We start from the raw sequence: 230,686 nt of genomic DNA, 5'->3' as shown, positions 1-230,686 counted from the left end.
ACGTAGCGGCCGAACAGCATCGTGAGGAGGAGCGGCACGAGCGTCACGACCACGCCCAGCAGGAAGATCGTGATACCGCTCTGCTTGATCGTCACCACGGCCTGCAAGCCCGAGTTCAGCCCGACCACGGCCACGAAGGCCGCGAGCCCGAAGTCCTTGAGCAGTTGCGAGGCGGCGGGCGGCATGACGCCGTACATCGGATGCTTGCCGCGCATCCAGCCGAACAGCAGACCCGCGAGGAGACACCCGCCGCCCGAGCCGAGCGTGAGCGGAATGCCCGCCACGTTCACGACGATCAAGCCCACCAGCAAGCCGAGCACGAGCCCGACGCCCATGTAGATGAAGTCGGTCTTGTTGCTCCACGCCAGTTCGTAGCCCGCTTCCTGCACGGCGCGTTTGGTGTCGGTGGCGGTGCCGTAGATGGTGATGACGTCGCCGTGCTCCAGCTCCGTTTGCGGCAGCACCGGCACGGGCTGGCCCGCGCGCTCGATCTTCTCGATGTACACGCCGTGGCGCATGTCGTGATCGACGTTCTTGCGCACCTCGGCGATGGTCGTGTGATTCATGCCCTTCTTCGTGAACACGAGCTGGCGCGTCTGCATCACGAGGCTCATGCCGCCCGAGTCGGGCACTTCGGGGCCGATCAGCGCGCCCACTTCGACCATCTGCTCGCGGCGTCCGACCACGAGCACGAGGTCGTCGCGGCTCAGCACGAAGTCGGGCGTGGAGTCGAGGATCTTGCCCTGTCGGCGGATCTTTTCGATGGCGACCAGATCGTTCTCCGACTGCTCCAGTTGCTTGACGGTTTTGCCTGCCGCGATCTCCACGCGAAACACGCGGCCGAACAGTTCGGGCAGCGCGTTCAACTGGCCGGGGCCGCTCGACGCGCCGCCGCCGGACATCTCGCGCTCGGCGTCCATCGACGCGTCCTTGAGGCTGCGGCCCATGAACTTCGGCAGGATGTTCACGCAGACGATGATCGCGCCGAGCGAGCCGAACACGTAGGTCACGGCGTAACCGATGGCCACGTCGGCCTGCATCGCCTTGACCTGATCGGCGGGCAGGCCCAGACGCGCGATGGCGTCGCCGGCCGTGCCGATGATCGCCGACTGCGTCATGCCGCCGGCCGCGAGCCCGGCCGCGAGACCCTTGTTGATATGAAAGACCTTCGCGCAGATCACGACGGTCGCGAGCCCGGCGAGCGCCATGAACACGGCCATGGCGATCTCGCGCAAGGTCTTGCGGTTGAGCGAATTGAAGAAGCCCGGCCCCGAGTCGTAACCCACGGCGTAAATGAACACGGCGAACATCACCGACTTCACGCCGTTGTCGACCGTCACGCCGACCTGGCTGATGACCACGGCCGCGAGCAGCGAACCGCCCACGCCACCCAGTTGAAACTTGCCGAAGTTGATCTGGCCGATCCAGTAACCGATGGCCAGCGAGAGAAAGAGCGCGATCTCCGGAGACTTGTGAAAGATGTCATGTAGCCATTCCATCATGCCCTCGCTTTTGGGAAGGAACCGCAGCCCGTGGTGCTTGCCGTAGTGATGCAGAATCGGCGCCGCGATCGATACGGCATGACGCCGGATCGACACGACACCTGAGCGCGGCCGGGCTCAGCCGCTGCTGTTCATCCGCGTTGGCGGCAAGCTGCGCCGCAAGACGCGTTCAACCGAGCTTCGCCGCGAGCCCGACGACCACGGGCCCCATGAGCGGCAACAGGATGTTCGACAACGCATAGGTGATCGTGTAGCCGATCACGGGTGTGGAATTGCCCGTCACGCCCACGAGCGCGCTGATCGCGGGCGTGCTGCACTGCTGGCCCGCGATGGCGCCGAGCAGCATGGGCGCGTCGAGCTTGAGGAACATGCGGCCGATCCATAGCGAGAGCAGGCCCGGAATCAGCACCATCAAAATGCCCGCGAGCGGCAGCGCGAGGCCGTATTCGCGCACGAGCCGGATCGCATCCGGCCCCGCGGAAAGGCCCACGGCCGCGATGAAGGTCGCGAGCCCGAAGTCCTTGAGCACCTGCGCCGCCGCCGAAGGCAGCGAGCCCACCACCGGAAAATGCGTGCGCGCCCAGCCGAACAACAAGCCCGAGAGCAGACAGCCGCCGCCCGTGCCGAGCACCAGCGAGACGCCGCCCACGTTCACGCCGAAGCGCCCGATCAGCATGCCGATCACCACACCCAGACCCAGATAGACGAAGTCGGTCTTCTGCGTCTGCTGGATCACGTAGCCGAGCCGCTTCGCGCCGCGCGCGACGTCGGCGGGCGCGCCGAGCAGCGTGAGCACGTCGCCGCGATGCACGACCGCGCCGGGCAGCGCGGGCACCGTCGCGTCGAGCCGCGTGATCGCGCCCACGTAGATGCCGCGGCCGTCCTGCGGCGCGGCGCGTTCGCGCATCTGCGCGAGCGTCACGCCGTTGAGGTCGCGCCGCGTGAGCAGCACGTCCACGCGCTGCGCGAGCGCCTTGACGAAGCCGCCGCCCGGCACTTCCTCGCCGAAGCTGCTTGCCGCCTCGATCAGCGACTCGCGGCGCCCCGCGACGAACACGGTGTCGCCGGCCGCCAGCATGAACTGCGCGTCGGTGTCGATCTGCTCGCCGTTGCGCAGCACGCGCTCCACGGTGAGGTTGTTGCCGAAGCGCGCCTCGATCGCCGCCACGGCGCTGCCCGCCGCCGGTCCCGCCATGAACGCGCGCCCGACGAGCGGCGGCAGCGCGAGCCGCTGGCCTTCGTCGAGCACGCCGTCGCCGCCAAGTTCACGCGCGAGCCGCGCGGCTTCTTCGCGCAGGTTCACGCGCAGAATGAGCGGCGCGATCTGGCTCGTGAACAGCACGATCGTGATCAGCCCGAACAGGTAACTCACGCTGTACGCGGTGACGATATGTGCCTGCATCGTGGCGACGTCGGCGTCCGGCACGCCGAGCCGCGTGATGGCTTCCGAAGCCGTGCCGATCACCGCCGACTCCGTGGCCGCGCCCGCGAGCAGCCCCGCCGCCGTGCCCGCGTCGAGCTTCATGAGCACCACCGCGACCATGACGAGCGCCATCACCGAGACGATTTCGACGATCGACAGGAGTCCATAGCGCCAACCGCGCCCGATGTTTGCAAAGAACTGCGGCCCACCCGTGAAGCCGAGCGCGAAGATGAACAGCGCGAACGCGACGTTCTTGAGATCGGGCGCGAGACGTGCGCCGGTTTGCCCGATCACGAGCGCGACGATCAGCGTTCCGCACACGCCGCCCAGCGAGATGGGCCCGAGCCGCACCGAGCCGATCAGATAGCCGAGCGCGAGGCTCACGAACAGCGCGATTTCCGGTTGCGTCTTGAGCAATTCGACGATCATGTCTGGCCTGCGGATTTACCGGCTGAGTGGACACACCAAGCGGACGCAATAACCACGTTATAAATCACGAAACTCGAAAATACATTGGAAAACGCATAAAAAATCGCACTGAAAAAGTTCGTCTTTTATTCGTTTGTTTGCAAATTAATAATCGTCATCATGAAAAACGTTTTTTGCATTGCGCAATACGCCCGCTGGCGCGCGCGGTAGCATAACGCGCTCCCACTTCATGTAAGACACTGAAAATGCAGATGAATCTGTCACGAAACTGGCACATCTGACAGAAAAGCGCGATGCCGCCGATGAGTGCGGCGCCGCTCATCGCCCAGCGCCGCGGGCTAGCCCCCGTTGAAAGCGAAAGCGCGCCTCGCGCATTGCCGACTCAATCCCCATGCCGATTGAGTATTGAATCTTTTACAATCGCGATCTGTTTTGACAATAATTAGATAGATATTGTAATTCGCGAGGACTGTCAATATGATTTTCCTGTGATTAACGCCGCCGGGCATTACGGCGCATTGGCGGGCACGGGCGATCCGCTCCATCGTTGTTCTCGCATACGAGGCGATACCATGAACCAGATCCACGCGATGCGCGTCTTCGTCACGGTGGTCGATTCGCAGAGCTTTCGCCGTGCCGCGCAGCAACTCGACGTGTCCAACGCGCTCGTCACGCGCTCGGTCGCGATGCTCGAAGCGCATCTGCATACGCGGCTCATCAATCGCACCACGCGCAATCTTTCGCTCACGGAAGCGGGCCTGCGGTATCTCGAAGGCTGCCGTTGCGTGCTCGAAGAACTCGATCATCTGGAGTCCACGCTCGCGCAAACCGAAACCGAACCGGGCGGCACGCTGCGCGTGGTCGCCTCGGGAGCGCTCACGCTCGCTTCGCTGACACCGCTCATCGAAGGCTACAAGCGCCGTTATCCGCATGTGCTGGTGCGGCTCACGCTGGCCGAACGCGAAGTGGATCTCGTCGAAGACGGCTTCGACGTGGGCATTGTGGAAACGTGGCCGGAAGGCGCGAGCGACACGCACGACGCGCGCGCCACGCAGGGAACCCACGGCATGCACGGCACCCACGGCATTCGCGGCATGAGCGGTGCGAACCGCAAAAGCGCAGTGGGCGGAATGAACGGCACGAGCGGCTCCCCAGCGCTTGTCGAACGCGCGCTCGGCCGCACGGCGTTCGTGCCTTGCGCGTCGCCCGCGTGGCTCGCGGAGCATGGCGAACCGCGCACGCCCGAGCAACTGGCGCTGCACGCGGCGGTGGCGTTACCGCCCGAGGAACGCAGCGCGACGTGGCGCTTCGCGAGAGCTGGCGAGCCCGCGCAAACGGGCGCCACCGTCACGCTCGAACCCGGCTACGAGGTCAACAATCTGCTGATGGTGCGGCTCGCCGCGCTCGCGGGCATGGGCGTGGCGATCGTCCCTGCGCCGCTCGTGGCCGACGACATCGCTCGCGGCGCACTGCGACGCCTCTTGCCCGACTACGAGATCGACGATCCCGAGGCGCGCACGTCGATCGTGTGGCCGAGCCGCCAGTATCTGCCCGCGAAGACGCGCCGCTTCGTCGACTATGCTCTCGAGCATTTCACGCAACACGAACGCGAACCCGCGATCGATGGCGCAGCGCTGTCCTCGCCCGCGTTACCGGCCGCCAGGCTGGCGATGGACACCGCGCTGCAAGCGATGAGCGGAAGCTGAGCGCGATCCAGCGCGCGACTTGCGAGAGCGCGAGTTATCGAACGTTCGATGCGCGCGCACGCAAACCGCCGCGTCAACAAGACACGCTCAGCGCGGCGCGACCTGCACGCTCTCCCGTCCCGTCTCGCCCGCGCCGCACAGCTCGCGCAGCAGCGGCGCCTCGCGCTCGTGCACTTCCACCGGCAGCCACAACGCGCCCGCCCACGCGAGATAACGCGCGCGATGCTGGCCGTTGCGAAACGCCACCACGCCTTCGTGCGCCATGCCGAGCCAGCCCGCCACGCCCGGCGCGCGCCGCTTGCTGATGGTCACGTAAGGCATTTGCGGCACGCGCTCGTTGCTCGGGTCGAGGAATTCGCGAATGCCGCGCACCTTGCCCGTGTGCCAGTCGTCCACGGGCTTGAGCACGTAGTCGGTGTCGTCGCGGTCGGCGCAAATCAGCAGTTTGTGCAGGTCGACGACCACGACTTCGTGGCGCGTGCCGTCGGTGGTGAAGACGCGCTTGAAGCGCACGTGATCGTAGGTCGGGTGATCGGTCAGCGGCACGGTCCACAACGGACCGCATGCGGAGGGCGAGGACGAGTTGGAGGACGACGAGGCGGCATCCGGAACGGCGGTAAAGCCAGGCATGGACTTCGGCTGCATGCGAGCGGAGAGAAGGAGCGTGTTCTCAAGATTAGAATCGAACTACCCTAAGGGCGAAGCGTGAAAGTTATGTGAAGGTGCGCTGCCCCACCCTCGCGCGAGGAGAAGCGCATGCGGATCGAATCATTCGGCGAGCACGTGCGGATCGAAACGCCCGACGAGATCGGCGCGGCAGCCGGCGAAGGCGCCAACGCCAACGCGCCTGCCGCCGCGCATGTCGCCACTCGCGTCGCCACTCACGTCGCCACTCGAGCCGCCTCCCACGTCGCCACGCTCGTGCTCGACCGTCCCGCGCGCCGCAACGCCATCGACCGCGAAGTGGCCGAAGCGCTTGCCGCCGCGTTCGCGCGTTTCGAATCGAACGACGCGTGGCGCGCGGGCGTGCTGTGGGGCGCGGGCGGCACGTTCTGCGCGGGCGCCGATCTCACCGCGCTCGACGACGACGCGCGCCGCAACGTCATTCACGCCGACGGCAGCGGCCCCGGTCCGCTCGGTCCCACGCGCATGGCGCTCGCCAAACCCGTGATCGCGGCCGTGGCGGGTCACGCCGTGGCGGGCGGCCTCGAACTCGCGCTGCTGTGCGACCTGCGCGTGGTGGAAGAGGACGCCGTGCTCGGCGTGTTCTGCCGGCGTGTGGGCGTGCCGCTCATCGACGGCGGCACGGTGCGCCTGCCGCGTTTGATCGGCCTGTCGCGCGCGCTCGATCTGATCCTCACGGGCCGCGCCGTGACCGCGCACGAAGCGCTGGCGTTCGGGCTCGCCAATCGCGTGGTCGGCCGGGGCGAAGCGCGCGCGGCGGCGGAGCGCCTCGCCGCGCAACTCGCGGCGTTTCCGCAAGCCGCGTTGCGCGCCGACCGGCAATCGGCCATCGAGAACAGCGCGCTCGCCGATTTCGCCGAGGCGTTACGCCGCGAAGGCGCGGGCGGCTATCGCGCGGTGCTCGACGAAGGCATCGCGAACGCGCGGCGCTTCGCCCAGGGCGCGGGACGGCATGGCGGTCCGCTCGATGCCGCGGACGACTGACCGTTGACTGACCGTTTTCCGATCCCGTCTCCGCTTTTCGTGTCACGCAACCAAAAAAGCGTGTTGCTTTCGCGCAGCGCCCGAATGCGTGCCGTATGCGATGCGTCAGCTTTCAGTACAATTCCGTCTTGACTTAAACCTTGGCTTAAATCTTTGCGGTCCGGCGCCTCTCGCGCGGCGGCCCGCTGCCTGCGCCGCCTTCTCGCCCTCCCCGCCCATGCCCTTGCCTCTTCTCGCCCTTGCCGTCGCCGCGTTTGGTATCGGTACCACCGAGTTCGTCATCATGGGCCTGCTGCCCGATGTCGCGCGCGATCTCAGCGTCACCATTCCGGCCGCCGGCATGCTCGTCTCGGCCTACGCGCTCGGCGTGACGATCGGCGCGCCCATCGTCGCCATCGCCATTGTGAACGTACCGCGCAAGCAGGCGCTCATGCGCTTGATCGGCATCTTTATCGTCGGCAATCTGCTGTGCGCGCTCGCGCCGAACTACACGATCCTGATGGCCGCGCGCATTGTCACGGCGTTCTGCCACGGCGCGTTCTTCGGCATCGGTTCGGTGGTGGCGGCGGGTCTGGTCGCGCCGAACCGCCGCGCACAGGCCATCGCGCTCATGTTCACGGGCTTGACGCTCGCCAACGTGCTGGGCGTGCCGCTCGGCACCGCGCTCGGCCAGATCGCGGGTTGGCGCGCGACGTTCTGGGCCGTGACCGGCATTGGCATTCTCGCAGCCGGCGCGCTGCAAGTCTGCCTGCCCGCGAAGATCGAGATGCAGAAGGCGAGCCTCGTGAGCGAATTCGGCGTGATGAAGAATCCGCAGGTGCTGATGGTGCTGTTCATGAGCGTGCTGGCCTCGGCGAGCCTCTTCTCGGTGTTCACCTACATCACGCCGATTCTCGAAGACGTGACCGCGTTCTCGCCGCACGAAGTCACCTTCGTGCTGCTGCTGTTCGGCGTTGGCCTGACCGTGGGCAACACGCTCGGCGGCAAGCTCGCCGACTGGAAGCTGATGCGCTCGCTGCTGGTGTTCCTCGCGCTGCTGGCCGTCACGCTCGTCGTGTTCACGGTGGCGATGCACGACCAGATCGCGGCCATGGCGACGATTTTCGTGTGGGGCGTGCTCGCGTTCGCGATCGTGGCGCCGCTGCAAATCCTGATCGTCGATCGCGCGAGCGAAGCGCCCAATCTGGCCTCCACGCTGAACCAGGGCGCCTTCAACCTGGGCAATGCGGGCGGCGCGTGGCTCGGCGGCGTGGCGATCAGCGCGGGCGCGCCGCTCACGCAACTGCCGTGGGTGGGCGTGCTGCTGGCGCTGGCGTCGCTCGCGCTCACGCTGGTTTCCGCGCAGATCGACCGGCGCGCGCGCCGCCGCGTGAGCGTTTCCGGTTCGCAATCGTGCTGATGCGGCGCTGAAATCGTCGTTATCGGGCAGGCACGCGCCGCGTTGCCAGGGCGGCGTAGTAGCATCTCGCCCGATGAAAACCGTCCTCACCCGCGACTTTCTCGCGCTGATCCTGAGCGTGGCCGTGGTTGGCCTCGGCTCCGGCGCGACGCTCCCGCTCACCGCGCTGGCCTTGACCGACGCCGGCTACGGCAGCGCCATCGTCGGCCTGCTCACGGCCGCGCAGGCGCTCGGCGGCCTCGCCGTGGTGCCGCTCACCGCGTGGTTCGCGGCGCGCTTCGGCTCGCGCGGCGTGATCGTCGTGGCCGTGCTGTGCGTGGCGGCGGCCACGGCGCTCATGCAACTGAGCACCAATCTCTGGCTCTGGGCGCTGTTGCGCATGCTGTGCGGCGCGGCGCTCATGCTGCTCTTCACGATTGGCGAGGCGTGGGTCAACGATCTCGCCGACGACGCCAACCGCGGCCGCGTGGTCGCCATCTACGCCACCACCTTCACGCTGTTCCAGATGTCGGGCCCGGTGCTCGTGAGCCAGATCGCGGGCTTCACCGCGTGGCGTTTCGCGCTGTGCGGCGCGCTCTTCCTGATCGCCCTGCCGATGCTCGCCGCGATCCGCGCCACGCCGCTGCAAGCGCATCACGACGAGCCGCACGGCCGCTGGCGCCACGTGCTGCCGCGCATGCCCGCGCTGATCGTCGCCACGGGTTTCTTCGCGCTGTTCGACACGCTCGCGCTTTCGCTGCTGCCGCTCTTCGCGATGGGGCATCACATCGACCGCGAAACGGCGGTGCTGTTCGCCTCGGTCGTGCTGCTCGGCGACACGACCATGCAGTTCCCCATCGGCTGGCTCGCGGACCGGCTCGGCCGCGAACGCGTGCATGCGCTGATGGGCGTGATCGTCGCCGTGCTGTTGCCGCTGTTGCCGTTCGCGATCGCCACGCCGTGGCTGCGCTGGCCGCTGCTGTTCGTGCTGGGCGCCGCGGCGGGTTCGATCTACACGCTCGCGATCGTGGCGTGCGGCGAGCGCTTCGAAGGCGTCGCGCTGGTTTCGGCGAGCGCTGTGGTGAGCGCGTCGTGGAGCGCGGCGAGCTTTGGCGGCCCGATCGTCACGGGCGCGCTGATGGAGCACGCGGGCCGCGACGCCATGCTCTGGGTGCTGTTCGCGGGCGCGCTGGTGTTTCTCGGCGCGTTGCGCTGGGAACGCGCGCGCGGCATCGCGCGGGCGCGCGCATAAGACGAAAAAGCCGATGCGCTTTCTGCAAGCGCATCGGCTTGTCGGGTCATCGAAGAAGGACGCCGGGCGTTACTTCGCCGCTGGCACAATCTTCCCCGCGCAGGTGCCGAAGCCCACGCGATACCCGTCGCCCTGGCACCAGCCCGCGAGCGTGAGTTCGTCGCCGTCTTCGATAAAACCGCGCGTGCCGCCGCCCTTGAGTTCGAGCGGATTCTTCGCGTTCCACGTGATTTCGAGCAGGCTGCCGAACGAGTCGGGCGTCGGTCCGCTGATCGTGCCCGAACCCATCAGGTCGCCCACGCGCGTGTTGCAGCCCGCCACCGTGTGATGCGCGAGCTGCTGCGCCATCGTCCAGTACATGTGGCGGAAGTTGGTGCGCGAGATCGTGGTGGCTTCGCTCGCGCCTTCGGGGCGCAACAGCACTTCGAGCGAAATGTCGAACGCGTGCTCGCCCGCGTGACGCAGGTAGTCGAGCGGCTGCGGCTCCTGCGCGGGCTGCGCCACGCGGAACGGCTCCAGCGCGTCGAGCGTCACGATCCACGGCGAAATGGTCGTGGCGAAGGTCTTGGCGTTGAACGGCCCGAGCGGCACGTATTCCCATTGCTGGATGTCGCGCGCGCTCCAGTCGTTGAGCAGCACCATGCCGAAGATATGCGCCTCGGCGTCCTCGCACGCCACCGGCTCGCCCAGCGCGTTGCCCTTGCCGATGACGAAGCCCGTCTCCAGTTCGATGTCGAGCTTGCGGCATGCGCCGAACACCGGACGCTCCTGATCGGGCAGCTTCAACTGGCCGTTCGGGCGGCGCACCGGCGTGCCGCTCACCACCACCGAAGACGCCCGCCCGTTGTAGCCGATCGGCATTTCCGACCAGTTCGGCAGCAGCGCATTCTTCGGATCCCGAAACATCGACCCCACATTGGTCGCGTGTTCCTTCGACGAATAGAAGTCGGTGTAGCCGGGAATCTCCACGGGCAGATGCAGCGTGGCATCGGCGAGGAGAACCAGCGCGCGCTCGCGCAACGCGGCGTTGTCGCGCAGCGTGGCGTTAGCGCTTTCGAGCAGCGCGGAAAGCTGCACGCGCACGCTGCGCCACGTTTCCTGGCCGAGCGCGATGAAGCCGTTGAGCGCGCCCTGACGGAACACGTCGCGCGGCGCGCGTTCGGGCAGGCGCAGCAGACCGGCCTCCTGCAACGCGGCGAGATCGATCACCTGATCGCCGATCGCCACGCCCGCGCGCGGCTGCGCGTCGTGCGCCGTGCTGAACACGCCGAACGGCAGGTTCTGGATCGGGAAATCGCATTGCGCCTCGTTCGCGCCCGCGACCCAGCTTTTGCGGCGCGGGTCGAGCGTTGCCTTGAGTTCGCTCGTCATGGTGGGACTCGTGCTGCTCATTGCTTCTCCGGATTGAAGTGTTTCGTGAGGCCTTGCCAGCACTCGTAGTAATGCGCCTGCAACTGGCTCGTTTCGAGCGCATAGCGCGTCGGGCGAATCAGCGTGCGCGTTTCGAACATGAAGGCCATCGTGTCGCCAACCTTGTGCGGCTTGCTCGTGTCGGAATGCGAGGCTTTCTCGAAGGTCTCCGCATCGGGGCCGTGACCCGACATGCAGTTGTGCAGGCTCGCGCCGCCCGGCACGAAGCCCTCGGCCTTCGCGTCGTACACGCCATGCACGAGGCCCATGAACTCGCTCGCCACGTTGCGGTGATACCAGGGCGGCCGGAAGGTGTTCTCGGCCGCGAGCCAGCGCGGCGGGAAGATCACGAAGTCGATCGAATCGACGCCCGGCGTGTCCGTGGGCGCGTGCAGCACGAGGAAAATCGACGGGTCCGGATGATCGAAGCTGATCGAGCCGATCGTGTTGAAGCGGCGCAGATCGTACTTGTACGGCGCGTAGTTGCCGTGCCACGCCACCACGTCGAGCGGCGAATGACCGATATCGGCGCGCCACAACTGGCCGTTGAGCTTGGTGACGAGTTCGAACGCGCCCTCGCGGTCTTCGTACGCGGCCACGGGCGTGAGGAAATCGCGCGGGTTCGCGAGGCCGTTCGAGCCGATCACGCCCAGGTCCGGCAGGCGCAGCAAGGCGCCGAAGTTTTCGCAGATATAACCGCGCGCGTCGCCGTCGGGCAGGTCGACGGTAAAGCGCACGCCGCGCGGGATCACGGCGATCTCGAACGGCTCCACGTCGAGGCGGCCCATTTCCGTGCGGATCGCGAGACGCCCTTGCTGCGGCACGATCAGCAGCTCGCCGTCGGTGTTGTAGAAGAAGCGGTCGACCATGGACCGGTTCGCGGCATAGAGATGGATCGCGCAGCCGCTCATCGACGCCGCCGAGCCGTTGCCCGCCATCGTCACCCAGCCGTCGATGAAGTCGGTGGGTTCGGTGGGCATGGGCAACGCGTCCCAGCGCAGCTGATTGGGCGGCGTGGGCGGCACGTCGCCGAAATCGGCCACGAGACGCGCCGTGCCGCCCGCGCCCGCGTGCCCGTGAACCGGCGCCAGCGGCGTGAACGGCTGATGCACCGCGCCCGGACGAATCCGGTAGAACCACGTGCGGCGGTTGTGCGAACGCGGCGCCGTGAAGGCCGTGCCCGAGAGCTGCTCGGCGTACAGGCCGTACGCACAGCGCTGCGGCGAGTTCTGCCCGGCGGGCAACGCGCCCGCCAGGGCCTCGGTCGCGAATTCGTTGGCGAAGCCGCTCATGTAACCGTGCTGGACTTCGGCGGGGTGCCGCAAAGGTGCATTCATCGCTGTCTCCACTGTTCGATGCCGTTTGCGAACGTCGTGCTTGCGCACATCGTCGCGCGATTTACGAATAGTAAAAGCAATTACGATTAGTGAAATTACGTGTAAACCCTGAACGCGGCCGAAATCCCGCGCGGCGAGGCCGCGAAAACGTCCCGCCAGCGCCGCAGCATCGACAAAAACCGCGCGCCATGATCGATAACGATATGACCAATCAGTCCATCCGGCGCGGCGGCGTGCTGCTACCATCGAGTCATGCGGCCCCGACTCGCGGGCTGTATTTCAACGCCGCGCACCCAACTTCATCATGATCGCTCCGACCATTCCCGAGCTCGTCGCTCGTTCCGCCAGCCATCCGTTCCTCGGCGAGCATCTGGCGATGGGCACCGGCGCGTACAGCCAGCAAGCCGTGGCGCGCCGGCGCGGGCTGGAGTTGTTGAGCGCCTACGAGCCGATCTACGACATCAGCGTGCATGGCGGCGCGCAGTCGCTCACGGCCGATCTGGGCGCGGCCGCGCGATTCGGCGACGAACTCGGCTACCAGGCCGTCACGCTGCGCGAACGCGACGGGCAACTGGCGCCATGCGATCCGTTTGGCGGGTCCTTCGGCGAAGGCCTCGACGACCCCGAACTCGTCGCGCTCGACCGTATGGTGCGCGCCTTGCACACGATCAACTTTCTGGGCGGCCAGCAACACGGTCTGCTGTTTCTGCGCGTGCACGAGCGCCTCCTGAAAAGCGTGAAATACGATCATGGGCGGCATTTTTCGAACGTGCTGGTGTCGTTCGGGCTGAATCCGGGCCGCATCGTGATCGAGTTGCCGGCCGCGGCGGTCGCGCACAAGACTTTCCTCGGCTATCTCACGAAGAGTTATCAGCGCTACGGATTCAAGGTGGCGGGCAATCTGCCCAACGCGGGGCAGATTCTTTCGGTGTCCGACGTACCGCGCCCCGATTTCGTGAAGATGGATGCGGGCGCGGCGCTGCGCGATTCGATGGTGAAGCCGCTCGTGAGCTACGCGGCGCGGCTGCGCATTCCGCTGATCTTCAATCGCGTTGCCGATGTGGCGCAATTCGAGCAGCTTCAGCAGTACGACGTGCGCTTCGTGCAGGGGCCGCTGTTCGCGGCGCAAGACAAGGTGGTGTGACGGCGGCGCGTTGCGCGCCTTGAAAGTGAGGCGGGAAGCGGCCTGAAAAACCGCCCGCCGGTTGCGGGGCGGTTGCCTGCCGATTGCTGGCCGATTGCTGGCCGATTCCCCGCCGATTCCCCGCCGATTCCCCGCCGATTCCCCGCCGATTCCCCGCGCGCCAGATCGCCTCAAAGGCAGACCGGTTCCTGCTCCAGCTCCACGCCGAAACGCGCGAGCACGTCGCTGCGAATCGCCTGCGCGAGTTCCAGAATATCGGCGCCGGTGGCGTTGTCGCGATTCACGAGCACGAGCGCCTGACGGTCGTGCACGGCCGCGCCACGCAGCGCGCGCCCTTTCCAGCCGCACCGGTCGATCATCCAGCCCGCCGCGAGTTTCACGCGGCCATCGGCTTGCGCGTACGAAACGATCTCAGGCTCGCGGGCGCGCAGCGCGTCGAACTGCGCGGCCTCGATCACCGGATTCTTGAAGAAGCTGCCCGCGTTGCCGAGTTCGAGCGGATCGGGCAATTTCGCGCGCCGCACGGCCACCACGGCGTCGAACACGGCGCGCGCGGTGATCGTGTCAGCTGCGGCGTGGCCGCTCTGCGCGGCGTTGCGCGCCAGTTCGCGGGCGAGATCGGCGTACCTGGCGTTGGGCTGCCACGCCTTCGGCAAACGGAACGTGACCGCGGTGATGACGAAGCGATCGCGCCCGGCGCGCTTGAAAAAGCTGTCGCGATAACCGAACTCGCAGGCGGCGGCGTCGAATTCCACGGCCTCGCCCGTGGCCAGTTCGACCGCGCGCACCGTGGCGCAGCGCTCGGCCATCTCCAGCCCGTACGCGCCGATGTTCTGGATGGGCGCCGCGCCCACGGTGCCCGGAATCAGCGCGAGATTTTCGAGGCCCGGCATGCCCGCTTCGAGCGTCCACGCGACGAAATCGTGCCAGTTCTCGCCCGCCGCCGCTTCCACGTACCACGCCTCGCTGTCTTCGCGCACGCAGCGCTTGCCCGCGAGCGACATCAGCAGAACCAGACCGTCGAAGTCGCGCGTGAACACGACATTGCTGCCGCCGCCCAGCACGAGCGTGGCCATGTCCTGCGCGCGCGGGTCGCGCACGGCGTCGAGCAAGTCCGCTTCGCTCGTCACGCGGCAAGCGAGGCGCGCGCGCACGTCGAAACCGAACGTGTTGTGCGCGCGCAGCGGATACGCGGCGGCAAACCACGGAGCGGACGAAGCGGCGGAAATTTCGGGGACGGACATGGAGAACGGCTGACGATGAACGAAGGAGACGGCGGCTGGAGCACGCGGTTTGCTCGGCATTTGCCGGGAATCCGCTTTGAAGCGGCGCGGGCACGACGCGACGGCTTATCGGCGCACAGCGCAACAGGGAGCAACACGGCACAACCCGGCACAACAGGGCGCAAACGCCCGGCAATCTTGGGCAAACAGGACGGCGCCGGTAGAATGGCGTCGGTCCGTGATTATAGCGAGTGCGCGCGCAGGTTCCGCGCGCTCGAACTTTTGGGAGAAAGCAATGCCATCGTTTGACGTCGTCAGCGAAGCCAACATGATCGAAGTGAAGAACGCCATCGAGCAATCGAACAAGGAGATCTCCACGCGCTTCGACTTCAAGGGCTCGGATTCGCGCGTCGAGCAAAAGGAACGCGAGCTGACCGCGTTCGCCGACGACGACTTCAAGCTCGGCCAGGTCAAGGACGTGCTGCTGTCGAAAATGGCCAAGCGCAACGTGGACGTGCGTTTCCTCGACTACGGCAAGATCGAGAAGATCGGCGGCGACAAGGTGAAGCAGGTTATCACCGTGAAGAAAGGTGTCTCCGGCGATCTGGCGAAGAAGATCGTGCGGCTCGTTAAGGACAGCAAGATCAAGGTCCAGGCGAGCATCCAGGGCGACGCCGTGCGCGTGACGGGCACCAAGCGCGACGACCTGCAAAGCGTGATCGCCATGCTGCGCAAGGACGTGACGGACACGCCGCTGGATTTCAATAATTTCCGCGATTGAGTTAGCGCGGTTCGTAGGCGGGATGCAAAAAAGGGCGCTATTGGGCGCCCTTTTTTGTCGATGGCATTACGGCCGGGCGCCGCGCGCGCCCGGTCGTGCGCGATAGCGCAGCCACAGCCCGACGATGGCCCGATAAACGAGGGATGCAACGATCAGGTCGATAACGATCATCGCGACGATATAGAAAAGCTCGAAATCTTCAATGCCGAACGTCGTGGAGATCGCGATCAAGGCGTGCTGCTGCGCGGTCGTCATGGGTAGCGGATAAGTGTGAACGTACCGCCCCGCCAGCAGGAACAATCCGCAAAAGAGCAATGCCTTGACGACCGCTCCAGCGACTTCAGGGGCAAGTCTTTTTCCCATTCGAAATTACCTCGATCCAGCCGAAAGCGCGAATTCCGGAACCACCGGCAAGCGCGGTAGTGGTTTGCAATAACGCCTGGCGAAGCCGATTGAAGTCCGCCCGGCTTTGAAGCGTCACACAACCGAACGAATGCCCACCCCCGCCGCTGGGATGCAATCGAAATTGGCCTCGCCGGACACCGCTTATCCACGTCCAGTCGTCGATAACGCCATCGTCGCGATAAAGGGCAAACCACTCCGCGTGGTTCGTTGGCGCACCCATCAGCGAATTCCATGTGTCCTTCAGCCACGCGGCCGTCCGCGAACCCGCGCCGCCCTCCGGTCGCTGAACGATCCAATATTTTCCGGCCGGCAATGGGCCGAGATTGGCGACGGCAGTACACCCGCTTCGGTTTCGATAAATGTCGTCGCCTGAGAACGCGGGAAACGCCCCTACACCGTCGACGACGAGTCTTGATATTGGCTCGTCATTGACGACAAATCTCGCTGATAACGTCATTTGATGAGAATGTCCTTTTCCGAATAAACCGCACCCCACTTCATTGAAGCGAACGGTTTTAATCGAATCCGGAAAATCCCACATTACCCGCCATCAAACCCGCGGCCGATTATTCGCGCCGCATCGTCACTCCCCCGCCACCAGCGGCATCAACGGCTCCCCCGTCTCCAGCAGCGTCTTGAGATTCGACAGAATGCGCGGCCAGCCGCCCGCCACGGCCTCGATGAACAGCGAATGCGGTTGCGGCAGCTTGTGCGTCACCGTGAGCTTGACCGCCTGCTCGACGGGTTCGATCTCGATCGTGCAGAGCGAGTCGCCTTCGGCATGGAGTTCGGGACGGAACATGTTGCGCCAGCGGATCACGAGCGCGCGCGGCGCGTCGGCCTGCTGAATCGCGCCGGAGTCGGCGATGCGGCCATCGGCGAAACGCAGCGACCACGGCGAGCCCGCCTGCCAGTCGCATTCGTGATGCATGCCGAACCAGTAGCGTTCGGTGTACGCGCGGCTCGTGAGCGCCGTCCACAGGTCGTCGGGTGTGGTGCCGATGAAGGTCACGTAGACGAACACCGACTCCGCCTGAACGGCGGCGTGCTCGTGCTCGTGTTCGTGCTTATCGTGATGCATGTGATGCATGGCTGCCTCCTTGCGCGAGAAGGCCGGCGAGCCAGGCCGTGTCGAAACCGTGTCGAAAAACGGCTGAAAACCGATCGAGCCGCGCGCTTACTCGCCCGCGACCGGCGCCTTTTTCTTATCGCCGATACGGCTTTCCTTGCCCGCCAGCAACTTCGAAATATTCGCGCGATGCCGCCAGAACAGCAACACGCTCATTGCCAGAATCGCGAGCGCGATCACGTGCGGGCCGAACAGGAACACGTCGAAGAGCGGCGCGAACACGGCCGCGGCGAGTGCCGCCAGCGACGAATAGCGCGTGAAGAACGCAACGATCAGCCAGGTCGCGAGCGTCGCCAAGCCGAGCACCGGGTTCACGGCGAGCAGCAGGCCCGCTGCCGTCGCCACGCCCTTGCCGCCCTGGAAGCGGAAAAAGACGGGGTACAGATGGCCGAGGAACACGGCGATCGCGGCCAGCGCCACCGCCGTGTCGCCAAGACCGAAGCGCGGGCCGAACTGCACGACCAGCCAGACGGCGAGCCAGCCCTTGAACGCGTCGCCGATCAGCGTGAGGATCGCGGCCTTCTTGTTGCCGCTGCGCAGCACGTTGGTCGCGCCGGGATTGCCGGAGCCGTAGGAGCGCGGATCGTCGAGGCCCATGGAGGCGCTCACGATCACGGCGAACGAAACCGAACCGATCAGATAGGCGAGAACGGCGACGAACAGGTTGTACATGCACGAAACCCGGTGAAAGTGGAACGAAGCGCGCCTGGGCAGTCGCGAACCGGCCCGAAAACCGGGCCGCCCGGCGCGAAGGCGCTCATTTTACCGAAGCGCGCGTGACCTTCGCCCGCGAAACGGGCGACTTAGGGTATCCGCGAAGAAAACGGCAGTTCGATGCAGGGAACAAGGCGAAAACGCCACACGGCAAAACGCCTTACTCCACGCTCGCGCATTGCACCGGCTTTGCGTCCAGCAGCGTGGTGAGCACGTCGGGCGCGAGGCTCACGAGGTAACCGCGCCGGCCGCCGTTGAGCCAGATGGCGTCGAGTTCGAGGATCGTCGATTCGACATACACGGGCATCGCCTTCTTCGTGCCGAACGGCGAGGTGCCGCCCACGAGATAGCCCGAATGGCGGTTCGCCACTTCGGGCTTGCACGGCTCCACGCGTTTCGCGCCTATCTGCCGCGCGAGATTCTTGGTCGACACCTTGCGGTCGCCGTGCATGAGCACGATCAGCGGCTTCGCGTTTTCATCCTCCATCACGAGCGTTTTGACGACGCTGTGCTCGTCCACGCCGAGCTGGCGCGCCGACTCGCCCGTGCCGCCATGTTCGACGTACTCGTAGGGATGCTCGCTGAAAACGACGCCCGCGCGGCGCAGCATCTGCGTGGCGGGCGTTTCGGACACGTGTTTCGTTTTGCTCATCGGCGAAAGACTGAGGTTAGCTCGAAGCCAAAGCGCGCATTATCCACGCGGATGATGCTTCGCGTGCAGCACGCGCAGGCGCTCGCGCGCGACGTGCGTGTAGATCTGCGTGGTGGAGATGTCGCTGTGGCCGAGCAGCAGTTGCACCACGCGCAGGTCCGCGCCGTGGTTCAGCAGGTGCGTGGCGAACGCATGGCGCATGGTGTGCGGCGAAAGCGGCGCGTGCACGCCGGCGGCCGCCGCGTGGCGCTTGATGAGGTGCCAGAACTGCTGGCGCGTCATGCCTTCGGCGCGCGCGGTCACGAACAGCGCGTCGGCGGTGCGCTGGCCCAGCAGCACCGGGCGCGACTCGCGCAGATAACGCTCGATCCACGCATGCGCTTCTTCGCCGAACGGAATCAGCCGCTCCTTCGAGCCCTTGCCGAGCACGCGCACGACGCCTTCGTTCAGCCCCACTTCCACGGTCTTGAGCGTCACGAGTTCGGTCACGCGCAGGCCGCTCGCGTACATCAGTTCGAGCATCGTGCGGTCGCGCAGGCCGAGCGGCGTGTTCACGTCGGGCGCGCCGAGCAGCGCTTCGACCTGCGCCTCGGTCAGCGTGGACGGAAAGCGCGGCGCCTGTTTCGCCGAGCGGATGCGCACGGTCGGGTCGGCCTGCACGCGCCGCTCGCGCAGCGCCCAGCCGTAATAGCGCCGAAACACCGAAAGCCGCCGGTTCGCCGAGGTCGACTTGTCGTCCTTGCGGCGCGCGCTGTAGGCGAGCAGATCGTCTTCGTGCGTGGTGTCGAGGCCGTGTTCGCGTTCGCGCGCGAGCCATTGCGCGAAGAGGCGCAGGTCGCGGCGGTACGCGTCGAGCGTGTTGCGCGAAAGACCGTGTTCGAGCCACATGGCGTCGCAGAACGTGTCGATGGCGTTCAGGCTCGCGTCGAGCGCCTGAGCGGCCGCGCCCGCGAGCGGTTCGGCTTCGTCGGGCGCGGCGTCGAGCGGCAGGTCGGCGGCAATGGCGGGGTTCATCGTCATCGGATCATTGCAGCTCGAACGGCTGGCTCGACGCTTCGTGCGCGAGCAGCCAGCGTTTCACGTCGAGAAAAAAGCCCGCCTCGCCGTGATGCGCGAAGCCGCCCAGACCGTTCGCGCCGACCACGCGATGGCACGGGATCACGAGCGGAAACGGATTGTCGCCGCAGGCCTGGCCGACCGCGCGCGGGCTCACGGCGCCAATGCGCTTCGCCAGTTCGCCGTAGGTGAGCACGCCGCCCAGCGAGATCGCGCAGATGCCGTCCCACACGCGCCGCTGGAACGGCGTGCCGAGCGCGGCGAGCGGCAGGTCGAAGCCGTCTTCGGGATGCGCGAAGTAGTGCGCGATCTGCGCGGCCGCGCGTTCGGCGAGTTCGCTGTCGGGCGCGACGCCGGGCGTGGCCGCGGGCAGATAGACGATCTCGCGCAGCGCGCCCTCGCCCGTGCGAATGCCGACCTTGCCGAACGGCGCGTCGATCACTGCGTTGTACATGGTTGACTCCTGGTTGCGAGCGCGTGGCTTGCGTGGGTTCGCGCATTTAGGCGCGCGTTGACTCGTAGATTGCCCCGCGTCGATCGTCGTCTCAAGCCGCTTCATGCCGTGTCATTCCTTGCGCGCTTCTCGTGCGCTTGCCGTGCGTTCCCGCGCTCGTTGCGCCCGGTACGCCCGGTGGTGCGCGGAGATGCCCGGTGGTGCATATAGTCCCGCGTTTTCTGTACGCCGATGTGCGCCCTGCGCGTCTCGTGCGCCATCGTGCCTTTCGTGCGCCATCGTGCCTTGTCTCGCGATTGTGCGCTCAAGCCGCTTCCAGCGCCCACAGCACATGCTCGCGCACGACCGCCGATTCGTCGTGCTCCCGCGCGCGCAACGCCGCGACGATGGCCGCGCGTCCGTGTGCATCGCCAGAATGGCTGGAATGGCCGGAATGCGCGGAAGCGCCCGCATTGACGGCGCGCAGCGCATTGCCCATCGCCACGGCGATATTACGCGACCAGCTTTCATAGCCGATCCGGCGAATCGCGCTGCCCTGCATGCGCTCGTCGAATTGCGCGGCGCTCCAGCCGAACAGGTCGACGAGACTCGCGCGGTCGAGCCCGTGACGCACGTCGAAATCGGCGACGGGCGCGGCCTGCGCGAACTTGTTCCAGGGGCACACGAGCTGGCAGTCGTCGCAGCCATATACGCGATTGCCGATGAGTTCGCGCAATTCGAGCGGAATGCTGCCCTTCAGCTCGATCGTGAGATAGGAAATGCAGCGGCGCGCATCCACGCGATACGGCTCGGTGATCGCGCCCGTCGGGCACGCGGTGATGCAGCGCGTGCAGCTGCCGCAATGCGAGCCCGGCGTTTCGGGCGCGGCGGAAGCGGGATCGTCGGCGTCGGTGGGAAGCGGCACATCGACGAAAATCTCGCCGAGAAAAAACAGCGAACCCGCGTCGCGCTGCAACAGCAACGTGTGCTTGCCGCGCCAGCCCACGCCGGCCTTCTGCGCGAGTTCCACTTCGAGCACGGGCGCGGAATCGGTGAACACGCGATAGCCGAAGGCGCCGATCTCGGCCTCGATGCGATCGGCGAGTTGTTGCAGGCGCGCGCGCAGCACCTTGTGATAGTCGCGGCCGCGCGCGTAGATCGAGACCACGGCGGCGTGCGGATCGGCGAGACGCGCGTGCTCGCGCTGGCGCCAGTCGGCATGGACCGGCGCGGGCGCGCTATCGGCATTGCTCATTGCGTGAGCAACGCCTTGCGAAGCACTTTCGGGCGTCTTTCCCGCGGCATTCGGCACGGGCGCGTTGATCATCGTTTCGGCCGGCAAATAGGCCATGCGCGCACTGATCACGCGTCGCGTGCCGGCCACAAGCTCGGCGGGCCTCGCGCGTTTCATCCCATGTTTGGCCATATAATCCATTTCGCCGTGGCAGCCGTCTTCGAGCCACGCGGCAAGGCCCGCCTCGGCATGGGATAGGTCGGTGTCGCTGATACCGATCGCACCGAACCCCAGTTCGCGCCCCCACGTGCGAATGCGCGCCGCCAGCGCGGCGAGCGCCGCTTCATCGAGCGGCCCGGCATGCTTGTCGGCATGCTCATTGGCCGGATCGTGGGCCTGAGCGCGCGCCGCCGCCGTATCGAGCGGCTTCGTCGAATCGGCGCGGTTTGCGTCGTGGCTCGCGTCGCGCCTGGCTTCGCTGTGTGCGCTGTCGCTTGCGGTCTCGCGTGCGCGGTCGGCGGGGAAATGCGGGGGGTTCATCACGACATTTTACGAGAATGCCCGACACGTCCGGTCACGACCACGCTTCTGGAACGCTGCCTGATCACGCAAACGTTCTACTCGAACGCCGCTTCGCGCTTGCCGATGCGGCCGCCACCGACGCCTTCGGCGCGCGTTTCGCGCAGGCGCTCGAGAGCTTTCGCACGAATGAAGCGCACGCGTTCCACGGCCTGCACGTGCAACTGCACGGCGATCTCGGCGCCGGCAAGACCTCGCTCGTGCGCGCCGCGTTGCGCGCGCTCGGCCATGCGGGGCGCGTGCGCAGCCCCACCTACACTCTCGTCGAACCGTACACCGTGGCCCCGGCCAGCGGCACGGGCCGGGAACTCCAACTCTATCACTTCGATCTGTACCGATTCAGCGATCCGGCCGAGTGGGCCGATTCGGGCTTTCGCGATTACTTCGCGCAAGACGCCGTGTGCCTCGTCGAATGGCCGCAACGCGCGGGCGGTCTCCTCGGCGTGCCCGATCTCGTGTTCTCGCTCGAACCGGATGCAAGCGGCGAAGGCCGCGTGCTCACGGCGTACGCATACAGCGCATCAGGAAAGGCATGTCTAGAAAGATGTTAATCAAACCGTTCCGCTCGATCGAATCCGCCGCGACCGCCACGCATAACTGGCGTCGCCGGCAAATTATCAAGGCGGGCGCGTCGACGCTGCTGCTCGGTCTCGCCGTGCCGCGCGTCGCCTTTGCCGCCGCGGTGCTGGGCGTGCGCGTGTGGCCCGCGCGCGACTACACGCGCGTGACCATCGAGTCGGACCAGCCGCTGCAGAACGCGCAGCAACTGCTGCAAGGCCCCGACCGGCTCGTGGTCGACCTGAACGGACTCGATCTCGACGACGCGCTCAAGAATCTCGTCTCCAAGATCACGCCGAACGATCCGCAGATCCAGGCGGTGCGCGTCGGGCAGTATCAGCCGCACGTGGTTCGCATGGTGTTCGACCTCAAAGGCTCCGTGAAGCCGCAGGTGTTCACGCTGCAACCCGTGGGCTCGTACAAATACCGGCTCGTGTTCGACCTGTACCCGGCCGTCGCGCCCGACCCGCTCATGGATCTGCTCGCGCAGACCGAGCGCAAGCAGCAGCAGCTCGACGCGCACGAGGCGATGAAGGACAACGCGCAGCCCGCGCCGCCCTCCACGCTCGCCGGGCCGAACAATGCACCGAACAACGCACCGGCGGGCCACGACAACAGCGACGCGTTCTTCCAGCGCTACGCGCAGAACGACGCGGGCACGTCCCCGGCGCCTTCGGTGCCGGTGCCGCCCGTCGTGACGCCGCGCGCCCCGAAGCCAACGCCGAAGCCGCCTGTGGTCGCCCAACGCGGCAACGACAAGGACGATGACGACGACAACTACGGCTTCACCGCGCCCAAGTCCGGCAAGGGCGGCACCACGCGCCTGCTGACCGTCGCCATCGACCCGGGTCACGGCGGCGAAGATCCGGGCGCGATCGGCAGCGCGGGCACGTACGAGAAGCACATCGCGCTCGACATCGCCAAGAAGCTGCGCGCGAAGATCGACGCGCAGCCCAACATGCGCTCGATGATGACGCGCGACGCCGACTTCTTCGTGCCGCTCAACGTGCGCGTGCAGAAGGCGCGGCGCGTGGGCGCGGACCTGTTCGTGTCGATTCACGCGGATGCCTTCACGACGCCTTCCGCGCGCGGTTCCTCCGTGTTCGCGCTGTCGGAGCACGGCGCGTCGAGCGCGGCCGCGCGCTGGATGGCGAACAAGGAAAACTCGTCGGACCAGATTGGCGGCATCAGCGTGCAGACGGCCGACGCCGCCGTGAATCGCGCGCTGTTCGACATGTCGACCACGGCGCAGATCCGCGACTCCATGCGTTACGGCAACTTCGTGCTCAACGAAGTGGGCGAGATCAACCATCTGCACAAGGGCTCGGTCGAGCAGGCGGGCTTCGCGGTGCTCAAGGCGCCCGACATTCCGTCGATCCTCGTGGAAACGGCGTTCATCAGCAATCCCGAGGAAGAAACGCGCCTGAACGACGACGCCTATCGCGACAAGATGGCCACCGCCATCATGAAGGGCATCAAGCGCTATTTCGCCGCGAATCCGCCGCTGGCGAAGAACCGCATGACGTGACGGCGCGCCATCGACGCAAAGAAAAAAACGCCGCATTCTTGCGGCGTTTTTTCATTCGGGCGATGCGGGCCGAACTTGCGATCAAGAACGCGCGGTCAGGACCGCGCACCCACGAGACGCGCCCTCACCCAGCCGCCGAACACGTTCACGGCCAGCCCCGCCATCACGAGCAGCGCGCCGTAGATTTCCGCTGCCGTGAGTTGCTCGCCCAGCATGAGCGAAGCCGAAGCCAGCCCAACGATGGGCACGAGCAGCGAGAACGGCGCGACCTGGCTCGCGGGATACTTCGAGAGCAGACGGCTCCAGAGGCTGTAACCGATTAGCGTGGCGACGAAGGCGAGATAGACGATCGCGCCGATGGACGTCATGCCGATGCCCGAGAGCGCCGCGCCCATGCGCTGCGGCCCTTCCATGAAGTACGAGAGCACGAAGAACGGCAGCGGCGGCACGAGGCTCGCCCACACCACGAGCCCGACGAGATCGACCTTGCCCACCTTCTTCGTGACGATATTGCCGAGCGCCCACGAACACGCCGCGCACAGCGTGAGCACGAAACCGGCCGCCGTCATGCCGAGCGCGCCGCCGCCCGACGACTGCAAGCCGATCAGCGCCAGGCCACCCGCCGCGATCAGCAAGCCGATCACGTTTTGCGCGCGGAAGCGCTCGTGCAGGAACATCGCCGCGAACACCAGCGTGAAGAACGCCTGGGCCTGCAGCACGACCGAGGCGAGGCCCGCGGGCATGCCCACGTACATGGCCGTGAAGAGGAACGCGAACTGGCCGAACGAAATGGTCGCGCCGTAGGCGAGCAGCCAGCGCAGCGGCATTTTCGGGCGTTTCACGAACAGCACGGCCGGAAACGCCGCCAGCGTGAAGCGCAGCGCGCCCAGCAAAAGCGGCGGCACGCCGTGCAAGCCGACCTTGATCACGACGAAATTCACGCCCCACGCCAGCACCACGACCAGCGCGAGCAACAAGTCCTTCGGCGACATCCCCCGCTCTCCCGTTGTTTTGTCGAATCTGCGAGTGTAGCGCTTACGAAGCCCTGACGCCGCCGCTTTCTGCCTTGACCGCGCGCCGCGTGGCCCGGCGTTAGAATGGGCGCCTGTTTGCGCGGGCCTACGGGTTTTCGCGCGTTCGTGCCGTCCGACCTATCAAGGAAGCGTTCATGTCCTCATCGATCAAAGCGGTACTCAAGCCTCATCAGCGCGACATCGGCAATCTGTATGTGCGGCGCGTGCTGCCCGCGCTCGCCGCGCGTCTCGTGGGCCCGTTCATCTTCTTCGACCACATGGGTCCGGCCGCGCTCGCGCCCGGCGCGGGCGTGGACGTGCGCCCGCATCCGCATATCGGCCTCGCCACAGTTACGTATCTCTACGAAGGCGCGCTCATGCATCGCGACAGCCTCGGCTCCGCGCAGAAGATCCTGCCCGGCGACGTCAACTGGATGACGGCCGGGCGCGGCATCGTCCATTCGGAACGCACGCCCGACGAAGCACGCCAGACCGGCCTCACGATGCACGGCATCCAGACCTGGGTCGCGCTACCGCTCGAACACGAAGACGTGGAACCGTCGTTCTTCCATCACGCCGCCGCCACGCTGCCCGAAGTCGAGCGCAACGGCGTCACGCTGCGCGTGATCGCGGGCACGGCGTTCGGCGCGACATCGCCGGTCGCCACGTTCTCGGGCACGCTCTACGTGGCCGCCGAATTCGCGCCGCAAAGCGTGATCGCGCTGGAGCCGGAGCACGAGGAGCGCGGCGTGTATCTGGTGGAAGGCGATCTCGCCATCGACGGCACGCCGCTCGAGCAGCACAGCATGGCCACGCTCGTGGAAGGCGAAACCGTCACGCTTTCCAGCGAAAACGGGGCACGGGTCATGCTGCTCGGGGGCGAACGGCTCGAGGGCGAGCGCTTCATCGAATGGAATTTCGTCGCCAGCTCGCGCGAGAAGATCGAAGCGGCGAAGCTCGCGTGGACGAATCAGGAAATGGGGAAGGTTCCCGGCGAAACGGAGTGGATCCCGCTGCCGGAGCGCAAGCCGCCGCAGCACTAGGGCCGCGCCCGCCGCGAAGCCCACCCGGCCGCCGCATTGAACCGCGGCGGTTCGTCCCCATCTAGACGCGTACGGACGCACAAGCCCCCAAAACACAGAGGACGCAATGGACACTACGCTTGCCACTTTCGAAAACGACGTAATCGAGGCGTCGGCCAACGCGCCGGTGCTGGTCGACTTCTGGGCGCCGTGGTGCGGCCCGTGCAAGTCGCTCGGGCCGATGCTCGAAAAGCTCGAACACGAGTACGCGGGCAAATGGAAGCTCGTGAAAGTGAACGTCGACGAAAACCAGGAACTCGCCGCGCATTTCGGCGTGCGCAGCATTCCGCACGTCGTGGCGTTCGCCGACCGCCAGGCCGTCGATCAATTCGTGGGCGTGCTGCCCGAAGGCCAGTTGCGCCAGTTTCTCGACAACCTGATTCCCGGCGGTGCCGACGCCGCGCGCGCCGCCGCCCAGGAAGCGCTCGCCGAAGGCCGCCGCGACGACGCCTACGAGGCGCTCAAGGCCGCGCTCGCGTTCGAACCCGGCAACGACGAAGTGCGCATGGACCTGATCGAGATGCTGCTCGCCGACAATCGCGCCGACGAAGCCCGCGACGAAGTCGACCTGCTCTCGCCCAAAACCACGCAAGGTATCGACGCGCGTTTCAACGCGCTCAAGACGCGCCTCGACGCGCTCGACGCCGCCGCCGACCTGCCGCCCACCGACGCGCTGGAAGCCCAGGTCGCCGCGAACCCCGCCGACCTCGAAGCGCGCTTCGACCTCGCCAACGCGCTCATCGCGCGCCGCAAATACGCGGGCGCGCTCGAACATCTGCTGGAAATCGTCAAGCGCGACCGCACGTTCCGCGAGGACGTGGGCCGCAAGACCATGCTGTCGGTGTTCGACCTCGCCGCGCATCAGCCGCAACTGGTGAACGAGTGGCGCCGCAAGCTGAGCGCGACGCTGAACTGAGCCGGAACCGGGCCGCGCTGAAGTCGCGGTCACAGTCGCTTCGGTTTCCATGTCGATACAAAAACGCCGCGCGGTTCGCCCGCGCGGCGTTTTTCGCTCGCGATACGTGACGCCCGACGCTTATTGCACGCGGCCGTACTGATCGTCGAAACGCACGATGTCGTCCTCGCCGAGATAGCCGCCCGACTGCACCTCGATGAGTTCGAGCGGCGTCTTGCCCGGATTCTCCAGACGATGCGTCATGCCGAGCGGAATGTACGTCGATTCGTTCTCGGAGAGCAGCAGCGTTTCCTCGCCGCGCGTCACGAGCGCCGTGCCGCGCACGACGATCCAGTGTTCGGCGCGATGGTGATGCATCTGCAGCGAGAGGCGGCCGCCCGGCTTCACCACGATGCGCTTGACCTGAAAGCGCTCGCCCTGATCGACCGAGTCGTACCAGCCCCACGGACGTTCCACGCGGCGATGCTGGCTCGCGATCCCGTTCTTCTGCGCCTTCAGTTTGCCGACGATAGCCTTCACGTCCTGCACGCGATCCTTCGCGGCCACCAGCACGGCGTCGGCCGTTTCGACCACGACCACGCCATGCACGCCCACGCAGGCCACGAGACGGCCGTCCGAATGCGCGAAGGTGTCGGTGGTGTCTTCGAGCAGCACGCGGCCGCGCGCGACGTTGCCGCTTGCGTCCTTCTGCGAGACCTGCCAGACGGCGTCCCACGCGCCCACGTCGGACCAGCCCGAGCGCAGCGGCACGACCACGCCGGCCGGCGTTTCGTTGAACTGCGCGTCGGCGCCGAGCGATTCCATCACCGCGTAGTCGATGGAGTCGGACGGGCACAGCGCGAGCGCGGCGCGCTCCAGATGCACGGTGCCGTCGGCGTCGACCTTGGCGCCCGTGAACGCGGCCTTGCACTGCGCCGCGATGAGCGGGCGGCTGTTCGTGATGGCCGTGAGCCACACCGAGGCGCGCACCACGAAAATGCCGCTGTTCCAGAGGTAATCGCCCGAGGCGACATAGGCCGCCGCGCGTTCGGCGTCGGGTTTTTCGACGAAGCGTTCGATGGCGCGCGCGCCGCTCGCGCCCAGCGCCTTGCCCGCGCCGATGTAGCCGTAGCCGGTTTCGGCGCGCTGCGGCGGCACGCCGAGCGTGACGATGGCGCCGCGCGCGGCATGCTGCACGGCTTCTTCGAGCGCCGTGGCGAACGCGGCGCAGTCGGCGATGAGGTGATCGGCGGGCATCGCCACGAGAATCGGATCGGCTTCGCCTTGCGCGGCCAGCGCGGCAACGGTGAGCGCGGGCGCCGTGTTGCGCGCCACGGGTTCGAACACGAAGCGCGCGGCCATGCTGCTGCGGCCGAGACGGTCGGCGGTCAGATGGCGCAGGTCTTCGCTGCTCACGACGATCGGCGCGGCCTTGCGCACGGTTTGCGCGGCGGCGGCGTCGGACTGCGCGCTGCTGGCGAAGACACCGCCGATACGACGCACCGTCGCTTCGAGCAACGATTCGCCATCGAGCAGATCGATCAACTGCTTCGGACAGTGTTCGCGCGAAAGCGGCCACAGACGCGTTCCCGATCCGCCAGCCAGCACGACCGGCTGCACGGTGAGCGCGACTTCGCTTTCTTGGGTAGCGGCCATCAAGGCCGCGGGCGACACGACGGTATTCATGCAGGTAACTCCCCGTAGGAATGCGCGGTCTCTTCGACGGTCCGCGTACAGGGAGCATTTGAGCAAGACGCCGCGCGCGACTCTGTACGCGGCGCCACACAGATCGTCATCGCTTCCGTGTCATCGCAGCGGGTGGCACGCAGCCGGTCTTTGCGATCGTCACTATCGGCACAATCGCCTCGAGCGCCCGCCAGACAAGGCTGTGTGCGCTGGCGCACGCGCTATGTGCGGCACCGTACGAAGCCATGTGACAGGCCCGCGTCGTCATGTTTCAGATACGAACGTATTTGCGCGGGCAACGAAAGCGCCATGCCAGAACTGAATCAAAACCACGCTGCACAAACGATGCGGGTACGCAGCGTTCCGGCCCGCGCCGCCGTCATGTTTCAACGAGGACTCATTTTTCGACCCCCGCTTAGCCACCCAAAATAGTCAACCTAATCAATACGTTGCGACGAGTTTTCGTGATGCGCCGCAGGACCCTTGCAACGAGGCCGATGTACAAAACTGAAACAAAAATGCGGCGTTGCGTCGCAGCGAAAATCCCGAACTGCCCGGAGACCCGCATGCTTCCTCGTTTTCCCTGGCGCTGGCATAACCCCTGCTAAAGAGTGCTCGCCTCACCGGCGCCAACGTCGACAGCCCAGATCGCGACACGCCAGTGAGACTCATGGGGCCGCACGACGAACGCATAGCCACTCGGGAACGGCGAATAACAAAAAGTTCGGCGCACGGAATCAGAAAAAACAATGAGGCGGCGAGGGCTGCCTCACACGAGGACCAAATCATGTTGACCCTTCAATCCGATCTGCACGGCAACCATTTGCTGGGCGCACTACCCTCGCACGAGTGGCAGGCGTTGGCTCCGCATCTCGAACTCGTTCATCTGCGCACGGAGCAATTGCTGTGCGATTGCGGTCAGCGCATCCATCACGTCTATTTCCCGACCACCGCCATCATCTCGATGCTTTCGACGATGGAAGACGGCAGCTCGGTGGAGATCGCCGCGGTGGGTCGCGAAGGCATGACCGGTGTGCCGGTGCTGACGGGCGGCGAAACCATGCCGAGCCGCGTGCAGGTCCAGTCCTCGGGTTTCGCGTACCGCATGAGCGCGCAGGCGCTCAAGCAGCAGTTCTCGCGCTCCGACTTCCTGCGCCGCATCATGCTGCTGTACATGCACGCCCTGCTGACGCAAGTCGCGCAAACGGCCGCCTGCAATCGCCATCACTCGCTGAGCAAGCAACTGTGCCGCTGGCTGCTGATCGAAGTGGATCGCGTGGACACGGACGAACTCAGCGTGACGCAGCAACTGATCGCCGACATGCTGGGCGTGCGCCGCGAAGGCATCACGGAAGCCGCCGGCAAGCTGCACGACGAAGGTCTGATCCATCACAGCCGCGGCAAGATTCGCGTGCTCGACCGCAAGGGTCTCGAAGCGCGCGCCTGCGAATGCTACGGCCTCGTGCGCCGCGAATTCGACCGCCTGCTGCCGCGTCTGCGCGAAGCCGAAGCGGTCGTCGAATAACAATAAGCTCGCTAACGTCGGTCAGGCGTCTGACTGCCGGTTCCCCGGAAAATCGCCCTCTCGCAGTCGCCATGAAAAAAGCGTGCCGTTCGCGGCACGCTTTTTCGTTGTCGGGCACGAGATCGATTGCCCACGCGAGCGCGCAATCGACAGACGAATCAGCCCTTGCCTGGCGAGTTCGCCTTGTGCGCGAGCGTGCGCAGCACGTACGCCGCTGCGGCAAAACCGAAGCTCGCCGTCACGCACACGCTCGAACCGAAGCCCGCGCAGTTCAGGCCGATCGGGCCATGATGTCCGGGCGAGGTCGTGACGTGTTCGGCTTCGACGTCGATGTCGCACACGGCCGCTTCCGGGTAGATCAACGGTTCGTCGGAATACACGGCGCTCACCTTGAACTTCGCCTTCGGGCCACGCGGGAAACCGTGCTGCTTGCGCAACTGGCCGCGCACCTTCGAGAGCAGCGGGTCCTGGATCGTGAGCGCGAGATCGTCGATACGAATGCGCGTGGGGTCGAGCTGGCCGCCCGCGCCGCCCACGGTGATGAGCGGCACGCCGTGCTCCACGCACCACGCGATCAGCGCGGTCTTGGTGCGCACGCTGTCGATGGCGTCGATCACGAAGTCGAAGCCGCCGCCGAGCAGCGCGTCGAAATTCGACGGCTCGACGAAATCTTCCACCAGACGCACGTCGCAATCGGGATTGATGAGCTTGATGCGCTCGGCCATCGCCTCGACTTTCGGCTTGCCGTAATTGCCGTCGAGCGCGTGAATCTGCCGGTTGGTGTTGCTCTCGGCGACGTTGTCGAGGTCGATGAGCGTGAGCGTGCCGATCGCGCTGCGCGCGAGCGCCTCGGCGACCCACGAGCCCACGCCGCCAATGCCGATCACGGCCACGTGGGCGCGCTCGAAGGCGTCGAGCGCGGGCGCGCCGTACAGGCGCGCGATGCCGCCGAAACGGCGCGCCCGGTCTGCGACATCGTGGGCGGGGCTCGCGGTAAGATCGGTGGATCCGGCGGCGGGGGAAATCGGAGTGCTGGACATGGGACGGTAACGGGTCGAAAGCGGACCGTTCGCGCGGGCATTCGACGTCGGTCCGGCTAGCCGGTTCGAGTCTGGTTGATCCTGCGCAATGACGATCCTCAGAAGACCCGTATTTTGCCTGATCGCGCCAGGCGGCGAGGCAAGCCCCAAATTTCTCACGATCCATCGGCCTCCACGCCAGCCGGCCGCGCCCGCCCGGCCACGCATTTTTCGCCGCTCCCTTATACTCGCCTCAGATTGAAGTATCCGCATAAAAGATGACGACTCTCGCCGATCTCCGCAAAAACTATTCGCTCGGCTCGCTCGATGCCGCCGATGTCGACGCCGATCCGATCCGCCAGTTCCAGACCTGGTTCGCCCAGGCGCTCGACGCCAAACTGCCCGAGCCGAACGCGATGACGGTCGCCACCGTGGACGCCAACGGCCGCCCCGCCGCGCGCATTCTGCTCATCAAGGGCGTGGACGAGCGCGGTTTCGTGTTCTTCACGAACTACGAGAGCCGCAAAGGTCACGAACTCGCGGCGAACCCGCACGCGGCGCTGCTGTTCCACTGGATCGAGCTCGAGCGCCAGGTGCGTATCGAAGGCACGGTCGAGCTGACGAGCGACGCCGAAAGCGACGCGTATTTCCACTCGCGCCCGCTCGGCTCGCGCATAGGCGCGTGGGCCTCGGAGCAAAGCGCCGTGATCGCGAACCGCGAGGCGCTCGAAGCGCGCGAGCGCGAGATTGGCGCACAGTTCGGCGAGAATCCGCCGCGCCCGCCGCATTGGGGCGGCTACCGGCTCGTGCCGCGGGCGATCGAATTCTGGCAAGGCCGGCCGTCGCGGTTGCACGACCGCATTCGCTATACGCGCGACGGTTCGGGCTGGCGCATCGAGCGTCTGGCGCCTTGAATAGGTGTTGAGTGCGTGAGTGTGCCGCTTCGTTCGAGCGGCTGCTTTAATGGCTTTAACCGCTTGACCTGCTGCACGCCGGCTTCGACCTGCATTGCCCGATTGGTAAGCGCAGTAAGCGCGCGGCGCCGCTGAACGACGCGCCCTAACGCGCCCGCCGCGCCGCCCGTTTTTGTCTCACCGCCGCACGTTCGCCCCAGACGCACCGACGTTTGCGAACGCGCGGCCCGCATTGCCTGATTCGCCGCTTGATTCGATTTCGTCTTTCGCATCGACACAAGGAGAAAAACGCATGTTCTGGGAGAAGAAACTCGCGCAATGGGTGGACGAAGTGCGTGGCAAGGCCAACTTGCCCGCGCGCCTCGTGTTGTGGAGCGGTCAGCAGTTCGACTTCGGGCACTTCGCAGCGCCGCAGGTCACGCTCAAGGTGAACAGCGCGTCGGCGTTGCCGCTGCTGCTGGAGCCGAGCCTCGACAACCTCGGCGAAGCCTATGTGAAGGGCAAGATCGACATCGAGGGCAAGCTCGCCGACATCATCGACATCAGCTATTCGCTCGCGCGCAACACGGTGTCGAGCGCCAGCAAGCTTGCGCGCGTGAAGCGCTATTTCACGCACACGAAGTCGACGGACCAGCGCGCCATTCAGTATCACTACGACGTCTCGAACGAGTTCTACCAACTCTGGCTCGACGAGAACATGGTCTATTCGTGCGCGTACTTCGAGAACGGCGACGAAGACCTCGCCACCGCGCAACTCAAGAAGATCGACCATATCCTCACGAAGATTCAGGTGCAGGAAGGCCAGACGCTGCTCGATATCGGCTGCGGCTGGGGCGCGCTCGTGCTGCGCGCGGCGCAGAAGTTCGGCGCGCGTTGCGTGGGCGTGACGCTCTCGCAGAACCAGTTCGATCTCGCCACGGCGCGCGTGAAAGCGGCGGGCCTGGAAGACCGCATCGAGATTCGTCTGCAGGATTACCGCGACGTGCAGGGCACCTTCGACCGCATCACGAGCGTGGGCATGTTCGAGCACGTGGGCCGCAAGAATCTGCCCGAGTACTTCCGCAAGGTGCACGATCTGCTCGCCGAAGACGGCGTGGCCATGAATCACGGTATTACGTCGTCGGACGCCGATTCGGGCGAAACGGCGCTGGGCGGCGGCGAGTTCATCGACCGCTACGTGTTCCCCGACGGCGAGCTGCCGCATATCGGCCTCGCGCTCGAAGCGGCGCAGCGCGGCGGGCTGGAAGCGGTTGACGTCGAGAGCCTGCGCCGTCACTATGCGCACACGCTCGAAATCTGGGCGGAAAACTTCGAGGCGCGCGCCGCGGAAGCGAAACAGCTCGTGGACGACGAGAAGTTCCGCATCTGGCGCGTCTATCTGGCGGGTTGCGCGTACGCGTTCGAACACGACGACGTGTCGATCTTCCAGATCGTCTGCCGCAAGGCCGGCCGCAGCGCGAAAACGCTGCCGTGGTCGCGCCGTTATATGTACGAGAAGCCGTTGCAATCAGGCGCGCAGTAAGGCGGAATGCGCGGCGGCGCGGGCGAACGGGCGAGGGATTGCGCCTCGCGCCGCGCCGCTCGCGCCCTGCGCTGGCGCGCCGCGAGGATGGGGCACGGCGTTTTAGGATTTCCCGCAAGCGCATGAACGAAAGCGACGACGGCCATCACGATCTTTTCGGCGATCACGCCAGCGAGGCTTCCGGCGAGCTTCATCGCCCGGGCACGCGCCGTACGGCTGCCGCGAAAACCGCCGCGCCCGCGCGCGCCGAGCCGCAGCCAGTCGAGCCCGATCTGTTCGGCTTCACGGCGCCCGAACCCGAGCCCAAGCCCAAATCGAAGGGCCCTGCCCGCGCGTCCCATGCCGATGGTGACGATGGCGATAGCGTAGTCCCATCGACACAATCGGCTGACAAATCCCCCGAAAAACCCGCGCCCAAACGCAAAGGCCGCGGCGTGCTGCCCGCCGTCGCGAGCGAGGACACGCTCGATATTGCCGCCGGGCTGCCCGCCAGCGTGCGGCTCGGCACCTCGTCGTGGTCGTTTCCGGGCTGGCGCGGCATCGTCTATGGCGACGATTACAGCCAGTCGAAGCTCGCGCGCGACGGTTTACAGGCGTACGGCGCGCATCCGCTGCTGCGCTCGGTGAGCATCGACCGCTCGTTCTACGCGCCGCTCACCGTGACCGATTACCTGCGCTACGCGCAACAGGTGCCCGATCACTTCCGCTTCATCGTGAAGGCGCCCGCGCTCATCACCGACGCGAGCGTGCGCGGCGAGCGTGGTGAGCCCGTCGAGGCGAATCCGTGCTTTCTGAACGCGGAGCTGGCCGCGCGCGAGTTCGTCGAGCCGTGTCTCGCGGGCCTGGGCGCGAAAGCGGGCGCGCTCGTGTTCCAGTTTCCGCCGCTACCCGATCAACTGCTCGCCGATCCGGTCGTGTTCGTCGAAAAGCTCGCCGCGTTTCTCGCCGAACTGCCGCCGCTGCCCGCGCCCGCGGAAGGCGCCCCAAGCGGCGACGGTCCGTGCTACGCCGTGGAGATTCGCGATTCGATCCTGCTCACGCCGCGCTTCGTGCGCGCGCTGCGCGCGGCGGGCGTGCGCTATTGCGTCGGCTTGCACGCGCGCATGCCCGATCCACTGCGCCAGGCGGCGGCGCTCGCGCTGATGGACGGCGAAGCGCCCGCCGGGCCGCTGATCGTGCGCTGGAGCCTGCACAGCGGCTTCAAGTACGAGCAGGCGAAAGCGCGCTACGAGCCGTTCGACAAGCTCGTGGACGAAGATCCGCACACGCGCGTGACGCTCGCCGAACTGGCCGCGCGCTACGCGATCGCGGGCCAGCCCGTGCTCATCACGACGAACAACAAGGCGGAAGGCTCGGCGCCGCTCACGTGCGCGAAGCTCGCGCGGGCGATTGCCGAGGAGATGGCGCGGCTGCGCGGGGAAGCGGCGGCCGAAGAAGATGGCGATGACGAACCGGCATCGACGGATGAAGCGGTTGAAACGGTTGATGCGCCTGACGCAACTGACGCGCCGGATGTCGCGACATCATCGAAGGCGGAAGACACCACGCGCGAGGCAGGCTGAACGCCTTCGCCCGCGCGTGGGCACATCCTGCGCGCTTATTCCCGCTTGAGCCGGTGCGCGAACTTCTGGCGGAACTTGGCCACCTTCGGCGCGACCACGAACGAGCAGTAGCCCTGATTCGGGTGCTGTGCGAAGTAGTCCTGGTGATACGCCTCCGCCGGGTAGTAGTTGCCGTCGAGCGGCAGCACCTGCGTGACGATCTTGCCGTCGTACACGCCTTCGGCCGCGAGTTCGCGAATGGCCTGCTCGGCCGTTTCGCGCTGCGCTTCCGAGTGCGTGAAGATCACCGAGCGATACTGCGTGCCCACGTCGTTGCCCTGGCGGTTCAGCGTGGTCGGATCGTGGATCGCGAAAAAGATGTCGAGGATTTCGCGAAAGCCGATCTTCGCCGGATCGAACTGCACGTTCACGACTTCGGCATGGCCCGTTTCGCCGTCGCAGACCTGCTCGTAGCTCGGGTTGTCGACCTGACCGCCCGCATAGCCCGACTCCACCGCTTCCACGCCGTCCACGCGCAGGTACACGGCTTCGAGACACCAGAAACATCCGCCGCCGAGGGTGGCGGTTTCGACTGTTTGACTCATGCTGTTCGCTCCTTGAAAACGTGAAAACGGCGTTGCGGCGTGCCGATTCGTGATCGATGCGTGCTCAATGCACGGTTGATGCGTGCTTGATGCGTTTTGAATCCCGCGCCGCTGCAAAGGGCAATGCGAGCCGCCTGGCAGCGGATTTCGTTAAAATTGGGGCAATTCGCCGAATTTCCACATGATGTCCGACCTGACTTTCCTCTTTGCCGCGCGCCGCGCGTGCCCGCTTTTCGCAGGCGAGCGCCCATGACGCGCCGCGCCAGCCCGCCCAACTTCGACGGCGCCGCGTTCCGCCGCGCGCTCGGCCAGTTCGCCACCGGCGTGACCGTGATCACCACGCGCGCGCCCGACGGCCAGCTGATCGGCATTACGGCCAGCTCGTTCAACTCGGTGTCGCTCACGCCGCCGCTCGTGCTCTGGAGCCTCGCAACGCGCTCGGCCTCCATGCCCGTGTTTCGCACCAACAGCCATTATGTGGTGAATGTGCTCGCGGCGTCGCAGCTCGACCTGTGCAAGCGTTTCGCGACCGTGAAGGGCGACCGCTTCGAAGGCGTCTCGCACGCGGCCGGCGACAGCGGCATGCCCGTGCTCGACGGTGCAATCGCCTGGTTCGAGTGCCATAACCGCAGCCGCTACGACGAAGGCGACCACGTGATTTTCGTGGGCGAAGTGGAACGCTGCGGCGTGCGCGAAGACGGCGACGAAGCCGCGCCGCTCGTGTTCCACGGCGGCGCGTTTCATCAGTTGAGTTCGCTGTAAGGTCGCTTCGAGCGGCGCTCGATAACGCTCAGCGTGCCTCGACCGGCGTGGGCTTCGGCTCGCGCTGCGCGATCAGGTCGACGGGCAGGCCCGCCTCCACCTTCAGCGTGGTCAGCACGATATTCGAGCGAATGTCCATCACGCCCGGCGCCTTGTACAGCTTGTTCAGCACGAAGTCCGAGTAGTGCTTGAGATTGTGGGCGAGCACGCGCAGCAGATAATGCGTCTCGCCCGTCACCACGTACGCGCCCACCACTTCCGGCCAGTCGCGCAACGCCGCGACGAAGCGCTCGTGCCAGCTTTCCTGGTCGTTGCGCATCGACACCTGCACGAAGGCTTCCATCTCGAAGCCGAGAATCTCCCGGTTCAAGCTCGCGCGGTAGCGCTCCACCACACCCTGTTCTTCCAGCAGCCGCAAACGGCGTAGACACGCCGAAGGCGAGAGCGAAATACGCTCCGCCAAATCCAGATTGCTGATCCGCCCCTCGTTCTGCAGCACGGCGAGAATACGGCAATCGGTAGCATCCAGCGAGATTGCGTTCATATTTGGTCTCCATTCCCGTCTTGTTACAAATTATGTGCCAAGAACCGATGTTTGCGGCGTTTTTTTCGCAAGCACATTTCACGTAGGCTTGCCTATCATTCGAAGATCCCCTGTGCAAGAACCACGAGAACCTTTCTTGACATGACTCCGATCTGGGACATTTCCCCGTCGATACAGCCTGAAACGCCCGTCTGGCCGGGCGATACGCCGGTTGGCGTGGAGCGCGTCTGGCGCATGGAAGCCGGCTCGCCCGTGAACGTGGCGCGTGTGACGCTTTCGCCACACACGGGCGCTCACACCGACGCCCCGCTCCACTACGACGCCGAAGGCGCACCGATCGGCGCCGTGCCGCTCGAGACGTATATCGGTGTATGCCGCGTGATTCATTGCATCGGCGCGGCGCCGCTGGTGCTGCCCGAACACGTGGAAAACGCGCTCGACGGCATCCCGCCGCGCATTTTGTTGCGCACTTATGCGAACGTGCCGCAGGACCGCTGGGACAGCGCGTTTTGCGCCGTGGCGCCCGAGACGATCGATTTGCTGGCTTCGCACGGCGTGAAGCTGATCGGTATCGACACGCCCTCGCTCGATCCGCAGGAATCCAAAACGATGGACGCGCATCACCGCATTCGCGCGCATCGCATGGCGATTCTCGAAGGCGTCGTGCTCGATGCGATCGCGCCCGGCGACTACGAACTGATCGCGCTGCCGCTCAAGTTCGCCACGCTCGATGCGAGCCCCGTGCGCGCCGTGCTGCGTGCGTTGCCTTGATTCTTTTTCGACATTTTCGACATCCCTGACGATATCGCTCATGAACGACCGTAACGAAGCTCTCGCGCTCGATAGCGCCGACCCGCTCGCCGCGCTGCGCGAGCAATTCACGCTCGCCGCCGACACGATTTATCTCGACGGCAACTCGCTCGGCGTGCCGCCATCGGCCGCGGCCGCGCGCGCGCAAGCCGTGATTGCCGGCGAATGGGGCGACGGTTTGATCCGCAGCTGGAACAGCGCGGGCTGGTTCGCGATGCCGCGCCGCCTGGGCAACAAGCTGGCGACGCTGATCGGCGCGGAAGACGACGAAGTCGTTGTCACCGATACCATTTCGATCAACCTGTTCAAGGCGCTTTCCGCCGCGCTGCGCGTGCAGAACGCGCGCGACCCGAAGCGCCGCGTGATCGTGTCCGAGCGCTCGAATTTCCCGAGCGATCTGTACATCGCGCAAGGCCTGATCGAGCAACTCGATCGCGGTTATGAACTTCGTCTCGTGGATGACCCTGCGGAACTGCCCGCGGCGATTCGCGACGACGTGGCCGTGGCGATGATCACGCACGTGAACTACCGCACCGGCGAGATGCACGACATGCGCGCGCTCACCGAGCACATTCACGCGCAAGGCGCGCTCGCGCTGTGGGATCTCGCGCATTCGGCGGGCGCGGTGCCCGTGGACCTGAACGGCGCCAACGCGGATTACGCGGTGGGTTGCACGTACAAGTACCTGAATGGCGGTCCGGGTTCGCCGGGTTTCGTGTGGGTGCCCAAGCGCCATCAGAATGCGTTTTCGCAGCCGCTTTCGGGCTGGTGGGGTCACCGCAAGCCGTTCGAGATGAACCCGGAATATCGCCCCGACGACGGCATCGGCCGCTTCCTCTGCGGCACGCAGCCGATCGTTTCGATGGCGCTCGTGGAATGCGGTCTCGACGTGTTTCTGCAAACCGACATGCAGGCCGTGCGCCGCAAGTCGCTCGCGTTGACGGATCTGTTTATCGAACTGGTCGAGACGCGTTGCAAGGAATTCGACCTCACGCTCGTGACGCCGCGCGATCACGCACCGCGCGGCTCGCACGTGAGCTTCGAGCATCCGCACGGTTTCGAGGTGATGCAGGCGTTGATCGCGCGCGGCGTGATCGGCGATTATCGCGAGCCGCGCGTGCTGCGCTTCGGCTTTACGCCGCTGTATCTGCGTTACGTGGATGTGTGGGACGCCGTGGAAACGCTGCGTGACGTGCTCGCGACCGAGCAGTGGCGTAAGCCCGAATTCGCAGCGCGTGGCGCGGTTACCTGAGGAGTTTGTCGATGAACGATCATATGCAAGTTCCGGGGATGCCGGAGTCGAACGGTAACGATGCCGCGCCGCGCGGTGGCTGTCCGTTTGGGCACGGCTCGGCGGCGCCTGCTGCCGCTTCCGCTGCGAGCGAAGCCACCGATGCGGGCGCTGCCGAACAAGGCGATGGCTGGCACGACGCGCAACTCGATTTTTCGAAGTCGATGAGTTATGGCGATTATCTGGCGCTCGAATCGGTGCTGAATGCACAGCATCCGTTATCGCCCGATCACAACGAGATGCTGTTTATCGTGCAGCATCAAACGAGTGAGTTGTGGATGAAGCTCGCGCTTTACGAGCTTCGCGCGGCGCTCGCGAACGTGCACAACGATGCGTTGCCGCCGGCGTTCAAGCAGCTCGCGCGTGTGTCGCGGATCATGGAGCAACTTGTGCAGGCGTGGAATGTGTTGTCGACCATGACACCTTCCGAGTACACGGCGATGCGGCCTTATCTGGGCGCTTCTTCCGGGTTCCAGTCTTATCAGTATCGGCAGATCGAGTTTCTGCTGGGCAACAAGAATGCGCAGATGTTGAAGCCGCATGAGCACCGTGCGGAGATTCATGCGCAGGTTAAGGCGACGTTGGAAGCGCCTTCGTTTTATGACGAAGTGGTGAGGTTGCTGGCGAGACGAGGGTTTGCTATTGCGCCTGAGCGGCTGGCTCGCGATTGGTCGCTGCCGATGGCGCATGATGCTTCGGTTGAGGCGGCGTGGCTCGAGGTGTATCGGAACCCGACGCAGTATTGGGATCTTTATGAAATGGCCGAAGAGCTGGTGGATCTCGAGGATGCATTCAGGCAGTGGCGGTTCAGGCATGTCACTACGGTTGAGCGGATTATTGGGTTCAAGCAGGGGACCGGCGGGACGAATGGCGCGCAGTATCTGAGGAAGATGCTGGATGTGGTGTTGTTTCCGGAGCTTTGGGGGGTTCGGACGGGGTTGTGAGTTGGCCACAGTGCCCCAAATTGCTTGACGTATTTTTGCCGTCGAAGACTTGAGGGGAAACCCAATCAACTTGAAGCGCTCGTAAGACAGATCAAATTAAGTCATATTTATTAAATTACGCTTGATCTCGGCGGCGCAGTTTTTTGAACTGCGCCAATCTCAATAGATTGGAATAAATCCGCTGCCATCAGCCCTTGTAAGAGCGTAATTTTCGACTTTTCACAGCAGAATCACATCACTGTTAAGTCACAGACGGAGTAGGACGGTGTAGCGCCACCGAGCGCTTGAGTAGCGCGATAACCGGTCGCTCGATGTATTCACTAATAACAATTGCGACGCAAACTGCTGCAACGGTAATAGCGAGAATAAAACCCGCACCAGCCAGACCGTGCATATTAAATTTATTAAGAATATCCACGCCAATCGTCTCGTGAATTAGATAAAGGGGATAACTCGTCCTTCCGGCGAGTCCAAAAAATCCTTTGTGGCGGCTAAGGAAATCAGGCGTACGGCCCAGATTTCCCATCAGCATATAAAATGCAGCAACGCACGCAATCATGGCAAAGAAATTAAAAGTGCCAACATCGGGGATGCCTTGTGCTTTCTCAATTGCCCAATAGCATGAGACTGGAAAACTGACAACACACAACAGCCAATGAGAGAGTGCCTTTCGATCGCTATGAGCGATCAGATAGAAAGATGCTCCACCTACGAAAAACGGTGCGTAGCGAAGCACGAACAATTTTTTCAGCAAACTCACGTCAAAGAATATTTGAAAAACGGAAAGTGCCAGCCACAACCACAGGAAGACCGACAAACGTCGCACTCCGATTGTCGCAAAAACTCCCGCCATCATCAGATAAAAAAGCCACTCGACAGTCAGCGACCAATACGCGCCGTTAATGAGTCGTATATTCAAACCCTCGCCCATCATCGTTGCATTAAGAGCGATTTCCTTCAGTGTAAAGTGTGGCATGCCCGAAAATACTGCCACATACACGATAGTGATCACTGAGCAAACAACGAATGCAGGGTAGAGCCGGAAAAGTCTATTTACCAAAAATCGTTGAGGCGAACTGGAAGAAGCAAGGCTAAGCGCGATCACATAGCCGCTGATCATGAAAAAAAGCGGAACACCAAGAAACCCGTATTTTGTGAACGGTGCGGCGGCGGTGACGAACTCCGTTGCCGTGTAATGGAACGACAGCACCCAAAGCGCAGCGGCGAAACGCACTGCGTCCAACGTCGTGATGTGATTGACCTTCATTTTCCCCGAGGCACTCTCAATTTTTGCGCGGCAGTATAGCATCCGGTTGACCATCTCAACGCTCAAATTTCCACACCAAAGTCACACAGGTTTCATCTTCTCCGCGCTGGCGTCGACAGCTAGGTGACGCACTGTGGTGATCCGGCGTTTGCCCACTTTTTCAGGGACTTACCGATCCACCTCCGCACACTCACACTGTTGTGCGCACGCAGTACGGCCCTTGTGTGTCGCCACCGTCGAGGGCAGAATAGCTGCCGCGTAAGAATATTCCGTCAGTCCAGTTTCAAAACGGGGATGTGTATCGACGTCGGATCGGCCTGCTGCCTGGGGATATCTGTCACGAATTTATGCGATACGCAATTTTTTGGCTTAGCGAAGAATAAAATGTCACACGTGAACGCAACAGAGACCGCGCTTCAGCAATTAAAAGACGGTATTGAAGATTCCATCGCGGCTAAAAAGGCGCTGCTTGCAGATGAGCCGACGCTGCGAAAAATCGTTACCGTTGCCGAAGCGATGACGGAAACGTTCAAACGGGGCAATCGCGTTATTTTCGCCGGCAACGGCGGCAGCGCGGCGGACGCGCAGCATTTGGCTGCCGAGTTCGTCAGCCGCTTCGAATTCGACCGTCCCGGGCTCCCCTCGCTTTCGCTGTCGACCGATACGTCGATGCTGACCGCAATCGGTAACGATTACGGCTACGAAAAACTGTTTCGCCGTCAGCTCGAAGCGCAAGCACGTGCCGGCGACATGTTCGTCGGGATCACGACGTCAGGTCGCTCCAAAAACATTCTCGCCGCGTTCGAAGTGTGCAAAGACCTTGGCGTGACGTCTGTCGCGCTCTGCGGTTTGAATGGCGATCTCAACGGTGTCGATCACGTTCTCCGCGCGCCGTCCGCGCATACGCCGCGCATTCAGGAATGCCACATTCTCATCGGCCACATGCTGTGCGCGCACGTTGAACTGGATATTTTCGGCGAGTTCGCTCCGCAATGACATTGAAGAACTCGCAAACCTGCATCGTGCTTGCAGGTGGGCTGGGCACGCGCCTGCGCGGCGTCATTGCCGATCGCCCCAAATGCCTCGCGCCGATTGGCGATAGACCGTTTCTTTCCCTTCTGGTGGAAAAACTCGTCGCGAGTGGCGTGACGGATGTCGTTCTTTCGCTCGGCTTCATGGCGGACAAGATCATCGACATGCTCGACACGTTGAATGTCGGCGCATCGATTCGCTATGTCGTCGAAGAAGAATTGCTCGGTACGGGGGGCGCGATCTTGAATGCTTTCAAGACGCAAGGTCTCGACGAAGCGCTGGTCGTCAACGGCGACAGCTACCTGGAAGGCGACCTGTCAGGCATGCTGCCTTCGCTGAACCGTGCGAACGGCGAACTGTTCCGCATGGCGCTCACGCGCGTGGAAAATCGCGCGCGATTCGGCGGCGTCGACATCGACGCAACGGGAAAGGTGACCGGCTTCCTGGAGAAAGGACAGACGTCTGCGGGCTATATCAATGCCGGTATTTATCGCCTGTGTAGCGATGCGCTTCCTTGGGAGAACACGTCGGCGTTCTCGCTGGAATCCGTGGTTTTGCCCAAGCTTGCCCAGCGCGGCAACCTGACGGGTCTTGCAGTGGAAGGCGAATTCACCGATATCGGCGTACCGGACGACTACTTCCTGTTCAATGCCCGCCATGGAAACCGGTGAAGCGCGGCGAGCGGCCTTCATTGACCGGGACGGCGTCATCAACGCCGAACTCAACTATGTTCACCGCATAGAAGACTTCCATATTTTGCCGGGCGTATTTGACGCCCTCGCCGCGTTGCGTGACGCCGGCTATGCGATTGTCGTTGTGACGAATCAGGCCGGAATCGCAAAAGGCAAATACACCGAAGCACAGTTTCAGCGTCTGACCAGCCACATGCTCGATCTATTCAACGATCGGCAGATCCAAGTCGAGCGCGTGTATCACTGCCCTCATCATCCCGAAGGGACAGTCGCGGAGTACGCAGTGGACTGCCATTGCAGAAAGCCGGGCCCGGGCATGATCGAGCAAGCCGTGCGTGACTTGAATCTGCGCGTTGATCGCTCGGTTCTCATTGGCGACAAGATCTCCGATACGGACGCGGGGCGCGCCGCAGGCGTGGCGACCAACATTCTCGTCGAATCCGGACACGCGCTTCCTGCCGACGCGAACGAGCATGCCGACCATCGCGCCAAAGATCTTCACGAAGCAGTGAACTGGTTTCTGGAGCGGCAATAAAATCTGCCTTAGTCGCGCGCTTGAGCGCGCCATTCAGCCTAGAACAACATGACCAAAAAGATAATTCGTTCGAGAGCGCCTTTGCGCCTCGGACTCGCCGGGGGCGGTACCGACGTCAGCCCATTCAGCGACAGCCACGGGGGCTGTGTACTGAACGCGACGATCGATCTTTACGCACAGGCCATTCTCGAGCCGAGTGACGACGGCCGAGTCGTTTTCTACTCGGAAGATCGCGAAGAAGTCGTCGATCTCGAGGCGTCGGCCGACTTGCCCGATGAAGATCCGTTGCGGCTGCATCGCGGAATTTACCGGCGCATCGTCAAGCAATTCAACGGCGGCCGGCCGCTCTCGCTCAAGCTGACGACGTTCGCCGATGCACCGGCGGGTTCCGGTCTCGGTACGTCGTCCACGATGATCGTGTGTATTCTGCAGGCCTACTCGGAATGGCTGCAACTCGGCTTGGGCGAATATGAAATTGCCCATTTGGCCTTCGAAATCGAGCGAATCGATCTCGGGCTCGCCGGCGGCAAGCAGGATCAATATGCGGCGGCATTCGGCGGCTTCAATTTCATCGAATTCAACGCAAATGATCGAGTGCTCGTCAATCCGCTGCGCGTGAAAGACTGGATCATCAATGAACTGGAAGCTTCCACGGTTCTTTATTACACGGGCCAGTCAAGGTCTTCAGCCTCGATTATTCAACGTCAAATCGACAATACAAACGCAGGCGACACCAAGTCTGTTGGTGCAATGCTTGAACTGAAGCAAGACGCTGTTGAAATGAAAGAGGCCATCCTGCGTGGTGGACTGGATCGCTACGCAACGATCCTGGGCCGTTCGTGGATTGCGAAAAAGCGGTTGGCTCAAGGCATTTCCAATCCCGATATCGACGCCGTTCACGAAGCTGCCCTATCGGCTGGCGCGGTCGCCGGCAAGATCTCCGGCGCTGGCGGCGGCGGTTTCATGATGTTCTTCGTTCCGCCCAAACGCCGCATGTCCGTTTTGCGCGAGCTCGCCAAATTCCCCGGTTCGGTCATGAACTTTCACTTTACCGGCATGGGCGCGCAGTCCTGGACGATAACGAACTGACGCCATGAATAAACAGGCGCGTTGTTGTGGCAGCGAAAAGCGCCTCGCGGCAGTGAAGCCATTGTGCCGATGCGCCTTGCCTGCGAGTGCTCGATGAATAAATGCTTCGTCGTTATCGTGCAGTATGGCGACCGGCATTCATTCGCGGTTCGGAAGTTAGCCCGCCGGCTCGCGGCGCAACATTCGACGCACTGCGAGATTGTCCGCACTGATCAGCCCGAAGCGGCCGCTTTCGTCGCCAACCCGAACGAAGCGATGGAATTCTCGGGATATCAGGAAGGCTTGGGGAAAATCTCGGCAGCAGCGAAGGCTGCCGGACTCGGAGACGACGATACGGCGACGTTCGTCTTCTTGAATGACACGGCGATAAGCAGTCATATCAAATGGCTGTCGCATTTGTCGCTCAATATTCTCTTCGACAATTTGAAGTCGAATTACGGGCAAAGCAACGAGTACATCGGGCTGCGCATGCCGATCAGTTCTGGCATCGAGCAAGTCTCCGGAAAAGACGGTTACCTGTCGACCTGGTTGTTTGCGCTTCGCGCTTCGCTGCGAACACTTAGCAAGGTGAGATTTTACGAAGAGCCAGAAAATTTCGAGAACTTCTCGAAGTCGGTGTTGCCTGGCCTGCCGGCACGCTATCTCGCCGATGTGGATAGCTGGCTCAGACCGACCCATTGGCTCAAAGGTTGGTATCAAGCTATTCCAGGCCGTGAGTTGGATCGCGATACCCGAAACCGGAAGCTAATGAGCATCTACCTGGAACATCGTCTTCCCGCGCGGCTTCGTCAGTTGGATTTCATTGTGGCAGACATCTCCGTTTCGGCTTCGGAAGCGCAAAAAGCGCGTCTATCCAAGCTACGCGTTGCGGATCGGCTCAACACAAATTTCATAAAACTTAGGCTCAGAGCGCCACATTTCCTTAAGAAAATACTTCTTAAGCCGTTTAACAGATAGAGCGCAGAACCTCAGTAACCGCAACCAAGGCTGAAAAGTAATGTCGACGATTTCCGGCAACCTGCTCGAATCCGCTATTACGCGACCGAGCGTAGGCATCGCTGCTGCGACCCCACAAAAGCCGCGCGTTTTGATGGTCTGTACCCGGCGTATTCCCAAGCTTGCCGGAAGCGGCCGGGAGCGAACGATGGCGTTCATCCTGAACAGCCTCGAAGCCAGAGGTGATGTCCATCAACTGCATTTGCCTTCGTTGCTCGAGCGGCGCTCGCTGCGCGCCATTGCTCGGACATCGCTGTGGGCGGCTCGCCAGATGATGAAAGGTCAAATGGTGCCGCTGCAAAGCATGCTGTTCAGAGGTCCTTCGTCGCTCCAGAAAATCTCGCAAGCCGTGCAGGAGCTGAATCCCGAGACTGTCTATTTCGACGGCGTGCGGTCCGGAGGCGACGCGGTGGCTTTGCGCCGCCGCTTCCCTAACCTGCGAATCGTCTGCGACTTCGACGATCTCATGTCCCGCCGCACCGAAGCCTTGGCGCGCGAGCGCGAGCCGATTTCGATGGGATACCTTAAGCAGCTTGTGCCCGCGTGGTTTCAGCGCTACGTTCTAGATGGTCTCGTCGCCCGTTCGATTCAAGCGTATGAGTATCGCGCTCTCCGGCGCGAAGAACAGCGGATCTGCAAGGTGAGCGATAGCGTCGTGCTGGTTTCGTCAGTAGATGCCGCTCATTTGATCGAGCACTGCCCCAATGCGCCCGTTGAAACCATTCCGCCGTACATGGACGCGATCGAAGCGCCCGCGGCACTCGGGAAATTTCAGCGCTTTATTTTTATTGGCTCGGATAGCTTGCTGCAAAACCGCAAGTCGATCGAGTATCTGCTAGCGCTGTGGTCGAATCTGAAACCCGATGCGGAATTGCATATCTACGGCAAGCAACACGGTCAGTACGGCACGGTGAATAACGTTACGTTCCACGGCTTCGTCGCCGATATCGCCGACGCCTATCTGCCGGGGAGCATTTTGCTTGCTCCTTCGTTCGTCAGCGGCGGGGTAAAGACCAAGGTCCTTGAAGCGATGTCGTTCGGCGTGTTGCCTTTGGGCACACAGATCACGTTCGAGGGCGTCGACGCCGACTGCGCAAGTTTGACGTGTACCAGCGAAGAACTTGTCAATCTCGTGCAAAATCCGCACGTCGAATATTCACGTCGCGTGCACGCGGGTCTCGAAGTCATCAAGCACGTTGCGAAAAATCACTCTGCGCGGCATCTTGCTCATCGGTGGTGCAACGTCGTTTGGAATTAACACGACGGGAAAATATTGCTTGGCATAGCCACATCAGGCACAGCGGCTTCTCGTTTTCACAAAATATTTGATCGCTGTGTCAAGTTCGTTGCACTACATATGTCGTCGCCGCAAAACGAAAGATAAGAGGCACTCCGATCATATGAATATCTTTCAGGATCGGCTGTAGCGCCTCCAAACGCCCTCTAGCGGCGATACTGCTCTAATAGCTGCTTCGCATAATTTCTGTAAATCGCCACGGCGTTAGCGCCATTGGGAAGATTCTTTTTTGCAATTGCTGTACTGCGGTAGAATGCCATGGCCATAGCCAAATAAAGGCCAAGCCATCCATCTTTATAGCCTTTAAGAATTAAAAATCTGCCAACCAACTCTCGAGTTACGTGATAGATGATTCGAAATAAAAGCGGCTTCCCGTAATTGTACTTTTGAGATTCCACCTCAAAATCAGTATAATTATCCAATTTTCTGATAAAATGCTTTACATCGTTATAATTAAAATGAACGATTGAAACATTTTCCCCAATTATTTTTATAATTCTACAGCCATCTTCGATTTTAACAAAATCGTGAACACGCTTTTCATAGTTTAGTTTTCCTTTTTTGAAAAATCGCGGAATTACCTGATTTTTATATCCCCAACCCGAACCTAGAATTTCACGACCAAAAAAGAAATTTCTAAAAGAAATTCTCGCAACATCGCATAAATCACGTGCCGCAATTTCCTTTAATTTGATCGATAAGTCGTAAGGCACTATCTCATCCGAATCTATTGCCAAGACCCACTGATGCGAGCATTTCGAAAGGCCAAATGCACGTGCTGGATCAGCAAATCCAACATTCTCGTGAAAGTAAATTTTCGCCCCGTGCCTGCTCGCAATCTCAACGGTTTCGTCAGTGCTGTGCATGTCAACAATGACAATTTCAGAGCACCAGTTGACGCTGCTAAGACAGGCGTCAAGATATTGCGCTGAATTATAAGTGTGAATAACGCAAGAAATATTGCTCACAAGCTTCTCTTTTTAAATTTATCGAATTAAAATGCGATATTTATTTAATTACCCACAAACCACTAAAAATTTCAAATTAAATAAATACGCAAAAAAAACACTCAATTCATTCTAATCCGAAGAGTGAACGTTATCCTCGAATTTGACATTCATCCCAAATAGTCGTGAATATCCGCCCAAAATCGTTCCGACTATTAATAGAATATATGTTTGAGCATATCCGGCAATATTATAGGTGAACCATAAGATCACACTCGAAAATATCCAAGGATAAAATACTATAGCCCAGCTCTTACCGACCTTAAATCCAGACCAGGCGAATCCGGAAATTAGTCCAATTACAAAAAAATACAGCAACGAGAAGACACCAATGGCCTGGAACACGTATCCATAAGCAGTTAACCAATTGAGACTCCAGTCAAGGCCTGCTCCCTCAACTGCGTCGTGCTCATTCATAACGATTTCGTAATAACTCCAATCGTGCTTGAACGACGACATAATATAGTAGGAACTAGGGACGTTAATGTCAATTCGCCCAGCCAAGACGGCTGCAAGGCGATTGAACGACGCTGGACCATAATTGTAAAGCGCTTCAAACCCTTGACCACCTCTTGCGACTGCGATCAACACGAACAAGCCTACCAAAGCTGAGATAGCCGCAAAAATTGCGACGTGATTGACGCTTCCTTTTTTAATGTAGCGAGCACGTACACGCAGTACTCCAATGCACATTAGGAAAGGGATTAAGACATACCTTGCCAAAATTAATAGAGAAACGGTAACTGTGAGAATACACATAAACCAATACATATAGCGCACCAGGTTGGTCGCTTTTTCATCATAGACTTCTTTTGAAGCCCATAAAGTTATTGCAATATGCGAATATAAAACATAAAAAAATATGGGATCAACTTCCAGACTTCCCTTGATATCCGTATTTGCGACACTTTCCAGAAACAAAACGAACAGATTATTCGACTCGATTAATGCAACGCCAACGTAAATTGTTGCGCAGCAGGAAATCAGCATCGGAATCAGATAAAAAGTTCGCCTCGATATTGAAAAATGAATGCCGATTAATGAGATTCTAGGGAATCGAAATTTTGTTGCAACAGACACCCCTGCTGAATAAGCTAGGATACAGGCAATTACGTATGTCAGCACTCGCCAATTCAGGAACATCAAATTTGGCTCACCAACAATATCCGTATAATTATACGCCGTAAACGTCGTGAAAATTACACATATAATGAATGAGTACACCGCCGCGTTGTTCGGAGAAATAAGGGAAAATCCGAGATCGCGGGAGGGTAGAATCTTCATAAAGCGACTCTGACAGGTGGAAAAATACGCACTCTTAAAATAGTCACATTAACTACCAAATTAGATCAGCATGTTGTTTGAATTTAATGTCGATCATTGCTTGATGCATTTATCATGCATTTCAAATATTCATGCGCAATAATAGGCGTTAAAAATTATTTTCTCTTTAATTTTTAAATTGGCCGAAATTTCCGCGATAATAATCGATAATTCCGCGAATCATATAACCGAAATCGGCTCGTCGATTTTCACTAAAAAGCATTATTTCGATAAAATTTTTCGAAAATTTCATAATCTCCGACACAACAAAAATCGGATGCTTCCAAAAATGCTTCCGCCAATAATATAAGGCATTTCTCGTCATATAATACCGACGAAGTGGGGAATGCACTGATATCGAACGACGAAATCCAATGAAGGAAATTTCTTTCGTAGTTCCCAACTTATGATCTAGCATCACATCATTGATCTGAAACACAGTGAATTTTGAATTTTTCAGACGCAGACAAAAATCATAATCAACTGCATCGATGAATAGCTTCTCTTCAAATCCACTCACACATGTAAAAGCGTGAAGGTTCAATATATTTCCCGACGTCATAACGACAGGGCGCACCTCTAGTCCTTTTACTCCCTTATCGTTATGCGAGGGAGAAAGAATACCAATTTCATCATGTCGCGATCTAAGTGCCTCAAAGGCATCTAGAAATTTTTCAAGCTCGGCTGCGCGAAATGTACTATCTTGGTCCATCGTCAACAGCCATTGCGCCCCATTTTTTATTGCTTCACGAGCGCCAATGTTTAAAGCTAGTGCAACGCCTTTGTTTTCGTATTCACCAATATAAGTACTCTGCGGCAGGAGACTTAAACGCGAAAAAACTTGCTCATTCCGCCTCTCGGAGTTATCGATAATGTACAGATGTCCGAGACACTGCCTATAAGACTCAATAGCATCGATTACTTCTACGCCCGGGTTATACAGCACGACAACCCCATGTAGCTTGCGGTTTACCACGATAACTCTCTCCAAAGAGGCAACCCTGACGAATTTCGCCAAAGAAATCGATACTTTAGATTTTTATTACTTTATCAAACCGCCACAAATTTCAGCACGGCTTACTTATTGATTTTTTAACAATCACTATCAATCTAAGCTTCGCTTCAGTTTCTGTACGAAAAATCCCATCAAGAATGCAATAAGAAATTCAATTACGAGGAGCGAAATAGCCGTTCCCAATCCACTAAAAAATTTGGATAATAAAAAGCACAACGGTATATTGACAACACCTGCGATAAGCAATATTCCAAAATATTGCTTATCGAAACCAGTGTTGAGCATTACCTGCACACCATAGATGTTGTTCACCATAATAAATATAGGAACAACAATGATTATCTTCAGTATCTCTGACGCACCGACGTCGGAATTATATAAAAGATTAATAATATGATCGGCGAGAAAAAAAATCGGAGCAATGACGATGATTTGCAATGCAATTGCGATGAGCAAAATTCCGTCCAATTTTTTTAGCATTCGGCTTGGATTCGCCTTTATATTTCTTGCAACATGTGGAAACAAAACTGTCGTCAAAGGTGTGCCCAAAAAAGCTATAGCGCGCATGATTTTTTCGGCAGAGGAGAAATAGCCCACGGCCAACGGGCCACTCACAACACCCAGAATCACTGAGTTTGAGTTACTAAACAGTGAAATATTCACCTGCGACAAAAAGAGATACCAACCGCCGCGAAAGCTTTGCTTTATTGACCGAGCATCCGGCAAAGTCATTCTGATATCAAATTTATATCGCAAGAGGATAGCCGCTGTTATTACTGTAGCCGCGCCTGCGATCGCAGATAATCCGGGAACCCATAAATAATCGTCTCGCGAGTGGACGAAAAAGAATGTCAACGCCGACGGTATAATCCTCGAGATGGCACTTAAATAAACAGCGGCTGACATTTGTTCTACACCTTGGAAAAACCATCCAGGAAGAAAGGTCTGTCCCAACATAGCTATAAATGTCAAAAAATAAAGCGTATGCATATCCCACATGTATGGGAGTGCGCGCACAATGCATAAAAATACCAAGAGACAAGCTACAACTAGAATAATTTTTACATAAAAAACGGTTGCGCATATATGATTTATGCGCGACGGCTCACTACGATTGATTGAAATTTCGCGAACAGCGGAAAGATTAAATCCGTAGTCTATTATAATTCCGAAATACGCAACAAACGCCGTAGCTAAAGACAATGATCCGAATCGCTCAATACCAATCACGTGGATTAGGTACGGCATTGTTATTAAAGGCGCAGCATTTGCTGCATTTATAAATCCAACGGAAACGAAATTTTTAATAAATTTGTTCAATTTACGCAACCGTCAGAATTCAAAACAAAATGCCACTATCGATATGTGTATCTTCAACACTATTTTCAAACGCCGATTTTATTTAGCAAACGCGGCGACTGGATAAGCTTATCTTTCTCAGATTTTTCACTTGCCAGCTTCCAACTGTGATCTTGATGAACGAGCGGGTCGCCACGCGTCGACCACTCGCGATAAATCATCGCGAAAAGCCGATTCCCGGGCCGCAATGGCTTTCGAGAATGCAATCAACAATCCGAGCACTACACCCAAAAAACTTCCCGCTAAAATAATAAGCGCCCGATGAGGGGCTGACTTCTTTTCAGGGGGGATTGCCGAATCTATCTGTTGAACTAAAGGACCTTCCTTCGCTTCATCAACTTTAGCTAGTTCTAATTGCTGCCGAAACTGATCAAGAACGGCTTCTTCATACTTCACCTCGCGGAAAGCACGGATATTCGCCAGTGCAGCGGTATCGTCTTTGCCAGTTCCACTGCTGCTGGACGCTCCGCCCTCCAAGCTGGCTAGTTGCTCTCGCATCGCGCCAATAGCAGCCAATGTTTTTTGAACTTCCGGATTTTCTTGGGTTTCGTACGTGCGCATCGACTGCAGTTCGATTTCGCTGGCGGTGATCTTCGCTCGAAGCTGGGCGGCAGCTTGAATGCTACTAGCCACCTGCCCATCAAGACTAACAACTCCACCTTTTTTTCGCGCTAGATCGAAGGTCGATTCAGCTACGCTGAGTCGGTCCAGTGTTTGGTCGATCTGAGCCTGAAAGAATCGAGTCCGCTGCTGCGCATCAGTGACCGCTAGCCGATTAAGTTGTTTACGTAGTTCGTCAACGTAAGCATTAGCCAACGTTGCAGCGAAGATCGGAGATCGATCCGTTACTTCGATCGTAATGAAACCATTCTGCCTATCACTGCTGACTTTGACGTTGTCGCGCAGTTCTTTTCGTACATCTTCGGTAGTGTGCTTGCTATAACGCTCTTTCAGTTTAAAGCGCGCAGTCAAATCGTCTGCGACAACGTTACTCTGCAGTAATCCAACGTAGGTCCCATCTGGACTTTTACCGCCAATCGCGCCACCGATGTCCGCAAGCGACCCAAGTCCAGACAGCAAGCTAAGCGCGGACTTATTCTGCTGCGGAGGCAACAAAACGGTCTTGCCCGTATATTCCGCGGGCCATAAAAGGCTGCCCGCGATTGACACAGTCATCGCGGCGAAGACCGTTCCGAACAGTACTCGCTTTTGCTCGCCCAACAACACTAAGATATCGAAGACGCTGATTTCCTGAGCGTATTCACGTTTAGTTATGGGTTGCTGATCTTCGCTAAGCTTCATCGTGGTTGCTTGAGTATCTTCCATGATTGTCTTACTTGAATACCTCAATGGCCGCCGCGCTAAGCCCGAAGTTAGCAAGGACCTGCGACCAGTCTTTCAGCCCAGCAATAAACTTCGTCATGCCCGAACGCGGATCAACCTTCTCCGGTACCACGACCGTATCGCCCGGCATCAGCTGCGTCGAATCGAACGAGCTCATCCAATGTGCAGAGTCATGGTTGAACACGCTGCCGTCGGCACGCAAAACGAATGCCGAGTCCACTTCTGCAATATCCTGTTGCACACCGGCCACGCGCAGCGCGTCGCTAACCGTGCGACCCTGCTTCCAGATCAGCGCGTTTTCGTTGTCGACCGCACCCACGACAGTCACGAAGGCCGGACGCGGCGGAACATAAATCGTGTCGCCGTTGTCGAGCGGCAGATCGGGCAGGTCGCCAATGTCGTGTGCATCCGTTGCCAGCTCGAGCGAAACCCGACCATCCGGCTTAAGTGAACGCAGGCGCGCAAGTTGAGCTTGCTGTTCTTTCCCCATTTGATCTTGCAATGCCTTCGAATCAGACGAAGCCGGTAGATTTGCAATTGCAGCCGCCAGCTTCGCGCCTGATTGCTGCTCGGCACGGCTGATCGCTTGCTGCAGGTTGCGCGTTTGCGCTTCACGCGTTTGCTCGCGAAGGAACTGCGTGCCGTACACGTATGCCTGCGGCGTCAGACCACCCGCGCGACGCAGCACCGTCTGAATCGTGTCACCCGGCTGCAATTGGTACACACCGGCTGCACGCACTTCGCCGTCCACGCGCACGATGCGCGTGTGATCGGCCAGCGGCAGACGCATATCCTTCTTGCCGAAAATGGTGACAACATCGCCCGGCTGCAGCGTGAGATCGGCGGTCGGATCGGTTTTGTGCACGACCGCGCCGAGGTTGAACGGAATCAGTTGCGTCTGCAACGTCTTACGATCAAGGCGCTCGATCACAGCGTAATTCCAGTTCGGCTCGTCAACGAGGTTCTGAACCTGATTGTCACGGCCAGCACTATCGCCATCTCGATCAGTCGGACGATCGAACTGCACCAGCACGTTCTTGCGCTTGAAGTAGTCCGGCGTAAGCAGCGCATCCGGCTCCGGCAGCAAATCGGACAACTTCATGCCCGGCTTGAACGGGTAGCGCAGCGGCGAAGCCACGTTACCGCGCAGCGTCACGGCATTCACGAAGCCTGGATTGATTTTCTGCAGCGTGATGATGTCGCCATCTTTCACGGCGCTCGCGCGTCCCGCTTCGTCGAGGTTTCGCTCCGTCACGCGACGCGACGGTCCGCTGGCACTCGGATCGGACACGCTTTCGACGATCACCTTGTCGGTGCTCGTCAACGCCGATGCACCGCCCGCATAGGCGAGCAGTTGGCCGAGCGATTCGTTGACTGACTTGAGTTCGTAGATTGCAGGTGTATCGATCGCACCGGTCAGCGCGACGCGCGGGCCAGCCGGCGGAATCACGATCACGTCACCGGGTAGCAGATGCAGATCGCCGTCCGCCTTACCCGAAGTGATGAAGTCGTACAGATCGAGCGTGGCGACGAGCTTGCCGCCGCGTCGCAACTCGATATTGCGCATCGAGCCGTTCGAACCGGGACCGCCGCTCGCGAAGAGCGCGTTCACCAACGTCGAAAGACTCGACACCGTGTAAGCACCCGGATGGCGCGCCTGGCCAACCACGTACACCTGAACCGAACGCAGGCGGCCCAGCGATGCATTGACCTTGAAGTTGCTGTACACGCGGCCGATCTGACGCTGCAGCAGGCCGTCGAGTTCGGAAGCACGTGCACCGGCCACCGTCACGGCGCCGACCTTCGGAATATTGATCTGACCATTGCGATCAACCGTCACGGTCATGTTGCCGTCAACGCCGCCCCACACCTGGAGCTGAATCTCGTCGCCCACGCCAATCACGTAATCGGAGGGCGCCGGAATGTTTTGCGGCGGCGTGTACGTGCTGTCGTTGTCGCTACCCGTAAAAAGCTTCTGGCCGAAGATCGGCAGCATGCGGCCCGTTGAGTCCGCAACAAACCGTTGGAACGCGGTGGGCGGTTCAGGCTGGGCACGAACGCCGCTCGAAGCCGCGCTCGCGCTCGGGTCGAACTTCCGCGTGCCATCTGCAGACGTCACACCCTTGACCGACGCGCCATCGAGCACGCCCGGCGCATTCAGCGACGGACTCGCGCTTGCAGTGGGAATGCTGCTCAATTGCGAGCCGGAAATAGCAGGCACAGCCGCAGCGCCACTAGCACCCTGCACCCACGCCGGAATCGGAGGCATCGACGTATCGCTGCTTTGCGCGTGCGCGCCCAACGCGAGCAAGAGCAACTGCGCAGCCGCAGCCGACAGCGCGAGCATCTTGCGGGCAACACGATTACTGGTCCGTCGATTCCGCACCACCGGCGCGGCAAACGAAACCTGGTCCCCGAACACTGAATTCTTCGAACGTTTGTGCATTGTCTTCTAACGCCATCGGCCAATATGGTTTTTACGGCACGACAGTCGCCACTCTTTAGTTTTACAGCCCGGATATCAACAGATTAACGGCCGACCCTAATTCGCAAACCACCGAAAAAGCGCCCACTTCCGTCTCTTACTTGCCAATCGAAGGCGGCCCGTACCAGAGGCTGCGCGGATCGCTCATGTCGGTGACGTTGTAAAGCGGGTACGCGCGATTCAACTTCGCACCGCCATCACGCAGCAGCGGCTCCCAGAGCGCGCGGCCCGAATCGCCCGTCGAGCGCGAGAGCATGATGTCGAACGGGAAGCTGAGATAAATGCCCTTATCGAAACTGCCTTCGCCGAATTGCGCGCTCGATACATTGGTCTTCGTAAAGTACGCGCCCATCGTGACGCCGTTGCGGAAGCGTCGCGAAACGTCCACAGTCACACCCACATCGCGTGCGAGATAGCGCCCGAAACTCACGTTCGCCTGAATACCTTGCCAGCCCGTATCCCAGTACGCGGTGATATGGCCCGTGAACGTGCGGTAGCTCAGCATCGAGAAGTCCTGGCGGAAGCCGCGCTGCTGAACTTCGTTACCGTCGATACCAATCGCGAAATGGCTACCGTACGGGCGATACAGATATTCGGCGCCCACGCCCGCGAACATGCTTTCGAGCAGACCGCCGTAGACGCTGTAGAAACCGCTTTCGCCCACACGGCCCACCTTGGTCGCCTGAAGCATCGGAATCGTCACGCGCGAACTCGTGACGTACTGGCGAATATCCGTGCGCACCGGCGGCAGCGAGCTAACCGTGTCGGCCTTGTACTTGCCGTAGTTGTCGAGCAGGTCGAAGTTGATCGCGCCCGCGATCCACGAAGTTCGCGTGAGGCGCATCTCGCCCGAAGCCACCGCCGAAATCTCGTAGAGGAAGCCATTCGGGCCACCGAACGACTGCGCGTAGCCCGGCCCGATCGAACCCGAAAAGCGTTTGGGCGCTTCGGCGAACACCTGATCTATGCCGTCCACCTGTTGCGTGGTCAGCGGCGGACGCTGCACCACCACCGGCGTGCTCTCGCTCGGCGTCACCACGCGGGCGTGGCTTGCGTACCACGCGTCGCGATTGATGGTGTACGTCGCCGTCGCCATACCGCGCTGGCGCACTTGCAGCGTGAACGTCCGAATACCGGCCGGCGCCTCGCGATTGAGCACATTCGCGCCGCGATCGAGCGTTGCCTGGATGTAGAACGCGTCCGGGTTGTCGAATTCGACGAGCAGATCCTCGCCGCGGCGCCGCACGCTCACGACGCGCCAATGCATCTGCGCATAGAGATCGTCGGCGAGCTTATGCCAGTCAGTGGCGGGTTCGGGCGCAACAATCGGCGCTTGCGTTTGATCTCCGGCCTGGGTTGGCTCCGGCATCACGACCGGTTGCAAGTGCAACGTTCGCGTAGCGGGTGCATTTGCCACGGCCGGCGTCGCGCTCGCATCCACTTCCTTCACGTCGGTCGGCGCAGGCGCGAAATTCGCGGCCGACACATCGGAGAGTTCCGAACGCGGCGCCGCCATATTGACCTTGGAGGCGACGGGCGGCGGCGTAATCGGCAGAGGCTTCGGGTCGCCGACCTTCATCGTTTCGGCGTTGCGGAAGTTGCCGTGTAGCGAGAAACCGAGCATCAGGCGGCTGCCGCGCTCGAACGCCGCGCTCAGATCCAGATACGAGGTCGCGCGATACACAAAGCCCACGTTGAACGGGGATTTGTCCTTGAGCGTTTCGCCAAAGGGCTCGTGCTGGTAATTATTGCCGTCGTACTCGAGCTTGAGAATCAGCTTGTCGATGGGCGTTTGATACTGCACGCCGCCGAACAGCGAGGTACGTCCGCGGAAATACGAGTTCGAGAGCGTGCCCGTACCGTCACTGCCCGTACGATTGTTGAAGCGGCTGCTCGCGATCGAAAGCGGATTCGGCAAATTGCCGCGATTGCCGACGTAACCCCAGCCAAGGCCCGCGCTCCAGTCGAAGTCGCCGGTGCGCTTGCTCGCGACCACGTATTCGCCCGAGAACAGGCCCGTGCCCGCAAGGTCGCGAACACCCACCGAAACCTCGGGAATATAGGCCGACTCTTTCCAGAGCCGCAGCTTTGCATCGACGCTCTTGTCCTTGTACGACTGCGAACCGCTCCAGTCGGCCGGGCCGTACGCCTGGTTCGAAATGTCGGTATAGCGGAAGCCGAACTCGAGAAAATCGACCGGCTGCATCATGACGTTGATGCGCGTGTACGGATTCACCGTCGACACGCTGAACGACGCCTCGCCGGCTGGATTCATCCGCGCCGTCGGCGTTTGCAGAATGCCTACGCTGCCCCAATCGCCGCCCGTGATGGGGAAATCACGCGAGCGCGCCGCCATGCTCGGCGGCGGAACGGGCATATCCACCGTGGGGCGCATGCGCGGATCGTCGGTTTCGGACACGCCTTGCGTCGCGAAGAACGTGGCGATGCGCTGCGAAATATCGTCGGGCCATTGCTCGCCGCGATCGGGCGCCCAGATCCACGCGCCCGGCGCGGGCGCGTCCTGTTGCTCGCGATTCCACAGCGCGATGTTGAAACGCGACACCGTGCCGTCGGGCTGCGCGATCCATGCGGTATCCGGACTCGCGTGCGAATTGCAGGCGAGCACGTAGTGCAGCGCCTCCGCGTTGGCCTGGAACGGGATCACACAAAGCGATCCCGTCGAGCGGATCACCGTGACCGTCTGCGGCCGGTCCGGAATCTTGACGATATCGCCCGGCTGGAGCATCGGGTCGCTCGCCGGATTGCCTTGCAGCCAGCGCCCATCGCCGCTCTTGAGCGAAACGCGGCCCGTTGCCGAACGTGCGTCGACAAGGCCGTACACCGCGTCGCGCGCTATCGAGCGAGTCGGATCTTTGTCGCGCAGCGCGCCGATATCGAGCAGCAGTTGCTGGCGTTGCGCTTCCTGCAAGGCGAGTTCGCGGTGCGCGAACCAGCTCACACCCTGCGGATAAAGCGGGTTATCGGTTTGCGGCGCGGCGGTGGCTTGCGCGTTGACGCGCCCGGCGAGCCAGTCGCCGAGATGCATGGGCTGCGTGACGATCAGCGATTCGCCGGCAATCGCCGGAAAAGGCAGGCCACAGGCAATCAGGCAGGTCGTGAGGTAAGTCGCGCGTCGCTGGCCGGGGAAGCGGTCTTTATTCACCGTTACTCTCGACTGGCAAACGCGCAGGCCAGCGTTGCCAGCTCAAGCAGAACGATTTGGCGAAACACTGCTCGCCATACACGGCGACCGACTGTCCATTGAGTTGCTCGACCGCGTAGCGCGCAGGGGGCAGCGCATCGCGCGCGCTCGACGTGCGCGACGACTCGGCAAACCACGCGAGTTTGTCGGCGGGAAGATCGGCGAGGTCGGAGCTCGAAGGCGGTTTGATCGGCGCAAGCGTCAGCACGTCCTGCACGCCGAAGTCATAGTTCGGCATGACGTCACGCGTACGCTCCAGTGTCACGGGAGCCGTGATCTCGCGCCATGCCGGCACCGCGGAATAACGCACGCTGGACCAGTTCATGGGCAAACCGGCGCTCCCCACGACTCGCCCGTTCTGCAAGCGCAGGACTTCCGAGCCCGCGCTATACCAGACTTCGATCGGACCGTGCGGATCGGGATCTGTATAGCCGAGCACCATGAGCGTAGAACGGCCGTGAACCGTAATGCGCAAATAGGTAAATTTGGGATCGAGACGCGTCGAGTCCAGATTGTTGGACGAGCGAGTCGAATGCACGAAGTGCCAGGCGTCGCCAATTCCTTCCAGCGAACTCGAACACGCCGATAGCAGAATCGCACAGGCGAGACCGAGCAGCAGCGAACGCATGTTTATTGCGGACTACTTAGAAAGAGAATCGGGAGCCAGACGAACACACGGAGGTTCCGCTTACGCGGAACCTCCGTGACTATCTATCCGGAATTGGGAAAGATTAACGCGTCGTCGACGTGGAGGTCGCCGTAGCAGCCGTGTTGTTGCTGCTGCTGCTCGTAGCGGCAGCAACGCCTGCTGCCACTGCTGCGACTGCCACCACCGAAACGGCAGCAATAGCGCCAACGCTCATACCCGCTGCGCCGGCCGCACCCGCCGCGCCTGCTGCGCCTGCGCCCGTACCACCAGCGCCCGTACCCGTGCCCGCCGTAGCAGCAGGAGCCGGAGCCGTTTGAGCTTGAGCCAGAGGAGCCAGCGCCATGCTGGAAACAACGGCCATCGCGATCAGATTCTTGATTTTCATTTTTGACAATCCCGCTCTTGTAGAAGAGAGTGCAAACCCCGTAGGACGCAGAATCTAACAAACACCAACATCAGATGTCAAAAGAATCTGACATGACAACGGGTGACGTCTGACTTAATCCCGGCGCTTTTCCCACGCGGCGTAGCCTACCTGTTCCTCCAGGACAGAAAAAAGTCTCGTTAGCAAATGTTGTACCGCACCAACACCTCTAATGCGCCTTGAATCGAACCTGTAAGGCTGGCAGGGGCGCAAACGTTTAACCAACCTCCAAATTCTCACAACCTCGTGAGATATTTGAAAAATTTTGTTGCACAGGCATCGAGTTCATCGATAATTGACGCCAATCGCCAGCTCAAGGAAAAGTACGGCAAAAGCGCTGGCATAAAACGCAAGTCATTAAAAATGGCAACGGGGAACAAAAAGAACTACGGGGAATACGTCGCATGCAATCGCTTATCACTGCCCGACCCGCAGTGGATTCGCTGCGCGCGTTCGCACGGCATGACAGCGCAAGTTCGCAATGGCAATTACCGCAGCGCTCAGCGTTGCTGGGCGTTGGCGAGCGAACGTCCTCTCCTCTTTTTCGCAACCGGTATGGCGCAGCGTCCCGACGCGTGTGCGCGGCCAGCGGGCCTGCGCGCGCGACCGTCGTAACGGGCCGCTTGCTCTAGTCATTTCCACAGCTTTACGTATTCGTGAGGAGTGCAAAGCACATGCAGCATGTGCCGCGTGCTCCGTTTCGATCCATGTTGTGCTGGTTTTGAGACCGCTACCCAGGTTGCACCCATGAACCCTGCCCAAGCTATCAGCGCCGAACTGGCGCCCCTCTCGACTCGAAAGCGCTTCAATAGCGGCGACAAACGCCGATTCGTCACACGAATTCTCGACGTCGCGATCATCGCGATTACCGGTTACATTTCGGCTAAATCGATGGTCCACGGCTGGGCGCACGATATAACCGCCGTATATCGTTTCAGTATTCTTTTCTGCGCATTTTTCGCATTTACCGCATTCGATTATTTCGGCGTTTATCAGTCGTGGCGCGGCCGCGGCCTGGCGGCAATGTGCGCGCAAGCCATTGGCGCGTGGCTGACGGCATGGCTCGGCGCCCTCTTCGCGGCGTTCCTCGTGCATCAGAGCGGTTCGATCTCGCGTGCATGGGCGCTTTCGTGGCTGGCCTCAGCCGGTCTTCTGATCGTGCTCGACCGCGTGGTGATTTACTTTGCGCTGCGCGCGGTTCGCGGGCACGGCTTTAACACCAAGACGGTGTTCATCGTCGGGTATGGCAGCCATGGTCAGGACTTCCACCAGAAAACGGTGAGCGCGCCGGCCATGGGCTACAAGGTTGTCGGGTATTTCGCCGAAGACAAGCGCGATGCGCACGGCGCCGTGCCCTGCCTCGTGAGCCTCGACGAAGTGCGCGCATTCGTGGTCGCGAATCGCGTTGACGAAGTGTGGCTGACGCTGCCGCTCGCCGCCTACAACGACATGGAGCGCATCGTCGCGCAGCTGCGCGGCGCGCCCGCCGAGATCCGCTGGATTCCCGACCCCGCCACCGCGAATTTCATCTCGCATCGCACCGGTGAAACTTTCGGACAACTTACGATTGATCTGAACCACATGCCGGCACCCGGCGTGCAAGGTCTCTTCAAGGAACTGTTCGACCGCTCGCTCGCCGCCGCCATGCTGCTCGCGCTTTCGCCGGTCATGCTCGGCCTTGCGCTGGCCGTGCGTCTTTCGTCGCCGGGTCCGGTGTTCTACGGCCATAAGCGTCTGGGCGCGAATGGCGAACACTTCAAGGTCTACAAATTCCGCTCGATGGTGATGGACTCGCAGCGCATTCTCGAAGAGTTGCTCGCGAACGATCCGCAGGCCCGCGCCGAATGGGACGCCGACCACAAGCTCAAGAACGATCCGCGCATTACCGGTATTGGCCGCATCCTGCGCGCGACGAGCCTCGACGAGCTGCCGCAGCTCTACAACGTGTTGCGTGGCGACATGAGCCTCGTGGGGCCGCGCCCGATCGTCGACGACGAAGTGCACAAGTACGGCAGCGCGATCCAGTATTACTATGCGGCGCGCCCCGGCATGACGGGTCTGTGGCAAGTGAGCGGCCGCAACGACGTGACCTACAACTCGCGCGTGAATCTCGATTGCCGTTACGTGACGAGCTGGTCGCCGTGGCAGGACATGAAGATCCTGTGGCGCACCGTGGGCGTGGTGTTTGGCCGACGCGGCGCGTACTAGGCAATACGAAGGGGCCAACCAACGCCCCAAAAAAGAAAGGCGAACCTTGCGTTCGCCTTTTTTATTTACCGCGCCGCCTGCGTTACCGGCCGCTCCGGGTACGCGTAGCCCGAATCGAGCAGCCAGCGCACCGTCGAATGCACGCGCGCGGCGTACGCGTCGCGCAACGCGGGCGTGGCGGAGTGATACGCGCCGATCGCCGCCCACGTGTTGCCGTATTCGTTGAGCCGCTTGCGCAGAATCCACGCGCCCGTGTACACGTTCTTGCAGCCGTCGTAGAGATCGTCGCGCTTGACGCCGTACTTCGCGAGTTCGTTCAAGTGCACCGAGTTGATCTGCATGAGACCCATGTCGCTCGTGCCGTTTGCGTTCAGATGGCTCGCGTCGGGCCGCATCCGGCTTTCGACGATAGCGATCGCGAGCAGGATATTCGGATTGACGTGGTGATATTCGGCCGCGCTCAGCACGCAATCGGTGCGCGTGGTTTTAGCGGACTCAGCCGCGGCACCGGCGCCGTTCGTGGCTTGCGCGGCCAGCGCCGCTGTTGAAGCGGCCAACCCCACGAGCAGCGCGGACGAAAACACGGCGCACCGACGCAGCGGCGCGCGAAGCGGCAAGAACATGATCGGCGGAAAACCTGAATGCCTCGGGCGGAACGCAGCCAGCCGCCGAAACATGATGTGATTTGAAAAACGCGTTGGACCCCGTCCAACGCAGGCCGCATTTTGCCACGGCAGCGGGCGCGGTCATCGCGCGTTTCCCGAACCTGTTGGTTCGCCGACACGGCAAAATTTGCTGCTCACCCCTCGCAGCCAAAGAATGCCGCCATAAAAAAACGGCCAGCATTCGCTGACCGTTCTCTTCAATTCAGGCTAAGCGCCAGCCTCAAACCACCACCGTCTGCGCCTCGCCTTCCTTGCTTTCGCGCACCACACCAATCTTCCACACCTGTTCACCGGCCGCCGCCAGCAGCGCCGCAGCCGCATCGGCCTGATCTGCCGCCACGATCACGGCCATGCCGATACCGCAGTTGAACACGCGATGCATTTCCGCATCGGCAACACCGCCGTGCTTCTGCAGCCACGAGAACAGCGGCGGCAGCGGCCATGCCGCGTGGTTCAGTTCGGCCGTGAGACCGTCGCGCAGCACGCGCGGAATGTTTTCGACCAGCCCGCCGCCCGTGATGTGCGCCATGCCCTTCACGGTGATGGTTTCCATCAGCTTGAGCAGCGGCTTCACGTAAATACGCGTGGGCGCCATGAGCGCGTCGGCGAGCGAACGGCCGTCGAAGTCGGCGGCCAGATCCGGCTGCGCGCGCTCGATGATCTTGCGCACGAGCGAAAAACCGTTCGAGTGGATGCCGCTCGAGGCCAGACCCAGCACCACGTCGCCGGGGACGATCGTGCTGCCGTCGATAATCTTGCTCTTTTCGACCGCGCCCACCGCGAAGCCGGCCAGGTCGTACTCGCCGTCGGGGTACATGCCCGGCATTTCCGCCGTTTCGCCGCCGATCAGCGCGCAGCCCGACAGTTCGCAGCCTTCGGCAATGCCCTTCACCACCGTCGCCGCCGTGTCCACGTCGAGCTTGCCGCACGCGAAGTAGTCGAGGAAGAACAGCGGCTCGGCGCCTTGCACGAGAATGTCGTTCACGCTCATGGCGACCAGATCCTGGCCCACCGTGTCGTGCTTGTTCAGGTGAAACGCGAGGCGCAGCTTGGTGCCCACGCCGTCGGTGCCGGACACCAGCACAGGTTCCTTGTACTTCTTCGGCACTTCGAACAGCGCGCCGAAACCCCCGATTCCGCCCATGACGCCGTCGCGCAGGGTCTTCTTCGCAAACGGCTTGATGCGGTCGACGAGCGCGTCGCCCGCGACCATGTCGACGCCAGCGTCGGCGTAGGAAAGGCCTTGGTCCTGCGAGGAAGCGTGATTAGCGGGGCCGGATTTCGGTTGATTCATGGGGAAGCGCCAGAAGGTCGGTAAAATGAGATTTTAACCGATTGACGGCGCCCCGCCGCCGGCGGCCGAGCGATTGTGGCGCTCGCGCACCGCCGCCGCCCCAGGCGCCGCATAACCTTCGTTTTGTCGCAGAACACTCCGATACTCGCGCTTTATCAGCGTCAGGCACTTGTGTGGCCCGGCATCGCGGTCGCGCCCGGCCTCGTGGCGGGCCTCTTGTACCTCGTGCACCTCGTGCGCCTCGTGCTCACGCCGCTTCGGCCGGGCGGCCGCCGCGTGCCGCTCACACGCGCCGTATCCCGCGTCGTTCGCGCGATCGAAGGCTTCCTTTTTACGCCGATGGCGGTGGGCCTGCGCATCGGCCCGCATCCGCTCGCGGTTATCTTCGCGCTGCTCGCGTTTGTCTCGTTGGTCGCGTTCGGGCAGTTATTTGGCCTCTCCGGCGTGCTGCTCGCGCTGCCTGCCAGTGCGATCGCCTCGATCGCGCTGCGCGAATTGCGGCGCAGCTATCTCGCCAGCGCGCTCTACAGGAACTGATTCGGTCAGACACACCGTGGTGCAGCGACAGCTAACGCTCGATCTCGGCACACCGCCGCCATCGACCTTCGACAACTTCTACACCGGCGCCAACGCGGAGCTGGTGGCGCGCCTGCGCGGCCTCGACGCCTCGCTGGTGGCCGGTCCCATCGCCGACCGCACGTTCTATGTGTGGGGCGAGCCCGGCAACGGCCGCAGCCACCTGCTGCACGCGCTCGCCGACGAAGCGCCACCGGGCCATGTGCGCTATCTCGGGCCGCAAAGCGCGCTCGCGGCGTTCACGTTCGATCCGCGCGTGACGATCTACGCCGTGGACGACTGCGACGCGCTCTCGGGTGCGCAACAGATCGCGCTCTTCAATCTGTTCAACGAAGTGCGCGCGTATCCCAACTGCGCGCTGGTCGCGACCGGCAATTCCCCGCCGATGGGGCTCGCCGTGCGCGAGGATCTGCGCACGCGCCTCGGCTGGGGCCTCGTGTTCCATCTCGCGCCGCTCTCCGACGAAGGCAAGGCGGCCATCCTCAAGCTCGCAGCGCGCGAACGCGGCATCGCCCTCGCCGACGACGTGCCGGCGTATCTGCTCACGCATTTCCGCCGCGACATGCCGAGCCTGATGAGCCTGCTCGACGCGCTCGACCGCTTCTCGCTCGAGCAAAAGCGCGCGGTCACGCTGCCGCTGTTGCGCACGATGCTCGCGAAGGGCGTGGAGGCGTTGCTCGGCGAGGTCGAAGCGGCTTCGGGCGCGGAGCCGGGCGAGATGGGCGAGATGGGCGAGATGGGCGATTTCGCCGATACACCGGGCGCGCTGGAAGGGCTGGAAGCGCTGGACGCGTCCGAATTGCCGGAATCGCCCGCCGCACAAGGCGAAAGCGCCAGCGCGCCCGCATCGGCGGAAGAAACCCGCGATCCCGCCGATTCGGACGCCGCCGCGCAACTGCCGCTCTACGAAGCGCCTAAACCGCCCGCCCAACAGGCGCGCGACCCGCTGCCCGGCCCGTTCGCCAAACGCACCGACAACGTGGAAGGCGAATTGGGGGCCAAATACCGCCCGGTGATTCACAAGGAACTGGGCGCGGAGCTGAAAGGCGAAGTCGAAGCCGACGTCAGCAACGAGATGAGCGGCGAACTGAACGGCGACCTCGATCCGCCTGCGCCAGCGGCCGAAGGCGGCGCGCCGGGCGAAAACGCGGCCGAACCGGCGCAAACGGCAGAATCGGCACACTCGGCAGAATCCGGCGATCCCGCCCCCGTAACGCCCGCCAGCCACGGCACCGCTTCGGCATCGCCAGACGAATCCGCAAACGAATCGCCCGACCGATCGACGCCGGATTCCGCCAGCGCCTCGGGCAATGCGCCCGCTTCGGTCAAACCCACGGAACCCGGCCCGACCGACACCCCGGAAAACCCGCCCGCCGACGCCGGCAACGGCTTCACCCGCTTCAAGTAAAATGAGCGCCCATGGCTAACCTTGCACTTTTCGATCTCGATCACACGCTGATCCCCACCGACAGCGACCACCAATGGGGCCGCTTCATGGTGAAGCTCGGCATCGTCGACGCGGAGCGCTTCGCCGAGCAGAACGATCGCTTCTACGCCGACTACAAGGCCGGCGCCCTCGACATCCACGCGTACCTCGTCGCTATGCTCACGCCGCTCGCGAAATACCCGCGCGCGCAACTGAAGGCGTGGCACGACCAGTACATGCACGAAGTCATCACGCCCACGATTCAGCCGGTCGCGCTCGAACTCGTGAAGCAGCACCAGGAAGCGGGCGATCTCTGCTGCGTGGTCACGGCCACCAACGAGTTCATCACGGCGCCCATCGCCGCAGCGTTCGGCGTGGAAACGCTGATCGCGTGCGAGGTCGAAACCGTGGACGGCCATCCGGCATCGGCGTATCCGGCATCGGCATTCACCGGCCGCCCGACCGGCACGCCGAGCTATCGCGAAGGCAAGATCGTGCGCGTCGAAGCGTGGCTCGCCTCGCTCGGCAAAAGCTGGTCCGACTTCGAGCACAGCTACTTCTATAGCGATTCGCACAACGACATTCCGCTGCTGGAAAAAGTCACCGACCCGATCGCGACCAACCCCGACGACACCCTGCGCGCGCACGCGCAACAAAAGGGCTGGCGCATCCTCGATTTGTTCCAAGCCCAGTGATCAAGAAATTTATCCGCAAGCTGCTCGGCCACGACGACACCGCAGCGCCGCAAGACAACGAAGCCGCCCACGCGCATGACGACGGCGCCGAGGCCACCAGCGCGCCCCGCACGCGCCGTCCCAAAGCTACCGGCGCAACCGGCGCCGCCAGGACGTCGAAACCGCGCGCCGGCAAGGCGCCCGCCGATCCGGCCACGCCCGTGATCCTGTCCGCCGACGTCCACGGCATCAATCCCGCGCTGATCTCCCGCAACGCCATCCGCGTGACCGAAGGCCTGCAGCAAGCGGGCTTTCGCGCGTTCATCGTGGGCGGCGCGGTGCGCGACCTGCTGCTCGGCATCGCGCCGAAGGACTTCGACGTCGCCACCGACGCCACGCCGGACCAGGTGCAGAAGCTGTTCCGCCGCGCGCGCATCATCGGCCGCCGCTTCCAGATCGTGCACGTGCAGTTCGGCCAGGAAATCATCGAAACCTCGACGTTCCGCGCCCTCGTCGATCCGCCGCCCGCCGACGCCGCGCCTGTCGCCGCCGCGCCGCAAAAGCGCATGCGCCGCGACGAACTCGACCGCAAGACGCATCACGTCGATGCGAGCGGCCGCGTGCTGCGCGACAACGTCTGGGGCGAGCAACACGAAGACGCCACGCGCCGCGACTTCACGATCAACGCGATGTACTACGATCCGGCCACGCAAACCGTGCTGGACTATCACAACGGCATGGCCGACATGCGCGCGCGTCTGCTGCGCATGATCGGCGACCCGGCCACGCGGTATCGCGAAGATCCCGTACGCATGATGCGTGTGGTGCGTTTCGCGGCCAAGCTCGGCTTCGAGATCGAGGAACACACGCGCGCGCCGATCAAGGAAATGGCCGACCTCATCAACAACGTGCCGGCCGCGCGTCTCTTCGACGAAATGCTCAAGCTGCTGCTCTCGGGCCACGCGCTCGAGTGCCTCAAGTGGCTGCGCAAGGAAGGGCTGCATCACGGCCTGCTGCCGCTGCTCGACGTGGTGCTCGAACAGCCGCAGGGCGAGCGCTTCATCTCGCTCGCGCTCTCCAACACCGACGCGCGCGTGCGGGCGGGCAAGCCGGTCTCGCCGGGCTTCCTGTTCGCCACGCTGCTGTGGCACGACGTGCAGCAGCGCTGGCAGCAATACACGACCGAAGGCGAGTTGCCCGTGCCCGCGCTGCAGCGTGCGATGGACGACGTGATCGACGCGCAAACGGAAAAACTGGCGATCCATCGGCGCTTCTCGTCGGACATGCGCGAGATCTGGGGCCTGCAACTGCGCCTCGAAAAGCGCGGCCGCGGCGCGATCAAGCTGCTGGAACACCAAAGATTCAGAGCGGGGTATGATTTCCTCCTGCTGCGCTGCGAGTCGGGCGAGCTGGATACGGAAGTCGGCCAATGGTGGACCGACTTCATCGAAGGCGATCTCACCGCGCGCGAAGCCCTGCTCTCGCAAGGCGGCGCCAAGGAGCGCGGCCCGCGCAAGCGCCGCCGCCGCGGCGGCGCGAAGAATCGCAGAACGGGCGAAGGCGCCGCGCACGAAACCGCGGGCGCCGTGGAACACGAAGACGCCGGTCATGCCGGCGACGCCGGTCCCCACGAGGATTGACGCCGTGCGTGGCGCCGCTTGAGCGCCGCGCGAAGCGTCGAACCGCAACGAACGTCGCAGGAAATAGAGCCATGACGGTTGCCTGGCTGGGCATCGGCGCAAATCTGGGGGATGCGCGCCAGGCCCTGAAAGACGCGGTGGTGTGCCTCGCACAGCAGCACACCCTCACCGTGATCGCGAAATCGAGTTTTTACCGCACCGCGCCTATCGACGCGGGCGGTGACGACTATTTCAACTGCGTCGTGAAGCTCGACACGCGGCTCGCCGCGCACGACCTCCTCGCGCTGTGCCAGCGCGTCGAACACTACTTCGGCCGCGAGCGCCCGTTTCGCAACGCGCCGCGCACGCTCGACATCGACATCCTGCTGTTTGGCGAGGCCATCATCGAAGAAGCCGATCTCGTCGTGCCGCATCCGCGCATGACGGGCCGTGCATTCGTGCTCGTGCCGCTCGTCGAAATCGATCCCGAAGTGCTGATTCCCGGCCGCGGCCCCGCGCACGCGTTTCTCGCCGCCGTGGCCGATCAGCGTATTGAAAAGCAGAAGCCGCCGTGCCAGTGTCTCGGCCTGCCCGGCGCCCCGGAGGCCGCCAGGAATCCGCTCGATGTGGCCGCTGCCGCGTCCGGCAAAACCGGCGGCTGCCGATGAACACCACGCCGCTGCCGATCACCACCACGGTGAACGCGCGCGCCACGCGGCCCGCGTTTCAGTATCTCGTGATCGAAGGGCCGATCGGCGCGGGCAAGAGCGCGCTCGCCGCGCGGCTGGCCGAGCGCTGGTCGATGCAAACGCTGTTCGAATCGAACGCCGACAACCCGTTTCTCGAGCGCGTATATCGCGACGCGTCGTCGTCGCATGCGCTCGCCGCGCAGTTGCATATCGCGTTGCAGCGCGAGCAGCTTTCGCACGAGGTGGCCGCGCGCCGCGCCGCGGGCGTGCCGCTCGTGACCAACTTCCTCGCCGAGCGCAACGACCTGTTCGCGCGCCTCACGCTCTCCGAAGACGAGCAGCCGCTGTTTCGCGCGCTGGCCGCCAGGCTGACCGCGCCCACGCCGGCGCCCGATCTCGTGGTGTATCTGCAGGCGAGCCCGGAGGCGCTGTACGCGCGCATCCAGAAGCGCGCCGTCGCGCGCGAGCTGCATATCTCGGACGCGTTCCTGCGGGCGCTCTGCGACAGCTACAACGAATTTTTCTATCATTACGACCATGCGCCGGTGCTGACCGTCGGCGCCGAGAACCTGAACCCGCTCGACTCCGAAGCGGACCTTGCGCTCATCGCCGAACGCATCGAGGCAATGCGCGGCCGCAAGGAATCGTTCGTCAAGGGCACGTCGCTGTAGCCGTTGCATGGCTCGCGCGGCGTTGCCACTCGTCTCACCTCTTCAACGGATTTCCCCATGACTTACCTGCAGGAAACGAGCCGCAGCGCGGTCACCGTGCCCAAACTCCAGGCGATGCGCGACGCGGGCGAACGCATCGCGATGCTGACCTGCTACGACGCGAGTTTTTCGGCGCTGTGCGACCGCGCGGGCGTGGACACGCTCTTGATCGGCGACTCGCTCGGCAACGTGCTTCAAGGCCACACGACCACGCTGCCCGTCACCCTCGACGACATCGCCTATCACACGGCCAGCGTCGCGCGCGCGCAACCGAAGGCGCTGATCGTCGCGGACCTGCCGTTCGGCACCTTCGGCACGCCGGAAGAGGCGTACGCGAACTCGGTCAAGCTCATGCGCGCGGGCGCGCAGATGGTGAAGATCGAGGGCGGCGAATGGCTCGCGCCCACCATCGCGATGCTGGTCGAGCGCGCGATTCCCGTGTGCGCGCATATCGGCCTCACGCCGCAGTCGGTGCACGCGTTCGGCGGCTTCAAGGTGCAGGGCAAGACCGACGCGGCCGCCACGCAGCTCATTCGCGACGCGCTTGCCGTTCAGGACGCGGGCGCGCAACTCGTGGTGATCGAAGCGGTGCCCGCCGCGCTCGGCACCGAAGTCACGAAGCAACTGCGCATTCCGACCATCGGCATTGGCGCGGGCGTCGAGTGCTCGGGCCAGGTGCTCGTGCTGCACGACATGCTGGGCATTTTCCCCGGCAAGCGGCCGCGTTTCGTGAAGGACTTCATGGAAGGCCAGCCGAATATCGAGTCGGCCGTGCGCGCGTACGTGCAGGCCGTGAAGGACGGCTCGTTTCCCGGCGCCGAGCACGTGTTCTGATTTCGGGCCGCAATGAGAAAAGCGCGCTTCTTGCGGAGCGCGCTTTTTTTATGGGCGTTGCGTTCTGATGTTCAAGTCGATGTCGATGTCGATGGCGCGCGTTATCGGCAAATCAACTTCGCTCGCACCGCGCCACGCAGCGCGTTCGTGAGCAGGAGCGCTTCGGCGTTCAGCACGTCGTCGCGCGTGAGCACGCGTTCGGTCGCGGCGAAACTGGCGTCGTCGAGCAGCACGCCGCGCATCACGCCCGGCAACACGCCCGAGGCAAGCGGCGGCGTGAACCATGCGCCGTTCAGCTTCACGAACACGTTCGAGCGGCCGCCTTCGGTCAATTCGCCGCGCTCGTTGAAGAACAGCATGTCGAAGCCGCCCTGCGCTTCGGCCTCGCGCCACGCACGGTCAAATTCCGCGCGGCGCGTGGTCTTGCGCAGCAACAGCGCGTCGCCGGAAGCGACGGGCGCGAAGCCGTGATCCGACGCGAACAGCACGCCAACCTCGACGCCCGCGAGCGGCGCCAGCGGCGCGGACGTCAGCGCGATCGCGCCGCTTTTCCCGAGCGCAAGCCGCACGCGATGCGGTGCATGTTCATCGCCGATATCAAACGCGGCGCAAGTTTCATCGATTCGCGCGCGAATCGCCTCGACATCGCACGCGAACCCGAACCACGCCGCGCTCGCCGCGAGCCGCGCAAGATGGCGATCGAGATGACGCACGCCCAACGCGCGCGTGGCATACATCGTTTCGAAGCATTCGATGCCCGGATCGGCGGCGGTCAGGAAACGCGCTTTCAGGCGGCACTCCTCATATTCGTCGGCGGCCACGCTGTCGAGCACGATGCCCGCGCCTACGCCCATTTCGCCGCGCCGCGTGGTGTCGTGCGTCGTGTCGTCCGTGGCCTCGTACTTCGAGCGCGACGCGTCGAGCGTGAGCGTGCGAATCACGACGGAGAGGCAAAAGTCGCCGCAGGCGTCATCACCCGCAGGCGCATCGAGCCAGCCGATCGTGCCGGTGTACAGCCCGCGCGGTGCGTGCTCCAGCGCTTCGATCAATTCCATCGTGCGATGCTTGGGCGCGCCCGTGATCGAGCCGCAGGGAAACAACGCACGCATGGCAGCGGCGAACGTCATGCCTTTACGCGCGCGCGCTTCGACCGTCGACGTCATCTGCCACACGGAGGCATATGGCTCGACGCTGAACAGCGCCGGCACGCGCACCGATCCCGTCACGGCGACGCGCGCGAGATCGTTGCGCAGCAAGTCGACGATCATCACGTTTTCTGCGCGATTCTTGGGATCGTTGGCGAGAAAGCGCGCGGCAGCCGCGTCTTCGCGGGCATCGGCCGAACGCGCGGCGGTGCCCTTCATCGGGCGGGCGCGCAAGGTATCGCCTCGCTTTTCGACGAAGAGTTCCGGCGAACACGACAACACCCAGCGGTCGCCGGGCAGCGCGATGAGCGCGCCGTAACGCACGCGCTGACGCTCGCGCAAACGCCGGTACAACGCGAGCGGCGCGCCGAACGCCTCGAAACCGAGCCGGTACGTGTAATTGATCTGATACGACTCGCCCGCGCGCAACGCGTCCTGCACCGCGGCGATATCGCGCTCGAAGCGCTCGCGCGTCACGCCCGGCGTCAGGTTCGCGACGCCTGCGGGCGCGGGCTGCTCGCGGCCTTCCTGCGCGGCGAGCCAGGCGTCGGCTTCGTCGCGCGAGAGTTTCTCGCAACGTTCGAACAATAAAAAACGCAGCGCGGCATGGCCGGGCTGCGTTTCGGGAGATTGGGCGATGTCTTGCTGCGCGAATTCGAGCGCGCGCCCGAACTCGTAATCGCCGATCACGAGCGCGTGACGCGTGGCGCCCGCAGCCGTGCGAAATTCGGCGTTCACCTGCGCGCACACGGCTTCGAGATCGGCCGCATGCGTGCACGCGACTTCCCGCACGAAACCCGTATAGAGACGGCTCGAGCGACGCGCGGCCGTCGAATCGCCATCGTCGAGCAGCGCGAAGACCGCGCCGCTGTTTTCCACTGCCATTGCTTTGACTACCTGCTACTGCGTGCCGGATCGAACGCTTGCGAGCGCGAGCCTGCACTCACGCTCGCGCCTTGCGCGTTTAATCGAAGAAACTCTTCACGCGGTCGAACCAGCTCTTGCTTTGCGGACTGTGACGCGGGCCGCCTTCCACGAGCGACTTCTCGAACTGCTGAAGCAGCTCACGCTGGTTGTCGGTGAGCTTGACCGGCGTTTCCACCTGCACGTGCACGTAGAGATCGCCCGCAATGCTCGAACGCAGACCCTTGATGCCCTTGCCACGCAAGCGGAACGTCTTGCCCGACTGCGTGCCTTCGGGCACCGGGAAGGTCGCGCGGCCCGCCAGCGTGGGCACTTCGATCTCGCCGCCGAGCGCCGCCGTGGTGAACGGGATCGGCATCTGGCAATGCAGGTCGTCGCCGTCGCGCTCGAACACCGCGTGCTGCTTGATGTGGATTTCCACATACAGGTCGCCCGACGGCCCGCCGTTGATGCCCGGCTCGCCGTTGCCGGCCGAGCGAATGCGCATGCCGTCGTCGATGCCCGCCGGAATCTTCACTTCGAGCGTCTTGGTTTCCTTCACCTTGCCCGCGCCGTGGCAGTTCGTGCACGGTTCGGGAATGTAGGAACCCGTGCCGTGGCACTTCGGGCAGGTTTGCTGAATGCTGAAAAAGCCCTGCGACATGCGCACCGAACCCGAACCGTGACAGGTCGGGCAGGTTTCAGGCTTGGTGCCGGGCTTCGCGCCCGAACCGTGACACACTTCGCAACCGCTCCAGCCCGGTACGCGAATCTGCGTTTCGTAGCCGTGCGCGGCCTGCTCCAGCGTGATTTCCATGCTGTAGCGCAAGTCGGCGCCGCGATACACCTGCGGACCGCTGCGCTGCTGGCCACCGCGCGCACCGGCGGCCTGGCCGAAGATATCGCCGAAAATATCGCCGAAGGCATCGGCAAAACCGCCAAAGCCCTGCGCACCGGCGCCGCCCATGTTCGGATCGACGCCCGCATGGCCGTACTGGTCGTATGCCGCGCGCTTTTGCGAATCCGACAGCATTTCATAGGCCTCTTTGACCTCCTTGAAATGCTCTTCCGCATCCTTGTTGTCCGGATTGCGGTCGGGGTGATACTTCATCGCCAGCTTGCGATACGCCTTCTTGATTTCGTCGTCGCTCGCGTTCTTCGCGACGCCCAGAACCTCGTAGTAATCCCGTTTCGCCATATCGGTTCAACGCCGGCCGCACACCTCACGGCGAGCGCCGGCTCCTCTTGAATGCTGGATCGCGTGACCCGTTCGCCGTTCCGCTGCTTACCCGCACGCGCGCTTCATGCGCACGTTTGGGCCCCTGAAACAGAACGGCCTCTATAAAACAAATGTGCCCGGGGGGCCAAACGGCCCGCCAGGCGCTGCATGCCGATGCGCATCGTAACCGATGCCACCGCGCTCCGGTCCAGACAATCGGGCCGCAACCCACGGTTACCCGGTAAGGTTGCGGCCGTCATGACCGGACTTAGTCCTTCTTCACTTCCTTGAACTCGGCGTCGACCACGTCGTCGGCGTGATCGTGCGCGCCCTGCTCCGCACCGCCGGCGCTTGCACCTGCGGCACCGGCTGCGCCTGCCGCACCGGCCTGCTGCGCCTGCATGTCGGCGTACATCTTTTCGCCGAGCTTCTGCGAAGCCGTGGAGAGCACTTCGACCTTGGCGTCGATCTCAGCCTTGTCGGCCGACGCGCTCTTGAGCGTGTCTTCGAGATCCTTCAGCGCGGCTTCGATCTTTTCCTTTTCCGAGGCGTCGATCTTGTCGCCGTATTCGGCCACGGCCTTCTTCGTGCTGTGCACGAGAGCGTCGCCCTGGTTACGCGCGTCGGCGATCTCACGCAGACGGTGATCTTCTTCCGCGTTCGCTTCGGCGTCCTTCACCATCTTCTCGATTTCGGCTTCCGAGAGGCCCGAGTTCGCCTTGATGGTGATGCGGTTTTCCTTGCCCGTGGCCTTGTCCTTCGCGCCCACGTGCAGAATGCCGTTCGCGTCGATGTCGAAGCTCACTTCGATCTGCGGCACGCCGCGCGGTGCGGGCGGAATGCCTTCGAGGTTGAACTCGCCGAGCAGCTTGTTGCCCGCCGCCATTTCGCGCTCGCCCTGGAACACCTTGATCGTCACGGCCGACTGGCTGTCGTCCGCCGTCGAGTAGACCTGTGCGTGCTTGGTCGGGATCGTCGTGTTCTTGTTGATCATCTTCGTCATCACGCCGCCGAGCGTCTCGATACCGAGCGAAAGCGGGGTGACGTCGAGCAGCAGCACGTCCTTGCGGTCGCCCGAGAGAACCTGGCCTTGAATCGCGGCGCCCACGGCCACGGCTTCGTCCGGGTTCACGTCACGGCGCGGGTCCTTGCCGAAGAATTCCTTGACCTTCTCCTGCACCTTCGGCATACGCGTCTGGCCGCCGACGAGGATCACGTCGTCGATGTCGCTGACCTTCACGCCCGCGTCCTTGATCGCCACGCGGCACGGTTCCATCGTGCGTTCGATCAGGTCTTCGACCAGCGCTTCCAGCTTGGCGCGCGTGATCTTCAGGTTCAAGTGCTTCGGACCCGAGGCGTCGGCCGTGATGTACGGCAGGTTGATTTCGGTCTGTTGACCCGACGACAGCTCGATCTTGGCCTTTTCAGCGGCTTCCTTCAGGCGTTGCAGCGCGAGCACGTCCTTCGAGAGGTCCACGCCCTGCTCTTTCTTGAATTCGCCGATGATGTAATCGATGATGCGCTGGTCGAAGTCTTCACCGCCGAGGAACGTGTCGCCGTTGGTCGAGAGCACTTCGAACTGCATTTCGCCGTCGACATCGGCGATTTCGATGATCGAGATGTCGAACGTGCCGCCGCCCAGGTCGAACACGGCGATCTTGCGGTCGCCCTTTTCGGCCTTGTCGAGGCCGAATGCCAGTGCGGCTGCGGTCGGTTCGTTGATGATGCGCTTGACTTCCAGACCGGCGATACGGCCTGCGTCCTTGGTGGCTTGACGCTGGCTGTCGTTGAAGTACGCGGGAACCGTGATCACGGCTTCCGTGACCGGCTCGCCGAGGTAGTCTTCAGCGGTCTTCTTCATCTTGCGCAGCACTTCGGCCGAAACCTGCGACGGCGCGAGCTTTTCGCCATGGGCTTCGACCCATGCGTCGCCGTTGTCGTGCTTGACGATCTTGTAGGGCATCAGGTTGATGTCCTTCTGCACTTCCTTCTCGTCGAAGCGGCGGCCGATCAGGCGCTTGACGGCGTACAGCGTGTTGCGCGGGTTCGTGACCGACTGGCGCTTGGCCGGCGCGCCGACCAGCACTTCGTTGTCGTCCATGTAGGCGATGATCGACGGCGTCGTACGGGCGCCTTCGGAGTTCTCGATCACCTTGACCTGATTGCCTTCCATCAGCGCCACGCACGAGTTGGTGGTGCCGAGGTCAATACCAATGATTTTGCCCATTTTTCTCAATTCTCCAATTTTCGATCGCTGTGCGGCGGCGTCTTGCGCGTGGACAACCTGGGGTTGCTCGCGCCTCGCGACCGCATGAATTCGGAACTGCTGCTCAAATAAGCGCCGAAACGGCGTTTTCAAGGGGTTTGAGCTATGCGTTCCATCATTTTTTTCAATCGGCGGACAGATTTGAATACCCGTTCCGCCGACTCATCCCCGCTGACCTTACGTCTTGCTTTCTTGCTGCCGGCGCCGCCGGCTTATTTCGGTGCCGAAACGGTCACGAGCGCCGGGCGCAGCACGCGGTCGGCGATCACATAGCCCTTCTGGAGCACGTTGACGACGGTGTTGGCTTCCTGCTCGGACGGCACCATCGAAATGGCCTGATGGCGATGCGGGTCGAATTTTTCGCCAACCGGATTGATGGCGAGGACCTTGCCCTTCTCGAGCGCGCCCACTAGCTGCTTGAGCGTGAGTTCGACGCCTTCGTTGACCTTCGCGAGGTCGTCGGAACCGTGCGCGAGCGCGGCTTCGAGGCTGTCCATGACCGGCAGCAGATGCTCGGCGAAGTTTTCGATCGCGAACTTGTGCGCCTTCTGGACGTCTTCCTGCGCGCGGCGGCGCACGTTTTCCGTCTCGGCCTTGGCGCGAATGAACGCGTCCTGCAATTCGGCGATTTTCGCCTGGGCTTCGGCCAGCGCCGCGTCCACGCCGCCTTGGGCCGCTTGCTCGTTCGCCGCCGTTTCCGGCTGGGCGTTGGCCTGCGACGCCTCGTCCGCGGGCGTGGGGTTCTGGCTCGTCGGGTTCTCTTGCGTGTTTTCCATGTCGCTGAACGTCGTTGATGGGTGAAAAAGGGAACGAAGCGTAGTCGGTTGCGCGCCGCGCGACGACTGCCTGCGGCGCATCGTTGTTCCGGCGCCACATTCGCTTCATGCATTGCGACAGCACATGGGTGCCGCATCGCTTGTTTCAAGGGCCTTTCACGGCTTTTTTAAACGTGGATCAAGCCGCGGAAACCGCCGGTTACAACCATTACCGCAGTGCCGCAAGATTGAAATTGAGTCCGCTCGAAGCGTGACCTACACTCAGGAACAGGTGCTGCTCACGACACGTTTACCCTGAGTTCGGCACCGCACTGAACCGGCCTTGCGTTTTGCCTCGAATCTGCTAGCAAAATGCTTACGCAAGGCCTTGAACCCGGCGGTTTACCGCCATCCGCTGTTGCAACCGTCCAGGGAGTACCGTGAAACTGACCTTTGCCATTTCGGTGGTCGCGCTGGTACTCATCGCGGGGACCACCACCATCTGCATGTCGGGTGCCGTCACGGAAAACACGACGGAATACGGCAGCGCGCACGCCACCATGGAAGCGCTGTTCAACCCTCACGCGAAAGTTTGTCGATAGTGCGCCGGTCGCGTTTGGTCGGCCGCCCCTGCAACACCGCCGCCGGTTCGCGAAAGAGCCGGCGCCGCTCCTGCTCGGCCGTGCGTTTCGCGCGGCCCGCTTCGGTTTCGGCATAAAGCGTCTGCGCGATGCTCGCCGGGCCGCGTACCTCGCAAATCCCCAGCACCTCGACTTCCCACTGCACGTGATCGATCTCGATCTGCACGAGATCGCCCACGCGCACGTCCTTCGAAGCCTTGACCGCTTCGCCGGCAATGCGCACGTGGCCCTTGTTCACCGCGTCCGAGGCAAGTGAGCGCGTCTTGAAGAACCGCGCGTTCCACAGCCATTTGTCGATGCGCAAACGCGCCGAGGGTTCCGTCGAAATCTTGTAGTTCATCGAGATTGTTTCCTGGCGAACGCGAGTGCGGCGGTGCGCCAACGCACGCCAGCGCCGCCCGCACGCTTATTGCCGGCCTGGGCGCGCTTTAGCTCGCTAGGCCGATACCCCACCGCGCGCAAGTCTTACGCCGCCGCGCTCACCGGCGAAACCGCCTGCACCGGCCAGCCCTGCAGCTGCTGCGCGACGATCTCGCCTAGCGCCGCGATCCACGTGGGCGAGGCGTTCAGGCACGGAATGCGGTGAAACTCCTTGCCGCCGCCGTGCAGGAATTCGTCGCGCACTTCCATGCCGATTTCCTCGATGGTTTCGAGACAATCGGCCGTGAAACCGGGACAGAACACGTCGGCGCGACGCACACCGCCCGCGCCCAGTTCCTTGAGCGTGGGCGCCGTGTACGGCTGGAGCCACTGCGCCTTGCCGAAGCGCGACTGGAACGTGACGCGGCATTCGACCGGCGTGAGTTCGAGCGCGTGCATGAGCAGCGAGGCCGTTTGCTGACATTGATCGTGATACGGGTCGCCGAGATCGAGCGTGCGGCTCGGCACGCCATGAAAGCTCAGCACGAGCCGGTCGCCGGCCGCGAAATCGGGGCGGCCGTGCGCGTGCCAGTATTGATGCACCTGCGCGGCCAGCGCGCCGATATAGGCCGGATGGTCGTGATAGCCGCGCACCGTGCGAATTTCGGGCTGGTTGCGCATGCGCCGCAACGCGACGAACGCGGCGTCGAACGCCGTGGCCGTGGTCGACGCCGAGTATTGCGGGTACATCGGCATGAGCAGAATGCGCTCGGCGCCCGCGAGCTTGAGCTGGTTCAGCATCGCCGGGATGTCGGGCGTGCCGTAGCGCATCGCGTAATCGACGAGCACGGTGTAGTCGTTGATCTGAAAGAGATGCCGCAGCGCGTCGGTCTGCTTTTGCGTATGCACGCGCAGCGGCGAGCCTTCGGGCGTCCAGACGGCCGCGTATTTTTTCGCGGAAGAGCGACCGCGCAGCGGCAGGATCAGCGCGCGCAGGATCACCTGCCAGATGGCGGCGGGAATCTCGACCACGCGCGGATCGGACAGAAACTGCGCGAGATAGCGCCGCACGGCGCGCGGCGTGGGCGCGTCGGGCGTGCCGAGATTGATGAGCAGCACGGCGACGCGGTGCGCCGCAGCCGACTGCAGAGGCCGCTCCAGGTCGAAACGCATAGGCGATCAGAGACGCCGCGCGCGTGGCGCAGCAACGGTGGCAGGAGAAAACATTATAGCGGGCGCCCTGCGCGGGCCGCCCCGGCGGGGTTTGCCGGGCGTTTTGCGGCGCCTGCGCGAGCTTCGCCTGCGGTTGGCCCGAACGTTAGCCGTTCGGCTAATGGCGCGCGGGCGCGGCTTTCGGCGATGATCGGTACCAAGGCAGGCGGGCTGGGAGCCTAGTTCTGGCTGAGCGTGAGCGAGAGCAGCCGCGCCGTGATGTCGACAATTGGAATCACGCGGTTGTAAGCCATGCGCGTCGGGCCGATCACGCCGAGCGTGCCCACGATCTTGCCGTTCACCTCGTACGGCGCGGTCACCACGCTCATTTCCTCGATCGGCACGAGTTGCGACTCGCCGCCAATGAAGATCTGCACGCCCTGCGCGTGGCTCGAGACGTCGAGCAGTTGCAGGAGGCTGGTTTTCTGGTCGAACACGTCGAACAGCTTGCGCAGGCGCGCCATGTCCGAAGAAAGATCGGCCACTTCGAGCAGGTTGCGCTCGCCGGAAATGAGCACGGTGTCGCCGGTTTCGGATTCTTCGGTGCTCGCGGTCACGGCCGCGTGCATGAGCGAGGTCATGTCGCCGCGCAGCGCGTCGATTTCCTCGCGCAGGCGCGCGCGCACCTCGTCGAACGAGAGGCCCGCGAAATGCGCGTTGATGTAATTGGAGGCTTCGGTGAGTTCGGAAAGCGTGAAATCGCGCTGGGTGGCCATGATGCGATTCTGCACGTCGCCTTCGGGCGTCACGATGATCAGCAGAATGCGCTTGTCCGACAGGCGCATGAATTCGATCTGCTTGAACACGTGGCTGCGGCGCGGCGTGAGCACCACGCCCGCGAACTGCGAAAGGTTCGAGAGCACGCTCGCGGCGGCGGCCACCACCTTTTGCGGCTCGCCGGGGCGCAGCGTGGTTTTCACTGCGCGCGTGAGCGCGTCTTCGTCGCCGGAAGGCTCGACGGTGAGCATGGTGTCCACGAACAACCGGTAGCCGCGCGGCGTGGGCACCCGCCCGGCCGAGGTGTGCGGGCTCGACACGAGCCCCAGTTCCTCGAGGTCGGACATGACATTGCGGATCGTTGCCGGGCTCAACTCCAGGCCGGAATAGCGCGACAAAGTGCGCGAGCCGACCGGCTGACCTTCGGCGATGTAGCGCTCGATCAGCGTTTTGAGGAGGGTTTGTGCGCGGGGATCTAGCATGACTGAAAATTCTAGCCTAATGCCGTGTCGGCGGCGAGTACGGGCGCGCCATGCACGCGGGCCATCGGGCGCCGGCGCAGCAGCCGCGCCCACGTGGGCTGCCACGCACAGGGTGCCCCGGATTGGCGCAGGCGGTGCGCACCGTCTGCGCGCACTGTCATCGCCATGTCACTTGCGGCGGGCTGGAACGCGCCACCCGCAAGGCTTGCGGGCGGGCGCGGCGGTCGATTCATCGCACCCGGATTGTTCTTTTCGCGACCTGACTATGGTGTAATGCCGGCATGCAGATCCAGAAGATCCAGAGCCAGTTCAAGACCGTTGCGCTCGTCGGGCGCAGCAATACGCCGGGCATCGCCGAGCCGTTGCTCGCGCTCGCGCAAACTATCGCCAAACGCGGCTTCGACGTCGTGTTCGAGGCGCATACCGCGGCCGAAATCGGCGCGGAAGGCTATCCCGCGCTGCAGCCCGCCGAGATCGGCGCGCGCGCGGACGTGGCCGTCGTGCTCGGCGGCGACGGCACCATGCTCGGCATCGGCCGCCAGCTCGCGCCGTACCGCACGCCGCTCATCGGCATCAACCATGGCCGGCTCGGCTTCATCACCGACATCCCGTTCGCCGACATGCAGGAGATCGTGCCGCAACTGCTGGCCGGCTCGTTCGAGCGCGAAGAACGCTCGCTGCTCGAATCGCGCATCACGCGCGACGGCGACCCGATCTATCACGCGCTGGCCTTCAACGACGTGGTCGTGAACCGCAGCGGCTTCTCGGGCATGGCGGAACTGCGCGTGAACGTGGACGGCCGCTTCATGTACAACCAGCGCTCGGACGGCCTGATCGTCGCCACGCCCACGGGCTCGACGGCGTACGCGCTGTCGTCGCAAGGGCCGATTCTGCATCCGCAACTGCAAGGCATCGTGCTCGTGCCCATCGCGCCGCACGCGCTCTCGAACCGGCCCATCGTGCTGCCTGACGACAGCAAGGTGAGCATCCAGATCGTGGCGGGTCGCGACGTCAACGTGAACTTCGACATGCAGTCGTTCACGGCGCTCGAACTCGGCGACGTGATCGAGGTGCGGCGCTCGCGCCATACCGTGCCCTTCCTGCATCCCGTCGGCTATAGCTACTACGCCACGCTGCGCAAGAAGCTGCACTGGAACGAACATCCGTCGCTGCAAGGCGATCCCGAAGAGTGAGGCCGCGGCGCTTTCGCTGAGCGGCCGCGCCGCGGTCGACTCGCGCGGCGCCGCCCGCATCGAGGCCTGCGCGACCGCCATCCGTCCGGCGCGCACGCCCACCCCGACGCAGACTTCCACGCACCTGCACACGCACACGCACACGCCACCATGCTCCGCCATCTTTCGATTCGCGACTTCGTGATCGTCGCGGCGCTCGATCTCGAATTCGACAGCGGCTTCACCGTGTTTTCCGGCGAAACGGGCGCGGGCAAGTCGATTCTCATCGACGCCCTCGCGCTCACGCTTGGCGCGCGCGCCGACGCCTCCGTCGTGCGCACCGGCGCATCGCGCGCCGACATCACCGCCGAATTCGACGTGCCCTCCTACGCGGCGCAGTGGCTCGACGAGCACGCGCTCGCGAATCACGACGACGACGGCCAGCACACGGTCATGATGCGGCGCGTGGTCGATAGCGGCGGGCGCTCGCGCGCGTTCATCAACGGCACGCCGGCCACGCTCGCCCAGTTGCGCGAGATCGGCGAAATGCTGGTCGACATTCACGGCCAGCACGCGCATCAATTGCTCATGCGCCCCGACGCGCAGCGCGAACTCTTCGACACGCACGCGGGTTTGACCGAACTCGCCGCCGCCGTCACGCGCCAGTGGCGCGGCGCGCGCGACGCGCGTCAGGCGGTGGAAGCGGCGCAGGCGCGCGATCGCGAACTGCAGCTCGAACGCGAGCGTCTCGCGTGGCAGCTCGCGGAACTCGACAAGCTCGCGCCGCAGCCCGGCGAGTGGGAAGAGGTCAACGCGGAGCACCTGCGGCTCTCCCACTCGGCCAATCTGATCGACGGCGTGCAAGGCGCGCTCGCGGCGCTCTCCGAATCGGACGAGGCGATGCTCTCGCATCTGAATTCGATCGTCTCCAAGGTGCGCGATCTCGCCGAAATCGACCCGGCGCTCAACGACGCGCTCGCGGCGCTCGAACCCGCGTCCATCCAGTTACAGGAAGCCGCGTACTCGCTGTCGCACTACGCGCAGCGCCTCGAACTCGACCCGCAGCGGCTCGCGCAGGTCGAACGCCGCCTGGACGCGCTGCATTCGGCGGCGCGCAAGTTCCGCTTGCAAGCCGAAACGCTGCCCGAGGAACACGCGGCGCGCCGCGAGCAACTGGCCGCGCTCGACGCCGCCGCCGATCTCGACGGCCTGCGCGCCGCCGCCGAAAAGGCGCACGAGGCGTATCTCGTGGAAGCGAAGCAACTGTCCAAAGCGCGCGCGAAGGCCGCGAAGGCACTCGGCGCGGCGGTCACGCAAGGCATGCAGGAATTGTCGATGGCGGGCGGCAGCTTCGAGGTCGCGCTGGTGCCCATCGGCAACAAGGAAAGCGGCGGCGCGCACGGGCTGGAGCAGATCGAGTTTCGCGTCGCGGGGCATGAAGGCGTGCCGCTGCGGCCGCTCGCAAAGATCGCCTCGGGCGGCGAACTCGCGCGGATCAGCCTCGCGCTCGCCGTGATCGCGAGCGCGGCGAGCCCCACGCCCACGCTGATCTTCGACGAAGTGGACACCGGCATTGGCGGCGGCGTGGCCGAAGTCGTCGGGCGTTTGCTGCATCAACTCGGCGGCGCGCGTCAGGTGCTGTGCGTCACGCACTTGCCGCAGGTCGCGGCGCGCGGCGATCACCATTTCCAGGTGGCGAAGTCGAGCGATGGGCAAGGCGGCACGGTTTCGGCGGTCACGCCGCTCGACAAGACCGGCCGCGTGGAAGAAGTCGCGCGCATGCTCGGCGGGCTGGAAATCACGGCAACCACGCGCCGGCACGCGAAGGAAATGCTGGCGGCGTGAGGGTTTGGCGCTCGCGCTTCCCTAAGTGAGTAAAGGCGCGCCGCGCTTCGCGCGCCCAACGGCGGATCGCTAGCCGAAAAAACTACCCGCGCTCCCCAAACACCCGCTTCCACAACGCCAGCACCGCGACGCGCTCGGCTTCCACGCGTGCGGGCTCGACGCGCGCCGTCTCCATGCCGTCGAGCCGCAACTGATGCTGGAGCTTGCGATACAGCCGGTACGCCGAGCCGATCGTCTCCGCCTCATCCTCGCTCATCAGCCCGAAACGCGACACCTCGCGCAGCAGCGCGATATTGCCCGTGTTGCGGATCAGCTCGGGGTCCTGCGCCGCGTGCAGCAACACCCAGTACTGCACCAGAAACTCGATGTCGACCATGCCGCCGCGATCGTGTTTGAGGTCGAACAGCGCCGTGCGATTCGGATGGCCGTCCTCCACGCGCTGGCGCATTTCCACGATTTCCTTCGCGAGCGGCGCGGCGTCACGCGGCGTGGTGAGCACCTGCACGCGAATCGCCTCGAAGGTATTGCCGATGGCCGCGTCGCCCGCCGAAAAGCGCGCGCGCGTGAGCGCCTGGTGCTCCCAGACCCACGCCGTGTTGGCCGCGTCGCCTTCGCGCAGCTGATAACGGCGGAACGAGTCGAGGTCGGTGACGAGCAGACCCGACTCGCCGTTGGGCCGCAGGCGCAGGTCGATGTCGAACAGCGTGCCCGCGCCCGTTGCCGTGGTGAGCCAGGTGATGAGGCGGCGCGCGAACGTCGCGTAGATCTCCGCGGCGCGCTCGTCCTCGTCGTCGTACAGAAAGATGATGTCGAGATCCGACGCGTAGCCGAGTTCCTTGCCGCCCAGCTTGCCGTAAGCGATGGCCGCGAAGCGCGGCACCTCGCGGTGGCGTTTGGCGTACTGCTTCCAGACCGTTTCGATGGTGACGTCGAGCACGGCGTCGGCGAGTTCGGAGAGCCGGTCGCTCACGTGCTCGACCGAGAGCCGGCCACCCAGATCGTTCAGCAGAATGCGGAACACCTCGGCCTGGTGCGCGTGGCGCAGCAGGTCCATCTGCTGCTCCATGTCGGTGGCGGTGGCGAGGCGCGCGCGCAGCAGACGCGAGAACTGCGGCCAGTCGAACGGCGTGAACACGGCCTCGTCGTCGAGCAGTTCGTCCAGCAGTTGCGGATGGCGGATCAGATAGCCCGCGCCCCAGCGCGAGGCGCCCAGCACCTTGAGCACGCGGTTGAGCGCGTCCGGGTATTCGGTGAGCAGCGCGAGATACGCGCCGCGCCGGATCACGGCTTCGAGCAGGTCGAACATGCGCGCGAGCGTGTCGCCGCGGCGCGCGCGCGGCTCCAGCGTGGCTGCCGCGTCGAGCGCGCGCTGCGCGACCACGTCGAAACGTTCACGGCTTTTCTCCGGCAGACCGGTGTAGCGCGCCGACTGCCAGAGGCCGCGCAGGCGCGCGAGCAGCGGCGCGGGATCGTCGATGCCGAGTTCGGTGAGGCGCGCGAGCAGGTCGGCGTCGGCGCCTTCTTCCGCCAGCGCGCTGCTCCAGACCCACGCGGCCGCGCCGTCGCCCGCCGCGCCGCCTTCGCCATTCGCGCCGTTGGCCTTGTCGGAGAAAATTTCGGCGAACTGGCGTTCGACCTTCTCGCGATGCGCGTCGAGCACGAGCATCAGCGCGGAATAGTCGGTAAAGCCCATGCTCGCGGCCAGCGCCACGCGTTCGGCGTCGTCCACGGGCATGGCGTGCGTCTGCGCGTCGTCGCGATATTGCAGGCGATGTTCGAGCGTGCGCAGAAAGTTATAGGCGCGCGTGAGGTCGCCGCAGATGTCCGGCGCGATCAGCCCGCGCGCGTTCGCGTAGCCGAGCACGGCGAGCGTCGGGCGCACCCGGAAACCGGCGTCCTGGCCGCCGCGTATGAGCTGAAACACCTGGGCGCTGAATTCGATTTCGCGGATACCGCCGCGCCCGAGCTTGATGTCGTCGGCCTTGTCGGGGCGCATGGTGGCGCGGCGCTGCGCCTCCTGGCGAATCTGCACGTGCAGCGAGCGGATCGCGCTGATCACGCCAAAGTCGAGATAACGCCGGTACACGAACGGCTTGACCAGCGCGTCGAGCTGGCGCGCGAGCCGCAGCGCGCTCTCGCTGTCCTCTTCGGACACGAGCCGCCCCTTGATCCACGCGTAGCGCTCCCACTCGCGGCCCTGCACGTAAAAATATTCCTCCAGCATACCGAGGCTGCACACGAGCGGCCCCGAGTCGCCGTTCGGGCGCAGCCGCATGTCCACGCGAAACACGAAACCGTCGGCGGTCACGTCGGAAAGCGCGCCGATCAGCCGCTTGCCCATGCGCGTGAAGTAATCCTGCGTGGCGATGGGCGAGCGCTGGCCGCCGGTGGTTTCGCCGTCGTCCTCGTAGACGAAGATCAGGTCGATGTCCGACGACACGTTCAGTTCGCGCCCGCCGAGCTTGCCCATGCCGACGACGCCGAGCGTGAGGCGCTCGCCGTTGGGGCCGCGCGGCTCGCCGAACAGCGCTTCGAGGTCGGCGCTCACCGTGTCGATGGCGCGCTGGATCGCCACTTCGGCGAGATCGGTCATGCTGCCCGTGACTTCGGCCACGTCGGCCACGCCGCCCAGATCGCGCTCCATGACCGTGCAGATGACCTCGGTGCGCAACTGGCGCAGCGCTTTTTTCAGCTGCTCGTCGGAGAGCGGCGCGCCGGGTGCGGCGTTTGCTTGAGCACGGATCTGGTCGCTCAGGGCGTCGAGCCGCGCGACGATGGCTTCGCGCGTGAGCGGCGCCGCCGCCAGCGCTTCGACTTGCGCGGCCAGTTCGGGACGCGCCGCGTACACACGCGCCGCGTAACGGGAATAGCTGGAACTCAGGAGAGGAATGTCGGTCATGAAGGCCTGCCTGGCCGGAGAGGTCCGATGTCTCGATCACAGGGGCGGCCCGTCAAGCGTCGTGCGTTTTTGATCGGCGAAACACGTGTCGCGCGGTAAGGTCCGAGGTAAGGGACTTCCGACACTTACGGGAGACGCCTAAGTCCGTTCTGACGGCCCTCTGTGATACATTTCGTGGTTAGAACGCAACGCTACCATACCGCACCCGCCGCAGCATGTCCGAGCGAAACGATCCCGCCGGCCCGCCGCAATCCGCACATGCCGGAGCGGACAGCCGGCCTGCCGAGGGCGCGTCCCCGCATCACCATCACCCGGTTCTGCGCCACACGCTGCGCGTGCTGGCCGTCATCGCGCTCGTCCTTTACTTCATCGTCGCGGTGCTGCTGCTCGGGCTGCGCTACGTGGTGCTGCCGCACGTGGACGACTTCCGTCCGCGCATCGAAAAGCTCGTCTCCGACAAGATCCACGCGCAGTTCCGCATCGGCAAGCTCGCGCCGCACTGGTCGGGCTTCCAGCCCGGCATCGACGTCAGCGATCTGACCATTCGCGACCGCGACGGCAACCTCGCCCTGCGCGTGCCGCACGCCATGGCCTCGGTCTCGTGGCGCTCCATCGTGCTGCTCGAACCGCTGCTCTCCAGCGTGATCGTCGAGGAACCCGACGTGCATATCGCGCGCGAGGACGACGGCACGATCACGGTCGCGGGCGTGCCGATGCCGACCACGCACACGGGCAACGCCACCTTCTCGACCTGGCTCCTGCGCCAGGAAGCCATCGTGCTGCGCGGCGGCACGCTGCGCTGGCACGACGCCCTGCACGACGCGCCCGACCTCGCGCTCTCGCATATCCGCTTCGCGATCCTCAACAACGGCTACGACCATCGCGTGGCGTTGCAGGCGCCCGCCGAGGGCACGGTGCTGCACGGCCCGCTCGACTTCCGCGCGCATTTCACGCACGCGCGCTTCTCGCAGGCGGGCAAGCCGCTCGGCTGGACCGGCGACGCCTACCTCTCGACCGGTCCCGTCGATCTGCCCACGCTCGCGCGCTACATCAACCTGCCGATCGAGACGCGCGCGGGCCGCATCGACAACGCCATCTGGGCGCATTTCGCCCAAGGGCGGCTGCTGGCCGCGAGCGGCGCGCTCGAAGGCGCCAACATCGCGCTGCGCGTGAAGCCCACGCAGCCGGTGCTGGATATGCCGGTCGCGAACTTTCACTGGAGCGTGGGCCTCGAGCCCGGCGATTACGCGCTCAAGCTGCGCGACTTCCACGCCGAACTCGGCCAGCCGCCGCTCGACGACGGCACCCCGCTCACGCGCACGCTCGCGCTCTCCACGCTCGACGCGCGCTTTCGTCAGCAAACGTTGCAACACGGTCAACTGGTGTCGGTGCAGGGCGACCGCATCGATCTGGGCATCCTCGCCGAATTCATGCGCGCGCTGCCGCTGCCGCCGCGCGTGCAGACGGCTTTGGTGCGCTTCAATCCGCGCGGCCTCGTGGCGAACTACGACCTCGGGCTCGAGCGCGCGAAGCCGGACAACGGCGAGGCCGCCGCGGAGCAGCGCAGCGTTCCCGGCGCCGAACCGGTCACGCACTACCGCTTCAAGGGCGATCTGCAAGGCATCAGCGTGGCGGCCCAGGAGCCGGGGCCCGGCCTCACGCCGCGCGGCCATCCGCGTGCGGGCCTGCCGGGCGTCGAGAATCTCTGGGGGCATATCGACGCCGACGAAAAGCACGGCTCGCTCGATCTCGACACGGCCAACGCCGCGATCACCATCCCCGGCGTGTTCGACAATCCGCGTCTCACCTTCGACCGCCTCAACGGCGCGCTGAAGTGGACCGTGGCCGACGAGCGCCTGCCGGGCAACAAGCTCAAGGCGTTTACCGTCGACGTGAACCAGCTCGGCGTGCGCAACGCCGACGTGCACGCGACCATGAACGCGCACTACACGAATCCCGGCAGCGGGCGCGGCGCGCTCGATCTGGTCGCGCATTTCGACCGCGCGCAGGTCAAGGCGATCCCGCGTTACCTGCCCACCAGCATCACCGAAAAAACCCGCGTCTATCTCGGCCACGGCTTGCAGGCGGGCATCTCGAAGGGCGCGACGATCGAGATTCACGGCGATCTCGCGCAATTCCCCTATTCGCGCGCGCCGGACGCGGGCCAGTTCCGCATCGTCGCGCCGTTCACGGGCGGGCGCTTCGACCCGTCGCCGTTCCCGCCCAAGCGCATGCGCAACGGCGTGCCGAGCGTGTGGCCCGCGTTCGACGGCATCGACGGCGTATTCCGCATGCACGAGAACAAGCTGCGCTTCGACGTGGCGCACGGCCACTACCGCAACTTCGTGCTGCACGACGTGAGCGGGCGAATCGACGAACTCGGCATCAAGGGCTCGGATCTCGTGATCAGCGGCGCGGGGCGCGGGCCGCTCGCCGATCTGCTCGATTACGCCGACAACAGCTCGATCGGCCTGATCGCGAAACACGCCACGCGCAAGGTGAACGCGCAAGGGCCGGCCACGCTCGCGCTCACGCTCACGATCCCGCGCGTGCCGCAGCCGAAGGTGAAGCTCGGCGGCGCGATCGGTTTCGAAAACGACACGCTCAGCGCCGACAACGTGCCGCCGGTCTCGAATCTCAACGGCAAGGTGCGCTTCACGAACCGCAGCGCGAGCGTCGATCAACTCACGGCGCGCTTCCTGGGCGGCGACGTGCGCGCGAGCGGCGGCCTGCGCGAGGACGGCCGCTACACCGTGAACGTGGCCGGCGACGTGGCCGTGGACGCGGCGCGCGGGCTGAATCTGCGCGGCACGGCGGCGGCGGTGCTCGGGCGGCTCTCGGGTGCGGCGCCCTACTCGCTCCAGGTGGCGGGCGCGCGCGGCCATTTGCCCGACATCACCGCGAATGCCGATCTCACCGGCCTCGGCCTGGACCTGCCCGCGCCGTTCGGCAAAGCGGCCGGCGCGCCCATGCCGCTGCATTTCGAGTTGCAGCCGGGCCTCGGCGACGATCCCGCCAATGCCCCCAACGCCGCCCAGCCGGGCGACGCCGCCACCCGTCAGGCCGACTACGAGCGCGACTACCAGCACGCCGATCTGACGCTCGGGCCGCTCGCCGCGCGCTACGTGCTGCGCCGCAATCCGGGCCACGTGCCGGAGGTGCTGCGCGGCGCGATCGGCATGAATCGTCCGGCGGATCTGCCTTCGCAAGGCGTGACGGCGGCGGTCGAACTGCCTACGTTCGATGCCGATGCGTGGCGCGCGGTGGTGCAGCAAATGCGCGGGCCGGCGGCGGCGAGTGCGGCGGCGGCCACCGCTCCTGGCGCGGCATCGGCGGTCACAGCGAACGCGGCGGCGCAAAACGCCTCGCCCGTGATGGCGTCGACTTCGCCTGCCGCGGCGCAGGCCGCGAGCGCCACGAACGCCGCCAGCGCCGCTCAACCCACGCCGCTCACCGCCAGCGCGTTCGCGCAGTATTTGCCGTCGCGCTTCGCGGTCCACGTCGGCATGCTCACGCTGCTCAAGCGCCACTGGGAAAACGTGGTCGTGGGCGCGTCGCGCAGCGGCGAGCGCGGCAACGAATGGCAGGCCAACGTGGCGTCGAACCAGGTCTCGGGTCACGTCTCGTGGAAGCCGGGCGCGGTGCCGGGCGCCCCGGGCACGCTCGAAGCACGGCTCGCGCGCCTCGTCGTGCCCGCCGCCACGGAAAACGACCTGCTCGGTCAGGCGATGTCGCAGCCCGCGCAGAACATGCCGTCGATCGACCTCGTGGTGAACCAGCTGATCGTGCGCGACCGCGACCTCGGCCGCCTGCAGGTCAACGCGCACAACTACGACGAGAACGGCGTGCCGGTCTGGCAGCTCGATACGCTCGACATCAGCAATCCGGCCGCGCATCTCACGGCCACGGAAAACTGGCGCGCGATCGGCGACACGGCCGTGACCGACGACTCCGCCGCCGCCGGCATGCAGACGCCGCGCCGCACCGCGCTCGACTTCCATCTCGACATTCTGGACGCGGGCGCGCTGCTCGACCGCGCCGGCCTCGAGCACACGCTCAAGGGCGGCGCCGGTTCGCTCTCGGGACGGCTCGCGTGGCGCGGCGGCCCCACTCGTATCGACTATCCATCGCTCGACGGCAATCTCGCGCTCGACCTGCGCCACGGCCAGATTCTCAAGGTCAATCCGGGCGTGGCCAAGCTGCTCGGCGTGCTGAGCCTGCAAAGCGTCTCGCGCTACGCGCAGATGGACTTCCGCGACGTGATCGGCCAGGGCTTGCCGTTCACGAGCGTGACGGGCACGGCGCAAATCCAGAACGGCCTCGGCCAGACCAACGACGTCAAGCTCGTGACCGCGCCCGCGCGCGCGACCATGACGGGCAGCATCGACGTCGCGCGCCGCACCCAGGACCTGCGCGTGCATGTGGTGCCGACAGTGAGCGCGGGCGCGGGCGTGATCGCCGCGGCCGTGGTCAATCCGCTGTTCGGCCTGGGCGCGCTGGTCGCCGACTTCGCGCTCTCGCACACAGTCGAGTCGGCGTTCGCGATGACCTACGCCATCACCGGATCGTGGTCCAAACCCCACGTCGAGCGGCTGCACAGCGATCAGGGTAAGATGGACGCGCAGGTGCCGGCTGCCGCGCCCTGAGTTGGCGTCCCGAGTTGGCGTCCCGAGTTGGCGTCCCGAGTTGGCGTCCCGAGTTGGCGTCCCGAGTTGGCGTCCTGAGTTGCGCCCTGAGTTCGTGCTGGAAACCGCGTAGCGGCTGAAAGCGGACGGAAACCGGCGGACTACAGGCACGACCGATGCGCCGCGCCACGAATGTAACGACGCGCATCGCCCGGCACTGAGACCGCACCGCGCCAGCGCCTCCCCCAGTTACGAGAGCCTCGATATTTGCCGATGAGCGCCACTCCCGAATCGCCTGAATCGTCCGAAGCGTCCCGAGCGCCCTTCCGTGTCGCCGCGCTGCAGATGGTCAGCACGCCAGACCGCGACCGCAATCTCGCCGATGCCGACCGTCTGATCGCCGAAGCCGCCGCCTCCGGCGCGCGCCTCGTGTTGCTGCCCGAATATTTCTGCTTCATGGGCCACAAGGACACGGACAAGCTCGCGATCCGCGAACCCTACGGCGACGGCCCGATCCAGCGTTTTCTCGCCGATGCCGCGAAGCGCCACGGCGTGTGGATCATCGGCGGAACCTTGCCGCTGCTCGCGCCCAACCCGGCGCCCGAGGAGAACCGCGTGCTCAACACCACGCTCGTGTTCGATCCAAGCGGCACGGAGCGCGCGCGCTACGACAAGATCCATCTGTTCAACTTCGAAAAAGGCACCGAATCGTTCGACGAAGCGCGCACGATCCGCCCCGGCGACGAGGTTCGCACCTTCGAAGCGCCGTTCGGCCGGGTCGGCCTGTCGGTCTGCTACGATTTGCGCTTTCCCGAGCTGTACCGCCGCATGGGCGATTGCGCGCTGATGGTGGTGCCTTCCGCGTTCACCTACACCACGGGCGAGGCGCACTGGGAGATTTTGCTGCGCGCCCGCGCGATCGAAAACCAGTGCTATGTGCTCGCGGCGGCGCAAGGCGGCAAGCACGAAAACGGCCGCCGTACGTGGGGCCACAGCGTGCTGATCGACCCGTGGGGCGAGATCGTCGCGGTGCGCGACGAAGGCCCGGGCGTGGTGGCGGGCGACATCGACCTCGCGCGCATGGCGAGCGTGCGCGCGAGCCTGCCCGCGTGGCGGCATCGCGTGCTCGACTGCGCCTGAGCGCGCGGCGAGCACGCCCCGATAACGAACACCCCGAACACACCGAACCTACCGAACATACCGATTACGGGCCTTGATTTCGCAGTGACGCGCCCGAATCTCCCTTCACAGACTCATCGTTAGCTTTCACCCCAAGCGCATGAACATCATCGAACCCGGCATCCGCAATCTGGCGACCGCGAAGGACCTGCTCCTTACGCCCTACGGCCTCGACGAAGCAGTGCTCACGCGCACGCTCGGCGAGATCTTCACGCATCGCGTCGACTACGCCGACCTCTACTTCCAGACCACGCGCAGCGAGGCGTGGAGTCTCGAAGAAGGCATCGTCAAGTCGGGCAGCTTCAGCATCGACCAGGGCGTGGGCGTGCGCGCCGTCTCGGGCGAGCGCACCGCATTCGCCTACTCGGACGACCTCTCGCCCGAAGCGATCCGCCAGGCGGCCATCGCCACGCGCTCGATCGCCAGGGCGGGCGGCGGCAAGCAGAAGATCCAGGTCGCGAAGTCGCTCACGGGCGTGACGGGCCGCGATCTCTATCTGCCGTCCGATCCGCTTTCGTCGCTCGACGCCACGGAAAAAGTGAAGCTGCTCGAACGCGTCGAGCAGATGGCGCGCGGGCGCGATCCGCGCATCACGCAGGTCATGGCCGCGCTCGCCGGCGAGTACGACGTCGTGCTGGTGGCGCGCAGCGACGGCGCGCTCGCCGCCGACATCCGCCCGCTCGTGCGCGTGTCCGTCACGGTGATCGCCGAACAGAACGGCCGCCGCGAGATCGGCAACGGCGGCGGCGGCGGTCGCTTCGACTACGCCTATTTCAGCGACGACGTGCTCAGCAAGTACGTGGATGACGCCGTGCACGCCGCGCTCGTGAATCTCGAAGCGCGTCCCGCGCCGGCCGGCGCGATGACGGTCGTGCTCGGACCGGGCTGGCCCGGCGTGCTGCTGCACGAAGCCATCGGCCACGGTCTCGAAGGCGACTTCAACCGCAAGGGCTCGTCGGCGTTCGCGGGCCGGATCGGCGAACAGGTCGCGGCCAAGGGCGTGACGGTGGTCGACGACGGCACGCTGCCGAACCGCCGCGGCTCGCTCAATATCGACGACGAAGGCAACCCGACGCAGTGCACCACGCTGATCGAGGACGGCATTCTGAAGGGTTACATTCAGGACTCGCTCAACGCGCGTCTCATGAAGATGCCGGTCACCGGCAACGCGCGCCGCGAGTCGTACGCCGCGCTGCCCATGCCGCGCATGACCAACACCTACATGCTCAACGGCGACAAAGACCCGCAGGAGATCATCGGCTCGGTGAAGAACGGCCTCTACGCCGTGAACTTCGGCGGCGGCCAGGTCGACATCACGAACGGCAAGTTCGTGTTCTCGGCCTCCGAGGCGTACATGATCGAAAACGGCAAGATCACCTACCCGGTGAAGGGCGCGACGCTGATCGGCAGCGGCCCGGAATCGCTCAAGTACGTGAGCATGATCGGCAACGACATGAAGCTCGACTCGGGCGTGGGCGTGTGCGGCAAGGAAGGCCAGAGCGTGCCCGTGGGCGTGGGTCAGCCCACGTTGCGTATCGACCGCATGACGGTGGGCGGCACGGTCTAAAACACCCACGCCGGACGCCAGCACTCAACGCCAGGCGCGCCCCGCTCCTCGCTGCATCCCAGGTCGGCCGTGATTCGTCGCAAGACGGTTCACGGCCGATTTTCTTTGTGCCCTGCCATGCGACGTGACGTGGCGTGCGGCCCACCGCACGGTTCCCCTCCGCCGCGCCGCGCTCCGCGCAAGCCTACGCGGGCCATTCCTTTCAGACACCAGACACGCTGAGTGGACGAGCGCACGCTCGCGCACAAGTCGCACTTTGCGGCGAGATCTGGCCGGTTACCATCGCGCCATTCGTTTGGAAATATCTGGCCAAAGGCCAACGAACAACAACACCCATCGGGGACAAAAATGGGCACTTACCGGCTGCTGCTTGCTGTTGCCGTCATGCTGTCGCACATCGGCGTGAACTATCACGGCCACAATCCCGGCGTGATCGCCGTGGCGTCGTTTTTCCTGCTGAGCGGCTACGTCATGACGGCGCTCATCGAGCGTCACTATGCGAGCCTCGATCAGCTCCTGCCGTTCTATCTCGACCGGGTCATGCGGCTCTTTCCGCAGTTCCTGTTCTACAGCGCGATCTCGCTCGTGCTGATCTTCCGGTTTCATCCGCAGTCGTGGTTTCTTGCGGAGATCACGCCGTGGACAGCGGCCCTCAACATGACGATGGTGCCGCTCAACTTCTTCCACTTCTTCCCGCACGCGCAGACGATCCCGCAGGCGTGGTCGCTCGGGCTCGAGGCGCAGTTCTATCTGGCGATTCCATTCATCATCGTGTTTCGCGCCCGCGTGCTCGCGCTGGTGCTCTCGCTGCTGTTCTTCGTGCTGCCGTATTTTCATCTCGTCACGCCCGACACGTGGGGCTATCGCATGCTGCCCGGCACGCTGTTCGTATTCCTCATGGGCAGTCTGCTGCGCACGCGCGATCACCCGTGGTTGCTGCGCGCGACCTATGGCGCGGTCGCGCTGGCGGCCGTCGCCTCGCTCGCCCGCCCCGCCGACTCCGTTTTCGACGTGTTGATCGGCGTCGTGATCGGTTTTCCGGTCGTGACCGCGCTCACGAAAACGAAGTTCGGCCGCATCGACGAACTGGCCGGCAACCTGAGCTACGGCATGTTCCTCAACCACTTCGCGCTCATCTGGGCGTTTCAGGTGATGGGCTTTCGCGAGTCGCCCGCGCATCCCGCCACCTACCTGGCCGCGCTGCTGGGTACCTCGTTCGCGCTCTCGTGGGTCTCCTACGAACTGGTCGAAAAACGCGTGATTCGCCTGCGGCACCTCCTGCGCCGCCGCGCCGCCCGCGACGAACCGGTGGTCAACGGCGTGACGGTAGGCAGCCAGCAAGCCGCCGCCTGAATGCGGCGGTGATCCGCCCCCGATGCGCGACGATGCGGAATTCCCGCACCGTTGCGCTATTTTTTTGCATGAGTTGCGGAATTTGCGCGGATGTTCCGCTTTTTCACGCCGCCACGCTTGTCAGCGTGAAGCGTGCCGGGTTATAAAGGCAATCACCCTTTTCGACGTACGCAAGCGCAAACGCACTAGCGACCGCACAAACAACGCACACCGTCATGTTCGCCAGCCAGTTTTATTTTTACTTTTTTTGGTATCTCAGACCGCTGGCGGATCGAGAGGGTTGATAGTACGCGCAGGAACCCGAATACACGAAAAACCGCCAGCCCAGCCTGGCGGTTTTTTTTCGCCCAACGTTTTATCGCGACGCAAGCCAACGCAACACCGAACGCACGCCAAGCACCGGATCAGGAGAACAACCATGCCCCCGCACAACACCGACGATGTCCGCATTCGCGAACTCAAGGAACTCACGCCGCCCGCTCACCTGATCCGCGAATTCCCGTGCTCGGAAGCCGCTTCCACGCTGATCTTCGAGTCGCGCCGCGCCATGCACCGCATCCTGCACGGCATGGACGACCGCCTGATCGTGATCGTCGGGCCGTGCTCGATTCACGACACCAAGGCCGCCATCGAATACGCGAATCGCCTCGTCGAGCAACGCAAGCGCTTCAAGAACGAACTCGAGATCGTGATGCGCGTGTACTTCGAAAAGCCGCGCACCACCGTGGGCTGGAAGGGGCTCATCAACGACCCGTACATGGACAACAGCTTCAAGATCAACGACGGCCTGCGCACCGCGCGCGAACTGCTCGTCTCGATCAACGAACTGGGTCTGCCCGCGGGCACCGAATACCTCGACATGATCAGCCCGCAGTACATCGCCGATCTGGTTTCGTGGGGCGCGATCGGTGCGCGCACGACCGAGTCGCAGGTGCACCGCGAACTGGCTTCGGGCCTGTCGTGCCCGGTCGGTTTCAAGAACGGCACGGACGGCAACGTGAAGATCGCCGTGGACGCGATCAAGGCCGCCTCGCAGCCGCACCATTTCCTCTCGGTCACCAAGGGCGGCCATTCGGCCATCGTCTCCACGGCCGGTAACGAGGACTGCCACGTGATCCTGCGCGGCGGCAAGGCGCCGAACTACGACGCCGAAAGCGTGAACGCCGCGTGCGCCGACATCGGCAAGGCGGGTCTCGCCGCGCGCCTCATGATCGACGCGAGCCACGCGAACAGTTCGAAGAAGCACGAGAACCAGATTCCCGTGTGCGCCGACATCGGCCGCCAGATCGCGGCGGGCGACGAGCGTATTGTGGGCGTGATGGTGGAGTCGCATCTCGTGGCGGGCCGCCAGGACCTGAAGGAAGGCTGCGAACTCACCTACGGCCAGAGCATCACCGACGCGTGCATCGGCTGGGACGAGAGCGTGAACGTGCTCGAAGGTCTCGCCGAAAGCGTCAAGCAGCGCCGCGTCGCGCGCGGCAGCGGCAACTAACGACTCGAGGCGCGGCAACAACGGGCGCGCCCGTGCACCGTCACAGGAGCAAGGCGCGCTCGGGCTTCACCGAGCCCATGCACATTTCGGCGATGCCGATCACGTTGCCGATCAGGCGGCCGCGCCGGTCGAGGTGCGCTTCCGGGCGCACCGACTTCACGCAGTTCATGCCGATCGCGCGCACGATATTGCTCGCGGCTTCCTTTCGCGACATCACGCCCTTGCGGCACAGATACATCGCGTTGACGACCTGCGAGTAGCCGAAGCGGCGGCCCGAGACGCGCCCGCCCTGCAGGCCGAGATGCACGCCGATCAGCCAGTCGCAATACGCCAGACCGCCGCTGCGCGAGAGGCGCCGCGAAAAGTCTTTATCTTCGAGCCAGCCGTAGAGCACGAGCCGTTCGTCGAAGCGCAAGCCGTCGATGGCCTGTGCGCGGCACGCCATGTTGCAGCCGTACAGTTCCACGCACGGGCGCAGTGGCGGGCGTTGCAATGCTTCGTCCTGCGCGCCGTCGACGAGCGCGAGCGCGTCTTCCCACACCACCGGCTTGCCCGTCGCGCCGTCGCGCAGCGTGCGCCCCGACACGCCCACCAGCGACGGCTGGCTCGCGAACAGCGCCGCGCATTGCTGGACCCAATGACGTTCAGGCGCGAAGTCGTCGTCGAGAAAAATGACGATGTCGATGCCGGGCGCGAGCGCGTCGAGCGCGCGATTGCGTTGGATGCTCGACCCCGCGCTGCCGAAGATCACGTCCACACGCAGGCCTTCGGCGTCGTACGGACCGAGGTCCGCCTTGCAGGTGGCGGAGAGCAGAACCTGATCGGGGCGCTGCGTTTGCCGCGCGAGCAGGCGCACGGCCCAACCCGTGGCGGCGGCGCGCCCTTTCGTGGCGATCACCACGGCCACGCGCAAGCGCGCGGCGTCCGTGGCGGATGACGGGAGATCATCGGTGGCGAGCGGGGTCATCGGTTTCTCCTCGTCCATGCAGAACGATGAATCGAGATTAGCACGCGGGTCGCGCGCGTCATGTGGGGACCGCTTCAGGTTGTCCGAAACGGTCTAGGCAACGACTGAATTCCGCTGCGGGCACCACGCCCGCAACGCGTTCAGCCCTTGTTTACCGGGGTTTGATGAATGCCGCGTGATGCACACGGTGCGGCTCGGTGCGGCACCGCGCACAGCGCTCGCCACCGGCCGGATTCACGCAACTCACGCAACTCACGCAACTCACGCGAACTCACTCCACCGTCTCCGCGGGCGCGTGCGCCGCGCCGTGCCGCGACACGCGCCACAGCATCCATGCCGCACCGGTGGCGAGCCCGAACGTCATCGACCAGGCAATGCCCGTCACGCCGTAGAAGTGCGTCGCGGGCGGCACGCTCACGATCAGCGCGCCCACCTGGATCAGCGAGGCGACGGTCACCGCGCGCGCATCGCCCACGGCACGCAGATACGACGCGAGCACCGAGTTCAACGCGCTGATCGCCATGTTGATGACGAAGATGCGAAACAGCGGCACGGCCGGCAGCCACGCGGCGCCGAGCACGATCGAGAACAGCGGCTCCGCGGCGAAGCGCAGCAGGATCACCACGGCCGCGAGCCCGAGCGCGGCCACGCCGAGATAGAGGCGAAACAGCCGCGCGGCCGCGTGCGCGCCGCCGCGATGATGCGCGGCGAAAGTCGGGAAGAGGTATTGCGACATGGCGAGCGCGGCGTCGGCGAGCAGCATCTGCGCGAGTTTCGACGACATCTGCCACGCACCCAGTTGCGTCGGCCCGAGCAGCTTGCCGACCACGACCTTGTCGAACTGGTTAGTAATCAGAATGATCACGCTGCTGGCCCAGATCCAGCGGCTGAAGCCCACGTAATGGCCGATACCGGACCAGCGCAGCCGGATGGGCGGCCGCGGCGCGAGCGTGGTCCACGTGAGCACGCTCTTGAACGCCTCGCCGATCATCATGCCGATCAGCAGCGAATACGGTCCCATGCCCGCGAGCGCGAGCCCGATGCCGATGATGCAGTCGATCGCGCCCGCCGAGATTTCGAGCGCCGCGATGTGCTGAAAATGCCGCTCGCGTTGCGCGATGAAATACGCGGGCGAAGCGAGGCCGCGCAACAGCGGCAGCAATGCGGCGATCTGCACGAGCGCGAGCGCGCCGCCCAGATGAAACTGCGCGTCCATGAGCGGCGCGCAGGCGACCAGCAGCAACGCAATCAGCAAGCCGCGCGTGGCGAGCGTGGTCCAGACGGCGCCCGTTTGATCGCGCGTGGGCGGCACGGGGCCCTGAATCACGGCTTGCGCGAGACCGGTGTCGGAGAGCGCCTCGGCAATGGCGACGGCGAGCAGCGCGACGCTCGCGAGCCCGATCGCCGAGGGACCGAGAATGCGCCCGATCACGAGAAATTTGACGGCCACGAGACCGCGCACGCACACCTGCTGCAGCAGCACCCACGTGGCCGCGCCGGGACCGAACCCCGCCTTCACCGGCCACGCCGGGAGCCGCATCGCGCGCAAAACTCACCTCCTGTCATTGCAACTTTCCACATCTACGACATGGCTCACGCGCTTCGTACGTACAAGCGGCACGCGCCAGCCCACGCCGCGCTTTTTTAAGCGCGCAGGGTGGACGTTACCGCGCGGCGCATGCGCTCAAGCGCCATCTACCAGGCGGAATCGGACGATACTGCACCGCCGCATACGCCACGCGCGCGGCTCGGGCGAGGCCAGGCAAAATCGGCCATCCGGCACCGCAATTTGTCGCTTGTCTTACGGTTGGCGCTGCTAATGTGCTCGGAACGTCCTTCGTCAGGCTACCTGCATGGAATCCGCGTCGATCGCCACCTACCGCCGTGCCGACCCCAACGCTCCCGACAGCACCGGCCTGACCGATCCCGGCGATGCCGGGCAGACGAGCGCCACGCGCGCGCAGGCGAGCGACGACTGGATCGCGATCATCGAGCCGAATTTCACGGGCCATCGCTGGCGTTACGTGGAGTGGATCGCGCAGGCCTGCGTGGAAGCGGGCCACCGCTGCCTCGTCATCACGGACGCCGGGTACGCGCAGCATCCGCTCGCGCAGCGCATCGTGCGCGAGGCCCGCCCCGACCTGCGTCTCGTGCTGCTCGACCTGCACACGGTGCCGCGCGGCGTGCTCTACGCGGCCAGCGTCTACATGCGCTTTCGCGACTTCTACGCGCGCGCGCTCGTCGAAGTGCAACGCACGATGCCCGTGCGGCTCGTGGTGGCGCCCTACGCCGATTACTTCTTCTACACGCTCGCGCCGCTCGGCTCGCCGTTCGGCGAGACGCCGTGGATCGCCATCGTGATGGGCATGACCTTCCATCACGCGGGCGCGGGTTTGCGCACGCCGCGCCGCCCGGTCGTCGATCTCGCGAAATCGCTGCTGTTTCGCCGTGGCATGCGCGTGCGCGGCCTGCGCACGCTGTTCACGATCGACCCCACGCTGCCCGACTGGTACGCCGCGACGAAACCCGCGCAGGGCGCCAGGCTCGCCTATGTCGCCGATCCGTTTCCCGAGACGCCCGCGGCCGATCGGCAGGAAGCGCGCGCGCGGCTGGGACTCGACACGAACACGCGCTATCTGCTCGTGTATGGCGCGATCGGCGAACGCAAGGGCATCCGCGAATTGATGCGGGCGCTGATCCAGCTCGGCGCGGGACACGACGCGCCGCGCCTCGTGATCGCCGGTCAGCAGGACGACGAAACGCGCGCGTTCATCAACGCGCACGCGCCGCGCATCACGCCCGCGCCGGTGATCTTCGACCAGTTCGTTTCGGATGCGATGGAGCGCGATCTGTTCTCGGCGTGCGACGCCGTGTGGCTCGGCTATCTCAAGCACTACGGCATGAGCGGCGTGCTGGTGCAGGCGTACCGCTTCAACGTGCCGGTGCTCGCGAGCGCCGACGGTCTGATCGGCTGGTTCTGCCGCGACGGCTCGCTCGGCCCGCAGCTCGACGATCTCGAACCGGCGACGATCGCGCGCGCGCTCGCCGCGCTGCCGGCTTATTGGCGCGATCACGAAAACGTGGATTCCCGACTCGCTGCCGGTACGCCCGCTGCCGGTATGCCCGACGCCGGTACTCCCGACGCCAACCACCTGCTAGCTCGCAACACGCTCGACGAATTCAAGCGCACGCTGCAAAGCGCGATGGCTTGATCCCCGCTTCACGGCGGCGCGCTTCGCCTGACGCGAGGCGAAGCGCCGCTCGATCGAAAAAGCTCAAGCCACGCCGCCCATCTTCCCGTCCACCGGCGCGGGCGTTTCCACCGCGGCCGGCACCGGTATCGCCAAACCCATCTCCAGTCCGCCCGGCGCCGGCACGTCGCGACGCCGGTCCGGAAACAGCGCGTCGCGGATCCGCAGGAAGGGAAACTCGATCGCGCGCGTGGTCACCCAGCCGAGCAGAATGGCGATCGCGAACTGCGCGCCGAGCACCACGGGCCACGCGGCGAGCGCGGGCACGTGCAGCGCGGCGAGCTTGCGGATCAACAGGTCGCCGGGCGCGAGCGCGAGCGAATGCCAGAGGTAGATGCCGTACGAGTACACGCCGAGCCACGCGATCGCGCGATAAAACCACGAGCCGCTGATACCGCCCGAGTGTTCGAGCACGAGCACGATCAGCGCGCAAAAGCCGAGCGCCTGCAGCGTATAGCCAATACTTTCGTCGAGCACGACGTGCGGCGTGGCGAGCGTGAGCCAGCCCACCAGCAGCACGACCGCGCTCCACAGCCACGCCTTGCGCGCGGCGAGCGTGCGCCACACCTCGGGCTTCATCCAGTACACGGCGGCGAGCATCACGCCTAACAGCAAACTGTCGATGCGGTATTGCGTGAAGTTGAACGCGGCGTTCAGATCGCCCGAGAGCACCACGGCGCAGCGCGCGCCGAGCACGAGCGCGCAGATCACGGCCATCACGCCGATCAGCGCATTGGCGCGCAGCCGCCAGTGCGCGAGCACGATCAGCAACGCGGGCAGGAACAGATAGAAGTGCTCCTCGACCGCGAGACTCCACGTTTGCGCGATCGAAGTGCCGAAGTAATTCTGCAGATGCGTGAGGTTCTGCCACAGAAACGTGTCGCGCGGGTGCCGTCCCGCGAGCACATGAAACAGGATCAGCGCGTAGTAGGCAGGCCAGATCTTGAAGATGCGTCGCACGATAAAGCGGCGCGCCTGGATGCGGCCCGTTTGCGCGTACTGGCGCAGCAGCAAACCGCCCACGAGAAAGCCGCTCAGCGTGAAGAACAGGTTCACGCCTTCGGTGCCGAAACTCTTGAGCGGATATTCGATGAATTCGACGAACGTATAGCCCGTGTGCACCGTATGGAAGTGAAAGCCCATCACGGCAAGAATCGCGATGCCGCGCACGAAGTCGAGTTCGATCAGTCGTCCGCGCGCCGCCGGCGGCGCACCGCCCAATAGTTTCATGATGGCTTTCTCTCCATTCCGCACACGGCCGGATCCACGCGCCGCGCATTGCGGCCCACCCCATCATGCGCATGCGCGCCTGGCACTGCGCGCCAACTTCCTGCCACTGTCGGCCAGCGCACGGAAAACATTGCAGCATTTTTACGGTGCCGGATCGCAGGAATTGCGCGCCCGCCACAATTCAGTCGCTTCGCGCCACGCATGTGGCTTCGCGCCCGCGCCGCCTTATATTGGGGAAACCTCGCATGCGGCGCCGTGCCGTTTTGCGCATTCATGCCCCGCACCGGGAGATGGGCCGATGCGAAACAAAAACGTCGAGCTGTGGATCTGGATGTGCTTCGTGCCGCTCGCCTTCGACTACAAGGCGCCCGACGCGCAGTTCGGCCATGGCGCGCAATGGCTGGCCGTGTTTCCCGCGCTCGCGGGCGCGACCATCCTCGCCATGATCGGGCCGCGCTTCACGCGTCCCTCGCGGCTGCGCACGTTCGTCACGCGCGCGCTCGCGTTCAGCCTGATCGGCAGCCTCGTCGCGCAGGTGCTGCAGCACAACGCCATCGGCAATTACCTGCGCGTGATCCTGCCGTTCCTGCTGTTCGGCCTCGGTTATGCGGCGATGTGCCGGCCGTGGCATCCGCTGCGGCTCGCGCAGATGCAGCGCATTCTCTATTACGCCAACGTGTGCGGCATGGTGTTCACGTTCGTGTTCGGCCTGCTCGCCGTGGGCGGACCGCTTTCCGACATTCGCTTCCGGATCGTCTCGCCGACCATGCTCGGCTTGCAGGCGATCCTGCTGCATCAGTTCATCGTCGCGCGCCGCTTCAATCTGGCGATGGTGCTCGTGTTCCTCGCCTCGCTCGTGGTCGAACTGCTGAGCGTGACGCGCAGCCTGCTGGTGGCCACGGTGCTGCTCGCGCTGTTCGCCGCGTGGCTGGCCGCGCCGAGCTTCCGGCATCTGCTGCGCTCGATCGTGCGCACCGTGGCGGCGCTGCTGCTCGTCGCGGGACTCGGGCTCGGCGCCTCGTACTTCTTCCCGTCGGTCACCGAGCACTGGACGCAGCGCGTGACCGCCGCGCAAAACTCCGACTCCGACCGCGACCCGACCACCATCACGCGGATCGCCGAAATGCGCGACCAGTACGACCAGGTCACGTCGTCGGCGGAATCGCTGCTGTTCGGCAAGGGCTTCGGCCACTGGTATCGCTATTCGCCCATCTACTACCCGTACGTGCGCGAAACCTTCAGCAAGGCCGACTACTTCGACACCAAAGACTGGGTGGCGGGCCACAACTTCTGGGTCTATCAGTTCTACGCCGAAGGCATCGTGTTCGGTTTGCTGATGCCTGTCGCCGTGCTCGTCGCGATCGTGGTGGGCAGCTTCGGCTTCCGGCGCTGGCATCGCATCGCGCCGCGCGACCCGCTGCTGATGCCGCTTTCCATGTCGATCCTGCTGCTCGCGGCGCTGCCCGCCACCTCGATCGGCGGCAATCCGCTCGGGCCGCGCTTCTCCGGGCTCGTCTACGGCATCGCGCTCGGCCTGCTCGTCTCGCTGTACTCGCAGCTCCATTACCGGCTCGACGTGGTGCGCGCACGCCACCGCGCGAGACCCGCCTTCCGGCCGTACCCCAGCGTCGAGCCGACCTACCGTCCGCCGGCGCCCGCCGCGCCGCTCAACACTTAGGCTCGCCCCTAAGCGCCACCGGAGCCCCGATGAAAATCCTGCATCTCGTGTCCACCGTCGATCCGCGTTCTGGCGGTCCGATCGAAGGCGTGCGCCAAAGCGGCCTGGCGATGGCGGCGCTCGGCCACCGGGTCGAAGTCGCGTCGCTCGATCCGATCGATGCGCCCTATGTGCGCGATTTCCCGCTGCCGCTGCACGCGCTCGGCCCCGCGCGCGGTCACTACGGCTATTGCGCGGGCTACGTGCCGTGGCTGCGCGAAAACGCCGGGCGCTTCAACGCCGCGTTCGTGCACGGACTCTGGCAGTACCACGGCTTCGGCGCGTGGCGCGCGCTGCGGCATTCGCGCGTGCCGTATTACGTCTACACGCACGGCATGCTCGACCCGTGGTTTCGCGTGACGTACCCCATGAAGCACATGAAGAAGTGGGCCTATTGGCCGTGGGGCGAATACCGCGTGCTGCGCGACGCCACTTCGGTGATCTTCACGACCGAGGAAGAGCGCGTGCTCGCGCGCGAATCGTTCTGGCTCTATCGCGCGAACGAGCGCGTCGTGCCGTTCGGCACCAACGCGCCGGAGCTGGACGCCGAAACGCTGCGCGAGGAATTCCTGCAGGCGCATCCGCATCTGCGCGGCAAACGCATCATCCTGTTCCTCGGCCGTCTGCATCCGAAGAAGGGCTGCGACATGCTCGTGCACGCGTTCGCCGAGCACGCGCGCGAGACGCCCGACGCGCATCTGTTGATGGCCGGCCCCGACAAGGCGCAATGGCAACCGGCGCTGCACGCGATCGCGCAGACGCACGGCATCGCGCATCGCATCAGCTGGCCCGGCATGCTGCAAGGCAACCTCAAGTGGGGCGCGTTCCACGCGAGCGAGGCGTTCGTGCTGCCTTCGCATCAGGAGAACTTTGGCGTGTCCGTGGCCGAGGCGCTCGCGTGCGGCGTGCCCGTGCTGGTCTCGGACAAGGTCAACGTGTGGCGCGAGATCGAGCAGGACGGCGCGGGCTTCGTCGCGCCCGACACGATCGCGGGCACCCAAGGCCTGCTCGCGGCGTGGCGCAATCTCGACGAACCCACGCGCAACGTGATGCGCGCGCAGGCGAAGCGCACCTTCGAGGCGCGTTTCGCGATGGACGGCATGGTGCGTTCGCTGCTCGCGCTCCTGCACGAGCATCCGTCGAACGCCACGGCGCGCGCGCCCGCGCAACAGGCGTTACGCGTGGAGACGGTGGATTAGCGGTCGATACCGCGTCGATGCGGCATCGTCGGCATGACATCGACACGGCATCGGCATGGCATCGCATGGAGTCAAGCGGGCGACGGGTAGTGGCAGTGAATTGCAGTGGATGAGCGAAGAAACGCCGCGCGGGCAGGCAGGGAGCGTTGCCCGACCCGCGCGGCGACAAGCACGTGGAACGGCGCGCGCAGGTGAGCGCCGGTTCGCGGCCGGGGGGAGCGTATCCAGAAACTTGAGGGACACAGCCATGTTAAAAATAGAGGTTTGTTCGGGCGCGGACGTTCGCCCCCGTAACCGGTTCGCGGCACTCAGAGCAATCAGCACAAGAATCCACGCGCTGGCCGCGACGACGACGCTGGCCACGGCGCTCGCCGTGCTGTCCGGCTGCGGCATGTCGCCCGGCATGACCGCGCCCACGAGCGTCACGCAGGCGAAGGCCGCGACCGAAGCGGCACGCACCTCGGGCGGCGCGAACAACGACGCGCCGCCGCCGAACGCGCTCGTCGAGATCAACAGCCAGCTGGTCGCGCAGGAAGCGGCCGCGCGCACGACCACGGTGCCCACCGACGTCGAAAAACTGTTCGGCACGCCCAAGCCCTACACGCTCGGCCCCGGCGACGTGCTCAGCATCGTCGTGTGGGATCACCCCGAAATGAACCTGCCGACCACCTCGAGCGGCAGCACGGGCCAGCAGGATCAGAGCACGAGCCAGGTGGTGTCGGGCTATACCGTCGACTCGTCGGGCACGATCCAGGTCGCCTATGTCGGGCCGATCCACGTGGCCGGTCTCACCGAACTCGAAGCGCGCAATCTCGTCGCGAAGAAGCTCGCGTACTACCTGCAGAATCCGCAGGTGACGCTGCGTATCGAGGCGTATCGCAGCCGCCGCGTGTACGTGGACGGCGAAGTGCGCACGCCGGGCCTCATGGTGCTCAACGACATGACGATGTCGCTGCCCGAGGCGATCAACCGCGCGGGCGGCTTCACCGGCTCGGGCGACCGCTCGCGCGTGAGCATCACGCGCGGCAAGCAGACGATCATGGTGAATATCCCCGACATGATCCGCAAGGGCGTGAACCCCGACAACATCATCCTGCAGAACGGCGACCTGATCCGCGTGTATTCGTCGAACGACACCAAGGTCTATGTGCTCGGCGAAGTCGGCCGGCCCGGCAGCCTGCCGCTCGACAACGGCCGTCTCACGCTCAACGAAGCGCTCGGCAACGCGGGCGGCATCAGCCAGGGTTCGGGCGACGCTTCGCAGGTCTACGTGGTGCGCGGGCAGAAGGAAGGCAAGCGCACGGTGTTCCACCTCGACGCCTCGACGCCCGAAGCCATGGCCACCGCCGACGAGTTCGAGCTGAAGCCGAGCGACGTGGTGTTCGTGGACGCGTCGTCGCTCGTGAAGTGGAGCCGCGTCGTCAACCTGATCCTGCCGAGCACGCAGGCCGCTTCCGCCGGGCGCTACGTGGGCGCGGGGTATTGAGCGCTCGATGCGAGTGTGTCGATGTGAGGTGTCGAAGCGAAGCGAGCGGGCCGAACGGCCCGCTCGTGTGATCGACGAAAAGCGTGTGTTTGTGGTGCGCGGCGTTCAGCGATCGTCGAAACGCCAGCGAATGAAGCGGCACGGATTGCCGCCGTACACGCCGCCCGCTTCCAGCGAACGGTGCACCACCGAAAGCGGCGTGACCACGGCCGAGCGCCCGATCGTCACGCCCATCTGCACGACGCATTTGGACGAGATCCACACGCCGTCCTCGATGACGATGGGCGCCACGCGCAGGTCCATGTTCGTGCGCATGTCGTGCGAGCCCGCGCTCAAGAACGCGCCCTGCGAAAGACACACGTTCGCGCCAATGCGGATGGGCGCCTGGTTGTAGATCCACACGTCCACGCCCACCCAGCAGTTCTCGCCGAGTTCGAGATTCCACGGCGCCTTCACGCGCATGGGATGCACGAGCCGGCAGCCACGGCCGATCTTCGCGCCGAACAGGCGCAGCAAGCCCGCGCGCAGGCCCGAGAACGGCAGCAGCCGGTTGTCGAGCACGCAGGTCTCGACGACGTACCACGCGGCCTGCACGAGCTTGCCGCGCCGCGCGACGTAGTTGCCCTTGCCCGCAAGACTCAGGTCGATCACGCGCGGCGCCTGCGCTCCGGTGGCGGCGGTGGCCGCGGGCGAAGCCGTGGCGGCCACGCGCGCGGCATCGGCGCGCGGTGCGCGCGTGCGTCGATCGAGGCCGTCGAGCCGGTCCACCGCTTGCGTCATGCGCCCTCCTTCGGGGTGTTGGCGTTGCGAATGTCAGGTCGATTATCGGGCCGCGCCCGCGCCGCTTCGCGCGCCTGGCCGAGACCGCCGGGGTTTTGGCGCGGCCGCGCGAGCCGCCGCGCGCACCATGCCGGAATGACGCCGCCCACGCGCGGCAGGCAGGAGGACGTACATGGCTTCATCGAGCGGTTCCGTTTCGTCGCCCGCGGCAATGCGCAAGGCCCCGCGGCTCGCGGCGTTGGCGCGTGGCTGCGCGTTGGCGAGCGCGTGCGCCGTGTGCCTCGCCTGGCCGTTTGCCGCGCAGGCGCAGCAGCGCGGCGGAGGGTCGTCGTCATCGACATCGTCGGCGAGTTCGAGTGGCGATACCTCGGGCGATACCTCGGGCGCGTCGGGCAACGATCTGTCGAGCGCGATCCGCCGTTCCAAAGCCGACGAGCAGCGCCTGATGGGCGGCCCGTCGACCTCCCAGGACAACCCCTACGCCGCCGACCCGTACACCACCGACGGCGCCTCGCCCGCCGCCGCCGAGCACAAGCTCACGAGCGAGTCGCGCATGACGGTCATGAACCCGTCGGACTTCTACGCGGCGAGCAGCGCCTCGGCCGCGAGTCCCACGCGCAGCGGCGACAGCAACATTCGCAAGCGCATTGGCCAGGCGGGCTCGAAATACAGCGGCACGGCCGCGGGCAACGGCAAGGCCGCGTACGACTACGGCGCGAGCCAGACGTCGCCCGCCGCGCAGCTCTACGGCAGCCCGTATGCGTCGCAGCGGCAGTCGGCGGGACAGTTGTACAAGTCGCCCTGGTGAGCGGCGGCTGCGCGTGACAAGCGCGCGTCGATGACGCCGTGACAGCGCGGGGCGCGAGGCACGCGCCGCCGCGTCAAACGTCGGTGCGTTCGACTTCGGGCAGCGTCGGGCGGCTGGCGTGGAGCGCGTCGGCCGGATGCGGAACCCGCGCCGGTTCGGGCGTCTGGACCCGCACCGTTGCTGGCGCGGCCGAGCCCGCGCTCACGCCCGCGAGCGCCGCCATGCGCGCTTCGAGCGCTCCGAAAATCGCGTCCGGCGAGAGCCATTGCTGCGCGTAACGGCGCGCGGCACGGCCGAGCGCCGCGCGCCGCGCGGCATCGCCGGCCAGCGCGGCGATCGCCCCGGCGAGCGCGTCGCCGTCCTCGGGCGGAACGACCACGCCCAGATCCGTCACCACGTTGAAGAGACTCGTGCCGGGCCGCGCCATGGCCACCACGGCGCGCCCGCTCGCGAGCATGCCGGTGAGCTTGGAGGGCATCACGAGATCGGCGGCGTCGGCGCGTTGCGGCAGCACGTGAATGTCGGCGACATTGAGCAGCTCGTTGAGCAGCGTCACCGGTTGCAGCGGCAGCAAGTGGCAGTTGGGCAACGCGGCGCAGCGCGCGGCGAGTTCGTGCTTCGCCGCGCCATCGCCGCAAAACACGAAGCTGATGTCGCGCCGCGCGGCGAGCGCCGTGGCGACATCCGCGAGAATGTCGATGCCCTGCTTCGCGCCCATGTTGCCCGAGTACAGCACCACGGCATTGCCGGGCGGGATGCCGAGGCGCTGGCGGAACACGCTCGGCTGCGGCAGCGGATAGATCGCGTTGGTGTCGACCCAGTTCGGCAGACACTCGGCGCGGGCCGCTTCCACGCCCTTGTCGACCACGCGCTCGACCATGCGCGGCGAAATCGACGACACCACGTCGAAGCGGCGCAACAGCGTGCGCTCGAAACCGCGCGCGGCACGCGCCGCGAACGCCTGATCGCCGCCTTCGAGCAGACCGAGCTCGAACGCGGCATCCACTTCGAAATCCTGAATATGCAGCCATGCTTTCGCGCCGCTGGCGCGCGCGAGCATGAGCGCGCCGGGCGCGCACAACAGCGTGGGCGCGATCGGCATGACGATGTGCGGACGCCAGAACGCCTCGCGCAGCAGCAGCGGCAGCGAGGCGAGCGCGAAGCTCGCGAGATGCAGGATGCGCTTCGCGCCGCCTGGCCGCTTCGGCACCCACAGGGGCGCGCGCCGCACGCTCACGCCGTGCGCGCTTTCACGCCGGTACTGCCATGCGCGCCAGCCCTCGTGCACCTGCCACTGCGGGTAGTACGGCGGCGCGCACACCACCCGCACGTCGTGGCCCCGCGCGGCGAGCCCTTCGGCCATCTCGGCCGTGTACTTGCCCACGCCGGTCACTTCGGGCGCGTAGTTCAGTCCGTAGATCAGGATTCTCATTGCTTCGGCTTCCTGCTCCGAGTGTTCGGGCGCACGGCCGGCGCGCGCGGGCGCAGACGGCGCCGGACGTAAAAAAGGCGGACGTCGATATCCGGTCCCAACACGACGTCCGCCATAACCGGCTGACCGTCGCGCTCAGGCGCGCGCCACCGCGGCGAAGGCAGGCGCGCTGACGTTGACCTGCGCCTGCGGGGCGGATGCAGAGGGCGCGGCGACCGGCGTGTCGAGCGGCGCGGCGGCGTGCGCCTCACGGGTCGAACCCGCCTCCTGCGTCTGCAGGAAGTCGCTATAGGTGCGCGCGAGCCCTTCTTCGAGCCCGATGCGCGCGTGCCAGCCCAGACCGCCCAGCCGCGAGACGTCGAGCAGCTTGCGCGGCGTGCCGTCGGGTTTGCTCGCGTCGAACACGAGTTCGCCCTCGAAGCCGACGACCTCGCAGATGCGCTGCGCGAGTTCGCGAATCGACAGATCCTCGCCCACGCCCACGTTGTAGACGCCGTCGTCGGTGTCGTGTTCGAGCACGAAGATCGTCGCGTCGGCGAGATCGTCCACGTGCAGGAACTCGCGGCGCGGCGTGCCCGAGCCCCACACCGACAACGCGGGCGCGCCGCTCACGCGCGCTTCATGCGCCTTGCGGATCAGCGCGGGCAGCACGTGGCTGCTCTTCAGGTCGTAGTTGTCGTTGGGACCGTAGAGGTTGGTCGGCATCAGCGAGACGAAATGCGTGCCGTACTGCTGGTTGTACGCCGCGCACAGCTTGAGGCCCGCGATCTTGGCGATCGCATAGGCCTCGTTGGTGGGTTCGAGCGGCGAGGTGAGCAGATACGCCTCGCGAATCGGCTGCGGACAGTCGCGCGGATAAATGCACGACGAGCCGAAGAACACGAGCCGCTCCACGCCCGTGTCGTGGGCCGCGCGAATCACGTTGGTCTCGATCGCGAGATTGTCGTAGGCGAACTGCGCGGGCTGCGTGGAGTTGGCGAGAATGCCGCCCACTTTCGCGGCCGCGAGCAGCACGGCATTGATGTTCTCGCTTTCGAAGAACGCGTTCACCGCGCGCTGATCGGTGAGATCGAGCTGCGCGTGCGTGCGCGTGACGAGATTCCAGTAGCCGTGCGCCTGCAACGCGCGCACGAGCGCCGAGCCCACCATGCCGCGATGACCGGCCACGAAGATGCGGGAGTTCTTGTCCATGCGTCACTCGTGATGTTCGAGAGCCCGGAAGCCGGCCAGCGTGACGAGCGCGTCGCGCCGGGCGATCTGGAAGTCGGAACGCACCATTTCCTTCACGAGTTGCTCGAAGGTCGTGGTGGGACGCCAGCCGAGCTTTTGCTGCGCCTTGCTGGCGTCGCCGAGCAGCGTTTCCACTTCGGTCGGGCGGAAGTAGCGCGGGTCGACGCGCACGATCACGTCGCCGGGTTCGAGGCGCGTCTCGCGGCCTTCCACCTTGTCGACGATCCCCACTTCATCCACGCCTTCGCCTTCGAAGCGCACCGTCACGCCCAGTTCCTCGGCGGCGTAGCGCACGAAATCGCGCACGCTGTACTGCACGCCCGTGGCGATCACGTAGTCTTCCGGCTCGTTCTGCTGGAGCATGCGCCATTGCATGTCCACGTAATCGCGCGCGTGACCCCAGTCGCGCATCGCCGAAAGATTGCCCAGATAGAGCACCTTTTGCAGGCCGACGGAAATGCGGGCGATCGCGCGCGTGATCTTGCGCGTGACGAAAGTCTCGCCACGTTGCGGCGACTCGTGATTGAACAGAATGCCGTTGCACGCGTAGATGCCGTGCGCCTCGCGGTAGTTCACCGTGGTCCAGTACGCGAACAGCTTCGCGACCGCATACGGGCTGCGCGGGTAGAACGGCGTGGTCTCGCGTTGCGGCACTTCCTGCACGAGGCCGTAGAGTTCCGAGGTGGACGCCTGATAGAAGCGCGTCTTCTTCGTCATGCCGAGAATGCGGATCGCTTCCAGAATACGCAGCGTGCCCAGACCGTCGGCATTGGCCGTGTATTCGGGTTCCTCGAACGAAACGGCCACGTGGCTCTGCGCCGCGAGGTTGTAGATCTCGTCGGGGCCCACGCGCTGGATCACGCGCAGCAGCGCCGTCGAATCCGTGAGTTCGCCGTGATGGAGCTGGATGCCCTGCTCCGGATCGTGCACGTCGCGATACAGGTGATCGATGCGGTCCGTGTTGAAGAGCGACGAGCGACGCTTGATGCCGTGCACTTCGTAGCCCTTGGCGAGCAGCAATTCGGCCAGATAGGAGCCGTCCTGACCGGTGATGCCGGTGATCAACGCAACCTTACGTGACATCGTGACTTCCTCCCTCGCTTTCGTGCGAATTGGGTGTGTGGTTTGCCGCCGCCGCGAACGGTGGCGGATTCCATCTGCAAGACCTCGTCGATGCGAGGCGCGCTATCAAACAGTGCTTCCGGCCCGTCTCAACCGGCGATGCTTTCGTAACCGTAGTAACCGCCGCGATAACCGCCGCCGATGAACGCGCCCGTCTTCGGCACGTCGGTGAGCAGCACGCCGCGCAAATTCACGCCGCCGATGCGCAGACGCTTGACCGTTTCCTCCAGCTCGGAAAGCGGATGGCGGCCATGGCGAATCGCCAGCAGCGTCGTGCCCGCGTAGCGGCCGATCACGGTCGAGTCCGTCACCGCGAGCACGGGCGGCGTGTCGATGATCACGAGGTCGTACTTCGCCTTGAGCTCTTCGAGCAGCGTCTCGAAGCGTCCGCTCATCAGCAATTCGGACGGATGCGAATGCAGCGAGCCCTTCGCGAGCACGTCGAGACCCGGCAGCACGTCGCGCTGGATCGACGCGGCGAGATCGGCGCCGAGCAGCACGTCCGACAAACCCGGCTGATGCGCGATGCCGAAGTGCGAATGCACGTCGCCGCGCCGCATGTCGCCATCGACGATCAACACGCGCTTGTTCACCGAAGCGACCAGCGCCGAGAGATTGACCGAAAGGAACGACTTGCCGACGTCGGGCCGCGAGCCCGTGAGCATGACGATGTTGTTGCCCGCCTCCGCGAGCGACAGTTGCAGCGTGGTGCGCAGGCTGCGCACGCCTTCCACGGCCACGTCCTGGGGCGACTGCTGCGCGAGCACGTGCAGGCCGCGGCGGCGCGTGGAGACGTGATGTTGCAGGCGCAACTGCTTCGGGCTGCGCGGCACCACCGCGAACACCGGCACGCCAAGCGCCGCTTCGAGTTCGTCGGGACGCTCCACGCCGCCGTAGAGCGACTTGCGCACGAACGCGATCAGCATGCCGAGAATCAGGCCAACACCGATCGACACGATGATGATGAGGAGGCGCTTCGGCCGCACGGGATCGTCGGGTGCCTGCGCGTAGTCGACCACGCGCACGTCGCCCACCTGACCCGCCTTCGCCACGCGCAGCTGCTGCGCGCTGTTGAGCAGGTTCGTGTACAGCTCGGTGTTCACATGCACGTCGCGCAGAAGACGCACGGCCGTCTGCTCGGTATCGGGCAGCGTTTGCACGTGCTTGGTGAGCGTGGATTGCGCGCCCTGCAGCGTGGCGATCTGCGCGTCGAGCGCGGCCACGGCGGGGTGATGCTCGGTGAAGCGCTGCACGAGTTCGGCGCGTTGCTGCTGGAGATCGACGAGGCGCGTCTTGTTGTCCACCACCTGTTGCAGCAGCAGGCGGCTTTCCTCGCCGAGATCGACGGTGCCGTGCGCGTTGCGGAAGTTGTTGTACTTCTGCTCGGCGGCATCCACCTGGGCGCGCAGTTGCGGCAGTTGCTGGTCGAGGAACGCGAGCATGTGTTCGGCTTCGGCCGAGCGGCTTTCCACGTCCTGCTCGATGAATTCGTTGGCCATGCTGTTGAGGATCGCGGCCGTGAGCTTGCTGTCGTGGCCTTCGAGGCTCGCGCGGATCACGCCCGATTGCAGCCCCACTTCGCCCACGTCGAGCGACTTTTGCAGGCGCTCCACCGTGGTGAGCGTCGAGGCGCGCGTGAGCACGAAAGGCGTGCCGGCCGGGCCGCTCAAGCTGTCCACGCGCAGGGCGATGGGGCCGTCGGCGGTATTGGCCTTGACGTCCTGCCCCACGTGACCGTCGAACAGCGGAATGCCGTCGGGGTCGCGCAGCACGTAGGTGCCGTTCTCGCCCGCCACGAGCGTGAACGGACGATCGAACAGCGCGTCGGGCGTGTCGAAGCGCGACACGCCGATCGCGCCGCGGCCCCACGCATAGTTCGACGACTCGAGGAACGCGGGCGGCTTGAAGCCCCACTTGCCGTTCATGAGCCCTTGCAGCACGCCGCCGAGCACCGGCATTTCACGCGGATGCGCGCCGATGTCGAGGTGCAGGCGCCGCACCGTTTCCTCGGTGACGAGACGCGACTTGAGCATTTCGATCTGGCCGTTCGCCGAAGTCTTTTCGTCGAACATGCCCGTGAGCGGCGGCAGCGTCGCGTTCTTCTTGCCGTCGTCCGATTTGTCGACGAGATGGAACATCACGTCGGCGCGATACGTCGGCTGCGCGATGAATGCATAGGCCGTACCGAGCAGCGTGACCGCGAGCGTCACGAGCGCAATGACGCGCCAGTTCGCCGCGAGCGTCTGCAGGTAGTCGCCCAGGTACCGCTCCTCCGTGCCGGCCATGGCATAGCCATAGCCGCCGTCATAGTTCATCGCCATCTTCCCTCTCCCGATACGGGTGAACCTGGTGAGTCCAGTGAGCCCCCGCGCGCCGTAACGCCTGCTCGCGCGCGTCGTTGGTGTTGTTGTTCGCCTGCCTGTTTTTGCCTGTTTTTGCCAGTGCTTTCCTGCCTGCCGCGCTCCGCCAGTTAGCAGGCCTTACGTTTCTCAGTACGCATTCGGGTTGAAGAAGCCGCGCACGATGGTCGCCGCGATGATGCGCATGTCGAGCCAGAACGACCAGTGCCCGAGGTAGTACAGATCGTGTGCCACGCGCAGTTCCATCTTTTCGAGGCGGTCGGTCTCGCCGCGAAAGCCGTTGACCTGCGCCCAGCCCGTGATGCCCGGCTTGATGCGATAGCGGTGGATGTAGCCCGCCACCACGCCGCGATAGAGATCGTCGTGTTCGAGCGCATGCGGCCGCGGCCCGACCACCGACATGTCGCCACGCAGCACGTTGAAGAACTGCGGCAACTCGTCGAGGCTCGTGCGGCGCAGGAACGCGCCCAGCTTCGTCACGCGCGGATCGTCGCGGGTCGCCTGGCTCACCGTGCCCGCGGCCTCCGTGTGCACGCGCATCGAGCGGAACTTGTAGATGGTGAACACGCGGCCGTCGGCGCCCTTGCGGCGTTGCTTGAACAGCACCGGCCCGCGCGACGAGAGCTTCACGGCAATGGCAATGGCGATCAGCAAGGGCAGCAGCGTGAGGATCGCCGCGCTCGCGAACAGCCGGTCGAACAGCGCCTTCTTGAACTGCGCGCTAGCCGGCAGGGGCGAGGCCACGAGATTGATGGCGGGCACGCCGAGCAGCTCGATCACGCTACTGGTCTCGAACAGCGCGAGCGAGCGCACGTCGGGAATGAAGCGGATGTTCACGAGGTCGTTGCGAAACTCGGTGACGAGCCGCGCGACCGTTCGCTCCTCGGCGAGCGAGAGCGCGAGCCACAACTCATGCACGTCGTGTTCGCGGATGAACTGCGCGAACGCCTCGACGGTATTGCACACGGCCGCGCCGTTGCCGTTGATCGGCGTGCCGTTCGGCACCGTGTTGAGCATCGCGCTGGCACGGAAACCCGAACTGGGTTCCTTGCCGATCCGGCGCACGATCTCGTCGCACTGCGAAGCCGAACCGGCGATCGCCACCTGGTGCAGGTTGTGACCCGCGCGCCGCACGTGCGCGAGCACGCCGTGCGCGGCCACGCGCCACGTGATCAGCAAACCGCCCGCGAGCGCGGTCCAGTAGGCGAACCACAAGCGCGACACCGCATCCACGTGGTGCATCGTCGAGTACATGGCCAGCAACGCGCAGCCCTGCACGACAAGCCAGGCCAGCGACACCTGGCTCGCGAGCAGCACCTTGGAACGGCCGCGCCACGACTGATACAGCTCGAACGCCGGAAAGATCACGAGTGCGAAGGCGGCCGCGAGCAAGACGAACGCTTCGTTCACGCCGCGCGGCGCGACGTCGTCGAAACGGATCTCCGAGGCCAGGCTCGCGCCGAGCAGGACCGCGGAGACGTCCAGCACTCTCGCCATCAGGTTTTGAAGCTCGCGCATATCGGTAACCCTGGAGGTGCGTGGCGGCTCAGCCGCAACGGCCGTAGGTGTCGTCGAAGCGGACGATGTCGTCCTCGCCGAGATACGCGCCCGACTGCACTTCGATGATTTCGAGCGGCATCTTGCCGGGGTTTTCGAGCCGGTGACGCACACCGAGCGGGATATACGTCGATTCGTTCTCGCTCAACAGGAAGGTCTCCTCACCGCGCGTGACGAGCGCCGTGCCGCGCACGACCGTCCAGTGTTCGGCGCGATGATGATGCAGTTGCAGCGAGAGCCGCGCGCCCGGCGTGACGACGATGCGCTTGACCTGGAACCGCTCGCCCTGATCGATCGAATCGTAGAAGCCCCACGGGCGCTGCACCTTGCGGTGCGCGTCCGCCTCCGGCGCGCGCTGCGCCTTGATGCGCGTGACGAGCCCCTTCACGTCCTGCACTTTCGAGCGATCGGCCACGAGCACGGCGTCGGCGGTTTCGACCACCACGAGATTCGAGGTGCCCACGCAGGCCACGAGCCGGCCTTCCGAATGCGCATAGGTCGCGACGGCGCCTTCGAACTCCACGCGCCCGCGCCCCACGTTGCCGTCTTCGTCCTTGTCGAGCGCGGCCCACACGGCGTCCCACGAGCCGAGGTCGGACCAGCCCGCGTCGAGCGCGATCACCACGCCCTCGGGCGCCCAGCCGCTGCTCTTGGAAAGACGCTCCATCACGGCATAGTCGATGGAGTCGGCGGGCGTGTTCGTGAACGCGTCCTTGCCCGGGCGGAACGTGCCGCCGTCGAGCTTGCCTTCGACAAACGACGCGAGGCAGGCCGCGTGCATGTCGGGTTGCAGCGCGCGCAACGCGTCGAGCCACACGCTCGCGCGCATCACGAAGATGCCGCTGTTCCACCAGTAGCCGCCTTGCGCCACGTATTGCGTCGCGAGTTCGGGCGCGGGCTTTTCCACGAAGCCGTCGATGCGATGCGCGCCGTCGTCGATCGCCTCGCCGATGCGGATATAGCCGAAGCCCGTTTCGGGCGAGCGCGGCGGCACGCCGAGCGTGACGATCGCGCCGCGTTGCGCGTGACGCGCGGCGCTCGCGAGCGCTTGCTGCAATGCGGGCGTGTCGGCAATCGCGTGGTCGGACGGCATCACCACGAGGATCGCGTCCTCGCCTTCGGCGCAGGCGACTGCCGCCGCCAGCGTGAGCGCGGGCGCCGTGTCGCGGCGCGCCGGTTCCACCACGAGCCGCGCGTCCAGACCGCAGGCGTGCAATTGCTCGACGATCACGAAGCGATGCTCTTCGCCGCACACGACGATCGGGTCCTTCGCGACCTGCCATTCGGGCGCGAAACCGTCGAGCCGGTGCACCGTCGCCTGCAACAGCGTGTCGCTGCCGACCACGCCGATCAACTGCTTCGGAAACTGCTCGCGCGACATCGGCCACAGCCGCGTGCCCGAGCCGCCCGCGAGCACCACCGGCACGATGCGCGTGCACGGCGTGGCCTGTTCCTGATCCTGCCCCTGCGTCGTTGCCGGTTCCTGCGGTGCGCGCATCTGTTCCTGATCCGGGCCGCCTGCTGATCTTTCAATCATGTTTCGGACTCCTAGACAATAGTGCAGGATCGCCCCGTCTCGCGACGTGCGATACCTTGGGGCCGGTTCCCCGCGAACCGGCCCGGCGTGTCGAAAGCTGCACTGAAGCGGCCTTATGCGCCCGCTTCGCGGCGGCTTTGCTCGCGATATTCAGTGGGTGAAATCATCATGCGCTTGCGGAAAATCTTGGCGAGACGGTCCCCGTTGCCCATGCCGGTCCGGCGCGCGATCTTGTCGACCGGCAACTCCGAATCGGTGAGCAGGCTGCAGGTGATCGCCAGCCGCGCATGCAAAAGGTAATCCGATGGCGTGATGCCCATCTCAAGCTTGAAGCGGCGCAGGAAGTTGCGCTCGCTCATCGCGGCCACCTGTGCGGCGTCCGCGATCGAAATGGCGCGCTGGCAGTTTTCCTGCAGCCAGCGTGCCGCTGCGCGCACCTTGTCGGCGGGCGCGCTGCCGAGCGCGTCGCCGAGGAACGGCATGAGGTTGCCCCCGGAATCGGGCATGAGACGCTCCGTCACGGCGCGCGCGACATCCACGCCAAGATCGCGCTTGACGAGCGTGAGCGCGCTTTTCATCGACTCCAGACGATCGCCGGCGTCGCCGCCGTTGTCCTCGCGCGTGGTCTGCATCGCATACGAACCGAACTCGCGCTGCGTGCGCTGGCCGCACAGATTGGCGGCTTCGAGCAAGGCGCGGCCTTCGCCGATCGGACGAATGGTTCCGGTATTCGCATGCACATGACGAAGCCAGGCGGTGAGACGCTCGTCGTTGGCGGCCGCGAATGCACCTTTGCCGCCTGCCACGAAGAGCGCGTCGAAGCCGACGAAGTGACGCGCGTCGAGTCCATCGGTCCAGACCCGTACCGAAGACGAGCAGGTTACGTTGCCGCCATCGGCTGAAAGAATGCTGACGTCGTAAGGCGAACTGCGAGAGGTATCGGAAGAGAGTTCATTCGCCACATGAAACACTTCGGCCACGATGCCGGCGCCGAGCAATGAACAACCATCGAACAGCAGTATTGCGATATGACGCACTTCCCGACTGACGCCCGCGGTAACGAAATGCGGACGGGTATACGACGGTAAATCCAGACTTGCGTACGCCATGCTTTTCCCCTAAACATCCCCCGTCCAAAGTGAAAAGTCGTGGTAATAGCATTCCGTGTGCAGTGCATCATAGACAGATAAAAATAGACGCAACCACGACTGACCGAAACTAGCGAGACATTGGCGCATTGAGTCCGGTCGCGGACCGTTTTGAAGCATGCGCATCACGGCTTGAAAAGCCTTTTCAAGCCGCTTTAAACTGATTTGTTCGAATACATGGAGACGCCAAAACTGCCGCCCCGTTTGGTCCGGGCGGAATTTTCGCCTTTGGTACGATAAAACCGTGGGAAACTTCCGATCAATGCACTTCAGTGCAGGATGGAATGGTCTGAGTAATGCAAAAGACAGCGCACTAATTCGTCTGATTTAAGGATGTTATATAAGCTTTAAACGCCCTTTAAAGTTCGCGCAGTCGGGATATTAAACCTTTTATTCCCGTTTGCACTGCACAATAGCAGATAAATCCAGCGGGCATTTACTTGATTCTCCGGTGCGTGCGTTGGCGCACATAGCCTGGCGCGCGGCCGATACGCGCCGGGTGGCAAGCGCGCGATTGCGTGAAAAGCCTGGACCCTGGCGGCGAGCGGCACGCGCTTGCCACTAGGCTTGGCACACATGTCGACAAACCTTCGACAACCTTCGACCGCCTCCGATAGGGTGCCGCCCGATGCCATTCCTTGTGCGACTCGCCGGCCTGCCGTTTTCCGCCTGCTCACACGCCTCGCGCCGTCATGTCGGCCAACCGAACGCGAGCGCTACGTTGTACACGACGTTCGTGAACCTCGCGCGACGCCATGCCATGGCGTGGCTGCTGCTGCCGTTGCTCGCGGCGCCTGGGCTCGCCCATGCTGCGGCGCCCAGCGCCGACGCCCCTGTCTGCAAGACGGCTGCGAGCACCGCCAGCCCGGCGCAAGCCGCCGACGACACGCCCATTGCCGCCGATACCCCCGGCAGCGACGGCACGCGGTTGTTCCCGCACGGACGCAGCGTGCGTATCGACGTGACGACGAAAGCCGCGCGCGACGACAAGGTGCAATGGCAACTCGCGGATGCCTGGAATCGTCCGCAGGCGAGCGGCGACTTCGGCGTGACCGCAGGCGCACGCGTGACGGCCCTCACCTGCACGCTGCCGCGCGCGGGCTATTACGCGTTCACGGCCACGCTCGCCTCGCAGCCCAGCGCCGCGTTGCCGCAGCGCGGCACGCGGCCCGCCGGCATCACGACGTTTGGCGTGCTGCCCGACGTGAGCGCCGCGCTGCCCGCGCCGACCTTCGCGCACCAGGATCTGCATCGCTTCGGCGCGCAGGGTACGGCGTATCTCGCGCCAGGCCAGCATTGCTGTGGCGGCGACGGCTTTCGTCCGCTTTACACCGACCTCGGTCTCAGCTGGGCCAACGACGAGCGCCGCTGGTACACGATGGAGCCGAAGGCGCGCGACACCTTCAATCCGAACACCAACGAACTCGCGCCGTATTTCCGCCAGGGCGACATCATGCGCCTGATCCTGCTCGACGGCATTCCCGCGTGGGCGAGCCCCGACGGCAAGGAGACGCACAGCTTCGCGCCCACTTCGAGCGCGGACCAGAAGGACTACATGGCGCGCGTGGGGACCGAGTCGGCACGGGTGCGCGCCCGCTATTTCCCGCGCCAGGCGCACAACTACTATCAGGTGACGTGGGAACCGGACGCCGACGGCGGCTTGCCCTGGAAAGACACCGACGCGCATTTCGTCGATCTTTATAAAGCCGTGTACGAAGGCGTGCATTCGACCGACCCCACGGCAATCGTGATGGGCCCGACTTATGCGGGCGTGGACGGCAACACGAAGTGGCTGAAAAAATTCGCACAACTAGGCATCGCGAAGTATCTCGACGGCGTGACGATACACGGCTACTACGACTTCGGCACGAGCCCGTCGCATCCGCCGGAACGGCTCGGCGACACCAACGAGAAGGGCACGACCTCGCTGCCCGTGGCAATGCGCGCGCTGCGCGCGACGATGCGCGACGTGCTCAAGCCCGGCGCGCCGCTCTTCGTGACCGAAACGGGCATCAGCTACGACATCGGCACGAAATACGGCCCGCAATATCCCGACGCGAATACGCTCTACGCGCAAGGCGCCGTGGTCGCGCGCACGCATCTGATCCTGCTGGGCGAAGGCGCGAACACCACCTTCGTGTTCTATACCCAGGACATGCCCGAGAGCGCGGCCGGCTATGGCGTGTTCTTCGAGCTCGACCACGCGCAGGGCATGTACGGCGCGACCGACATCAGCCCGAAGCCCGCCGCGCTCGCGGTGGCCGCGATGACACGCATCGTCGACGGCACCTACACGCTCGGGCCGTTGCGCGATACGCCCGCCGGCGTCTACGCGTACGCGTTCGCGCGGCCCAACGGCAAGGTCATCACCGCGCTCTGGAGCCACGACAATGCGCGCTGGAACGCGAAGACCGGCTTCGACGCCGCACGCGCGACGAACTGGAGCCTGCCCGTGGACGCGAGCGGCCGCGCGGGCAACGTGACCGTGTTCGACATGATGGGCAACGCCACGACAATGCCCTATAAGGACGGCGTGCTGCCGCTGAGTCTTACCGCGTCGCCCGTGTACGTGGTCTCGGACAACCTCGCCGCCATGAAGCAGCGCGCGATCACGCCGGCCGGTTATGTCGCGCCATGACGGGCACGCACCGCGATGCGCGGCGCATCTTGGCCCACGATGACGAGACTTAGGCGGCAGAGGACAGTGCGACACAAAACACCTGCGCCTAGACTGAACAGCTGAACACGAATATTTCGTATTCGGACGACAACAAAGATCAGCGCGATCGTCACGCGATCGCGCTGGCGATGACGTAAAACCAGACGTCAAAACCACGCCAACCACGCTACGACAGGGAAACACCGCCCATGCTGTCGCCAACCGAATTCCTCGACGTCGTGCGCCTCGCGCCCCTCGTCGCGATCGACCTGATCGTCGGCGATGCCGACGGCCGCGTGCTGGTGGGCCAACGGCGCAATCGCCCGGCGCGCGGCACGTGGTTCGTGCCAGGCGGACGTATCCGCAAGGACGAACGGCTCGACGCCGCGTTCACGCGCATCGTCGATACGGAATTGGGGATCATTGGCATGCAGCGGATCACCGCGCGCTTCGGCGGCGTGTACGAGCACCTCTACCCCGACAACTTCGCGGCGGAGAACGGCATTGGCACGCACTACATCGTGCTCGCCTATGCGTTCACGCTGGACAGCGCGGTGCCGGTCGGACGCTTCGATCAGCACAGCCAGTACGCGTGGCTCGCGCCCGAAGATCTCGTGGCGCGCGACGACGTGCATCCGAATACGAAAGCGTATTTTTGCTGAGGATGCCGTAACAATGCGTGGCGCCGGATGCTCGTTCCGGCGCCGTGCGTGTTCGTCGGGTCGAAACACTTCGTGAGATCGCTCAGCCGGCGAGCGGCGCGGCTTCTTCCTCGATGTCGATGTTGAGGTCAACGGTGCCGGTCGCGGCCGCGTCGTGCAACGGCGAGGGCGCATGCTTCGCGTCACGCATACGCAGCCATTCGCCAAACGCGTCGCGCACTTCGGGATGACGCAGCGCGTATTCGACCGTCGCCTTCACATAGCCGAGCTTGCTGCCGCAATCGAAGCGCCGGCCGTCGTAGCGATACGCGAGCACCTGCTCGTTGGCGAGCAGCGACTGGATCGCGTCGCTCAACTGCCACTCTTCGCCGCGCACCGGTGTGAGGCGGCGCAGATGCTCGAAGATACGCGGCATCAGCACGTAGCGCCCCACCACGCCGAGCGTGGATAGCGCGAGCGCCGGTTCGGGCTTCTCCACGATGCCCGACATGCGGAACACGTGATCGTCCCACGCCTTGCCCGTGACGATGCCGTACGAGCGCGAGTCCGCGCGCTCGATGTTCTCGACCGCCACGAGCGAGCAGTGATAGTGATTGAAGCGTTCGAGCATTTGCGAGAGCACGGGCGGATCGGCATCGATGAGATCGTCGGCGAGCAGGACTGCGAACGGTTCGTCGCCGATGATCTTCTGCGCGCACAGCACCGCGTGGCCGAGACCGAGCGGCTCCGCCTGCCGCACGAAAAAGCATTCGACATGCGCGGGCTTGATGCTGCGCACGGTCGCGAGCAGCGCCGCCTTGCCGCGCGCCTCGAGCTCGCACTCGATCTCGTAGGACTTGTCGAAGTGATCCTCGATCGCGCGCTTGCCGCGCCCCGTCACGAAGATCAGCTCGGTGATGCCCGCCGCCACCGCCTCCTCGACCGCGTACTGGATGAGCGGCTTGTCGACCACGGGCAGCATTTCCTTGGGGCTCGCCTTGGTGGCGGGCAGGAAACGCGTGCCGAGACCGGCAACCGGAAAGACAGCCTTGCGCACTTTTATCATGATCGTCTCGTCTCTCGCAGGGTTCGGTGGCGCGCCCCGTGCATGACGGCCGCCGCGTTGCCGCCGGGGCCTGGCTATCGGGATGAAAGCGAGGGACGCGGGCTCAGATTAACCAGCGCATATCGAGCCATTCTGCCAACTTCTCGGCATTTTCCGACTGCGACGCCCGCTGGGCATGGCATGCGGCCTATCATGAAGTCGAGTCGGCGTGACGCGATTCGAGGGGTCGCGCGTCACGCGGAGGCTTGAAAGCAACGTACTCGCAACGCACTCCTGCGAATTTTCCTGCGCGAGGGAACCGGCCATGCACATCGATCGGGTGATCAGCCGGCCAGCCGTTTTTCGGCCGCGCGGCGCTCACTACAAGTTCGGAACCGTGGCCAAACGCATCGGCATACTCGTTTTCGAAGGCTTCCCGCTCGGGGACGTGAGTCTGCTCGCGGACGTGTTTCGGCTCGCCAACGACGCGGGCGCGGACACGCTTCCCGCCTACTCGCTCGCTATGCTCTCCGAAACCGGCGGCAGCGTGGCCAGCAGTTGCGGCCTGCGCGTCTGGACCGACAGCCTGCACGGCCCGCTGCTGAGCGGCTTCGACACGCTCTTCATCGCGGGCGGCCCGGGTGCCGCCCTTGCGCGCGACAACGAACGCCTGCTCGCGCGGCTCCAGGCGCTCGCGCCGAAAGTGCGCATCATTCGCGCGCTCGGCGAAGGGCGCACGGTGCTCGCGGCCGCGGACGTCTCGTTCCTGCGCGGCGGACTCAACACGGCGGCCTCGGCGCAACAGTTGCGGCGCGCGCTCGAGGCGCGCAACGCGAGCGCTTCCGTGGTCGCGCCACCCGAGGCGCTGGTGGCCGCGCTCAAGGTCGTCAAGCGCAATCACGGCGTGGCGCTCGCGCAGCGCGTGTCCGAGGGCTCGATGCCGGGCTCGTGGGAACGCATGGGCGCGATGCTCGACGACGGCGAAACCGACAGCGCCAACGTGAAGATCAACTCGGCCGCGCACTGGCTGCGCGAGAACTATCACCAGCCAATTTCGGTCGCCGATGCGGCGCGCGTCGCGCAGATGAGCATGCGCAACTTCCTGCGCCACTTCAAGACGCAAACCGGCCTCACGCCCAGCGAGTACTTGCTGCGCGCGCGGCTCGACGCGAGTTGCCTCTTGCTCGCGCAAACCAACCTGCCCATCGACGAAATCGCGCAGCGCTGCGGCGTGCCGCGCGGCGAACGGCTCGCGCGCATTTTCCGGCGCCGGCTCTCGATCTCGCCTTCCGGTTATCGCGCGGTGAACCGGCGCGCGTCCAACGAGTGAGTTTGCGGTTCGATGCCGTCAATGCAAAACGCCGCGCTCGATGCGCGGCGTTTTTTATCGGCGATGGGCCTTACAGCATGCCCGAGCCGAAGATCTCGGTATGAATGCGCGCCGCGTCGACACCGCGAGCGATCAACGCGTCGCGCTGCTCGCGCATGAACGCGACGGGACCGCAGAGGTAGTAATCGGCATTGGGTTGCAGCGCGATGGACTCGATGCGGGCGAGGTCGATGCGGCCTTCGTGGTCGTAGTCGATGCCGCAACGATCCTGCGGGCTCACCTGCTCGTAGAACACCGCGCGCCGCACGTTGGGATGCCCGGCCGCGATGCCTTGCAGCCAGTCGCGAAACGCATGCACGCGCGTGTTGCGGCATGCGTGCACGAAGGTGATCGCGCGATCGCTGCGTTCCGCGACGAGCGTCGCGAGCATCGATGCCATGGGCGTGATCCCCACGCCGCCGCTCACGAGCACCACGGGCGTCGATGGCGTGCGGTCGAGCGTGAATTCGCCCATCGGCGCGCTCACGTGCACGACCGTGCCCGCTCCGACGCCATCGTGCATGAGGTTCGAGACGTGACCCGGCTCGGCCTCGCCGCGCGCGGCCTCGCGCTTTACCGAAATGCGCAGCCACTTGCCGTGCGGTGCGTCGGAGAGGCTGTACTGACGCGGCTGATCGACGCCCAGCCGATCCACGAAACGCGTGACGCTCACGTACTGGCCCGGCTGGAAGCCACCCGCGGACGAACCGTCGGCGGGCGCGAGATAGAACGAGGTGATCTCGTCGCTTTCCACGTGTTTGCGGATCACCTTGAACGGCCGGAAACCGCTCCACGACGCGCTCTCGTAAAGCTTCGCCTCCACGCCGATCATGAGATTCGCGAGCTGTTCGTAGGCCACGGTCCAGGCGTCGAGCGTGGGTTGATCGACGGCCTCGCCGAGCACGTCGACGACCGCACCGAGCAGGTGACGCCCGACGATCGGATAGTGCTCGGGGCGAATGTTCAGGCTCGCGTGCTTGTGCGCGATATGGGTGACCGCGCCGCCCAGCACGCCGAGATTGTCGATGTTGGCCGCGTATGCGTAGACGGCGCGCGCGAGCGTTTCGGGCTGGCTGCCGCTCTTCTGATGCGTCTGGTTGAAGACGTTTTTCAGCTCCGGATGCGCGGCGAACATGCGCTGATAAAAATGCTTCGTGATGGTGGCGCCGTGCTCGGCGAAAACGGGCGCGGTGGCCTTCACGAGGGCCATCTGGTCGACGGTGAGCGCAGTCATGTGCGGCTTCTCCTTTAAAGATGCACAAACAATACATCTTTTAAGGCTTAGCCTTGCGCGGGCATTTTGTCGCACCTCAGCATGGATCCGATGGCGGCCGGGACGTGGGCGCGGCGGGTGGGCTTGCGTTGCGGCGGCGCGGCGAGTTTTGATTGTCCCGGCTTGAATTTGGCGGGTCGTTCGCGGTGAAAGGCCGGATTCGACAATGCGACGATCGCGCCCTTTTACGCTTTGTCGTTCGCTCCGTCGTCTTCCGAATTCGTGGCCGTGCCGCGATCGTGGCGCCACAGCACGTCGCTGCCGCCCGCCGCGCGGTTCAGCACGCGCGCGAGCACGAACAGCAGATCGGAGAGCCGGTTCACGTAGCGGCGCGGCGTGTCGGCGACGGGAGCGACCGGCGAGGTCTGCGCCTCCGAGGCTTCGCCGCAAACCGATGCCCCCAGCGCCACCACCGACCGCTCCGCGCGCCGGCACACGGTGCGGCACACGTGCGCGTGCGCCGCCGCGCGCGAGCCGCCCGGCAGAATGAACTCCTTGAGCGGCGGCAAGGTCGCGTTGTAATGCGCGAGCCAGTCGTCGAGCCGCGCGAGATGCGCATCGGTCACGAGTGTGTAGCCCGGCACGGCCAGTTCGCCGCCCAGGTCGAACAGATCGTGCTGGATCGCGACCAGCGCCGCGCGCACGTCGTCGGGCAACGTCTCGCACAGCAGCACGCCGATCTGCGAATTGAGTTCGTCGACGTCGCCGATAGCCGCGATGCGCGCGCTGTCCTTGCGCACGCGGCTGCCGTCGCCGAGACCGGTCGAGCCGTCGTCGCCGGTACGGGTTGCGATCTTGCTCAGGCGATTGCCCATGATGTGTTCTCCGTGGCGTCGTGTTGTCGTGCGCATGCGCCGCGCCCCATGCCTCGCACCGGAATACGACGGGCGGCGCGGCGGTCATTATAGGTTTCGTGCGCCGCACAATTGCCGTGATAACCACGCCGATATCGCTGCGATGACATCAGTAAAACCACCATACCGCCCACGCTCCCGCGCGCCCCGAGCGCCAGGGCCCGCCCGCGCGAACCTCGGCGTAAAATGAGCCGATTCGCTCGCGCACGACGTACCCGCAGCATTGCCTGCCACGCGCCGGCCGTGCGCCAGACACACAATCCCACGAAGGAGACACCCGCGTGAATCATCCCGCGCCGCCGGCGATTGCCGAATCCGCACGCCGCCCGTTCCCCGCCGAACTCCTCGACCAGCTGCGCAGCGCCTTTGGCGAACGCGTGTCCGTTTCCGAAGCGGTGCGCGCCCATCATGGCCGCGACGAATCGCGCTTCGACCCGCAACTGCCCGACGCCGTGGTGTTCGCGCAGAGCACCGAAGACGTCCAGCGCATCGTCAGACTCTGCGCGCAATTCGGCGTGCCGATCATTCCCTACGGCAATGGCTCCTCGCTGGAAGGCCACTTGCTGGCCGTGCAGGGCGGCGTGTCCATCGACCTTTCGCAGATGAACCGCGTGCTCGCCATCAACGCCGAAGACCTCACGGTCACGGTCGAGCCGGGTATCTCGCGCAAGCAACTGAACGAGGCGCTGCGCGACACCGGCCTGTTCTTCCCGATCGACCCGGGCGCGGACGCGAGCATTGGCGGCATGTCGGCCACGCGCGCCTCGGGCACCAACGCCGTGCGCTACGGCACGATGCGCGAGAACGTGCTCGGCCTGACCGCCGTGCTCGCCGACGGCCGCGTGATCAAGACCGGTTCGCGCGCGCGCAAGTCTTCGGCGGGCTACGACCTCACGCGCCTCTTCGTGGGCTCGGAAGGCACGCTCGGCGTCATTACCGAAATCACCGTGAAGCTGTACCCGCAGCCCGAGGCGGTTTCGGCGGCGGTGTGCGCGTTTCCGTCGATGGCCGAGGCCGTCAACACGGTGATCGAAACGATCCAGTTGGGCGTGCCGATCGCGCGCGTGGAATTCATCGACTCGCTCGCCGTGCGCGCGATCAACAAGCATTCGAATCTCACGCTGCGCGAGAAGCACACGCTGTTCTTCGAATTCCACGGCACGCCCGCGGGCGTGGAGGAGCAGGCGCAACTCGTGCAGGAACTGGCTGCTCAGCACGGCGGCGAAGGCTTCGAATGGGCCACGCGCCCCGAAGACCGCAGCCGCCTCTGGAACGCGCGCCACAGCGCCTACTTCGCGATGCTGCAACTGCGCCCGGGCTGCCGCGCCGTGACCACCGACGTGTGCGTGCCGATCTCGCGCCTTGCCGAATGCGTGCTCGAAACGGAAAACGACCTCAAGGCTTCGCCGCTGCCCTGCCCGATCGTGGGTCATGTGGGCGACGGCAACTTCCACGTGGCGATCCTGATCGACCCGGACAAGCCCGAGGAGATCGACGAAGCCGAGCGCCTGAACCACCGCATCGTGCAGCGCGCGATCGCGATGGACGGCACCTGCACGGGCGAGCACGGCGTGGGTCTGCATAAAATGGACTTCCTCGTGGAGGAGCACGGCGCGGACACCATCGACACCATGCGCGCGATCAAGCACGCGCTCGATCCGCACAACCTCATGAATCCGGGCAAGATTTTCAGCTGGGCGGCGTAGTCCGGCTCGCGCCGGATTCTTCACGCCGCCGGAGCGCACGCGAGATGCGCCGGGCGGCGCGCGGTGATGAGTCGCGGCTTCGTGCGCGGCGAGCGGTTTAACTGGCTCGAGCGGATCGAGCGGATCGATCCATTCGAGCGAACCCGGCGGCATGCCGCCAGGCACGCGGGAGGAGACATGAACGCACCGGAAGCGAATGTGCCCGAATTGAGCGCGGAAGCGCTCGCGCAGCGCCAGCGCGAAGTCGTGCAGGCGCTGATGGCGGTACTGCCGGCGCATTGCCTGCTGCACCGCGAGGAAGACACGGTCGCCTACGAGTGCGACGGGCTCGCCGCTTACCGGCGTCTGCCGCTCGCGGTGGCGCTGCCGGAAACCGAGTCGCAGGTACAGCGCATCGTGCAGATCTGCCGGCGTCTCGAAGTGCCGATCGTGCCGCGCGGCGCGGGCACCGGCCTCTCGGGCGGCGCCATGCCGATCCGGCACGGCATCGTGCTGTCGCTCGCGCGCTTCCGGCGCATTCTCGAAGTGGACCCCTACGCGCGCACGGCCACGGTGCAACCCGGCGTGCGCAATCTCGCCGTCTCGGAAGCGGCCGCGCCGTTCGGGCTCTATTACGCGCCCGATCCCTCCTCGCAGATCGCCTGCACGATCGGCGGCAACGTTTCGGAGAATTCGGGCGGCGTGCACTGCCTCAAATACGGCCTCACCGTGCATAACGTGCTGCGCGTGCGCGCCGTGACGATGGACGGCGAGATCGTCGAATTCGGTTCGCTCGGCCCCGACGCGCCGGGCCTCGATCTGCTCGCCGTGATGATCGGCAGCGAAGGCATGTTCGCGATCGTCACCGAGGTCACCGTCAAGCTGATTCCGCGCCCGCAAATGGCGCAGGTGATCATGGCGAGCTTCGACGACGTCGTGAAAGGCGGCGACGCCGTGGCCGGCATCATCGCCTCGGGCATCATTCCCGCCGGCCTCGAAATGATGGACAAACCCGCCACGCGCGCCGTGGAAGAGTTCGTGAACGCGGGCTACGACCTCGACGCTGCCGCAATCCTGCTGTGCGAATCCGACGGCACGCCCGAGGAAGTGGCCGACGAAATCGCGCGCACGACGGCCGTGCTGCGCGAGCACGGCGCAACCCGCATTGCCATTTCGCGCAGCGAGGAAGAGCGCCTGCGTTTCTGGTCGGGCCGCAAGAACGCGTTCCCGGCGGCGGGCCGCATCTCCCCCGACTACTACTGCATGGACGGCACCGTGCCGCGCCGCGCGATCGGGCCGCTGCTCGCGCGCATCCATGAAATGGAGGCGCAATACGGGCTGCGCTGCATCAACGTGTTCCATGCCGGCGACGGCAACATGCATCCGCTGATTCTCTTCAACGGCAACGATCTCGACGAATGGCACCGCGCCGAGGCATTCGGCTCCGACATCCTCGAAACCTGCGTCGAACTGGGCGGCACGGTCACGGGCGAGCACGGCGTGGGCATCGAAAAGATCAATTCGATGTGCGTGCAGTTCTCGCCGCAGGAGCGCGACGCGTTCCATGCCGTCAAGCGCGCGTTCGATCCGGCCGCGCTGCTCAATCCCGACAAGGGCATCCCCACGCGCGCGCGCTGCGCCGAGTACGGGCGCATGCACGTGCGCGGCAATCTGCTGCCGCATCCCGAGCTGCCGCGCTTCTAGACGCGCGTTCGGCGGCTCTTGCCGCGATGCCTCTCGCCGCGCTGCCTCTCGCCGCCATTCCCTGAGCCGCCGCGCCTTTGCGCGGGCGACGCTCCGCCCGCTATGCGTTTCGCGTGAAGCGCATGCGGGTCCGTGCGGGGTTGTCGGCGCGGGCTCGCTCAGTACAATCGAACGAACCCCGGAACGAACCCGAACAAGAACAGGCGCGAACCGCACGACATGGAAGAGGACGACATCGTCTCGGACTGGTCCGAACGCATCCGCATCGCCAGCGCCGAAGGCCGGCCGCTGCGCATACGCGGCGGCGGCACCAAGGACTGGTACGGCCAGGCGCTCGAAGGCGAGATTCTCGACACGCGCGCGCACCGCGGCATCATCGCGTACGACCCCGCCGAACTCGTCATCACGGCACGCGCCGGTACGCCGCTTGCGGCCATCGAGGCCACGCTCGCGGCGCACGACCAGATGCTGCCATTCGAGCCGCCGCACTTCGGCGCGCAGGCCACGCTCGGCGGCTGCGTTGCGGCGGGCATTGCGGGACCGCGCCGGGCGAGCGCCGGCGCGCCGCGCGACTTCGTGCTCGGCGCGGTCGTGATGAACGGGCGCGGCGAGGTGCTGCACTTTGGCGGCCAGGTGGTGAAGAACGTGGCGGGCTACGACGTCTCGCGGCTCATGGCGGGCTCGCTCGGCACGCTCGGCCTGATGCTCGAACTCTCCGTGAAAGTACTGCCCGTGCCGCAGGCCGAGGCCACGCTCAAGTTCGACATGAACGGCACCGACGCCGTGCGCAAGCTCAACGAATGGGGCGGCCGCCCGCTGCCGATGACGGCGAGCGCCTGGCGCAACGGCACGCTGGCCGTGCGGCTCGCAGGCGCGGAAGCCGCCGTGAAGTCGGCGCGCACCTCGCTGGGCGGCGAGGTGGTCGATGCGGTCGAGGCCGAGCGTTTCTGGGCCGGCCTGCGCGAGCAGACCGATCCGTTTTTCGCGGCGATCGCGCCCGATGCGGCGCTCTGGCGTCTCGCGCTGCCGTCGATCGCGGAGCCTTTGCAACTGCCTGGCGCGCAACTGATGGAATGGGGTGGCGCGCAACGCTGGTGGATCACCGAAACCGACGCGCAAACGGTACGCATCAGCGCGAAGCAGGCGGGCGGCCACGCCACGATCTTCCGCACGGGCCGCGACTACGACCGCAGCGCGGGCGTGTTCACCCCGCTGCCCGCGCCGCTCATGAAGATTCATCGCGGCCTCAAGGCGGCCTTCGACCCGGCGCGCATCTTCAACCGCGGCCGGCTCTATTCCGACTTCTGATCTCACCCACACGCGGCGATGCAGACGAACCTCGCGGACTTCATTCGCAACACTCCCGACGGCGACGAAGCCGACGCGATCCTGCGCAAATGCGTGCATTGCGGCTTCTGCACCGCGACCTGCCCGACCTACCAGCTGCTCGGCGACGAACTCGACGGCCCGCGTGGCCGCATCTATCTGATGAAGCAGATGGTGGAAGGCGCGCCGGTCACGAAGAGCACGCTCACGCACCTGGACCGCTGCCTCACCTGCCGCAGTTGCGAAAGCACCTGCCCTTCGGGCGTGCAATACGGCCGGCTCGTGGAAGTGGGCCGCAAGCACGCCGAGCAGATGGTGCGGCGCCCGCTGCGCCAGCGCCTGCTGCGCAGATTGCTCGCGGGTATTCTGCCGCGCCGCGCGCTCTTCACGCCCGCCATGCGGCTCGGCCAGCAGATGCGGCCGCTGTTGCCCAAACGCCTGCGCGACAAGGTGCCGTTGCGCCAACGCCCGCTCGCCTGGCCCGCCGCCAAGCACGCGCGCAAGGTGCTGATGCTGCAAGGCTGCGTGCAGCCTTCGATGATGCCGAACATCAACACGGCGACGGCGCGCGTGCTGGACGCGCTCGGCATCGAAACCGTGGTGGCGCCGCAAGCGGGCTGCTGCGGCGCGATCCGCCTGCATCTCGGCTATACCGACGACGCGCTCGCCGACGTGCGCGCGAATATCGACGCCTGGTGGCCGCATATCGAAGCCGGCGTGGAAGCGATCGTGATGAACGCTTCCGGCTGCGGCGCGACGGTGAAGGAATACGCGCACCTGTTGCGCGACGACCCCGCCTACGCCGAGAAAGCGCGCCGCGTGGTCGCGCTCACCCGCGACCTCTCCGAATGGCTGCCCGCGTTCCAGGATCAGCTCGTGGCGGCCACACGGCGGCGCGGCATCCAGACCGTGGCGTGGCACCCGCCCTGCACGCTCCAGCACGGCCAGCAATTGCGCGGCGGCGTGGAAAAGCTGCTGGCGGCGCTCGGCCTGGACGTGCGCCTGCCCGTGGACAGTCACCTGTGCTGCGGTTCGGCGGGCACCTATTCCATCACGCAGCCGCGCCTCTCGTACACGCTGCGCAACCAGAAGGTGGATCGCCTGAAGGCACTGGAGCCGCAACTGATCGTCTCGGCCAATATCGGCTGCATCGCGCACCTGCAAAGCGGCACGGCGATTCCGGTCACGCACTGGATCGAACTGGTGGAACATATGCTGGCGGCCAACTAGAACGCGGAAAACCAGGCCCGGGGCGCACGCGCCTCGGGGAACGGGATCAGCGTAGGCCTTCGTCGCTCGCGCCAACAGTCGGCCATTCGTCATAGACCATTTGGCCAGTGTTTCGCGCGCGACGCAGTCCGTATAATGGCCACGTTCCGACCGTTTTGGATCCAAAAAGCGGCGCCGGTCGTCTCATGCGCCGCATCGAGCCCGATGACAGATTTCGCCCAGCACCTCCAGGCCGTGCACGAACGCATGGCCGCCGCGGCTCGCAACGCCGGCCGCGATCCGCACAGCGTCGCCCTGCTCGCCGTGTCGAAAACGTTCCCCGCCGAGGACGTGCGCGCCGCGCACGCCGCCGGCCAGCGCGCGTTCGGCGAGAACTACGTGCAGGAATCCGTCGACAAGATCGAGGCGCTCGACGACCTGCGCGCGAGTCTCGAGTGGCATTTCATCGGGCCGCTGCAATCGAACAAGACGCGCCTCGTGGCCGAGCGCTTCGACTGGGTGCATTCGGTCGACCGGCTCAAGATCGCGGAGCGATTGTCGGCGCAGCGCCCCGCGGGCATGGCGCCGCTCAACGTCTGCCTGCAGGTGAACGTGAGCGGTGAAGCCAGCAAGAGCGGTGTCACGACGCAAGAAGCGCCCGAAGTCGCGCGCGCGATCGCGGCGTTGCCTCGCTTGCGGCTGCGCGGGCTCATGTCGATTCCCGAGCCGCAGGACACGCTCGAGGCGCAACGCGCGCCGCACCGCGAATTGCGCGCGCTGTTCGACGCGCTAAACGCGCAAGGTTTCGCGCTCGACACGCTCTCCATGGGCATGTCGGCGGATCTCGAGGCGGCGGTGCTCGAAGGCGCGACCATCGTGCGCGTCGGCACGGCCATCTTCGGCGCGCGCGACTACGCGCACTGATTCCAACGATTCCACCGCACCGACTCCACCGTTTCACCGAACCCACCATCACCATGAAAATTGCCTTCATCGGCGGCGGCAACATGGCCGCCGCACTCATCGGCGGTCTCATTCGCAAGGGCGTGCCGGCCGACCATCTCTACGCGATCGATCCGAACGAAGACGCGCGCAAGCGCAACGCGGAGCAATTCGGCGTGCGCACCGGCGCGGCCGCCGACGCGGCCCTGGCCGGCTACGACGCCGTGCTGATCGCCGTGAAACCGCAAATCGCCAAGGCGGTCGCGGAAGGCCTCGCACCGCACCTCGCCGCGCATCAGGTGGTCATCAGCATCATGGCCGGCATTCGTATCGACGACCTCTCGCGCTGGCTCAACGGCCACGCGCGCGTCGTGCGCACGATGCCGAACACGCCCGCGCTGATCGGCATGGGCGCAACCGGTCTCGTCGCGAGCCGGGGCGTGGACGAAGCGGGCCGCCAGCTCGCCTCGGACACGCTGGGCGCCGTCGGCCAGACCGTCTGGTTCGACGACGAAGCGAAGATCGACGCCGTCACCGGCATTTCGGGCAGCGGTCCGGCCTACGTGTTCTATTTCATCGAAGCGCTCGAAGAAGCCGCGCGCCAGCTCGGCATGGACGAGCAGCAAGGCCGCGCGCTCGCCATCGCCACCTTCACGGGCGCGGCGCAACTGGCGCTGCAATCGGACGAGCCGCCCGCCGTGCTGCGCGAGCGCGTTACCTCCAAGGGCGGTACGACAGCCGCCGCGCTCGCGTCGTTCGACGCCTCCGGCGTGAAGGCCGCTATCGTCAAGGGCGCGCTGGCCGCCGACGCACGCGCGAAGGAAATGGGCGAGGAGTTCGGCAAGCAGTAACGCGGTTTTATCGGCCGGTTCCAGCCGGTTCCAGTCTGAACGCGCGAAAAAAAGCGCCGGTGAGTGACCTCTCCCGGCGCTTTTTTATCGGCAGAAACGGCGATCGCAGGTGGCTGCGGCCTAGAACTGCGCCACGGCGTAATGCGCGGCGATGCCCACGAACACCGCGCCGCCCAGCCAGTTGTTGTGGCGGAACGCGGCGAAGCACGCCATGCGGTCGCGATTCTTGATGAGCGTGTAGTGGTAGATCGCGCAGCCCACGGCGGCGGCCCAGCCGAGCCAGTAGAGCCAGCCGAACGCGAGCGTCACGCCCACCCAGACGTAAATGCCGAGCGTGACCGCGTAGCAGAGCATGATCGCGAGCACGTCGAAGCGGCCGAACGTGAGCGCGGAAGTGCGAATGCCGATCTTGATGTCGTCGTCGCGGTCGACCATCGCGTATTCGGTGTCGTAGGCCACCGACCAGAACACGTTGGCCACGAGCATGATCCACGCGAGCGCGGGCACGTGGTCCTGCACGGCGGCGAACGCCATGGGAATGCCGAAGCCGAACGCGATGCCCAGGTACGCCTGCGGAATCGCGAAAAAGCGCTTGGTGAACGGATACGAGGCCGCCACGAACAGCGCCACCACCGAAAGCTGCCTGGTGAGCGCGTTGAGCGGCAGGATCAGCAGGAACGAGACCAGCGCGAGCGCCACGGCGATCGCCACGGCTTCCCACGCGCGAATGCGGCCCGAGGTGATCGGCCGTTCGGCGGTGCGCTTCACGTGGCGGTCGAAGTCGCGGTCGGCGTAATCGTTGATGGCGCAGCCCGCCGAGCGCATCAGCACGGTGCCGATCGTGAAGATCACGAGCAGCGAAAGCGGCGGATGACCGCCCGAGGCGATCCACAGCGCGTTGAGCGTGGGCCAGAGCAGCAGCAGGCTGCCGATCGGCTTGTCCATGCGGACGAGCCGCAGATAAAGCGGGAGTCGGGCGAACATGATCGGTGCGGCGGGAGCAGGATGAGGCGATGGCACTATTGTAGGCCACGCGCGTTTCGCGGCGCCGCCAGCGTTGCCAGGCACGACCTCGCCATCACATCGCCATCAAGCCGCACGCAACCCCGCGCCAAAAACAAAAAGCCCGCCGGGCAACCCGGCGGGCCTTCATCGTCACGCGTGTCGCGCGAGGAGCGCTGCGCTTACGCGAGCAGCGAACGCAGCATCCACGCGGTCTTTTCGTGCGTCTGCATGCGCTGCGTGAGCAGGTCGGCCGTCGGTTCGTCGTTGGCGGCTTCCGTCGACGGGAAAATCGCGCGCGCGGTGCGCACCACGGCTTCCTGACCTTCCACGAGCTGGCGGATCATGTCTTCGGCCGAGGGCACGCCATCGGCTTCGGGAATCGACGAGAGCTTCGCGAAGTCCTTGTAGCTGCCCGGCGCGTGCACGCCCAGCGCGCGAATGCGCTCGGCGATCGCGTCCACGGCCAGCGCGAGTTCGTTGTACTGACCTTCGAACATCAGGTGCAGCGTGTTGAACATCGGGCCCGTGACGTTCCAGTGGAAGTTGTGCGTCTTGAGATACAGCGTGTAGGTGTCGGCGAGCAGGCGCGAGAGGCCGTCCGCGATCTTCTTGCGATCCTTGTCGCTGATGCCGATATTCACGTGCTGCACCACGGGGTTTGCTTTTTTCGCCATGACGACTCCTTTTGTAGCAGTGAGACTATGCGTTCGCGACGACGTGGCGCGAACGCCCGATCGGCCGTCAGTGTAGCCTGGAAATACGAAAGAACCGCTTCATCCGGCCCTGCTTCGCGACGCCGCGCGCGCGCCTTTGTCGATACCCGCGCGTGAGTCGCTTCGTTACGCGGGCAACACCCTGAGCACGCTCAATGCCCGACGAGATGCGCGAAGCTCTGCGCGGCGATCGCCACGACGCCGCTCGCGAGCACCGCGTAGCTCACCACGCGGCGCACGAACTGCGTGCCGTCCGCGCGGGTGCGCGCCATGGCGGCGGCTTCGCCGTGTCCGAGGGTCTTGATCGTCATCGTCATCGTGCGGGTCATGATGGTGCTCCTTGCGTGTTACCTGGTTGCGCGGCGCCGGTGCGAGCGCGTGACTTGACGTCCTGGCGCGTCACGCGCCGCACCGTCTGCCGCGTTACTTCGTCTGCGCCGCGAGCTGCGCGATCGCGTCGCTCACGCCTTGTGCGTAGGCCGGATCGGCGCGGCGGAAATGCTCGAGCTGACGCTGCACGATCTCCGCTGGCACGCCGGCGATATGCCGCGCGATGTTGCCGAACAGGCGCTCACGCTGCGCGGCGTCGAACAAACGGAACAGCGCGCCCGGCTGGCTGTAGTAATCGTCGTCCTCGCGGTGGTCGTAGTGATCGACCGGACCGGCCGCGAGCGGCGGCTCGCCGGCGTCGCGCCGCTGCGTGAAATCGGCGAACCGGCTCGGCTCGTAATTCACGTTGCCGCCGAGATTGCCGTCGCTGCGGCCCATGCCGTCGCGATGGAACGAATGCACCGGGCAGCGCGGCGCGTTCACCGGAATCTGGTGATGGTTGATGCCGAGCCGATAACGCTGCGTGTCGCCGTACGAGAACAAGCGGCCCTGCAACAGGCGGTCCGGCGAGAAGCCGATGCCCGGCACCACGTTGGCCGGCGTGAACGCGGCCTGCTCGACATCGGCGAAATAGTTCTCCGGGTTGCGGTTCAGCTCGATCGTGCCCACGTCGATCAACGGGTAATCCTGGTGCGGCCAGACCTTGGTGATGTCGAACGGGTTGTACGGCACTTTCGCGGCGTCGGCCTCGGGCATCACCTGCACGCGGAAATGCCAACGCGGGAAATTGCCCTTCTCGATCTCGCTATAAAGATCGCGCTGCGCGCTCTCGCGGTCCTGCGCCACCACCTGCGCGGCTTCGGCGTCGGTGTAGTTCTCCACGCCTTGCGCCGACTTGAAGTGGAACTTCACGTAGAAGCGCTCGTTGTTCGCGTTGATGAACGAGAACGTGTGCGAGCCAAAGCCGTGCTGCTGACGATAGTTCTGCGGAATGCCGCGGTCGCTCATCAGGATGGTGACCTGATGCAAGGACTCCGGATGGCGCGACCAGAAGTCCCACGCCGCCACATTGCTGCGCATATTGGTGCGCGGGTCGCGCTTTTGCGTGTGGATGAAGTCGGGAAACTTCAGCGGGTCGCGAATGAAGAACACCGGCGTGTTGTTGCCGACCACGTCCCAGTTGCCCTCTTCCGTGTAGAACTTGATCGAGAAGCCGCGCACGTCGCGCTCGGCGTCGGCGGCGCCGCGTTCGCCCGCGACCGTCGAGAAGCGGATGAAGATCGGCGTTTCCTTGCCGACTTCGCCGAACACCTTGGCCTTCGTGAAGCGCGAGATGTCGTGCGTGACCTTGAGCGTGCCGAATGCGCCCGAACCTTTCGCGTGCACGCGGCGCTCGGGAATCACTTCACGGTCGAAATGCGCGAGCTTTTCGAGCAGCCACACGTCCTGCAACAGGACCGGGCCGCGCGGGCCGGCGGTGAGCGAGTTCTGGTTATCGACGACGGGTGCGCCTGCTGCCGAGGTGAGAGTACGTTCGGTCATCCTGGACTCCAAATATGCGGGTGTTCTGGGGGTGTCTTGCCGAGGCGGGAAGCGCGGGGTGACCCGCGCGGTGTGGCCTCGTGCGGCGTCAGGCGGCGAGCGCGCGATCGACGAGCAGCGAAAAGGCCACGGTGCGCAGGCGCGCGACGGCCTGAGCCGTTGCGGGCACGTGGTCTCGAGCAGCGTGGCTGGCTTGCTGGGTCGGCGTGTTCGTTTGCATCGCTTCCTCCTGTTCTGGTTCCGAAGTTCGGATGGGATGGAGGAAACTGTATCAATAACTATTGATATCGATAATTTGATTTATCCAATCTATCAAATAGGCAATAGTTATTGGGGTCGCAATACAAAATGCAAGGGAACGTTGCGGCGGACAGAACGCCGCCGCGGAGGGAGAACCGGCGAGGTGCCGCGCGAGCGCCGCGCGGCGATTGCCGGGAAAGTCAGACGGTTTCGGCGGGCGCCTCGATCTTCTTCACGCCCGGCAGCTCGCAGGCATGGATCGCCTCGACGATGGCCTCGATGGCCGGCATGCGCGTGAAGCTCTTGCGCCAGGCCAGCACCACGCGGCGGTCCGGCACGGGATCGTCGAACGCCACGTACGAGAGCAGCCCCGCGTCGATGCCCGCCGCCTGCGGCTTCACCTCGGCCACCGACATGCGCGGCAGCACCGTGATACCCACACCGCTTGCGACCATATGGCGGATGGTTTCCAGCGAGGAGCCTTCGAAGGTCTTCTGGATGCCGTCGGCGTTCTGCGAGAAGCGCATGAGTTCCGGGCACACGCCCAGCACATGGTCGCGGAAGCAATGGCCGCTGCCGAGCAGCAACATGGTTTCCTGCTTGAGATCGTCGGGGTCGATCTTCTCGCGCTTCTCCCACGCGTGGCCCGAAGGCAGCGCCACCACGAACGGCTCGTCGTAGAGCGGCCGCAGCGTGAGGCCGGTTTCGGGGAACGGCAGCGCCATGATCGCCACGTCGATCTCGCCCTGCTTGAGCAGCTCGATCAGCTTGAGCGTGTAGTTCTCCTGCAGCATGAGCGGCATTTGCGGCACGCGCTTGATCATCTGCTTCACGAGCGTGGGCAGCAGATACGGTCCGATCGTGTAGATCACGCCAAGGCGCAGCGGCCCGACCAGCGGATCCTTGCCCTGCTTGGCGATTTCCTTGATGGCGAGCGTCTGTTCGAGCACGCGCTGCGCTTGCGTCACGATCTGCTCGCCGATGGGCGTCACGCTCACTTCGCTCGTGCCGCGCTCGAAGATCTGCACATTCAGCTCGTCTTCGAGCTTCTTGATGGCAACCGACAACGTGGGCTGGCTCACGAAGCAGGCTTCCGCGGCCCGTCCGAAGTGGCGCTCGCGAGCGACGGCGACGATGTATTTCAGTTCTGTGAGCGTCATTGGAGGACCAAATAGGGGAACATCAACAACAATCGAAACGGTGAATCAATAGCTTGGAGTTATACACCTATGAAGGCGATTCGCCAATCATTCGCGCCAATTCCGGGGCGCGATCAGATTCTTCAGACGACGCCGAAGCGCGCAGGTTCCCGCGGCGGTCCACACCGGTTCCCTACGCCTTGAGATATTGCTCGCGTGCGCCGAGCCAGCGGTTCAGATGCTGCGTGACGACGTGCGGATATTCGTGCAGCAGGCGTTCGGCGGCTTCGCGCGCGGGCTCGATGAGCCACGCGTCGTTTTCGAGGCTCGCGAAGCGCAGCATGGCCGCGCCCGACTGGCGCGCGCCGAGGAACTCGCCGGGGCCGCGAATTTCGAGGTCCTTGCGCGCGATCTCGAAGCCGTCGGTGGTTTCGCGCATGGTTTGCAGGCGCGCGCGGCCCGTGAGCGAGAGCGGCCCGGTGTAAAGCAGCACGCACACGGACGCCGCCGTGCCGCGCCCCACGCGCCCGCGCAACTGGTGCAACTGCGCGAGTCCGAAGCGCTCGGCGTGCTCGATCACCATCAGCGAGGCGTTGGGCACGTCCACGCCCACTTCGATCACCGTGGTCGCCACCAGCAACTGCACGTCGTTGCGCGAAAACGCGTCCATGACCGCCGCTTTATCGGCAGGCGCAAGGCGCCCGTGCACCAGCCCGACCGCGAGTTCGGGCAGCGCGGCCACGAGCGTTTCGTAGGTCTCGACGGCCGTTTGCAGTTGCAGCGTCTCGCTTTCCTCGATCAGCGGACACACCCAGTAGACCTGGCGCCCCGTGAGCGCCGCCGCGCGCACGCGCGCGATCACCTCTTCGCGGCGCGCGTCGGAAACGAGCTTCGTGAGGATCGGCGTGCGGCCCGGCGGCAGTTCGTCGATGGTGGACACTTCGAGGTCCGCGTAATAGGTCATGGCGAGCGTGCGCGGGATCGGCGTGGCCGACATCATCAGCTGATGCGGCTGGAACTCGCGATCCGCCTGATCCGCAGACGGATTCACCCGCCGCGCGTTCTGCGCCTTCGCGCGCAACGCGAGCCGCTGCTCGACGCCGAAGCGATGTTGTTCGTCGACGATCACGAGCCCGAGGCGCGCGAATTCCACGGCGTCCTGAATGATCGCGTGCGTGCCGATCACGAGCTGCGCCGTGCCGAGCGCCGCCGCTTCGAGCGCGGCGCGCTTGTCCTTCGCCTTGAGGCTGCCCGAGAGCCACGCCACTTGCACGCCCAGCGGTTCGAGCCAGCCGCGCAGCTTGCGCGCGTGCTGTTCCGCGAGAATTTCGGTGGGCGCCATGAGCGCGGCCTGATAACCGGCGTCGATGGCTTGAGCCGCCGCGAGCGCCGCCACCACGGTTTTGCCGCTGCCCACGTCGCCTTGCAGCAGGCGCTGCATGGGATGCGGCTGCTCCAGATCCTGCGCGATCTCGCCGACCACGCGTTCCTGCGCGTTCGTCAGCGTGAACGGCAGCGCCGCGCGCAGCCGCGCGAGCAGCGTGGTCTCGCTGTCGCGGCCCGCCACGTGACGCGGCATGGCGGGCGCCGCGCGCGTGCGGCGCTCCTCGTGGGCGCGCTTGAGCGAGAGCTGCTGCGCGAGCAGTTCCTCGAACTTGATGCGCGTCCACGCGGGATGCGTGCCGTCGATGAGCGCGTGCTCGTCGGCGTCGATGGGCGGATGATGCAGCGTCTTCACCGCGCCCATGAGCGGCGGCACGTCGAGCGGCGCCATGAATTCGGCGGCAATGGGCTCGGGCAGCAGTTCGGGCAGATACGCGCGGGCGAGCGCGTTGTCGATAGCCTTGCGCAGATACGCCTGACTCACGCCCGCCGTGGACGGATACACGGGCGTGAGCGCTTGCGGCAGCGGGGTTTCGTCGTCGACGACCTTCACCGCCGGATGCACCATCTCCATGCCGAAGAAGCCGCCACGCACGTCGCCGCGCACGCGCAGGCGCTTGCCGATCGCCATCTGCGCGACCTGCGAGCCGTAGAAGTTCAGGAAGCGCAGATGCAGTTCGTCGCCGCGATCGTCGTGCAGTTTCACGACCAGCTGGCGGCGCGGGCGATAGGCGATCTCGTTGTCGAACACCACGCCTTCGGTTTGCGCGACGCCGCCCGGCAGCAATTCGCCGATGGGCGTGAGCGTGGTTTCGTCCTCGTAGCGCATGGGCAGATGCAGCACGAGGTCGATGTCGCTGCGCAGGCCGAGCTTGGCGAGTTTGTCGGCGGTTTTGGCGAGCTTGGGCTTGTCGGCGGCTTTTTTGTCGGCGGCTTTTTCCGAGCCTTTGGCTGCCGCTTTTTCCGCCGTTTTCTTCGCGGCGCGTTTGCGCGCGGGTACGGTGGCTTCGGCGTGGTCTTCGGCGGATCGTGGCGCGTCGGACGCGCGCGCGGTGTCGTCGCCGGGAGAATCGGCTTCAGACATCAATCGGCTGGCGGACGAGGCGGACGAGGGCATGGGCATTCGCAAGTACAATAACGGCTTTCCGGCATCCGGCATGGCAACGCGCGCGCGGTTCAGCGCAATTCGGTGCGCTGGCACGGCGCACCGGCTTTCGGGCGCATCGCCGCAATCATAGCCGCTCGAGGTCGGCTGGCGAGCGTCGCGAGGTCATTCGGGGCGCGATCCGGCGTGCGAAGCGGCATGGCGGCAGCGCCGGATCGTGCGAAGGATCGGCCCATGAATCCGTCGATCGACCGGCAACGCTCAGGCAACGCTCCCGGCACCCGGCGCGTGCTCCGCAAAGCGCGGCGGCGGCAGCTTACCGCCGCTCTCGTGCGCGCGAATTCGCCAGCGCGAGGCGCCGACGGTTGCCTGACCGGCGTGCGCTTTGGCCAGTGCGACCGGAGCGCTTTCGCCGATACGCCCCTGCCCGCGCCCCTTGCCCAACCCAGGCGCTTTTCCGTTTTTTCCAGGCCGCATGTTCAAGCTTTCCGATTTCGATTTCGACCTTCCCGAAGCGCTGATCGCGCAGACCGCGCTGCCCGAGCGCAGCGCGAGCCGCTTGCTGGAAGTCGACAACGCCGTGCAACCCGCGCGGCTCACCGACCGCACCGTTGCCGACCTGCCCGCGTGTCTCGCGCCCGGCGATCTGCTGGTGTTCAACGATACCAAGGTTCTGAAGGCGCGTTTCTTCGGCCAGAAGGCCAGCGGCGGCAAGATCGAGGTGCTCGTGGAGCGTCTCACCGGCGCGCGCACGGCGCTCGCGCAGATCCGCGCGAGCAAGAGCCCGGGCCCCGGCACCGTGCTGCGTCTCGCCGACGCGTTCGACGTGACCGTGGGCGATCGCGTCGAGCCGTTCTACACGCTGCACTTCCCCGACGACTGCCTCACGCTGATCGAGCAGTTCGGCCGCTTGCCGCTGCCGCCGTACATCACGCACGACGCCGACGCCGCCGACGAAACGCGCTACCAAACCGTGTTCGCGCAGAATCCGGGCGCGGTGGCCGCGCCCACGGCGGGCCTGCACTTCGACGCCGCGCTGCTCGCGAAACTCGAGGCGCAAGGCGTGGAGCACGCAACGCTCACGCTGCACGTGGGCGCGGGCACGTTCCAGCCGGTGCGCGTGGAGAACATCGCCGACCACACGATGCACAGCGAATGGTACGAACTGCCGCAATCGCTGGTGGACAAGATCGCCGCCACGCGCGCGCGCGGCGGCCGCGTGATCGCCGTGGGCACGACCTCGATGCGCGCGCTCGAAGCCGCCGCGCGCGACGCCGCGAACGAAAACCGCGCGCTCGCGGCCACACAGGCCGAAACCGATATTTTCATCACGCCGGGCTATACGTTCCGCGTGGTGGATCGGCTCGTGACGAACTTCCACTTGCCCAAATCGACGCTGCTGATGCTGGTTTCGGCGTTTGCCGGTATCGAAACGATTCGCGCCGCGTACAAGCACGCGATCGACGAGCGCTATCGCTTCTTCAGCTATGGCGACGCCATGCTGCTGACGAAGACCGCCGACGCACTGAAGGCCTGAGAAGGCCCGACGATTTCCCGGCCGCCACGCCTGACAGACGGGCGCGGCGGCGTTTCACTATCTGCGCCGGACTGTTTTCCGGTTGCCCAGGAGTCCAACGCATGACCGACGGTCAGCAAAGCAACGCACGCGCCGAACACGGCGCCTATCTCGGCGAACGCCCGCAAAACGGCCTGAAGTTCGAGCTGCTCAACACCGACGGCCTCGCGCGCCGCGGCCGCGTCACGCTCAATCACGGCGTGGTCGAAACGCCCATCTTCATGCCCGTGGGCACTTACGGCACCGTGAAGGCCACCCAGCCGCGCGAGCTGGAAGAAATGCACGCGCAGATCATCCTCGGCAATACCTTCCACCTCTGGCTGCGGCCGGGTCTGGAAGTGATCGAGGCGCACGGCGGCCTGCATCGTTTCATGGGCTGGAACCGGCCGATCCTCACGGATTCGGGTGGCTTCCAGGTGTTCTCGCTCGGCGACCTGCGCAAGATTTCCGAAGACGGCGTGCGCTTCGCCTCGCCCGTGAACGGCGACAAGCTGTTCCTCTCGCCCGAAGTGTCGATGCAGATCCAGAAGGTGCTGAATTCGGACATCGTCATGCAGTTCGACGAATGCACGCCCTACGCGACGAACGGCGTGCCGACCACGCACAAGGAAGCCGCCGACTCCATGCGCATGTCGATGCGCTGGGCGCAACGCTCCATCGACGAATTCAACCGTCTCGGCAATCCGAACGCCCTCTTCGGCATCGTGCAGGGCGGCATGTTCGAGGACCTGCGCGACGAGTCGCTGGCCGGGCTCGGCGAGATGCCGTTCCACGGTTACGCGATCGGCGGTCTTTCGGTGGGCGAGCCGAAGGAAGACATGATGCGCGTGCTTCAGCACATCGCGCCCAAACTGCCCGCCGACAAGCCGCACTACCTGATGGGCGTGGGCACGCCGGAAGATCTCGTGGCGGGCGTGGCCTCGGGCGTCGACATGTTCGACTGCGTGATGCCCACGCGCAACGCGCGCAATGGCTGGATCTTCACGCGTTTCGGCGACATCAAGATCCGCAACGCCACGCACCGCAACTCGCTGCGCCCGCTCGACGAGCAATGCAGTTGCTACACCTGCCGCCACTTCACGCGCGGTTATCTGCATCACCTGCATCGCGTGGGCGAAATCCTCGGCGCGCAGCTCAACACGATCCACAACCTGCACTACTACCTGGAACTGATGAGCGAGATGCGCGCGGCGATCGAAACGCAGACGTTCGCGGCGTTCCGCCAGCGCTTCGCGGAGCAGCGCGCGCGCGGCACCGACTGACGCGGCGCGAAGGTGCGGCGCGTGCGCCGTGCGGGCCGCGCGAACCGACAAGCTTTTTAGCTTTGTTCCGATTGCGCGCCGCTCGCGGCATCGCCAGACTTTACAATCGTCTTACGCGACGATGCCGGACAACAGCGCGGCGAATCGCGCACACCGCGCGAAAGCCGCGCCGGATTTGCCCCGGTTACGCGTAAACGCTTGATCGCAAAGCGCATTTCGCGTCATCGTCGTGAGGAATGCCGGTGGTAGAATAACCGGCTTGCTTTTTGTGATCGTTCGTATAAACGGAGAGACCAACGTGTCGTTCATTACCAATGCCTTCGCTCAAGGCTCCGCAGCCGGTGGCGCTGAATCGAGCCTGATGAGCTTCCTGCCGCTGATCCTGATGTTCGCCGTGCTGTACTTCATCATGATCCGTCCGCAGATGAAGCGTCAGAAGGAACATCGCAACATGCTCGCGGCCATGGCCAAGGGCGACGAAGTCATCACGAGCGGCGGCATCGTCGGCAAGATCACCAAGGTGGGCGAAGCCTACGTTGGCGTGGAAGTGTCGGACGGCAACGAAATCACCGTCCAGAAGTCGTCGGTTTCGACCATCCTGCCGAAGGGCACGATCAAGTCGCTGTAAGGCTGCAAGCGTTCTTCCAGCCGGCGCGCGCCAACTGGCGCTTCTCGCTCGGCTTCGCGCGTCCGGCCCGGTCTTTGCCGCCTGAATCGCTTTCGGGCGCATCCTCGAAGATCATCCCGGGCGCGCGCCTCGAAGCGGCCATTCCCTTCCCCCGTTGGGCCAACCAATGAACCGTTATCCCCTCTGGAAATATGTCGTGATGCTGGTGGCGCTCGTCATCGGCCTCGTGTACACATTGCCCAATTTCTTCGGCGAAGCGCCCGCGGTCCAGGTGTCGAGCGGCAAAGCCACCGTCAAGCTCGACTCCGGCACGCTCGCCCAGGTCGAAGCCGCGCTCGCCGCGAGCAACATCAAGGCCGACGACGTCACCTTCGACAATTCGTCGATGAACGCGAACATTCGCGTGCGCGTCGCCGACACGGACACGCAGTTGCGTCTCAAAGACGCGCTGAGCAAGGCGCTCAACGCCGACCCGACCGACCCGCAATACATCGTCGCGCTGAACCTGCAAAGCGCCTCGCCGCGCTGGCTGACGGCGCTGCATGCACTGCCGATGTACCTCGGTCTGGACCTGCGCGGCGGCGTGCACTTCCTGCTCCAGGTGGACATGAACGGCGCGCTCAGCAAGAAGCTCGACTCCGACGCTTCCGACGTGCGTTCGCTCCTGCGCGACAAGAACATTCGCGACGGCGGCGTGAACCGCGTCGGCCAGACCGTCGTGGTCAATTTCGCCGACTCCGCCGTGGCCGCCCAGGCGCGCTCGGTCCTGTCGGGCTCGGGCGGCGTGAGCGAACTCGTGTGGGCGCAGCAAAACGCGCCCGACGGCGGCTTCCAGCTGGTCGGCACCTTCACGCCGGCCGTGAAGAAGACCGTGCAGGACGCGGCGCTCAAGCAGAACATCCAGACGCTGCACAACCGGGTGAACGAACTCGGCGTGGCGGAGCCCGTGATCCAGCAACAGGGCGACGACCGCATCGTGGTCGAACTGCCGGGCGTGCAGGACACCGCGAAGGCGAAGGACATCATCGGCCGCACGGCCACGCTCGAAGCGCGTCTCGCCGACCCGAACGGCCTGCACCCGAATCCGGGCGACGCGGTGCCGCCGGGCGACGAACTCTTCACGCAAGGCAACGCCGCGCCGGTGCTGCTGCGCAAGGCCGTGATCTTCACGGGCGACCGCATCATCGACGCTTCGGCGGGCTTCGACGAGCATCAGCGTCCGTCGGTCAACATCCGTCTGGACTCGGCGGGCGGCCGCGCGGTGCGCAGCGTCTCGCGCGACAACATCGGCAAGCCGATGGCGATGGTGCTGTTCGAGAAGGGCAAGGGCGAAGTGCTCACGGTGGCGACCATCCAGTCGGAACTGGGCGACCGCTTCCAGATCACGGGTCAGCCCACGCCGCAAGCCGCCGCCGACCTCGCGCTGCTGCTGCGCGCCGGTTCGCTCGCCGCGCCCATGGACATCATCGAAGAACGCACGGTCGGCCCGAGCCTCGGCGCGGACAACATCCGCAAGGGCTTCGACTCGGTGGTCTACGGCTTCGCCGCGATCGCCGTGTTCATGATCGCGTACTACATGCTGTTCGGCCTGATCTCCATGATCGGCCTTTCGGTGAACCTGCTGCTGCTGGTGGCCGTGCTCTCGATGATGCAGGCCACGCTCACGCTGCCGGGCATCGCGGCAATCGCGCTGGCGCTCGGTATGGCGATCGACGCGAACGTGCTGATCAACGAGCGCGTGCGCGAAGAACTGCGCAACGGCGCGCCGCCGCAACTGGCCATCCAGAACGGCTACGCGCACGCCTGGGCGACCATTCTCGACTCGAACGTGACCACGCTCATCGCCGGTCTCGCGCTGCTCGCGTTCGGTTCGGGCCCGGTGCGCGGTTTCGCGATCGTGCACTGTATCGGCATTCTCACGTCGATGTTCTCGGCCGTGTTCTTCTCGCGCGGTCTCGTGAACCTCTGGTACGGCGGCAAGAAGAAGCTGAAGTCGCTGGCCGTGGGTCAGGTGTGGCGTCCGGAACCGGAAGCCGGCGCCGTCACGGCGGGCGCGCCCGCACTGAGCGCCGGCGACGCGGGCACGGACACGGGCCGCGCGATCAGCGCCAATGCCGCGAATGCGGCGAAGCGCGAAACGGTCAAGGCCGGCGCCAAGGGCAACAGCGGCGCGCGCGCGAAGCCGCAGGTGCGCCGCCGCAACAGCCCCGACAACTCGGGTTCGTCCCGCTGATACGGAGTCAAGATCATGGAATTTTTCCGCATCCGCAAGGACATCCCGTTCATGAAGCACGCGTTGATCTTCAACGCGGTCTCCTTCATTACCTTCATTGCGGCGGTGTTCTTCCTGTTCCACCGCGGCCTGCACCTGTCGATCGAATTCACGGGCGGCACGGTCATCGAGGTGCAGTATCCGCAGGCGGTGCCGCTCGAACCGGTGCGTGATTCGCTCGCGAAGATCGGCTACGGCGACGCCCAGGTGCAGAACTTCGGCACCTCGCGCGACGTGCTGATCCGTCTGCCGATCAAGCAGAACCTGTCTTCGGCGCAGCAGAGCGACCAGGTGATGACCACGCTCAAGGCGGCCGAACCGCAGGTGCAGTTGCAGCGCGTGGAGTTCGTCGGGCCGCAGGTCGGCAAGGAACTCGCCACCGACGGTCTGCTCGCGCTCGCGTGCGTGGTGGCGGGCATCATCATCTACCTGTCGTTCCGCTTCGAATGGAAGTACGCCGTGGCCGGCGTGATCGCGAACCTGCACGACGTCGTGATCATTCTGGGCTTCTTCGCGTTCTTCCAGTGGGAGTTCTCGCTCTCCGTGCTGGCCGCCGTGCTCGCGGTGCTCGGCTACTCGGTGAACGAATCGGTCGTGATTTTCGACCGGATTCGCGAGACCTTCCGGCGCGAACGCAAGATGACGGTCACGGAGGTGATCAACCACGCGATCACGAGCACGATGTCGCGAACCATCATCACCCACGGCTGTACGGAAATGATGGTGCTCTCGATGTTCTTCTTCGGCGGCGCCACGCTGCATTACTTCGCGCTGGCGCTCACGGTGGGGATTCTGTTCGGCATCTACTCGTCGGTGTTCGTCGCGGCTTCGCTCTCGATGTGGCTCGGCGTGAAGCGCGAGGACCTCATCAAGGACAAGAAGGAAAAGTACGATCCGAACGATCCGAACGCGGGCGCGCAGGTGTAAGGCGCCACGCTCGAGTCGTATCGACATCGACATGAAAAAAGCCGGTTCTCGCGAACCGGCTTTTTTTTCGCCCGTTTGGCGCGTGCGCGCGAGCTACTTGTGCGCGACGACGATATGAAACTTGATGAGCACTTCGTCGGCGACCACCGAGGTGTCTTTCCACTGTCCCGTGCCGATGTTGAAGACTTGCCGCTGCACCGGCAGCGTGCCGTCGAAGGTCTGCATCGCGCCTTGCCGCGTGAGCACGACCGGCACCGAAACGGCTTCGGTGTGCCCCTTGATCGTCAGCTTGCCGTCCACGCGGTACTGGTTCGGCGCGGTCGGCACGATCGCGGTGGAGGTGAAGGTGGCCTGCGGGAACGCCTTCGAATCGAACCAGTCCGCGCCGCGCACGGATTCGTCGTAGGTCGAGTCGCCGAGGTCGTAGCTGCCCGTCTCCACGACGATGCGCGCCGTACCGCCCGTGGGCTTCGCGGGATCGAAGTCGATCTGCGCGCCGAACTTCGTGAAGTTGCCCTGCACCGCCACGCCCATTTGCCGCGACACGGCGACGATCGTGCTGGTGGCGGTCTCGAGTTGCGCCTGCGCCGCGTTCGCCGCGCACAGCGTTGCCACGACCAGCGCGCGCCAGCGGTTCGCGCGGCGAACGCCGCCCGGGCCGCCGGGCCGGTGCGCATGGCGCCGGATACCGCGCCAGATTTTCCATCCTTCCATGGTCTTCCCGCTTTGGCCTGGCCATGCCGGCCTGTTCTTGTCGAAATCATGCGCGACCGCGCGGCCGCACTGTCAGCAAGATAATCCATCCAGATGACGGCAAACATCTGTCAATTACGCACGATCGTGTTGCAACGTCTTACTCCTGCGATCTTGACGACGCCGCGCGCCCAAACGTGTCACACTCGCACGCTTCCGAGGCGCGCGCGGCACGCCGTTTGCGATGTCGCCCGGCCCCGCTTGATAACATGGCGGTAGCACGGCCGCGAGGCGCTCCCGCATCGTTCGTAATCTGCGCGTAACCCGCGCGAGACATGCGCGACGCCGCCGCGCGCCTTTCGTTCACGTCGTTTTGCGTCACCTGCCCGCATGGCCCAGGACAAACTGATCGCGTGTCACGATTGCGACGCGCTCTACCACAAGCCGCGCCTGCTCGGCCGCCAGTCCGCGCGTTGCCCGCGCTGCGGCGCGACGCTCTACAGCAACGCGGCGATGCAGCTCGACCGCATCTGCGCGATGACGGTAGCCGCGCTCGTCACGTTCATCATCGCGCAGTCGTTTCCAATCATCGAACTCGACGCCAACGGCATCACCACGGAGTCGAGCCTGTTCGGCGCGCTCGTCGTGCTGTGGCAGGAAAACATGCAGGTGGTCGCGGTCATGGTGTTCTGCGCGACCGTGCTGTTCCCGCTCACCGAAATGGTGGCGCTGCTCTATGTGCTGCTGCCCGTGCGGCGCGGCTATATTCCGCCCGGCTTCAATCACGTGCTGCGCGCGATCCAGTTCGTGCGGCCGTGGGGCATGCTCGAAGTCTTCATGCTGGGCGTGCTCATCACGATCGTGAAGATGGTGAGCCTCGCGCGCGTGATTCCCGAAACCGCGCTGTTCGCGTTCGGCGCGCTCACGCTGATGTTCACCGTGGTCGTGACCTTCGACTCGCGCACGCTCTGGGATATCGCCGACAGCCTGCGCGACGCCTCGCGCGCGGCGCGGGCGGGCGGCGCCGGGCCGGGCGGGCCGGGTTCGGGCGGAACGGGTCGCGCCAAGGGCGGCCCGCGACCCGCCCCGTTGCCGGGCACGCCATCGCCGGCCGCACCGGCCGCGCGCGAAGCGCAAGACGCCGGCGTTGCCGGGCCGCACGACGCCGCGCATCTCCGCAATCCACTCGGGGAACCCGAGATCCGCGACCCGCAGGCCGGCGCATCCGGCACCGCCAGCGGGATCGGGGCGATCGGCGCAACCGGGGCCGCCGCGGGGCAACCGGCCCCCGCCGGCAAGACTGCACATTGAACGCGCCTCAAACGCGAAATCCACGCACACTGAACCCATACTGAGCGCACACGAGGCGAACACGGGGCGCGCGCCGAACACTCACGAAGCACGCACTGAGCACGCGCCGCGCGCCCCGAACGCACCAAGGAACCCTGAGGCCATCCACGCCCGATGAAATTCCAGACCGCCACCGACGCCGGCTACCTCTCCTGCCACGCTTGCGGCCACGTGCAGCCGCACGTGCGCATCGCGGCCACGGACGCCCGGCAGCACGTTGTCGAGCGCTGCGAACGCTGCCATGCGCCCCTGCATCCGCGCAATCCCGACAGCATCGTGCGCACCTGGGCGCTGCTGATCGCCGCGGCGCTGCTCTATATCCCCGCGAATCTGCTGCCGGTGATGCACACGGCCTCGCTCGTCGGCGACGAGGACGACACCATCATGAGCGGCGTCGTCTACTTCTGGACTTCGGGCGACTGGCCGCTCGCCGTAATCGTGTTCATCGCGAGCATTCTCGTGCCGATGCTCAAGCTTTCCGTCCTCGCGCTGCTCTGCTTCACGGCGCAGCGCGGTTCGACCTGGCGGCCCGTCGAGCGCTCCAAGCTGTATCGCCTCGTCGAATTCATCGGGCGCTGGTCCATGCTGGACATCTTCGTTGTCACGCTCACCGTGGCGCTGGTACGCTTCCAGTCGCTTGCGGTGATCACGGCGGGGCCCGGCGCGATCGCGTTCGGTTCGGTCGTGATCCTGACGATGCTGGCCTCGATGCAGTTCGACCCGCGCCTGATCTGGGACCCGGTGGACGAAGACAAACACAAACCCGCGCAACACACTCAGGACCGCCCTCATGAATAGCCCGAAAGGACCGATCCCGCCAGCGGGAGGCGGACCGATTCCGCCCAATCTGCCCGAGCCGGAGATCGTCAAACCGAAGCGCTGGCTGCCTTCGCTCGTGTGGATCGTGCCGCTCGTCGCGGCGCTGATCGGCATCGGCCTCGTGGTCAAATCCGTCGCCACGCGCGGCCCGACCATCACCATCAGCTTCTCCAGCGCCGAAGGCCTCGAGCCCGGCAAGACCAAGGTCAAGTACAAGGACGTCGATATCGGTTCGGTGCGCGCGATCAAGCTCTCGCCGAATCTCTCGCATGTGATCGTCACGGTCGAACTCACGAAGGACGCCGAAGCATTCGCGGTCAAGGACAGCCGCTTCTGGGTCGTCAAGCCGCGCGTGGGCGCGAGCGGCGTCTCGGGCCTGACCACACTGCTGTCCGGCTCGTACATTGGCGCGGACGCCGGGCGCTCGCAGGATTCGCAGAGCGAATTCACGGGGCTGGAGGCGCCGCCGGCCGTCACCATCGACGAAAAAGGCCATCGCTACACCCTGCATAGCGGCACGCTCGGCTCGCTCGACATCGGCACGCCCATCTTCTTCCGCCGTATCCAGGTGGGCCAGGTCACGGGCTATTCGCTCGACAAGGACGGCACCGGCGTGACGGTGCAGGTGTTCGTGAGCGCGCCTTACGACCAGTACGTGGGCACCAACACGCGCTGGTGGCATGCGAGCGGCGTGAACGTGCAGCTCGATTCGAGCGGCATCAAGGTGAATACGCAGTCGCTCGCAACGATCGTGGTGGGCGGCCTCGCCTTCCAGGCGCCCGCCGGTCAGCCGATGGGCCCGCAAGCGCCCGACAACGCCACCTTCGCGCTCGCCTCCGACGAGAACGAAGCGATGCGCGAACCCGACGGCGCGCCGGTGCGCGTGGTGATGTACTTCAACCAGTCGCTACGCGGGCTTTCGGTGGGCGCGCCCGTGGACTTCCGCGGCATCGTGCTCGGCCAGGTGACCGACATCGGCATCGAATACGACGCCAAGGCGCACAACTTCACCATGCCGGTGACGATGGATCTGTACCCGCTGCGTCTCTCGCGCCGCACGCGCGGTGAAGCGCCGGTGCCGCATACGCCGCAGAGCCAGGAGCTGATCAAGCGGCTCGTCGCGCGCGGTTTGCGCGGCCAGTTGCGCACGGGCAACCTGATCACGGGTCAGCTCTATATCGCGCTCGACATCTTCCCGAAGGCGGCGCCCGCGAAGGTCGATCTGGACCACGAGCCGCTCGAACTGCCGACGGTGCCGAACTCGCTCGAAGAACTGCAGCAGCAGGTCGCCGACATCACGAAGAAGCTCAATCAGATTCCGTTCGACAAGATCGGCAACAACCTGAACGAGTCGCTCGTGAACGCGAACAAGCTGTTCGCGCAGGTCAACGACCAGGTGCTGCCGCAGATGCGCGGCACGCTCGACGAGGCGCAGAAGACCTTCGCCGCGGCGCAGTCCACGCTGCAGCAGGATTCGCCGCTGCAGTCGGACGTGCACCAGGCGATGCAGGAACTCACGCGTACGCTGCAATCGCTGAACTCGCTCTCGGACTACCTGGAGCGCCATCCCGAGTCGCTGCTGCGCGGCAAATCTGGAGACAAGCCATGATGTTTCGACGTGTCCCCGCTGCCGCGGTCGTTCGTTCTGTCACGGTCGGCGCGCTCGCCGCGGCGGCGCTGCTCGCGGGCTGCGCCTCGCCCACGAGCAACTTCTACACGCTGAGCCCGACCGACGACACGGCACATGCCACCGCCTCGCCTGCCGCGACCACGGCCGGCAATCCGTCGATGCTGATCGAACTCGCGCCCGTGGACGTGCCGCCGCAGGTCGCGAAGGCGCAGTTCGTCGTGCAAACCGACGCCAACCAGGTGCGCGTGCTCGAGCAGGAGCGCTGGGCCTCGCTGCCCGGCGACGAGATCCGCCGCGCGCTGTCGGGCGATCTCACGCAGGCGCTCGGCACCATCGACGTGTACGGCTCGCCGCATCCGGCGGGCGTGCCCGTGTACCGCGTGAGCGTGAACGTGCAGCGCTTCGAGTCGTGGCCCGGCTCGCACGCGCTCGTGGACGCCGTGTGGAGCGTGCGCGCGCTCGATTCGCAAACGGTCATGACCTGCCGCAGCACGCTGAACGAACCGGTGAGCGGCGGCTATGACGCGCTCGTGGTGGGGCATCGGCGGGCGATTGCGGCGTTGTCGGACTCGATCGCGAGCGGCGTGCGGGCGCTGGCGGCGGCGCCTCGGGTGACGTCGACCACGACGCCGGGCAATGCGAAATCGGCGGCAGTGAAGGCGAAGCCGGTGAGCGTGGCGTGTCCGCAGGTGGCGACAACAGGAAGTTGAGGCGGCTTCGCGGTTACTGAGGGCTATTTGCGCGCGCAATGCGCGCATTTGACGGACGATAAGACGCAATAAACGCGAGCGACGTAGCGTTGACCTTCCGCGTAGAGGTCGACGCTTAGCCCGCATCTTATCGAGTGTGTGAACTTAAGTTCACACACCTGTCAACCATGGATTACAATCCTCATGGCCTCACGATTCGCACGACCGAGGTGTTCGATACCTGGTTTGTCAATCTCAGCGACCGCATCGCGAAGCGTCGCGTTCAGGCCCGCATCGACCGGCTCATGCTCGGCAACCCCGGCGACACGCGTTCCGCGGGGGCGCCGGTCATTGAAATGCGCACTGATCACGGCGCGGGGTATCGCGTGTACTACGTGCAACGCGGCGCCATGCTGGTCATCCTGCTCTGTGGCGGCGATAAATCCAGCCAGGACGCCGATATCCGTGCTGCGCACGCCATGCTCGCGAATCTCGACACGGAGTAGCTAATGACTTCCAGCCCAAGCCAACCCATCGCCACCCGCCCGTGGGACTCCGCCGAGCATCTTCAAACCGAAGACGATATCGCCGATTACTTCGAAGCCTGCCTGCGTGAAGGCGGCGACGATCCGGCGTTTATCGCCCACGCGCTGGGCGTGATCGCGCGCGCACGCGGCATGAGCGAGATCGCCCGCGAAACGGGCATCAGCCGCGAAGGCTTGTACAAGGCGCTATCCGGCGAGGTCAATCCCAGCTTCGGGACGATTCTGAAGGTCGTCAAGGCGCTTGGGCTCGAGCTGCACGGCTCGAAGGCGTCGGCCTGAACAAGCGCGCGGACTCGCCCCCGCCACCCACTCCAGCCCCCCGCCGCAACCCGCGTACAATAGCGCCTTCCCCGCAGCGTCCGCACCCTCCTTCATGTCTTTCGATTTCTTTGCCCCCTGCCCGCGCGGCCTCGAAGCCGCGCTCGTCTCCGAACTGATCGAGACCGCGAAAAATCGCCTGCCGCCCGGCGCCATGTCCGTCGGCGCCGAAGTGCCCGGCGGCGTGCATTTCCGTGGCAACTGGGCCGGCGGCATGGCCGCGAACCTGCATTCGCGCATCGCGAGCCGCGTGCTGCTGAAGATCGCGCAGCGCCCGTATCGCGACGAGCACGACATCTACGAACTCGCGCGCGAGCAGCGCTGGGACCAGTGGTTCACGGCGAACGAGACGCTGCGCGTCGACATCACCGCGATCAAGTCGCCGCTGCGCAGCCTCGAATTCGCCACGCTGCGCGTGAAGGACGGCATCTGCGACCGCATGCGCGACAAAGCCGGCGCGCGCCCGAGCATCGACACCACCTACCCCGACGTGCGCGTCTTCGCGTTCCTCACGGCAACCGATTGCACGCTCTATCTCGACACCTCGGGCGAGCCGCTCTTCAAGCGCGGCTGGCGTCTCGACAAGGGCGCCGCGCCCCTGCGCGAGAATCTCGCCGCGGGCATCCTGCGCCTCACGGGCTGGACCGCGGGCACGCCGCTTTACGACCCGATGTGCGGCAGCGGCACGTTCCTCGCCGAAGCCGCGCAAGTCGCGCTCGACATCGCGCCGGGTCTCGACCGCAGCTTCGGCTTCGAGCGCCTCAAGCAGGCCGAAATGGCCGCATGGCGCCATCTGAAGAGCGAGGCGAATACCGCGCGCAACACCGCGCAGAGCGGCAAACGCGACCTGTTGATCTTCGGCAGCGATATTTCCGACGTGATGCTCGACAAGGCGCGCGCGAACTTCAAGCGCGCCGGTTTCGGCAACGTGCCGCTCAAGCAGCTCGACGCGCGCAACATGACGCCGCCCGCCAGCGGCGCTGGCGTGCTGGTCGTGAATCCGCCGTACGGCGAGCGGATCGAGGTGCGCGGCCGCAACGCGCGCGGCGAAGCGCGGCCCACGGCGCGTGAAATGCGCGGCGACGACGACGACGGCTTCCGCCGCATCCAGGACGACACGCCCGATCCCGAGTTCTTCCACGCGCTCGGCGACGCGCTCAAGCAGCGCTTCACCGACTGGCGCGCGTTCTTCCTCACCTCCGACCGCAAGCTGCCTGGCCAGTTGCGCCTGCGCGAGGCGGCCAAGACGCCGCTCTACAATGGCGCGCTCGAATGCCGTCTGTTCCGCTTCGACCTGATCGCGGGCAGCGTGCGCCAGCGCCCGGCGTCGAAGCCCGCCGCGCCGGAAGATCAGGACGACGCGCAGTAATTTTCAGTATCGATGTCGATGCGAAAACGGCGGCAAGGTTTCATCACCTTGCCGCCGTTTTTCATGGCTTACGCGATGGCGTGAAAGCCGCTCAGGCACCCACGCTGAGCGTCGCGCTCGCGTCGCGGATCACGAGCGGGCCGCCGTTCGGCTCGACCGGCAGCGGGTAGCCTTCGTATTCCGGAAACAGTCGCGGCAGCACGAATTCGGGCATCGCATAGCGCGAGAAGCAGCGCGACGTCGATCCCGGATGGATCAGGTGCAGACAGTTCGCCTGGGTGTCGTCGGCGGCGAGCACCGTGTGCCCCGCGTCGACGACCCGGCGGATAAAGCTTTCGTCCTCGCCGAGGTTCACGTCGTCGAAACGCGCCGTCTCGAACAGCGCCTTGCGATACACGTACGCGAAGCCGTAGAAGAGGATAAAGTCCGCGCCGATCTTCATCTTCTCGTGGAACGTGACCGTCTCCACGGTCTTGCCCGTCAGCATGTAATGCAGCCCGACACGCGCGTTCAGATCCATGTAGCCCAGAAAACGCGTGTGCGGCGCATACATCCAGAACGTCGCGAGCTTCATGAGGCCCGCGTGGTTCTCGCGCAGCAGCTTCGTCATGTCGGCGAGATAGCGCGCGCCGTAGTGATCGTCGTCGTCGAAATGGGCGATCAATTCGCCGCGCGCCCGCTCGACCAGAAAGTTGCGCTTCGCCCCGATCGTCATCGGCGCTTTCGACCAGTCGTAGCGCACGCGCGCGTCCTGCTGCGCGAGCGTTTGCATGAAGGCGCTGGGCGCGGGAGAGTCGTCGAGGACGAGCCATTCCCAGCTCACCTGCTGACGCGCCACGCAGCGCGCGATGGCGGGCAAAAACGCCGCGCGATTGGCGGTGGGCGTGATGATCGAAACAGTGGGAGACATGCGGATGCGGGACGTTGAGCGGGACGTTGAGGGGATGCGGTGCGCCGATTACAACAGATGCGCGCGCGGGCCTCTCTCGAAAAGGTTCGAAAAACGCGTTGGTCGCAGCGTCGAAATGCGTTTCGACCGACGTTTCCAAACTCGAGGGCCACAACGCTACTGACAAGACGTTGTCAGCAGCCCTTGCGCACACTGCGTCTACGCCATCCGGCGTTGCTGAAGCCGCCTGGCAACAGCCATCCAACAAGGAGCGCAACGTGTCCACCGAACTGTCCAGCCTGCCCCGCGTCATCTCGTGGTTCGAAATTCCCGCGCACGACCTGGAGCGCGCCGCCCGCTTCTACGAAACGGCCTTCGATACGTCGTTGCAGCGCGAAGTGGTCGGCGGCGTGCCCATGGCGCTGTTCGCCCACACCGAGACCGAAACCGGCGGCTGCATCGTCTTCAATCCGCAAGACGCCAAGCCCGACCCGAAGGGCGTGCTCGTGTATCTGAACGCACAGCCGTCGGTCACCGCCGTGCTCTCGCGCGTCGAGAAAGCCGGCGGCAGGAAGCAGGGCCCGGCGCTCGAACTGCCGAACAACTATGGCTACATCGGCTTCTTTATCGACACCGAGGGCAATCGCGTGGGTTTGCACGCGCCCAAGCTGGTGTGAGCGCGTTGCGCGTGTTACACCCGGCGCGCGCGACACAGGTGAGACAGGCGAAGTGCGCGGGTGCCGGCGCAACCGGCGCTATCATCTGCGCATCGTCCGTTGGCTGGCGCGCGGCTTCGGCTGGTTTCGCGCCGGCCGCCGTCCCCCAGCGAGAGCCATGACCCGTCGCGCCGACCGCCTCTTCCGTATCGCCGAACTGCTGCGCGGCCGCCGTCTGACCACGGCGCAACAACTGGCCGAATGGCTGGAGGTCTCGCCGCGCACGGTGTATCGCGACGTGCGCGACCTGCAACTGTCGGGCGTGCCGATCGAAGGCGAAGCGGGCATCGGTTACCGGCTCGCGCGCACCGCCAGCCTGCCGCCGCTCACCTTCACCGCCGACGAGTTGACGGCGCTCGCGGTGGGCGCGCGCATGGCCGAGTCGTGGGGCGGCGCGGCGCTCGCGGCCGGGGCGCGCGGCGCGCTCGCCAAGGTCGCCGCCGCGATGCCCGCCGAGAAACGCGCGGTGCTCGAACGCATCGCCGTGTTCGCGCCCGCGTATCACGTCGATCCCGCGTTCTCCGACAAGCTCGACGCGCTGCATCGCGCCGTCGACACGCGGCTCGTCGTGCGCTTCGCGTATTGCGACCGCATTGGCGCGCACACGGAGCGGCGCATCTGGCCGCTCGGGCTCGTCTATTGGGGCGCGCAGTGGACGGTGGGCGCGTGGTGCGAAATGCGCGAGGACTTCCGCAATTTCAACATCGAGCGCATGGGCACGGTGGAAGTGCTCGAACCGTTTCCCGACGTGAGCGGCCGCCGTCTCGCCGACTACCTGCGGCGCGTGAATGCACCTTCGATGTGAAGTGCTGCGCGCGCGCATGGAAAAAGGCGCGCAAACCGTTGCGGATGCGCGCCTTTTTATCGTCGATACCGAAGCGAAACGCCCCGCCTACTCCACCGCCTTCACCATGTCCTCGATCACCTTCTTCGCGTCGCCGAACACCATCATCGTCTTGTCCATGTAGAAGAGTTCGTTGTCGAGGCCCGCGTAACCGGCCGCCATCGACCGCTTGTTGACGATGATCGTGCGCGCCTTGTACGCCTCGATGATCGGCATGCCCGCGATCGGCGACTTCGGGTCGTTCTTGGCCGCGGGATTCACCACGTCGTTCGCGCCGAGCACCAGCACCACGTCCGTCTGGCCGAACTCGTTGTTGATGTCCTCCATCTCGAACACCATGTCGTAGGGCACTTCGGCTTCGGCGAGCAGCACGTTCATGTGGCCCGGCATGCGGCCCGCCACGGGGTGAATCGCGTAACGCACGTCCACGCCCTTTTCCACGAGCTTGTCGGTGAGTTCCTTCAGCGCGTGCTGCGCGCGCGCCACCGCGAGACCGTAGCCCGGCACGATCACCACGCTCTCCGCGTTGCCGAGCATGAAGGAAGCGTCGTCGGCGGAACCCGACTTCACCGGCCGCTGCTCCTGCGCGCCGCCCGCCGCGGCCGCGCCCGCCTCGCCGCCAAAGCCGCCCAGCAACACGTTGAAGAACGAGCGGTTCATCGCGTGGCACATGATGTACGAGAGGATCGCGCCCGACGACCCCACGAGCGAGCCCGCGATGATCAGCATGGCGTTGTTGAGCGAAAAGCCAATGCCCGCCGCCGCCCAGCCCGAGTACGAGTTGAGCATGGAGACGACCACGGGCATGTCCGCGCCGCCGATCGGAATGATGATGAGCACGCCCAGCGCGAACGCGATCAGCGTCATGACGATGAACGGCAGCCACGACTGCGTGAGGAAGAACAGCACGCCGAAGCCGAGCATGCCGATCGCGAGCATCAGGTTGATCAGATGCTGGCCGGGATACACCACGGGCGCGCCCTGGAACAGGCGGAATTTGTACTTGCCCGAGAGCTTGCCGAAGGCGATCACCGAGCCGCTGAAGGTGATCGCGCCCACGAACGTGCCGATGAACAACTCGATGCGGTTGCCGTAAGGCAGGAAACCCGGATACGGCGCGTCTTCCGCCACGAGCCCGAACGCGGCCGGTTCGGAAACGACCGCATAGGCGATGCACACGGCCGCGAGACCGATCAGCGAGTGCATGGCCGCGACGAGTTCGGGCATCTTCGTCATTTCCACGCGCGCGGCCACGTACGCACCCAGGCCGCCGCCCACCACCAGCGCGCCGAACAGCAACGCGAGACCGAGGCCGAGATTGGAGCCGAACTGGGCGGACTCCTTCACGATCAGCGCGAGCGTGGTGAGGATGGCGATGGCCATGCCGACCATGCCGAACAGGTTGCCGGCGCGCGCGCTGCGCGGGTTCGACAAGCCCTTGAGCGCCTGGATGAAGCACACCGACGCCACGAGGTAGAGCAGCGTAACGACGTTCATGCTCATCGTGCGCCCTCCTTACGTTCGGCCACGGCGAGCTTCTTCGGCTCTTTCTTGCGGAACATCTCCAGCATGCGCCGCGTGACGAGAAAGCCGCCGAACACGTTCACGGCCGCGAGCAGCACCGCGAGCGTGCCGAAGAACTTGCCGGAGAAGCCCACGGTCAGCCCCGTGGCGAGCATCGCGCCGACGATCACGATTGCCGAGATCGCATTGGTCACGGCCATGAGCGGCGTGTGCAGCGCGGGCGTGACGTTCCACACGACGTGATAGCCCACGTACACGGCCAGCACGAAGATGATGAGATTGATGACGGTATGGTTGATGACTTCCATGCTGAGGTCTCCTTCGCGTCATGCCTTGCGTGCGACAGCGCCGTCGCGGGCCAGCAGCGTGGCCGCGACGATATCGTCGGTGAGGTCGAGGTTGAGCGCGCCTTCCTTCGTCACGATCAGCTTCAGAAAGTCGAGCAGATTGCGCGCGTAGAGCGCCGAGGCGTCGGCGGCCACCATCGACGGCAGATTCGTGTAGCCGCAGATCTGCACGCCGTGCTCCGTGACCACCTGATCGGCCACGGTGAGCGGGCAGTTGCCGCCGCGCCGCCCGCTGGCCTGATCGGCCACGGGCCCGCGGCCCGCCGCGAGATCGATCACCACGGAGCCCGGTTTCATCGCCTGCACGGCCACGGCGGGCAATAGCGTGGGCGCGTCGCGGCCCGGAATCAGCGCGGTCGAGATCACGATGTCGGCCTGGCGCGCGCGCTCGTGCACGAGTTGCGACTGGCGCGCGAGCCACGAAGGCGGCATCGGCCGCGCGTAGCCGCCCACGCCCTGCGCGGCTTCGCGTTCTTCCTCGGTTTCGAACGGCACGTCGAGGAATTTGCCGCCCAGCGACTCGATCTGCTCTTTCACGGCCGGACGCACGTCGGACGCTTCGATCACCGCGCCCAGGCGCCGCGCCGTGGCGATCGCCTGCAAACCGGCCACGCCCGCGCCCAGCACCAGCACGCGCGCGGCTTTCACGGTGCCGGCGGCGGTCATGAGCATCGGCATGAAGCGCGGGTACAGGTTGGCCGCGACCAGCACGGCCTTGTAACCGGCGATGTTGGCTTGCGACGAGAGCACGTCGAGGCTTTGCGCGCGCGTGGTGCGCGGCGCGGCCTCGAGCGCGAAGGCCGTGACGCCCGCCTGCGCGAGCAGCGCGGCGTTCTGCGCATTGAAGGGATCGAGCATGCCGACGAGCGTGGCGCCGCGCTGCATCAGCGGCAACTCGGCTTCAACCGGCGACTGGACCTTGAGCACGAGTTCGGCGCCGAACGCGGCGGCCGCGCTGGCGATCTGCGCGCCCACGGCCGTGTAGGCCTCGTCGGGGTAGCTCGCGCCGGCGCCCGCGCCGGCCTGGATCGTGACCGTGTGGCCCTGCGCGACGTACTTCTTGACGGTCTCCGGCGTCGCGGCCACGCGGCTTTCGTTCGCCCGGGTTTCCGCGGGCACTCCGATATGCATCGTTGTTCCTCCTCGACTGCTTGTTCTAGCTGTTCTGGCTCGAATCGAGCGGAGGGAAGCCGACGACGGACACGCAACGCACGCGCAAACGCCGGCAACCAGGGCAACGGCAAACGCAAAATCACGCCCCACTTTAACCGAAAGCGCGCGCACGTTTGTAGACGGATTACCCTCGATTTTTTGCGCTGCAACGCGCCGCGTCGCGCCGCCCGACCGGCCGGTCGGGACTGCGTCGGGATACCGAAATGCCGCGCGCACGGCCAATGTTGCGCCTCGACCGCCCATCGACGACAAAACCCGCGACGACGAAACCCGTGCCGATCCGGCCCCGGGCAGCGTTCGCGGCGTCCCGGTAAAATACCGGCCCATGAACGAGGAAACCTGGGCACCCCACGTCACCGTGGCCGCGATCGTCGAGCGCGACGGGCGCTTTCTACTTGTGGAAGAGCACACGAGCGCCGGTCTGCGCCTGAATCAGCCCGCCGGGCATCTGGAGCCGGGCGAGACGCTGCACGACGCCGTGGTGCGCGAAACGCTCGAGGAAACCGCTTATGCGTTTACGCCCGAGGCGCTCGTGGGCGTGTACATGACGCATTTCGGCAAGCCGGGCGAGAGCGGCGCGACCTATCTGCGCTTCACGTACTGCGGGCAAGTGGCGGCGCAGCCCGAGAATCGCGTGCTCGATCCCGATATCGTGCGCACCGTGTGGATGAGCGTGGACGAACTGCGCGCCGCGAGCGAGCGCCATCGCACGCCGCTCGTCATGCAATGCGTCGACGACTACCTCGCGGGCAAGCGCGTGCCGCTCGATTTCGTGCAGACGCACGCGACGGCGCCCAGAAAGACGCAATGAAAGCAGCGATAGCGCAGCAATAAGGCAGCAGCAAAATGAGCAAACGTAAGGTCGTGGTGGGCATGTCGGGCGGCGTGGATTCGTCGGTTACCGCGTGGCTGCTCAAGGAGCAGGGGTTCGACGTCGTCGGTCTCTTCATGAAGAACTGGGAAGACGACGACGACAGCGAGTACTGCTCGACGCGCGAGGACTGGATCGACGTGGTCTCGGTCGCGGATCTGATCGGCATCGACGTGGAAGCCGTCAACTTCGCCGCCGAATACAAGGATCGCGTGTTCGCGGAGTTCCTGCGCGAGTATTCGGCCGGCCGCACGCCCAACCCCGACGTGCTCTGCAACGCCGAGATCAAGTTCAAGGCGTTCCTCGACCACGCGATGTCGCTGGGCGCGGAAACCATCGCCACGGGCCATTACGCGCGCGTGCGCCAGAACGAGACCCACGGCCGTTTCGAGCTGCTCAAGGCGCTCGATCACACCAAAGACCAGTCGTACTTCCTGCATCGCCTGAATCAGGCGCAGCTTTCGAAGACGATGTTCCCGCTCGGCGAAATCCCCAAGACGAAGGTGCGCGAGATCGCCGAACAGATTGGCCTGCCGAACGCGAAAAAGAAGGACTCCACCGGGATCTGCTTTATCGGCGAACGGCCGTTCCGCGACTTCCTGAACCGCTATCTGCCCACCAAACCGGGCCCGATGATGACGCCCGACGGCAAGGTCGTGGGCGAGCACATCGGCCTTGCGTTCTACACGTTCGGCCAGCGCAAGGGTATCGGCCTCGGCGGCAGCAAGGACGGCAGCGGCGACCCGTGGTTCGTCGCCGGCAAGGACATCGCCACGAACACGCTCTACGTCGTGCAGGGCCACGATCATCCGTGGCTGCTCGCGCACGAGCTGCGCGCGGGCAACGTGAGCTGGGTCGCGGGCGAAGCGCCCGCCGAAGATCAGGCGTGCGGCGCGAAAACGCGCTATCGCCAGGCGGACGCGCCCACGGTGTTCCATCGCGCGGACGACTTCGGCGCGGGCCAGTTCTCGCTGCATTTCCCGGAGGCGCAGTGGGCCGTCACACCGGGCCAGTCGGCCGTGCTCTACGACGGCGACGTGTGTCTTGGCGGCGGCATCATCGAAGCCGTGACGACGCTCGAACCGCACGTACCCGCCGTGCCGCCGCCCGAGGCGCCGAAGAAAAAGAAGCGCCCGGCGCGCCGCAAGCCCGCCGCCACGGCTCAAAACGCGCCCACGCACGCCGCGACGCCGAGCGAAACGTAAGGAAACCACCCGCGAAGTGCAAGGCTTCGCGGCTTTTCTCGCGGGACGTTTCCCATCGTCCTACCGCGCTTTCAGCACAACGCCGAAATCCGCCGCAAAGGTTGCAACGTTCGCGGCGAACTTTCACGAACTTGCGGCATGATTCGGGCAAGCCGCGCCAGGACGGAACCGCGATCGACGCGAATCCGGCGCGCGGCGGACGCGCACCGCCCCCTCCGGCGAGTCGCGCGCAAGCCCCAAGTTCGAGGAGTCCCCCATGTTTTCCCGACGTTATCTCGCCATGTGGGGCGCGGTGCTGCTGCTCGCGGCCTGCGTCATCGCTTCGGCGTTGCATCATCTCTCGTGGCTCTGCGCGATCCCGCCCGCGCTGCTCGTCGCGCTCGGCCTCTGGGACATGACCCAGCAGCGCCACGCGATCCTGCGCAACTATCCGCTCTGGGGCCATCTGCGCTTCATGTTCGAGTTCGTGCGCCCCGAAATCCGCCAGTATTTCGTGGAAGACGACACCGACGAGAAGCCGTTCTCGCTCGTGCAGCGCAGCGTGGTGTACCAGCGCGCGAAAAATACCGTCGATAGCCGCCCGTACGGCACCGAACTCGACGTGAAGGCCATCGGCCACGAATGGATCAGCCATTCGCTCGCGCCCACCAAACTCGAAGGCAGCGACTTCCGCGTGCTCGTGGGCGCGAATCGCGAGCAGCCGTATTCGATGTCGATCTTCAATATTTCGGCGATGAGCTTTGGCGCGCTCTCGGCCAACGCGATCCGCGCGCTCAATCTGGGCGCGAAGAAAGGCGGCTTCGCGCACGACACCGGCGAAGGCTCGCTCTCGAAGTATCACCGCGAAAACGGCGGCGACATCATCTGGGAAATCGCCTCGGGCTACTTCGGCTGCCGCAACGACGACGGTTCGTTCAGCGCCGAAAACTTCGCGCGCCTCGCCGCCGAGCCGCAGGTCAAGATGATCGAAGTGAAGCTCTCGCAAGGCGCGAAGCCGGGCCACGGCGGCATGCTGCTCGCGGCCAAGGTCACGCCCGAGATCGCCGAGACGCGCGGCATTCCCATCGGCAAGGATTGCGTCTCGCCTTCGCGGCACGCGGAGTTCTCCACGCCGCGCGGCCTGCTCGAATTCATCGAGCGCCTGCGCACGCTCTCGGGCGGCAAGCCCACCGGTTTCAAGCTGTGCGTGGGGCATCCTTGGGAATTCTTCGGCATCGCCAAGGCCATGCTGGAAACGGGCATCCTGCCGGACTTCATCGTGGTGGACGGCGCGGAAGGCGGCACGGGCGCGGCGCCCATCGAGTTCACCGACCACATCGGCACGCCGCTCCAGGAAGGCCTGCTGCTCGTGCACAACACGCTCGTGGGCATTGGCTTGCGCGACAAGATCAAGATTGGCGCGAGCGGCAAGATCATCACGGCGTTCGACATCGCGCGCACGCTCGCGATCGGCGCGGACTGGGTGAACTCGGCGCGTGGCTTCATGTTCGCCGTGGGTTGCATCCAGGCGCAAAAATGCCATTCGGACCGCTGCCCGACCGGCGTGGCCACGCAAGACGCGGTGCGCCAGCGCGCGCTGAACGTGCCCGACAAGGGCGACCGCGTGTACTACTTCCACCGCAACACGCTGCATGCGTTGCAGGAGATCGTCCAGGCCGCGGGGCTGTCGAGCCCGTCGGAGCTGCGCGCGCATCACATCGTGCGGCGCGTCTCGTCGTACGAAGTGCAGCTGATGTCGGAACTGCTCAAGTATCTGAAGCCCGGCGATCTGCTCGAAGGCCGTTACCGCTACCAGCTGTTCGAAAAATGGTGGCCGGTGGCGCGCAGCGATTCGTTCGCGCCCGAGGCGGAGAAGATCGTCGCCTGAAGACGGTGGTGGAATGAAAAACGCCCGACGGTTTGCAAGCCGCCGGGCGTTTTTTTATGCGCGTTTTATGGTCAACCTTGCGGCACCGTGTCGATGAACGACGGGCGCTGCGAGAGCTTTTCGAAGTGACGCGCGAGATTCGGATGCGGCTCGCGCCAGTTCAGCTCGGGCATGCGGAAGTCGAGATAACCGAGCGAGCAACCCACCGAAATGTCGGCGAGCGTGTAGCGGTTGCCCGCGCACCACGGGTTGCCCGCGAGGCCCTTGGCCATGGCCGTGAGCCCTTCGGCGATCTTGCGTTGCTGGCGTTCGACCCATGCCTCGCAGCGCTGCTCGGGCGTGCGCTGCGTGCCTTCGGCGCGAATCAGCACGGCGGCGTCGAGCATGCCGTCGGCGAGCGCTTCCCAGCAGCGCACCTCGATGCGCTCGCGCCCCGCCGGCGGGATCAGTTTGCCGACCGGCGACAGCATGTCGACGTACTCGCAGATCACGCGCGAATCGAACACGGCCTCGCCGTCTTCCATCACGAGGCAAGGCACCTTGCCGATCGGGTTGAAGTCGTGGATCGCGGTTTCCGCGGCCCAGACGTTTTCGAGCACCAGCTTGTAGTCGATTTTCTTTTCGGCGAGCGTGATCCGCGCCTTGCGGACGTAAGGGCTGCCGAGCGAACCGATAAGTTTCATCGCACCTGCCTTTTCTGTAATCCGCGCGAAGTATACGTTGGATTGACCACTTTCTGACGGCATGTCAGATAACGTCAGGCTTTTTCTGACATTGGATGTAGGCGAAAGACAACATCGCCGATGAGCATGACACACGATGGCGCGGCGCTCGTTAGCGCAGCACTCGATGGCGCGGCACTCGATGGCGACGCCGCCGCCCGTGCGAGCGGCCGCCCGCGGTGTGGCGCTACAATTCCCCGATGGACTCGACCGAACCGAAGCTCACGCAAAACGACCCGGCCGCGGCACGTGTTGCCGCCAGTGCGACGCACCTGCCGGATGTGCAACCCGGGCCCGACGGCGGCCCCGCGCTCTATCGCGCGCGCCGCGAACGCGTGCTCGCCGCGCTGCGCGAGAAAGGCGGCGCGAATGGTGGCGGAATCGCGATCGTGCCGACCGCGCCCGAGGCGCTGCGCAATCGCGACGCCGACTATCCGTACCGGCACGACAGCTACTTCTATTACCTCACCGGCTTCACGGAGCCCGAGGCCGTGCTCGTGCTCGACGCGGGCGCCGGCGAGAACCAGCCCGCCGCGATCCTCTTCTGCCGCGCGAAGAACGTCGAGCGCGAAACCTGGGAAGGCTTTCGCTACGGACCCGACGCCGCGCGCGAGGCGTTCGGCTTCGACGCCGCGTTTGCCGTCGACGATCTCGACACGCGCATGCCGCAACTGATCGCGAATCGCCCCGCGCTGCATTACGCGCTGGCCGCGAACGAACGCCTGGAAGCGCAGGTGAAGCGCTGGCTCGACGCCGTGCGCGCGCAAGGCCGCAGCGGCGTGACCGCGCCCGCCGCCGTGTACGACCTGTTGCCGCTGCTCGACGACATGCGCGTGATCAAGGACGCGCACGAACTCGACACCATGCGCCGCGCCGCGAAAATTTCGGCGCTCGCGCATATCCGCGCGATGCAAACGTGCCAGCCTGGCATGCGCGAATACGAAATCGAAGCCGAGTTGCTCTACACGTTCCGCAAGCACGGCGCGCAGGCGCCCGCCTACGGGTCGATCGTCGCGGCGGGCGCGAACGCCTGCGTGCTGCACTATCCCGCGGGCAACGCCGTGGCGCGCGAAGGCGACCTCGTGCTGATCGACGCCGCGTGCGAACTCAACGGCTATGCCTCCGACATCACCCGCACGTTTCCGGCGAGCGGCAGGTTCACGCCGGCGCAGCGCGAGCTGTACGACATCGTGCTCGCGGCGCAGCAGGCGGCCGTGGCTGCCACGCGCGCGGGCGTGAACTTCGAGGCGCCGCACGACGCCGCCGTGCGCGTGCTCGCGCAAGGTCTGCTCGACACGGGCATTCTGGACACATCGCGCTACGCGAACGTCGACGCGGTGATCGCGGAACGCGCCTACGCGCGCTTTTACATGCATCGCACGGGACATTGGCTCGGCATGGACGTGCACGACGCGGGCGATTACCGCGAACGCGGCGCGGACAACGGCGGCACGCAGAAGACCGCTACGCCGCCGCCGTGGCGCACGCTGCGTGCGGGCATGACGCTCACGATCGAGCCGGGTTTGTACATTCGCGCGGCGGAAGACGTGCCCGAGCGCTACTGGGACATCGGCATCCGGATCGAGGACGACGCGATCGTCACCGAAACGGGCTGCGAGCTGATCACGCGCGACGTGCCCGTGGCCGCCGACGAAATCGAAGCGCTCATGCAGCACGCGCCGCGCGCCTGAGCCCCAGGCAAGAACACCGAATCACGCCATTGCGAAGTCCATCGACATGAACGCCGTTTCTTCTCCCGCCGATTCCACCACGTCCGCCGCGCCCGCCGCCCTTGCGCCGTTCGACCACGACGTGACGATCGTCGGCGCGGGTCCGGTCGGCCTCGCGCTCGCGGGCTGGCTCGCGAGGCGCAGCGCCACGCAAGACCTGTCGATCGCCCTCGTCGATGCGCGCGAGCCCGAAGACAGCGCCGGCGATCCGCGCGCGATCGCCGTGTCGCAAGGCAGCCGTACGCTGGTCGAGGCGCTCGCGTGGCCGCACGACGCCACGGCCATCGAACGGATTCACGTGTCGCAGCGCGGTCACTTCGGCCGCACGCTGATCGACCGGCACGACTACGATTTGCCCGCGCTCGGCTACGTCGCGCGCTACGGCTCAATCGTGCAGGCGCTCGCGCAGGCCGTGCGCGGCACGCGCGTGCACTGGCTGCATCACACGCAGGCGCACGACCCGGTGGTCGAGCACGACGGCGTGACGCTGCCGATCGTGAGCGCGGGCGTCGAGCGCAAGCTGCGCACGCGCATTCTCGTCAATGCCGAAGGCGGGCTGTACCGGCCGTCGGCGCGCGAGACCGAGGCGAAGTCCGCTCATTCCGCCGATCGCTCCGATACCGAGTCCAGAACGCAGCGTTCGCGCGACTACGGGCAGACGGCGCTCGTTGGCGTGGTCACGCTTTCGGCGCCGCAACCGCACGTGGCGTGGGAGCGCTTCACGAACGAAGGCCCGATCGCGCTTTTGCCGATGGGCGGCGTGCGCGGCGCGGACTACGCGCTCGTGTGGTGCAGCGCGCCCGAAGAAGCCGAGCGCCGCGCGCAACTCACCGACGCCGACTTTCTCGCGGAACTCGGCACGGCGTTCGGCGCGCGCATGGGCCGCTTCACGCAGATCCACGGCCGCGCGGCGTTCCCGCTCGGCCTGAATGCGCTCGACGCGCTCGTCTCGGGGCAAGGACACATCGCCGCCGTGGGCAACGCGGCGCAAACGCTGCATCCGGTCGCGGGCCAGGGGCTGAATCTCGGCCTGCGCGACGCGCACGCGCTCGCCGACGCGCTCGCGCTCCACGGCGCCACGCCGAAGGCGCTCGCGACCTTCGCGGCGCGCCGCGCGCTCGACCGGCGCATGACGATCGGCGCGACGGATACGCTCGCGCGTCTTTTCACCGTCGATTTCGCGCCGCTCGCCGCGCTGCGCGGGCTCGCGCTCACGGCGCTCGAATTCGCGCCGCCCGTGAAGACGGCGCTCGCCCGGCAGATGATGTTCGGGCAGCGGATCTGAGCGCGAGCAAGTCAGTCTCCCCAAAACCCCGGCCGCTCTCTTGCCGCACCCACAAAAGTAGATATAATTTATAGATACACGGAGGTGAGGCCATGGATATCGCCAGAATTTTCAAACACGGCGGCTCGCAGGCCGTCCGCCTGCCGAAGGACTTTCGTTTCGACACGCCGGAAGTGCGCATCCGCCGCCACGGCGCCGCCGTGATACTCGAGCCGGTGCCGCAGGACTGGGCGTGGCTCGCGCCGCTGATCGGCCCGCTGGACGACGATTTCGCGGCGGCGGCCCGCGAAGCGGCCACGGCGCAAGATCGTCCAGGTCTGGACGTATTCGAATGAAATATCTGCTGGACACCAACGCCGTGATTGCCATCCTCAAAGGCGATCCTGCGGTGCTGGCGAAGCTGCATGCGCATGCGCCCAGCGACTTCGGCATGCCGTCCGTCGTCGCGCACGAGTTGTATTACGGCGCGTACAAGAGTCAACGCGCCGCCGACAATGTCGCGCGTGTTGCGGCATTGCAGTTCGAACTGATTCCGTTCGATGCCGAAGACGCCCAGCACGCGGGCGAAATTCGCGCACAACTTGCGGCGGCCGGCACGCCCATTGGGCCTTACGACGCGCTGATCGCAGGACAGGCGCGCTCGCGGCAACTCGTGCTCGTGACGCACAACGTGCGCGAGTTCGAACGCGTCGCGGGTTTGCAGTTCGAAGATTGGCAAGCCGCAAGCTAATCTCGGTGTTTCGCTCGCGACGGCTCACCGCGCGATCTTCAGGGGTCGCATCAAGTCGCGAAACAACCAGCCCTTTTCCCCGCCAACCCGCCAACCCGCTGACCCCAAAGCCCTTTTTCCTCATCCGGAAAACAACACCGCGCAACACCGCGCGCCCTTGCCTCGTCCGCCGCGCGCGACCGCGCATCCCGGTTACGCTAAAATAGACGTTTCCCCTTTCGATTTTCGCCGCTCGCCGCGCCGCCGGAATGCTTTCCGCCGCGCGCCCGTGGCTCGCCCGCGCGTCATGTTCACTATCGGCCGTCATACCCTGCGTAACAACCTGTTCGTCGCTCCCATGGCGGGCGTCACGGACCGGCCGTTTCGCCAGCTGTGCAAGCGTCTCGGCGCAGGCTACGCCGTCTCGGAGATGGTCGCGTCCAACGCGCAGCTCTGGAAAAGCGAAAAGACCATGCGCCGCGCGAATCACGCGGGCGAAGTGGAACCCATCTCGGTGCAGATCGCCGGCGCCGACCCCGAAATGATGGCCGAAGCCGCGCGCTATAACGTCGCGAACGGCGCGCAGATCATCGACATCAACATGGGTTGCCCGGCCAAGAAAGTCTGCAACGTGGCGGCCGGCTCGGCGCTGCTGCAAAACGAGCCGCTCGTGGCGCGCATCGTCAAGGCCGTGGTGGACGCCGTGGGCGTGGGGCCAGATGCCGTGCCCGTCACGCTCAAGATCCGCACCGGTTGGGACCGCGACCATCGCAACGCGCTCACCGTCGCGCGCATTGCCGAAGACTGCGGCATTTCGATGCTGACCGTGCACGGCCGCACGCGCGCCGACCTCTATCACGGCGAGGCGGAATACGACACCATCGCCGCGGTGAAGGCCGCCGCGCGCATTCCCGTGGTTGCGAACGGCGACATCACGAAGCCGCAGAAAGCGCGTCACGTGCTCGACGTCACGGGCGCCGACGCCATCATGATCGGCCGCGCGGCGCAGGGCCGCCCGTGGCTCTTTCGCGAAATCGAGCATTTCCTCGCGACCGGCGAATTGCTGCCCGCGCCGCGCGTGGACGAGATCCAGTCGATCATGAACGAGCATCTCGAAGACCACTATGCGTTTTACGGCGAATTTACGGGCGTGCGTACTGCGCGCAAGCATATCGGCTGGTACACTCGCGGCCTTTGCGGCGCCAATACGTTCCGGCATCGCATGAACACGCTGGACACCACGCGCGAACAACTCGTCGCCGTCAACCAGTTCTTCGACGAGCAAAAGGCGCGTTCCGAGCGCCTCGTCTACGAGGACGAAGGCGACGCAAGCGACGAGAGCGATGCAGGCAAAGGCGCCGCCTCCTCCGATCGACTGGCAGCATGAGCAAGCACAATATCGAACAATCCGTCCGCGAGAGTCTGGGTAATTACTTCCAGGATCTCGACGGCAGCAATCCGCACGACGTCTACGAAATGGTGATGGCGTGCGTCGAAAAACCGATGCTCGAGGTGGTGCTCGAGCAGGCGGGCGGCAATCAGTCGCTGGCCGCCGAGTATCTCGGCATCAACCGCAATACGCTGCGCAAGAAGCTCCAGCAGCACGGCCTGCTGTAATCACCGGCCGCTGCGTTTTTCCGGGCAGGTTTCCGGGCAGGTTTCCGGGCCTGTTTCCTGGCCTGTTTCCGGGCCTCTTGCGCTGACTCCTCGATCTATCGGCAACTCTTCCACATCATGATCAAGCAAGCGCTCATCTCCGTTTCCGACAAGGCAGGCATCGTCGATTTCGCGAAATCCCTCTCGGATCTCGGCGTCAAGCTCCTGTCGACCGGCGGCACCGCGAAACTGCTCGCGGACGCGGGTCTTCCCGTCACCGAAGTCGCCGACTACACCGGCTTTCCGGAAATGCTCGATGGGCGCGTGAAAACGCTGCACCCGAAGGTGCACGGCGGCATTCTCGCGCGCCGCGATCTGCCCGAGCACATGGCCGCGCTCGACAAGCACGACATCCCGACGATCGACCTGCTGGTCGTGAACCTCTACCCGTTCGTGCAGACGATCTCGAAGGAAGAGTGCTCGCTCGAAGACGCGATCGAGAACATCGACATCGGCGGCCCGACCATGCTGCGTTCGGCGGCGAAGAACCATCGCGACGTCACGGTGGTGGTCGACCCGGCCGACTACGCGAAGGTGCTGGAAGAGATGCGCGCGAACGGCAACAGCGTGAGCTACGCCACCAACTTCCGCCTCGCGACCAAGGTGTTCTCGCACACGGCGCAGTACGACGGCGCGATCACGAACTACCTCACGAGCCTGACGGAAGCGCTCGACCACAAGTCGCGCAACGCCTTCCCGGCCGTGCTGAACCTCGCGTACGACAAGGTCCAGGACCTGCGTTACGGCGAAAACCCGCACCAGAGCGCCGCGTTCTACCGCGATCTCGCGACGCCCGCCGGCGCGCTCGCGAACTACACGCAGTTGCAGGGCAAGGAACTCTCGTACAACAACATCGCGGATTCCGACGCGGCGTGGGAATGCGTGAAGACCTTCGACGCGCCCGCCTGCGTGATCGTCAAGCATGCGAACCCGTGCGGCGTGGCCGTGGGCGCCGACGCGCACGAAGCCTACGCGAAGGCGTTCCAGACCGACCCGACCTCGGCGTTCGGCGGCATCATCGCGTTCAACCGCGAAGTGGACGAAGCCGCGGCCCAGGCCGTGTCGAAGCAGTTCGTCGAAGTGCTGATCGCACCGTCGTTCTCGGAAGCGGCCAAGGCCGTGTTCGCCGCGAAGCAAAACGTGCGTCTGTTGCAGATCGCGCTGGGCGATGGCCATAACGCGTTCGACCTGAAGCGCGTGGGCGGCGGTCTGCTGGTGCAATCGCTCGACTCGAAGAACGTGCAGCCGCACGAGCTGCGCGTCGTGACGAAGCGTCACCCCACGCCGAAGGAAATGGACGATCTGCTGTTCGCCTGGCGCGTCGCGAAGTTCGTGAAGTCGAACGCGATCGTGTTCTGCGCGAACGGCATGACGATGGGCGTGGGCGCGGGCCAGATGAGCCGCGTGGATTCGGCGCGCATCGCCAGCATCAAGGCGGAAAACGCGGGCCTCAAGCTCGCGGGCACGGCGGTCGCCTCGGATGCGTTCTTCCCGTTCCGTGACGGTCTCGACGTGGTGGTCAACGCGGGCGCGACCTGCGTGATCCAGCCGGGCGGCTCGATGCGCGACGACGAAGTGATCGCCGCCGCCGACGAGCACAACATCGCCATGGTGATGACGGGCATTCGCCACTTCCGTCACTAAATCGATCGCCAACCGTTGCCGATCTCAGCAAAAAGCCCGCTACGCGCGGGCTTTTTCGTTGGCGTTCTCGTGTGCGCCTATGCCGCGAAGGCTCGCGGCCGCCGCGCCGTTCGTTGTACCATCGCAGGCACCTTCCGTTTTTCCCGCATTTCATGAGAATTCTCGGCATCGACCCCGGCTTGCGTGTGACCGGCTTCGGCGTGATCGAACGTCACGGCCATCAGCTCTCGTACGTGGCGAGCGGCGTCATCCGTACCGCCGATGCCGATCTGCCCACGCGCCTCGGCACCATCTTCGAAGGGGTGTCCACGCTGATCCGCCAGCACGCGCCCGACCAGGCCGCGATCGAAAAGGTCTTCGTCAACGTCAATCCGCAGTCGACGCTGCTGCTCGGCCAGGCGCGCGGCGCCGCCATTTGCGGGCTCGTCTCGGGCGGCGTGCCGGTGGCCGAATACACGGCGCTGCAACTCAAGCAGGCCGTGGTGGGCTACGGCCGCGCGACCAAGGAGCAGATGCAGCAGATGGTCGTGCGCCTGCTCGCGCTCACCGGCATGCCCGGCACCGACGCCGCCGACGCGCTCGGCATGGCGATCTGCCACGCCCACGGCGGCGACACCCTCGCGACGCTCGGCGGCCTCGCGCCCTCGCTCGCGAAAAAGGGCATGCGCGTGCGGCGCGGGCGGCTGATCGGATAAGCGCGAATAATCACGATAAGCACGGATAACTTCGCGGACAAACCGCGCGGGTCATCGGCGGAATTCGCTTTATCCCAATGTCTGACGCGCCCCGAAAGCCGCGCCGCTGCGCGCGGCGCTCCGCTACACTCTTGAGCTTTCCCTTTCACTGAACTCGCCATGATCGGTCGCATTGCCGGCGTATTGCTGGAAAAGAACCCGCCGCACCTGCTCGTCGACTGCAACGGCGTCGGCTACGAAGTCGACGTGCCAATGAGCACGTTCTACAACCTGCCCGGTACCGGCGAAAAAATCGTGTTGCTCACGCAGATGATCGTGCGCGAGGACGCGCATCTGCTGTTCGGTTTCGGCACCCAGGAAGAGCGCGCGACGTTCCGCGAACTGCTCAAGATCAGCGGCATCGGCGCGCGCATGGCGCTCGCGGTGCTCTCGGGCATGAGCGTGAACGACCTCGCGCAGGCGGTCACCCAGCAGGACGCGGCGCGCCTCACGCGCGTGCCCGGCATCGGCAAGAAAACGGCCGAGCGTCTGCTGCTCGAACTCAAGGGCAAACTCGGCGCGGATCTCGGCGCGATGGCCGCCGCCGCATCGCCGTCCGATCACGCGAACGACATCCTCAACGCGCTGCTCGCGCTCGGCTATTCGGAGAAGGAAGCGCTCGCCGCGATCAAGAGCGTGCCGGCCGGCACGGGCATTTCCGAAGGCATCAAGCTCGCGCTGAAGGTGCTGTCGAAAGCGTAAGACGGTGTGTGTCGATGTCGCGAGGCCGCGCAAGCGGCCGTCAAGAACTTGGGCGGATGAGGCGATCGCCTCCGTCAGACGTGCCGGGCAAGCGTGATAAGGCGCACGGGAAAACGCGCCTCGGTTGACGCTGACGGTTAGTTGCGCGATTCACCCGCAATCGCCGACAGAACACGATTGTCACGACACGCGCGCATTCTCCCGGCGGTTAGTTGCACCTCGCGCATACGACGCCCAGCAGTAGCGCCCGAACCACGCGCCGCCGCTTCCCGTCAGTTAGTTGCACTCCACGTGCCGCACCGCCGTCGATCCCGACGCGCCCCGCGAGCACGAATCCCGCGCGGTACAATCTTCGAATGATCGAAACCGACAAACTCGCCGCCTCGCGCAGTTCGGGCGCCACGAACCACGCCGATCGCGTGATCGCCGCCACGCCCGCCTCCTCGCACGAGGAAGCGTTCGAGCGCGCGCTGCGGCCGCGCCAGCTCGACGAATACGTGGGCCAGGAAAAGGTGCGCGGCCAGCTCGAGATTTTCATCGAAGCGGCGAAGCGTCGTGCCGAACCGCTCGACCATGTGCTGCTGTTCGGGCCGCCGGGTCTCGGCAAGACCACGCTCGCGCACATCATCGCGCGCGAAATGGGGGTCAACTTGCGGCAGACGTCGGGGCCCGTGCTCGAACGCGCGGGCGATCTCGCGGCGCTGCTCACCAATCTCGAAGCCAACGACGTGCTGTTCATCGACGAGATTCACCGGCTGTCGCCCGTCGTCGAGGAAATTCTGTATCCGGCGCTCGAGGACTATCAGATCGACATCATGATCGGCGAAGGTCCGGCCGCGCGCAGCGTGAAGCTCGATCTGCAGCCGTTCACGCTGGTCGGCGCGACCACGCGCGCGGGCATGCTCACGAATCCGCTGCGCGACCGCTTCGGCATTGTTTCGCGGCTCGAGTTCTACAACGCCGGCGAGCTGTCGCGTATCGTGCAGCGCTCGGCCGCGTTGCTCGGCGCCCAGATTCATCCGGAAGGCGCGCTCGAAATCGCGCGCCGTTCGCGCGGCACGCCGCGTATCGCCAATCGCTTGCTGCGCCGCGTGCGCGATTACGCCGAAGTCAAAGCTGACGGCAAGATCACCGCGAACGTGGCCGACGCCGCGCTGCGCATGCTCGACGTCGACCCGGTCGGCTTCGACCTGATGGACCGCAAGCTGCTCGAAGCGATCCTGTACAAGTTCGACGGCGGCCCCGTGGGCGTGGACAACCTGGCCGCCGCGATCGGCGAGGAACGCGACACGATCGAAGACGTGCTCGAGCCGTATCTGATCCAGCAGGGCTATCTGCAACGCACGCCGCGCGGGCGGGTGGCCACGCAGCTGAGCTATCGCCATTTCGGCCTCACGGTGCCCGACAACGCGGCGCCCGAGGGCGACTGGGAACCGGACGCGTCGTAAGACGCCGGCGGGGAACGCACGATGTCCGATCACGCCGGCCGACCTCACAACGCTCCCGAGCCGCAGGGTCTCGTCGGCCAGCTCGCGCAGCGCGTGCGCATGCGACTGGCCGAAAACATCACGCATCTCACCACGGGCGGCGGCCCGAATCTCGATTATTCGAGCCCGCCGGGCGACCCGGGCCTGTTCGGCGCGGACGCCATCTGCTGGAAAGTGCACGCCGATTTCGCCGCGATGATGGCGGGCGGCATCAGCGCGCTGCTGCTCCAGGCGTTGCATCCGCTCGCGCTCGCGGGCGTGTGGGATCACTCCACGTTTCGCACCGACATACTCGGGCGGCTGCGCCGCACCGCGACCTTCATCGCGGGCACGACCTATGGCAGCCGCGCCGACGCGCTGGCGCTCATCGAACGCGTCAAGACGATCCACCTGAGCGTGACGGGCACCGCGCCCGACGGCCGCACGTACCGCGCGAGCGATCCCGTCTTGCTGACGTGGGTGCATGTGGCCGAAGTGTCGAGCTTTCTCGCCGCGTATCTGCGCTACGTGAATCCGGCGCTGCCCGGCGCCGCGCAGGACCAGTATTACGCCGAAGTCGCGCAGATCGCCCGGTTGCTCGGCGCGACGAATGTGCCGCAATCGCGCGCGCAGATTGCCGCGTATCTGGAAGCGATGCGTCCCGAACTCGTGGCGAGCGAGCGCACGCGCGAAGTCGTGCGTGTGCTGATGGAGGCACCTGCGCCGCGCCCGGCCATGCGGCCCGCCGGGGCGCTCGTGCGCCACGCGGGCATCGACTTGCTGCCGCCGTTCGCGCAGCAGATGCTTGGCTTCGACAGCTTCGCGCTCGCGCGCCAGGCGCTCGTGCGGCCGGGCATGCGCGCGGTCGCGCCGGTGCTGCGCTGGGCGCTCGTCAACGGCGTGTCGAAGCGGGCGCGGCGGCGCGCGGCGCAAACGCCTGGCAAGCCGTAATTTTTTGATTTGCCATCAAAAACGGCCAACGTGCTAACGCGCGCTGGCCGTTTTTTATGGCGTGATCCTTGTGCCCTGTTCTTGCTCGCGTACAGCGTTCTAGCGACCCGGCTCCGGCGTGCGCTTGAGGTTGTCGTCGGCGCTCACACCGCCGAGATGCGCGACATCGCCCCACTCCACCACGCGCGCCTGCGTGACATAGCCGTCGCGCTCGAAGTCGACGACATTCACGCTCGTGTTGAGCAGCTTCCACGCACGCGGCGCTTCGAGCGTCAGACCATTCGCGAAACGGTACACGCAGTCGAGCACGCCGCCGTGCGCGACGCACGCGATGCGGCCGCCCGGATGCATGGCCAGAATGGGTTCGAGCGCATGCAGCACGCGATGATAAAACTCGCGTTGCGACTCGCCCTCGGGCGGCTCGAAACCCGGATCGCGCGTTTGCCAGTGCGCGTATTCGTCGGGGAAACGCTCGGCGATCTCGTCGTTGTCGTGGCCCTGGAACGCGCCGTAGTTGCGCTCGCGCAAGCGTTCGGTGAGTTGCACGGGCAGCCCGAGCGCAGCCGCAATGGGCTGCGCCGTTTGCTGCGCGCGCAACAGGTCGCTCGACCAGATCGCGTCGAGACGCGCGCCTGCACGCGCGGCTTCAGCCATGCGCGCCGCCAGCTTCTGCGCCTGCTCGACGCCGCTTTCCGCGAGCGGAATGTCGATATGCCCCTGAATGCGCTTGATCTGGTTCCACGCCGTTTCGCCGTGGCGGATAAAGAGAATTTGCGTGGTCATGTGAGTTGCGCACCTTGCGCCGGCACTTGCAGCCAGAACGTGACGGGGCCGTCGTTGACGAGCGACACCTGCATGTCGGCGCCGAACTCGCCGGTCTCGACCACGGGATGCTTCGCGCGCGCGGCGGCCACGAAGTACTCGAACAGACGCCGCCCTTCCTCGGGCGGCGCGGCCGGCGTGAAACTCGGGCGCAGGCCGCTGTTGGTGTCCGCGGCGAGCGTGAACTGGGAGACGAGCAGCAAGCCGCCGGCCTTGCCGTTGCCGTCGATGTTCTGCACGCCGAGGTTCATCTTGCCTGCGGCGTCGCTGAACACGCGATAGCCGAGCAGTTTGGCCAACAGTTTGTCGGCATTCGCCTCGGTGTCGCCGCGCTCCGCGCAGACGAGCGCGAGCAAGCCCTGACCGATCGCGCCGGTCACGCGTTCACCACCGGAATCCGCGACGCGCACCTCGGCGCGCCGCACGCGCTGGATCAGCGCGATCATGCCGTGAGCGTGACGCGCGCGAAGCGGCGCTTACCGACCTGCACGACGAACTCGCCGGCTTCGATCTTGAGGCCCTTGTCGGACACCGTGGCGCCGTCGATCTTCACGCCGCCCTGCTCGATGTTGCGCAGCGCTTCGCTCGTGGAGGGCACGAGACCCGCCTGCTTGAGCAACTGACCGATGGCGAGCGGCGCGCCCGCGAGCGTCACCGCCGGAATGTCGTCCGGCACACCGCCCTTGGCGCGGTGATTGAAGTCTTCGAGCGCGCCTTCGGCGTCTTGCTGCGAGTGGAAGCGCGCCACGATTTCCTGCGCGAGCAGCACCTTGAAGTCGCGCGGGTTTCGGCCCGCTTCGATCTCGCGCTTGAAGCCCTCGATCTCGTCCATCGGACGGAACGACAGCAGCGTGAAGTAACGCCACATCAGCGTGTCGGAGATCGACATGAGCTTGCCGAACATGTCGTTGGGCTTTTCGCTGATACCGATGTAGTTGTTCTTCGACTTCGACATTTTCTCGACGCCGTCGAGACCTTCGAGGAGCGGCATCGTGAGAATGCACTGCTGTTCCTGGCCGTACTGCTTTTGCAGTTCACGGCCAACGAGCAGGTTGAACTTCTGGTCCGTGCCGCCGAGTTCGAGGTCGGCGTTGAGCGCCACCGAGTCGTAACCCTGCATGAGCGGGTACAGGAATTCGTGGATCGAAATGGGCACGCCGCCCTGGAAGCGCCTGGTGAAATCCTCGCGCTCGAGAATGCGCGCGACCGTGTAGCGCGACGCGAGCTTGATCATGCCGTCGGCGCCGAGCGGCATCGACCATTCGCTGTTGTAGCGGATCTCGGTCTTCTCGCGGTCGAGCACGAGCGCGGCCTGCTCGAAGTACGTCTTGGCGTTCGACTCGATCTGCTCGCGTGTGAGCGGCGGACGCGTGGCGTTGCGGCCCGACGGGTCGCCGATCAGCGAGGTGAAGTCGCCGATCAGGAAGATCACGGTGTGGCCGAGATCCTGAAGCTGGCGCATCTTGTTGAGCACGACCGTGTGACCGATATGGATGTCGGGCGCCGTGGGGTCGAGGCCGAGCTTGATGCGCAGGGGCTTGCCGGTGGCCGCGCTCTTCGCGAGCTTCTGCTCGAACTCCGATTCGATCAGCAGTTCGTCCACGCCGCGCTTCGTAACGGCGAGCGCGTGACGGACTTCGTCGGTGACCGGAAAGGCGTCTTTCGCGCCGCTGTTGCCGCTTTGGCTGGCGCTTTGGCTGGATATGGACTCGCTCATGCTTCGTATCTGTCGTTAAGTCTTGGGCTAGAACGCAATTTTACGTGATTCGTCCGGCAAGGCTGCGGTTTTACGGAACACGGCATCCAGCGTGACACGCGCGGAATCGGCATGACAGTCGGCCATTCGTCATAAGCCGGGTCTTAGGCCTCGACGTGCGCCCGGCCTTACGCCCGAGCGCCATTGCCCCGATAATCAGCGCTACAGCCCGGTTGATCCGCTGACATCCCGCACGCATTCACGACGAAAGGAGCACAACGTGGCGCCACGCGACGCACGCAACGACAACGCCCATCCCGCCGACGGCGTCTATCTCGGCCTCATGTCGGGCACCAGCATGGACGGCGTGGACGGCATCGCCGTGCGGTTCGAGACCGGGCAGCGGCCCGTGGTGCTGGCCGAAGCGTTCGTCGGTTTCGCGCAAGGGCTGCGCGAGGCGCTGTTTTCGCTGCAACAGCCGGGCGAGAACGAGATCGAGCGCGAGGCGCTCGCGGGCAACGCGCTCGCCGCGCGCTACGCGGTGTGCTGCCACGAGTTGCTGCGCGCGGGCAATCTTTCGGCCGACGACGTGAAGGCGATCGGCGCGCACGGGCAAACGGTGCGGCATCGCCCCGAAAAGGGCTTTACGGTGCAGATCCAGAATCCGGCGCTGCTCGCGGAGCTGGCGCACATCGACGTGATCGCCGACTTCCGCAGCCGCGACGTCGCCTCGGGCGGCCAGGGCGCGCCGCTCGTGCCCGCGTTCCATGCGACCGTGTTCGGCTCGCAGGAAGAAACGCGCGTGGTCTGCAATCTGGGCGGCATCAGCAACATAACGATTCTGGCGGCCACCGGCGCGGTGCGCGGCTTCGACTGCGGCCCCGCGAACGCGCTGCTCGACCTCTGGGCGGAGCGCCACCTCGGCAAGCCTTACGACGAAAACGGCCAGTTCGCCGCGAGCGGCACGCCGCATCAGCCGCTCTTGAACGCGCTGCTCGCCGAGCCGTTCTTCGAGCAGCAGCCGCCCAAGAGCACGGGCCGCGATCTTTTCAACGTGCAATGGCTCGACGAGAAACTCGTGGGATTCGAGGCGCTCTCACCCGCCGACGTGCAGGCGACGCTCGTCGCGCTCACCGCCGTGAGCGTCGCGCGCGAGATCGAGCGGCATGCGGGCGATTGCCGCGCGGTGTACGTGTGCGGGGGCGGCGCGCGCAATCAGGCGCTGATGGCGGCGTTGCAGAAGGCGCTGGAAACGGGTGGCGTGGCGGGCGTGCCGGTCATGACCACAGAGGCGCTGGGCGTGCCGCCGCAGCAGGTGGAACCGCTCGCGTTCGCGTGGCTCGCCATGCGCTGCGTGGCGCGCGAGCCCGGCAATCTGCCCACGGTCACAGGCGCGGCGGGCGAGCGCGTGCTAGGCGCGATTTATCCGCGCTGAATGCCGGCGAGCAGATGAAAAAAAACGGGGCCGAAGCCCCGTTTTTTCTTTCAGCAAGATTCGTCGATCAGACCGAGAACGACGAGCCGCAACCGCAGGTCGTGGTCGCGTTCGGGTTCTTGATGACGAACTGCGCGCCATTGAGATCGTCCTTGTAGTCGATCTCGGCACCCACAAGGTACTGATAGCTCATCGAATCGATCAGGAGATCGACGCCGTTCTTCGTCATCACGGTGTCGTCTTCGTTGACCGTTTCGTCGAACGTAAAACCATACTGGAAGCCCGAACAGCCGCCGCCCTGCACGAAAACGCGCAGCTTCAGCTCCGGGTTGCCTTCCTCGTCGATCAGTTGCTTGACCTTGTCAGCCGCTGCTTCGGTGAAAACGAAGGGACCGGGCATTTCGGTCACGGGGGTTTCGGCGACAGCGCTCATTCGAACTCTCCAAAAAAAGCTTCTAGCCGCTATTGTAGGGCTGTTCCACAGATCGTGCTTAAGCCCACGAAATCAAGGGTTTCTCGGCACTTTCCTGGCTTGGCTCAAACGTCGATTCCAACGCCCGAGTTTGCGATCAAACGCATTCATAAAACGAAAAAACCGCCCGGCGCATTCCTGCGCGGAGCGGTTTTTTTGCAGCAGCCCTGCGCCACTGCCGGAGCAGAGCGCGCAGGCGCCGAAGCGATCGATGAACGATTAACGCTTCGAGAACTGCTTGCGGCGACGTGCCTTGTGGAAACCAACCTTCTTACGTTCCACTTCACGTGCGTCACGCGTCACGAAGCCAGCTTGCGACAGTGCCGGCTTGAGCGTTGCGTCGTAGTCCATCAGCGCGCGCGTGATGCCGTGGCGAACTGCGCCGGCCTGGCCGGTTTCGCCGCCGCCCGTCACGTTCACCTTGATGTCGAACGTTTGGCCGTGGTTCGTGAGTTCCAGCGGTTGACGCACGATCATCAGCGACGTTTCGCGCGAGAAGTAGTCGGCGATGGGCTTGCCGTTGACGACGATTTCGCCCTTGCCCGACTTGATGAAGACACGAGCAACCGCGCTCTTGCGGCGGCCCGTACCGTAATTCCAGTTACCGATCATGTGGGCTCCCCTTAGATCTCGAGCGCTTTCGGCTGTTGCGCCGAGTGCGGGTGCGTTGCTTCAGCGTAGACCTTCAGCTTCTTGATCATCGCGTAGCCGAGCGGGCCCTTCGGCAGCATGCCCTTCACAGCCTTCTCGAGCGCGCGGCCCGGGAAGCGTTCCTGCATCTTGCCGAACGTCGTTTCGTAGATACCGCCGGGGTAACCCGAGTGACGGTAGTACTTCTTGTCGGTGGTCTTGTTGCCCGTGACCTTCAGCTTGCCGGCGTTGATGATGATGATGAAATCACCAGTGTCGACGTGCGGGGTGAACTCAGGCTTGTGTTTGCCGCGAAGACGGCGTGCCACTTCGCTGGCGACACGGCCGAGAACCTTATCCGTCGCGTCAATCACGTACCATTCGCGCTGCACTTCATGTGCCTTGGCGGAAAAAGTCTTCATGATCGATCCAAAAAAAATGCTGTGCCCTATCGTCCTGCTTGTATGGTGACGCTCGTTGGCGCCGGCGCAGGCTCTCCCTGACCGAGGCGATCTTGCGACCGCGCTCAGATTTCCCGCGGGCATGGATGCGGGAAACCCACGATTATAAAAGGAAATTTGGCCGCGCGTCAAAAATTGCGTGGACTTTCTTCAGAAAGCGTCGCGAGGACGGGTCGAGATCGCCGTGGAAGCGCGCCGGCGAAGGCGGCAAAAGCGCTGGACGAAAAAAAGCCCGAGCGCGTTTGCTCGGGCTTAATCCACCTTTTGAGGAGTGGAGGAGACAAGACAAACTATACCTGCCACGGTGCTGCGATGCAAGCAAATTTGCATTACGAAAAGCAACACCATAATGTGAAATAAACTCGAGCAACCTCGCCGGTCGTCATAATGTCCGTAAAATCAACTACTTGATGTTGTTTGCGGCGATTTAACAGTCTACTGACTAGAGAGATTCCCCTAATTGAATCGGCGAATTCCGACTTGCCGATCAGATGTGGCGACGCAACATCGCAGCTTGGGGCAAGAAAAGTTCGCTGCCGTGTCCGCCTCGGACATACCACAAGGCGCGGGCTACAATGCCGACTGAATCAAGAAACGGTGCAGGGGCACACGCATGGAATGCAAAGTTAGCTGGATGGGTCAGGACGGCATGGCGTTCGCGGCCGAAACGGGCAGCGGTCACCTCGTCAATATGGACGGCGCACCGGAAGGCGGCGGCCACAACCTCGCGCCGCGGCCGATGGAAATGCTGCTGGTCGGCACCGGCGGCTGCACGGCCTACGACGTGGTGCTGATTCTCAAGAAGAGCCGCCAGGAAGTGAGCGGCTGCAACGTCACGCTCAAGGCCGAGCGCGCGAGCGAAGATCCCAAGGTCTTCACGAAGATCCACTTCCACTTCACGGTCACGGGCAAGAATCTGAACCCGGCCACGGTCGAGCGCGCGATCAACCTGTCGCACGACAAGTACTGCTCGGCGTCGATCATGATCGGCAAGACCGCCGAGATCACGCATACGTTCGAGATCGTCGCGGTTTAAGGTGTCGGTTTCGGCCTGAAACGGCGCGTCACAAAGAAAAGCCGGCGCGGTTCTTCGTGAACCGCGCCGGCTTTTTTGCGTACGCGTTGCGCGACTGAATGAGGTGACAAAGCAGGCCGATAAGCCGGATTCTGTGCACGCGCCGCGTCCGAAGACGCGCCGCGCGTGGCAGCCATTCCTCTAGGCGCGCCATTGCTGACGCGCTCAAGCTTCCTACCCGCTGGCGCGACGGGGGCACCGCCCTGCATCTCGAAGATGCTAGCCAGCCTACTTGGAATTGCTCCGGGTGGAGGTTACCGTGCCGTCTACGTCGCCGCAGACGCGGTGCGCTCTTACCGCACCGTTTCACCCTTACCTGATCCCGACCGAAATCGGGCCATCGGCGGTCTGTTCTCTGTTGCCCTGTTCCGCGTGTCGCCACGGATGGCCGTTAGCCATCACCCTGCCCTATGGAGTCCGGACTTTCCTCGCCTCCTCGGCCGAAACCTCGGAGCCGCGACTGCCTGGCCTACTTTGCGAGGCGCGATCTTAGCATGCTCGCGCCGCGCACGCGGGGGGCCGGATCGATTGACCCGGCTGACGGCTTTATCGCGCGCGGCGGCCGGGGCGAAACACCGTTGCGTCGTCATAGAACGCGGGGTTGTCGTTGGGCGGCCACCAGCCCGGAATGCCGAGCACGGGCAGCGGCGCGAAGCTGCGCCCGCTCAGTGCCGGCGCGGCCGCGAGTTCGGCGCTCACCGCTTCGTCCAGATGCGCGTCGCGTTGCGCGCGCGGCCACGAGAAATACGCTTCGGGCACGTCGATGATCCACGCATGCGCGGTGCACGCCGCATAGGGCGCAATGAGCTTTTCGAGCAGCGCATGGCCGAATACACGCACTTCGGCGCGTACCTCGCGGTGCGCCGCACCAGGCGCCTCGTCGAACGCCGCTTCCCACTTCGCGCGCCCGGCGACGAACAGCGTGCGCCAGTCGAAGCCGCGTAGCGCCGCGGCGAGCGTCGCATCCGAGCACGCGAACAGCACCGCGTTTTCATCGAATAGCGTAAGCGCGTCGCGCAGGCCGCCGCGCGTCGGGCCCACGCCGAGCGTGTCGATGGCCGTGGCCTGGCGCGCGTTGAGCGTCGCCTTGATGCGCGGATACGCGAACCACGCGAGCGCGTTGAAGAAGTCGTGGAGATTGTGGCGCGTGGGCACGCGGCCGGTTGCGGCGATGTGCGCCTCGTAGGCGGCGCCTTCGGGCAATTCGTCCTGCGCGATGAAGCCGAGCGGCTGACCGCGCCCGGTACGCTGGCCGCTTGCGCGCGCATCGGCATTCAATTCCCGCAGATACGGCGCGTAGCCCGCGAGCGCCGCCTGCTGCCAGCGGCGCCCGCGCGCGCCGTGTTGCGCGAACCACGGGCGCGTCCAGTCGATATCGGCGAAATGGCCGGCGGGCAAACTGCGGCGCGGCGCGCAAGCCGTTGCGCCCGCATCGTTCACCGCGTTTTTCTCCGCGCCGTTCACCGCCGCTGCCGTACCGACCGAAGCCCGCGCGTCGCTCAATCGAGCTTCCAGCCGATCGACTCGCCACCGCGCAGCGGCACGACGGTGGTGTTGCCGGCGTCGAGTTCGGCGGGCAACGTCCATGCCTCGCGGCGCAGCGTGACGGTTTCCGTCGCGCGCGGCAGGCCGTAGAAGTCGGCGCCGAAGAAGCTCGCGAAGCCTTCGAGCTTATCGAGCGCGCCGGCGTTGTCGAACGCTTCGGCATACAGCTCGAGCGCGTGCAGCGCCGTGTAGCAGCCCGCGCAACCGCAGGCGTGTTCCTTCAGGCCCTTTTCGTGCGGCGCGCTGTCGGTGCCGAGGAAGAAGCGCGCGTCGCCCGAGGTGGCCGCTTCGACCAGCGCCACGCGATGCGTTTCGCGCTTGAGCACGGGCAGGCAGTAATAGTGCGGACGGATGCCGCCCTGGAAGATCGCGTTGCGGTTGTACAGCAGGTGATGCGCCGTGATGGTCGCGCCGAGCAGGCCGGGTGCGGCGGTATCGGCACGAATGTAGTCGACGGCGTCTTTCGTGGTGATGTGCTCGAACACGACCTTGAGCGCCGGGAAGTCGCGGCGCAGCGGCGTCATCACGCGGTCGATGAAGACCTTCTCGCGATCGAACAGGTCGATGTCGGCGCTCGTGACTTCACCGTGCACGAGCAGCGGCATGCCGACTTCCTGCATGGCCTCGAGCGTGGCCGCGCACTTGCGGATGTCGGTCACGCCCGCGTCCGAATTGGTGGTCGCGCCGGCCGGATACAGCTTCACGCCGTGCACGAAGCCGCTGGCTTTGGCGCGGCGGATTTCGTCGGCGGGCGTGTTGTCGGTGAGATAGAGCGTCATCAGCGGCTCGAACGTCGAGCCCGCCGGCAGCGCCGCGAGAATGCGCTCGCGGTAGGCGGCGGCCATCTCCGTCGTGGTGACGGGCGGCTTGAGGTTCGGCATGATGATCGCGCGGCCGAACTGGCGTGCCGTGTGCGGCAGGACGGCCGCGAGCATCGCGCCGTCGCGCACGTGCAGGTGCCAGTCGTCGGGGCGGGCGAGCGTGAGAGTCGTGGGGGAAGTGGCGTTCATGACTTGTAGGGTGCGCGCTGGGCGGCGAGTAATGAGTACAGGTACGGCGGAGAACGGGTACGGCGGAGTACGGCGTTTCGGCATATCGCGCGGCGTTGGCGGCCTTGGCCACTTTCGCGGCTTTAACAACTTTCGCGGCTTCGGCGGCTTTTTTGCGAGGCTCGCGGCACGGGCGCTCCACACTGGCGCGAGCGGCTTGCACTGACGCGGTGCGCATGACGTCGCCTCGCAGCGTCGCAAACACGCGACATCGCCGGGTGCGTTTTGCACGCCTGCCGCACGCGGCCGCGTGCGGCAATCCGCGAACAGCGGGCACGTACGCCGCGCGTTCAGCGCAGATGCATGCCGGTTTCACGCGCGCGGCCGCTTCATCCCGTGCTCGTGGAATGCATACGACAAATTTCGTATTGGCGAGCCGCAGGCCAATGATATGCTTGGAAAATCATCATTGTACCGGTTCGTGTCACGACTCAGCGGCCAGTTCCGCCCGCCGCCACTGCCGTCATTCGTAACGCCAGCGCAACACCAGCACCATGTGCCAACTTCTCGGAATGAACTGCGCCGCGCCCACGGACGTCACGTTCTCCTTCACCGGATTCGCGGCGCGCGGCGGCGCCACCGACCACCACGCCGACGGCTGGGGCATCGCATTCTTCGAAGACAAGGCCTGCCGCCTGTTCATCGACAACGAGGCCTCGGCGCGCTCGCCCATCGCCGAGATGGTCAAGCATTACCCCATCAAGTCGCGCAACACCATCGCGCATATCCGCAAGGCCACGCAGGGCAACTGCGCGCTCGAAAACAGCCACCCGTTCCAGCGCGAGCTGTGGGGCCGGCACTGGATCTTCGCGCACAACGGCGACCTGCAGGACTTCAATCCGGTGATGTCGGGCGTGTACCAGCCGGTGGGCACGACCGACAGCGAACGCGCGTTCTGCCTGTTGCTGCAAGGTCTGCGCAAGGCGTTTCCGGGCGCGCAGCCGCCGCTCGACGAACTCTTCGCCGCGCTCGAAACGCTCACGCGCGAGATCACGCAGTTCGGCGTGTTCAATTTCCTGATGTCGAACGGTCAGGCGCTGTTCGCGCACTGCTCCACGCATCTCTACTATCTCGTGCGCCGCTGGCCGTTTTCCACGGCGCATCTCGTCGATGCCGACGTTTCCATCGACTTCGCGAAATACACCACGCCGGAAGACCGCGTGGCCGTGATCGCCACCGCGCCGCTCACCGACAACGAAGTCTGGACACGTTTCGCGCCCGGCGACCTGCTGATGTTCCAGCACGGCGAGGTGATCGCGCAAACCAGCGTGCCGGTGCCGCAAAAGGTGCTCGACAAGCTCGCGAATCCGTCGCTCGACGCTTCCGCCAGCGCGGCGCGTTCGCCGTGCGCGGGCAAGGCAGCGGCCGCGATCGACGCCGAAGCCGTGGCCGATTTGCAGACCTGGGGCGAGTAACACCGCACCCGGCCCGCGCTTCGAAGTCGTATCGGCCATAAAAAAAGCCGCGCAATTCGCGCGGCTTTTTGCATGCTGCGCAGGGCCGAAGCCCCGCGAGCGTCAGTGCAGGATCTTCGCCAGAAAATCCTTCGCGCGGTCCGACTTCGGATTCGCGAAGAAGTCTTCCTTGCGGTCGTCTTCCACAATAGCGCCCTTGTCCATGAAGATCACACGGTGCGCGACCTTCTTCGCAAAGCCCATTTCGTGCGTGACGCACATCATCGTCATGCCTTCCTGCGCGAGTTCCACCATCACGTCGAGCACTTCGTTGATCATCTCGGGGTCGAGCGCCGAAGTGGGTTCGTCGAACAGCATCGCGACGGGGTCCATCGACAGCGCGCGCGCGATCGCCACGCGCTGCTGCTGGCCGCCCGAAAGCTGACCCGGGAATTTGTCGGCATGCGCGCGCAGACCCACGCGATCGAGCAGCTTCAAGCCCTTTTGCGTGGCTTCGTCCTTGCTGCGGCCGAGCACCTTGATCTGCGCGAGCGTCAGATTTTCCGTGATCGAAAGATGCGGGAACAGTTCGAAGTGCTGGAACACCATGCCCACTTTCGCGCGCAGTTTCGACAGATTGGTGCGCTTGTCGCCCACCGACTGACCGTTCACGAGGATCTCGCCCTGCTGGAACGGTTCGAGCCCGTTGACGGTCTTGATGAGCGTGGACTTGCCCGAGCCCGACGGCCCGCACACCACCACCACTTCGCCCTTCTTCACTTCCGTCGTGCAGTCGGTCAGTACCTGGAACTGGCCGTACCACTTCGAAACGTTCTTAATTGAAATCATCTTGCGACCTTTTTCTGAAGACCTTTCACAAGGCTCGATGCAACCACGCAAATCACGAAATAGCATGCGCCCGCGAACAGTACCATCTCCACCGTCGTCCCGTCACGGTCGCCGATATTCGTGGCCGTGCGGAAGAAGTCGGCGAGACTGATCACGTAGACGAGCGACGTGTCCTGGAAGAGCACGATGGCCTGCGTAACCAACAGCGGCACCATCGCGCGAAACGCCTGCGGCAGCACGACGAGACGCATGGCCTGCGCGTAGTTCATGCCGAGCGCGAACGACGCATTGATCTGCCCGCGCGGCACCGCCTGAATGCCCGCGCGAATGATCTCGGAGTAGAACGCGGCCTCGAACAGCGAGAACGCGACCATGGCCGAGGCGAGGCGAATGTCGATGTCGGCGGAAAGCCCGAGCACGTTTTGCAGCAGCTGCGGCACGATCAGGAAGAACCACAGCAGCACCATCACGAGCGGGATCGAGCGGAACACCGTGACGTAGCCCTTGGCGAACCATTCGAGCGGCTTCACGCTGGACAGCCGCATCAGCGCGAGCAAGGTGCCCCACAAAATACCGATGACGATCGCGCAGACCGTGATCTTGAAGGTGACGATCGCGCCCGTCCACAGCGTGGGCAGTGCGCCCGGAATGCCGCTCCAGTCGAAGTGATGCATCACTTGCCTCCGATATAGCCAGGCAGCCGCGACTTCGCCTCGACCCAGCGCATGAGCGTCATCACCACGAAGTTGACGAGCACGTAGGCGAGCGTGACGGCGATGAACGACTCATAGGTCTGCGACGTGTAGTCGACGAGCTGGCGCGCCTGCGCGGACAGATCGAGCAAACCGATCGTCGAGGCAACGGCCGAATTCTTGAAGATGTTGAGGAACTCGCTCGTGAGCGGCGGCACGATGATGCGGTACGCGACCGGCAGCAGCACGTAGCGGTACGTCTGCCATTGCGTGAAACCCATCGCCAGACCGGCGGCGCGCTGGCCGCGCGGCAGCGCGTTGATGCCCGAGCGCACCTGCTCGCACACGCGCGCGCCGGTGAAGAGCCCGAGACACAGGATCGACGAGGAAAAGAATTGCGCGTTCGGCGGCAGTTGCTTGAACCAGTTGCCGAGCGAAGGCGGCAGCAGTTCCGGTATCACCAGATACCAGACGAAGAACTGCACGATCAGCGGGATGTTGCGGAACACGGCCACGTACACCGTGCCCGCGCCGCTGGCCCATTTGCCGGGCATGGTGCGCATCACGCCGAAGATCGAGCCCACGACGAGCGCGATCACCCACGCGGCGAGCGAGACCGTGATCGTCACCCAGAGGCCCGAGACGAGCCAGCCGAGGTACGTGGTCGGTTCGCCGGTGGAGACCGGGCTCAGGAGAATGCCCCAGTTCCAGTGATAAGACATGAAAAGACTCCAGGAAAAAAGAACGGAAGAAGGCGGGCTTCTTCCGTTCCGTTCCAGATACAGATAGCGCGATCAGCCGCGATTCAAACCACGACGTTTAGTCGATGGCCTTGTCGTTCGGGCTCTTGAAGAGCGCCTTCATGTCGTCGCTCTCGGGGAAGTTGAGGTTGAGGCCCTTCGGCGGGATCGGCGACTCGAACCACTTCTTGTAGATCGCGTCGGCTTCGCCAGAGGTCTCGACCTTGGCGATCGCGTCGTCGGCGACCTTCTTGAACTCGGGGTCGTTCTTGCGCATCATGCAGCCGTACGCTTCATGCGATTGCGGCGCGCCGACGATCACGAAATCGTTCGGCGTATTCGACTTGGCGCGCTCGCCCGCGAGCAATGCGTCGTCCATCATGAACGCCACGGCGCGGCCCGTGGAGAGCGTCATGAACGACTCGCCGTGGTCCTTCGCGCTGATGATGTTCATGCCCAGGTTCTTGTCCTGGTTCATCTTGCGCAGCAGACGCTCCGACGTCGTGCCCGCCGTCGTGACGACCGTCTTGCCCTTGAGGTCGGCGAAATCCTTGATGCCCGAATCCTTCTTCGTCATGAGGCGCGTGCCGATCACGAAGATGGTGTTCGTGAACGCGGCCTGCTGCTGACGCTCGGCGTTGTTGGTGGTCGAGCCGCACTCGATGTCGACCGTGCCGTTCTGCACGAGCGGAATGCGGTTCTGCGACGTGATCGGGACCAGCTTCACCTTGAGGTTCGGCATGTTCAGCTTCTGCTTGACCGCCTCGACGATCTTGAGCGCGAAGTCCTGCGAATAACCGATCACGTTTTGCTTGTCGTCGTAATACGAGAACGGAATCGACGATTCGCGGTGGCCGAGCGAAATCACGCCCGTGTCCTTGATCTTCTTGAGAGTGCCCGATTCCTGCGCGAAAGCGCTCGTGGCGGCAACGCAACCGAGAAGCGCGAAAAGGGCGGCGGTCTTTTTCATCTGCATGCTGTTTTTCTCCATGGCAAACCGCGCGCAGTTTAGCAAAGTAATTTTATTGAAAGAATCAAGATGTACCCTGGAAACGGTGCCTTTTCGCAGGATGTCGCGTGGGCGCGACGGTAACAAAATTCCCTTAAAGAAATGGCGAAGGCGGCCGCCCCCTTGTGGAGGACGTCCGCCTTCTTCCGCGCCTTGATGTGCGGCGCAAAACTTACCGATCGATCAAACTTGCCGACCGCGCAATCACACTTTCTTCACATTGGCCTCATGGCGCCCGCGTGAACGCGATTCGAGGTCGATATACGCTGAGCGCGCCGGCGATCAGGGGTACAGGCCACGCATTTCGCGCGCCATCAGGATGCGCTTACACGCAACGATAAACGCCGCCGTACGCATCGACACCTTCTGCTCGCTCGACACTTGCCAGACCGCCGTGAACGCTTCGCGCATCACGCGTTCGAGACGCTCGTTGATCTCGTTCTCGGTCCAGAAGAAGCTCGAGAAGTCCTGCACCCATTCGAAGTACGAGACCGTCACGCCGCCCGCGTTCGCCACCACGTCGGGGATGATGAGCACGCCCTTGTCGTGGAGAATGTCGTCGGCCGCCGTCGTGGTCGGGCCGTTCGCGCCTTCCACGATGATCTTCGTGCGGATCTTGCCGGCGTTCTTTTCGGTGATCTGGTTTTCGAGCGCTGCCGGGATCAGGATGTCGGTTTCGACGGTCCAGAATTCTTCGTTGGCGATCACGTCCGCGCCCTCGAAGCCCGCCACGCCGCCCGTCTTCGCCACGTGCTCGAGCAGCGCGGCCGCGTCCATGCCCGTGGTCTTGTAGAGCGAACCCGTGTGGTCCTGCACCGCCACGAGCTTCGCGCCCGCTTCCTGGAACAGGCGCGCGGCGATGCCGCCCACGTTGCCGAAGCCCTGCACCGCGATGCGCGCGCCTTCGATTTCGAGGCCCGTGCGCCGTGCCGCTTCGCAGCCGACCACGAACACGCCGCGGCCCGTGGCTTCGCGGCGGCCGAGCGAGCCGCCGAGCGCGATGGGCTTGCCCGTCACGACGCCCGTGGCCGTTTGGCCCTGGTTCATCGAGTACGTGTCCATCATCCACGCCATGATCTGCTCGTTCGTGTTCACGTCCGGCGCGGGAATGTCGGTGTTCGGCCCGATGATGATGCCGATTTCGCTCGTATAACGACGCGTCACGCGTTCGAGTTCGCCCTTCGAGAGCGTACGCGGATCAACGCGGATACCGCCCTTCGCGCCGCCGTACGGCACGTTCACGGCCGCGTTCTTCACCGACATCCACGCGGACAGCGCCATCACTTCGGACAACGTAACGTCCTGGTGATAACGCACGCCGCCCTTGCCGGGACCGCGCGACACGTTGTGCTGCACGCGATAGCCTTCGAAGTGCGCCACGGTGCCGTTATCGAGTTCGATCGGGCAGTCGACGATCAGGATGCGCTTGGGGCGCTTGAGCGTTTCGAGCCAGCGCGAGAGCGAGCCGAGATACGGCGCGACGCGATCGACCTGACGAAGGTAGTTGCCCCACGGACCGAGGTTTTCGGCGTGAAGGTAGGAAGGAACCGACTGCAGTTGGGATGACATGAACGCTCCAGCGTCGAACAAGTGGTGCCATTGTCAGAAAACCCCCACGTGAAATCCAATGCCGTTTGATCATCCCGTTATGCATTTGGCGCATAACGTCCCCGAGGTCGATGCAACGGCTCGCGGGCTCCTTGCTGCTGGCCAGTCTGGCCGGATTCGAAAGACGCCGCGCGCGGCGCGCCGCGATTATTGCGGCGCACGAAAAACACCGCTGCGCACGACGGCCAGACGGCCCGCGCCGGTGTTATCGCTGCGGCGATACATTCCGTTATAGGGCGCTCAGGTTACCGCTTCGTCAGCTTGCTCGCCCGTTGCGTGCCGCGCGTTCGCGCGCGAGTTCGGCGGCCACGGCGTCCCACAGCTCGCGCACGAGCGCCTGGCGCGCGTCGTCGCCTTGCGGCGCGAGCTTGTCGCGATACAGGCGAATCTCCATGTCGAGCGTGAACTGCCCGGCGGCCTGGCCGCGCATGCCGCGGTCGAGCCGGATCAGATCGCCGCTGGCGACCGCGTCCTCGACCGCGCTGTGCGGCAGGAACGCGATACCGTGGCCGGCGAGCGCCATCGCCTTGAGGCCTTCGGCCATGTCGGTTTCGTACACACGGTCGAGATAGAGCCGCGTGGGCGCGTTGCCGACGATCACTTCGGTCATGCGCCCGAGGTACGCGTTGGGCGTATACGAGAGATACGGCGCGGGCGCGTCGGGCGTGCCCGGCAGCGTGTAGCGCGCACGCCCGGCGCGTTGCGGCGCGGAAAACGGGCTGATCGATTCGATGCCGAGCGTGAGCGTGTCGTAGCGCGCGGGATCGAGCGTCACCGGGTGACTCGGGTGGTGATACCCCATCACGAGATCGCAACCGCCCTCCACCAGCGAGAGCACGGCGTCGTGCACGTTGAGCGCGCGCAGGCGCGTGTGGATGCGCCCGAGCTTGGCCTCGATGCGTTGCAGCCAGCGCGGGAAATACGTGAGCGACAGCGTGTGCGGCACCGCGAACTCGATGGTCGCCGCCGGTGTGGCCGTGTGGCCGCGCAGCAGCGTGCGCGCCTCGTGGAACTGCGAGAGCATCGCGAGCGCCTGTTCGTAGAACACCTGGCCCGCGGCGGTGAGGCGCGTCGGATAAACCGAACGGTCGATCAGTTCGGTGCCGAGCCACGCTTCGAGCGCCTGAATGCGGCGCGAGAACGCCGGCTGCGTCACATGGCGCAGCTCGGCCGAGCGGCTGAAACTATGCGTTTCCGCGAGCGAAACGAAGTCTTCGAGCCATTTGAGTTCCATGCGGGTCGTGAGCGATGTCGTGAAGCCCGCATTCTAGAGCGGCCGGCGCGTGCGCGGCGTCTCTATCGCGTTGCCCTCGCCTTTCGTTCGCGCGACGGCGTTGGGTTACCGCGCCGCCCGGCCGCGCCGCGTCACGCCCCGCGGCTCCTGCCCCACGCGTCACGCCCCGAGCTTCACGCGCCGCCGAGCGCCGCGCGCAGATCGTCGCGCAAGGCGTCGCGCAGTTCGGCCACCACGCCGCTCCAGTCGCCGAGCGTGGTTTGCCGGAACACGCGCGCCGACGGGTACCACGCGGAATCGCGGCGATCCTTGCCCCAGCGCCAGTCGGGTTGCGCGGCGAGCAGCACCCAGACGGGCTTGCCGAGCGCGCCCGCCAAATGCGCGACCGAGGTATCCACGGTGATCACGAGGTCGAGCGAGTCGATCAGCGCCGCCGTGGCCGCGAAGTCGTGCAGTTCGTCGCCGATGGCGTGCAGCGGCCACGCGGGCGCGACGTCGGGCAATTGCGCGGCGCCCGGCCCTTTCTGGATCGCGAACCATCCGTTGCCGTCGAGCGCCGCGAGCGGCTTGAGCGCCGTGAGCGGCACCGAGCGGAACGCATCGAAGTGATGGCGCGGATTGCCCGCCCACACGAGCCCGATGCGGCGCCGCGCATTCGGCGCCAGTTCCGTCACGCGCTCGCGCCACGCGCGCGCACGCCGCACATCGGCATACATATAGGGCGTATCGGCGGGCGGCGGGCCCGCGAAGCGCGACGGCAGGCTCATCACGTCGCACCAATAGTCGTAGCGCCGGGCGAGCGCCTTATCGTCGGGGCGGGCGTCGAGCACGCGCGTCACGCCCGGCACCGTGGCGGCGAGCGCGGCGAGTTCCGGCGCGACCCACGCATCGACGCGCGCGCCCAGCGCCGCCAGCTCGCGCGCATAGCGTACGAACTGGATCTGGTCGCCCACGCCCTGCTCGCGGCAAATCAGGACGCGCTTGCCCTTGAGCGGCTCGCCACGCCATTCGCGCCCCGGGCGCGGCGGATAGCTCGGCTTGCCGACGGTGGTCGTCTTGCGGTTCTCGAACAGCGGCCAGCCGCCCGCGTAATCTTCGCGGCGCAGCTTCAGCATGCCGAGCTGAAAGCCCGATTCCGGCAGTGCGGGATTCAATTCGAGCGCGCGCCGGTAGTAGATTTCCGCTTCGTCGTAACGCGCGAGCGCGGTGAGCGCGAACGCGAGATTGTTGACGACGCCCGCGCCGTCCGGCTTGAGTTCGGCCGCGCGCCGATACAGCGGAATCGCTTCTTCATAGCGATGCTGCGCGTCGTAGACGTAGCCGAGTTCGAACAGCGCGAGCACGTTGTCCGGCTCGCGCGCGAGCACGTGCTCGAAGCACGGCGCCGCCTCGGCGGGCCGCGCCATCGCACGCAGCAACCGTCCCATCTGGAGCCACGTGCCGATGTCGTTGCCGTCGAGCGCCGTGGCCGCGCGATATTGCGCGAGCGCTTCGTCCTTGCGGCCGGCCTTGTCGAGTGCGCGGCCGAGATTGAACGCGAAATGCGCCGACTGCGGCTCGAGCATGCGCGCGGCGCGATAGTGGTGCGCCGCGCCTTCGAGATCGTTCAGTTCCAGCAGCGCGTTGCCGAGGTTGTTGTGCGCGTTCGCGAACTCGGGCGCATGCGCGAGCGCCTGGCGCTGCCATGCCGCCGCCGCCGCGTGATCGCCCAGCCGCGCGGCCGCCACGCCGCGATTGGCCAGGTATTCGGCGTTGCCGGGCGCCTGCGCGAGCGCGCGGTCCATCAACGTGGCGGCTTCGTCCAGCTCGTTGCGGCCGAGCGCGATCACGCCCAGATAATGGAGCGCGCCCGCGTGTTCGGGCTGCGCATCGAGCGCGGCGCGGTAGTGTGTGCTCGCGGTGTCGATACGACCTGCGCGATGGTGCGCGAGACCGGTTTCGACCAGAACATCCGCCTGGAGAGACGGCGTGAAAACTTCGGGAGTGGTGGCAACGGACATGACAGCAAACCTTTGATTTAGCTCAAGCTTTTGAACGTGCCCGCACTCTATCGCCGTCTCAAAACTCCACATCGCGAAAAGATCGGGGCGCGACGATGCGCCTCAGCCGGCACCCCATCCCGCGCTGCGCGCACGCGCTGACGGAAGCGGCGCGGGACGCTGTCGGCGAGGTGCTAAAATGCCCGGTTCCCGCCGCCTCAAACCGAACTGAGCGTAACGTCCAGCGTTACGTCCCCATCATGTCCGACACTCGTCCCGATACCCTCTTCGCCCTCAACGCGCTCTCCCCGCTCGACGGCCGCTACGCCTCCAAGACCGAAGCCCTGCGCGACTGGCTCTCGGAAGCCGCCTTCATGCGCAACCGCGTGACCGTGGAAATCCACTGGTTGATCGCGCTTTCGCAAGCCGGCTTCGCGGAAGTGCCGCGCTTCTCGCAAGCGTCGGAGCAATTCCTGCTCAAGCTCGCCGAGAACTTCACGGCGCATGACGCCGCGCGCATCAAGGACATCGAGCGCGTGACGAACCACGACGTGAAGGCCGTGGAGTACTGGCTCAAGGAGTCGGTGAAGGGTCAGCCGGAACTGGAGCGCGCGAGCGAATTCATCCACTTCGCCTGCACCTCGGAAGACATCAACAACACGTCGCACGGCCTGATGCTCGCCGGTGCGCGCGAGCATGTGATCCTGCCGGCGCTGCGCTCGGTCTACGAACGCCTCGTCAAGCTCGCGCACGCGCAGGCCGACCAGCCGATGCTCTCGCGCACGCACGGCCAGCCCGCCAGCCCGACCACGCTCGGCAAGGAAATCGCCAACGTCGCGGCGCGTCTCGCGCGCGCGATCACGCGCATCGAAAAGGTCGAACTGCTCGGCAAGATGAACGGCGCTGTGGGCAACTTCAACGCGCATCTCTCGGCGTACCCGGAATTCGACTGGGAAGCGTTCTCGAAGGAAGTTGTCGAGCAGCGTCTGAAGCTCGTGTTCAACCCGTACACGATCCAGATCGAGCCGCACGACTACATGGCCGAGCTGTTCGACGCCGTGGCGCGCGCGAACACGATCCTGCTCGACCTCGACCGCGACGTGTGGGGCTACATCTCGCTCGGCTACTTCAAGCAGAAGCTGAAGGCCGGCGAAATCGGTTCGTCGACGATGCCGCACAAGGTCAACCCCATCGACTTCGAGAACTCGGAAGGCAATCTCGGCCTCGCGAACGCGACGCTGCGCCACCTCGCCGACAAGCTGCCGGTGTCGCGCTGGCAGCGCGACCTGACCGACTCCACGGTGCTGCGCAATATCGGCGTGGCGTTCGGTTACTCGCTGCTCGCGTACGACTCGCTGATCCGCGGCCTCGACAAGCTCGAAGTGAACGCGCAGCGTCTGAACGATGACCTCGACGCCACGTGGGAAGTGCTGGCCGAGCCCGTGCAAACCGTGATGCGCCGCTACGGCATCGAGAACCCGTACGAGCAGTTGAAGGAACTCACGCGCGGCAAGGGCATCACGCGCGAAGCGCTGCAAACGTTCGTTTCGGGTCTCGCGATTCCCGAAGACGCGAAGCAGCGTCTGCTGGCCATGACGCCCGCTTCGTACGTCGGCAAGGCGGCAGAACTGGCGAAGCGAATCGCGTAAGCGTTTCTTGCGCGAGGTTTGCGAAGTCCGCGAAGTCCGCGGCATAAAAAAAGCGCTCGATCGAATCGAGCGCTTTTTCGTTTACGGCGATGTGGCGTGATACGTGACGTGAATCCGCGACATTAATCCGCGACGTCAGTCCGCGCCGCGAATCTCGATCTGCCGGATCACTTCCTCGACGATCTGCTCCGGCGTGAGTTCGATACTCACGACGATCGCTTCGTCCTCGCCCGGTTCTTCGAGCGTCGCCAGCTGGCTTTCCAGCAGCTTCGGATCGAAGAAGTGCCCGGTGCGGTGCGTGATGCGCTCGCGCAGCAATTCATAGCTGCCCTTCAGGTACACGAAACACACGTCGCGATCGTTTTCGCGCAACACGTCGCGGTACGAGCGCTTGAGCGACGAGCACGTGAACACGGCCGTCTCGCCCGCGTGCTGTTTCTCGACGATGGCCGCGCGGATCGTGCGCAGCCAGGGCCAGCGGTCGTCGTCGGTGAGTGGAATGCCGTCGTGCATCTTCTTCTTGTTGGCTTCGCTGTGGAAGGCGTCGCCGTCGGTGAAGGTGCACTGGAGGCGCTCGGCGAGCAATTCGCCGATACGGGTCTTGCCGGCGCCCGACACGCCCATTGCGATCAAAATCATTGACTACTCCAATCCCGCGCAATCGGCTCGCGCGGGGTTCGGTTACACCACCGCCGCCAGAACGAAGGTCAGGCCCAGTCCCAGCAGCGAAATAATCGTTTCCAGCAGCGACCAGGTCTTGAACGTCTGACCCACGGTCATGCCGAAATACTCCTTGATCAGCCAGAAGCCGCCGTCGTTGACGTGCGAGAAGATCAGCGAGCCCGAGCCCGTGGCGAGCACGAGCAGTTCGGGCTTCACGGTCATCGTGCCGGCGGCCGCGATCGGCGCGACGATGCCGCACGCCGTGGTCATGGCGACGGTTGCCGAGCCCGTGGCGAGACGGATCAACGCGGCGACGAACCAGCCGAGCAGCAGCGGCGAGAGATGCGCGCTCTGCGCGAGCCCGACGATCTCCTTCGAGACGCCGCTGTCCATCAGCACGCGGCCGAAACCGCCGCCCGCGCCCACGATCAGCGTGATGCCCGCGATCGGCGCGAGACAGTCGCCGCAGAACTTCTGGATCTGCTCGCGCGTGAAGCCGCGCTGCGCGCCGAAGGTCCAGAAGCTTACCAGCACCGCGATCAGCAGCGCGACATCGGACGTGCCGATGAAGTGCAGCAGGTTGTTCGGCAACGTTTTCGGCGCGAACACGAGATCGGCCCAACTGCCGATCAGCATCAGGATCACGGGCAGCAGGATCGTGAAGAGCGTGATGCCGAAACCGGGCAGCTCGCTCTCGGGTTTCGGATCGGCGTTGCTGATGAACTGCGAGGCCAGCGGATTGTTCTCGGGCAGCTTGATATGGCGATGGATGAACAGCGCGAACAGCGGCCCGGCGATGATCGCCGTGGGAATGCCGACGATCAGGCCATACGCGATGGTCCGGCCGATATCGGCGTGATACGCCTGCACGGCGAGCAGCGCGGCCGGGTGCGGCGGAATCAGGCCGTGCACGACCGAGAGGCCCGCCACCATCGGCAGACCGATCAGCAGCAGCGACTTGCCGGTGCGTTTCGCAACGTTGAACGCAATGGGAATCAGCAGCACGAAGCCGACCTCGAAGAACACGGGCAGACCGACGATGATGGCCACGCACATCATCGCCCAGTGAATGTTCTTCTCGCCGAACCAGCGGATCAGCGTGGTCGCGATGCGCTCCGCACCGCCCGATTCGGCCATCATCTTGCCGAGCATCGTGCCAAGGCCCACGACGATGGCGATATGCCCGAGCGTGTTGCCGTTGCCGGTCTCGAACGACTTGACGATCTGATCCATCGGCATGCCGGACACGAGCCCGAGCAGCAGCGACACGATGATCAGAACCAGAAACGGATACACCTTGAAGCGCGTGATCATCAGGATCAGCGCGGCGATCGCGACGAGCGCGTAGATCAGCAGCATGCTGCCGTGGGCCACTCCCATGAGGCTCTTCTCCAGATAGTTGTTAGACGTACTTTCTTCGCCCGACCACGGCGGAAGAAAGAGGCGCCCGGCTAGAGGCGACGGGCGACCGGCGCGGGCGACCGGCCAGGGCCGGGATTGTAGAGCTTATAACGACTTCGCGGGCATTGCTCGAAAGACGACCGAGCCGCGCAAGGCGTGCGCCTCAAGGGCGCCGTCTTGCGCGGCTCGGCGCGTTTTCGCCCGGTCGGACGTCGAAAACGCAGGGACGATCTTCATGGCGCCGCGCCACGCGGCGTCATCGGCAGAAGGCTTAGCGCACCGGGCGCGACAGTTCGCTCGCGGCCCGCGCGAGGCGCGTGACTTCTTCCCAGTTTTGCGCGGCCACGGCCGCCTTCGGCGTGAGCCACGAGCCGCCCACGCACACCACGTTCGGCAGCGCGAGGAAGCTCGGCGCCGACTCCGCGGTGATGCCGCCCGTCGGGCAGAACTTGAGCGACGGGAACGGGCCGTGGAATGCCTGCAGCATGTTCAGGCCGCCCGCGGGCACGGCCGGGAAGAACTTGACGATCTCGTAGCCCAGTTCCATGGCCACGATGATGTCGGTCGGCGTCATCACGCCGGGCAGCAGCGGCAGGCCCGCCTCGACGGCCGCCGCGTGCATCTCGCGCGTGAGGCCCGGCGACACGCCGAACTTCGCGCCGGCCTTCTTCGCGAGCGCGCAGTGCTCGGGCTTCGTGATCGTGCCCACACCCACGACGATATCCGGCGCGATCTGCGCGGCGCGCTCGATCGCTTCGAGACCGGCCGCCGTGCGCAGCGTGATCTCCAGCACCTTCACGCCGCCCGCGTGCAGCGCGCGCGAGACGTGCTCGCCCTGTTCCGCCGAATCAAAGGCGAGAACCGGAATGACGGGGCCGAGGCGGACGATATCGGTGACGGTGGTGTTTGCCATGTTTGAGGCTCCTTGATGATGAAATCAGTTCGAGGCGTGCGCGGGCTGCGTGGCGGGCGCGGCGGTCGATGAGGTCGTGGCGATCGGCGCAAGCGCAGCCGACGTCGCATCCGTTTCGCCGACGAGCGGGCCGAACACCGTCGCGCCCAGTTCGGCCGGCGCAGCGGCCGCGCGGAACACCCCGAACAGTTCGCGGCCGAAGCCCACTTCGTTGCTGGCCTGATGCGCGGGCTGCGCGACCGGGCGCGCGTCCCACTCGGCGGCATCGACCTCGATATCGAGCACGCCTTCGACCGCGTCGATCACGATCACGTCGCCGTCGAGCACCTTGCCGATGGGCCCTTGCAGCAGCGTTTCCGGCGAGACGTGAATCACGGCCGGCACCTTGCCCGACGCGCCCGACATGCGCCCGTCGGTGACCAGCGCGACGTGAAAACCCTTATCCTGCAGCACGCCCAGCAAGGGCGTCAGACGATGCAGCTCCGGCATGCCGTTGGCCCGCGCGCCCTGGAAGCGCACCACGGCCACGAAATCGCGCTCCAGCTCGCCGCGATCGAACGCTTCCTGCACGGCTTCCTGCGAATCGAACACCACAGCGGGCGCGCGCACCTTGCGGCGCTCCGGCGCCACCGCCGAGACCTTGATGACCCCGCGGCCCAGACGCCCCTGCATCAGACGCAGCCCGCCGTCCGGCTGGAACGGCTCGGCGAGCGGGCGCAGCACGGCCGCGTCGGCGCTCTTCTCGACCGCCGGCACCCACGTGAGCTTGCCGTCGATGAGCTTCGGCTCTTCGGTGTAATGGCGCAGGCCGCGACCGGCGACCGTGTTCACGTCTTCGTGGAGCAGACCGCCGTCGAGCAGTTCGCGCACGAGGAAGGCGATGCCGCCCGCCGCGTGGAAATGATTCACGTCCGCCTTGCCGTTCGGATACACGCGCGCGAGGAGCGGCACGGCGTCGGACAGCACGTCGAAATCGTTCCAGTCGATGAGGATGCCGGCCGCGCGCGCCATCGCCACGAGATGCAGCGTGTGGTTGGTCGAGCCGCCCGTTGCCATCAGCGCGACGATGCCGTTGATCACCGACTTCTCGTCGACCACGTGACCGATCGGCATGTAATTACCGCGCTCGACGGTGAGTTCGAGCACCCGGCGTGCGGCGGCCGCCGTCAGTTCGTCGCGCAGCGGCGTGTGCGGGTGAATGAACGCCGAGCCGGGCAGATGCAGGCCCATGACTTCCATCAGCATCTGATTGCTGTTGGCCGTGCCGTAGAACGTGCAGGTGCCGTGACCGTGATAAGCCGCCGCTTCCGATTCGAGCAGCGCTTCGCGGTCGCATTGGCCGGTCGCGAACTGCTGGCGCACCTTGGCCTTGTCGTCGTTCGAGATGCCGCTCGTCATCGGGCCAGCGGGCACGAAGATCGTCGGCAAATGGCCGAACTGCAGCGCACCGATCACGAGACCCGGCACGATCTTGTCGCACACGCCGAGGCACAGCGCGGCGTCGAACATGTTGTGCGTGAGCGCCACGGCCGTGCTCATCGCGATCACTTCGCGCGAAAAGAGCGACAGTTCCATGCCGGCATTGCCCTGCGTGACGCCGTCGCACATGGCGGGCACGCCGCCCGCGAATTGCGCGACACCGCCGCCCTCGCGGGCCGCCTTCTTGATGATGTCGGGGAAATCCTTGTACGGCGCGTGCGCGGACAGCATCTCGTTGTACGACGAGACGATGCCGATGTTCGGCTCGCGAATGGATTTGATGGCGATCTTGTCGCGGCCCTCGAGGCCTGCGAAGCCGTGCGCGAGATTGGCGCACGAGAGCGCGCCACGCGCCGGAAACCGATCCTGGGCAGCCGCCACGCGCGCGAGATAGGCCTCGCGGGTCGGCTTGCTGCGCTCGATCACGCGCTGCGTGACCTTCATCAATTGGGCATGCGGGGAAACCATCGAATCTCCTTCCTTCTTGTGTCTCGGCGGGGACGCTCGGGGCCGGATCGAGAGCGCAAGTGCGGCTCCCGTCAGCGATGGCGCGATGTTAGTAGAAAAACTACACGATTTCAATACAGGTTAGACCCTAACCTCCCGTTGACTCGCAACCTCTAGAATGCGCTTAAGATCGACGTGTCAGCCGACTAACGCATAATTTCGAGTGCAAGCAAATCGCGATCCTGTAGTTTTTGTACATCACATTCGATCCGTTATAGTCCTCGGATCTTTTAGCATAGTGCGAGTTTCCCGATGCTGCTGTCCCAGGTGAAGGCCATGCGCGAGCAACTGCGTCCCTCCGAGCGCAAGCTTGCCGACTACGTCGTCGACGCGCCGCGCGAGGTGCTCGATCTGTCGATGACCGAGGTTGCCGAGCGCGCCGGCGTGAGCCAGCCGACCATTGCGCGCTTCTGTCATGCGCTTGGTTTTTCGGGTTTCCGCGAGTTCAAGATCCGCCTCGCGCAGGCCGTGGCCGCCGATCTGCCAACGGAACATCCCGCCGTGTATCGCGACGTGCGTCCCGACGAGCCGGTGCCCGGCGTGGCGGCCAAGGTGCTCGATCGCACCATCGGCGCGCTCGTACAGGTGCGCAACAATCTCTCGACCGACTCGCTCGCCGCGGCCATCGACCTGCTCGCGCACGCGACGCGTATCGAGTTCTACGGCGCAGGCGGGTCCGGCATTGCCGCACAGGACATGCAGCACAAGTTCTTTCGCCTGGGCATGCCGAGTGTCGCGTATTCCGACCCGCACACGTTTCTGATGTCGGCGGCGCTGCTCGGCCCCGGCAACGTGGTCGTCGCGATCTCGAACACGGGCCGCACGCGCGATATCGTCGATGCCGCGCGCACCGCGCTCGAACGCGGCGCCAGTGTGATCGCCATCACGCACGGCACCTCGCCGCTCGCGCGGCTCGCGAGCGTGGGCCTGCACGCGAACGTGGACGAAGACACCGACGTGTTCTCGCCGATGACGTCGCGCACCTCGCATCTCGCGATCGGCGACATCCTCGCGGTCGGCGTGGCGCTGCAACGCGGGCCGGAACTCGCGGAAAAGCTCGCTGGCGCGAAGGAAATCATCGACAAACGGCGGCTCAATGCGAACGGCTGACGCCGCTATAGCGTTACGCTGATTCGACGCCGCAAAAAAAACGGACTCCCGAGGGAGTCCGTTTTGCATGGTCCTGCGTTTCGGCCCGTACGGCAGCCGAATCTGGCGTGCCCGGCTAACCGGAAGCGGCAGACTTCGCCGCCTCCGGGTCGCCCTCAGGCGCTTACCACTGGTACGACATACCGCCGCCGACCGTTGCGCCGCCACCCGACGAGTAGCCGCCGCCCACCTTCACCTTGATGTTCTGGGTGATGCGAGCCGACGCGCCCAACGCCACGGCCTGGTAGCCCTGGTAGTTGGCCGTACCGACACCGACCGCGATCGTCTTGCCTTGATCGACGTCCGGGATCATCGTGAGCGCCGTTGCGGCTGCGACACCGCCGTAGGCGTTGCGCGCCACGGAGTTGATGCCGCTCTGGAGCTGATTCATGCCGCTCTGGAGCTGACGCACGTTGACGGCGTCGGTCGGAGCCTGACCGTCGGCAACGTTGGTGACGCGGCGTTCGGCACCTTCCGAACCGACGGACACGGTGTTGTCCTGGTCCGCCACCGAGTTCGCACCGATCGCGACCGAGTTCGCACCCGTGGCGGCGGCATTGCTGCCCATCGCCGTGGAGTTCGTACCCGTGGCCTTCGACATATCGCCCATTGCCGTCGAACCCGCACCCGAGGCCGCTGCACCACCGCCCATCGCGACCGAATTGGTGCCCGACGTGTCGACATTGGCACCCATCGCCTGGAGCTGCGCGAGGTTCACCGCGTCGCCGGACGTCGAAGCGTTGGCCACGTTATGGATACCCACCCGAGGACAATGCGGCCTGACCTATCGCGACGCCCGTTTGAGCGTCATTGGTACTGGCGGTGACCTTCGCGCCGGTGCCAATGGCAATCTGGGTGGGGCTCACGACCGACCCGCCGTCAATGCCGCTCGCGTGCGCGACGCCGCCTAGCGCTGCAAGCGAACTGGCGACAAGCAATTTCGCACTACGGCTCTTCTTGCCTCGCGCGACGGCGGTTTCTGCTGCAGCCACCCACGTCCCCGTGGACTCGTTCCAGACTGATCTATATGTCTTGTTCATTCTCTGCCCTGGTTAATGAGGGAAACCGGCCACGCGGTATTGGCAACCGACCAGCTGGCGCGCTGATATCCAAAGCCACCGGCTGCGGCATTCCTCAAAAAAGAAATCAACTGGCCCGATAGGGCCAAAGATTCACGTCAAGCACGCAACGCATCATTGATTCGTCAGCAGCGGATCAATAGCTGACAGAATTAACAACTTCATATGCGATGACACAGGGGACTTTATGAGCTTGAAACATCAAGAAACATAAGATAACTCTTAAAGAAAAATCGCTCGCAGGCTTGATCCATAAGGCCTAGACAGCGATCTCCCGGCTCACAACAACGCGTATCGGCGTCGAAATCTCACACCTTACCCGTCGACATGAGAATTTCTATCAATGTCGTTAATTTCCAGAACAACGCAAATCGATAATTTCACATTTTTGATCTTTTCTATTACGACTCTATAAATTAAATCCTACACGCACGAACAACAATTACTACGCACATAGGACATTCAAAATGTGTGAATACTTTTCTCCATAAAATTTAAATATTGAGGCACCCCTTCTTAATCCGATTACCAACACCACGCATCAAAAAATCCTCGTTGTCATCGTGAAAATGGGTTCGCCCTTCCCCAATCGTTGCTCACACACAACGATCTGGCGCCGATTTCTTTTGAGATTTGTCCTATATCAGTCGATCCGACAGATAAATAGACTTCTTCTGTCGGGAAACGCTGACTTCGGGCTTCCGCCACGCCACGTAAGTGGCTCTGGCGTCGCGCACGCTTCATCACCATCACCTTGACGCACGCTCTCACGCTGGCCTCGCCACGGAGACCGGTCGCGCCCACTCGTTTCCCTTTTTGCTGCGCGAGCGCCATCGCCCGCCGTCACGTTCAAGGAAACGCCATGCAACGCCTCATCGTCTTCGCCGCCGCCTGCGGCCTCGCTTCACTCGCACTCGCCGCGCCCCACCCCGTGGAAAGCGGCCCGATCAGCGAGCGCCTGCAAATCGAATGGCTCGAGCACCAATGGACGCAAGCGGCCTCAACGGCCAACCGCGCCGTGCTCAACGACCTGCTCGACGATAAGTTCTTCGAAGTATTTCCGGGCGAAGTGCGCCGTAGCAAACGCGATTTGCTCGCCGCGGCCTCGTTGCCGGTGGGCGGCTCGCAGGTGCTGTCGGACGTGCGCGTGCAGGTGCTCGACAACGTCGCGGTGGCGACCGGCATCAATCGCTACACGCCGGCGGCCGGTTACAAGGCCGTGGAATACCGCTTCACCGATGTCTTCGTGAAGCGCGAGGACGGCTGGCGCGTGGCGGCGGCGCGCATGCGCAGAAAAGAAACGGGCAGCATCTGAGGCTGCCCGTCGGGAGGATTGGCTGCGTCAGCGACGCGAGAGAGCCTAGAACGGCTTGATGACGGCCAGCGCCACGGCGGCCAGCATGCCCAGCACGGGCAGTTCGTTGAACATGCGATACCACTTGTCGCTGCGGCGGTTCTCGCCGCGCTCGAACGTCTTCAGGATGCGGCCGCAATACGCGTGGTAGACGATCAGCAGCACCACCACGCCCACCTTCGCGTGAATCCAGCCCTGCCCGCTGCCAATGCCGATCACGAGCCACAGCCACAGCCCGCACAGCAGCGCGGGCACGGCGATGAGCGTCATGAAACGGTACAGCTTGCGCGCCATGATGAGCAGGCGATTGATGGCCGCGGGCTCGGTTTCCATCGCGAGATTCACGAAGATCCGCGGCAGATAGAAGAGGCCCGCGAACCACGAAGCGATCAGTACGATGTGAAACGTCTTGACCCAAAGCATCGGCAAATTTCCTTTTTTCTTGTTGGCGGCGCGGCACATCGACACATGTCGATACACCGCGAGGCGCGCGACGCGGAGCACCGCGCACCGTCAATCCAGCGCTTACTGCCGGCCTTCGCCGTGACCCAGCACCACGTACTTGAGCGACGTCAGCCCTTCGAGGCCGACCGGGCCGCGCGCATGCAGTTTGTCATTCGAGATGCCGATTTCCGCGCCCAGGCCGAACTCGAAGCCGTCGGCGAAACGCGTTGAGGCGTTCACCATCACGCTCGCCGAATCCACTTCGCGCAGGAAGCGCATGGCGCGGTCGTGGTCTTCGGTGACGATCGCGTCGGTGTGATGCGAGCCGTACGCGTTGATGTGCTCGATGGCTTCGTCGAGATTGCCGACGACCTTCACCGCCAGCACCGGCGCCAGGTATTCGGTGCGCCAGTCTTCTTCGGTGGCGTCGACGAGCGGCGCGATGCCCGCGTCGGCGAGAATCGCGCGCGCGGCCGGATCGACACGCAACTCGACCGCCTTGTCGCGATACAGACGGCCCAGCGGCGGCAGCACTTCATGCGCGATGCCGCGCGCGACCAGCAGCGTTTCCATCGTGTTGCAGGTGCCGTAGCGATGCGTTTTCGCGTTGTCGCACACGTTGAGCGCCTTCGCGAGATCCGCGCGATCGTCCACGTACACGTGGCAGATGCCGTCGAGGTGCTTGATCATGGGCACGCGCGCCTCGGCGATCAAACGCTCGATCAGGCTCTTGCCGCCGCGCGGCACGATCACGTCCACGAATTCGGTCATGGTGATGAGCTTGCCGACGGCCGCGCGATCGGCGGTCTCCACCACTTGCACCGCGTCCTGCGGCAGTCCCGCCGCCGCGAGGCCTTCGCCAATCAGCTTCGCGAGCGCCGTGTTGCATTCGAGCGCCTCGGAACCGCCGCGCAGGATGGTCGCGTTACCCGACTTCAGGCACAGCGCCGCCGCATCGATCGTCACGTTCGGGCGCGACTCGTAGATGATGCCGATCACGCCGAGCGGCACGCGCATCTGGCCGACCTGAATGCCGCTCGGCCGATACTTCATGTTGCTGATTTCGCCGATCGGGTCGGGCAGCGCCGCGACCTGGCGCAGGCCTTCGACCATCGTCCGGATCGCTTTGTCGGACAGCGTGAGGCGGTCGATGAACGCGGCGTCGTGGCCCTTCTCCTGGGCTCGCGCGAGGTCGCGCGCGTTGGCGGCCTTGAGCGTTTGCGCTTCCCGTTCGATGGCCTGCGCCACCGCGTCGAGCGCGGCGTTCTTCGCGGCCGTCGTGGCCCGGGCCATCGCGCGCGAAGCCTTGCGGGCGCGGCGGCCGAGGTCGGTCATGTACTGGTCGATATCCATGGTGTCTGTCGTGTGGCGATGCGCGGGCCGCGATCGGTCGATGCGGGCGCGAACTGCGGGGTGAAAAGCGATTCTGGCGATTTTACGGCCGCAAGCAAGGCTTTGCAGAAGCCGCCGTGACGCACTGCGGGACCGATGAGAGCGGCAAAGCAGGCGCCGGAGTGTCGGGCGGGCGAGCGGTGAACGCTCAACCCGGCCGGCGCGACGGCCCTGCGGTGCGCGGTCGGCCGGCCCCGGCCGCCGCCGCCGCGGCCGCAGCGGCGGGATTGCCTGGCTGCGCGCGGCCCGGCGCCTGGCCGGCTGCCGCACCGCGTGCGGCCGGACCCGCCGCCGCGCCCGCATCGCGCGGCGACGCCACCGTCATCGCGAGTTCGAACAGGCCGTCCCACGCGTCGGGCGGCAGCGCATTGCGCCATTCGGCGCGCGATTGCCCCGACAAGCCTTTGACCTGCCGGTCGAGCCGCGCCGCGAGAGCGAGACCGCGTTCCAGCGTAGTTTCGGTCAGACGCGAAAGCGCCGGGCCGATCAGGCGTTCACGCGGGCCCCACACGCGGTTTTCGCGCAGCAGCATGGCGAGCGGTTTGCCCGCCGCCACGCCGCGCTTGATGCGCAGCAGCGTGCGGATCTCTTCGACCACGGCCCACAGCACCAGCACCGAGGCCTCGCCTTCGCCCTGCAGCCCGTCGAGCATGCGCGCGAGCCGGCCGACGTCGCCCGTCAGCATGGCCTCGTTGAGCTTGAACACGTCGTAGCGCGCGACGTTGAGCACGGCGTCGTGGATCTGCTCGAAGCTCAGCACGCCTTGCGGATACAGCAGCCCGAGCTTCTGGATTTCCTGGTGCGCCGCCAGCAGATTGCCTTCCACGCGCTCCGCGACGAACTGCAGCGCGCGCCGTCCGTCCTCGCCGGGCGCGACACGCTGGCCTTGCAGGCCGAGCCGCTGGCCGATCCAGTTCGGCAGCGCCGCGCGCTCGACCGGGTCGACCTTGAGCGCGGCGCCGCCTTCGCTCAGTGCCGAGAACCACGCCGACTTCTGCGTGGCCGCATCGAGGCGCGGCAGCGTGACGAGCATCAGCACGTCGGGGTTGTTGGCGGCGGCGAGCGTCTTGAGCGCGTCCGCGCCTTCCTTGCCGGGCTTGCCCGACGGAATGCGCAACTCCACCAGTTGGCGATCGCCGAACAGCGACATCGACTGGCTCGCGCCGAGCAGCGAACTCCAGTCGAAACCGCGCTCGACCGTGAACACCGAACGGTCGGTGAAACCCGCGGCGCGCGCGGCCGCGCGAATGCGGTCGCACGCTTCCTGGGCCAGCAGGTGCTCGTCGCCGTAGACGACGTAGAGTCCGGCCAGCCCTCTCGCGAGGTGCGCTTCGAGCGCGTCGGGTCGCAGTTGCATGACGAACGATTAAGAAGCGATGCGGCGCATCACAGCGGCGGCGGCGGCAGCGGCGCGCCCGGCGCCACGCCCGGCACGACCTGGGCGGGCGTGGGGTGCAGCGTCTTGAGCACGGCGAGGCGTCGCGTGAGCTGATCGACGGCGTCGTTCTGCATGTCCGCGAAGAGCAGATCGGCTTCTTGCGTCTTGGCGGTCGAGTACTGGTCGCTATACGTCATCGCGCGATTCAGCGCGATCGAGCTGGGCTGGATCAGCGGGGAGCCGTCCGCGCCCGTGAGCGAGTAGTTGAGCGAATAGTTGATCTGGTATTCCTCGACGGTGCCGAACGAATTGATCGTCAGCGTGCTGAAGCTGCGCACTTCGGCCACGTGCAGCACCGCGTCGGCGTTGGCGACCGAGTCGACCACCACCGAATCGCTGCCGCCTTCGACCATCCGCGTGAGACGGCCGTTGAACGCAGCCGGGCCGCCAACGATGGCGAGGCGCTTGAACGCGTAGTTCTGCTCGCCGCGCAGCTGGAAGCCGCACGCCGACACGAGCAGCGCGCCGCCCGCCACGAGCGGGAACAACCTGAGGAACGATCTGCGAATCACATGGACTCCTGGGTTCGCGACAGTGTCGGAATGGCGGCGCGGCGCGCGTGCGCGCGGCACCGCCAACGAGGTCTTAGACGACGACGTTCACGAGACGGCCCGGCACGACGATGATCTTCTTCGGCGCGCGGCCTTCCGCGAACTTGACGAACATCTCGTGCGCGAGCGCCGCCGCTTCGATCGCCTCCTTCGGCGCATCCTTCGCGACCGTCACGGCGCCGCGCACCTTGCCGTTCACCTGGAGCACGAGTTCGATCTCGCTTTGCTCGAGCGCCTGTTCGTCGACCTTCGGCCACGGTGCGTCGAGCAGCGTGCCGTATTCGTCGGCGTAACCGAGCGACTTCCACAGTTCGAACGTGAGATGCGGCACGACCGGATACAGCACGCGCAGCAGCACGCCGAAGGTTTCGCGCTGCACGCCGGCGCCCGCCCCCTTCGCGCCTTCGATGGCGTTGAGCATCTTCATCGCCGCGGAAACGACGGTGTTGTACTGCAGACGCTGATAGTCGAAGTCGGCCTGCTTGAGCACGCCGTAGATCTCGCGGCGCACCGACTTTTCGACGTCGGAGAGCGTGGCGGCGTCGAACGACGCGCGCGACTGGATCGCCGCCGCGTTCGTATAGCCGAACGTCCACACGCGGCGCAGGAAGCGGCTCGCGCCTTCCACGCCCGCGCCCGACCATTCGAGCTGCTGCTCGGGCGGCGCCGCGAACATCGTGAAGAGACGCGCGGTGTCCGCGCCGTACTGGTCGATCAGCACCTGCGGGTCGACGCCGTTGTTCTTCGACTTCGACATCTTCTCGACGCCGCCGAGCACGACCGGCTGGCCGTCCTTGTTGAGCGTGGCGCCGACCGGGCGGCCCTTGTCGTCGTGCGTGACCGTCACGTCGGCCGGGTTATACCAGGTCTTCTTGCCCGCCGCGTCTTCGCGGTAGAACGTTTCGTTGAGCACCATGCCCTGCGTGAGCAGGTTCTTCGCGGGCTCGCCGAACTTCACGAGACCGAGGTCGCGCGAGACCTTCGCCCAGAAGCGCGAGTACAAGAGGTGAAGAATGGCGTGCTCGATACCGCCGATGTACTGGTCCATCGGCATCCAGTAGTCGGTGCGCTCGTCGACCATGTTCTGGGCGTCCGGCGCCGCGTAGCGGTAGAAGTACCACGACGAGTCGACGAAGGTGTCCATGGTGTCGGTTTCGCGCTTCGCCGCCGCGCCGCACTTCGGGCACGTGCAGTTCAGGAAGGCTTCCGACTTCGCGAGCGGGTTGCCCGTGCCGTCCGGCACGAGGTCTTCCGGCAGCACCACGGGCAGATCCGCTTCCGGCACCGGCACGTCGCCGCAGCTCAGGCAATGGATGATGGGAATGGGCGTGCCCCAGTAGCGCTGGCGCGAAATGCCCCAGTCGCGCAGGCGCCACGTGACCTGCTTGTCGCCGAGGTCGAGCGCCTTGAGGTCGGCCGCGACCGCGTCCACGGCCGCCGCGTAGGCGAGGCCGTCGAACTTGCCGCTGTTGATGCAAACGGCGCGTTCCTTGTCGCCGTACCATTCCTGCCAGCCGTCGAGCGAATAGGTCTCGCCTTCCACGGCGATCACCTGCTTGATCGGCAGATCGTATTTCTTCGCGAACGCGAAGTCGCGCTCGTCATGGCCCGGCACGCCCATCACGGCGCCTTCGCCATAGCTCATCAGCACGTAGTTGCCGATCCACACCGGCACCTGCTCATGCGTGATCGGGTGCGTCACGGTGAAGCCCGTGGGCATGCCCTTCTTTTCCATGGTCGCGACGTCGGCTTCCGCCACGCTGCCGCTCTTGCATTCTTCGATGAACGCCTGCAGTTCCGGCTTGTCCTGGGCGAGACGCGTGGCGAGCGGGTGCTCGGCCGCGACCGCGCAGAAGGTCACGCCCATGATCGTGTCGGCGCGCGTGGTGAACACGCGCAGCAGCTTCTTCTCGCCGTCGAGCTCGTACGGGAAACCGAAGTTCACGCCGAAGCTCTTGCCGATCCAGTTCTGCTGCATGATCTTGACGCGCTCGGGCCAGCCGAGGCCGTCGAGGTCGTTCAGCAGTTCGTCCGCGTATTGCGTGATGCGCAGGTAGTACATCGGGATTTCGCGCTTTTCAACCAGCGCGCCCGAGCGCCAGCCGCGGCCGTCGATCACCTGCTCGTTGGCGAGCACGGTCTGGTCGACCGGGTCCCAGTTCACCGTGCCGGTCTTCTTGTACGCAATGCCCTTCTCGAGCATCTTCAGGAAGAACCACTGGTTCCACTTGTAGTAGTCGGGCTTGCAGGTGGCGATTTCGCGCGACCAGTCGATGGCGAGACCCATCGACTGCATCTGGCCCTTCATGTACGCGATGTTGTCGTAGGTCCACTGCGCGGGCGGCACGTTATTGGCCATCGCCGCGTTTTCGGCGGGCATGCCGAACGCGTCCCAACCCATCGGCATGAGCGTGTTGTAGCCGTTCATGCGCAGGTAACGGTACATCACGTCGTTGATCGTGTAGTTCCGCACGTGGCCCATGTGCAGCTTGCCCGACGGATACGGCAGCATCGAGACGCAATAGAACTTGGGCTTGTCGGCCTTTTCAGCCGTCCGGTAGGCGTCGCTGGCGCGCCAATCGCCTTGCGCAGCGGATTCGACGTCGGAGGGAGCGTATTTTTCGAGCATGGTGTGGATGGGGGAAACGCAAAGGCGGGCGGTTCCGGCGCCGAACGATGTCGCGCGCCGGGCCGGCCGATCGCGTCACCGGCAGGTCGCGGCGGCTGGGCCCGTTTCAAAGGGAAACGTTGATTATACCGTTGACTGGGCCGCACTTTCGCGCGGCGCTTGCCGCGTGGCGTTGCGCGCTCGATCAGGCGTTTCGTGGCGGGTTCGGAGCGCCGCCGCGATCCGCCCGAGTGTGCCGAGTGCGCGCTATTTCCCGCCGGCCGGCGGATCGGTCACGAAACCGAGGCGCGAAAGCCCGGCCTGCTGCGCCGCGCCCATCACCTGCGCGATCACGTCGTAGCGCGTCTCGCGCGCGGCGCGCAGTTGCAGCTCCGGCTGTTGCGCGTCGGGTTGCTTGCCCGCGGCCGTGAAGCGCGCGCGCAGTTCGTCGAGCGTGATGGGCTGGGCGTTCCAGTAGAGCTTGCCCGCCGCGTCGATGGACAGCGTGACGGTTTGCGCCGTCTGCTGCGCGGGCTGCGCCGCGACTTGCGGCAGGTCCAGCCGGATCGCGTGCGTGAAGAGCGGCGCGGTAATGATGAAGATGACGAGCAGCACGAGCATGACGTCGATGAGCGGCGTCATGTTGATCTCGGCCATGGGTGCCGAATCGCGCTTCCTGTCCAGTCCGCCGAATGCCATTCGCGAGGCTCCTTCGCGTGCCGTGTGCCGTGAAATGCGCGCTTAAGTGGATTCGGCGCGCAGGCCTTCGCGCAACGTGCCGCGCTGGCCGTCGGCGCGCACCGGCGCACCGTTCGCCGCGCTCGCTTCGGGCGCGCTGCCGAGCGCATGCAGGTCGTGCGCGAAGCCGTCGAGATCGTCGGAAAGCTGGCGCGCGAGACGGCCGAGAATGTTGTAGGCGAGCACGGCCGGAATCGCGACCACGAGGCCGAAAGCCGTCATGATGAGCGCCTCGCCCACCGGTCCGGCGACGTTTTCGATCATCGCCTGCCCGCTCGCGGCAATGCTGCCGAGCGCGTGGTAGATGCCCCAGACCGTGCCGAGCAACCCGACGAACGGCGCGGTACTGCCCACGGAAGCCAGCAGCACCTGACCGAATTCGAGCCGTCGCTGCGAGGCCTGCAACGCGCCGCGCAACGCCCGCAGCACGCGCTCGCCGCGATCGACGCGCGCGAGCATCGCGCTCGAGGTTTCCGCTTCCTCCACCGCCAGCGCGGCCTGCGCGAGCGGCAGGAACACGCGTTCGCGGTCGACGTCGCGCATCGCGGCCACGCCTTCGGCCAGCGAGCGCGCCTGCCAGAACCGCGCCACCGCGCGCGGCCCCTGGCGCTTCGCGCGCAGCAGCACCCAGCTCTTGACGATCAGAAAGCACCAGCTCGCAACGGACATGGCGAGCAGCACCCACGCGACGGCATGCGTGATGGCGTCGCTCGACTGCAGGTAGTGAATGACTCCGGTACTCGCTGCCATCGGACCTCGCTCACTGGCGGTCCGGCCTCGCGCGCACGCGCACCGGACGTTGGAAAAGATGCGGCTCAGCGCAGGCCGAGCACGTCCTGCATATCGTACAGGCCGTTCGCCTTGTCCTGCAGGAAGCGCGCGGCGCGCACGCTGCCTTGCGCATACGAGAGGCGGCTCGACGACTTGTGCGTGATCTCCACGCGCTCGCCGATGCCCGCGAACAGCACCGTATGATCGCCGACGATATCGCCGCCGCGAATCGCCGAAAACCCGATCGTCGACGGATCGCGCTCGCCCGTCACGCCTTCGCGGCCGTACACGGCGCACTGCTCCAGATCGCGGCCGAGCGCGTGCGCCACGGCTTCGCCCATTGCAAGCGCGGTGCCCGAAGGCGCGTCGACCTTGTGGCGATGGTGCGCCTCGATGATCTCGATGTCGTAGCCGGTTTCGAAGAAGCGCGCCGCGTATTCGAGCAGCTTGAGCGTGACGTTCACGCCCACGCTCATGTTGGCCGCGAACACGATCGACACCTGTTGCGCGGCCGCGCCGAGCTGCGCCTTCTGCTGCGCGTCGAAGCCGGTCGTGCCGATCACCATCTTCACGTTATGGCGCTGCGCCGCTTCGAGATGCACGAGCGTGCCCTCGGGACGCGTGAAGTCGATCAGGCAGTCGCTCTGCGCGAACACCTGCTCGATGTCGTCGGTGACGATCACACCCGTTTGCTTGCCGAGGAACGCGCCCGCGTCCTGGCCCAAAGCGGCCGAACCCTGGCGCACGAGCGCGCCCGAGAGCGTGACGTCCGGCGAATTCAGCACGGTTTCGATGAGCATGCGGCCCATGCGGCCCGATGCGCCGGCGATGGCGATTTTCATGAGTCTTTTCCTGAGAAACGTGTCGCTGGCCGCGGCGCTGCCTTCGAGGCGGGCAACGGGGCGCCGCAGCGCAATTTCAAGATGGCGCGGCAATGGCGTGACGCGAGGCGCGCACGGCCCGTGGGTTCAATCGATACGGCAACCCGGCGTCGCGAAACTGCAGCGCACATTGCCGGAACGAGAGCGCCGGATCTCGATCGCCCTATCCCATCGATCGAATCCCATCGACCGAATCCCGACGACGAAACCGAGCGGCGACACGACGACCACGCCAGCCAAATAAACACGGCGGCCCGAAGCCGCCGGCGATAACCGTGGCGCGCCGCGCGCGCCACGTCCTGCTCGTGCTTGAAGCGAGGGCGCGCCTCGCCGGCCGCACCTTGCCGGCCGCACCTTGCCGGCCGTACCTTGCCGGCCGTACCTTGCCGGCCGTACCTCGCCGGCCGCACCTTGCCGGCCGCGCCTCGCCGGCCGCGCCTTACTGGCCCGCCGCGCCCGAAGCCGGCACCGTGGGCGGCGCCGTGAGCTGCGAGTTCTGCGAAGGGATCGGCGGCGTCGCGTTGGTGTCGCCCGTGCCCTGCGCGCCCGGTGCCGGACCGACCGGATTGGCCGGTGCCACGCCCTGGATCTGCGGCGCCGGCTGGCGATGCAGCTGCACCTGCTGCGGCATCGTGCCGACGTTCTGCGGCAGCGCCGACGAAGACGGGTTGCCCGCGCGCACCGAAGGCGTGAACTGCGACGGCGTCTGCACCGCTTCCGTCGCGCGGTTCGCGGCGGCGGCGGCTTGCGCGTTCGCGTCCTGCGGCAGCGCGTTGGTGGCCGTGCCCAGTTCCGACGACGGCGTACGCGCCGTGTCCTGCACCGTGGGACCGGTGGCGCTCGACGTTTGCGCAGCTGGCACGCCCGAAGCGGGCGCCGCCGAAGCCGCCACGGCCGCCTTGGCCTTTTTGCCCGAGCGGTCGCCGTCGATTTCGGCGAGCAGCTCGAGGTTCGACGGCAGGTCGTCGCCGCCCGTCCAGCTGGCCACGCGGTCGCCTTCGAAGTTCACGACGAAGTCGCGCTGCTGGACCACGGCGGTCGAACCGCGCTTGAAGTAGAAGATGTAGTCCCAGCGGTTCGCGTGGAACATGTCGGTGAGCAGCGGCGTGCCGAGCAGTTGCTTGACCTCGGCCCGCGACATGCCCACGTGCATTTGCGCCGCGGCTTCCGCCGAAACGAAATTACCCTGCACGATGGTGATGCGGTAAGGCGTGATGCTCTGGGCAACGCGCTGCGTCAAGCTGTCGTATGTCGAGCAACCGGCCAGTGCCGCGAACGCGGCCGCAGCCAGCAGGGTGCACGCCAGGCGGCCGCCGTTCATGCGTCGGCCGATCGTTGTGAATTCTGGAATCATTTCCCTCACCGTGCGGGCTTTTCGCGAAGCCGCGCGTATTCTGTGGAAGTTCGTTCGAAGTTCTGCCGAAAATGCCCGGAACGGCAAAAACGCATTAACATAAGAACCTAGCATTGTACTCCAGGGACTTATCGTCATGACCAATCCAACCGATCTCAAGAACATCGGGCTAAAGGCGACTCTGCCGCGCCTCAAGATCCTGGAGATTTTTCAGCACAGCCCGGTTCGTCACCTCACCGCCGAAGACGTCTATCGCAACCTGCTGAACGAGGAGCTGGACATCGGCCTCGCCACGGTTTACCGGGTACTCACGCAGTTCGAGCAGGCTGGCCTGCTCACGCGCAGCAACTTCGAGTCGGGCAAGGCGGTGTTCGAACTCAACGAAGGCAGCCATCACGACCATCTCGTGTGCCTCGACTGCGGTCTCGTCGAAGAATTCTTCGACCCCGAAATCGAGAAGCGCCAGCAGATGATCGCCAACGAACGCGGGTTCAAGCTGCAGGAACACGCGCTCGCGCTCTACGGCGCCTGCACGAAAGAAAACTGTCCCCACCGCAAGCACTGAGCACGCTGTCACGCCGGTTTCATCCGCAAAAACGCCACGGTCCGCCGTGGCGTTTTTCTTTGCGCGTCGCCCGGCCTCGCCCGCGCCCTGGGCCCAAAGCTCACAAAAAAACCGCCCCGAAGGGCGGTTTTCCGTGCAGCCGTCTAGCGCTTACTTCGCGTTCGCGAGCGCAACCGCCGTGTCCAGCATGCGGTTCGAGAAGCCCCACTCGTTGTCGTACCAGCTCGACACCTTGACCAGACGGCCCGAGACCTTCGTGAGCGTGGAGTCGAACGTCGACGATGCCGGGTTGTGGTTGAAGTCGATCGACACCAGCGGTGCGGTGTTGTAGCCCAGGATGCCCTTGAGCGCGCCTTCCGACGCTTCCTTCATGATCGCGTTGACTTCTTCGACCGTCGTGTCGCGCTTGGCGATGAACGAGAGGTCGACGATCGACACGTTGATGGTCGGGACGCGGATCGCGTAGCCGTCCAGCTTGCCGTTCAGTTCCGGCAGCACGAGGCCGACCGCCGATGCCGCGCCCGTCTTCGCCGGGATCTGGCTGTGCGTGGCCGAGCGCGCGCGGCGCAGGTCTTCGTGGTAGACGTCCGTCAGAACCTGGTCGTTCGTGTACGCGTGGATCGTGGTCATCAGACCCGATTCCAGGCCGATCTTGTCGTTCAGCGGCTTGACGAGCGGTGCCAGGCAGTTGGTCGTGCACGATGCGTTCGAGATGACCGTGTCGGTCGACTTGAGCACTTCGTGGTTCACGCCGTAGACGATGGTTGCGTCGACGTCCTTGCCGCCCGGCGCCGAGATGATCACCTTCTTCGCGCCGCCCTTCAGGTGGGCGCTGGCCTTTTCCTTCGTCGTGAAGAAGCCCGTGCACTCGAACACGATGTCGACGCCCAGCTCGCCCCACGGCAGTTCGGCCGGGTTGCGGTTGGCCAGCACGCGGATACGGTCGCCGTTCACCACGAGGTAGTCGCCGTCCACCGAGACTTCGCCGGGGAACTTGCCGTGTGCCGTGTCGTATTGCGTCAGGTGCGCGTTGGTCTTCGCGTCACCCAGGTCGTTGATGGCGACGATCTGGATGTCGTGCTTCTTGCCGTTCTCGTAGAACGCGCGCAGCGTGTTGCGGCCAATGCGGCCGTAGCCGTTGATAGCGACGCGAATGGTCATGGTTTATCTCCTGATGGTAAAAAATTCTGTTCCGGCACCGTGCGCCGCCCTGCCCGTCCGCTCGTGGCGGCAATGTCATCGCGAACGGGGCGCACACGGCAAACGGGCCCGCCAGAAGGCGAGCCCGTGTATCTCGATGCTTAGTTGTCGAGCGCGGCCTTGGCCGTGGCCACGACGTTTTCGACCGTGAAGCCGAAGTGCTTGAACAGCACGCCGGCCGGGGCCGACTCGCCGAACGTGTCGATGCTGACCACGCCGCCTTCGAGGCCCACGTACTTGCGCCAGAAGTCGCCCTGCGCGGCTTCGATCGCCACGCGGCGCACGCCCTTCGGCAGCACGCGTTCCTTGTACTCGGCGTCCTGGCGGTCGAACACGTTGGTGGACGGCATGGACACCACGCGAGCGCCGATGCCTTCGCGCTGCAGCGCCTCCACGGCCTTCACCGCGAGTTCGACTTCCGAACCCGTGGCGATCAGGATGATCTTGCGGCTCGGAATGTCGTCGTTCCAGTCCTTCAGCACGTAACCGCCCTTGGCGATGTTCGCGATCTGGGCGTCGGTGCGCTCGTTGAACTGCAGGTTCTGACGGCTGAAGATCAGCGACGACGGGCCGTGATGCGTGATCGACTCGGTCCAGGCCACCGCCGTTTCCACCGTGTCGGCCGGGCGCCAGACCGTCATGTTCGGGATCAGGCGCAGGCTCGGCACCTGTTCGATCGACTGGTGCGTGGGGCCGTCTTCGCCGAGGCCGATCGAATCGTGCGTAAACACGAAGATCGACGGGCACTTCATCAGCGCGGCCACGCGCAGCGCGTTGCGGCTGTAATCGGAGAACGTGAGGAAGGTGCCGCCGAACGCCTTGTAGCCGCCATGCAGCGTGAGGCCGTTGAGCGCCGCGCTCATGCCGAATTCGCGCACGCCGTAGTTGACGTGGTTGCCCCACTCGATGCCGCTTTCGCCCGGCTTGGCCGCGCGCACCGGCTTCGAGGCCTTCCAGTTCGTGAGGTTCGAGCCGGTCAGGTCAGCCGAGCCGCCGAGCAGTTCGGGCAGTGCGGCCGCGAGACCTTCGATGGCTTGCTGCGACGCCTTGCGCGTAGCGACGGTTTCCTTGCGCGAATCCGCGCCGGCGATGATCGCGGCGGCCTTCTCGGCCCAGTCGGCGGGCAGCTTGCCGGCCATGCGGCGCTGGAACTCGGCAGCCTGCTCCGGGTACTTCGACTGGTAAGCGGCGAACTGCTCGTTCCAGCCGGCTTCGAACTTCGCGCCGGCTTCCTTCGCGTCCCAGTCTGCGTAGACTTCCTGCGGCAGCGTGAACGGCTCCCACTTCCAGCCCACCGCGTCGCGCCACTTGGCGATTTCTTCCGCGCCGAGCGGCGCGCCGTGCACGTCGTGGCCGCCCGCCTTGGTGGGCGCGCCATGGCCGATCTGCGTCTTGCAGCAGATGAGCGTGGGCTTGTCCGACGCCTTGGCCTGCTTGATGGCCGCGTCGATTGCCTCGACGTCGTGGCCGTTCACGTGCGGGACCACGTTCCAGCCGTAGGCTTCGAAGCGCTTGGGCGTGTCGTCGTGGAACCAGTTCACGACGTCGCCGTCGATCGAGATGCCATTGTCGTCGTAGAACGCAATCAGCTTGTTCAGCTTGAGCGTGCCGGCGAACGAGCAGGCTTCGTGCGAGATGCCTTCCATCAGGCAGCCGTCGCCGAGGAACACATAGGTGTGGTGATCGACGATCTTCGCGTCGGCCTTGTTGAACTCGGCCGCGAGCAGCGCTTCGCCGAGCGCCATGCCGACGGCATTCGCGAGACCCTGGCCGAGCGGGCCCGTGGTCGTCTCGACGCCCGGCGTGATGCCGTATTCGGGGTGGCCCGGCGTTTTCGAGTGCATCTGACGGAAGTTCTTCAGTTCCGACATCGGCAGGTCGTAGCCCGTCAGGTGCAGCAGCGAGTACAGCAGCATCGAGCCGTGGCCGTTCGACAGCACGAAGCGATCGCGGTCGCTCCAGTGCGGGTTCGTCGGGTTATGGCGCAGATGGCGGGACCACAGCGCAACGGCGATCTCGGCCATGCCCATCGGCATGCCGGGGTGACCGGAGTTCGCTTGCTGAACGGCATCCATCGACAGCGCGCGGATCGCGTTGGCCATCAGCTGGGTGGTTGCGGGGGAGGCGGAGGACGAGGTCGTCATGTCGAGTCCGGAAGTGTGCAAAAAGCGGCGTGGGCGGCACGGCCAAACGACAAACAGCGGCGGCGGGCGCACTGCAGCACTGGATTCCGGAAGCTCGGCAGCACGGCTGCTCCGGCGCACATGCGGCGCCAGGAGACGCGAAACGGCAGAGCAAACGGAGGAGGCTGCAAAGGGCGTTATTCTAGCAGATCGTTGGGGCGAACCCTGACTGTCGGGCATGACCCTGCTGGCATGTGGGAACGGCGGCGTTTGGACGTCGGCGCTGTCGTTATCGGCGACTTTTCCGACGGACACCCGGCGCATTAGCGACGCATTAACGACGCACAAGCGCTCGGCCGCGCGCCGCCCCGCCTCGCTTCATCGGCAACTAGAATACCCACGCTGGCCCCATTTTTCGCGCCGGATTTACCGTGACCGATTCGCTCCTCTTTCGCCCCGCCGCCGACGCGGTGTACGGTTTTCCCGACGCGCGCCGCCTCGCCGCCCTTGACACGCCGTACCAGCGCATCGAGGTCTGGGATACGCCGCAGCTCGGCTGCCTGTTCACGCTCGACGGCCGCCCGATGACGTCGGCCGGCGACGAGTTCATCTATCACGAATGCATGACGCACCCGGCCGCGCTCGCGCATCCTTCGCCGCGCGCGGCGCTGGTGCTGGGCGGCGGCGACGGCGGCGCGGCGCGTCAGCTGCTGCGGCATCCGGACATCGCGCGCATCGTGGTCGCCGAACTCGATCCCGACGTCGTCCGTCTGACAGGCGATTACTTGCCCGGCGTGCGCGGCGGCGCCTTCGACGATCCGCGCGTGGAACTCGTGATCGGCGATGCGGCGGCGTTCGTCGCCTCGGCGCAGGAGCGCTTCGACCTCGTGGTGTTCGATCTGACGCCGCCTGACTCGCCCGCCGCCGGCCTGTACACGGGCGCGTTCTACGCCGCGCTCAAGCGCGTGATGAGCGCCGATGCGCTCGTCTCGCTGCATCTGGGCTCGCCGTTTCATCACCCCGAACGCGTGCGGGCGCTGCTCGCCGGGCTGCGCGGCGCTTTCGCCGTGGTGCGGCCGCTCGGCGCCTACATCCCGCTCTACGGCTCGCTCTGGTTGATGGCCATCGCGAGCGACGTGTCCGATCCGGCCGCCGTCGATCTCGCGACGCTCGAGGCACGCGCTGCCGCTCGCAGAATCGAAGGCTTGCGATACTACGACCCGCGACTCCATGAGATGCTCTTAAAAGTGTCGTTGACCACCCGAGATAAACTAGGCGAATTCCTACAGCTTTAGTGATCCTGTCGGTGGAAAATGGCAGGTCCTAACGCTTTCTTCGTGCGCGTCCTACGCCTTCGTGCGTGGCGCGTCACTCGAACCGCGAATCTGGAGAGACCCGATGACCCCACCCCGCCCCGCAGGCGTGCCGTGGTTGACACCGTATCTGACCGTGCGCGAAGCGCGTACGTCGATGGCCTTTTATCAGGCGGCTTTCGGTTTTGCCGTTCGAGACAGCGTCGAGGACGACGGCGCGGTCATGCATGTGGAAATGACGTACCACGACCAGCTGATCGTCATGTTCGCGCCGGAAGGGGCGTTTGGTTCGACGGCGCGCACGCCCAAAAGCGCGCAAACCGTCGCGCCGCAATCTTTTTATCTGTATGTCGACGATGTCGACGCGGTTTATGCGCGGGCGCTCAGCGCCGGTGCGAAATCGCTGAGCGAGCCGCAGGATCAATTCTGGGGAGACCGTTTCGCGCAGGTCGAAGACCTCGACGGTTACCGCTGGGCGCTTGCTCGCCACCTGTCCTGAATCAATGAGAAATAGTCTTATGCCCCGCTTTTTCGTCGGCAGTGCCCTGCAGTCCGACGAGGTCGTCACCCTGCCCGACGAAGTCACGCGCCACGTTCAGGTGCTGCGTCTGCAACCCGGCGACACCATCGTGCTATTCAATGGCCTCGGCGGCGAATACAGTGCCGAGATCATGGAAATGGAACGCCGCGACACCCAGGTGCGCGTCGGTCCGTATCGCGACATCGAAACCGAGCCGCCCTACCGGCTCACACTCGCCCAAGGCATCGCCGGCAGCGACAAGATGGACTGGCTGATCGAGAAAGCGGTCGAACTCGGCGCGACCAGCTTCGTGCCGCTCACCACCTCGCGCAGCGTCGTACGTCTCTCGGGCGACCGTGCCGTGCGCCGCCAGGCGCACTGGCAGCGCATTGTCCAGGCGTCGTGCGAGCAATGCGGGCGCAATCGCATGCCCGACGTCGCGTCCACGCGCGAAATCGCCACGTGGCTGGGCTCCATGCCCAAGCGGCCCGGCGAAGGCGAATTGCGCGTGCTGCTCTCGCCGCGCGCGAACGTGTCGTTCTCGACCTTGCCCGTCGATCCGCCCTCCGGCGAAGTCACCGTGCTCGTAGGGCCGGAAGGCGGCTTCTCGTCGCCGGAAGAAGCCGCGGCGCTCGATCACGGCTTCATCGCCGTGGGCCTCGGGCCGCGCGTGCTGCGCACCGAAACGGCGGGGATCGCCGTGCTCGCCGCACTGGCCGCGCGCTGGGGCGGTTGGTAAAAATGACAAAGCCCGCCAAAGAGGCGGGCTTGTGGTTTTCTGTCGCATCCCTACGACGATCCTGACGGATCGGCAAAATTCCCGCGTTAAAAACGAGAAAACGCGCGCCGCGAAAACTCGTCAGGCGAACGAATAGAACACCCGGAACGCCACCTTGCGCTCGGCCCAGTATTCCGTGGCTTCACGGAACACGTCGAGCAGCGTCTCGCGCCCATCTTTATCGAACTTCTGCGCGATCGGCAGGCCCTCGAGCACGATCACAAAGCCCGGCTGTTCGCCCGCTTTCTGCACGAGATCGGTCAGACAGTCGTATAGCCCGTCGTAATTTTTGCCGAAATGCTTCGGAAACAGAAACGACGTGGCGATGGTTTCCAGCACTTCCTGCTTGGTTTGCGCATTCGCACAAAACGCGTAGAGGAAATGCTGCTGGAGCCGCTGCGCCTCGTCCGCGAGATCCTGCACGCGGAACGCCCGAATCGACTGGACGATGTTCGGCCGCACGGTCGCAAACAGGTCCATGGTCTCCTCGTTCAATGAAAGCGCCGCCTCTTTGTCGCGCGCCTCGCCGTCTTCCTTCAACTGCATGACGCGCTGGAACAGGTTGCCCTCGCCGGACGCGAACAGATCGCTCGCGACCCGGGGGTCGTGCGCGTAAACGTTATCGCTCATGCCGCTCATCCCGGTGTCAATCATTAATTCGCCTGAAACTGGCGTAGTGGTCGTCGGAGTAGTAACAGTTGTCGGTGCGCTTGAGCGAGCCGCCGCAGACGATGCGCTTCGCCCCGCGATTGCGGGCGCGCGGTGTCGGGACCGTGTACTCGTGGTAGTAGCCGCGCCGGTGCGCCGGCAGCATCCGCTCGAAATTGCCGAACACGACGCCATCCTTTTCATAAGGAAACGGACCGCCCGACGCGATCAGGCTCAAGGTGCTGACGGCTTCGCGGGGCAATTCGTTCACCGAAATGCTGCCGATACCGGTTGCGCCTTCGTCGGGCTGGCTTCGATACGCCTGCGCGCCGCCCGATGCGAGCGCCGCCGCCGCGACCAGTGCCACCGCCGCCGCATGCCTGCCACGCCGCAAAGTGCGCCACGACAGCCAGCGCTCAGTCAAACCGTTGCCGAAACAACGGGTTACGCGAGACGCCCGGAGCACGTTGCCACCGCTATCGCTTTCGGTTTCCTTCCGCAGCCCCATGCGCGCCATCACCTGATTTCCGCTTTTCGGATTACGCGTTCGACGACCATGAAAGGTGTAAGGGTATCGCTAATGATGCCGGGAAGCAACGTTCGGCTCGTCCGCCCCACCGCGGCTCGACCCCGCACAAGCCGCAAACAGGTAATTTTTACAACACTCGAGCGATCCCAAATCCACCGGGATGTGCAACGAAAGACAAAGAAAAACGGCGCGCATCACAGGTGAGCGCGCCGTTTCAGGCGGCTCGCCGACATGGCCGGCGAGCACAGAGGCAAGTGAGCGACCGGATGACTTAACGCGTCGCGTTCACATCCGCGACCAGCAGCGCGGTCATGTTGACGATGCGGCGCACCGTGGCCGAAGCCGTCAGCACGTGCACCGGCTTGGCCGCGCCCAGCAGGATTGGCCCGATGGCGATGTTGTTGCCGGCCGCCGTCTTCAGCAGGTTGTACGAGATGTTCGCCGCGTCGATGTTCGGCATGACGAGCAGGTTCGCTTCGCCTTCGAGCGTCGATTCCGGCAGCACCTCGCGGCGCAGATTGGCGTCGATCGCGACGTCGCCGTGCATTTCGCCGTCCACCTGCAACTCGGGCGCGCGCTCCTGGAGCAGCACGAGCAGGTCGCGCATCTTCTGCGCCGAAGCCGCGTTGCTCGAACCGAAGTTCGAGTGCGAGCACAGCGCGACCTTCGGCTCGATGCCAAAACGGCGCACTTCTTCCGCCGCCATGATGGTGATCTCGCAGAGTTGCTCGGGCGTGGGGTCCACGTTCACGTGCGTGTCGACGATGAAGATCTGGCGGTTAGGGAGCACGAGACCGTTCATTGCCCCGTACACATTGCAGCCTTCCTTCTTGCCGATCACCTGGTCGATGAAGTGCAGATGGCGGTGCGTCGTGCTCACCGTGCCGCAGATCATGCCGTCGGCCTCGCCCTTTTCCACCAGCATCGAGCCGATCAGCGTGGTGCGGCGGCGCATTTCGAGCTTCGCCATTTGCTGCGTGATGCCCTTGCGTGCCATCAGCTTCGCGTAGGTCTGCCAGAAGTCGCGGTAACGCTCGTCGTGGTCGGTGTTGACGACCGTGTAATCCTGGCCCGCCACGAGACGCAGCCCGTAGCGCGCGATGCGCTGCTCGATCACCGCCGGACGGCCGATCAGGATGGGTTTGGCGAGTTTTTCGTCGACGACGATCTGTACCCCGCGCAGGATGCGCTCCTCTTCGCCCTCGGCGAACACGATGCGCTTCTTTTCCGGCTCCACGGCGCGCGCGATCTGGAAGATCGGCTTCATGGTCGTGCCGCTGTGATACACGAACTGCTGCAGATGCTGCTCGTACGCGTCCATGTCCTCGATCGGGCGCGTGGCGACGCCCGAATCCATCGCGGCCTTCGCGACGGCCGGCGCGATCTTCACGATCAGACGCGGGTCGAACGGCTTGGGAATGAGATATTCCGGGCCGAACTGCAAATCCTGAATGCCGTACGCCGTGGCCACGACGTCGCTCTGTTCCTGGCGCGCGAGTTCGGCGATCGCGTTCACGGTGGCGATTTCCATCTCGCGCGTGATGGTGGTCGCGCCCACGTCGAGCGCGCCGCGGAAGATGAACGGGAAGCACAGGACGTTGTTGACCTGGTTCGGGTAGTCGGTGCGGCCCGTGGCGAGCACCGCGTCCGGACGCACTTCGAGCGCCAGTTCCGGCAGGATTTCCGGCGTGGGGTTCGCGAGCGCCAGAATGAGCGGCTTCGCGGCCATTTGCTTGACCATGTCCTGCTTGAGCACGCCGCCGGCAGACAGACCGAGGAAAATGTCGGCGCCTTCAACGACTTCGGCCAGCGTGCGCGCGTTCGTTTCGCGCGCGAAGCGTTCCTTGTCCGGGTCCATCAGCTCGGTGCGGCCCTTGTAGACCACGCCCGCGAGGTCGGTCACCACGATGTTTTCGAGCGGCAGGCCGAGGTCGACGAGCAGGTCCAGACACGCCAGCGCCGCCGCGCCCGCGCCCGAGGCCACGAGTTTCACGTCTTTGATGTCCTTGCCGACGACCTTCAGGCCGTTGGTCACGGCGGCCGCCACGACGATGGCCGTGCCGTGCTGGTCGTCGTGGAACACCGGAATCTTCATGCGCTTGCGGGCTTCACGTTCGACGATGAAGCATTCCGGCGCCTTGATGTCTTCGAGGTTGATGCCGCCGAAGGTGGGTTCGAGCGCGGCGATCACGTCTACGAGCTTGTGCGGATCCGACTCGTTCAGCTCGATGTCGAACACGTCGATGCCCGCGAACTTCTTGAACAGCACCGCTTTACCTTCCATGACCGGCTTGGAGGCGAGCGGGCCGATATTGCCGAGGCCGAGCACGGCCGTGCCGTTCGACACCACGCCAACCAGATTGCTGCGGGCCGTGAAGCGCGCGGCGTTGAGCGGGTTTTCGACGATCGCTTCGCACGCGAACGCAACGCCCGGCGAATATGCGAGCGACAGGTCGCGCTGGTTGATCATCTGCTTGGTCGGCGCGATGGCGATCTTCCCCGGCGTGGGGAACTCGTGGTAATCGAGCGCGGCTTCGCGAAGCTTGTTCGTGGCGGAATTCGTCATGGGATGGCGGGACGTTAGTGCAGATTAGAATGACAACTCGAACACAAAGTTTGACCGATTGTAGCGCCATTCCCCGGCAGCATTCCTTTCAGTCCGGGCTCAGGTGCCGCGACCGGAACATCATGAAAGCCCGCGCGCGCATGGATTGCGCGACGCAGGCCTGGCCATTCGTCATAGACCTTTCGTCATGCTTTCCGAGTTCTCCCTGATCGACCGATATTTCGCGCAGCGCGCCCGCCAACACACGCGGCGCGCGGCGCTCGGCATTGGCGACGACTGCGCGCTGATCGCGCCCGCCGCCGGCGAGATGCTGGCCGTGTCCACCGACATGCTCGTGGAAGGCCGCCACTTTTTCGCCGATGTCGACCCGCACGCGCTCGGCCACAAGGCGCTCGCCGTAAATCTGTCAGATCTCGCGGCAATGGGTGCCGCGCCGCTCGGCTTCACGCTCGCGTGCGCGCTGCCCAAGCCGCGCGAAGACTGGCTCGCCGCGTTCAGCGCGGGGCTCTTCGAACTCGCCGACCGCTACGACTGCGAGCTGATCGGCGGCGATACCACGGCCGGTCCGCTCAACCTTTGCCTGACGGTGTTCGGCTCGGTGCGGCAGGATGCCGCACTTCGTCGCGACGCCGCCCGCGACGGCGACGACATCTGGGTGTCCGGCACGCCCGGCGACGCGCGCGCGGGACTCGGCGTGCTGCGCGGCGAATGGCAAACGAGCGGCGCCGATGCCGCTGCCGACGTCGCGCACTTTCGCCGCGCGCTCGAATACCCGGAACCGCGGGTCGCGCTCGGCCTCGCGCTGCGCGGCGTGGCGCGCGCCGCGCTCGACCTCTCCGACGGCCTCGCCGGCGACCTGCGGCATATCCTGGAACGCTCGCGCCTCGCCGCCGCCATCGACGTGGACGCCTTGCCGGTATCGCCCGCGCTCGCGCGTCTGCCGCGCGCCGTGCAACTGCAGTGCGCGCTCGCGGGCGGCGACGATTACGAGCTGTGCTTCACGGCGGCCCGCGACCAGCGCGAAGCGGTCGAGGCGGCTGCGCAACAGGCGGGGGTGCGCGTCACGCGCATCGGTACAATGAGTGCCCTGACTTCGCCCGCCGCGGCCGTGCCCGCGATCGCCTGGCGCGACGCCGCCGGGGCGCCGCTCGACCTGACGTTGCAAGGTTTCGACCATTTCCATGCAGACTGACCCCACGCCCTCGCCCGCCGAAGACTTCGGCGCCGGGAACCAGGCCAACGCCAGCGCCGCGGGCGTCGCGCCCGCGCGGCCGAACGGCGCGAACGGCCGCGCCGCTGAAAGCGGCAACGCAAGCGCTCCGAAAGGTCCGCGCCGCGCCGACGCGCCGTTCATGCTCACGCATCCGCTGCATATCATTTCGCTCGGCTTCGGTTCGGGCCTCTCGCGTCTTGCGCCCGGCACGGCCGGCACGCTGTTCGCCTGGGCCGCGTTCGAAGTGCTCAACCGCTACTTCACGGTGATCGACTGGTCGGTGCTGATCGTCGTGGGCTTTTTCGCCGGTATTGGCATCACGGGGTTCACGGCGAAGAAGCTGCGCACCGAAGATCCATCGGCGATCGTCTGGGACGAGATCGTCGCGTTCTGGCTGGTGCTGCTGATGGTCACGCCCGTCGACTTCGCCGGGCGCGTGTGGGCGTTCGTGGTGTTCCGCTTCTTCGACATGGTGAAGCCGCCGCCCATCCGCTATTTCGACCGCCGCTTCAAGGGCGGCCTTGGCATCATGCTCGACGACCTTGTTGCCGCGTTCTTCACGCTGCTCGTGATCGCGCTCTGGCGCATGTCCGTCTGAACCGCCTTTTCTCCCCACGCTCGCCATGCCTACCGATTCCGTCGTCCACCAACTCGCGATCCGCGCCGGCAACGCACTGCGCGACGGACGCCTCATGCTCGCGACCGCCGAGTCCTGCACGGGCGGCATGGTCGCCACCGCCATCACCGACATTTCGGGCAGCAGCGGCTGGTTCGAACGTGGCTTCGTCACGTACTCGAATCAGGCGAAAAGCGAGATGATCGGCGTGCCGCCCGACTTGATCGAGCGTCACGGCGCGGTGAGCGAACCGGTCGCGCGCGCCATGGCCGAAGGCGCGCTGCGCAACAGCCGGGCACAAGTTTCGCTGGCCATCACCGGCGTTGCCGGGCCGGGCGGCGGAACGCCGGACAAACCCGTCGGCATGGTGTCGTTCGGCTGGAGCAACCGCCTGCACACGAGCGTCGAGACCGTGGTCTTCAAGGGCGACCGCGAACGGATTCGCGTGCAGGCCGCCGCGCACGCGCTGCGCGGGCTGCTCGCGCTCATCGACGAGAAAGAACGCTAATCCGGCCTGGCGCCCAGAGCGGCGCGGGCTGCGCACCACGGAGGCCTCCGCCATGGCACACGCCAACGTCGCTGTCGAAGAACTGATCCGCCGGTTCGGGCTCGAACCTCACCCCGAAGGCGGTTACTACAGCGAAACCTACCGCGCCGACAAATTCGTGCAACGCGAAGGCGCGAGCGCAACGGAAGGCACGCGCGCGGCCTCCACCGCCATCTACTTCCTGCTCGCCGACGGCGCCTATTCGGCGTGGCATCGCATCCGCTCCGACGAGCTCTGGCACTTCTACGCGGGCTCGCCCATCGAGATTCATTCGATCGACGAGCGCGGCGTACTCTCCACGCGCAAGCTCGGCCACGCGCTCGATCACGCGGGCACCGTATTCCAGGCCGTGGTGCCCGCGGGCCACTGGTTCGCGGCGCGCTGCTGCGATCCGTCCACGTATGCGCTGGTGGGCTGCACCGTGGCGCCGGGCTTCGAGTTCAGCGAGTTCGAGATCGCCGATACCTTGGCGCTCGCGGAGCAATATCCGCTGCATCGATCCCTCATCGAACTGCTGGGCAGGCCCGCCTCGGTGAGCGCCGCGAAAAGAGACTGAGCCCGAGGATCGAGCGGCAACCGCCGAGCAAAAAAAAAGCGGCGTGCCCGAAAGCACGCCGCAAACGCCCTACCACGCCGGACGAACGTTGACGTCGTTCGTCCTTCTACTCGCTGTCCTGACTGCGAGTTCTTTTCCGCTTATCGTGCGGTGATCTGTACCCGACGGTTAGGCGCGAGACACGCGACCACCGTCGGCGTTGCCTGCTTGCCCGGACAGAACTTCACCGGATCCGCAGCGCCAAAGCCGTTGATTTCGAAACGCTCCGCCGCCACGCCCTGAGCCAGCAACGCCTGCTGCACGGCTTCTGCGCGTTGGCGCGACAACTTCAGGTTATGCGCGGAGGAACCAAAGCGGTCGGTGTAACCGTCGATCTTCAGCACGCTCAGCTTTGCGCGGTTGTCACGCAAGCGCTGCGCGAGCACCTGGATCATGTTCTGGCCTTCGGGCTTCAGAACCGAACTGTCGAAGTCGAACAGCGCGTCGGCCGAAAGCGACAGCGGCTTGGCCACCGGCAGCGCCGCGACCACGACCGGAGCCGGTACCGGCGCCGGAACCGCGGCTACCGGCGGAACGCATTGATCGAGCTTTTTGTTGACCTGCTGCGCGAGTTTCTGCGCGCGTTCCACGGCTTCCCAGCCGTGCACCCAACGCGTGCCGTGCGTTTCGTCCTGCTCCTTCCAGACTTCGTCGGTGAGTGCCGCGAGACGGCCGGCATCCTCGTTGCGGCACGGCGACTTTGCCGCGCGCTCGTTGGTACGCTCGAGCTCCTTCAGAGCGTTGACCCACTTCTCGCGCGTTTCGACCGGCGGCCAGTTTTTCTGGCTGTAGATCGGCTGGAACGGCACGCTGCCGTCGATGAAATGACGACCGTTGTTGAGCGCGCGCGCCGCTGCGTCGTTGTACACCGACGACACGAGCACATGACTGTCCTGACGCGCCGCGATGTCGAGCCAGCCTTCCGCCAGACCGCGCTGGTACGGATTGGCGATCCGTTGCGCGGCGGGCATCAGCGCCTCGGCGTCGCTGCCGATGCTGGCGAACGCTTGCACGCTCGCGAGCGCCGACAATAACGCGCTTGCTATCAAAATTTTCTTCATGGAATTCTCCGTGCGCCCGCCACGGTTTCCCGTGGCGGGCATTCGGTTACGCTCGCTTAGAACCCGAACGTTGCGCCGATCGACGCGCCGGTGCTGCCACCGCCAGTCGACTTCGAAACGTGCGCGTTCAGAAGCAGACGATCGGTCACATACCAGTTAGCACCCACGGCCAGCGCGCTTTGGCCACCGTACGTACCCGCCGCCGCCGCCATCTGGAAGTTGCCTTCCGCCCGTGCGTTCGGGATAAGCGACGAAGCTGCCATAGCCGCCGCGCCCATCGCGTTCATGTCACGGCGAACCGCACCAATCTGCTGGTTCGTGTACGAGTTGGCCTGCTGTACGCCTTGCTGGACCTGGTTGCCGATGTCGAGCACGGCGTTGTTGACCGTCTGGTTCAACTGGTCAACGTTGACCGCGTCGGTGCCTTGCGTACCAGCCATGACGTTGGTGATCTGGCGTTGCATACCCGCCGAACCCACCGACACCGTGCCGTCACGATCAGCCACCGAGCCTTCGCCCAGCGCCACCGAGTTGTTCGCACTCGCGGTCGCACCCACACCAAGCGCCGTCGAGCTGTTCCCGGTCGCGGTCGCGCCAAAGCCAACCGCCGTTGCCTGTACACCGCTTGCCGCCGCCTTCGCGCCCGCTGCCGTGGCATGCGTGCCCGTTGCCTGCGCTGCTTCGGTGTTGCGATCGCCCTGCGCCGTGAACATCGGATCGCTCGCGTTACCAGCAATGTTCTGGACATTGTTGATCTGCGTCTGGATGTCGTAGAGCTGCGAACCATTCACCGCGTCCATGCTCGATGCGTCCACCACGCCGTTCGCGACGTTGTGAATCACGACCGAGGTCGAACCGTTGCCGCCCAGCGTCACCGAGTCATGCGCCGACGAGTCATACATCACGGCATCGGCCATCTGGCCTTGCATGTTCGTGATGTCGCTCTGCATGTTCGTCACATCACCGGAGAGCGTCGAGATATTGCCCTGGATGGTGGTGATGTCGCCCTGCATGTTCGTCACGTCGCCGGCGAGGTTCGTCACGCTGCCCGCGAGATTCGAGATGCTGGTGTTCGTCGCGTACAGCTGCGAGCCATTCACGGCGTCGGTGCTCGTCGCGTTCAGCGTGCCGTTTGCCACGTTATGCAGCGCGACAGCCGCGGAAGCCGTCTTGCCGCCCAGCGTGACCGAATTGTGCGCCGACGAGTCGTACATCACGGCATCAGGCGACGTGCCGCCGCTCATGTTCGTGATCTGGCTATACAGGTTGGAGATGTCCGACGTGTTCTGCGTGACCTTGCTGTTGGTCGCAAACAGTTGCGAACCATTGACCGCGTCCGTGCTGGCCGCCGTCACCTGGCCTGCCGCCACGTTCGTGATCTGGCGCGTCGCGCTGCTCGTGCCCACGCTCACCACGCCGATCGGCGCACCGCCCGCGTAGTTGTAGGTCGTACCGCCGATCA

196 protein-coding genes, 1 other RNA gene and 4 pseudogenes (2 of these 201 only partly in view) are annotated in these 230,686 nt (G+C 64.9%); 98 read left to right on the top strand and 103 right to left on the bottom strand.

The window, feature by feature from the left end; all coding sequences use genetic code 11:
* Together aspT (FAZ98_RS02730) and aspT (FAZ98_RS02725) are read right to left on the bottom strand one after the other, a co-directional pair.
* A protein-coding gene (aspT, locus tag FAZ98_RS02730) for an aspartate-alanine antiporter (RefSeq protein ID WP_158951838.1) crosses the window boundary here: on the bottom strand, positions 1-1,499 show its 5' portion. 187 nt of this gene lie to the left of the window's left edge; 1,499 of the gene's 1,686 nt are visible here — the first part of the coding sequence; its start codon is at positions 1,497-1,499; its stop codon lies beyond the left edge, outside the window.
* Between the two features lie 172 nt (positions 1,500-1,671).
* Entirely contained in the window at positions 1,672-3,354 is a 1,683-nt protein-coding gene (gene aspT, locus FAZ98_RS02725) for an aspartate-alanine antiporter (protein WP_158948550.1), read from the bottom strand.
* 572 nt (positions 3,355-3,926) lie between these two features.
* Here aspT (FAZ98_RS02725) and FAZ98_RS02720 point away from each other — a divergent pair.
* A pseudogene (locus FAZ98_RS02720) lies at positions 3,927-4,889 on the top strand (LysR family transcriptional regulator); the annotation flags it as partial.
* 258 nt (positions 4,890-5,147) lie between these two features.
* On the opposite strand, the gene FAZ98_RS02715 reads toward FAZ98_RS02720, so the two are convergent.
* A complete protein-coding gene (locus tag FAZ98_RS02715) occupies positions 5,148-5,690 on the bottom strand; it encodes a plasmid fertility inhibition factor family protein (RefSeq protein ID WP_233272643.1) in 543 nt (180 codons plus the stop codon).
* A gap of 126 nt (positions 5,691-5,816) precedes the next feature.
* On the opposite strand from FAZ98_RS02715, the gene FAZ98_RS02710 reads away from it, so the two are divergent.
* From FAZ98_RS02710 to FAZ98_RS02700, 3 genes are all read left to right on the top strand, one after another.
* Positions 5,817-6,728, top strand: a complete 912-nt coding sequence (locus tag FAZ98_RS02710) for a crotonase/enoyl-CoA hydratase family protein (RefSeq protein WP_158948546.1) — start codon at positions 5,817-5,819, stop codon at positions 6,726-6,728.
* 217 nt (positions 6,729-6,945) lie between these two features.
* Positions 6,946-8,127: an MFS transporter gene (locus tag FAZ98_RS02705; protein WP_158948544.1), complete on the top strand. Its 1,182-nt coding sequence runs from the start codon at positions 6,946-6,948 to the stop codon at positions 8,125-8,127.
* A 73-nt stretch (positions 8,128-8,200) separates the two neighbouring features.
* Positions 8,201-9,358 carry an MFS transporter gene (locus FAZ98_RS02700; RefSeq protein WP_158948542.1) on the top strand — a complete coding sequence of 386 codons (1,158 nt, stop codon included), beginning with the start codon at positions 8,201-8,203 and terminating at the stop codon, positions 9,356-9,358.
* A gap of 69 nt (positions 9,359-9,427) precedes the next feature.
* On the opposite strand, the gene fahA is transcribed toward FAZ98_RS02700, so the two are convergent.
* The gene (fahA, locus tag FAZ98_RS02695; RefSeq protein ID WP_199272283.1) at positions 9,428-10,750 is read right to left on the bottom strand and encodes a fumarylacetoacetase; all 1,323 of its coding nucleotides are present in this window, start codon (positions 10,748-10,750) and stop codon (positions 9,428-9,430) included.
* A complete protein-coding gene (gene hmgA / locus FAZ98_RS02690) occupies positions 10,747-12,105 on the bottom strand; it encodes a homogentisate 1,2-dioxygenase (protein WP_158948538.1) in 1,359 nt (452 codons plus the stop codon). The genes fahA and hmgA overlap by 4 nt, the downstream gene beginning before the upstream one ends.
* A gap of 304 nt (positions 12,106-12,409) precedes the next feature.
* Here hmgA and FAZ98_RS02685 point away from each other — a divergent pair, with 304 nt between their 5' ends.
* Positions 12,410-13,249, top strand: a complete 840-nt coding sequence (locus FAZ98_RS02685; RefSeq protein ID WP_158948536.1) for an EAL domain-containing protein — start codon at positions 12,410-12,412, stop codon at positions 13,247-13,249.
* Between the two features lie 170 nt (positions 13,250-13,419).
* On the opposite strand, the gene murB is transcribed toward FAZ98_RS02685, so the two are convergent.
* Positions 13,420-14,493 (bottom strand): UDP-N-acetylmuramate dehydrogenase, encoded by a 1,074-nt coding sequence (gene murB / locus FAZ98_RS02680; protein WP_158948534.1) that lies wholly within the window; start codon positions 14,491-14,493, stop codon positions 13,420-13,422.
* Between the two features lie 274 nt (positions 14,494-14,767).
* Here murB and FAZ98_RS02675 point away from each other — a divergent pair, with 274 nt between their 5' ends.
* Positions 14,768-15,253 (top strand): YajQ family cyclic di-GMP-binding protein, encoded by a 486-nt coding sequence (locus tag FAZ98_RS02675; RefSeq protein ID WP_158948532.1) that lies wholly within the window; start codon positions 14,768-14,770, stop codon positions 15,251-15,253.
* Positions 15,254-15,319: 66 nt separating this feature from the next.
* Here FAZ98_RS02675 and FAZ98_RS02670 read toward each other — a convergent pair whose 3' ends face one another.
* The 8 genes from FAZ98_RS02670 to queG all read right to left on the bottom strand — a co-directional run bounded on the left by FAZ98_RS02670 (position 15,320) and on the right by queG (position 21,416).
* Complete coding sequence (locus FAZ98_RS02670; RefSeq protein WP_158948530.1) at positions 15,320-15,616, bottom strand: hypothetical protein; 297 nt, start codon at positions 15,614-15,616, stop codon at positions 15,320-15,322.
* Positions 15,594-16,115 carry a DUF2778 domain-containing protein gene (locus tag FAZ98_RS02665; protein WP_158951836.1) on the bottom strand — a complete coding sequence of 174 codons (522 nt, stop codon included), beginning with the start codon at positions 16,113-16,115 and terminating at the stop codon, positions 15,594-15,596. The genes FAZ98_RS02670 and FAZ98_RS02665 overlap by 23 nt, the downstream gene beginning before the upstream one ends.
* 126 nt (positions 16,116-16,241) lie before the next feature.
* Positions 16,242-16,739 carry an SRPBCC family protein gene (locus FAZ98_RS02660; protein ID WP_158951835.1) on the bottom strand — a complete coding sequence of 166 codons (498 nt, stop codon included), beginning with the start codon at positions 16,737-16,739 and terminating at the stop codon, positions 16,242-16,244.
* A gap of 96 nt (positions 16,740-16,835) precedes the next feature.
* Positions 16,836-17,459 carry a glycerol-3-phosphate 1-O-acyltransferase PlsY gene (gene plsY, locus FAZ98_RS02655; RefSeq protein ID WP_158948528.1) on the bottom strand — a complete coding sequence of 208 codons (624 nt, stop codon included), beginning with the start codon at positions 17,457-17,459 and terminating at the stop codon, positions 16,836-16,838.
* A gap of 202 nt (positions 17,460-17,661) precedes the next feature.
* The gene (gene ybaK, locus FAZ98_RS02650) at positions 17,662-18,153 is read right to left on the bottom strand and encodes a Cys-tRNA(Pro) deacylase (protein WP_158948526.1); all 492 of its coding nucleotides are present in this window, start codon (positions 18,151-18,153) and stop codon (positions 17,662-17,664) included.
* 39 nt (positions 18,154-18,192) lie between these two features.
* Positions 18,193-19,167 (bottom strand): site-specific tyrosine recombinase XerD, encoded by a 975-nt coding sequence (gene xerD / locus FAZ98_RS02645; protein ID WP_158951834.1) that lies wholly within the window; start codon positions 19,165-19,167, stop codon positions 18,193-18,195.
* Positions 19,168-19,177: 10 nt separating this feature from the next.
* Positions 19,178-19,663 (bottom strand): methylated-DNA--[protein]-cysteine S-methyltransferase, encoded by a 486-nt coding sequence (locus tag FAZ98_RS02640; RefSeq protein WP_158948524.1) that lies wholly within the window; start codon positions 19,661-19,663, stop codon positions 19,178-19,180.
* Between the two features lie 304 nt (positions 19,664-19,967).
* Positions 19,968-21,416: a tRNA epoxyqueuosine(34) reductase QueG gene (gene queG / locus FAZ98_RS02635; RefSeq protein WP_233272642.1), complete on the bottom strand. Its 1,449-nt coding sequence runs from the start codon at positions 21,414-21,416 to the stop codon at positions 19,968-19,970.
* A 17-nt stretch (positions 21,417-21,433) separates the two neighbouring features.
* On the opposite strand from queG, the gene tsaE reads away from it, so the two are divergent.
* Positions 21,434-22,006, top strand: coding sequence for a tRNA (adenosine(37)-N6)-threonylcarbamoyltransferase complex ATPase subunit type 1 TsaE (gene tsaE, locus FAZ98_RS02630; protein ID WP_158948522.1), 573 nt, complete (start codon positions 21,434-21,436; stop codon positions 22,004-22,006).
* Entirely contained in the window at positions 21,988-23,541 is a 1,554-nt protein-coding gene (locus FAZ98_RS02625) for an N-acetylmuramoyl-L-alanine amidase (protein WP_158948520.1), read from the top strand. The genes tsaE and FAZ98_RS02625 overlap by 19 nt, the downstream gene beginning before the upstream one ends.
* Before the next feature lie 95 nt (positions 23,542-23,636).
* Here the strand turns inward: FAZ98_RS02625 and FAZ98_RS02620 are convergent, their stop codons facing one another.
* Positions 23,637-24,533 (bottom strand): EamA family transporter, encoded by an 897-nt coding sequence (locus FAZ98_RS02620; RefSeq protein WP_158948518.1) that lies wholly within the window; start codon positions 24,531-24,533, stop codon positions 23,637-23,639.
* A 176-nt stretch (positions 24,534-24,709) separates the two neighbouring features.
* Between FAZ98_RS02620 and FAZ98_RS02615 the strand changes: the two genes are divergently transcribed.
* Together FAZ98_RS02615 and trxA are read left to right on the top strand one after the other, a co-directional pair.
* Positions 24,710-25,597 carry a pirin family protein gene (locus FAZ98_RS02615; RefSeq protein ID WP_158948516.1) on the top strand — a complete coding sequence of 296 codons (888 nt, stop codon included), beginning with the start codon at positions 24,710-24,712 and terminating at the stop codon, positions 25,595-25,597.
* A 106-nt stretch (positions 25,598-25,703) separates the two neighbouring features.
* Positions 25,704-26,552: a thioredoxin gene (gene trxA / locus FAZ98_RS02610; RefSeq protein WP_158948514.1), complete on the top strand. Its 849-nt coding sequence runs from the start codon at positions 25,704-25,706 to the stop codon at positions 26,550-26,552.
* 120 nt (positions 26,553-26,672) lie between these two features.
* Here the strand turns inward: trxA and FAZ98_RS02605 are convergent, their stop codons facing one another.
* Complete coding sequence (locus FAZ98_RS02605; RefSeq protein ID WP_158948512.1) at positions 26,673-28,217, bottom strand: mannose-1-phosphate guanylyltransferase/mannose-6-phosphate isomerase; 1,545 nt, start codon at positions 28,215-28,217, stop codon at positions 26,673-26,675.
* Between the two features lie 787 nt (positions 28,218-29,004).
* On the opposite strand from FAZ98_RS02605, the gene FAZ98_RS02600 reads away from it, so the two are divergent.
* Complete coding sequence (locus FAZ98_RS02600) at positions 29,005-29,742, top strand: Crp/Fnr family transcriptional regulator (protein ID WP_158948510.1); 738 nt, start codon at positions 29,005-29,007, stop codon at positions 29,740-29,742.
* Between the two features lie 158 nt (positions 29,743-29,900).
* Here FAZ98_RS02600 and tcdA read toward each other — a convergent pair whose 3' ends face one another.
* A complete protein-coding gene (gene tcdA, locus FAZ98_RS02595; protein ID WP_158948508.1) occupies positions 29,901-30,782 on the bottom strand; it encodes a tRNA cyclic N6-threonylcarbamoyladenosine(37) synthase TcdA in 882 nt (293 codons plus the stop codon).
* 257 nt (positions 30,783-31,039) lie between these two features.
* Between tcdA and pdxH the strand changes: the two genes are divergently transcribed.
* From pdxH to FAZ98_RS02580, 3 genes are all read left to right on the top strand, one after another.
* Positions 31,040-31,675, top strand: coding sequence for a pyridoxamine 5'-phosphate oxidase (gene pdxH / locus FAZ98_RS02590; RefSeq protein ID WP_158948506.1), 636 nt, complete (start codon positions 31,040-31,042; stop codon positions 31,673-31,675).
* A 292-nt stretch (positions 31,676-31,967) separates the two neighbouring features.
* Positions 31,968-33,197, top strand: coding sequence for an SAM-dependent methyltransferase (locus tag FAZ98_RS02585; RefSeq protein WP_158948504.1), 1,230 nt, complete (start codon positions 31,968-31,970; stop codon positions 33,195-33,197).
* A 122-nt stretch (positions 33,198-33,319) separates the two neighbouring features.
* On the top strand, positions 33,320-34,759 hold the full coding sequence (locus FAZ98_RS02580; RefSeq protein WP_158948502.1) for a DUF72 domain-containing protein: 1,440 nt from the start codon (positions 33,320-33,322) through the stop codon (positions 34,757-34,759).
* Positions 34,760-34,794: 35 nt separating this feature from the next.
* Here the strand turns inward: FAZ98_RS02580 and msrA are convergent, their stop codons facing one another.
* The gene (gene msrA / locus FAZ98_RS02575; protein ID WP_158948500.1) at positions 34,795-35,343 is read right to left on the bottom strand and encodes a peptide-methionine (S)-S-oxide reductase MsrA; all 549 of its coding nucleotides are present in this window, start codon (positions 35,341-35,343) and stop codon (positions 34,795-34,797) included.
* 249 nt (positions 35,344-35,592) lie between these two features.
* On the opposite strand from msrA, the gene FAZ98_RS02570 reads away from it, so the two are divergent.
* On the top strand, positions 35,593-36,105 hold the full coding sequence (locus tag FAZ98_RS02570; protein WP_158948498.1) for a flavin reductase family protein: 513 nt from the start codon (positions 35,593-35,595) through the stop codon (positions 36,103-36,105).
* A gap of 28 nt (positions 36,106-36,133) precedes the next feature.
* Here the strand turns inward: FAZ98_RS02570 and FAZ98_RS02565 are convergent, their stop codons facing one another.
* The gene (locus FAZ98_RS02565; RefSeq protein WP_158948496.1) at positions 36,134-36,649 is read right to left on the bottom strand and encodes an Lrp/AsnC family transcriptional regulator; all 516 of its coding nucleotides are present in this window, start codon (positions 36,647-36,649) and stop codon (positions 36,134-36,136) included.
* Positions 36,650-36,790: 141 nt separating this feature from the next.
* Here FAZ98_RS02565 and kynB point away from each other — a divergent pair, with 141 nt between their 5' ends.
* The 3 genes from kynB to kynA are packed head-to-tail and all read left to right on the top strand — an operon-like array spanning position 36,791 to position 39,694.
* On the top strand, positions 36,791-37,420 hold the full coding sequence (kynB, locus tag FAZ98_RS02560; protein ID WP_158948494.1) for an arylformamidase: 630 nt from the start codon (positions 36,791-36,793) through the stop codon (positions 37,418-37,420).
* Between the two features lie 40 nt (positions 37,421-37,460).
* Complete coding sequence (gene kynU / locus FAZ98_RS02555) at positions 37,461-38,711, top strand: kynureninase (protein ID WP_158948492.1); 1,251 nt, start codon at positions 37,461-37,463, stop codon at positions 38,709-38,711.
* An 11-nt stretch (positions 38,712-38,722) separates the two neighbouring features.
* On the top strand, positions 38,723-39,694 hold the full coding sequence (gene kynA, locus FAZ98_RS02550) for a tryptophan 2,3-dioxygenase (protein ID WP_158948490.1): 972 nt from the start codon (positions 38,723-38,725) through the stop codon (positions 39,692-39,694).
* A gap of 241 nt (positions 39,695-39,935) precedes the next feature.
* Here the strand turns inward: kynA and FAZ98_RS02545 are convergent, their stop codons facing one another.
* Positions 39,936-41,015, bottom strand: a complete 1,080-nt coding sequence (locus tag FAZ98_RS02545; protein WP_158948488.1) for an acyltransferase family protein — start codon at positions 41,013-41,015, stop codon at positions 39,936-39,938.
* A 330-nt stretch (positions 41,016-41,345) separates the two neighbouring features.
* Here FAZ98_RS02545 and FAZ98_RS02540 point away from each other — a divergent pair, with 330 nt between their 5' ends.
* From FAZ98_RS02540 to FAZ98_RS02515, 6 genes are all read left to right on the top strand, one after another.
* Positions 41,346-41,957, top strand: a complete 612-nt coding sequence (locus FAZ98_RS02540) for a D-sedoheptulose-7-phosphate isomerase (RefSeq protein ID WP_158948486.1) — start codon at positions 41,346-41,348, stop codon at positions 41,955-41,957.
* Positions 41,954-42,664 carry a nucleotidyltransferase family protein gene (locus tag FAZ98_RS02535; protein WP_158948484.1) on the top strand — a complete coding sequence of 237 codons (711 nt, stop codon included), beginning with the start codon at positions 41,954-41,956 and terminating at the stop codon, positions 42,662-42,664. The genes FAZ98_RS02540 and FAZ98_RS02535 overlap by 4 nt, the downstream gene beginning before the upstream one ends.
* On the top strand, positions 42,651-43,220 hold the full coding sequence (gmhB, locus tag FAZ98_RS02530; RefSeq protein ID WP_158948482.1) for a D-glycero-beta-D-manno-heptose 1,7-bisphosphate 7-phosphatase: 570 nt from the start codon (positions 42,651-42,653) through the stop codon (positions 43,218-43,220). The genes FAZ98_RS02535 and gmhB overlap by 14 nt, the downstream gene beginning before the upstream one ends.
* Before the next feature lie 48 nt (positions 43,221-43,268).
* On the top strand, positions 43,269-44,309 hold the full coding sequence (locus FAZ98_RS02525) for a GHMP family kinase ATP-binding protein (protein WP_158948480.1): 1,041 nt from the start codon (positions 43,269-43,271) through the stop codon (positions 44,307-44,309).
* Positions 44,310-44,402: 93 nt separating this feature from the next.
* A complete protein-coding gene (locus tag FAZ98_RS02520; protein ID WP_158948478.1) occupies positions 44,403-45,266 on the top strand; it encodes a hypothetical protein in 864 nt (287 codons plus the stop codon).
* Between the two features lie 40 nt (positions 45,267-45,306).
* The gene (locus tag FAZ98_RS02515) at positions 45,307-46,563 is read left to right on the top strand and encodes a glycosyltransferase (RefSeq protein WP_158948476.1); all 1,257 of its coding nucleotides are present in this window, start codon (positions 45,307-45,309) and stop codon (positions 46,561-46,563) included.
* 185 nt (positions 46,564-46,748) lie between these two features.
* Here the strand turns inward: FAZ98_RS02515 and FAZ98_RS02510 are convergent, their stop codons facing one another.
* The 8 genes from FAZ98_RS02510 to FAZ98_RS02475 all read right to left on the bottom strand — a co-directional run bounded on the left by FAZ98_RS02510 (position 46,749) and on the right by FAZ98_RS02475 (position 58,965).
* Complete coding sequence (locus FAZ98_RS02510; RefSeq protein ID WP_158948474.1) at positions 46,749-47,570, bottom strand: glycosyltransferase family 2 protein; 822 nt, start codon at positions 47,568-47,570, stop codon at positions 46,749-46,751.
* A gap of 111 nt (positions 47,571-47,681) precedes the next feature.
* Positions 47,682-48,893 (bottom strand): hypothetical protein, encoded by a 1,212-nt coding sequence (locus FAZ98_RS02505; protein WP_158948472.1) that lies wholly within the window; start codon positions 48,891-48,893, stop codon positions 47,682-47,684.
* A gap of 166 nt (positions 48,894-49,059) precedes the next feature.
* Positions 49,060-49,908, bottom strand: a complete 849-nt coding sequence (locus FAZ98_RS02500; protein WP_158948470.1) for a glycosyltransferase — start codon at positions 49,906-49,908, stop codon at positions 49,060-49,062.
* A gap of 129 nt (positions 49,909-50,037) precedes the next feature.
* Positions 50,038-51,267 (bottom strand): flippase, encoded by a 1,230-nt coding sequence (locus FAZ98_RS02495; protein WP_158948468.1) that lies wholly within the window; start codon positions 51,265-51,267, stop codon positions 50,038-50,040.
* Between the two features lie 126 nt (positions 51,268-51,393).
* Positions 51,394-52,632 (bottom strand): GumC family protein, encoded by a 1,239-nt coding sequence (locus FAZ98_RS02490; protein ID WP_158948466.1) that lies wholly within the window; start codon positions 52,630-52,632, stop codon positions 51,394-51,396.
* Between the two features lie 7 nt (positions 52,633-52,639).
* Entirely contained in the window at positions 52,640-55,096 is a 2,457-nt protein-coding gene (locus FAZ98_RS02485; RefSeq protein ID WP_158948464.1) for a polysaccharide biosynthesis/export family protein, read from the bottom strand.
* Between the two features lie 136 nt (positions 55,097-55,232).
* Positions 55,233-58,298 (bottom strand): YjbH domain-containing protein, encoded by a 3,066-nt coding sequence (locus FAZ98_RS02480; RefSeq protein ID WP_158948462.1) that lies wholly within the window; start codon positions 58,296-58,298, stop codon positions 55,233-55,235.
* Complete coding sequence (locus tag FAZ98_RS02475; RefSeq protein ID WP_158948460.1) at positions 58,291-58,965, bottom strand: YjbF family lipoprotein; 675 nt, start codon at positions 58,963-58,965, stop codon at positions 58,291-58,293. Before FAZ98_RS02475 ends, FAZ98_RS02480 begins: the two co-directional genes overlap by 8 nt.
* 700 nt (positions 58,966-59,665) lie before the next feature.
* Between FAZ98_RS02475 and FAZ98_RS02470 the strand changes: the two genes are divergently transcribed.
* Positions 59,666-60,025 (top strand): hypothetical protein, encoded by a 360-nt coding sequence (locus tag FAZ98_RS02470; protein ID WP_158948458.1) that lies wholly within the window; start codon positions 59,666-59,668, stop codon positions 60,023-60,025.
* A gap of 66 nt (positions 60,026-60,091) precedes the next feature.
* A complete protein-coding gene (locus FAZ98_RS02465; RefSeq protein ID WP_325072384.1) occupies positions 60,092-61,618 on the top strand; it encodes a sugar transferase in 1,527 nt (508 codons plus the stop codon).
* Between the two features lie 65 nt (positions 61,619-61,683).
* On the opposite strand, the gene FAZ98_RS02460 is transcribed toward FAZ98_RS02465, so the two are convergent.
* Complete coding sequence (locus tag FAZ98_RS02460) at positions 61,684-62,235, bottom strand: lytic transglycosylase domain-containing protein (RefSeq protein WP_233272684.1); 552 nt, start codon at positions 62,233-62,235, stop codon at positions 61,684-61,686.
* 268 nt (positions 62,236-62,503) lie between these two features.
* On the bottom strand, positions 62,504-63,577 hold the full coding sequence (gene purM / locus FAZ98_RS02455) for a phosphoribosylformylglycinamidine cyclo-ligase (RefSeq protein ID WP_158948452.1): 1,074 nt from the start codon (positions 63,575-63,577) through the stop codon (positions 62,504-62,506).
* 123 nt (positions 63,578-63,700) lie between these two features.
* Between purM and FAZ98_RS36145 the strand changes: the two genes are divergently transcribed.
* From FAZ98_RS36145 to panB, 7 genes and pseudogenes are all read left to right on the top strand, one after another.
* Positions 63,701-64,114, top strand: coding sequence for an AI-2E family transporter (locus tag FAZ98_RS36145; protein ID WP_407672025.1), 414 nt, complete (start codon positions 63,701-63,703; stop codon positions 64,112-64,114).
* 19 nt (positions 64,115-64,133) lie between these two features.
* Positions 64,134-64,811, top strand: a pseudogene (gene hda, locus FAZ98_RS02445) (DnaA regulatory inactivator Hda); the annotation flags it as partial.
* A gap of 761 nt (positions 64,812-65,572) precedes the next feature.
* Positions 65,573-66,274, top strand: a complete 702-nt coding sequence (locus tag FAZ98_RS02440; protein WP_158948450.1) for a histidinol-phosphatase — start codon at positions 65,573-65,575, stop codon at positions 66,272-66,274.
* Complete coding sequence (pcnB, locus tag FAZ98_RS02435) at positions 66,271-67,893, top strand: polynucleotide adenylyltransferase PcnB (protein WP_158948448.1); 1,623 nt, start codon at positions 66,271-66,273, stop codon at positions 67,891-67,893. The genes FAZ98_RS02440 and pcnB overlap by 4 nt, the downstream gene beginning before the upstream one ends.
* 71 nt (positions 67,894-67,964) lie before the next feature.
* Positions 67,965-68,540 (top strand): 2-amino-4-hydroxy-6-hydroxymethyldihydropteridine diphosphokinase, encoded by a 576-nt coding sequence (folK, locus tag FAZ98_RS02430; RefSeq protein WP_158951832.1) that lies wholly within the window; start codon positions 67,965-67,967, stop codon positions 68,538-68,540.
* On the top strand, positions 68,537-69,232 hold the full coding sequence (locus tag FAZ98_RS02425; protein WP_158948446.1) for a deoxynucleoside kinase: 696 nt from the start codon (positions 68,537-68,539) through the stop codon (positions 69,230-69,232). The genes folK and FAZ98_RS02425 overlap by 4 nt, the downstream gene beginning before the upstream one ends.
* Before the next feature lie 57 nt (positions 69,233-69,289).
* Positions 69,290-70,105: a 3-methyl-2-oxobutanoate hydroxymethyltransferase gene (gene panB / locus FAZ98_RS02420; protein WP_158948444.1), complete on the top strand. Its 816-nt coding sequence runs from the start codon at positions 69,290-69,292 to the stop codon at positions 70,103-70,105.
* A 101-nt stretch (positions 70,106-70,206) separates the two neighbouring features.
* On the opposite strand, the gene pabB is transcribed toward panB, so the two are convergent.
* The 4 genes from pabB to grpE all read right to left on the bottom strand — a co-directional run bounded on the left by pabB (position 70,207) and on the right by grpE (position 76,414).
* Positions 70,207-72,135, bottom strand: a complete 1,929-nt coding sequence (pabB, locus tag FAZ98_RS02415; protein ID WP_158948442.1) for an aminodeoxychorismate synthase component I — start codon at positions 72,133-72,135, stop codon at positions 70,207-70,209.
* 79 nt (positions 72,136-72,214) lie between these two features.
* Entirely contained in the window at positions 72,215-73,351 is a 1,137-nt protein-coding gene (dnaJ, locus tag FAZ98_RS02410) for a molecular chaperone DnaJ (RefSeq protein ID WP_158948440.1), read from the bottom strand.
* Between the two features lie 289 nt (positions 73,352-73,640).
* On the bottom strand, positions 73,641-75,599 hold the full coding sequence (dnaK, locus tag FAZ98_RS02405) for a molecular chaperone DnaK (protein ID WP_158948438.1): 1,959 nt from the start codon (positions 75,597-75,599) through the stop codon (positions 73,641-73,643).
* A gap of 251 nt (positions 75,600-75,850) precedes the next feature.
* Entirely contained in the window at positions 75,851-76,414 is a 564-nt protein-coding gene (grpE, locus tag FAZ98_RS02400) for a nucleotide exchange factor GrpE (RefSeq protein ID WP_158948436.1), read from the bottom strand.
* A 419-nt stretch (positions 76,415-76,833) separates the two neighbouring features.
* Here grpE and FAZ98_RS35290 point away from each other — a divergent pair, with 419 nt between their 5' ends.
* Entirely contained in the window at positions 76,834-76,995 is a 162-nt protein-coding gene (locus FAZ98_RS35290; protein WP_199272281.1) for a hypothetical protein, read from the top strand.
* Here the strand turns inward: FAZ98_RS35290 and FAZ98_RS02395 are convergent.
* From FAZ98_RS02395 to hrcA, 3 genes are all read right to left on the bottom strand, one after another.
* The gene (locus tag FAZ98_RS02395) at positions 76,967-77,374 is read right to left on the bottom strand and encodes an RNA-binding S4 domain-containing protein (RefSeq protein WP_158948434.1); all 408 of its coding nucleotides are present in this window, start codon (positions 77,372-77,374) and stop codon (positions 76,967-76,969) included. The two genes, FAZ98_RS35290 and FAZ98_RS02395, sit on opposite strands and share 29 nt — an antisense overlap.
* 125 nt (positions 77,375-77,499) lie before the next feature.
* Positions 77,500-78,567, bottom strand: a complete 1,068-nt coding sequence (gene hemH / locus FAZ98_RS02390) for a ferrochelatase (protein WP_158948432.1) — start codon at positions 78,565-78,567, stop codon at positions 77,500-77,502.
* A 218-nt stretch (positions 78,568-78,785) separates the two neighbouring features.
* Positions 78,786-79,805, bottom strand: a complete 1,020-nt coding sequence (gene hrcA, locus FAZ98_RS02385) for a heat-inducible transcriptional repressor HrcA (protein ID WP_158948430.1) — start codon at positions 79,803-79,805, stop codon at positions 78,786-78,788.
* 281 nt (positions 79,806-80,086) lie between these two features.
* On the opposite strand from hrcA, the gene FAZ98_RS02380 reads away from it, so the two are divergent.
* Positions 80,087-80,998: an NAD kinase gene (locus FAZ98_RS02380; RefSeq protein WP_158948428.1), complete on the top strand. Its 912-nt coding sequence runs from the start codon at positions 80,087-80,089 to the stop codon at positions 80,996-80,998.
* A 150-nt stretch (positions 80,999-81,148) separates the two neighbouring features.
* On the top strand, positions 81,149-82,822 hold the full coding sequence (gene recN / locus FAZ98_RS02375) for a DNA repair protein RecN (protein WP_158948426.1): 1,674 nt from the start codon (positions 81,149-81,151) through the stop codon (positions 82,820-82,822).
* 82 nt (positions 82,823-82,904) lie between these two features.
* Here the strand turns inward: recN and glnE are convergent, their stop codons facing one another.
* Positions 82,905-85,721 carry a bifunctional [glutamate--ammonia ligase]-adenylyl-L-tyrosine phosphorylase/[glutamate--ammonia-ligase] adenylyltransferase gene (gene glnE / locus FAZ98_RS02370; RefSeq protein ID WP_158948424.1) on the bottom strand — a complete coding sequence of 939 codons (2,817 nt, stop codon included), beginning with the start codon at positions 85,719-85,721 and terminating at the stop codon, positions 82,905-82,907.
* 215 nt (positions 85,722-85,936) lie between these two features.
* On the opposite strand from glnE, the gene FAZ98_RS02365 reads away from it, so the two are divergent.
* The 5 genes from FAZ98_RS02365 to aroG all read left to right on the top strand — a co-directional run bounded on the left by FAZ98_RS02365 (position 85,937) and on the right by aroG (position 95,937).
* Positions 85,937-90,367, top strand: a complete 4,431-nt coding sequence (locus FAZ98_RS02365) for a YhdP family phospholipid transporter (protein ID WP_158948422.1) — start codon at positions 85,937-85,939, stop codon at positions 90,365-90,367.
* 252 nt (positions 90,368-90,619) lie between these two features.
* Complete coding sequence (locus FAZ98_RS02360; protein WP_158948420.1) at positions 90,620-91,486, top strand: carbon-nitrogen hydrolase family protein; 867 nt, start codon at positions 90,620-90,622, stop codon at positions 91,484-91,486.
* Positions 91,487-91,625: 139 nt separating this feature from the next.
* On the top strand, positions 91,626-93,092 hold the full coding sequence (tldD, locus tag FAZ98_RS02355) for a metalloprotease TldD (protein ID WP_158948418.1): 1,467 nt from the start codon (positions 91,626-91,628) through the stop codon (positions 93,090-93,092).
* A gap of 348 nt (positions 93,093-93,440) precedes the next feature.
* Complete coding sequence (locus tag FAZ98_RS02350; RefSeq protein WP_158948416.1) at positions 93,441-94,445, top strand: acyltransferase family protein; 1,005 nt, start codon at positions 93,441-93,443, stop codon at positions 94,443-94,445.
* A 418-nt stretch (positions 94,446-94,863) separates the two neighbouring features.
* A complete protein-coding gene (aroG, locus tag FAZ98_RS02345) occupies positions 94,864-95,937 on the top strand; it encodes a 3-deoxy-7-phosphoheptulonate synthase AroG (RefSeq protein WP_158948414.1) in 1,074 nt (357 codons plus the stop codon).
* Between the two features lie 40 nt (positions 95,938-95,977).
* On the opposite strand, the gene FAZ98_RS02340 is transcribed toward aroG, so the two are convergent.
* Together FAZ98_RS02340 and FAZ98_RS02335 are read right to left on the bottom strand one after the other, a co-directional pair.
* On the bottom strand, positions 95,978-96,904 hold the full coding sequence (locus FAZ98_RS02340) for a glycosyltransferase family 2 protein (RefSeq protein ID WP_158948412.1): 927 nt from the start codon (positions 96,902-96,904) through the stop codon (positions 95,978-95,980).
* Positions 96,905-97,175: 271 nt separating this feature from the next.
* Positions 97,176-98,453, bottom strand: a complete 1,278-nt coding sequence (locus FAZ98_RS02335; RefSeq protein WP_158948410.1) for an oligosaccharide flippase family protein — start codon at positions 98,451-98,453, stop codon at positions 97,176-97,178.
* Between the two features lie 304 nt (positions 98,454-98,757).
* Here FAZ98_RS02335 and FAZ98_RS02330 point away from each other — a divergent pair, with 304 nt between their 5' ends.
* Positions 98,758-100,116, top strand: a complete 1,359-nt coding sequence (locus FAZ98_RS02330) for a glycosyltransferase (protein ID WP_158948409.1) — start codon at positions 98,758-98,760, stop codon at positions 100,114-100,116.
* A gap of 63 nt (positions 100,117-100,179) precedes the next feature.
* On the opposite strand, the gene FAZ98_RS02325 is transcribed toward FAZ98_RS02330, so the two are convergent.
* Positions 100,180-101,385, bottom strand: coding sequence for an acyltransferase family protein (locus tag FAZ98_RS02325; protein WP_158948407.1), 1,206 nt, complete (start codon positions 101,383-101,385; stop codon positions 100,180-100,182).
* Between the two features lie 298 nt (positions 101,386-101,683).
* Between FAZ98_RS02325 and FAZ98_RS02320 the strand changes: the two genes are divergently transcribed.
* From FAZ98_RS02320 to FAZ98_RS02310, 3 genes are all read left to right on the top strand, one after another.
* Entirely contained in the window at positions 101,684-103,063 is a 1,380-nt protein-coding gene (locus tag FAZ98_RS02320) for a hypothetical protein (RefSeq protein ID WP_158948405.1), read from the top strand.
* A gap of 29 nt (positions 103,064-103,092) precedes the next feature.
* Positions 103,093-104,301, top strand: a complete 1,209-nt coding sequence (locus FAZ98_RS02315; RefSeq protein WP_199272280.1) for a glycosyltransferase — start codon at positions 103,093-103,095, stop codon at positions 104,299-104,301.
* 373 nt (positions 104,302-104,674) lie between these two features.
* The gene (locus FAZ98_RS02310) at positions 104,675-105,787 is read left to right on the top strand and encodes a polysaccharide biosynthesis/export family protein (protein WP_233272641.1); all 1,113 of its coding nucleotides are present in this window, start codon (positions 104,675-104,677) and stop codon (positions 105,785-105,787) included.
* 105 nt (positions 105,788-105,892) lie between these two features.
* Here the strand turns inward: FAZ98_RS02310 and FAZ98_RS02305 are convergent, their stop codons facing one another.
* Positions 105,893-106,567 carry a DapH/DapD/GlmU-related protein gene (locus tag FAZ98_RS02305; protein WP_158948401.1) on the bottom strand — a complete coding sequence of 225 codons (675 nt, stop codon included), beginning with the start codon at positions 106,565-106,567 and terminating at the stop codon, positions 105,893-105,895.
* Positions 106,568-106,739: 172 nt separating this feature from the next.
* On the opposite strand from FAZ98_RS02305, the gene FAZ98_RS02300 reads away from it, so the two are divergent.
* The gene (locus tag FAZ98_RS02300; protein ID WP_158948399.1) at positions 106,740-107,375 is read left to right on the top strand and encodes a hypothetical protein; all 636 of its coding nucleotides are present in this window, start codon (positions 106,740-106,742) and stop codon (positions 107,373-107,375) included.
* A gap of 73 nt (positions 107,376-107,448) precedes the next feature.
* Here the strand turns inward: FAZ98_RS02300 and FAZ98_RS02295 are convergent, their stop codons facing one another.
* The 7 genes from FAZ98_RS02295 to FAZ98_RS02265 form a co-directional block, all read right to left on the bottom strand.
* Positions 107,449-108,807, bottom strand: a complete 1,359-nt coding sequence (locus FAZ98_RS02295) for a glycosyltransferase WbuB (RefSeq protein WP_158948397.1) — start codon at positions 108,805-108,807, stop codon at positions 107,449-107,451.
* Positions 108,808-108,942: 135 nt separating this feature from the next.
* Positions 108,943-109,998, bottom strand: a complete 1,056-nt coding sequence (locus tag FAZ98_RS02290; RefSeq protein ID WP_158948395.1) for a GDP-L-fucose synthase family protein — start codon at positions 109,996-109,998, stop codon at positions 108,943-108,945.
* Positions 109,999-110,001: 3 nt separating this feature from the next.
* A complete protein-coding gene (gene gmd, locus FAZ98_RS02285) occupies positions 110,002-111,120 on the bottom strand; it encodes a GDP-mannose 4,6-dehydratase (RefSeq protein ID WP_158948393.1) in 1,119 nt (372 codons plus the stop codon).
* A 128-nt stretch (positions 111,121-111,248) separates the two neighbouring features.
* On the bottom strand, positions 111,249-113,480 hold the full coding sequence (locus tag FAZ98_RS02280) for a polysaccharide biosynthesis tyrosine autokinase (protein WP_158948391.1): 2,232 nt from the start codon (positions 113,478-113,480) through the stop codon (positions 111,249-111,251).
* A 168-nt stretch (positions 113,481-113,648) separates the two neighbouring features.
* On the bottom strand, positions 113,649-115,037 hold the full coding sequence (locus FAZ98_RS02275) for an undecaprenyl-phosphate glucose phosphotransferase (RefSeq protein WP_158948389.1): 1,389 nt from the start codon (positions 115,035-115,037) through the stop codon (positions 113,649-113,651).
* Positions 115,038-115,065: 28 nt separating this feature from the next.
* Positions 115,066-116,574, bottom strand: coding sequence for a mannose-1-phosphate guanylyltransferase/mannose-6-phosphate isomerase (locus FAZ98_RS02270; protein ID WP_158951830.1), 1,509 nt, complete (start codon positions 116,572-116,574; stop codon positions 115,066-115,068).
* 152 nt (positions 116,575-116,726) lie between these two features.
* Positions 116,727-117,722, bottom strand: a complete 996-nt coding sequence (locus FAZ98_RS02265; RefSeq protein WP_158948387.1) for a GlxA family transcriptional regulator — start codon at positions 117,720-117,722, stop codon at positions 116,727-116,729.
* Between the two features lie 760 nt (positions 117,723-118,482).
* Between FAZ98_RS02265 and FAZ98_RS02260 the strand changes: the two genes are divergently transcribed.
* Positions 118,483-120,399 carry a hypothetical protein gene (locus FAZ98_RS02260; protein ID WP_407672024.1) on the top strand — a complete coding sequence of 639 codons (1,917 nt, stop codon included), beginning with the start codon at positions 118,483-118,485 and terminating at the stop codon, positions 120,397-120,399.
* Positions 120,400-120,629: 230 nt separating this feature from the next.
* The gene (locus tag FAZ98_RS02255; RefSeq protein ID WP_158948383.1) at positions 120,630-121,082 is read left to right on the top strand and encodes a GDP-mannose mannosyl hydrolase; all 453 of its coding nucleotides are present in this window, start codon (positions 120,630-120,632) and stop codon (positions 121,080-121,082) included.
* An 82-nt stretch (positions 121,083-121,164) separates the two neighbouring features.
* Here FAZ98_RS02255 and galU read toward each other — a convergent pair whose 3' ends face one another.
* Complete coding sequence (galU, locus tag FAZ98_RS02250; protein ID WP_158948381.1) at positions 121,165-122,127, bottom strand: UTP--glucose-1-phosphate uridylyltransferase GalU; 963 nt, start codon at positions 122,125-122,127, stop codon at positions 121,165-121,167.
* 376 nt (positions 122,128-122,503) lie between these two features.
* Here galU and FAZ98_RS02245 point away from each other — a divergent pair, with 376 nt between their 5' ends.
* Positions 122,504-123,436: a GlxA family transcriptional regulator gene (locus FAZ98_RS02245; RefSeq protein WP_233272640.1), complete on the top strand. Its 933-nt coding sequence runs from the start codon at positions 122,504-122,506 to the stop codon at positions 123,434-123,436.
* A 70-nt stretch (positions 123,437-123,506) separates the two neighbouring features.
* Here the strand turns inward: FAZ98_RS02245 and hmpA are convergent, their stop codons facing one another.
* Positions 123,507-124,709, bottom strand: coding sequence for an NO-inducible flavohemoprotein (gene hmpA, locus FAZ98_RS02240; protein ID WP_158948377.1), 1,203 nt, complete (start codon positions 124,707-124,709; stop codon positions 123,507-123,509).
* Positions 124,710-124,933: 224 nt separating this feature from the next.
* Positions 124,934-125,563: a cob(I)yrinic acid a,c-diamide adenosyltransferase gene (locus FAZ98_RS02235; RefSeq protein ID WP_158948375.1), complete on the bottom strand. Its 630-nt coding sequence runs from the start codon at positions 125,561-125,563 to the stop codon at positions 124,934-124,936.
* A gap of 320 nt (positions 125,564-125,883) precedes the next feature.
* On the opposite strand from FAZ98_RS02235, the gene FAZ98_RS02230 reads away from it, so the two are divergent.
* From FAZ98_RS02230 to proC, 6 genes are all read left to right on the top strand, one after another.
* Positions 125,884-127,308: an FAD-binding oxidoreductase gene (locus tag FAZ98_RS02230; protein WP_158948373.1), complete on the top strand. Its 1,425-nt coding sequence runs from the start codon at positions 125,884-125,886 to the stop codon at positions 127,306-127,308.
* A 177-nt stretch (positions 127,309-127,485) separates the two neighbouring features.
* Complete coding sequence (locus FAZ98_RS02225) at positions 127,486-128,991, top strand: FAD-linked oxidase C-terminal domain-containing protein (RefSeq protein ID WP_158948371.1); 1,506 nt, start codon at positions 127,486-127,488, stop codon at positions 128,989-128,991.
* 219 nt (positions 128,992-129,210) lie between these two features.
* Positions 129,211-130,299 carry a glycolate oxidase subunit GlcE gene (glcE, locus tag FAZ98_RS02220; protein ID WP_158948369.1) on the top strand — a complete coding sequence of 363 codons (1,089 nt, stop codon included), beginning with the start codon at positions 129,211-129,213 and terminating at the stop codon, positions 130,297-130,299.
* Positions 130,300-130,317: 18 nt separating this feature from the next.
* Positions 130,318-131,547, top strand: coding sequence for a glycolate oxidase subunit GlcF (glcF, locus tag FAZ98_RS02215; protein ID WP_158948367.1), 1,230 nt, complete (start codon positions 130,318-130,320; stop codon positions 131,545-131,547).
* Positions 131,548-131,751: 204 nt separating this feature from the next.
* Positions 131,752-132,450 (top strand): YggS family pyridoxal phosphate-dependent enzyme, encoded by a 699-nt coding sequence (locus FAZ98_RS02210; protein WP_158948365.1) that lies wholly within the window; start codon positions 131,752-131,754, stop codon positions 132,448-132,450.
* Between the two features lie 53 nt (positions 132,451-132,503).
* Positions 132,504-133,319: a pyrroline-5-carboxylate reductase gene (gene proC / locus FAZ98_RS02205; RefSeq protein WP_158948363.1), complete on the top strand. Its 816-nt coding sequence runs from the start codon at positions 132,504-132,506 to the stop codon at positions 133,317-133,319.
* A 120-nt stretch (positions 133,320-133,439) separates the two neighbouring features.
* Here the strand turns inward: proC and ubiA are convergent, their stop codons facing one another.
* The 7 genes from ubiA to recG all read right to left on the bottom strand — a co-directional run bounded on the left by ubiA (position 133,440) and on the right by recG (position 140,755).
* Positions 133,440-134,303 (bottom strand): 4-hydroxybenzoate octaprenyltransferase, encoded by an 864-nt coding sequence (gene ubiA, locus FAZ98_RS02200; RefSeq protein WP_158948361.1) that lies wholly within the window; start codon positions 134,301-134,303, stop codon positions 133,440-133,442.
* Between the two features lie 200 nt (positions 134,304-134,503).
* On the bottom strand, positions 134,504-134,998 hold the full coding sequence (locus tag FAZ98_RS02195; protein ID WP_158948359.1) for a Dps family protein: 495 nt from the start codon (positions 134,996-134,998) through the stop codon (positions 134,504-134,506).
* Between the two features lie 191 nt (positions 134,999-135,189).
* Entirely contained in the window at positions 135,190-135,366 is a 177-nt protein-coding gene (locus FAZ98_RS02190) for a hypothetical protein (protein WP_158948357.1), read from the bottom strand.
* 94 nt (positions 135,367-135,460) lie between these two features.
* Positions 135,461-136,909 carry a catalase gene (locus FAZ98_RS02185; protein WP_158948355.1) on the bottom strand — a complete coding sequence of 483 codons (1,449 nt, stop codon included), beginning with the start codon at positions 136,907-136,909 and terminating at the stop codon, positions 135,461-135,463.
* Positions 136,910-136,997: 88 nt separating this feature from the next.
* Entirely contained in the window at positions 136,998-137,129 is a 132-nt protein-coding gene (locus FAZ98_RS35920) for a hypothetical protein (RefSeq protein ID WP_267904834.1), read from the bottom strand.
* 220 nt (positions 137,130-137,349) lie between these two features.
* Entirely contained in the window at positions 137,350-138,309 is a 960-nt protein-coding gene (locus FAZ98_RS02180; RefSeq protein ID WP_158948353.1) for a hydrogen peroxide-inducible genes activator, read from the bottom strand.
* Positions 138,310-138,481: 172 nt separating this feature from the next.
* Entirely contained in the window at positions 138,482-140,755 is a 2,274-nt protein-coding gene (recG, locus tag FAZ98_RS02175) for an ATP-dependent DNA helicase RecG (protein WP_233272639.1), read from the bottom strand.
* 496 nt (positions 140,756-141,251) lie between these two features.
* Here recG and queA point away from each other — a divergent pair, with 496 nt between their 5' ends.
* The 5 genes from queA to secF all read left to right on the top strand — a co-directional run bounded on the left by queA (position 141,252) and on the right by secF (position 147,441).
* Positions 141,252-142,313 carry a tRNA preQ1(34) S-adenosylmethionine ribosyltransferase-isomerase QueA gene (gene queA, locus FAZ98_RS02170; protein WP_158948349.1) on the top strand — a complete coding sequence of 354 codons (1,062 nt, stop codon included), beginning with the start codon at positions 141,252-141,254 and terminating at the stop codon, positions 142,311-142,313.
* A 101-nt stretch (positions 142,314-142,414) separates the two neighbouring features.
* On the top strand, positions 142,415-143,614 hold the full coding sequence (gene tgt, locus FAZ98_RS02165) for a tRNA guanosine(34) transglycosylase Tgt (protein WP_158948347.1): 1,200 nt from the start codon (positions 142,415-142,417) through the stop codon (positions 143,612-143,614).
* Positions 143,615-143,912: 298 nt separating this feature from the next.
* Positions 143,913-144,242, top strand: a complete 330-nt coding sequence (gene yajC / locus FAZ98_RS02160) for a preprotein translocase subunit YajC (protein WP_158948345.1) — start codon at positions 143,913-143,915, stop codon at positions 144,240-144,242.
* Between the two features lie 166 nt (positions 144,243-144,408).
* Complete coding sequence (secD, locus tag FAZ98_RS02155; RefSeq protein ID WP_158948343.1) at positions 144,409-146,475, top strand: protein translocase subunit SecD; 2,067 nt, start codon at positions 144,409-144,411, stop codon at positions 146,473-146,475.
* A gap of 15 nt (positions 146,476-146,490) precedes the next feature.
* Positions 146,491-147,441, top strand: coding sequence for a protein translocase subunit SecF (secF, locus tag FAZ98_RS02150; protein WP_158948341.1), 951 nt, complete (start codon positions 146,491-146,493; stop codon positions 147,439-147,441).
* Between the two features lie 93 nt (positions 147,442-147,534).
* Here secF and FAZ98_RS02145 read toward each other — a convergent pair whose 3' ends face one another.
* Positions 147,535-148,155: a YceI family protein gene (locus FAZ98_RS02145; protein ID WP_158948339.1), complete on the bottom strand. Its 621-nt coding sequence runs from the start codon at positions 148,153-148,155 to the stop codon at positions 147,535-147,537.
* Positions 148,156-148,524: 369 nt separating this feature from the next.
* Between FAZ98_RS02145 and FAZ98_RS02140 the strand changes: the two are divergent.
* The 7 genes and pseudogenes from FAZ98_RS02140 to FAZ98_RS02110 all read left to right on the top strand — a co-directional run.
* Positions 148,525-149,124 (top strand): annotated as a pseudogene (locus FAZ98_RS02140) (paraquat-inducible protein A); the annotation flags it as partial.
* A 474-nt stretch (positions 149,125-149,598) separates the two neighbouring features.
* Complete coding sequence (locus FAZ98_RS02135; RefSeq protein ID WP_158948335.1) at positions 149,599-150,282, top strand: paraquat-inducible protein A; 684 nt, start codon at positions 149,599-149,601, stop codon at positions 150,280-150,282.
* A complete protein-coding gene (locus FAZ98_RS02130) occupies positions 150,275-151,912 on the top strand; it encodes a PqiB family protein (RefSeq protein WP_158948333.1) in 1,638 nt (545 codons plus the stop codon). The genes FAZ98_RS02135 and FAZ98_RS02130 overlap by 8 nt, the downstream gene beginning before the upstream one ends.
* Positions 151,909-152,643: a PqiC family protein gene (locus FAZ98_RS02125; protein ID WP_158948331.1), complete on the top strand. Its 735-nt coding sequence runs from the start codon at positions 151,909-151,911 to the stop codon at positions 152,641-152,643. The genes FAZ98_RS02130 and FAZ98_RS02125 overlap by 4 nt, the downstream gene beginning before the upstream one ends.
* A 167-nt stretch (positions 152,644-152,810) precedes the next feature.
* On the top strand, positions 152,811-153,128 hold the full coding sequence (locus tag FAZ98_RS02120; RefSeq protein WP_158948329.1) for a type II toxin-antitoxin system RelE/ParE family toxin: 318 nt from the start codon (positions 152,811-152,813) through the stop codon (positions 153,126-153,128).
* Positions 153,129-153,131: 3 nt separating this feature from the next.
* Positions 153,132-153,446, top strand: coding sequence for an addiction module antidote protein (locus tag FAZ98_RS02115; RefSeq protein WP_158948327.1), 315 nt, complete (start codon positions 153,132-153,134; stop codon positions 153,444-153,446).
* A 94-nt stretch (positions 153,447-153,540) separates the two neighbouring features.
* Positions 153,541-154,854, top strand: coding sequence for a THUMP domain-containing class I SAM-dependent RNA methyltransferase (locus tag FAZ98_RS02110; RefSeq protein WP_158948325.1), 1,314 nt, complete (start codon positions 153,541-153,543; stop codon positions 154,852-154,854).
* A 91-nt stretch (positions 154,855-154,945) separates the two neighbouring features.
* Here FAZ98_RS02110 and FAZ98_RS02105 read toward each other — a convergent pair whose 3' ends face one another.
* Positions 154,946-155,764 carry a glycosyltransferase family 2 protein gene (locus tag FAZ98_RS02105; protein WP_158948323.1) on the bottom strand — a complete coding sequence of 273 codons (819 nt, stop codon included), beginning with the start codon at positions 155,762-155,764 and terminating at the stop codon, positions 154,946-154,948.
* Positions 155,765-156,021: 257 nt separating this feature from the next.
* Between FAZ98_RS02105 and FAZ98_RS02100 the strand changes: the two genes are divergently transcribed.
* Entirely contained in the window at positions 156,022-156,420 is a 399-nt protein-coding gene (locus FAZ98_RS02100) for a VOC family protein (RefSeq protein ID WP_158948321.1), read from the top strand.
* Positions 156,421-156,577: 157 nt separating this feature from the next.
* Positions 156,578-157,264, top strand: a complete 687-nt coding sequence (locus FAZ98_RS02095; protein WP_158948319.1) for a helix-turn-helix transcriptional regulator — start codon at positions 156,578-156,580, stop codon at positions 157,262-157,264.
* A gap of 87 nt (positions 157,265-157,351) precedes the next feature.
* Here FAZ98_RS02095 and FAZ98_RS02090 read toward each other — a convergent pair whose 3' ends face one another.
* From FAZ98_RS02090 to FAZ98_RS02080, 3 genes are read right to left on the bottom strand one after another with little or no spacing between them, the layout of a single operon-like run.
* Entirely contained in the window at positions 157,352-158,806 is a 1,455-nt protein-coding gene (locus tag FAZ98_RS02090; RefSeq protein WP_158948317.1) for an NAD(P)(+) transhydrogenase (Re/Si-specific) subunit beta, read from the bottom strand.
* Positions 158,803-159,135 (bottom strand): NAD(P) transhydrogenase subunit alpha, encoded by a 333-nt coding sequence (locus FAZ98_RS02085; RefSeq protein ID WP_158948315.1) that lies wholly within the window; start codon positions 159,133-159,135, stop codon positions 158,803-158,805. The genes FAZ98_RS02090 and FAZ98_RS02085 overlap by 4 nt, the downstream gene beginning before the upstream one ends.
* A gap of 18 nt (positions 159,136-159,153) precedes the next feature.
* A complete protein-coding gene (locus FAZ98_RS02080; protein ID WP_158948313.1) occupies positions 159,154-160,305 on the bottom strand; it encodes a Re/Si-specific NAD(P)(+) transhydrogenase subunit alpha in 1,152 nt (383 codons plus the stop codon).
* Between the two features lie 367 nt (positions 160,306-160,672).
* Here FAZ98_RS02080 and FAZ98_RS02075 point away from each other — a divergent pair, with 367 nt between their 5' ends.
* The 3 genes from FAZ98_RS02075 to FAZ98_RS02065 all read left to right on the top strand — a co-directional run bounded on the left by FAZ98_RS02075 (position 160,673) and on the right by FAZ98_RS02065 (position 164,290).
* On the top strand, positions 160,673-161,158 hold the full coding sequence (locus FAZ98_RS02075) for an NUDIX hydrolase (RefSeq protein ID WP_158948311.1): 486 nt from the start codon (positions 160,673-160,675) through the stop codon (positions 161,156-161,158).
* 35 nt (positions 161,159-161,193) lie between these two features.
* Positions 161,194-162,423, top strand: coding sequence for a tRNA 2-thiouridine(34) synthase MnmA (gene mnmA / locus FAZ98_RS02070; protein WP_158948309.1), 1,230 nt, complete (start codon positions 161,194-161,196; stop codon positions 162,421-162,423).
* Between the two features lie 256 nt (positions 162,424-162,679).
* Entirely contained in the window at positions 162,680-164,290 is a 1,611-nt protein-coding gene (locus FAZ98_RS02065; protein ID WP_158948307.1) for an FMN-binding glutamate synthase family protein, read from the top strand.
* Positions 164,291-164,361: 71 nt separating this feature from the next.
* Here FAZ98_RS02065 and FAZ98_RS02060 read toward each other — a convergent pair whose 3' ends face one another.
* Positions 164,362-164,973, bottom strand: a complete 612-nt coding sequence (locus FAZ98_RS02060; RefSeq protein ID WP_158948305.1) for a glutathione S-transferase C-terminal domain-containing protein — start codon at positions 164,971-164,973, stop codon at positions 164,362-164,364.
* A 239-nt stretch (positions 164,974-165,212) separates the two neighbouring features.
* Between FAZ98_RS02060 and FAZ98_RS02055 the strand changes: the two genes are divergently transcribed.
* The 11 genes from FAZ98_RS02055 (at position 165,213) to FAZ98_RS02005 (ending at position 175,889) form a co-directional block, all read left to right on the top strand.
* Positions 165,213-166,703 (top strand): aminopeptidase P N-terminal domain-containing protein, encoded by a 1,491-nt coding sequence (locus FAZ98_RS02055; RefSeq protein ID WP_158948303.1) that lies wholly within the window; start codon positions 165,213-165,215, stop codon positions 166,701-166,703.
* Between the two features lie 46 nt (positions 166,704-166,749).
* Positions 166,750-168,027 carry a UbiH/UbiF/VisC/COQ6 family ubiquinone biosynthesis hydroxylase gene (locus FAZ98_RS02050; RefSeq protein WP_158948301.1) on the top strand — a complete coding sequence of 426 codons (1,278 nt, stop codon included), beginning with the start codon at positions 166,750-166,752 and terminating at the stop codon, positions 168,025-168,027.
* 92 nt (positions 168,028-168,119) lie between these two features.
* Positions 168,120-168,362 (top strand): antitoxin, encoded by a 243-nt coding sequence (locus tag FAZ98_RS02045; protein WP_158948299.1) that lies wholly within the window; start codon positions 168,120-168,122, stop codon positions 168,360-168,362.
* The gene (locus tag FAZ98_RS02040; RefSeq protein ID WP_158948297.1) at positions 168,359-168,757 is read left to right on the top strand and encodes a type II toxin-antitoxin system VapC family toxin; all 399 of its coding nucleotides are present in this window, start codon (positions 168,359-168,361) and stop codon (positions 168,755-168,757) included. The genes FAZ98_RS02045 and FAZ98_RS02040 overlap by 4 nt, the downstream gene beginning before the upstream one ends.
* Before the next feature lie 286 nt (positions 168,758-169,043).
* Complete coding sequence (gene dusB / locus FAZ98_RS02035) at positions 169,044-170,123, top strand: tRNA dihydrouridine synthase DusB (protein ID WP_158948295.1); 1,080 nt, start codon at positions 169,044-169,046, stop codon at positions 170,121-170,123.
* Positions 170,120-170,353: a Fis family transcriptional regulator gene (locus FAZ98_RS02030; RefSeq protein ID WP_158948293.1), complete on the top strand. Its 234-nt coding sequence runs from the start codon at positions 170,120-170,122 to the stop codon at positions 170,351-170,353. The genes dusB and FAZ98_RS02030 overlap by 4 nt, the downstream gene beginning before the upstream one ends.
* Before the next feature lie 117 nt (positions 170,354-170,470).
* Entirely contained in the window at positions 170,471-172,036 is a 1,566-nt protein-coding gene (gene purH / locus FAZ98_RS02025; protein WP_158948291.1) for a bifunctional phosphoribosylaminoimidazolecarboxamide formyltransferase/IMP cyclohydrolase, read from the top strand.
* 152 nt (positions 172,037-172,188) lie between these two features.
* Positions 172,189-172,731, top strand: coding sequence for a crossover junction endodeoxyribonuclease RuvC (gene ruvC / locus FAZ98_RS02020; RefSeq protein ID WP_158948289.1), 543 nt, complete (start codon positions 172,189-172,191; stop codon positions 172,729-172,731).
* A 159-nt stretch (positions 172,732-172,890) separates the two neighbouring features.
* Positions 172,891-173,472 (top strand): Holliday junction branch migration protein RuvA, encoded by a 582-nt coding sequence (gene ruvA / locus FAZ98_RS02015; protein WP_158948287.1) that lies wholly within the window; start codon positions 172,891-172,893, stop codon positions 173,470-173,472.
* A 356-nt stretch (positions 173,473-173,828) separates the two neighbouring features.
* On the top strand, positions 173,829-174,920 hold the full coding sequence (ruvB, locus tag FAZ98_RS02010) for a Holliday junction branch migration DNA helicase RuvB (RefSeq protein ID WP_158948285.1): 1,092 nt from the start codon (positions 173,829-173,831) through the stop codon (positions 174,918-174,920).
* A 99-nt stretch (positions 174,921-175,019) separates the two neighbouring features.
* On the top strand, positions 175,020-175,889 hold the full coding sequence (locus FAZ98_RS02005) for an oxygenase MpaB family protein (RefSeq protein ID WP_233272683.1): 870 nt from the start codon (positions 175,020-175,022) through the stop codon (positions 175,887-175,889).
* A gap of 99 nt (positions 175,890-175,988) precedes the next feature.
* Here FAZ98_RS02005 and FAZ98_RS02000 read toward each other — a convergent pair whose 3' ends face one another.
* Genes FAZ98_RS02000 through tyrS form a run of 3 tightly spaced genes read right to left on the bottom strand, consistent with a single transcriptional unit; the run spans position 175,989 to position 178,428 of the window.
* Positions 175,989-176,672, bottom strand: coding sequence for a histidine phosphatase family protein (locus FAZ98_RS02000; RefSeq protein WP_158948281.1), 684 nt, complete (start codon positions 176,670-176,672; stop codon positions 175,989-175,991).
* On the bottom strand, positions 176,669-177,157 hold the full coding sequence (dtd, locus tag FAZ98_RS01995; RefSeq protein WP_158948279.1) for a D-aminoacyl-tRNA deacylase: 489 nt from the start codon (positions 177,155-177,157) through the stop codon (positions 176,669-176,671). Before dtd ends, FAZ98_RS02000 begins: the two co-directional genes overlap by 4 nt.
* Positions 177,154-178,428, bottom strand: coding sequence for a tyrosine--tRNA ligase (gene tyrS, locus FAZ98_RS01990; RefSeq protein WP_158948277.1), 1,275 nt, complete (start codon positions 178,426-178,428; stop codon positions 177,154-177,156). Before tyrS ends, dtd begins: the two co-directional genes overlap by 4 nt.
* Positions 178,429-178,750: 322 nt before the next feature.
* On the opposite strand from tyrS, the gene FAZ98_RS01985 reads away from it, so the two are divergent.
* A complete protein-coding gene (locus FAZ98_RS01985) occupies positions 178,751-179,842 on the top strand; it encodes an anhydro-N-acetylmuramic acid kinase (protein ID WP_158951829.1) in 1,092 nt (363 codons plus the stop codon).
* A gap of 67 nt (positions 179,843-179,909) precedes the next feature.
* On the opposite strand, the gene erpA is transcribed toward FAZ98_RS01985, so the two are convergent.
* The 3 genes from erpA to rplM form a co-directional block, all read right to left on the bottom strand.
* Positions 179,910-180,275, bottom strand: a complete 366-nt coding sequence (erpA, locus tag FAZ98_RS01980; protein ID WP_158948275.1) for an iron-sulfur cluster insertion protein ErpA — start codon at positions 180,273-180,275, stop codon at positions 179,910-179,912.
* Between the two features lie 258 nt (positions 180,276-180,533).
* Positions 180,534-180,926 (bottom strand): 30S ribosomal protein S9, encoded by a 393-nt coding sequence (gene rpsI, locus FAZ98_RS01975; protein WP_158948273.1) that lies wholly within the window; start codon positions 180,924-180,926, stop codon positions 180,534-180,536.
* Between the two features lie 11 nt (positions 180,927-180,937).
* The gene (gene rplM, locus FAZ98_RS01970; RefSeq protein WP_028201949.1) at positions 180,938-181,366 is read right to left on the bottom strand and encodes a 50S ribosomal protein L13; all 429 of its coding nucleotides are present in this window, start codon (positions 181,364-181,366) and stop codon (positions 180,938-180,940) included.
* 652 nt (positions 181,367-182,018) lie between these two features.
* Between rplM and FAZ98_RS01965 the strand changes: the two genes are divergently transcribed.
* A complete protein-coding gene (locus FAZ98_RS01965; RefSeq protein ID WP_158948271.1) occupies positions 182,019-182,441 on the top strand; it encodes an OsmC family protein in 423 nt (140 codons plus the stop codon).
* Between the two features lie 104 nt (positions 182,442-182,545).
* Here the strand turns inward: FAZ98_RS01965 and rnpB are convergent.
* The 3 genes from rnpB to pyrC form a co-directional block, all read right to left on the bottom strand.
* Positions 182,546-182,956, bottom strand: an RNA gene (gene rnpB / locus FAZ98_RS01960) — RNase P RNA component class A.
* A 70-nt stretch (positions 182,957-183,026) separates the two neighbouring features.
* Positions 183,027-183,983, bottom strand: coding sequence for a DUF3025 domain-containing protein (locus tag FAZ98_RS01955; RefSeq protein WP_407672023.1), 957 nt, complete (start codon positions 183,981-183,983; stop codon positions 183,027-183,029).
* Positions 183,980-185,035, bottom strand: coding sequence for a dihydroorotase (gene pyrC, locus FAZ98_RS01950; RefSeq protein WP_158948266.1), 1,056 nt, complete (start codon positions 185,033-185,035; stop codon positions 183,980-183,982). The genes FAZ98_RS01955 and pyrC overlap by 4 nt, the downstream gene beginning before the upstream one ends.
* Positions 185,036-185,568: 533 nt before the next feature.
* On the opposite strand from pyrC, the gene FAZ98_RS01945 reads away from it, so the two are divergent.
* Complete coding sequence (locus FAZ98_RS01945; protein ID WP_158948264.1) at positions 185,569-186,489, top strand: class II glutamine amidotransferase; 921 nt, start codon at positions 185,569-185,571, stop codon at positions 186,487-186,489.
* A gap of 102 nt (positions 186,490-186,591) precedes the next feature.
* On the opposite strand, the gene FAZ98_RS01940 is transcribed toward FAZ98_RS01945, so the two are convergent.
* The 7 genes from FAZ98_RS01940 to FAZ98_RS01910 form a co-directional block, all read right to left on the bottom strand.
* Positions 186,592-187,317, bottom strand: coding sequence for an amino acid ABC transporter ATP-binding protein (locus FAZ98_RS01940; RefSeq protein WP_158948262.1), 726 nt, complete (start codon positions 187,315-187,317; stop codon positions 186,592-186,594).
* Complete coding sequence (gene gltK, locus FAZ98_RS01935; RefSeq protein ID WP_158948260.1) at positions 187,314-187,991, bottom strand: glutamate/aspartate ABC transporter permease GltK; 678 nt, start codon at positions 187,989-187,991, stop codon at positions 187,314-187,316. Before gltK ends, FAZ98_RS01940 begins: the two co-directional genes overlap by 4 nt.
* Positions 187,991-188,731 (bottom strand): amino acid ABC transporter permease, encoded by a 741-nt coding sequence (locus FAZ98_RS01930; protein WP_158948258.1) that lies wholly within the window; start codon positions 188,729-188,731, stop codon positions 187,991-187,993. Before FAZ98_RS01930 ends, gltK begins: the two co-directional genes overlap by 1 nt.
* Positions 188,732-188,828: 97 nt before the next feature.
* A complete protein-coding gene (locus FAZ98_RS01925) occupies positions 188,829-189,725 on the bottom strand; it encodes a glutamate/aspartate ABC transporter substrate-binding protein (protein WP_158948256.1) in 897 nt (298 codons plus the stop codon).
* A 315-nt stretch (positions 189,726-190,040) separates the two neighbouring features.
* Positions 190,041-191,327 carry a Glu/Leu/Phe/Val family dehydrogenase gene (locus tag FAZ98_RS01920; RefSeq protein WP_158948254.1) on the bottom strand — a complete coding sequence of 429 codons (1,287 nt, stop codon included), beginning with the start codon at positions 191,325-191,327 and terminating at the stop codon, positions 190,041-190,043.
* A gap of 295 nt (positions 191,328-191,622) precedes the next feature.
* On the bottom strand, positions 191,623-192,600 hold the full coding sequence (locus FAZ98_RS01915) for a LysR family transcriptional regulator (protein ID WP_158948252.1): 978 nt from the start codon (positions 192,598-192,600) through the stop codon (positions 191,623-191,625).
* A gap of 173 nt (positions 192,601-192,773) precedes the next feature.
* Entirely contained in the window at positions 192,774-194,600 is a 1,827-nt protein-coding gene (locus tag FAZ98_RS01910; protein WP_158948250.1) for a tetratricopeptide repeat protein, read from the bottom strand.
* A gap of 239 nt (positions 194,601-194,839) precedes the next feature.
* On the opposite strand from FAZ98_RS01910, the gene purB reads away from it, so the two are divergent.
* Positions 194,840-196,228: an adenylosuccinate lyase gene (gene purB / locus FAZ98_RS01905; protein WP_158948248.1), complete on the top strand. Its 1,389-nt coding sequence runs from the start codon at positions 194,840-194,842 to the stop codon at positions 196,226-196,228.
* 135 nt (positions 196,229-196,363) lie between these two features.
* Here purB and FAZ98_RS01900 read toward each other — a convergent pair whose 3' ends face one another.
* From FAZ98_RS01900 to edd, 4 genes are all read right to left on the bottom strand, one after another.
* Positions 196,364-196,867 (bottom strand): gluconokinase, encoded by a 504-nt coding sequence (locus FAZ98_RS01900; RefSeq protein ID WP_158948246.1) that lies wholly within the window; start codon positions 196,865-196,867, stop codon positions 196,364-196,366.
* A gap of 42 nt (positions 196,868-196,909) precedes the next feature.
* The gene (locus tag FAZ98_RS01895) at positions 196,910-198,271 is read right to left on the bottom strand and encodes a GntP family permease (RefSeq protein WP_158948244.1); all 1,362 of its coding nucleotides are present in this window, start codon (positions 198,269-198,271) and stop codon (positions 196,910-196,912) included.
* A 292-nt stretch (positions 198,272-198,563) separates the two neighbouring features.
* Positions 198,564-199,205: a bifunctional 4-hydroxy-2-oxoglutarate aldolase/2-dehydro-3-deoxy-phosphogluconate aldolase gene (eda, locus tag FAZ98_RS01890; RefSeq protein WP_158948242.1), complete on the bottom strand. Its 642-nt coding sequence runs from the start codon at positions 199,203-199,205 to the stop codon at positions 198,564-198,566.
* Positions 199,206-199,229: 24 nt separating this feature from the next.
* On the bottom strand, positions 199,230-201,152 hold the full coding sequence (edd, locus tag FAZ98_RS01885; protein ID WP_158948240.1) for a phosphogluconate dehydratase: 1,923 nt from the start codon (positions 201,150-201,152) through the stop codon (positions 199,230-199,232).
* A gap of 291 nt (positions 201,153-201,443) precedes the next feature.
* Between edd and FAZ98_RS01880 the strand changes: the two genes are divergently transcribed.
* Positions 201,444-202,301 (top strand): MurR/RpiR family transcriptional regulator, encoded by an 858-nt coding sequence (locus FAZ98_RS01880; protein ID WP_158948237.1) that lies wholly within the window; start codon positions 201,444-201,446, stop codon positions 202,299-202,301.
* Positions 202,302-202,464: 163 nt separating this feature from the next.
* On the opposite strand, the pseudogene FAZ98_RS35285 reads toward FAZ98_RS01880, so the two are convergent.
* Both FAZ98_RS35285 and FAZ98_RS35280 read right to left on the bottom strand, forming a co-directional pair.
* Positions 202,465-203,082: pseudogene (locus tag FAZ98_RS35285) on the bottom strand (YadA family autotransporter adhesin); the annotation flags it as partial.
* Between the two features lie 7 nt (positions 203,083-203,089).
* Complete coding sequence (locus FAZ98_RS35280) at positions 203,090-203,380, bottom strand: ESPR domain-containing protein (protein ID WP_199272279.1); 291 nt, start codon at positions 203,378-203,380, stop codon at positions 203,090-203,092.
* 901 nt (positions 203,381-204,281) lie between these two features.
* On the opposite strand from FAZ98_RS35280, the gene FAZ98_RS01870 reads away from it, so the two are divergent.
* Positions 204,282-204,734: a nuclear transport factor 2 family protein gene (locus FAZ98_RS01870; RefSeq protein WP_158948235.1), complete on the top strand. Its 453-nt coding sequence runs from the start codon at positions 204,282-204,284 to the stop codon at positions 204,732-204,734.
* 45 nt (positions 204,735-204,779) lie between these two features.
* Here FAZ98_RS01870 and FAZ98_RS01865 read toward each other — a convergent pair whose 3' ends face one another.
* The 8 genes from FAZ98_RS01865 to dapB form a co-directional block, all read right to left on the bottom strand.
* Entirely contained in the window at positions 204,780-205,196 is a 417-nt protein-coding gene (locus FAZ98_RS01865; protein WP_199272278.1) for a CopD family protein, read from the bottom strand.
* Between the two features lie 102 nt (positions 205,197-205,298).
* Complete coding sequence (locus FAZ98_RS01860; RefSeq protein WP_158948231.1) at positions 205,299-206,570, bottom strand: glutamate-5-semialdehyde dehydrogenase; 1,272 nt, start codon at positions 206,568-206,570, stop codon at positions 205,299-205,301.
* A gap of 187 nt (positions 206,571-206,757) precedes the next feature.
* Entirely contained in the window at positions 206,758-207,966 is a 1,209-nt protein-coding gene (gene holA / locus FAZ98_RS01855) for a DNA polymerase III subunit delta (protein WP_158948229.1), read from the bottom strand.
* Between the two features lie 29 nt (positions 207,967-207,995).
* Complete coding sequence (locus tag FAZ98_RS01850; RefSeq protein ID WP_158948227.1) at positions 207,996-208,559, bottom strand: LPS-assembly lipoprotein LptE; 564 nt, start codon at positions 208,557-208,559, stop codon at positions 207,996-207,998.
* A gap of 73 nt (positions 208,560-208,632) precedes the next feature.
* Complete coding sequence (gene leuS / locus FAZ98_RS01845; protein WP_158948225.1) at positions 208,633-211,227, bottom strand: leucine--tRNA ligase; 2,595 nt, start codon at positions 211,225-211,227, stop codon at positions 208,633-208,635.
* Between the two features lie 246 nt (positions 211,228-211,473).
* Complete coding sequence (locus FAZ98_RS01840) at positions 211,474-211,905, bottom strand: ExbD/TolR family protein (protein WP_158948223.1); 432 nt, start codon at positions 211,903-211,905, stop codon at positions 211,474-211,476.
* A 42-nt stretch (positions 211,906-211,947) separates the two neighbouring features.
* Positions 211,948-212,694 carry a MotA/TolQ/ExbB proton channel family protein gene (locus FAZ98_RS01835; protein WP_158948221.1) on the bottom strand — a complete coding sequence of 249 codons (747 nt, stop codon included), beginning with the start codon at positions 212,692-212,694 and terminating at the stop codon, positions 211,948-211,950.
* A 65-nt stretch (positions 212,695-212,759) separates the two neighbouring features.
* Positions 212,760-213,557: a 4-hydroxy-tetrahydrodipicolinate reductase gene (gene dapB, locus FAZ98_RS01830; protein ID WP_158948219.1), complete on the bottom strand. Its 798-nt coding sequence runs from the start codon at positions 213,555-213,557 to the stop codon at positions 212,760-212,762.
* On the opposite strand from dapB, the gene FAZ98_RS01825 reads away from it, so the two are divergent.
* Entirely contained in the window at positions 213,556-213,840 is a 285-nt protein-coding gene (locus tag FAZ98_RS01825; RefSeq protein WP_158948217.1) for a hypothetical protein, read from the top strand. The two genes, dapB and FAZ98_RS01825, sit on opposite strands and share 2 nt — an antisense overlap.
* Before the next feature lie 195 nt (positions 213,841-214,035).
* Here the strand turns inward: FAZ98_RS01825 and FAZ98_RS01820 are convergent, their stop codons facing one another.
* Complete coding sequence (locus FAZ98_RS01820) at positions 214,036-214,917, bottom strand: outer membrane protein assembly factor BamE (protein ID WP_233272638.1); 882 nt, start codon at positions 214,915-214,917, stop codon at positions 214,036-214,038.
* A gap of 169 nt (positions 214,918-215,086) precedes the next feature.
* On the opposite strand from FAZ98_RS01820, the gene fur reads away from it, so the two are divergent.
* Entirely contained in the window at positions 215,087-215,515 is a 429-nt protein-coding gene (gene fur / locus FAZ98_RS01815; RefSeq protein WP_103702255.1) for a ferric iron uptake transcriptional regulator, read from the top strand.
* A 150-nt stretch (positions 215,516-215,665) separates the two neighbouring features.
* On the opposite strand, the gene gap is transcribed toward fur, so the two are convergent.
* Together gap and tkt are read right to left on the bottom strand one after the other, a co-directional pair.
* Entirely contained in the window at positions 215,666-216,676 is a 1,011-nt protein-coding gene (gene gap, locus FAZ98_RS01810; protein ID WP_158948213.1) for a type I glyceraldehyde-3-phosphate dehydrogenase, read from the bottom strand.
* Positions 216,677-216,816: 140 nt separating this feature from the next.
* Complete coding sequence (gene tkt / locus FAZ98_RS01805; protein WP_158948211.1) at positions 216,817-218,859, bottom strand: transketolase; 2,043 nt, start codon at positions 218,857-218,859, stop codon at positions 216,817-216,819.
* A gap of 410 nt (positions 218,860-219,269) precedes the next feature.
* On the opposite strand from tkt, the gene speE reads away from it, so the two are divergent.
* The 3 genes from speE to FAZ98_RS01790 all read left to right on the top strand — a co-directional run bounded on the left by speE (position 219,270) and on the right by FAZ98_RS01790 (position 221,410).
* Complete coding sequence (speE, locus tag FAZ98_RS01800) at positions 219,270-220,133, top strand: polyamine aminopropyltransferase (protein ID WP_158948209.1); 864 nt, start codon at positions 219,270-219,272, stop codon at positions 220,131-220,133.
* A gap of 103 nt (positions 220,134-220,236) precedes the next feature.
* Positions 220,237-220,650, top strand: coding sequence for a VOC family protein (locus FAZ98_RS01795; protein WP_158948207.1), 414 nt, complete (start codon positions 220,237-220,239; stop codon positions 220,648-220,650).
* 19 nt (positions 220,651-220,669) lie between these two features.
* Complete coding sequence (locus tag FAZ98_RS01790; RefSeq protein ID WP_158948205.1) at positions 220,670-221,410, top strand: 16S rRNA (uracil(1498)-N(3))-methyltransferase; 741 nt, start codon at positions 220,670-220,672, stop codon at positions 221,408-221,410.
* 120 nt (positions 221,411-221,530) lie between these two features.
* On the opposite strand, the gene FAZ98_RS01785 is transcribed toward FAZ98_RS01790, so the two are convergent.
* The 3 genes from FAZ98_RS01785 to FAZ98_RS01775 all read right to left on the bottom strand — a co-directional run bounded on the left by FAZ98_RS01785 (position 221,531) and on the right by FAZ98_RS01775 (position 225,192).
* On the bottom strand, positions 221,531-222,088 hold the full coding sequence (locus FAZ98_RS01785) for a barstar family protein (protein ID WP_158951827.1): 558 nt from the start codon (positions 222,086-222,088) through the stop codon (positions 221,531-221,533).
* Positions 222,089-222,095: 7 nt separating this feature from the next.
* Entirely contained in the window at positions 222,096-222,506 is a 411-nt protein-coding gene (locus FAZ98_RS01780) for a ribonuclease (RefSeq protein WP_233272728.1), read from the bottom strand.
* A gap of 391 nt (positions 222,507-222,897) precedes the next feature.
* Positions 222,898-225,192, bottom strand: coding sequence for an NADP-dependent malic enzyme (locus FAZ98_RS01775; RefSeq protein ID WP_158948203.1), 2,295 nt, complete (start codon positions 225,190-225,192; stop codon positions 222,898-222,900).
* Positions 225,193-225,379: 187 nt separating this feature from the next.
* On the opposite strand from FAZ98_RS01775, the gene thiL reads away from it, so the two are divergent.
* Genes thiL through FAZ98_RS01755 form a run of 4 tightly spaced genes read left to right on the top strand, consistent with a single transcriptional unit; the run spans position 225,380 to position 228,124 of the window.
* Positions 225,380-226,384, top strand: coding sequence for a thiamine-phosphate kinase (thiL, locus tag FAZ98_RS01770; RefSeq protein WP_158948201.1), 1,005 nt, complete (start codon positions 225,380-225,382; stop codon positions 226,382-226,384).
* The gene (locus FAZ98_RS01765; protein ID WP_158948199.1) at positions 226,374-227,003 is read left to right on the top strand and encodes a phosphatidylglycerophosphatase A family protein; all 630 of its coding nucleotides are present in this window, start codon (positions 226,374-226,376) and stop codon (positions 227,001-227,003) included. The genes thiL and FAZ98_RS01765 overlap by 11 nt, the downstream gene beginning before the upstream one ends.
* A 25-nt stretch (positions 227,004-227,028) precedes the next feature.
* A complete protein-coding gene (locus FAZ98_RS01760) occupies positions 227,029-227,529 on the top strand; it encodes a CinA family protein (protein ID WP_158948197.1) in 501 nt (166 codons plus the stop codon).
* 52 nt (positions 227,530-227,581) lie between these two features.
* A complete protein-coding gene (locus FAZ98_RS01755; protein ID WP_158948195.1) occupies positions 227,582-228,124 on the top strand; it encodes a cupin domain-containing protein in 543 nt (180 codons plus the stop codon).
* Between the two features lie 140 nt (positions 228,125-228,264).
* On the opposite strand, the gene FAZ98_RS01750 is transcribed toward FAZ98_RS01755, so the two are convergent.
* Complete coding sequence (locus tag FAZ98_RS01750) at positions 228,265-229,224, bottom strand: OmpA family protein (RefSeq protein ID WP_158948193.1); 960 nt, start codon at positions 229,222-229,224, stop codon at positions 228,265-228,267.
* Between the two features lie 56 nt (positions 229,225-229,280).
* A protein-coding gene (locus FAZ98_RS01745) for a YadA-like family protein (protein ID WP_158948191.1) crosses the window boundary here: on the bottom strand, positions 229,281-230,686 show its 3' end. Its footprint extends 1,648 nt past the window's final position; only the last 1,406 of its 3,054 coding nucleotides appear in the window; its start codon lies beyond the right edge, outside the window — the gene reads right to left on this strand; it ends in the stop codon at positions 229,281-229,283.

Origin of the sequence: Paraburkholderia acidisoli (assembly GCF_009789675.1) — a bacterium.
Classification (GTDB): domain Bacteria; phylum Pseudomonadota; class Gammaproteobacteria; order Burkholderiales; family Burkholderiaceae; genus Paraburkholderia; species Paraburkholderia acidisoli.
The sequence above is the reverse complement of the archived record's forward strand: the minus strand, read 5'-3'. Positions and strand labels throughout refer to the sequence as shown.

Coding starts and splice junctions, on each gene's coding strand:
- recN (WP_158948426.1), top strand. CDS start 81,149: ATGCTCCGCCATCTTTCGATTCGCGACTTCGTGATCGTCGCGGCGCTC.
- FAZ98_RS02180 (WP_158948353.1), bottom strand. CDS start 138,309: ATGACGCTCACAGAACTGAAATACATCGTCGCCGTCGCTCGCGAGCGC.
- FAZ98_RS02000 (WP_158948281.1), bottom strand. CDS start 176,672: ATGACCACGCAAATTCTCTTTATCCGCCACGGCGAAACGGCGTGGAAC.
- FAZ98_RS02535 (WP_158948484.1), top strand. CDS start 41,954: ATGACATTGAAGAACTCGCAAACCTGCATCGTGCTTGCAGGTGGGCTG.
- plsY (WP_158948528.1), bottom strand. CDS start 17,459: ATGTACAACCTGTTCGTCGCCGTTCTCGCCTATCTGATCGGTTCGGTT.
- FAZ98_RS02040 (WP_158948297.1), top strand. CDS start 168,359: ATGAAATATCTGCTGGACACCAACGCCGTGATTGCCATCCTCAAAGGC.
- FAZ98_RS01940 (WP_158948262.1), bottom strand. CDS start 187,317: ATGATTTCAATTAAGAACGTTTCGAAGTGGTACGGCCAGTTCCAGGTA.
- FAZ98_RS02710 (WP_158948546.1), top strand. CDS start 5,817: ATGCGGATCGAATCATTCGGCGAGCACGTGCGGATCGAAACGCCCGAC.
- FAZ98_RS02315 (WP_199272280.1), top strand. CDS start 103,093: ATGAAAATCCTGCATCTCGTGTCCACCGTCGATCCGCGTTCTGGCGGT.
- FAZ98_RS01895 (WP_158948244.1), bottom strand. CDS start 198,271: ATGGGAGTGGCCCACGGCAGCATGCTGCTGATCTACGCGCTCGTCGCG.
- FAZ98_RS02350 (WP_158948416.1), top strand. CDS start 93,441: ATGGGCACTTACCGGCTGCTGCTTGCTGTTGCCGTCATGCTGTCGCAC.
- pdxH (WP_158948506.1), top strand. CDS start 31,040: ATGACGACTCTCGCCGATCTCCGCAAAAACTATTCGCTCGGCTCGCTC.
- FAZ98_RS02280 (WP_158948391.1), bottom strand. CDS start 113,480: ATGGCGATGAACTATGACGGCGGCTATGGCTATGCCATGGCCGGCACG.
- purM (WP_158948452.1), bottom strand. CDS start 63,577: ATGAATCAACCGAAATCCGGCCCCGCTAATCACGCTTCCTCGCAGGAC.
- FAZ98_RS02585 (WP_158948504.1), top strand. CDS start 31,968: ATGTTCTGGGAGAAGAAACTCGCGCAATGGGTGGACGAAGTGCGTGGC.
- FAZ98_RS01930 (WP_158948258.1), bottom strand. CDS start 188,731: ATGTCTTATCACTGGAACTGGGGCATTCTCCTGAGCCCGGTCTCCACC.
- aroG (WP_158948414.1), top strand. CDS start 94,864: ATGCCCCCGCACAACACCGACGATGTCCGCATTCGCGAACTCAAGGAA.
- FAZ98_RS02030 (WP_158948293.1), top strand. CDS start 170,120: ATGAGCAAGCACAATATCGAACAATCCGTCCGCGAGAGTCTGGGTAAT.
- tcdA (WP_158948508.1), bottom strand. CDS start 30,782: ATGTCCAGCACTCCGATTTCCCCCGCCGCCGGATCCACCGATCTTACC.
- FAZ98_RS02700 (WP_158948542.1), top strand. CDS start 8,201: ATGAAAACCGTCCTCACCCGCGACTTTCTCGCGCTGATCCTGAGCGTG.
- murB (WP_158948534.1), bottom strand. CDS start 14,493: ATGTCCGTCCCCGAAATTTCCGCCGCTTCGTCCGCTCCGTGGTTTGCC.
- FAZ98_RS02540 (WP_158948486.1), top strand. CDS start 41,346: ATGTCACACGTGAACGCAACAGAGACCGCGCTTCAGCAATTAAAAGAC.
- FAZ98_RS02275 (WP_158948389.1), bottom strand. CDS start 115,037: ATGCGCGAGCTTCAAAACCTGATGGCGAGAGTGCTGGACGTCTCCGCG.
- ubiA (WP_158948361.1), bottom strand. CDS start 134,303: ATGTTCGCCCGACTCCCGCTTTATCTGCGGCTCGTCCGCATGGACAAG.
- FAZ98_RS02075 (WP_158948311.1), top strand. CDS start 160,673: ATGAACGAGGAAACCTGGGCACCCCACGTCACCGTGGCCGCGATCGTC.
- FAZ98_RS02190 (WP_158948357.1), bottom strand. CDS start 135,366: ATGACCCGCACGATGACGATGACGATCAAGACCCTCGGACACGGCGAA.
- FAZ98_RS35280 (WP_199272279.1), bottom strand. CDS start 203,380: ATGAACAAGACATATAGATCAGTCTGGAACGAGTCCACGGGGACGTGG.
- FAZ98_RS02095 (WP_158948319.1), top strand. CDS start 156,578: ATGACCCGTCGCGCCGACCGCCTCTTCCGTATCGCCGAACTGCTGCGC.
- panB (WP_158948444.1), top strand. CDS start 69,290: ATGACTTACCTGCAGGAAACGAGCCGCAGCGCGGTCACCGTGCCCAAA.
- FAZ98_RS02145 (WP_158948339.1), bottom strand. CDS start 148,155: ATGGAAGGATGGAAAATCTGGCGCGGTATCCGGCGCCATGCGCACCGG.
- FAZ98_RS01865 (WP_199272278.1), bottom strand. CDS start 205,196: ATGCTTTGGGTCAAGACGTTTCACATCGTACTGATCGCTTCGTGGTTC.
- dusB (WP_158948295.1), top strand. CDS start 169,044: ATGTTCACTATCGGCCGTCATACCCTGCGTAACAACCTGTTCGTCGCT.
- glnE (WP_158948424.1), bottom strand. CDS start 85,721: ATGACCGACATTCCTCTCCTGAGTTCCAGCTATTCCCGTTACGCGGCG.
- FAZ98_RS01925 (WP_158948256.1), bottom strand. CDS start 189,725: ATGCAGATGAAAAAGACCGCCGCCCTTTTCGCGCTTCTCGGTTGCGTT.
- FAZ98_RS02440 (WP_158948450.1), top strand. CDS start 65,573: ATGGCTAACCTTGCACTTTTCGATCTCGATCACACGCTGATCCCCACC.
- FAZ98_RS02295 (WP_158948397.1), bottom strand. CDS start 108,807: ATGAGAATCCTGATCTACGGACTGAACTACGCGCCCGAAGTGACCGGC.
- FAZ98_RS02265 (WP_158948387.1), bottom strand. CDS start 117,722: ATGGCGTACGCAAGTCTGGATTTACCGTCGTATACCCGTCCGCATTTC.
- FAZ98_RS02115 (WP_158948327.1), top strand. CDS start 153,132: ATGACTTCCAGCCCAAGCCAACCCATCGCCACCCGCCCGTGGGACTCC.
- FAZ98_RS02660 (WP_158951835.1), bottom strand. CDS start 16,739: ATGCATCACGATAAGCACGAACACGAGCACGAGCACGCCGCCGTTCAG.
- dtd (WP_158948279.1), bottom strand. CDS start 177,157: ATGATCGCGCTGATCCAGCGCGTGCGGCGCGCCGAGGTGCGCGTCGCG.
- FAZ98_RS02055 (WP_158948303.1), top strand. CDS start 165,213: ATGGACTCGACCGAACCGAAGCTCACGCAAAACGACCCGGCCGCGGCA.
- FAZ98_RS01920 (WP_158948254.1), bottom strand. CDS start 191,327: ATGTCATCCCAACTGCAGTCGGTTCCTTCCTACCTTCACGCCGAAAAC.
- FAZ98_RS02625 (WP_158948520.1), top strand. CDS start 21,988: ATGTCTAGAAAGATGTTAATCAAACCGTTCCGCTCGATCGAATCCGCC.
- FAZ98_RS02580 (WP_158948502.1), top strand. CDS start 33,320: ATGAACGAAAGCGACGACGGCCATCACGATCTTTTCGGCGATCACGCC.
- leuS (WP_158948225.1), bottom strand. CDS start 211,227: ATGCTCGAAAAATACGCTCCCTCCGACGTCGAATCCGCTGCGCAAGGC.
- FAZ98_RS02365 (WP_158948422.1), top strand. CDS start 85,937: ATGTCCGAGCGAAACGATCCCGCCGGCCCGCCGCAATCCGCACATGCC.
- FAZ98_RS02085 (WP_158948315.1), bottom strand. CDS start 159,135: ATGGAAGTCATCAACCATACCGTCATCAATCTCATCATCTTCGTGCTG.
- FAZ98_RS01750 (WP_158948193.1), bottom strand. CDS start 229,224: ATGAAGAAAATTTTGATAGCAAGCGCGTTATTGTCGGCGCTCGCGAGC.
- FAZ98_RS02545 (WP_158948488.1), bottom strand. CDS start 41,015: ATGGTCAACCGGATGCTATACTGCCGCGCAAAAATTGAGAGTGCCTCG.
- hrcA (WP_158948430.1), bottom strand. CDS start 79,805: ATGCTAGATCCCCGCGCACAAACCCTCCTCAAAACGCTGATCGAGCGC.
- FAZ98_RS02045 (WP_158948299.1), top strand. CDS start 168,120: ATGGATATCGCCAGAATTTTCAAACACGGCGGCTCGCAGGCCGTCCGC.
- mnmA (WP_158948309.1), top strand. CDS start 161,194: ATGAGCAAACGTAAGGTCGTGGTGGGCATGTCGGGCGGCGTGGATTCG.
- ruvA (WP_158948287.1), top strand. CDS start 172,891: ATGATCGGTCGCATTGCCGGCGTATTGCTGGAAAAGAACCCGCCGCAC.
- xerD (WP_158951834.1), bottom strand. CDS start 19,167: ATGAACCCCGCCATTGCCGCCGACCTGCCGCTCGACGCCGCGCCCGAC.
- FAZ98_RS02640 (WP_158948524.1), bottom strand. CDS start 19,663: ATGTACAACGCAGTGATCGACGCGCCGTTCGGCAAGGTCGGCATTCGC.
- hemH (WP_158948432.1), bottom strand. CDS start 78,567: ATGCGTTTCGACCTGGAGCGGCCTCTGCAGTCGGCTGCGGCGCACCGC.
- fahA (WP_199272283.1), bottom strand. CDS start 10,750: ATGAGCAGCACGAGTCCCACCATGACGAGCGAACTCAAGGCAACGCTC.
- FAZ98_RS02340 (WP_158948412.1), bottom strand. CDS start 96,904: ATGACCCCGCTCGCCACCGATGATCTCCCGTCATCCGCCACGGACGCC.
- gmhB (WP_158948482.1), top strand. CDS start 42,651: ATGGAAACCGGTGAAGCGCGGCGAGCGGCCTTCATTGACCGGGACGGC.
- recG (WP_233272639.1), bottom strand. CDS start 140,755: ATGTCTGAAGCCGATTCTCCCGGCGACGACACCGCGCGCGCGTCCGAC.
- FAZ98_RS02360 (WP_158948420.1), top strand. CDS start 90,620: ATGAGCGCCACTCCCGAATCGCCTGAATCGTCCGAAGCGTCCCGAGCG.
- FAZ98_RS01825 (WP_158948217.1), top strand. CDS start 213,556: ATGAGTCTTTTCCTGAGAAACGTGTCGCTGGCCGCGGCGCTGCCTTCG.
- tsaE (WP_158948522.1), top strand. CDS start 21,434: ATGCCCGACACGTCCGGTCACGACCACGCTTCTGGAACGCTGCCTGAT.
- FAZ98_RS02565 (WP_158948496.1), bottom strand. CDS start 36,649: ATGAACGCAATCTCGCTGGATGCTACCGATTGCCGTATTCTCGCCGTG.
- kynA (WP_158948490.1), top strand. CDS start 38,723: ATGAACGATCATATGCAAGTTCCGGGGATGCCGGAGTCGAACGGTAAC.
- FAZ98_RS01880 (WP_158948237.1), top strand. CDS start 201,444: ATGCTGCTGTCCCAGGTGAAGGCCATGCGCGAGCAACTGCGTCCCTCC.
- tyrS (WP_158948277.1), bottom strand. CDS start 178,428: ATGAGCGAGTCCATATCCAGCCAAAGCGCCAGCCAAAGCGGCAACAGC.
- FAZ98_RS02620 (WP_158948518.1), bottom strand. CDS start 24,533: ATGTCGCCGAAGGACTTGTTGCTCGCGCTGGTCGTGGTGCTGGCGTGG.
- ruvB (WP_158948285.1), top strand. CDS start 173,829: ATGATCGAAACCGACAAACTCGCCGCCTCGCGCAGTTCGGGCGCCACG.
- pyrC (WP_158948266.1), bottom strand. CDS start 185,035: ATGAACGCCACTTCCCCCACGACTCTCACGCTCGCCCGCCCCGACGAC.
- FAZ98_RS01945 (WP_158948264.1), top strand. CDS start 185,569: ATGTGCCAACTTCTCGGAATGAACTGCGCCGCGCCCACGGACGTCACG.
- FAZ98_RS01965 (WP_158948271.1), top strand. CDS start 182,019: ATGGAATGCAAAGTTAGCTGGATGGGTCAGGACGGCATGGCGTTCGCG.
- dnaJ (WP_158948440.1), bottom strand. CDS start 73,351: ATGGCGAAACGGGATTACTACGAGGTTCTGGGCGTCGCGAAGAACGCG.
- FAZ98_RS01795 (WP_158948207.1), top strand. CDS start 220,237: ATGACCCCACCCCGCCCCGCAGGCGTGCCGTGGTTGACACCGTATCTG.
- FAZ98_RS02665 (WP_158951836.1), bottom strand. CDS start 16,115: ATGACGTTATCAGCGAGATTTGTCGTCAATGACGAGCCAATATCAAGA.
- FAZ98_RS01835 (WP_158948221.1), bottom strand. CDS start 212,694: ATGGCAGCGAGTACCGGAGTCATTCACTACCTGCAGTCGAGCGACGCC.
- FAZ98_RS02475 (WP_158948460.1), bottom strand. CDS start 58,965: ATGCGTTCGCTGCTGCTCGGTCTCGCCTGTGCGATTCTGCTATCGGCG.
- purH (WP_158948291.1), top strand. CDS start 170,471: ATGATCAAGCAAGCGCTCATCTCCGTTTCCGACAAGGCAGGCATCGTC.
- purB (WP_158948248.1), top strand. CDS start 194,840: ATGTCCGACACTCGTCCCGATACCCTCTTCGCCCTCAACGCGCTCTCC.
- FAZ98_RS02090 (WP_158948317.1), bottom strand. CDS start 158,806: ATGAGCATGAACGTCGTTACGCTGCTCTACCTCGTGGCGTCGGTGTGC.
- ybaK (WP_158948526.1), bottom strand. CDS start 18,153: ATGAGCAAAACGAAACACGTGTCCGAAACGCCCGCCACGCAGATGCTG.
- FAZ98_RS02060 (WP_158948305.1), bottom strand. CDS start 164,973: ATGAAACTTATCGGTTCGCTCGGCAGCCCTTACGTCCGCAAGGCGCGG.
- FAZ98_RS02685 (WP_158948536.1), top strand. CDS start 12,410: ATGATCGCTCCGACCATTCCCGAGCTCGTCGCTCGTTCCGCCAGCCAT.
- gltK (WP_158948260.1), bottom strand. CDS start 187,991: ATGCATCACTTCGACTGGAGCGGCATTCCGGGCGCACTGCCCACGCTG.
- FAZ98_RS01910 (WP_158948250.1), bottom strand. CDS start 194,600: ATGTCCGTTGCCACCACTCCCGAAGTTTTCACGCCGTCTCTCCAGGCG.
- FAZ98_RS01840 (WP_158948223.1), bottom strand. CDS start 211,905: ATGGCATTCGGCGGACTGGACAGGAAGCGCGATTCGGCACCCATGGCC.
- FAZ98_RS02125 (WP_158948331.1), top strand. CDS start 151,909: ATGATGTTTCGACGTGTCCCCGCTGCCGCGGTCGTTCGTTCTGTCACG.
- glcE (WP_158948369.1), top strand. CDS start 129,211: ATGGAAGAGGACGACATCGTCTCGGACTGGTCCGAACGCATCCGCATC.
- queA (WP_158948349.1), top strand. CDS start 141,252: ATGTTCAAGCTTTCCGATTTCGATTTCGACCTTCCCGAAGCGCTGATC.
- trxA (WP_158948514.1), top strand. CDS start 25,704: ATGGACACTACGCTTGCCACTTTCGAAAACGACGTAATCGAGGCGTCG.
- gmd (WP_158948393.1), bottom strand. CDS start 111,120: ATGTCACGTAAGGTTGCGTTGATCACCGGCATCACCGGTCAGGACGGC.
- rpsI (WP_158948273.1), bottom strand. CDS start 180,926: ATGATCGGTAACTGGAATTACGGTACGGGCCGCCGCAAGAGCGCGGTT.
- FAZ98_RS02615 (WP_158948516.1), top strand. CDS start 24,710: ATGTCCTCATCGATCAAAGCGGTACTCAAGCCTCATCAGCGCGACATC.
- FAZ98_RS02005 (WP_233272683.1), top strand. CDS start 175,020: ATGCGACTGGCCGAAAACATCACGCATCTCACCACGGGCGGCGGCCCG.
- FAZ98_RS02670 (WP_158948530.1), bottom strand. CDS start 15,616: ATGGGAAAAAGACTTGCCCCTGAAGTCGCTGGAGCGGTCGTCAAGGCA.
- FAZ98_RS02135 (WP_158948335.1), top strand. CDS start 149,599: ATGAAATTCCAGACCGCCACCGACGCCGGCTACCTCTCCTGCCACGCT.
- FAZ98_RS02270 (WP_158951830.1), bottom strand. CDS start 116,574: ATGCGCGCACCGCAGGAACCGGCAACGACGCAGGGGCAGGATCAGGAA.
- glcF (WP_158948367.1), top strand. CDS start 130,318: ATGCAGACGAACCTCGCGGACTTCATTCGCAACACTCCCGACGGCGAC.
- FAZ98_RS02600 (WP_158948510.1), top strand. CDS start 29,005: ATGTTGACCCTTCAATCCGATCTGCACGGCAACCATTTGCTGGGCGCA.
- FAZ98_RS02675 (WP_158948532.1), top strand. CDS start 14,768: ATGCCATCGTTTGACGTCGTCAGCGAAGCCAACATGATCGAAGTGAAG.
- FAZ98_RS01915 (WP_158948252.1), bottom strand. CDS start 192,600: ATGGAACTCAAATGGCTCGAAGACTTCGTTTCGCTCGCGGAAACGCAT.
- kynB (WP_158948494.1), top strand. CDS start 36,791: ATGACTCCGATCTGGGACATTTCCCCGTCGATACAGCCTGAAACGCCC.
- FAZ98_RS02380 (WP_158948428.1), top strand. CDS start 80,087: ATGCAGATCCAGAAGATCCAGAGCCAGTTCAAGACCGTTGCGCTCGTC.
- kynU (WP_158948492.1), top strand. CDS start 37,461: ATGAACGACCGTAACGAAGCTCTCGCGCTCGATAGCGCCGACCCGCTC.
- FAZ98_RS02065 (WP_158948307.1), top strand. CDS start 162,680: ATGTTTTCCCGACGTTATCTCGCCATGTGGGGCGCGGTGCTGCTGCTC.
- holA (WP_158948229.1), bottom strand. CDS start 207,966: ATGCAACTGCGACCCGACGCGCTCGAAGCGCACCTCGCGAGAGGGCTG.
- FAZ98_RS02605 (WP_158948512.1), bottom strand. CDS start 28,217: ATGAATACCGTCGTGTCGCCCGCGGCCTTGATGGCCGCTACCCAAGAA.
- FAZ98_RS01755 (WP_158948195.1), top strand. CDS start 227,582: ATGGCACACGCCAACGTCGCTGTCGAAGAACTGATCCGCCGGTTCGGG.
- FAZ98_RS02525 (WP_158948480.1), top strand. CDS start 43,269: ATGACCAAAAAGATAATTCGTTCGAGAGCGCCTTTGCGCCTCGGACTC.
- tldD (WP_158948418.1), top strand. CDS start 91,626: ATGAACATCATCGAACCCGGCATCCGCAATCTGGCGACCGCGAAGGAC.
- FAZ98_RS01870 (WP_158948235.1), top strand. CDS start 204,282: ATGCAACGCCTCATCGTCTTCGCCGCCGCCTGCGGCCTCGCTTCACTC.
- FAZ98_RS02330 (WP_158948409.1), top strand. CDS start 98,758: ATGGAATCCGCGTCGATCGCCACCTACCGCCGTGCCGACCCCAACGCT.
- FAZ98_RS02290 (WP_158948395.1), bottom strand. CDS start 109,998: ATGGACAAGAACTCCCGCATCTTCGTGGCCGGTCATCGCGGCATGGTG.
- FAZ98_RS02105 (WP_158948323.1), bottom strand. CDS start 155,764: ATGTCTCCCACTGTTTCGATCATCACGCCCACCGCCAATCGCGCGGCG.
- FAZ98_RS01760 (WP_158948197.1), top strand. CDS start 227,029: ATGCCTACCGATTCCGTCGTCCACCAACTCGCGATCCGCGCCGGCAAC.
- FAZ98_RS01900 (WP_158948246.1), bottom strand. CDS start 196,867: ATGATTTTGATCGCAATGGGCGTGTCGGGCGCCGGCAAGACCCGTATC.
- hmgA (WP_158948538.1), bottom strand. CDS start 12,105: ATGAATGCACCTTTGCGGCACCCCGCCGAAGTCCAGCACGGTTACATG.
- folK (WP_158951832.1), top strand. CDS start 67,965: ATGACGGTTGCCTGGCTGGGCATCGGCGCAAATCTGGGGGATGCGCGC.
- rplM (WP_028201949.1), bottom strand. CDS start 181,366: ATGAAGACTTTTTCCGCCAAGGCACATGAAGTGCAGCGCGAATGGTAC.
- aspT (WP_158948550.1), bottom strand. CDS start 3,354: ATGATCGTCGAATTGCTCAAGACGCAACCGGAAATCGCGCTGTTCGTG.
- secD (WP_158948343.1), top strand. CDS start 144,409: ATGAACCGTTATCCCCTCTGGAAATATGTCGTGATGCTGGTGGCGCTC.
- queG (WP_233272642.1), bottom strand. CDS start 21,416: ATGAACCCCCCGCATTTCCCCGCCGACCGCGCACGCGAGACCGCAAGC.
- FAZ98_RS02120 (WP_158948329.1), top strand. CDS start 152,811: ATGGATTACAATCCTCATGGCCTCACGATTCGCACGACCGAGGTGTTC.
- FAZ98_RS02520 (WP_158948478.1), top strand. CDS start 44,403: ATGAATAAATGCTTCGTCGTTATCGTGCAGTATGGCGACCGGCATTCA.
- FAZ98_RS02715 (WP_233272643.1), bottom strand. CDS start 5,690: ATGCCTGGCTTTACCGCCGTTCCGGATGCCGCCTCGTCGTCCTCCAAC.
- eda (WP_158948242.1), bottom strand. CDS start 199,205: ATGGCAAACACCACCGTCACCGATATCGTCCGCCTCGGCCCCGTCATT.
- FAZ98_RS02395 (WP_158948434.1), bottom strand. CDS start 77,374: ATGAACTACAAGATTTCGACGGAACCCTCGGCGCGTTTGCGCATCGAC.
- FAZ98_RS01790 (WP_158948205.1), top strand. CDS start 220,670: ATGCCCCGCTTTTTCGTCGGCAGTGCCCTGCAGTCCGACGAGGTCGTC.
- gap (WP_158948213.1), bottom strand. CDS start 216,676: ATGACCATTCGCGTCGCTATCAACGGCTACGGCCGCATTGGCCGCAAC.
- FAZ98_RS02300 (WP_158948399.1), top strand. CDS start 106,740: ATGGCTTCATCGAGCGGTTCCGTTTCGTCGCCCGCGGCAATGCGCAAG.
- FAZ98_RS02255 (WP_158948383.1), top strand. CDS start 120,630: ATGCTGTCGCCAACCGAATTCCTCGACGTCGTGCGCCTCGCGCCCCTC.
- FAZ98_RS02080 (WP_158948313.1), bottom strand. CDS start 160,305: ATGCATATCGGAGTGCCCGCGGAAACCCGGGCGAACGAAAGCCGCGTG.
- FAZ98_RS02050 (WP_158948301.1), top strand. CDS start 166,750: ATGAACGCCGTTTCTTCTCCCGCCGATTCCACCACGTCCGCCGCGCCC.
- FAZ98_RS02325 (WP_158948407.1), bottom strand. CDS start 101,385: ATGAAACTATTGGGCGGTGCGCCGCCGGCGGCGCGCGGACGACTGATC.
- tgt (WP_158948347.1), top strand. CDS start 142,415: ATGACCGACGGTCAGCAAAGCAACGCACGCGCCGAACACGGCGCCTAT.
- FAZ98_RS35920 (WP_267904834.1), bottom strand. CDS start 137,129: ATGCAAACGAACACGCCGACCCAGCAAGCCAGCCACGCTGCTCGAGAC.
- FAZ98_RS02195 (WP_158948359.1), bottom strand. CDS start 134,998: ATGGCGAAAAAAGCAAACCCCGTGGTGCAGCACGTGAATATCGGCATC.
- dnaK (WP_158948438.1), bottom strand. CDS start 75,599: ATGGGCAAAATCATTGGTATTGACCTCGGCACCACCAACTCGTGCGTG.
- edd (WP_158948240.1), bottom strand. CDS start 201,152: ATGGTTTCCCCGCATGCCCAATTGATGAAGGTCACGCAGCGCGTGATC.
- FAZ98_RS02485 (WP_158948464.1), bottom strand. CDS start 55,096: ATGCACAAACGTTCGAAGAATTCAGTGTTCGGGGACCAGGTTTCGTTT.
- FAZ98_RS01785 (WP_158951827.1), bottom strand. CDS start 222,088: ATGAGCGGCATGAGCGATAACGTTTACGCGCACGACCCCCGGGTCGCG.
- FAZ98_RS02235 (WP_158948375.1), bottom strand. CDS start 125,563: ATGGGCAATCGCCTGAGCAAGATCGCAACCCGTACCGGCGACGACGGC.
- FAZ98_RS02210 (WP_158948365.1), top strand. CDS start 131,752: ATGACAGATTTCGCCCAGCACCTCCAGGCCGTGCACGAACGCATGGCC.
- tkt (WP_158948211.1), bottom strand. CDS start 218,859: ATGACGACCTCGTCCTCCGCCTCCCCCGCAACCACCCAGCTGATGGCC.
- FAZ98_RS01985 (WP_158951829.1), top strand. CDS start 178,751: ATGTCGGGCACCAGCATGGACGGCGTGGACGGCATCGCCGTGCGGTTC.
- FAZ98_RS02515 (WP_158948476.1), top strand. CDS start 45,307: ATGTCGACGATTTCCGGCAACCTGCTCGAATCCGCTATTACGCGACCG.
- FAZ98_RS02185 (WP_158948355.1), bottom strand. CDS start 136,909: ATGACCGAACGTACTCTCACCTCGGCAGCAGGCGCACCCGTCGTCGAT.
- FAZ98_RS01775 (WP_158948203.1), bottom strand. CDS start 225,192: ATGACGAATTCCGCCACGAACAAGCTTCGCGAAGCCGCGCTCGATTAC.
- msrA (WP_158948500.1), bottom strand. CDS start 35,343: ATGAGTCAAACAGTCGAAACCGCCACCCTCGGCGGCGGATGTTTCTGG.
- FAZ98_RS02320 (WP_158948405.1), top strand. CDS start 101,684: ATGCGAAACAAAAACGTCGAGCTGTGGATCTGGATGTGCTTCGTGCCG.
- FAZ98_RS02465 (WP_325072384.1), top strand. CDS start 60,092: ATGTGCCGCGTGCTCCGTTTCGATCCATGTTGTGCTGGTTTTGAGACC.
- FAZ98_RS02110 (WP_158948325.1), top strand. CDS start 153,541: ATGTCTTTCGATTTCTTTGCCCCCTGCCCGCGCGGCCTCGAAGCCGCG.
- ruvC (WP_158948289.1), top strand. CDS start 172,189: ATGAGAATTCTCGGCATCGACCCCGGCTTGCGTGTGACCGGCTTCGGC.
- pabB (WP_158948442.1), bottom strand. CDS start 72,135: ATGGCAGTGGAAAACAGCGGCGCGGTCTTCGCGCTGCTCGACGATGGC.
- FAZ98_RS01765 (WP_158948199.1), top strand. CDS start 226,374: ATGCAGACTGACCCCACGCCCTCGCCCGCCGAAGACTTCGGCGCCGGG.
- FAZ98_RS01820 (WP_233272638.1), bottom strand. CDS start 214,917: ATGAACGGCGGCCGCCTGGCGTGCACCCTGCTGGCTGCGGCCGCGTTC.
- FAZ98_RS02130 (WP_158948333.1), top strand. CDS start 150,275: ATGAATAGCCCGAAAGGACCGATCCCGCCAGCGGGAGGCGGACCGATT.
- FAZ98_RS02505 (WP_158948472.1), bottom strand. CDS start 48,893: ATGAAGATTCTACCCTCCCGCGATCTCGGATTTTCCCTTATTTCTCCG.
- galU (WP_158948381.1), bottom strand. CDS start 122,127: ATGATAAAAGTGCGCAAGGCTGTCTTTCCGGTTGCCGGTCTCGGCACG.
- grpE (WP_158948436.1), bottom strand. CDS start 76,414: ATGGAAAACACGCAAGAGAACCCGACGAGCCAGAACCCCACGCCCGCG.
- hmpA (WP_158948377.1), bottom strand. CDS start 124,709: ATGACTGCGCTCACCGTCGACCAGATGGCCCTCGTGAAGGCCACCGCG.
- FAZ98_RS02705 (WP_158948544.1), top strand. CDS start 6,946: ATGCCCTTGCCTCTTCTCGCCCTTGCCGTCGCCGCGTTTGGTATCGGT.
- FAZ98_RS02425 (WP_158948446.1), top strand. CDS start 68,537: ATGAACACCACGCCGCTGCCGATCACCACCACGGTGAACGCGCGCGCC.
- erpA (WP_158948275.1), bottom strand. CDS start 180,275: ATGAGCGCTGTCGCCGAAACCCCCGTGACCGAAATGCCCGGTCCCTTC.
- FAZ98_RS02305 (WP_158948401.1), bottom strand. CDS start 106,567: ATGACGCAAGCGGTGGACCGGCTCGACGGCCTCGATCGACGCACGCGC.
- secF (WP_158948341.1), top strand. CDS start 146,491: ATGGAATTTTTCCGCATCCGCAAGGACATCCCGTTCATGAAGCACGCG.
- thiL (WP_158948201.1), top strand. CDS start 225,380: ATGCTTTCCGAGTTCTCCCTGATCGACCGATATTTCGCGCAGCGCGCC.
- fur (WP_103702255.1), top strand. CDS start 215,087: ATGACCAATCCAACCGATCTCAAGAACATCGGGCTAAAGGCGACTCTG.
- dapB (WP_158948219.1), bottom strand. CDS start 213,557: ATGAAAATCGCCATCGCCGGCGCATCGGGCCGCATGGGCCGCATGCTC.
- FAZ98_RS02570 (WP_158948498.1), top strand. CDS start 35,593: ATGACGCGCCGCGCCAGCCCGCCCAACTTCGACGGCGCCGCGTTCCGC.
- FAZ98_RS01860 (WP_158948231.1), bottom strand. CDS start 206,570: ATGGATATCGACCAGTACATGACCGACCTCGGCCGCCGCGCCCGCAAG.
- proC (WP_158948363.1), top strand. CDS start 132,504: ATGAAAATTGCCTTCATCGGCGGCGGCAACATGGCCGCCGCACTCATC.
- FAZ98_RS02225 (WP_158948371.1), top strand. CDS start 127,486: ATGAACGCACCGGAAGCGAATGTGCCCGAATTGAGCGCGGAAGCGCTC.
- FAZ98_RS02490 (WP_158948466.1), bottom strand. CDS start 52,632: ATGGAAGATACTCAAGCAACCACGATGAAGCTTAGCGAAGATCAGCAA.